218 protein-coding genes, 1 tRNA gene and 5 pseudogenes (1 of these 224 only partly in view) are annotated in these 230,686 nt (G+C 66.8%); 105 read left to right on the top strand and 119 right to left on the bottom strand.

Annotation, left to right across the window (positions count from 1 at the left end):
* Positions 1–74: 74 nt before the first annotated feature.
* The 4 genes from G6N53_RS19955 (at position 75) to G6N53_RS19970 (ending at position 1,622) form a co-directional block, all read left to right on the top strand.
* Positions 75–311: a YlcI/YnfO family protein gene (locus G6N53_RS19955; RefSeq protein WP_163891278.1), complete on the top strand. Its 237-nt coding sequence runs from the start codon at positions 75–77 to the stop codon at positions 309–311.
* Positions 308–607, top strand: coding sequence for a type II toxin-antitoxin system PemK/MazF family toxin (locus G6N53_RS19960; protein WP_163891280.1), 300 nt, complete (start codon positions 308–310; stop codon positions 605–607). Before G6N53_RS19955 ends, G6N53_RS19960 begins: the two co-directional genes overlap by 4 nt.
* 480 nt (positions 608–1,087) lie before the next feature.
* Positions 1,088–1,321 (top strand): hypothetical protein, encoded by a 234-nt coding sequence (locus tag G6N53_RS19965; protein WP_163891282.1) that lies wholly within the window; start codon positions 1,088–1,090, stop codon positions 1,319–1,321.
* A complete protein-coding gene (locus G6N53_RS19970; protein WP_163891284.1) occupies positions 1,311–1,622 on the top strand; it encodes a type II toxin-antitoxin system PemK/MazF family toxin in 312 nt (103 codons plus the stop codon). Before G6N53_RS19965 ends, G6N53_RS19970 begins: the two co-directional genes overlap by 11 nt.
* A gap of 825 nt (positions 1,623–2,447) precedes the next feature.
* Here the strand turns inward: G6N53_RS19970 and G6N53_RS19975 are convergent.
* Both G6N53_RS19975 and G6N53_RS19980 read right to left on the bottom strand, forming a co-directional pair.
* Positions 2,448–3,389, bottom strand: a complete 942-nt coding sequence (locus G6N53_RS19975; RefSeq protein WP_264064046.1) for a DMT family transporter — start codon at positions 3,387–3,389, stop codon at positions 2,448–2,450.
* 59 nt (positions 3,390–3,448) lie between these two features.
* Positions 3,449–4,063, bottom strand: a complete 615-nt coding sequence (locus tag G6N53_RS19980; RefSeq protein WP_163891288.1) for a TetR/AcrR family transcriptional regulator — start codon at positions 4,061–4,063, stop codon at positions 3,449–3,451.
* 79 nt (positions 4,064–4,142) lie between these two features.
* Between G6N53_RS19980 and G6N53_RS19985 the strand changes: the two genes are divergently transcribed.
* On the top strand, positions 4,143–6,164 hold the full coding sequence (locus G6N53_RS19985; protein ID WP_163891290.1) for an FAD-dependent monooxygenase: 2,022 nt from the start codon (positions 4,143–4,145) through the stop codon (positions 6,162–6,164).
* A 41-nt stretch (positions 6,165–6,205) separates the two neighbouring features.
* Here G6N53_RS19985 and G6N53_RS19990 read toward each other — a convergent pair whose 3' ends face one another.
* On the bottom strand, positions 6,206–7,249 hold the full coding sequence (locus tag G6N53_RS19990; RefSeq protein WP_163891292.1) for an aldo/keto reductase: 1,044 nt from the start codon (positions 7,247–7,249) through the stop codon (positions 6,206–6,208).
* Positions 7,250–7,399: 150 nt separating this feature from the next.
* On the opposite strand from G6N53_RS19990, the gene G6N53_RS19995 reads away from it, so the two are divergent.
* The 5 genes from G6N53_RS19995 (at position 7,400) to G6N53_RS20015 (ending at position 12,275) form a co-directional block, all read left to right on the top strand.
* Positions 7,400–8,347 (top strand): AraC family transcriptional regulator, encoded by a 948-nt coding sequence (locus G6N53_RS19995; protein ID WP_163896117.1) that lies wholly within the window; start codon positions 7,400–7,402, stop codon positions 8,345–8,347.
* Positions 8,348–8,619: 272 nt separating this feature from the next.
* Positions 8,620–8,919: a hypothetical protein gene (locus tag G6N53_RS20000; RefSeq protein WP_163891294.1), complete on the top strand. Its 300-nt coding sequence runs from the start codon at positions 8,620–8,622 to the stop codon at positions 8,917–8,919.
* 307 nt (positions 8,920–9,226) lie between these two features.
* Entirely contained in the window at positions 9,227–10,435 is a 1,209-nt protein-coding gene (locus G6N53_RS20005) for an amidohydrolase family protein (RefSeq protein ID WP_205390421.1), read from the top strand.
* 32 nt (positions 10,436–10,467) lie between these two features.
* A complete protein-coding gene (locus G6N53_RS20010) occupies positions 10,468–11,598 on the top strand; it encodes a sensor histidine kinase (RefSeq protein ID WP_163891296.1) in 1,131 nt (376 codons plus the stop codon).
* Positions 11,595–12,275 carry a response regulator transcription factor gene (locus G6N53_RS20015; RefSeq protein ID WP_163891298.1) on the top strand — a complete coding sequence of 227 codons (681 nt, stop codon included), beginning with the start codon at positions 11,595–11,597 and terminating at the stop codon, positions 12,273–12,275. The genes G6N53_RS20010 and G6N53_RS20015 overlap by 4 nt, the downstream gene beginning before the upstream one ends.
* A gap of 21 nt (positions 12,276–12,296) precedes the next feature.
* On the opposite strand, the gene G6N53_RS20020 is transcribed toward G6N53_RS20015, so the two are convergent.
* The gene (locus G6N53_RS20020; protein ID WP_163891300.1) at positions 12,297–13,217 is read right to left on the bottom strand and encodes an SDR family oxidoreductase; all 921 of its coding nucleotides are present in this window, start codon (positions 13,215–13,217) and stop codon (positions 12,297–12,299) included.
* Positions 13,218–13,300: 83 nt separating this feature from the next.
* Here G6N53_RS20020 and G6N53_RS20025 point away from each other — a divergent pair, with 83 nt between their 5' ends.
* On the top strand, positions 13,301–13,861 hold the full coding sequence (locus G6N53_RS20025; protein WP_163891302.1) for a TetR family transcriptional regulator: 561 nt from the start codon (positions 13,301–13,303) through the stop codon (positions 13,859–13,861).
* A gap of 81 nt (positions 13,862–13,942) precedes the next feature.
* Positions 13,943–14,095, top strand: coding sequence for a DoxX family protein (locus G6N53_RS20030; RefSeq protein WP_163891304.1), 153 nt, complete (start codon positions 13,943–13,945; stop codon positions 14,093–14,095).
* A gap of 12 nt (positions 14,096–14,107) precedes the next feature.
* Here G6N53_RS20030 and G6N53_RS20035 read toward each other — a convergent pair whose 3' ends face one another.
* Positions 14,108–14,572: an SRPBCC family protein gene (locus G6N53_RS20035; RefSeq protein WP_163891306.1), complete on the bottom strand. Its 465-nt coding sequence runs from the start codon at positions 14,570–14,572 to the stop codon at positions 14,108–14,110.
* Positions 14,573–14,644: 72 nt separating this feature from the next.
* Positions 14,645–15,244, bottom strand: coding sequence for a TetR-like C-terminal domain-containing protein (locus tag G6N53_RS20040; protein WP_163891309.1), 600 nt, complete (start codon positions 15,242–15,244; stop codon positions 14,645–14,647).
* Positions 15,245–15,295: 51 nt separating this feature from the next.
* Between G6N53_RS20040 and G6N53_RS20045 the strand changes: the two genes are divergently transcribed.
* Genes G6N53_RS20045 through G6N53_RS20055 form a run of 3 tightly spaced genes read left to right on the top strand, consistent with a single transcriptional unit; the run spans position 15,296 to position 19,790 of the window.
* On the top strand, positions 15,296–16,411 hold the full coding sequence (locus tag G6N53_RS20045) for an Rv3169 family protein (protein ID WP_163891311.1): 1,116 nt from the start codon (positions 15,296–15,298) through the stop codon (positions 16,409–16,411).
* Positions 16,412–16,420: 9 nt separating this feature from the next.
* Entirely contained in the window at positions 16,421–17,410 is a 990-nt protein-coding gene (locus tag G6N53_RS20050; protein WP_163891313.1) for a TIGR03617 family F420-dependent LLM class oxidoreductase, read from the top strand.
* 4 nt (positions 17,411–17,414) lie between these two features.
* Complete coding sequence (locus G6N53_RS20055) at positions 17,415–19,790, top strand: PEP/pyruvate-binding domain-containing protein (protein WP_163891315.1); 2,376 nt, start codon at positions 17,415–17,417, stop codon at positions 19,788–19,790.
* Positions 19,791–19,795: 5 nt separating this feature from the next.
* Here G6N53_RS20055 and G6N53_RS20060 read toward each other — a convergent pair whose 3' ends face one another.
* From G6N53_RS20060 to G6N53_RS20070, 3 genes are all read right to left on the bottom strand, one after another.
* Positions 19,796–21,184, bottom strand: a complete 1,389-nt coding sequence (locus G6N53_RS20060; RefSeq protein ID WP_163891317.1) for an FAD-binding oxidoreductase — start codon at positions 21,182–21,184, stop codon at positions 19,796–19,798.
* A gap of 79 nt (positions 21,185–21,263) precedes the next feature.
* Entirely contained in the window at positions 21,264–22,889 is a 1,626-nt protein-coding gene (locus tag G6N53_RS20065; RefSeq protein WP_163891319.1) for a helix-turn-helix transcriptional regulator, read from the bottom strand.
* Between the two features lie 93 nt (positions 22,890–22,982).
* Positions 22,983–24,611: a cation:proton antiporter domain-containing protein gene (locus G6N53_RS20070; RefSeq protein WP_163891321.1), complete on the bottom strand. Its 1,629-nt coding sequence runs from the start codon at positions 24,609–24,611 to the stop codon at positions 22,983–22,985.
* Between the two features lie 161 nt (positions 24,612–24,772).
* Between G6N53_RS20070 and mgtE the strand changes: the two genes are divergently transcribed.
* Positions 24,773–26,131 (top strand): magnesium transporter, encoded by a 1,359-nt coding sequence (gene mgtE, locus G6N53_RS20075; RefSeq protein ID WP_163891323.1) that lies wholly within the window; start codon positions 24,773–24,775, stop codon positions 26,129–26,131.
* Positions 26,132–26,202: 71 nt separating this feature from the next.
* The gene (locus tag G6N53_RS20080) at positions 26,203–26,622 is read left to right on the top strand and encodes a hypothetical protein (protein ID WP_163891325.1); all 420 of its coding nucleotides are present in this window, start codon (positions 26,203–26,205) and stop codon (positions 26,620–26,622) included.
* A gap of 14 nt (positions 26,623–26,636) precedes the next feature.
* On the opposite strand, the gene G6N53_RS20085 is transcribed toward G6N53_RS20080, so the two are convergent.
* The gene (locus G6N53_RS20085) at positions 26,637–28,037 is read right to left on the bottom strand and encodes a hypothetical protein (protein WP_163891327.1); all 1,401 of its coding nucleotides are present in this window, start codon (positions 28,035–28,037) and stop codon (positions 26,637–26,639) included.
* Positions 28,038–28,190: 153 nt separating this feature from the next.
* Positions 28,191–28,673 (bottom strand): DoxX family protein, encoded by a 483-nt coding sequence (locus G6N53_RS20090; RefSeq protein WP_163891329.1) that lies wholly within the window; start codon positions 28,671–28,673, stop codon positions 28,191–28,193.
* Between the two features lie 235 nt (positions 28,674–28,908).
* On the opposite strand from G6N53_RS20090, the gene G6N53_RS20095 reads away from it, so the two are divergent.
* Entirely contained in the window at positions 28,909–29,316 is a 408-nt protein-coding gene (locus tag G6N53_RS20095; protein WP_163896122.1) for a nuclear transport factor 2 family protein, read from the top strand.
* Between the two features lie 11 nt (positions 29,317–29,327).
* On the opposite strand, the gene G6N53_RS20100 is transcribed toward G6N53_RS20095, so the two are convergent.
* Both G6N53_RS20100 and G6N53_RS30295 read right to left on the bottom strand, forming a co-directional pair.
* Positions 29,328–30,152 carry an alpha/beta fold hydrolase gene (locus G6N53_RS20100; protein ID WP_163891331.1) on the bottom strand — a complete coding sequence of 275 codons (825 nt, stop codon included), beginning with the start codon at positions 30,150–30,152 and terminating at the stop codon, positions 29,328–29,330.
* A gap of 315 nt (positions 30,153–30,467) precedes the next feature.
* On the bottom strand, positions 30,468–30,623 hold the full coding sequence (locus G6N53_RS30295; protein ID WP_237166583.1) for a hypothetical protein: 156 nt from the start codon (positions 30,621–30,623) through the stop codon (positions 30,468–30,470).
* 290 nt (positions 30,624–30,913) lie between these two features.
* Between G6N53_RS30295 and G6N53_RS30300 the strand changes: the two genes are divergently transcribed.
* Genes G6N53_RS30300 through G6N53_RS20115 form a run of 3 tightly spaced genes read left to right on the top strand, consistent with a single transcriptional unit; the run spans position 30,914 to position 33,844 of the window.
* Entirely contained in the window at positions 30,914–31,657 is a 744-nt protein-coding gene (locus tag G6N53_RS30300) for a glycosyltransferase (RefSeq protein ID WP_237166584.1), read from the top strand.
* Positions 31,605–32,855, top strand: a complete 1,251-nt coding sequence (locus G6N53_RS20110; protein WP_272870975.1) for a glucosamine kinase — start codon at positions 31,605–31,607, stop codon at positions 32,853–32,855. The genes G6N53_RS30300 and G6N53_RS20110 overlap by 53 nt, the downstream gene beginning before the upstream one ends.
* A complete protein-coding gene (locus G6N53_RS20115; protein WP_163891336.1) occupies positions 32,852–33,844 on the top strand; it encodes an SIS domain-containing protein in 993 nt (330 codons plus the stop codon). The genes G6N53_RS20110 and G6N53_RS20115 overlap by 4 nt, the downstream gene beginning before the upstream one ends.
* Here the strand turns inward: G6N53_RS20115 and G6N53_RS20120 are convergent.
* A pseudogene (locus tag G6N53_RS20120) lies at positions 33,843–34,829 on the bottom strand (ankyrin repeat domain-containing protein); the annotation flags it as partial. The gene G6N53_RS20115 and the pseudogene G6N53_RS20120 sit on opposite strands and share 2 nt — an antisense overlap.
* A gap of 83 nt (positions 34,830–34,912) precedes the next feature.
* On the opposite strand from G6N53_RS20120, the gene G6N53_RS20125 reads away from it, so the two are divergent.
* Positions 34,913–35,227: a hypothetical protein gene (locus G6N53_RS20125; RefSeq protein ID WP_163891340.1), complete on the top strand. Its 315-nt coding sequence runs from the start codon at positions 34,913–34,915 to the stop codon at positions 35,225–35,227.
* Here the strand turns inward: G6N53_RS20125 and G6N53_RS20130 are convergent, their stop codons facing one another.
* The 4 genes from G6N53_RS20130 to G6N53_RS20145 form a co-directional block, all read right to left on the bottom strand.
* Positions 35,228–35,998, bottom strand: a complete 771-nt coding sequence (locus tag G6N53_RS20130) for an acyl-CoA thioesterase domain-containing protein (protein ID WP_163896124.1) — start codon at positions 35,996–35,998, stop codon at positions 35,228–35,230.
* Between the two features lie 45 nt (positions 35,999–36,043).
* Positions 36,044–36,748, bottom strand: a complete 705-nt coding sequence (locus tag G6N53_RS20135; protein ID WP_163891342.1) for an SDR family NAD(P)-dependent oxidoreductase — start codon at positions 36,746–36,748, stop codon at positions 36,044–36,046.
* 28 nt (positions 36,749–36,776) lie between these two features.
* Positions 36,777–37,364: a TetR/AcrR family transcriptional regulator gene (locus G6N53_RS20140; protein ID WP_163891344.1), complete on the bottom strand. Its 588-nt coding sequence runs from the start codon at positions 37,362–37,364 to the stop codon at positions 36,777–36,779.
* 99 nt (positions 37,365–37,463) lie between these two features.
* Positions 37,464–37,946 (bottom strand): TspO/MBR family protein, encoded by a 483-nt coding sequence (locus tag G6N53_RS20145; protein WP_163891346.1) that lies wholly within the window; start codon positions 37,944–37,946, stop codon positions 37,464–37,466.
* Between the two features lie 185 nt (positions 37,947–38,131).
* On the opposite strand from G6N53_RS20145, the gene G6N53_RS20150 reads away from it, so the two are divergent.
* Positions 38,132–39,607: an MFS transporter gene (locus tag G6N53_RS20150; RefSeq protein WP_163891348.1), complete on the top strand. Its 1,476-nt coding sequence runs from the start codon at positions 38,132–38,134 to the stop codon at positions 39,605–39,607.
* Positions 39,608–39,609: 2 nt separating this feature from the next.
* Here G6N53_RS20150 and G6N53_RS20155 read toward each other — a convergent pair whose 3' ends face one another.
* Positions 39,610–40,059 carry a type II toxin-antitoxin system Rv0910 family toxin gene (locus G6N53_RS20155; protein WP_163891350.1) on the bottom strand — a complete coding sequence of 150 codons (450 nt, stop codon included), beginning with the start codon at positions 40,057–40,059 and terminating at the stop codon, positions 39,610–39,612.
* 466 nt (positions 40,060–40,525) lie between these two features.
* On the opposite strand from G6N53_RS20155, the gene G6N53_RS20160 reads away from it, so the two are divergent.
* From G6N53_RS20160 to G6N53_RS20175, 4 genes are all read left to right on the top strand, one after another.
* Positions 40,526–41,554: an ABC transporter ATP-binding protein gene (locus tag G6N53_RS20160; protein ID WP_237166586.1), complete on the top strand. Its 1,029-nt coding sequence runs from the start codon at positions 40,526–40,528 to the stop codon at positions 41,552–41,554.
* A gap of 69 nt (positions 41,555–41,623) precedes the next feature.
* Positions 41,624–42,817 carry a polyamine ABC transporter substrate-binding protein gene (locus tag G6N53_RS20165; RefSeq protein WP_163891352.1) on the top strand — a complete coding sequence of 398 codons (1,194 nt, stop codon included), beginning with the start codon at positions 41,624–41,626 and terminating at the stop codon, positions 42,815–42,817.
* Between the two features lie 3 nt (positions 42,818–42,820).
* Positions 42,821–43,696: an ABC transporter permease gene (locus tag G6N53_RS20170; protein ID WP_163891355.1), complete on the top strand. Its 876-nt coding sequence runs from the start codon at positions 42,821–42,823 to the stop codon at positions 43,694–43,696.
* A complete protein-coding gene (locus tag G6N53_RS20175; RefSeq protein WP_163891358.1) occupies positions 43,693–44,550 on the top strand; it encodes an ABC transporter permease in 858 nt (285 codons plus the stop codon). The genes G6N53_RS20170 and G6N53_RS20175 overlap by 4 nt, the downstream gene beginning before the upstream one ends.
* 25 nt (positions 44,551–44,575) lie before the next feature.
* On the opposite strand, the gene G6N53_RS20180 is transcribed toward G6N53_RS20175, so the two are convergent.
* Positions 44,576–44,959 (bottom strand): hypothetical protein, encoded by a 384-nt coding sequence (locus G6N53_RS20180; RefSeq protein ID WP_163891360.1) that lies wholly within the window; start codon positions 44,957–44,959, stop codon positions 44,576–44,578.
* 270 nt (positions 44,960–45,229) lie between these two features.
* Between G6N53_RS20180 and G6N53_RS20185 the strand changes: the two genes are divergently transcribed.
* The 3 genes from G6N53_RS20185 to phoU all read left to right on the top strand — a co-directional run bounded on the left by G6N53_RS20185 (position 45,230) and on the right by phoU (position 48,103).
* The gene (locus G6N53_RS20185; protein ID WP_237166587.1) at positions 45,230–45,964 is read left to right on the top strand and encodes a ZIP family metal transporter; all 735 of its coding nucleotides are present in this window, start codon (positions 45,230–45,232) and stop codon (positions 45,962–45,964) included.
* A gap of 103 nt (positions 45,965–46,067) precedes the next feature.
* The gene (locus G6N53_RS20190; protein WP_163891362.1) at positions 46,068–47,396 is read left to right on the top strand and encodes a phosphoribosyltransferase; all 1,329 of its coding nucleotides are present in this window, start codon (positions 46,068–46,070) and stop codon (positions 47,394–47,396) included.
* A 41-nt stretch (positions 47,397–47,437) separates the two neighbouring features.
* Complete coding sequence (gene phoU, locus G6N53_RS20195; RefSeq protein ID WP_163891364.1) at positions 47,438–48,103, top strand: phosphate signaling complex protein PhoU; 666 nt, start codon at positions 47,438–47,440, stop codon at positions 48,101–48,103.
* Positions 48,104–48,110: 7 nt separating this feature from the next.
* On the opposite strand, the gene G6N53_RS20200 is transcribed toward phoU, so the two are convergent.
* The 3 genes from G6N53_RS20200 to G6N53_RS20210 form a co-directional block, all read right to left on the bottom strand.
* A complete protein-coding gene (locus G6N53_RS20200) occupies positions 48,111–48,974 on the bottom strand; it encodes an EamA family transporter (protein ID WP_163891366.1) in 864 nt (287 codons plus the stop codon).
* A gap of 75 nt (positions 48,975–49,049) precedes the next feature.
* On the bottom strand, positions 49,050–49,328 hold the full coding sequence (locus G6N53_RS20205; protein ID WP_163891368.1) for a GlsB/YeaQ/YmgE family stress response membrane protein: 279 nt from the start codon (positions 49,326–49,328) through the stop codon (positions 49,050–49,052).
* An 89-nt stretch (positions 49,329–49,417) separates the two neighbouring features.
* The gene (locus G6N53_RS20210; RefSeq protein WP_163891370.1) at positions 49,418–50,242 is read right to left on the bottom strand and encodes an enoyl-CoA hydratase/isomerase family protein; all 825 of its coding nucleotides are present in this window, start codon (positions 50,240–50,242) and stop codon (positions 49,418–49,420) included.
* A 99-nt stretch (positions 50,243–50,341) separates the two neighbouring features.
* Here G6N53_RS20210 and G6N53_RS20215 point away from each other — a divergent pair, with 99 nt between their 5' ends.
* The 3 genes from G6N53_RS20215 (at position 50,342) to G6N53_RS20225 (ending at position 52,641) form a co-directional block, all read left to right on the top strand.
* Positions 50,342–51,235, top strand: a complete 894-nt coding sequence (locus tag G6N53_RS20215) for a DoxX family protein (RefSeq protein ID WP_163891372.1) — start codon at positions 50,342–50,344, stop codon at positions 51,233–51,235.
* 96 nt (positions 51,236–51,331) lie between these two features.
* Positions 51,332–51,817, top strand: a complete 486-nt coding sequence (locus G6N53_RS20220; protein WP_163891374.1) for an RDD family protein — start codon at positions 51,332–51,334, stop codon at positions 51,815–51,817.
* Positions 51,818–51,909: 92 nt separating this feature from the next.
* Positions 51,910–52,641 (top strand): FadR/GntR family transcriptional regulator, encoded by a 732-nt coding sequence (locus tag G6N53_RS20225; RefSeq protein WP_163891376.1) that lies wholly within the window; start codon positions 51,910–51,912, stop codon positions 52,639–52,641.
* Here the strand turns inward: G6N53_RS20225 and G6N53_RS20230 are convergent.
* Entirely contained in the window at positions 52,623–53,357 is a 735-nt protein-coding gene (locus G6N53_RS20230; RefSeq protein ID WP_163891377.1) for a DUF4333 domain-containing protein, read from the bottom strand. The two genes, G6N53_RS20225 and G6N53_RS20230, sit on opposite strands and share 19 nt — an antisense overlap.
* A 76-nt stretch (positions 53,358–53,433) precedes the next feature.
* Between G6N53_RS20230 and G6N53_RS20235 the strand changes: the two genes are divergently transcribed.
* Positions 53,434–54,318 carry an SCO6745 family protein gene (locus tag G6N53_RS20235; RefSeq protein WP_163891380.1) on the top strand — a complete coding sequence of 295 codons (885 nt, stop codon included), beginning with the start codon at positions 53,434–53,436 and terminating at the stop codon, positions 54,316–54,318.
* 9 nt (positions 54,319–54,327) lie between these two features.
* On the opposite strand, the gene G6N53_RS20240 is transcribed toward G6N53_RS20235, so the two are convergent.
* Both G6N53_RS20240 and G6N53_RS20245 read right to left on the bottom strand, forming a co-directional pair.
* Positions 54,328–56,310: a primary-amine oxidase gene (locus tag G6N53_RS20240; RefSeq protein ID WP_205390422.1), complete on the bottom strand. Its 1,983-nt coding sequence runs from the start codon at positions 56,308–56,310 to the stop codon at positions 54,328–54,330.
* Positions 56,311–56,353: 43 nt separating this feature from the next.
* Positions 56,354–57,862, bottom strand: a complete 1,509-nt coding sequence (locus G6N53_RS20245) for a carboxylesterase/lipase family protein (RefSeq protein ID WP_205390423.1) — start codon at positions 57,860–57,862, stop codon at positions 56,354–56,356.
* Positions 57,863–57,935: 73 nt separating this feature from the next.
* Here G6N53_RS20245 and G6N53_RS20250 point away from each other — a divergent pair, with 73 nt between their 5' ends.
* Positions 57,936–58,652, top strand: a complete 717-nt coding sequence (locus tag G6N53_RS20250) for a hypothetical protein (RefSeq protein WP_163891384.1) — start codon at positions 57,936–57,938, stop codon at positions 58,650–58,652.
* 16 nt (positions 58,653–58,668) lie between these two features.
* Here G6N53_RS20250 and G6N53_RS20255 read toward each other — a convergent pair whose 3' ends face one another.
* The 4 genes from G6N53_RS20255 to G6N53_RS20270 form a co-directional block, all read right to left on the bottom strand.
* A complete protein-coding gene (locus G6N53_RS20255; RefSeq protein ID WP_163891386.1) occupies positions 58,669–59,247 on the bottom strand; it encodes a hypothetical protein in 579 nt (192 codons plus the stop codon).
* A gap of 165 nt (positions 59,248–59,412) precedes the next feature.
* Positions 59,413–60,120, bottom strand: a complete 708-nt coding sequence (locus G6N53_RS20260) for a hypothetical protein (RefSeq protein ID WP_163891388.1) — start codon at positions 60,118–60,120, stop codon at positions 59,413–59,415.
* Positions 60,121–60,200: 80 nt separating this feature from the next.
* Entirely contained in the window at positions 60,201–61,430 is a 1,230-nt protein-coding gene (locus tag G6N53_RS20265) for an alpha/beta hydrolase (protein WP_163891390.1), read from the bottom strand.
* Positions 61,431–61,498: 68 nt separating this feature from the next.
* Positions 61,499–61,849, bottom strand: a complete 351-nt coding sequence (locus G6N53_RS20270) for a hypothetical protein (protein WP_163896132.1) — start codon at positions 61,847–61,849, stop codon at positions 61,499–61,501.
* Positions 61,850–61,979: 130 nt separating this feature from the next.
* On the opposite strand from G6N53_RS20270, the gene rbpA reads away from it, so the two are divergent.
* Positions 61,980–62,315 (top strand): RNA polymerase-binding protein RbpA, encoded by a 336-nt coding sequence (rbpA, locus tag G6N53_RS20275; RefSeq protein ID WP_159234743.1) that lies wholly within the window; start codon positions 61,980–61,982, stop codon positions 62,313–62,315.
* 17 nt (positions 62,316–62,332) lie between these two features.
* On the opposite strand, the gene G6N53_RS20280 is transcribed toward rbpA, so the two are convergent.
* The 8 genes from G6N53_RS20280 to cobN form a co-directional block, all read right to left on the bottom strand.
* The gene (locus G6N53_RS20280) at positions 62,333–63,139 is read right to left on the bottom strand and encodes a polyprenol monophosphomannose synthase (protein ID WP_163891392.1); all 807 of its coding nucleotides are present in this window, start codon (positions 63,137–63,139) and stop codon (positions 62,333–62,335) included.
* Positions 63,136–64,827, bottom strand: a complete 1,692-nt coding sequence (gene lnt, locus G6N53_RS20285; protein WP_163891394.1) for an apolipoprotein N-acyltransferase — start codon at positions 64,825–64,827, stop codon at positions 63,136–63,138. Before lnt ends, G6N53_RS20280 begins: the two co-directional genes overlap by 4 nt.
* Positions 64,820–66,355 carry an amidohydrolase gene (locus tag G6N53_RS20290; protein ID WP_163896134.1) on the bottom strand — a complete coding sequence of 512 codons (1,536 nt, stop codon included), beginning with the start codon at positions 66,353–66,355 and terminating at the stop codon, positions 64,820–64,822. Before G6N53_RS20290 ends, lnt begins: the two co-directional genes overlap by 8 nt.
* 44 nt (positions 66,356–66,399) lie before the next feature.
* Positions 66,400–66,924 carry an FxsA family protein gene (locus tag G6N53_RS20295; RefSeq protein ID WP_163891396.1) on the bottom strand — a complete coding sequence of 175 codons (525 nt, stop codon included), beginning with the start codon at positions 66,922–66,924 and terminating at the stop codon, positions 66,400–66,402.
* 33 nt (positions 66,925–66,957) lie between these two features.
* Positions 66,958–67,368: a PPOX class F420-dependent oxidoreductase gene (locus tag G6N53_RS20300; RefSeq protein WP_163891398.1), complete on the bottom strand. Its 411-nt coding sequence runs from the start codon at positions 67,366–67,368 to the stop codon at positions 66,958–66,960.
* A gap of 4 nt (positions 67,369–67,372) precedes the next feature.
* Positions 67,373–67,756: a PPOX class F420-dependent oxidoreductase gene (locus tag G6N53_RS20305; RefSeq protein WP_163891400.1), complete on the bottom strand. Its 384-nt coding sequence runs from the start codon at positions 67,754–67,756 to the stop codon at positions 67,373–67,375.
* Between the two features lie 82 nt (positions 67,757–67,838).
* Entirely contained in the window at positions 67,839–69,122 is a 1,284-nt protein-coding gene (locus tag G6N53_RS20310; protein WP_163896137.1) for a 13E12 repeat family protein, read from the bottom strand.
* Between the two features lie 38 nt (positions 69,123–69,160).
* On the bottom strand, positions 69,161–72,784 hold the full coding sequence (cobN, locus tag G6N53_RS20315; RefSeq protein WP_163891402.1) for a cobaltochelatase subunit CobN: 3,624 nt from the start codon (positions 72,782–72,784) through the stop codon (positions 69,161–69,163).
* Between the two features lie 363 nt (positions 72,785–73,147).
* Between cobN and cobG the strand changes: the two genes are divergently transcribed.
* From cobG to G6N53_RS20340, 5 genes are all read left to right on the top strand, one after another.
* Entirely contained in the window at positions 73,148–74,275 is a 1,128-nt protein-coding gene (cobG, locus tag G6N53_RS20320; protein ID WP_163891404.1) for a precorrin-3B synthase, read from the top strand.
* A 9-nt stretch (positions 74,276–74,284) separates the two neighbouring features.
* Positions 74,285–74,911, top strand: a complete 627-nt coding sequence (locus G6N53_RS20325) for a precorrin-8X methylmutase (RefSeq protein ID WP_163891405.1) — start codon at positions 74,285–74,287, stop codon at positions 74,909–74,911.
* On the top strand, positions 74,908–76,401 hold the full coding sequence (locus G6N53_RS20330) for a precorrin-2 C(20)-methyltransferase (RefSeq protein WP_163891407.1): 1,494 nt from the start codon (positions 74,908–74,910) through the stop codon (positions 76,399–76,401). The genes G6N53_RS20325 and G6N53_RS20330 overlap by 4 nt, the downstream gene beginning before the upstream one ends.
* 69 nt (positions 76,402–76,470) lie before the next feature.
* Positions 76,471–77,130, top strand: a complete 660-nt coding sequence (locus G6N53_RS20335) for a TetR/AcrR family transcriptional regulator (protein WP_163891409.1) — start codon at positions 76,471–76,473, stop codon at positions 77,128–77,130.
* A complete protein-coding gene (locus G6N53_RS20340; RefSeq protein WP_163891411.1) occupies positions 77,127–78,200 on the top strand; it encodes a phosphotransferase family protein in 1,074 nt (357 codons plus the stop codon). The genes G6N53_RS20335 and G6N53_RS20340 overlap by 4 nt, the downstream gene beginning before the upstream one ends.
* Here the strand turns inward: G6N53_RS20340 and cbiE are convergent.
* The gene (gene cbiE, locus G6N53_RS20345; protein WP_163891413.1) at positions 78,178–79,368 is read right to left on the bottom strand and encodes a precorrin-6y C5,15-methyltransferase (decarboxylating) subunit CbiE; all 1,191 of its coding nucleotides are present in this window, start codon (positions 79,366–79,368) and stop codon (positions 78,178–78,180) included. The two genes, G6N53_RS20340 and cbiE, sit on opposite strands and share 23 nt — an antisense overlap.
* Positions 79,369–79,428: 60 nt before the next feature.
* Positions 79,429–80,178 carry a decaprenylphospho-beta-D-erythro-pentofuranosid-2-ulose 2-reductase gene (gene dprE2 / locus G6N53_RS20350; RefSeq protein ID WP_163891415.1) on the bottom strand — a complete coding sequence of 250 codons (750 nt, stop codon included), beginning with the start codon at positions 80,176–80,178 and terminating at the stop codon, positions 79,429–79,431.
* Positions 80,179–80,213: 35 nt separating this feature from the next.
* Between dprE2 and G6N53_RS20355 the strand changes: the two genes are divergently transcribed.
* A complete protein-coding gene (locus tag G6N53_RS20355; RefSeq protein WP_163891417.1) occupies positions 80,214–80,639 on the top strand; it encodes a F420-dependent biliverdin reductase in 426 nt (141 codons plus the stop codon).
* A gap of 5 nt (positions 80,640–80,644) precedes the next feature.
* On the opposite strand, the gene G6N53_RS20360 is transcribed toward G6N53_RS20355, so the two are convergent.
* Positions 80,645–81,772: a M24 family metallopeptidase gene (locus G6N53_RS20360; RefSeq protein WP_163891419.1), complete on the bottom strand. Its 1,128-nt coding sequence runs from the start codon at positions 81,770–81,772 to the stop codon at positions 80,645–80,647.
* A gap of 68 nt (positions 81,773–81,840) precedes the next feature.
* On the opposite strand from G6N53_RS20360, the gene G6N53_RS20365 reads away from it, so the two are divergent.
* Complete coding sequence (locus G6N53_RS20365; protein ID WP_163891421.1) at positions 81,841–82,800, top strand: 5'-3' exonuclease; 960 nt, start codon at positions 81,841–81,843, stop codon at positions 82,798–82,800.
* Positions 82,801–82,811: 11 nt separating this feature from the next.
* Here G6N53_RS20365 and G6N53_RS20370 read toward each other — a convergent pair whose 3' ends face one another.
* The 6 genes from G6N53_RS20370 to G6N53_RS20395 form a co-directional block, all read right to left on the bottom strand.
* Positions 82,812–83,603 carry a DUF4333 domain-containing protein gene (locus G6N53_RS20370; RefSeq protein WP_163891423.1) on the bottom strand — a complete coding sequence of 264 codons (792 nt, stop codon included), beginning with the start codon at positions 83,601–83,603 and terminating at the stop codon, positions 82,812–82,814.
* A gap of 56 nt (positions 83,604–83,659) precedes the next feature.
* Entirely contained in the window at positions 83,660–86,476 is a 2,817-nt protein-coding gene (locus G6N53_RS20375; RefSeq protein WP_163891426.1) for a DEAD/DEAH box helicase, read from the bottom strand.
* A complete protein-coding gene (tatC, locus tag G6N53_RS20380; protein ID WP_163891428.1) occupies positions 86,460–87,410 on the bottom strand; it encodes a twin-arginine translocase subunit TatC in 951 nt (316 codons plus the stop codon). The genes G6N53_RS20375 and tatC overlap by 17 nt, the downstream gene beginning before the upstream one ends.
* 74 nt (positions 87,411–87,484) lie before the next feature.
* Positions 87,485–87,751 carry a Sec-independent protein translocase subunit TatA gene (tatA, locus tag G6N53_RS20385; protein WP_163891430.1) on the bottom strand — a complete coding sequence of 89 codons (267 nt, stop codon included), beginning with the start codon at positions 87,749–87,751 and terminating at the stop codon, positions 87,485–87,487.
* A 30-nt stretch (positions 87,752–87,781) separates the two neighbouring features.
* The gene (locus tag G6N53_RS20390) at positions 87,782–88,768 is read right to left on the bottom strand and encodes a helix-turn-helix transcriptional regulator (protein WP_163891432.1); all 987 of its coding nucleotides are present in this window, start codon (positions 88,766–88,768) and stop codon (positions 87,782–87,784) included.
* Positions 88,765–89,766 carry a helix-turn-helix transcriptional regulator gene (locus G6N53_RS20395; RefSeq protein ID WP_163891434.1) on the bottom strand — a complete coding sequence of 334 codons (1,002 nt, stop codon included), beginning with the start codon at positions 89,764–89,766 and terminating at the stop codon, positions 88,765–88,767. The genes G6N53_RS20390 and G6N53_RS20395 overlap by 4 nt, the downstream gene beginning before the upstream one ends.
* A 173-nt stretch (positions 89,767–89,939) precedes the next feature.
* On the opposite strand from G6N53_RS20395, the gene G6N53_RS20400 reads away from it, so the two are divergent.
* Complete coding sequence (locus G6N53_RS20400; RefSeq protein ID WP_163891436.1) at positions 89,940–90,524, top strand: class I SAM-dependent DNA methyltransferase; 585 nt, start codon at positions 89,940–89,942, stop codon at positions 90,522–90,524.
* Positions 90,525–90,527: 3 nt separating this feature from the next.
* On the opposite strand, the gene pafA is transcribed toward G6N53_RS20400, so the two are convergent.
* Positions 90,528–91,886, bottom strand: coding sequence for a Pup--protein ligase (gene pafA / locus G6N53_RS20405; protein ID WP_205390424.1), 1,359 nt, complete (start codon positions 91,884–91,886; stop codon positions 90,528–90,530).
* Positions 91,887–91,988: 102 nt separating this feature from the next.
* On the opposite strand from pafA, the gene G6N53_RS20410 reads away from it, so the two are divergent.
* Entirely contained in the window at positions 91,989–92,267 is a 279-nt protein-coding gene (locus tag G6N53_RS20410) for a DUF7162 family protein (RefSeq protein ID WP_163891438.1), read from the top strand.
* Positions 92,264–93,877, top strand: a complete 1,614-nt coding sequence (locus tag G6N53_RS20415; RefSeq protein WP_163891440.1) for an alpha/beta hydrolase — start codon at positions 92,264–92,266, stop codon at positions 93,875–93,877. The genes G6N53_RS20410 and G6N53_RS20415 overlap by 4 nt, the downstream gene beginning before the upstream one ends.
* Before the next feature lie 18 nt (positions 93,878–93,895).
* Here G6N53_RS20415 and G6N53_RS20420 read toward each other — a convergent pair whose 3' ends face one another.
* The 5 genes from G6N53_RS20420 to G6N53_RS20440 are packed head-to-tail and all read right to left on the bottom strand — an operon-like array spanning position 93,896 to position 99,605.
* Entirely contained in the window at positions 93,896–94,675 is a 780-nt protein-coding gene (locus G6N53_RS20420; RefSeq protein ID WP_163891442.1) for an IclR family transcriptional regulator, read from the bottom strand.
* A gap of 12 nt (positions 94,676–94,687) precedes the next feature.
* Positions 94,688–94,870, bottom strand: coding sequence for a hypothetical protein (locus G6N53_RS20425; protein WP_163886478.1), 183 nt, complete (start codon positions 94,868–94,870; stop codon positions 94,688–94,690).
* A gap of 15 nt (positions 94,871–94,885) precedes the next feature.
* Positions 94,886–96,025, bottom strand: coding sequence for an aromatic ring-hydroxylating oxygenase subunit alpha (locus G6N53_RS20430; RefSeq protein WP_163891444.1), 1,140 nt, complete (start codon positions 96,023–96,025; stop codon positions 94,886–94,888).
* The gene (gene solA, locus G6N53_RS20435; protein ID WP_163891446.1) at positions 96,022–97,155 is read right to left on the bottom strand and encodes an N-methyl-L-tryptophan oxidase; all 1,134 of its coding nucleotides are present in this window, start codon (positions 97,153–97,155) and stop codon (positions 96,022–96,024) included. Before solA ends, G6N53_RS20430 begins: the two co-directional genes overlap by 4 nt.
* Before the next feature lie 5 nt (positions 97,156–97,160).
* Complete coding sequence (locus G6N53_RS20440; RefSeq protein ID WP_163891448.1) at positions 97,161–99,605, bottom strand: GcvT family protein; 2,445 nt, start codon at positions 99,603–99,605, stop codon at positions 97,161–97,163.
* A gap of 189 nt (positions 99,606–99,794) precedes the next feature.
* Between G6N53_RS20440 and G6N53_RS20445 the strand changes: the two genes are divergently transcribed.
* The gene (locus G6N53_RS20445) at positions 99,795–99,965 is read left to right on the top strand and encodes a hypothetical protein (protein WP_163891450.1); all 171 of its coding nucleotides are present in this window, start codon (positions 99,795–99,797) and stop codon (positions 99,963–99,965) included.
* 76 nt (positions 99,966–100,041) lie between these two features.
* On the opposite strand, the gene prcA is transcribed toward G6N53_RS20445, so the two are convergent.
* The 4 genes from prcA to dop form a co-directional block, all read right to left on the bottom strand.
* Entirely contained in the window at positions 100,042–100,794 is a 753-nt protein-coding gene (gene prcA / locus G6N53_RS20450; RefSeq protein WP_163891452.1) for a proteasome subunit alpha, read from the bottom strand.
* Positions 100,791–101,690, bottom strand: coding sequence for a proteasome subunit beta (prcB, locus tag G6N53_RS20455; protein ID WP_371870844.1), 900 nt, complete (start codon positions 101,688–101,690; stop codon positions 100,791–100,793). Before prcB ends, prcA begins: the two co-directional genes overlap by 4 nt.
* The gene (locus tag G6N53_RS20460; protein ID WP_159235247.1) at positions 101,687–101,881 is read right to left on the bottom strand and encodes a ubiquitin-like protein Pup; all 195 of its coding nucleotides are present in this window, start codon (positions 101,879–101,881) and stop codon (positions 101,687–101,689) included. The genes prcB and G6N53_RS20460 overlap by 4 nt, the downstream gene beginning before the upstream one ends.
* Positions 101,882–101,951: 70 nt before the next feature.
* Positions 101,952–103,451, bottom strand: a complete 1,500-nt coding sequence (gene dop / locus G6N53_RS20465) for a depupylase/deamidase Dop (protein WP_163891457.1) — start codon at positions 103,449–103,451, stop codon at positions 101,952–101,954.
* Between the two features lie 94 nt (positions 103,452–103,545).
* On the opposite strand from dop, the gene G6N53_RS20470 reads away from it, so the two are divergent.
* Complete coding sequence (locus G6N53_RS20470) at positions 103,546–104,691, top strand: hypothetical protein (protein WP_163891458.1); 1,146 nt, start codon at positions 103,546–103,548, stop codon at positions 104,689–104,691.
* Positions 104,688–105,848, top strand: coding sequence for a hypothetical protein (locus tag G6N53_RS20475; RefSeq protein WP_205390425.1), 1,161 nt, complete (start codon positions 104,688–104,690; stop codon positions 105,846–105,848). The genes G6N53_RS20470 and G6N53_RS20475 overlap by 4 nt, the downstream gene beginning before the upstream one ends.
* On the opposite strand, the gene G6N53_RS20480 is transcribed toward G6N53_RS20475, so the two are convergent.
* Both G6N53_RS20480 and G6N53_RS20485 read right to left on the bottom strand, forming a co-directional pair.
* Positions 105,824–108,520 (bottom strand): helix-turn-helix transcriptional regulator, encoded by a 2,697-nt coding sequence (locus G6N53_RS20480; protein ID WP_163891460.1) that lies wholly within the window; start codon positions 108,518–108,520, stop codon positions 105,824–105,826. The genes G6N53_RS20475 and G6N53_RS20480 overlap by 25 nt on opposite strands.
* A 42-nt stretch (positions 108,521–108,562) precedes the next feature.
* Positions 108,563–109,090, bottom strand: coding sequence for a DUF4333 domain-containing protein (locus G6N53_RS20485; protein ID WP_237166588.1), 528 nt, complete (start codon positions 109,088–109,090; stop codon positions 108,563–108,565).
* 106 nt (positions 109,091–109,196) lie between these two features.
* Here G6N53_RS20485 and G6N53_RS20490 point away from each other — a divergent pair, with 106 nt between their 5' ends.
* A complete protein-coding gene (locus G6N53_RS20490; RefSeq protein ID WP_163891462.1) occupies positions 109,197–109,820 on the top strand; it encodes a hypothetical protein in 624 nt (207 codons plus the stop codon).
* Here the strand turns inward: G6N53_RS20490 and arc are convergent.
* Positions 109,817–111,625 carry a proteasome ATPase gene (gene arc / locus G6N53_RS20495; protein WP_163891464.1) on the bottom strand — a complete coding sequence of 603 codons (1,809 nt, stop codon included), beginning with the start codon at positions 111,623–111,625 and terminating at the stop codon, positions 109,817–109,819. The genes G6N53_RS20490 and arc overlap by 4 nt on opposite strands.
* Before the next feature lie 148 nt (positions 111,626–111,773).
* Here arc and G6N53_RS20500 point away from each other — a divergent pair, with 148 nt between their 5' ends.
* The 3 genes from G6N53_RS20500 to G6N53_RS20510 are packed head-to-tail and all read left to right on the top strand — an operon-like array spanning position 111,774 to position 113,177.
* Positions 111,774–112,292 (top strand): MTB12 family secreted protein, encoded by a 519-nt coding sequence (locus G6N53_RS20500; RefSeq protein ID WP_163891466.1) that lies wholly within the window; start codon positions 111,774–111,776, stop codon positions 112,290–112,292.
* Positions 112,293–112,314: 22 nt separating this feature from the next.
* Entirely contained in the window at positions 112,315–112,872 is a 558-nt protein-coding gene (gene lppK, locus G6N53_RS20505) for a lipoprotein LppK (RefSeq protein WP_205390582.1), read from the top strand.
* A 5-nt stretch (positions 112,873–112,877) separates the two neighbouring features.
* Entirely contained in the window at positions 112,878–113,177 is a 300-nt protein-coding gene (locus G6N53_RS20510) for a DUF503 domain-containing protein (RefSeq protein ID WP_163891468.1), read from the top strand.
* Here the strand turns inward: G6N53_RS20510 and G6N53_RS20515 are convergent.
* Entirely contained in the window at positions 113,174–114,001 is an 828-nt protein-coding gene (locus G6N53_RS20515; protein ID WP_163891470.1) for a tRNA (adenine-N1)-methyltransferase, read from the bottom strand. The two genes, G6N53_RS20510 and G6N53_RS20515, sit on opposite strands and share 4 nt — an antisense overlap.
* A gap of 85 nt (positions 114,002–114,086) precedes the next feature.
* Here G6N53_RS20515 and G6N53_RS20520 point away from each other — a divergent pair.
* Positions 114,087–114,964: pseudogene (locus G6N53_RS20520) on the top strand (RecB family exonuclease).
* The gene (locus G6N53_RS20525; protein ID WP_163891472.1) at positions 114,961–115,758 is read left to right on the top strand and encodes a thioesterase family protein; all 798 of its coding nucleotides are present in this window, start codon (positions 114,961–114,963) and stop codon (positions 115,756–115,758) included. The pseudogene G6N53_RS20520 and the gene G6N53_RS20525 overlap by 4 nt, the downstream one beginning before the upstream one ends.
* A 41-nt stretch (positions 115,759–115,799) precedes the next feature.
* Here G6N53_RS20525 and G6N53_RS20530 read toward each other — a convergent pair whose 3' ends face one another.
* Both G6N53_RS20530 and tnpA read right to left on the bottom strand, forming a co-directional pair.
* The gene (locus tag G6N53_RS20530; protein WP_163891474.1) at positions 115,800–117,050 is read right to left on the bottom strand and encodes an RNA-guided endonuclease InsQ/TnpB family protein; all 1,251 of its coding nucleotides are present in this window, start codon (positions 117,048–117,050) and stop codon (positions 115,800–115,802) included.
* Between the two features lie 3 nt (positions 117,051–117,053).
* A pseudogene (gene tnpA, locus G6N53_RS20535) lies at positions 117,054–117,451 on the bottom strand (IS200/IS605 family transposase).
* Between the two features lie 137 nt (positions 117,452–117,588).
* Here tnpA and G6N53_RS20540 point away from each other — a divergent pair.
* The 4 genes from G6N53_RS20540 to G6N53_RS20555 are packed head-to-tail and all read left to right on the top strand — an operon-like array spanning position 117,589 to position 119,430.
* On the top strand, positions 117,589–117,981 hold the full coding sequence (locus tag G6N53_RS20540) for a DinB family protein (RefSeq protein ID WP_163891476.1): 393 nt from the start codon (positions 117,589–117,591) through the stop codon (positions 117,979–117,981).
* A 42-nt stretch (positions 117,982–118,023) separates the two neighbouring features.
* A complete protein-coding gene (locus G6N53_RS20545; protein WP_163891478.1) occupies positions 118,024–118,344 on the top strand; it encodes an ArsR/SmtB family transcription factor in 321 nt (106 codons plus the stop codon).
* Positions 118,337–118,843 (top strand): SRPBCC family protein, encoded by a 507-nt coding sequence (locus G6N53_RS20550; RefSeq protein WP_163891480.1) that lies wholly within the window; start codon positions 118,337–118,339, stop codon positions 118,841–118,843. The genes G6N53_RS20545 and G6N53_RS20550 overlap by 8 nt, the downstream gene beginning before the upstream one ends.
* Positions 118,840–119,430 (top strand): flavodoxin family protein, encoded by a 591-nt coding sequence (locus tag G6N53_RS20555; RefSeq protein ID WP_163891482.1) that lies wholly within the window; start codon positions 118,840–118,842, stop codon positions 119,428–119,430. Before G6N53_RS20550 ends, G6N53_RS20555 begins: the two co-directional genes overlap by 4 nt.
* Here the strand turns inward: G6N53_RS20555 and G6N53_RS20560 are convergent.
* From G6N53_RS20560 to G6N53_RS20585, 6 genes and pseudogenes are all read right to left on the bottom strand, one after another.
* Positions 119,414–120,793 (bottom strand): FAD-containing oxidoreductase, encoded by a 1,380-nt coding sequence (locus G6N53_RS20560; protein ID WP_163891484.1) that lies wholly within the window; start codon positions 120,791–120,793, stop codon positions 119,414–119,416. The genes G6N53_RS20555 and G6N53_RS20560 overlap by 17 nt on opposite strands.
* Before the next feature lie 8 nt (positions 120,794–120,801).
* The gene (locus G6N53_RS20565) at positions 120,802–121,284 is read right to left on the bottom strand and encodes a DUF4126 family protein (RefSeq protein WP_163891486.1); all 483 of its coding nucleotides are present in this window, start codon (positions 121,282–121,284) and stop codon (positions 120,802–120,804) included.
* A 65-nt stretch (positions 121,285–121,349) separates the two neighbouring features.
* Entirely contained in the window at positions 121,350–122,225 is an 876-nt protein-coding gene (gene hisG / locus G6N53_RS20570; protein ID WP_163891488.1) for an ATP phosphoribosyltransferase, read from the bottom strand.
* A 2-nt stretch (positions 122,226–122,227) separates the two neighbouring features.
* On the bottom strand, positions 122,228–122,509 hold the full coding sequence (locus G6N53_RS20575) for a phosphoribosyl-ATP diphosphatase (protein WP_163891490.1): 282 nt from the start codon (positions 122,507–122,509) through the stop codon (positions 122,228–122,230).
* A 40-nt stretch (positions 122,510–122,549) separates the two neighbouring features.
* Positions 122,550–124,088, bottom strand: a pseudogene (locus G6N53_RS20580) (MFS transporter); the annotation flags it as partial.
* Positions 124,089–124,252: 164 nt separating this feature from the next.
* Positions 124,253–124,936 (bottom strand): HAD family hydrolase, encoded by a 684-nt coding sequence (locus G6N53_RS20585; RefSeq protein WP_163891495.1) that lies wholly within the window; start codon positions 124,934–124,936, stop codon positions 124,253–124,255.
* A gap of 81 nt (positions 124,937–125,017) precedes the next feature.
* Between G6N53_RS20585 and G6N53_RS20590 the strand changes: the two genes are divergently transcribed.
* From G6N53_RS20590 to G6N53_RS20615, 6 genes are read left to right on the top strand one after another with little or no spacing between them, the layout of a single operon-like run.
* Positions 125,018–126,922, top strand: a complete 1,905-nt coding sequence (locus G6N53_RS20590) for a PbuX/PucJ/PucK family nucleobase permease (protein WP_163891497.1) — start codon at positions 125,018–125,020, stop codon at positions 126,920–126,922.
* Positions 126,923–127,441 (top strand): 2-oxo-4-hydroxy-4-carboxy-5-ureidoimidazoline decarboxylase, encoded by a 519-nt coding sequence (gene uraD / locus G6N53_RS20595; RefSeq protein ID WP_163891499.1) that lies wholly within the window; start codon positions 126,923–126,925, stop codon positions 127,439–127,441.
* Complete coding sequence (uraH, locus tag G6N53_RS20600) at positions 127,438–127,761, top strand: hydroxyisourate hydrolase (protein ID WP_163891501.1); 324 nt, start codon at positions 127,438–127,440, stop codon at positions 127,759–127,761. The genes uraD and uraH overlap by 4 nt, the downstream gene beginning before the upstream one ends.
* Before the next feature lie 15 nt (positions 127,762–127,776).
* Positions 127,777–128,943, top strand: a complete 1,167-nt coding sequence (gene hpxO, locus G6N53_RS20605) for an FAD-dependent urate hydroxylase HpxO (protein ID WP_163891503.1) — start codon at positions 127,777–127,779, stop codon at positions 128,941–128,943.
* Positions 128,944–128,948: 5 nt separating this feature from the next.
* Complete coding sequence (locus G6N53_RS20610) at positions 128,949–129,782, top strand: FAD binding domain-containing protein (protein WP_163891505.1); 834 nt, start codon at positions 128,949–128,951, stop codon at positions 129,780–129,782.
* Positions 129,779–132,499, top strand: a complete 2,721-nt coding sequence (locus G6N53_RS20615; RefSeq protein ID WP_163891507.1) for a molybdopterin-dependent oxidoreductase — start codon at positions 129,779–129,781, stop codon at positions 132,497–132,499. The genes G6N53_RS20610 and G6N53_RS20615 overlap by 4 nt, the downstream gene beginning before the upstream one ends.
* Here the strand turns inward: G6N53_RS20615 and G6N53_RS20620 are convergent.
* From G6N53_RS20620 to metH, 3 genes are all read right to left on the bottom strand, one after another.
* Positions 132,479–134,968: an ICP22 family protein gene (locus tag G6N53_RS20620; protein WP_163891509.1), complete on the bottom strand. Its 2,490-nt coding sequence runs from the start codon at positions 134,966–134,968 to the stop codon at positions 132,479–132,481. The two genes, G6N53_RS20615 and G6N53_RS20620, sit on opposite strands and share 21 nt — an antisense overlap.
* Positions 134,969–135,328: 360 nt before the next feature.
* Positions 135,329–136,570 (bottom strand): HNH endonuclease signature motif containing protein, encoded by a 1,242-nt coding sequence (locus G6N53_RS20625; protein WP_163891511.1) that lies wholly within the window; start codon positions 136,568–136,570, stop codon positions 135,329–135,331.
* A 51-nt stretch (positions 136,571–136,621) separates the two neighbouring features.
* Positions 136,622–140,392 carry a methionine synthase gene (gene metH, locus G6N53_RS20630; protein ID WP_163891513.1) on the bottom strand — a complete coding sequence of 1,257 codons (3,771 nt, stop codon included), beginning with the start codon at positions 140,390–140,392 and terminating at the stop codon, positions 136,622–136,624.
* 390 nt (positions 140,393–140,782) lie between these two features.
* Between metH and G6N53_RS20635 the strand changes: the two genes are divergently transcribed.
* The gene (locus tag G6N53_RS20635) at positions 140,783–141,661 is read left to right on the top strand and encodes a PAC2 family protein (protein WP_163891515.1); all 879 of its coding nucleotides are present in this window, start codon (positions 140,783–140,785) and stop codon (positions 141,659–141,661) included.
* A gap of 143 nt (positions 141,662–141,804) precedes the next feature.
* On the opposite strand, the gene G6N53_RS20640 is transcribed toward G6N53_RS20635, so the two are convergent.
* The 10 genes from G6N53_RS20640 to G6N53_RS20685 all read right to left on the bottom strand — a co-directional run bounded on the left by G6N53_RS20640 (position 141,805) and on the right by G6N53_RS20685 (position 150,674).
* Positions 141,805–142,803 (bottom strand): patatin-like phospholipase family protein, encoded by a 999-nt coding sequence (locus G6N53_RS20640; protein ID WP_163891517.1) that lies wholly within the window; start codon positions 142,801–142,803, stop codon positions 141,805–141,807.
* 6 nt (positions 142,804–142,809) lie between these two features.
* Positions 142,810–144,255, bottom strand: coding sequence for a DUF1254 domain-containing protein (locus G6N53_RS20645; protein ID WP_163891519.1), 1,446 nt, complete (start codon positions 144,253–144,255; stop codon positions 142,810–142,812).
* A complete protein-coding gene (locus G6N53_RS20650; RefSeq protein ID WP_163891521.1) occupies positions 144,252–145,139 on the bottom strand; it encodes an SDR family oxidoreductase in 888 nt (295 codons plus the stop codon). Before G6N53_RS20650 ends, G6N53_RS20645 begins: the two co-directional genes overlap by 4 nt.
* Before the next feature lie 28 nt (positions 145,140–145,167).
* Positions 145,168–146,406, bottom strand: coding sequence for a cysteine--1-D-myo-inosityl 2-amino-2-deoxy-alpha-D-glucopyranoside ligase (mshC, locus tag G6N53_RS20655; RefSeq protein ID WP_163891523.1), 1,239 nt, complete (start codon positions 146,404–146,406; stop codon positions 145,168–145,170).
* A gap of 80 nt (positions 146,407–146,486) precedes the next feature.
* On the bottom strand, positions 146,487–147,266 hold the full coding sequence (locus G6N53_RS20660; protein WP_163891525.1) for a 3'(2'),5'-bisphosphate nucleotidase CysQ: 780 nt from the start codon (positions 147,264–147,266) through the stop codon (positions 146,487–146,489).
* A gap of 17 nt (positions 147,267–147,283) precedes the next feature.
* The gene (locus G6N53_RS20665; RefSeq protein WP_163891528.1) at positions 147,284–148,102 is read right to left on the bottom strand and encodes an Rv2133c family protein; all 819 of its coding nucleotides are present in this window, start codon (positions 148,100–148,102) and stop codon (positions 147,284–147,286) included.
* 6 nt (positions 148,103–148,108) lie between these two features.
* Complete coding sequence (locus G6N53_RS20670; protein WP_163891530.1) at positions 148,109–148,696, bottom strand: Rv2134c family protein; 588 nt, start codon at positions 148,694–148,696, stop codon at positions 148,109–148,111.
* A 56-nt stretch (positions 148,697–148,752) separates the two neighbouring features.
* Positions 148,753–149,469, bottom strand: coding sequence for a histidine phosphatase family protein (locus G6N53_RS20675; protein ID WP_163891532.1), 717 nt, complete (start codon positions 149,467–149,469; stop codon positions 148,753–148,755).
* The gene (locus tag G6N53_RS20680; RefSeq protein ID WP_163896149.1) at positions 149,466–150,296 is read right to left on the bottom strand and encodes an undecaprenyl-diphosphate phosphatase; all 831 of its coding nucleotides are present in this window, start codon (positions 150,294–150,296) and stop codon (positions 149,466–149,468) included. The genes G6N53_RS20675 and G6N53_RS20680 overlap by 4 nt, the downstream gene beginning before the upstream one ends.
* Before the next feature lie 54 nt (positions 150,297–150,350).
* Positions 150,351–150,674: a hypothetical protein gene (locus G6N53_RS20685; RefSeq protein WP_205390426.1), complete on the bottom strand. Its 324-nt coding sequence runs from the start codon at positions 150,672–150,674 to the stop codon at positions 150,351–150,353.
* 181 nt (positions 150,675–150,855) lie between these two features.
* On the opposite strand from G6N53_RS20685, the gene G6N53_RS20690 reads away from it, so the two are divergent.
* From G6N53_RS20690 to G6N53_RS20700, 3 genes are read left to right on the top strand one after another with little or no spacing between them, the layout of a single operon-like run.
* A complete protein-coding gene (locus G6N53_RS20690) occupies positions 150,856–151,833 on the top strand; it encodes an SMP-30/gluconolactonase/LRE family protein (RefSeq protein WP_205390583.1) in 978 nt (325 codons plus the stop codon).
* Positions 151,830–152,096 carry a DUF5703 family protein gene (locus G6N53_RS20695; RefSeq protein ID WP_205390427.1) on the top strand — a complete coding sequence of 89 codons (267 nt, stop codon included), beginning with the start codon at positions 151,830–151,832 and terminating at the stop codon, positions 152,094–152,096. Before G6N53_RS20690 ends, G6N53_RS20695 begins: the two co-directional genes overlap by 4 nt.
* Positions 152,096–153,157, top strand: coding sequence for a quinone-dependent dihydroorotate dehydrogenase (locus G6N53_RS20700; RefSeq protein WP_163891536.1), 1,062 nt, complete (start codon positions 152,096–152,098; stop codon positions 153,155–153,157). Before G6N53_RS20695 ends, G6N53_RS20700 begins: the two co-directional genes overlap by 1 nt.
* A gap of 3 nt (positions 153,158–153,160) precedes the next feature.
* Here the strand turns inward: G6N53_RS20700 and G6N53_RS20705 are convergent, their stop codons facing one another.
* Entirely contained in the window at positions 153,161–153,697 is a 537-nt protein-coding gene (locus G6N53_RS20705) for a YbhB/YbcL family Raf kinase inhibitor-like protein (protein WP_163891538.1), read from the bottom strand.
* A gap of 34 nt (positions 153,698–153,731) precedes the next feature.
* Entirely contained in the window at positions 153,732–155,054 is a 1,323-nt protein-coding gene (locus tag G6N53_RS20710) for a M20/M25/M40 family metallo-hydrolase (RefSeq protein WP_163896155.1), read from the bottom strand.
* Between the two features lie 106 nt (positions 155,055–155,160).
* Between G6N53_RS20710 and G6N53_RS20715 the strand changes: the two genes are divergently transcribed.
* The 4 genes and pseudogenes from G6N53_RS20715 to G6N53_RS20730 all read left to right on the top strand — a co-directional run bounded on the left by G6N53_RS20715 (position 155,161) and on the right by G6N53_RS20730 (position 157,565).
* Positions 155,161–155,246 (top strand) — tRNA-Leu (locus G6N53_RS20715).
* Positions 155,247–155,414: 168 nt separating this feature from the next.
* Positions 155,415–155,726, top strand: a pseudogene (locus G6N53_RS20720) (type II toxin-antitoxin system Phd/YefM family antitoxin); the annotation flags it as partial.
* Positions 155,727–155,729: 3 nt separating this feature from the next.
* A complete protein-coding gene (locus tag G6N53_RS20725) occupies positions 155,730–156,164 on the top strand; it encodes a type II toxin-antitoxin system VapC family toxin (protein ID WP_163891543.1) in 435 nt (144 codons plus the stop codon).
* Between the two features lie 87 nt (positions 156,165–156,251).
* Complete coding sequence (locus G6N53_RS20730) at positions 156,252–157,565, top strand: acyltransferase family protein (RefSeq protein WP_371870846.1); 1,314 nt, start codon at positions 156,252–156,254, stop codon at positions 157,563–157,565.
* Here the strand turns inward: G6N53_RS20730 and G6N53_RS20735 are convergent.
* Together G6N53_RS20735 and G6N53_RS20740 are read right to left on the bottom strand one after the other, a co-directional pair.
* Positions 157,544–161,557, bottom strand: coding sequence for a bifunctional nitrate reductase/sulfite reductase flavoprotein subunit alpha (locus G6N53_RS20735; protein WP_163891547.1), 4,014 nt, complete (start codon positions 161,555–161,557; stop codon positions 157,544–157,546). The two genes, G6N53_RS20730 and G6N53_RS20735, sit on opposite strands and share 22 nt — an antisense overlap.
* 22 nt (positions 161,558–161,579) lie before the next feature.
* Positions 161,580–162,986 carry a NarK family nitrate/nitrite MFS transporter gene (locus G6N53_RS20740; RefSeq protein ID WP_163891550.1) on the bottom strand — a complete coding sequence of 469 codons (1,407 nt, stop codon included), beginning with the start codon at positions 162,984–162,986 and terminating at the stop codon, positions 161,580–161,582.
* 276 nt (positions 162,987–163,262) lie between these two features.
* Here G6N53_RS20740 and G6N53_RS20745 point away from each other — a divergent pair, with 276 nt between their 5' ends.
* From G6N53_RS20745 to G6N53_RS20760, 4 genes are all read left to right on the top strand, one after another.
* On the top strand, positions 163,263–163,616 hold the full coding sequence (locus G6N53_RS20745) for a molybdopterin oxidoreductase (RefSeq protein ID WP_163891552.1): 354 nt from the start codon (positions 163,263–163,265) through the stop codon (positions 163,614–163,616).
* Positions 163,616–166,102, top strand: coding sequence for a nitrite reductase large subunit NirB (gene nirB, locus G6N53_RS20750; RefSeq protein WP_163891554.1), 2,487 nt, complete (start codon positions 163,616–163,618; stop codon positions 166,100–166,102). The genes G6N53_RS20745 and nirB overlap by 1 nt, the downstream gene beginning before the upstream one ends.
* Positions 166,103–166,190: 88 nt before the next feature.
* Complete coding sequence (nirD, locus tag G6N53_RS20755; RefSeq protein WP_163891555.1) at positions 166,191–166,505, top strand: nitrite reductase small subunit NirD; 315 nt, start codon at positions 166,191–166,193, stop codon at positions 166,503–166,505.
* Positions 166,506–166,697: 192 nt separating this feature from the next.
* Entirely contained in the window at positions 166,698–167,885 is a 1,188-nt protein-coding gene (locus tag G6N53_RS20760; RefSeq protein ID WP_163891557.1) for an amidohydrolase family protein, read from the top strand.
* Between the two features lie 35 nt (positions 167,886–167,920).
* On the opposite strand, the gene G6N53_RS20765 is transcribed toward G6N53_RS20760, so the two are convergent.
* From G6N53_RS20765 to G6N53_RS20775, 3 genes are read right to left on the bottom strand one after another with little or no spacing between them, the layout of a single operon-like run.
* A complete protein-coding gene (locus G6N53_RS20765) occupies positions 167,921–168,529 on the bottom strand; it encodes a nitroreductase family protein (RefSeq protein WP_163896157.1) in 609 nt (202 codons plus the stop codon).
* 44 nt (positions 168,530–168,573) lie between these two features.
* Positions 168,574–169,659, bottom strand: a complete 1,086-nt coding sequence (locus G6N53_RS20770; RefSeq protein WP_163891559.1) for an NAD(P)H-dependent amine dehydrogenase family protein — start codon at positions 169,657–169,659, stop codon at positions 168,574–168,576.
* A gap of 13 nt (positions 169,660–169,672) precedes the next feature.
* Positions 169,673–170,866: an amidohydrolase family protein gene (locus G6N53_RS20775; RefSeq protein ID WP_163891560.1), complete on the bottom strand. Its 1,194-nt coding sequence runs from the start codon at positions 170,864–170,866 to the stop codon at positions 169,673–169,675.
* An 89-nt stretch (positions 170,867–170,955) separates the two neighbouring features.
* Here G6N53_RS20775 and G6N53_RS20780 point away from each other — a divergent pair, with 89 nt between their 5' ends.
* Positions 170,956–171,864, top strand: coding sequence for an enoyl-CoA hydratase (locus G6N53_RS20780; RefSeq protein WP_163891561.1), 909 nt, complete (start codon positions 170,956–170,958; stop codon positions 171,862–171,864).
* Between the two features lie 47 nt (positions 171,865–171,911).
* The gene (locus G6N53_RS20785) at positions 171,912–172,325 is read left to right on the top strand and encodes a PaaI family thioesterase (protein ID WP_163891562.1); all 414 of its coding nucleotides are present in this window, start codon (positions 171,912–171,914) and stop codon (positions 172,323–172,325) included.
* Here G6N53_RS20785 and G6N53_RS20790 read toward each other — a convergent pair.
* Positions 172,304–173,326 (bottom strand): acyl-CoA dehydrogenase family protein, encoded by a 1,023-nt coding sequence (locus tag G6N53_RS20790; RefSeq protein ID WP_163891563.1) that lies wholly within the window; start codon positions 173,324–173,326, stop codon positions 172,304–172,306. The genes G6N53_RS20785 and G6N53_RS20790 overlap by 22 nt on opposite strands.
* 111 nt (positions 173,327–173,437) lie before the next feature.
* Here G6N53_RS20790 and G6N53_RS20795 point away from each other — a divergent pair, with 111 nt between their 5' ends.
* Positions 173,438–174,598 (top strand): acyl-CoA dehydrogenase family protein, encoded by a 1,161-nt coding sequence (locus tag G6N53_RS20795; RefSeq protein ID WP_163891564.1) that lies wholly within the window; start codon positions 173,438–173,440, stop codon positions 174,596–174,598.
* Here G6N53_RS20795 and G6N53_RS20800 read toward each other — a convergent pair.
* From G6N53_RS20800 to G6N53_RS20820, 5 genes are all read right to left on the bottom strand, one after another.
* Positions 174,564–175,355 (bottom strand): TetR/AcrR family transcriptional regulator, encoded by a 792-nt coding sequence (locus G6N53_RS20800; protein ID WP_163891565.1) that lies wholly within the window; start codon positions 175,353–175,355, stop codon positions 174,564–174,566. The genes G6N53_RS20795 and G6N53_RS20800 overlap by 35 nt on opposite strands.
* Positions 175,356–175,463: 108 nt before the next feature.
* Entirely contained in the window at positions 175,464–176,285 is an 822-nt protein-coding gene (locus tag G6N53_RS20805) for an enoyl-CoA hydratase/isomerase family protein (protein WP_237166591.1), read from the bottom strand.
* A gap of 19 nt (positions 176,286–176,304) precedes the next feature.
* A complete protein-coding gene (locus tag G6N53_RS20810) occupies positions 176,305–177,399 on the bottom strand; it encodes a hydroxyacid dehydrogenase (RefSeq protein WP_163891566.1) in 1,095 nt (364 codons plus the stop codon).
* The gene (locus tag G6N53_RS20815; RefSeq protein ID WP_163891569.1) at positions 177,399–178,514 is read right to left on the bottom strand and encodes a TauD/TfdA family dioxygenase; all 1,116 of its coding nucleotides are present in this window, start codon (positions 178,512–178,514) and stop codon (positions 177,399–177,401) included. The genes G6N53_RS20810 and G6N53_RS20815 overlap by 1 nt, the downstream gene beginning before the upstream one ends.
* A gap of 34 nt (positions 178,515–178,548) precedes the next feature.
* On the bottom strand, positions 178,549–179,385 hold the full coding sequence (locus tag G6N53_RS20820) for an HpcH/HpaI aldolase family protein (RefSeq protein WP_371870896.1): 837 nt from the start codon (positions 179,383–179,385) through the stop codon (positions 178,549–178,551).
* A 40-nt stretch (positions 179,386–179,425) separates the two neighbouring features.
* On the opposite strand from G6N53_RS20820, the gene G6N53_RS20825 reads away from it, so the two are divergent.
* From G6N53_RS20825 to G6N53_RS20835, 3 genes are read left to right on the top strand one after another with little or no spacing between them, the layout of a single operon-like run.
* A complete protein-coding gene (locus G6N53_RS20825; protein WP_163891572.1) occupies positions 179,426–180,571 on the top strand; it encodes an acetyl-CoA acetyltransferase in 1,146 nt (381 codons plus the stop codon).
* Positions 180,571–180,999, top strand: a complete 429-nt coding sequence (locus G6N53_RS20830; RefSeq protein ID WP_163891574.1) for a Zn-ribbon domain-containing OB-fold protein — start codon at positions 180,571–180,573, stop codon at positions 180,997–180,999. The genes G6N53_RS20825 and G6N53_RS20830 overlap by 1 nt, the downstream gene beginning before the upstream one ends.
* A gap of 25 nt (positions 181,000–181,024) precedes the next feature.
* Positions 181,025–182,326 (top strand): amidohydrolase family protein, encoded by a 1,302-nt coding sequence (locus G6N53_RS20835; protein WP_163891575.1) that lies wholly within the window; start codon positions 181,025–181,027, stop codon positions 182,324–182,326.
* A 20-nt stretch (positions 182,327–182,346) separates the two neighbouring features.
* On the opposite strand, the gene G6N53_RS20840 is transcribed toward G6N53_RS20835, so the two are convergent.
* A complete protein-coding gene (locus G6N53_RS20840; protein ID WP_163891577.1) occupies positions 182,347–183,921 on the bottom strand; it encodes a class I adenylate-forming enzyme family protein in 1,575 nt (524 codons plus the stop codon).
* Positions 183,922–183,977: 56 nt separating this feature from the next.
* On the opposite strand from G6N53_RS20840, the gene G6N53_RS20845 reads away from it, so the two are divergent.
* Positions 183,978–184,871 (top strand): SDR family NAD(P)-dependent oxidoreductase, encoded by an 894-nt coding sequence (locus tag G6N53_RS20845; RefSeq protein WP_163891579.1) that lies wholly within the window; start codon positions 183,978–183,980, stop codon positions 184,869–184,871.
* Between the two features lie 2 nt (positions 184,872–184,873).
* Here G6N53_RS20845 and G6N53_RS20850 read toward each other — a convergent pair whose 3' ends face one another.
* Positions 184,874–185,692 (bottom strand): enoyl-CoA hydratase/isomerase family protein, encoded by an 819-nt coding sequence (locus G6N53_RS20850; RefSeq protein ID WP_163891581.1) that lies wholly within the window; start codon positions 185,690–185,692, stop codon positions 184,874–184,876.
* Between the two features lie 100 nt (positions 185,693–185,792).
* Between G6N53_RS20850 and G6N53_RS20855 the strand changes: the two genes are divergently transcribed.
* Genes G6N53_RS20855 through G6N53_RS20880 form a run of 6 tightly spaced genes read left to right on the top strand, consistent with a single transcriptional unit; the run spans position 185,793 to position 192,215 of the window.
* On the top strand, positions 185,793–187,070 hold the full coding sequence (locus G6N53_RS20855) for a hotdog family protein (RefSeq protein WP_163891583.1): 1,278 nt from the start codon (positions 185,793–185,795) through the stop codon (positions 187,068–187,070).
* Positions 187,071–187,075: 5 nt separating this feature from the next.
* Entirely contained in the window at positions 187,076–187,882 is an 807-nt protein-coding gene (locus G6N53_RS20860) for an enoyl-CoA hydratase/isomerase family protein (RefSeq protein ID WP_163891585.1), read from the top strand.
* 7 nt (positions 187,883–187,889) lie between these two features.
* The gene (locus G6N53_RS20865) at positions 187,890–189,137 is read left to right on the top strand and encodes an acyl-CoA dehydrogenase family protein (protein WP_163891586.1); all 1,248 of its coding nucleotides are present in this window, start codon (positions 187,890–187,892) and stop codon (positions 189,135–189,137) included.
* Positions 189,134–189,946: an enoyl-CoA hydratase/isomerase family protein gene (locus G6N53_RS20870; RefSeq protein WP_163891588.1), complete on the top strand. Its 813-nt coding sequence runs from the start codon at positions 189,134–189,136 to the stop codon at positions 189,944–189,946. The genes G6N53_RS20865 and G6N53_RS20870 overlap by 4 nt, the downstream gene beginning before the upstream one ends.
* Positions 189,943–190,761, top strand: coding sequence for an enoyl-CoA hydratase/isomerase family protein (locus tag G6N53_RS20875; RefSeq protein WP_163891591.1), 819 nt, complete (start codon positions 189,943–189,945; stop codon positions 190,759–190,761). Before G6N53_RS20870 ends, G6N53_RS20875 begins: the two co-directional genes overlap by 4 nt.
* Positions 190,758–192,215 (top strand): class I adenylate-forming enzyme family protein, encoded by a 1,458-nt coding sequence (locus G6N53_RS20880; RefSeq protein WP_163891593.1) that lies wholly within the window; start codon positions 190,758–190,760, stop codon positions 192,213–192,215. Before G6N53_RS20875 ends, G6N53_RS20880 begins: the two co-directional genes overlap by 4 nt.
* 24 nt (positions 192,216–192,239) lie before the next feature.
* Here G6N53_RS20880 and G6N53_RS20885 read toward each other — a convergent pair whose 3' ends face one another.
* The 10 genes from G6N53_RS20885 to G6N53_RS20930 form a co-directional block, all read right to left on the bottom strand.
* A complete protein-coding gene (locus tag G6N53_RS20885) occupies positions 192,240–193,139 on the bottom strand; it encodes a dihydrodipicolinate reductase (RefSeq protein ID WP_237166592.1) in 900 nt (299 codons plus the stop codon).
* A gap of 259 nt (positions 193,140–193,398) precedes the next feature.
* Positions 193,399–194,625, bottom strand: coding sequence for a cytochrome P450 (locus G6N53_RS20890; protein ID WP_163891595.1), 1,227 nt, complete (start codon positions 194,623–194,625; stop codon positions 193,399–193,401).
* The gene (locus G6N53_RS20895) at positions 194,625–194,891 is read right to left on the bottom strand and encodes a hypothetical protein (RefSeq protein ID WP_163891597.1); all 267 of its coding nucleotides are present in this window, start codon (positions 194,889–194,891) and stop codon (positions 194,625–194,627) included. The genes G6N53_RS20890 and G6N53_RS20895 overlap by 1 nt, the downstream gene beginning before the upstream one ends.
* Positions 194,892–194,908: 17 nt before the next feature.
* A complete protein-coding gene (locus tag G6N53_RS20900; protein WP_163891599.1) occupies positions 194,909–195,865 on the bottom strand; it encodes an LLM class flavin-dependent oxidoreductase in 957 nt (318 codons plus the stop codon).
* Positions 195,866–195,920: 55 nt separating this feature from the next.
* Positions 195,921–196,787: a hypothetical protein gene (locus G6N53_RS20905; RefSeq protein WP_163896162.1), complete on the bottom strand. Its 867-nt coding sequence runs from the start codon at positions 196,785–196,787 to the stop codon at positions 195,921–195,923.
* Positions 196,787–197,665, bottom strand: coding sequence for a mycofactocin-coupled SDR family oxidoreductase (locus G6N53_RS20910; protein WP_163891601.1), 879 nt, complete (start codon positions 197,663–197,665; stop codon positions 196,787–196,789). Before G6N53_RS20910 ends, G6N53_RS20905 begins: the two co-directional genes overlap by 1 nt.
* Positions 197,662–199,224, bottom strand: a complete 1,563-nt coding sequence (locus G6N53_RS20915; RefSeq protein WP_163891603.1) for a class I adenylate-forming enzyme family protein — start codon at positions 199,222–199,224, stop codon at positions 197,662–197,664. Before G6N53_RS20915 ends, G6N53_RS20910 begins: the two co-directional genes overlap by 4 nt.
* Positions 199,221–200,420 (bottom strand): acyl-CoA dehydrogenase family protein, encoded by a 1,200-nt coding sequence (locus G6N53_RS20920; RefSeq protein ID WP_163891605.1) that lies wholly within the window; start codon positions 200,418–200,420, stop codon positions 199,221–199,223. The genes G6N53_RS20915 and G6N53_RS20920 overlap by 4 nt, the downstream gene beginning before the upstream one ends.
* The gene (locus G6N53_RS20925; RefSeq protein WP_237166593.1) at positions 200,417–201,397 is read right to left on the bottom strand and encodes an acyl-CoA dehydrogenase family protein; all 981 of its coding nucleotides are present in this window, start codon (positions 201,395–201,397) and stop codon (positions 200,417–200,419) included. The genes G6N53_RS20920 and G6N53_RS20925 overlap by 4 nt, the downstream gene beginning before the upstream one ends.
* A 6-nt stretch (positions 201,398–201,403) precedes the next feature.
* Complete coding sequence (locus G6N53_RS20930) at positions 201,404–202,600, bottom strand: amidohydrolase family protein (RefSeq protein ID WP_163891607.1); 1,197 nt, start codon at positions 202,598–202,600, stop codon at positions 201,404–201,406.
* 194 nt (positions 202,601–202,794) lie between these two features.
* On the opposite strand from G6N53_RS20930, the gene G6N53_RS20935 reads away from it, so the two are divergent.
* A complete protein-coding gene (locus G6N53_RS20935) occupies positions 202,795–203,919 on the top strand; it encodes an acyl-CoA dehydrogenase family protein (RefSeq protein WP_163891609.1) in 1,125 nt (374 codons plus the stop codon).
* A complete protein-coding gene (locus G6N53_RS20940; protein WP_163891610.1) occupies positions 203,916–204,821 on the top strand; it encodes a TIGR03619 family F420-dependent LLM class oxidoreductase in 906 nt (301 codons plus the stop codon). The genes G6N53_RS20935 and G6N53_RS20940 overlap by 4 nt, the downstream gene beginning before the upstream one ends.
* A gap of 6 nt (positions 204,822–204,827) precedes the next feature.
* Here G6N53_RS20940 and G6N53_RS20945 read toward each other — a convergent pair whose 3' ends face one another.
* Positions 204,828–205,268 carry a nuclear transport factor 2 family protein gene (locus G6N53_RS20945; RefSeq protein ID WP_163891612.1) on the bottom strand — a complete coding sequence of 147 codons (441 nt, stop codon included), beginning with the start codon at positions 205,266–205,268 and terminating at the stop codon, positions 204,828–204,830.
* A gap of 49 nt (positions 205,269–205,317) precedes the next feature.
* Here G6N53_RS20945 and G6N53_RS20950 point away from each other — a divergent pair, with 49 nt between their 5' ends.
* The 4 genes from G6N53_RS20950 (at position 205,318) to G6N53_RS20965 (ending at position 208,227) form a co-directional block, all read left to right on the top strand.
* Positions 205,318–205,953, top strand: a complete 636-nt coding sequence (locus tag G6N53_RS20950) for a cysteine hydrolase family protein (protein WP_163891614.1) — start codon at positions 205,318–205,320, stop codon at positions 205,951–205,953.
* Positions 205,954–206,045: 92 nt separating this feature from the next.
* A complete protein-coding gene (locus tag G6N53_RS20955) occupies positions 206,046–207,236 on the top strand; it encodes an amidohydrolase family protein (protein WP_163891616.1) in 1,191 nt (396 codons plus the stop codon).
* Positions 207,233–207,709 carry a MaoC family dehydratase gene (locus G6N53_RS20960; RefSeq protein WP_163891618.1) on the top strand — a complete coding sequence of 159 codons (477 nt, stop codon included), beginning with the start codon at positions 207,233–207,235 and terminating at the stop codon, positions 207,707–207,709. Before G6N53_RS20955 ends, G6N53_RS20960 begins: the two co-directional genes overlap by 4 nt.
* Before the next feature lie 32 nt (positions 207,710–207,741).
* The gene (locus G6N53_RS20965) at positions 207,742–208,227 is read left to right on the top strand and encodes an Rv2253/PknI dimerization domain-containing protein (RefSeq protein ID WP_163891619.1); all 486 of its coding nucleotides are present in this window, start codon (positions 207,742–207,744) and stop codon (positions 208,225–208,227) included.
* A 17-nt stretch (positions 208,228–208,244) separates the two neighbouring features.
* Here G6N53_RS20965 and G6N53_RS20970 read toward each other — a convergent pair whose 3' ends face one another.
* From G6N53_RS20970 to G6N53_RS21005, 8 genes are all read right to left on the bottom strand, one after another.
* Positions 208,245–209,789: an MCE family protein gene (locus G6N53_RS20970; protein WP_163891621.1), complete on the bottom strand. Its 1,545-nt coding sequence runs from the start codon at positions 209,787–209,789 to the stop codon at positions 208,245–208,247.
* On the bottom strand, positions 209,789–211,084 hold the full coding sequence (locus tag G6N53_RS20975) for an MCE family protein (protein WP_163891623.1): 1,296 nt from the start codon (positions 211,082–211,084) through the stop codon (positions 209,789–209,791). The genes G6N53_RS20970 and G6N53_RS20975 overlap by 1 nt, the downstream gene beginning before the upstream one ends.
* Positions 211,081–212,487 (bottom strand): MCE family protein, encoded by a 1,407-nt coding sequence (locus G6N53_RS20980; RefSeq protein ID WP_163891625.1) that lies wholly within the window; start codon positions 212,485–212,487, stop codon positions 211,081–211,083. Before G6N53_RS20980 ends, G6N53_RS20975 begins: the two co-directional genes overlap by 4 nt.
* Complete coding sequence (locus G6N53_RS20985; RefSeq protein WP_163891627.1) at positions 212,484–213,566, bottom strand: MCE family protein; 1,083 nt, start codon at positions 213,564–213,566, stop codon at positions 212,484–212,486. The genes G6N53_RS20980 and G6N53_RS20985 overlap by 4 nt, the downstream gene beginning before the upstream one ends.
* Positions 213,566–214,585, bottom strand: coding sequence for an MCE family protein (locus G6N53_RS20990; protein WP_163891629.1), 1,020 nt, complete (start codon positions 214,583–214,585; stop codon positions 213,566–213,568). The genes G6N53_RS20985 and G6N53_RS20990 overlap by 1 nt, the downstream gene beginning before the upstream one ends.
* Positions 214,582–215,778, bottom strand: coding sequence for an MCE family protein (locus G6N53_RS20995; RefSeq protein WP_163891631.1), 1,197 nt, complete (start codon positions 215,776–215,778; stop codon positions 214,582–214,584). Before G6N53_RS20995 ends, G6N53_RS20990 begins: the two co-directional genes overlap by 4 nt.
* Positions 215,779–215,954: 176 nt before the next feature.
* On the bottom strand, positions 215,955–218,351 hold the full coding sequence (locus G6N53_RS21000; RefSeq protein WP_163896166.1) for a CaiB/BaiF CoA transferase family protein: 2,397 nt from the start codon (positions 218,349–218,351) through the stop codon (positions 215,955–215,957).
* A gap of 149 nt (positions 218,352–218,500) precedes the next feature.
* Positions 218,501–219,961 (bottom strand): aldehyde dehydrogenase family protein, encoded by a 1,461-nt coding sequence (locus G6N53_RS21005; RefSeq protein ID WP_163891633.1) that lies wholly within the window; start codon positions 219,959–219,961, stop codon positions 218,501–218,503.
* A 216-nt stretch (positions 219,962–220,177) separates the two neighbouring features.
* Here G6N53_RS21005 and G6N53_RS21010 point away from each other — a divergent pair, with 216 nt between their 5' ends.
* The 8 genes from G6N53_RS21010 to G6N53_RS21045 are packed head-to-tail and all read left to right on the top strand — an operon-like array spanning position 220,178 to position 226,923.
* Positions 220,178–221,392 carry a cytochrome P450 gene (locus G6N53_RS21010; protein WP_163891635.1) on the top strand — a complete coding sequence of 405 codons (1,215 nt, stop codon included), beginning with the start codon at positions 220,178–220,180 and terminating at the stop codon, positions 221,390–221,392.
* A complete protein-coding gene (locus G6N53_RS21015; RefSeq protein WP_163891637.1) occupies positions 221,392–222,573 on the top strand; it encodes an acyl-CoA dehydrogenase family protein in 1,182 nt (393 codons plus the stop codon). Before G6N53_RS21010 ends, G6N53_RS21015 begins: the two co-directional genes overlap by 1 nt.
* Positions 222,574–222,606: 33 nt before the next feature.
* Entirely contained in the window at positions 222,607–223,155 is a 549-nt protein-coding gene (locus tag G6N53_RS21020; RefSeq protein WP_163891639.1) for a MaoC family dehydratase, read from the top strand.
* Between the two features lies 1 nt (position 223,156).
* Positions 223,157–223,570 (top strand): Zn-ribbon domain-containing OB-fold protein, encoded by a 414-nt coding sequence (locus G6N53_RS21025; RefSeq protein ID WP_163891642.1) that lies wholly within the window; start codon positions 223,157–223,159, stop codon positions 223,568–223,570.
* A gap of 18 nt (positions 223,571–223,588) precedes the next feature.
* On the top strand, positions 223,589–224,695 hold the full coding sequence (locus G6N53_RS21030) for an acyl-CoA dehydrogenase family protein (RefSeq protein ID WP_163891644.1): 1,107 nt from the start codon (positions 223,589–223,591) through the stop codon (positions 224,693–224,695).
* A complete protein-coding gene (locus G6N53_RS21035; protein WP_163891646.1) occupies positions 224,692–225,144 on the top strand; it encodes a MaoC family dehydratase in 453 nt (150 codons plus the stop codon). The genes G6N53_RS21030 and G6N53_RS21035 overlap by 4 nt, the downstream gene beginning before the upstream one ends.
* Positions 225,141–226,310 carry a lipid-transfer protein gene (locus G6N53_RS21040; RefSeq protein ID WP_163891648.1) on the top strand — a complete coding sequence of 390 codons (1,170 nt, stop codon included), beginning with the start codon at positions 225,141–225,143 and terminating at the stop codon, positions 226,308–226,310. Before G6N53_RS21035 ends, G6N53_RS21040 begins: the two co-directional genes overlap by 4 nt.
* 10 nt (positions 226,311–226,320) lie before the next feature.
* Positions 226,321–226,923, top strand: a complete 603-nt coding sequence (locus G6N53_RS21045) for a TetR/AcrR family transcriptional regulator (protein WP_163891650.1) — start codon at positions 226,321–226,323, stop codon at positions 226,921–226,923.
* Here G6N53_RS21045 and G6N53_RS21050 read toward each other — a convergent pair.
* Complete coding sequence (locus G6N53_RS21050; RefSeq protein WP_163891652.1) at positions 226,920–227,219, bottom strand: hypothetical protein; 300 nt, start codon at positions 227,217–227,219, stop codon at positions 226,920–226,922. The genes G6N53_RS21045 and G6N53_RS21050 overlap by 4 nt on opposite strands.
* Positions 227,220–227,245: 26 nt before the next feature.
* Positions 227,246–228,748 carry a class I adenylate-forming enzyme family protein gene (locus tag G6N53_RS21055; RefSeq protein WP_163891654.1) on the bottom strand — a complete coding sequence of 501 codons (1,503 nt, stop codon included), beginning with the start codon at positions 228,746–228,748 and terminating at the stop codon, positions 227,246–227,248.
* A gap of 267 nt (positions 228,749–229,015) precedes the next feature.
* On the opposite strand from G6N53_RS21055, the gene G6N53_RS21060 reads away from it, so the two are divergent.
* Positions 229,016–229,498, top strand: a complete 483-nt coding sequence (locus G6N53_RS21060) for a hypothetical protein (RefSeq protein ID WP_163891656.1) — start codon at positions 229,016–229,018, stop codon at positions 229,496–229,498.
* Here the strand turns inward: G6N53_RS21060 and G6N53_RS21065 are convergent.
* Positions 229,495–230,686, bottom strand: partial view of a cytochrome P450 gene (locus G6N53_RS21065; RefSeq protein ID WP_163896169.1) — the 3' portion only. 17 nt of this gene lie beyond the right edge of the window; only the last 1,192 of its 1,209 coding nucleotides appear in the window; the start codon falls outside the window, past its right edge; the stop codon is at positions 229,495–229,497. The two genes, G6N53_RS21060 and G6N53_RS21065, sit on opposite strands and share 4 nt — an antisense overlap.

Raw genomic sequence — 230,686 nt, forward strand, 5'->3', positions numbered from 1 at the left:
TTGTTTGCTGGAAGCCATCCATGCATTCTGCAAGCCTGGTAGCGATTCGCATCCCATGTTGGTACCATTCCGCTATGAGCAAGCAGATCGCCGTTCGACTACCGGACGAAGTCGTCGATTTCATTGACAGGGAAGTGGACCAGCGGCACGTCGAGAGCCGCGCATCATTCGTACTCAAAGCGCTCGAACGCGAGCGTCGCCGGCTGATCGCTGCCCGCGATGCGGCGATTCTCGCCAAGCGGACCACCGCAAACGATGACTTCGATGCGCTGGCTGCTCATGCCTCCGCCTTCGAACTGGATATCGATTGAGACCAATTCACGTCGCCCAACTTGATAAGGCTCGGCCCGTTCTGATCCTGACCCGGGAGCTCGTACGCCCTCACCTGACCAGGGTCACCGTGGCACCGATCACCGGAACAGGTCGCGGCCTGTCGACCGAAGTTCCAGTAGGTGTGCGTAACGGGCTCGAGAAGGATTCCGTCGTCAGCGTCGACAACATTGTCACGATCCCGGTTGCGGCACTAAGGCGTCAGATCGGGTTTTTTCTTCCCGATCAAGAGGAATTGCTGACAACGGCGATCCGACACGCGTTCGACCTCGACTGACAAGCATGGGGCTGCCGTGCGGGGAGTCCAATATGGGCCTTCCAAAGAGAACGCGTCTGCGGCGGCGAAGCTCCACCGCTACGAAATCACTTGGGCGACTGTGGAACACGGCGACGTTTACTGGTAAAGCTGCACATTCGATTCCTGCATACCCGCAGCAGGTCGCGGACCAGGTCTGCGGTGAACTCGATTTCGGTGTCGGTCATCCGAAGTCACAGTAACGACGCGGCAGGCGGAGCGGCTCTCGCCTCGAGGCCGAGGCGCGTCGCTAGAGGCTTCGCTGGTCGCAAGTGCGGACGAGAATGGCGACGACCAGGACCTCGTTGAGGCAATCTCGACACGGTTGGATGAGGAGTGGCACCGAGGGGAGATCTGGACCGTGGCGGGAGAGTGGGCGATACCAGGGTCGCCGCTGCGTGCGAAACCTCGCTCAATGTGGATCGCCAGTGTTCGTCTTACAAAACGTCCTACACTGTTGCCATGGCTGACACCATCACCTTCCGGCCGGACGAAGACACTGTGAAGGCGCTCGAAATCTTGACCAAAGACGGCGCGGCTGTGTCAGCAGTCGTCCGATCTGCTCTTATCGATGCCGCGCGGCGGAAGGCCAGTGCTGCGATTCGCGCTGAGGCGGAAAGGCTTGCTGCCGACGAGTCGGACCGCGCTGAGGCCATGCAGGTCCTGCGCGATATGGAGACGCTGCGTGCGTGGTGAGGTCTTTCATTTGCACGCGCCGCGGGGAAGCCGCGGTCACGAGCAGTCCGGGTCCCGCTACGCCGTAGTCATCCAGTCAGATGAACTGCCTTTGTCGACCTGGCTGGTTGCGCCGACGTCGACGTCGATACGTGCCGCCAGCTTTCGTCCCGAGGTTGAAATCGGCGGCGTGAGCACCCGGGTGCTTGCTGAGCAGACCGCAGCGGTCGACCCGGGTCGGCTTGGCAAGAGCGTCGGGTTCCTGAGCTTCGATGAGATGCGCCGCGTTGATGCGGCACTGCGTGTCGTCCTAGATCTGTGAGCGCTGCGGCGCCATCATCACCACATGGGGACGAAAACAATTGGTAGGCAGCGCATTACGGCATACTTTACTTGACATAATGTGGCTTATCGGTACAACGTAAGCTGCAAGGACGACGGTGGCGGCCGATAACACCGCCTTTCCAGGTGCCCGATCCATGGCGCGCGATTTGCCGCGTGCTTATCCAACGCGGCCGGAATCCACCTGACAGCGCGCACCGCACGGGCCGTCCCCGGCCACTGCCTAGCGCCGGGCATCAGTGACGCTGCAGGACACCGCATTGGGCGCCGTTCACCGCGCGCTCCGATGGTGTGCCCCACTTGGACCTATTAACGTCACAGTGACGAAATGGTGGCGGCAGGCTGGTGGGACAAACCGCAGTCGATTGGGCGAATTTCTATTCCGCACAAGTCTTTCGACCGTGGGTCCATCGGCGGCGGCGAGACGGTCGGATCGCTACGAGATGAGCATCTACTGACCGTTGAAGTCGAACTCAACGACCGACCCACCTACTCGGGGCGGCACGCAGTTGAACTCGCTACCGCCGATCCGCGAGACGGCTCACCGTTACGGGATAGGTTTCCGCAGCGATCGAGGTGGTGCACTCGCAGCGTCGCCAGAAGGTGCCATCCCACGGATCGTCGTACCAGCGAATCATCATCGGGCACTGCGCTCCGTGGCTGCATTCGCCAGAGGTGCACTTGCGACATTCGCTCACTCGCCCGCTCCCCTCCGCTGCGGAGTTCACACCATTTGATTTGCCGATACGGACGTGCACCCGCCAAACCTGTGCCCAATGCAGGATAGGCGACGGGCGCGATTCTCTTACGCGGCCAGCTTGTGGCGGTGCCGCACCCGACTGGTCAGGTAGGCGCCGGCGAGCACCAGTACGGTACCGACCAGAGACTCCCGGTAAATCGGTTCGTCGCGGACAGCCCAGCCGAGGGCGATCGCAACCACCGGCAGCAGATAGACGGCGACCGAGGCGCGGGTGGCGCCCACTCGGCCGACAAGCGTGGCGAACCCTACGTAGGCAAGCGCCGTGCTTACCGCTCCCAACGCGATGGTCGCGAGCAAGCTCGACCACGCGAAGTTTGAAGATGGCAGCGAGAGGCCGCCGAGTGGAGCCAACACCACCAGCGACACGAGTTGAGCACGCCAGATCACCGGCAACGCACCGCCGCGCCGTTGCAGCGGGCCAGCCAGGTTGTAGGCACAGCCATAAAGAAGCGTCGCCAGGACCACCAGCACGATGCCCGCACCGGTCGTTTCGCCGCCTCTCGTCGTGAGCCCCGAAATCGTCACCACGCCGACGAATCCCACTATCAGACCGACGATTTGGTTCCGATCAGGTAGCCGACGCACTACGAGCCCAGCCACGACGGCGGTAAACAGGGGTGCAGCGGCATTGATCATTCCGGCCACCGAGGAATCAATCCACTGCAGCGCAAATGCGAACAGCACGAACGGTGCTGCCATCCACACCACACCCAACAACGCGATCAGCGGCCAGTCCGAACGTGCGACAGCTCGCCGCGCGCCTGGCATCGCGGCCAGAACTAGTGCCCCGAACAACACCCGCAGAAACGCCACCAGCCCGGGCCTGAAGTGCTCGACGGCAATGTCGATGAACAGAAACGACGAGCCCCACCCCACAGCGGCACCAGCCAACAGGCCCCAATCACCCAACCTGAAATTCGCGACTGATTCAGGTGCGAATCTCGTTGTCGCTGAGGGGTTGACCGCGTCCTCATTGCTGTGAGTCACTGCGAAACCGGCTTTCCCTAGACCTGCGACTGTCGAGGTTCTCGTGGACGGTCCATCCCTTAGCCGTCGTTGCGGGCCGCAGTACGTTGCGTAGCACCGAATAAGCCGTATTCAAGGAGATCGAACACGGCTTGCAAAGAAGTGCGGGGATCGGGGTCGTCGGCGACGAACTGTGGGATTTCTAGGACGTAGCGTGCGGCCGCGCGGGCAGTCGCCGCGCCCGGAGGCAGTCCGAGCTCGGTGCTGAGCAGCTCGGCCAGTGGGGCTTCGCACCGAATCCACAGTTTGCGCGAGTATTCGCGCAGTTCGGGCGTGGTCATGATGAGCGCGGTCAACCGTGCAAAGTCTGGCGTTGGGTCGGCGACGAACGGGCCTCTGCCCTCCATGAACTGGCGTAACGCGGTCATCACCGACACATCGGCGGGACGCTGTCGCACCGCGGCCAGAAGACCGCTGCGCCGCTCCACCCCGTCGTCAAACATCACCGCATCTTTGCCGTCAGGAACGTGCTTGAACAGGGTGGGCACGGACACGTCCGCAGCGTCGGCGATGTCCTTCACACTCACAGCTGCGAAACCCCGTTCCAAGAACAGATCTCGCGCGGCCTCGGCTAAGGCGCGACGGGTTGCCGCGTTCTTGCGCTGCCGCCGACCTGTCTCCGTACCTGACGTCACAAATAAGACACTACCTCAGACCAACCCCAAAACCTTAGTCACTAAGATACTATATTCGCTAAACCATTAAGGGGTGATCGTGATCAATTCTGGCGTCGAAGAGACAGACGTTCTGATCGTGGGGGGCAGCTTGGTGGGGTTGTCGGCGGCGGTGTTCCTCGCCTCCTCTGGGGTGCGAGCACTCCTGGTCGAACGCCACCTGGGCAGTTCGCAACATCCACGCGCGATCGGCTACACCACTCGCACGGTCGAGATGTTCCGCCAGGCCGGAATCGCGTTGCCGGCCAGCACCGCGCCGGGGCCGCCCGGACGGGCACGGGTGGAAAGCCTCACCGGTGCGTGGCACGAGACCAACGGGTGGGCGGCACCGACATGCCGGCCAGCCGAGCCCGGCCAGTACTCGCCGGTGGCGGGCTCAACGATCGCCCAAGACAGTCTCGAGCCGATCCTGCGAAGCCGCGCGACCGAACTGGGTGCCGATCTACGCCTCGGTGAGGAGCTAATCTCCTTCGCCCACAACGACGAAGCAGTCACCGCGACTGTGCGCCGACGAGCCGACGGGTCGGCCCACCAGATCAGGGCGGCGTACCTGGTCGCCGCTGACGGGGCCAATAGTCCCGTCCGGTCTCAACTGGGCATCACCCGCGGCGGCCGAGGCTTGTTGTCGGTGCAGCGTAGCGTTCTCTTCCGGGCGCCGTTGGAACGATACCTGCGAAACGGAATCGTGCAGTTCGAGATCAAGCAGCCCGGGCTCGACGCATTCTTGGCCAGCTACGGTGACGGACGTTGGGTGTTGATGGTCACCGGTGACATCGAACGCAGCGAGCAGCAACATATCTCTTTGATCCGCCGCGCTGCAGGCATCGCCGATCTACCCGTCGAGATCATCACAGACGGGCGGTGGGAGTTGGCCGCCTGGATCGCCGCCCACTTCGGCAGTGGGCGGATCTTTTTGACCGGTGACGCCGCCCATCAACTGCCACCAAACCGCGGTGGCTACGGTGCAAACACCGGCATCGCCGACGCCCACAACCTGAGCTGGAAACTGGCCTCCGTCCTTAACGGACAGAGTAGCCCCGCCTTGCTGGACACCTACGACGCCGAACGCCGACCCGTCGCGCTACTGCGCCACGACCAGATCTTCGCCCGCTCCGACTTCAAGGGCCACCTCGACACGGATACCGACGACGTCGAGGTCATCGACGACATCGCCATGGAACTAGGACAACTGTACCGATCGGCAGCACTTCCGACCGCAAGCGATGATCTGCCCCCCGTACGGCGCCCCGACCAATGGGCCGGACAACCCGGCACCCGAGCGCCCCACCTCTGGTTCGACGATGACAAGCGGCAATCGCTTCTCGACTTCTACGGCCAAGGCTGGGTGGTTGTCGCCGATGGTGGCGCCTGGACCAGCGCTGCCCGGCGGGTGAGCACCGACCTCGAAATCAGCCTCACCGCGGTCCCCGTACCTGCGGGCACCACAGCCCACCACAACTTCATGGCTCTCTACGGCCTGGGGCCCGGTGGCGCCTGCCTGATACGGCCAGACGGGCACATCGCTGCGCACTTCGAGACTGCCCCCGCGAGCCGTGTCACCGCACTAACCGAGGCGCTGACCGCCGCCGTGATGCTGCGTGAGCGCTTGGTCGTACAGCTGAGCCACCTCGGCGACCGCGACGCCCTGGTCGCGTTGACCATCCGCTACGCCGACGCCATCAATCGTGGCTACGACGGCAAAACTATCGAGCCCGAACTGTTTTCACAGATCTTTAGCCACGATGCGACCTACACGATGCCTGGCGAGGACCCCTACGTCGGATTGGAAGCCGTCGTCTCCGCGCTACCCGCCGCGACCGCGGCCGTCCCGTTCGCGATGCACGCCTTCGTCAACCCCATCCTTGACATCGGCAAGACAACCGCGACGGCACGTTGGCTGATGTGGCTGGTGGCCCGCCCCACCGATGCCGACCTACGAACTGGCTACGTACAGACCTCTTTCAGCTACACCCGCACCTCCGCGGGCTGGCGGATCCGATCAGTCGTCGTGCACCCCGGCGGCATCCAAATCCCGCAACCCGGAGCAGTCAGACATGAGTAAACATCCTTGTGAAGGGCCGTAGTGGACTGAGATTGATGGGTCTATGGGATGGCCACGGAAGGGGTGTCGAGTAGGTCCGCCTTCCCGCCCGTGACGGCGTGGACGGCGCCCGGATCTGTCTTCATGTCATGCGGGTAGCCCAGCTGCATGGCACTGGCAGTATCGAGCTGGTCGATCTGCCCTGGGCTGAGATGGAGTTGTGCCGCTGCAAGATTGGTCTCTAACTGCGCGGCCGTTCGAGGGCCGACGATGGGGATGACCCCCTTGGCCATTGACCAGCTGATCGCCACCGCGTCGGCCGTGACGTTCGCTTCCAAGGCGATCGCTTCGACGGTGTCGAGGATGGCGGCCTTGTTGCCGTCGACCTCTTGGTGGAGGAACTGGCTGATCGAACTCTGCGCACGACCTCTTTCTCCGCGGCGATACTTCCCGGTCAGCATCCCGCCGCCGAGCGGCGAATAGCCCAGCGCCCCTAGTCCGAAGGCTTCAGCCATCGGCAACAGATCACGTTCTGCAGCGCGTTCGACCAAGCTGTACTCCGTCTGGATGGCGACCAGAGGTGCCCAGCCGCGATCCGCGGCGATCGTCGCGCCTGTCGCTGCCCGCCAGGCGGGAAAGCTCGAAAGGCCAACATAGAGCACCTTGCCAGAACGGACAAGATCGTCGAATGCGCGCATGATCTCCTCGATAGGAGTCCCATTGTCGGGAGCGTGCGCCCACAGTAGATCCACTCGATCGGTATTCAACCGCCGCAGGCTCGCCTCCAGCGACTGGACCATCGACTTCCTGCCGTTACCGGTCATCTGGAGCCCGCTGTCCATGGTGGTGCCCGTTGAGTACTTGGTTGCCAACACCACCTCGTCGCGATCGGAGGCGATCATGTCGGCGAGACACACCTCCGCGTCACCGAACTGATAGTTGCTGGAGGTATCAATGAAATTTCCGCCGGCTGCCCGGTACTGGTCGTACATAGCTCGCGCCTCAGAGGGATTCGCGCCATGCCCCCAACTTGTTCCGAAGTTGCCGGTTCCCAGAGAAAGCGTCGAAACACGCAATCCCGATCGGCCGAGATATCGATAGCGCACGGTTTGCTCCTTCGCATCAGGGGGTCACACCCGGCAATGGCACCCATCACGACGTGCGACCAGGCACTGCACTGACTATGCAGCGCGCCCTTCGGTACGGTCCATAATGTGAAGTCTGAAAATATTTATCCATCGTCCACCGCGTCCGCGGTGATCGGTTCGCGTGATCCGATAGCCGACGTCATGGGACTGCTTCGTCCACGCACGGTTGTGCCTGCGCCGCTGCACGCCGCCAGTCCCTGGGCGGTGCGGTTTGATCCATTCCCACACGTCAGACTCGGCGTTGTCGTCGACGGCCAGTGCTGGCTGAGGCTCGACGGTCTCGAGCCGATGCAGTTGAACGAAGGGGACTTCTACCTGCTCGGCCACCCTCCGCCCTACACGCTGAGCAGCTCACTCGACAACATGCCAGCGCGGCAAGCCACCACGCTCGCGCGGAACACCATAGGCAGAGGATTTCGCATCGGAACTACGATGGACGAAGACTCATATACGTGCAGTGTCGACTTCACCTTCGACGCCAGCGACGCCAGCGTGCTGCTCAATGTGCTTCCGAGGGTAGTCCATGTCCGAGCCGGCGATCCGCGCGTACCGCAGTTCATGAACCTCGCCTCGCTACTGGTCTTCGAGATCGAATCGCCCAGTGTCGGAACGTCACTCGTGCTGGAGCACCTTGCACAGATCATTTTTGTCCACATGTTGCGGGCGCACGCCCACCAGACCGAACAACCCAGCGGCTGGCTCGCAGCGCTCGCCGATGACGGCGTCGGGGCGGCGCTGCGGGCGATGCACGCCGACGTAGGCCGCCGATGGACGCTCGCCGAACTAGCTGAGATCGGTCAGATGTCACGTTCAGCGTTCGCCGCTGCGTTCAAGGCCAAGGTGGGCACACCGCCGTTGACCTACCTGATCAACTGGAGAATGACACTGGCCCGCGACGCCCTGCGCAACGGCGGCTGGTCGAACGCCGAGCTAGCAGCCGCTACGGGCTATGAGTCGGAAAGCGCCTTCAGCACAGCGTTTCGGCGGGAAGTCGGGTCCTCACCCCGGCACTACCGCAACGCGGTGCAACAGATCGGTGAAGCGGCGGCCGAGTAACAAGCGCTTCCGCCGAACGATCCGAACCTTACCGGTGCAGCCTGCTGTACTCCCGTGCGAGTACATGTCACCTCCCGTGGGTGGATGCGGCCGCCAGCGGCCGCCGTCATCGTGGTGAATACCAACCACTCATCGGAGGTCTCGTGTCCAGACACCCAGATTCCACACTGATCGATCGGCAGTCCGGGAGCGCGCTGTCAGCCAATGCTGACGACGCTTCAGCGAGATTCGACCCACGGCGCCGAGTCAACACAAAGGGAAGAGCAGAGACCATGAAGAACCTCACCGCCGTCACCGCGATCACCGCCGGATTCGCCGGCGCCTTCATCGGGCTGGCTGGCCCCGCCACCGCGGCCCCTTCCGGATCGGCCGACGCCGCGGACACCATCGCCTCACTCGAAGCAGGCGGCAACCGCGTCATCGTCAACCGCCAGAGCAACACCACTCTCGACAACGCCGAGGTCGTCTCGGTCCGTCAGGGCCAACCCATCCGCGAATACGTCTGGGACGCCCAAGGCGACGACCGCATTCTCGAAACCACCGGCAACGTCGTCTTCGTCGACGTCAAGTAACCCGCCCCAAGACAACAGGGGCGCCTCTCCCCCCCGGGGCGCCCCTGTTGTCATTCGAGACACCGCCGTCAGCTATCCGCCAACTCCCCCATTGACTTGCAAGCGGCGGCCTGACCACCAAGGTCGGCCGCTCGGTTGCTGCTGTACTCCCGTGGGAGTACGCGTCACCTCCCGTGGGTGGATGCGGCCGCCAGCGCCCGCCGTCATCGTGGTGGATACCAATTACTCATCGGAGGTCTCGTGTCCCCACACCCAGATTCCACAGAGGTCGATCGGCAGTGCTCGGCACAGACTTTTGAGGATCCAATTGAAGGCTTTGCCAAGCGAAAGCTACGCCCAAACTGTACAACGCAACATCGGAGCAGAAACTGATATGACGATGAGAACAAAATCCCTAGAGAAACTTGTGACGGGACGCCGCAACTTTCTCGGCGGCGCGGCTGCCCTTGGTGTTGGCGCCGGATTGTCCGCGTGTGCCACTACATCCAATGACCCAGCCACAGAGATTTCGGAGATCACGTTGCGAGACCAAGACCTGCAATTTATCGCCACCGAAGAGACCTATACCACCGATGAGCTGATTGCGCTCAACGCAATCAACGATGATCACGTGGAGTACCTCAAGGAAACTGGTCTTACCGAACTCGGGCCCGACCGCATCGGCGCAATGGATGAGGCAGGTATCAATGTTCAAATTCTCTCCGCACATACGCCGGGCGTGCAGGATCTCGCCGGTCAGGAAGGCAACGATTTTGCGTATCGTCTCAACAAGATGATCGCCGATGGCCCGATGACCGCCTATCCGGGGCGGTACCAGGCGTATGCGACCCTGCCCCTGCAGGACCCCGAGGCCTCTGCGGACGAATTGGAACGCGCCGTCCGCGAAGACGGCTTCGTTGGCGCCATGACCAATGGGTTCATTGGCAGCAAGTTCCTCGACCACCAGGATTTCGAGCCCGTTCTGGCACGTGCCGAGGCACTTGATGTTCCGATATACCTGCATCCGGGTTACCCACCCAAAGAAGTCTTTGATATCTACTACAAAATCGGACGCCCAGGATTTGAGGCTGAGTACCAAGAGCATATTTTCAGTGGCTCAGGATATGGTTGGCACCAAGAGGTGCTTACTCAATCCCTTCGACTGATCATGACCGGGGTTTTCGACAGATTCCCAAGACTGCAGATCATTGTCGGCCACATGGGAGAAGGCCTTCCGTTCTATTACGAGCGCATCGTCGAAGATCTGGGAGAACCGACCGAAGGTTATCTGAACAAGCCTGTCGGGCAATACTTCAAGGACAACTTTTGGTACACAACCAGCGCATTCTTCCAGGATGAGCTGCTTCATCTGTTGCTGAAGTACATCAGTGTGGATCGCGTAATGTTTGCCACTGACTACCCGTTTGCGGACATGAAGGAAGGAACCGACTGGTTCCGGGCAGTGGATCTGCCACGCGAGACGAAGGAAAAAATCGCGTTCCGAAATGCAGAAAAACTATTCGGCATACAGGTCTGACGCATCCGACCGGTCGCGACGATGATGGACCCGTGACGCACACCGATCACCGCACCTCTCGCGCCGAGCTCGCTGCGATCGTCGCCGCGTTGGCGGTGTCGATCGGCACGTTGGTCATCGATCCGGACGTCGTGGCCGGACGGCAACTCCCAGGCATCGCGATCGCGGCCGTCGCCGCAGTGCTGCTCGTCGTCGCCGGTCGGTTCGGTCGGGCAACCGTCGTGGCGATCGGTGTGCTGGACGTCGCCACCCTCGCATGGACCTCCAGCCCGATCGCGCTGCGACCGCTGCTCATTGTGGCGCTGTTCTATCTCGTGCGCCGGAGCGACGGTCGCTCTGTGATCTGGTTCGGATCGCTCGCCGCGATCGTCGTCGCCGGCTTCGGTGCGCAGATCAGTAATGAGCCGTTCCTGTTCGAATGGGCCGCCGACGCAGCCGTTCTCCTGCTCCCGATCGCCGCCGCCGACGCCCGTCGCTCCAACCTGCAGCGTCGAGCCGACGCAGTGGAACGCCAAGTCGCCGAACGGCTCCAGGCGGAACGCCTTCGCATCGCGTACGACCTTCACGACATCGTCGCCCATTCGCTCTCGGCGATCACCGTGCAGTCCGGCATCGCCGCCCACGTGTTCGAGCGTGATCCGGGCGCCGCTCACTCTGCGCTCGTCGAAATCAACGGCACAGGCAGGCGATCGCTGGACGAGCTGAGATCCCTGCTCGGGCTCCTCCGGTCCGACCAGTCGGTCCCGCTTCGTCCGGTACCGACGGCCACCACGACCATCAGCGACGTCGTTGCTGCCGCCGGGCACTCGAATGGGGCCGAGGTGGTCGAGGACGGTCACTATCCTGCGAACGTGGCGGAGAGCACCGTGGTGACAGTGCACCGAATCGTGCACGAGTGCCTCGTCAACGTCGCCCGCCACGCCGGCGAGGTCCCCGCGATCGTGCGGCTCCGGCACGCGGAGGGCGGCGTGCACGTCACCGTGTCGAACGACGCCCCGGCCACCGCACGTGTTGCCGCGCCGGGCACCGGCATCGGTCTGGTCGCGATCCGCGAGCGAGCGGAACTCCTCGGGGGCACCGTCGACGCCGGCCCCACCGACGAGGGCGGGTTCACGGTGCGTGCGTTCGTGCCCTACCAACTTCCCGGCGGGCGGGGGGCATGACCGCGGCCAGGCGCGACATCCGCGTGCTGCTCGTGGACGACCAGGAGTTGGTGCGTCGCGGCTTCGCGATGCTGCTCACCAACGAACCCGGCATCGAGGTCGTCGGTGAGGCCGGCGACGGCGCGCAGGCGATCGCCGAGACCTGGCGGACACGCCCCGACGTCGTGCTGATGGACATCCGCATGCCTCGCATGGACGGGCTCGACGCAACCCGAGCGATCTGCGGCGACGAACGACTCAGCGCCACCAAGGTGCTTGTGCTCACCACCTTCGCGCTCGATGAGTACGTCTACGAGGCGCTCAGAGTCGGCGCCTCCGGTTTCCTGCTCAAGGACACCCCGCCGAGACTCCTGCTCGAGGCGATCGCCGCCGCCGCCGACGGTGACGTCCTCATCTCACCGGTGATGACCAAGCGGTTGGTCGCCGACCTCGTTCGCCGACCGGTCAGCCGTCCGGGAGAGCCGGGTCCCCTCGATGTCCTGAGCGCGCGAGAGCGGGAAGTACTCGCCGAGGTCGCACGTGGCAAGACCAACTCCGAGATCGGCGCGTCGCTCTTCATGTCGCCGCTCACCGCGAAGACGCACGTCAGTCGCATCCTCGGCAAGCTGAACGCGCGCGACCGCGCCCAACTCGTGATCATCGGATACGAGACCGGCCTCGTCAGCCCCGGTGAGTGAGCATGCGTCGCGGCGCGTCATCTACCGGGTCGGTTGCGCGCCCAATCCGGCGAAGTAATGCCCGGCGTTGAGGTCTTCGAGCAGGGTCGGATGTTGGGGTCTCCACCCCAGCAGCTGCTGAGTGATCCGGCTCGACGTCGGATTGTCCAGTGAGGCAACCCAACCGATGAATCCCAGCTGTTCCGAGGCTTCCTCCGGGGTGACGCTGACAGCCGGAACGCCGAGGTGCTCACCGATGACCCGGGCAATCTCCCGGAAGGCGATCCCCTCCTCGGCGGTTCCGTGCAGCCGTGTCCCGGCCGGGGCGTGCTCCAGCGCCAAACGGTACAGCCGCGCCGCATCCAGATTGTGCACCGCGGGCCAACGGTTGGCTCCGTCGCCGACATAGATGGCCTGCCCCGTCTTTCGCGCATTCTCGATGAGCGTCGGGATGAATCCGTGATGATCGGTGGGGCCGTGCACCGTGGGCGCCAACCGGAGGACCGACGCGCGGACTCCCTGTGCGGCCAGCGCGAGGGTGGCGTTCTCCGAAGGCGCACGTGCGCCCTGCGGGCTCGGTTCGGTCTCCTCGGTGCCCACGGCGCTCGACGCGCCGGTGGCCAGCATCGCGGTGCCGGACGTGTTGAGGAACGGCTTTCCGGAACCGACCAACGCCGCCCCCATCGCCTTCACCGCCTCCAGATCGGCCTCCGCGGCACCGGCGTAGTCACCGAAATCGTGCTTGAACGCAAGGTGAATCACGCCGTCGGCCACGCCGGCGGCACGGGCCAACACATCGACATCGTCCAGCGTGCCACGGACCACCTGTCCCCCGGCCGCCGTCACCGATTGCGCGGCTGCGTCGGAACGGGCCAGACCCGAAACCTCATGACCGTTGTCCAGCAACTCGCGAACGACCAGCGAACCGATGTGCCCAGAAGCACCCGTGACGAAAACACGCATCGCTATTCCTTTCATCAGGATGTCAGCAACTGACATCAGCCTACGTCTGATGTCAGCACCTGTCATCCCCGTACTATTCCCCCATGGGTCGATGGGAGCCGGATGCGCAGGGACGCCTCGAGCGTGCCGCGCTCGACCTCTACGCCGAGCGCGGGTTCGACCACACCACTGTCGCCGAGATCGCCCAGCGCGCAGGCGTCACCGAGCGCACGTTCTTCCGGCATTTCACCGACAAACGCGAAGTGCTGTTCCGCGGCGACGAACTCGCTCGCATCATCGTCGGCACCTTGACGGCCGCATCCGAGTCCTTGGCACCGCTGGACGCGGTCACCGCCGCTTTCGAATCAACTGCCGATTTCTTTGACGCCCGCCGGCCGTACTCCAAGAAGCGCCGGGCCGTCATCGACGCGAACCCGGCGCTACAAGAACGCGAATTGATCAAGCTCGCATCGATTTCCACGATGGTCGGCGAAGCGCTCCGCGGTCGCGGCGTCCCCGAACCCGCGGCCAGCCTGACCGCCGAAGCGGGCACTGCGGTGTTCAAGGTCGCCTTCGAGCGCTGGCTCGATGACCCCGCAGAACGCAGCATCGCCGTGCACATCCGCGAGACGGCGGCCCACCTGCGATCAGTGACACGCCGCTAGGCATTCCCCCGCCCAAGCTACTAGTGGCTGCTGCGCCGTGACCGGGTTCTCGTCGGCCAATTCCTGGCAGCGTTCTTCGTCTTGATCGTTCCCGGCACCCTGGCGCAGTACCTCAACCACGTCGACGCCTTCAACCTGAACAGCGATACCAGTCGCTTTGTGCTTCTGTTGTTTCAGCCGGTGCTGATCGCCTTCACCCTGTGGTCGACCGGTATCCCGAAGAACAAGCGCTGACGCCGCTGTCGATCAGGCTGAAGTAGCCGAGGCAAGTCGGCCGAGCGTATCGTCGAGCTGTTCCTTGGTTACCAGAGGGAACTTGACCTTCTCGAGCAGCTTTTTGTCGGTGACCTTCGACCAGTCATAGGTGTGGCGCACCAACGTCTCACCGGGTCCTTGAGCTTCCAACTCCCACAGCCACTCCCAGCCCGGAGGCTCAGTGCCCGCAGGCGCCGTCTTCCAGGCCAGTAGCTTGTCCTTCGCGTAGCCGGACACGTGGTTGTCGGTCTTGTACTCGCCGCCCATGTGGCTGCCCTGCATGTTCATCGTGAACACCTGGCCGACTTCTTGGATCCGATCGGCGTGGTCCACGCTGCGGATGAACCCGGATCCATCGAGTTCCGGGTGCCGTTGGGGGTTGGAGAGGATGTCGAAAACCGCGTCGACGGGCGCATCGATGGTCCGTTCGACGGTGACCTTAGTGTTGTCGCTCATCCCTCCACAGTGCCCCATAACCGCTCATTGCTAAACCAGGGGAAGTGCTGCACCGGGAAATGGGACGCCCCCCTATTCGACGGGCCACCGTTCGGTGATCATCTCGGTCATCGCGTCCACCCACGCGTCGTCGAGCGCCGCGTCATGGCGGATCAGGATGCGGAAGATTGCGCTGCCCGCCACAACTTCAGCGAGCATGGGCAGGTCGTCGTCGCCGCGACGGTGCTGCCCGAACCGGGTTTCGAAGTCCGCCAGATTGCCGGTGAGCCTCGCAATCATCATGTTGTGCACACTCGGGTCGGCGACGGTATCGGCGATCAGCCCCGGCAGCGCCACCCGCACTTCGGGCCGGTCGAACATCGCACGGGTGGTTTCGACCAGCGCCCGGATGTCCTGACGGATGTCGCCGGAGCCACTCGGGGCGGAGATGACCTCGTCGGACAGCACTGCTTCGTGAACGAGGTGGACCTTGCCTGACCAGCGCCGGTAGATCGCAGCGGTGGTCGTCCCGGCACGGGCGGCAATCGCGGACAGCGACAGCGCGGAGTAACCGGTCTCGAGGATCAATTCCCGGGTGGCCGCGACGATCGCGGCGTCGATCCTGCCGTCCCGGGGCCTCCCCGGCGCCGGCCGGGCGGGCGCCTTGCCATCGATGCGCTGATCTGCTGTCATGTTCCTAGCCTATTTTCAATACAGGATGCATCGTATCTTAACGGAGAGCATGTGAATCTCAGCCCGCTCGACGAGTACCCGATCCACCAGACGCCGTCGCCGATCGGTTTCCCGGCGACCTCGGATCGCAATTTCTACGATCGGTCCTACTTCAATGTGCTCGATCGTGACGGCCGATTCATGGCGCTCACCGGAATCGGCTACTACCCGCGGCTCGGCGTCAAAGACGCCTATTTCCTGGTCCGCCGCGGCGACACCCAGACGGCCGTGCACTTCAGCGATGCAATCGACGACGACCGCCTCCACCAACACGTCAACGGGTACCGCCTCGAGGTCGTCAAACCGCTGCAGGAGCTGCACCTCACTGTGGCCGAGACCGAGGGCATCTCCGCAGACCTGACTTGGCGTGGCTTGTTCCCCGCCGCCCTGGAGCGCCCCCACGAAATGCTCACCGAGCGGCGAGTCACGTTGCAGGCGTGCCGTTTTGCCCAAGTCGGGACGTGGCAGGGCTGGATCGACGTAGACGGGGACCGGTTGACGGTCGACCACGACACCAGCGTGGCCAGCCGCGACCGATCCTGGGGAATCCGACCGGTCGGTGAGCCAGAGCCGGCCGGTCGCCCCGACGCCGCGTTCCGCGGGATGTGGTGGCTCTACCTGCCGTTGGCCTTCGACGACTACCAACTGTTCCTGATCCTGCAGGAGGATCCCGACGGTCACCGCAGCCTCTACGACTGCACCCGGCGCTGGCGTGACGGCACCGTCGAACAGCTCGACGGTGTGCGTGCCACGATCCACTACCGGCCCGGAACGCGGATCCCACACGGCGCCCATGTGGAGTTCATGAACCGGGACGGGGACCGGATCCAACTCGACGTCGAGTCGAAGCTGTTCGCTCCCATCGCCTTCGGGTCGGGCTACGGCGGTGATTCGTCGTGGGGGCATGGCACCTGGAAGGACGGACCGTTTGCCGAACGGGTCAGCTTCGACCTGACGGACCCCGCGGTGATGGCCAGAGCACCCTTCAGCCTCATCGACCATGTCGGTAAGGCGGTGTGCACCGAAGCCGACGGACAGACCCGCGAGGGCGCAGGGTTGTTCGAGCACGGTGTCATCGGCCCGCACCACCCGTCGGGGTTCTCCGACTGGACCGACGTGGCGGATTAGGGGCGCGGCATGAAGGTCATGACAGCGTTGTTCGGACCCACCGACGCCATCGAACGGGCCGAACTCCTGCGGGAGGCCGGCGCGTCCGGCGTGTTCACCTTCGAGGGCCCGTTCGACGTGTTCACCCCCCTGGTTCTGGCGTCTACGGTCAAGGGTCTCGACGTGATGTCGAACGTCGCGATCGCGCTCCCCCGCAACCCGATCCAGCTCGCCCATCAAGCCAACGATCTGCAGCTGCTCACCGAGGGCCGGTTCACCCTGGGCCTGGGTACGCAGATCCGTGCCCAGATCGAGAAGCGCTACGGGGCCGAGTTCGACCGTCCGGTCGCGCGGATGAAGGAGATGGTGGGGGCGCTGCGCGCGATCTTCGCCACGTGGAACACCGGTGAGCGACTCGATTTCCGCGGCGAGTACTACCGCCACACCTTGATGACGCCGACGTTCGTCCCCGGGCCCAACCCGTTCGGGCCGCCGCCGATCTATCTCGGGGCGCTGGGACCGCGACTGACCCGGGCGACCGCGGAGGTGGCCGACGGTCTGCTGGTGATGCCGTTCGGGTCCAAGCGGTTCCTGCAGGAGACCACGCTGCCGGCCGTGCGCGAAGGGTTGACCGCGGCGGGGCGCAGCGAGGACGACTTCGCGGTGGTGCCCGAAATCATCGTCTCAGTCGGCTCCGAGAAAGACCCGGACCACACTTCGACGCGAATGTTGTTGGCGTTCTATGGTTCCACGCCCGCCTACCGCCCGGTGCTCGATGCCCACGGATGGGGCGACCTGCAGCCGGAACTCAACACGATGTCCAAACAGGGCCGCTGGCAGGAGATGGCCACCCTCATCGACGACGAGATCCTGCACACCATCGCCGCCTGCGGCACCTTGGCCGAGGTGGCCGCCCACATCCGCGACCGCGTCGAGGGGGTGTCGGACCGGATCTGCCTGTACCAGCCGGGCCCCATCGCGGTCGACGCCCTCGCCGAGATCGTGGATGCGCTGAGCTGACGACATGGCACCGACAACAATCGAATTCGACGACATCACCGACGCCCGGTTCGGCGGTAAAGCGGCCGGACTTGCCGAACTGCGGCGCCTCGGGCTCGCGGTACCCGTGGGCTTCGTCCTCGCCGATGCCTCCGCCCACGATGCCTGCGACGCAGCGACGGACAGGTTCTCGCAGATGGCAGCAGACGGCGCCACCCCGGTGGCCGTCCGGTCCTCGGCGGTCGGGGAAGACGGTGACGACCAGTCGTTCGCCGGCCAGTACGACACCGTGCTCAATGTCGACTCCGTCGACGGCTTCGCCGCCGCGGTGCGCAAGTGCGCTGCCTCCGTGGGTTCCCGGCGTGCCTCGTCCTACAGCGGCGACGCCACGGCCCCCATGAACGTCGTCGTCCAGCAGATGGTCGACGCCCGCGCTGCCGGCGTGGTGTTCACCGCGGACCCGGCGACGGGGCGACGCGACCTCATGGTGATCGACGCCATCGCCGGGCTCGGAGAAGCCCTCGTCGACGGCACGGCCTCCCCCGACCACATCGTGCTGGACGCCGACGGCTCGCCCGTCGTGCACGAGGTGGGCCGCGTTGCGGTCCTGTCCGCCGAAGAAGTCGCCGAGATCCGTTCCGGTGCAATTAGTGCTGCGCAACACTGGGGTAGGCCACTGGATCTCGAATGGGCCATCGACCGATCCGGGAAACTGTGGTGGCTGCAGGCGCGCCCGATCACCACCCTGCCCGGCGATCTCAACGAGATGGACTCGCCGGTGGCCGGCGCGACGCACGTCTACACCCGCTGCAACATCGGTGAGATGATGCCCGGCGCGTTCTGCCCCTTGACCGCAGCGGTTTCCGGATACGCCATCGACTTCGCGATGCAGACGACGCAGGTGGTGGCTCGAGCCCAGGAAAGCTACGAAAAGCCTTGGCTTCAGGTCGGCTACTTCTACGGACACATGTTCTTGAACATGACCGAGGGCACGGCGTTGAGCTCGGGCATCCTGGGCAACTCGCTCCAGCAGTTCTCCATGTCGATCTGCGGCCGGGTGATCGACGAGCTGGAACCCAAACCTCCGGAACCCTTCACCCGCAAGTTCGTCAACACGATCCGGCTCACCTCTCATGCCCTGTCCGCCGGGCCGGCCATCCGCAGACTCGGAAGCCAGATTGCCGGGTTCCGGATCCCCACCAGTGACGATCCCCGAGTTGTGCTGCAACAGTTGGAGTCCGGGGTCGAAACATACTGCGATGTCACGTTGACCCACGTGCGGTCGTCGTCCCGTGCCGCAGTGGCTGCCAACATCCTCGAGAGCTTCCTTGTCAAACAGGCGGTGAAAGACGGACACAGCGAGGAAGAAGGCCGAGCCGAGGCCATGCGGCTGATGGCGGGAGCCTCGGACGTCGAGAGCGCGATGATGCTCGACGAGCTCCAGGCCGTCGTCCGTGCCATCGCCGCCGACGCCCCTGCCGCCGAACGTTTCTCGTCGGCCGCACCGGACGATGCGGTCACCGCGCTGCGGGCCGCTGACAGCCCCAGCGGGATCGCGTTGCGGCAGTTCCTGCTGCGACACGGCCACCGCGGCTACCGCGAGCTGTGCATGCGCGACCCTTCCTGGGCCGACGACCCAGGCGGCCTGGGAGCGATGATGCAGGTGATGCTGGGAGCGGTTCGGGAACCGACCGCCCGCGGGCCGGCGCCCAGCGCGGCCGATGCACCGACGTCGCGGTCCGTCAGGGTTCTCGCCCGCCTGGCGCAGGGTGGCGCGCGTGGCCGTGAGGAGACGAAGTCCAAGATGGCGCTGATGGCGCACGCGCTCAAACGCGGCTACCGCCATCTGGGCGAGGTGCTGGCCAGATCAGGTCGGTTGCCCGACGCCGACCTGGTGTTCTTCTTCGACCGGGACGAGTTGGCTGATCTCGTCGGCGAGCCGGACACCACCGCACTCGCGCAACGCGCGCAGCGGCGCCGCGAGGCATTGGCGTTCCAGGACTCCCTCGAGTTCGACGACGTCTACGTGGGCCGGCCCACGCCGGTCGTGACGCCGCCGCCGAACGCGTGCGGCGACGACCGGATAGTCGGCCGACCCGCCAGCCGCGGCGTGGTGGAAGGTACCGTCCGCGTGGCGAAGTCGATCCAGGATGCCCGTGACGTGCAGCGTGGCGAGATCCTGGTCGCACCGGTGACCGACGTCGGGTGGACGCCGTACTTCACCGTGATCACCGCACTGGTCACCGATATCGGCAGCTCGGTGTCACACGGCGCCGTGGTAGCACGGGAGTATGGCCTGCCCTGCGTGGTCAACACCCTGGTGGCCACCCGGGTCCTCGCGACCGGCGACCGGGTGCGGGTCGACGGTGACCGCGGTCTCGTCACCCGGCTGCCGCGCTGAATCCATCACGCCGGCTCCACGCGAAACGCTTGGTGGGTGCGGAAAACACCGTGCGGGTCCCACTGCGCCCTCACAGCGTTGAGCCGCCCAGCGCTGGCGCCGAACGCTGCGGCCATCCGCGCGCTGCCCTCCGCGCCGAGGAAGTTCGGGTACGCCGCCCCCGTCGACCAGGGCACCATGTCCGTTCGGAACGCCTGCGCGACGCCGCGGCAGCGCGCGTCGTCGGCAGGGTCCTGCCACAGCAACAGGGGGTGCACGATGAACCGTGCCTGGCGCCCCGCGAGTGGCGAATGATCTGCGCCGAAACGGGTTACGGCGCCACCCCAGGGGACGATGAACAGCTGCGACGGGCCGGCCGGCAGTTCGGTCGCGCGTTCGGCGAGCACGTCGATCGCCTCGTCGGGCAGGTCGACGACATTCTCTGCGGTCCAGTAGTTCCGGTATCCCGGCGGGTCGTCGAGCGAGCACTGGAAGTCGGCGTAACCGGTCGGGCCGAAGAAGTCGGCGTCAGGGCCGAGCGCCCGAATCGGAGCCAGCGCCTGTTCACCATCTGCGAGGGCGCCCGCCCACATGCCCGCCACTGCGACCGCAGGACGACCGCGCAGGTGCTCCGGTACGTCGTCATCGTCATCCGGGGCGGTGATGCACGCGACGATCAGCGCGAGCTCCTCGGGCGCGTCGTTCATCACGTCGCGGAATGTTCGCATCACCTCGCGAGTGCGCTCGGCGCCGAGGAGCGCGAGCCCGCCCCACACCTGCGGCCCGACCGGGTGCAGCCCCAGCTCGAGTTGGGTGACGACGCCGAAGCTGCCCCCGCCGCCCCGTAACGCCCAAAGCAGCTCGGCGTTCTCGTCCTCCGACGCGCGGACGATCCGTCCGTCCCAGGTGACCAGCTCGGCGGCGAGGAGGTTGTCGCACGCCAGGCCGTGTTTGCGCTCGAGCCAGCCGGAACCGCCACCGAGGGTCAGTCCCGCCACCCCCGTCGTCGACACGCGCCCGCCCGTCGTGGCCAGCCCGTGCGCCTGGGTCGCCCGGTCGACGTCGGCCCAGATCGCCCCGCCCCCGATCCGCGCGATGCGACGGTCGACGTCGACGCCGATGTCGCTCATGCCTCGCACATCGAGGACCACACCGTCCTTACACAACGACAGGCCCGCGACCGAGTGCCCGCCGCCGCGGACCGCGATCGGCAGTGCGTGGTCCCGGGCGAACGCAAGCGCGGCAACAACGTCGTCGATGGCGACGCACTCGGCGACGAAGCGTGGCCGGGTGTCGATCATGGTGTTGAACAACGTGCAACTGTCCTGATAGAAGGCGTCACCCGGCTCGTGCAGGCCGCCTTGCAGGCGGAACCGCAGCTCGTCGACGCTGGAGGTGATCGTGGAATTCGGCATGGGGCAAGCCTGCCGCCGTCGGCACGTCGGCACATCGCCAGAACCGGCCATGTGGCGCAATGGCCGGAACCGGCCAGGGTCAGTCGAGCAGGCCGTGCCGGGTGGCATAGGACACCGCTGCCGCCCGCGACGGTGTGCGCAGCTTGGTCCGGATGTTCGCCACGTGTCGATGCACAGTGTGGGGGCTCAGGAAGAGCCGCTCGGCGATCTGGCCGTCACCGAGTCCCTGGGCCACCAGGCGCAGGATCTCCACCTCACGCGTGCTGAGCTCGTCAGCCGAGGACCCGGCCCCGTCCCGCGGCGATCGGAGAAGCGCCATCGCCTCGAGTGCGGCGCGGGACTCCCCGTCGGCGCGCGCGCCGTGGCCGAGCGCCTGCAGCGCCGCAGCCAGAACCATCCGCACGCACGCCTCGTCATAGGGTGCCGAACACGCCGTGAACAGATCGGCGGAATCCTCAGCGGCCTGGCGGGCACCGTCGTGATCACCCACCGCTGCAAGGACGTTGGCGCGCACGTGGAGGCTGCGCGCGCGCATGTACGGTGTCCCGAGCCGCACCGCCAGGCCTTCGATCTCCTCGACCACCGCGATCGCACCACCGGTGGCTCCTGCCGCGGCGTGAGCGCGCGCACGGAGCTCCAGTGCGGGGAAGCGCTCGAGAATGCTCGCATCGCCGAGGTTGCGCAGCACACGGTCGGCCGCGTCGGCTGCCGCGTCCGCGTCCCCGCCGGCAAGGTTCAGCTCGCCGAGGGCCAGAAGAGCCTGCGGCGCGGGCAGCGCGCTCTCGAAAAGCTTGCGCGCCTCGCCGAGGTCACCCTGCGACGCGCGCAACCGACCGAGACGCACCGCACTCGGTGCCGCGAGGGCAGGACGAGTGATGCGCAGGTCCTCGATGGCGCTGACGAGTTCCTGCTCGGCCGAGACCCAATCACCTCGGGTCGCAAGCACATCGCCGTAGGCGGTGCGGCACACGCCGAAGAAGTGCCGCGCCTGCCACACCTCCGACAACTTGTGCAACGCGCGGCACCACTGCGCCGCCCGCCCGAAGTCGCCCACGTTCGCGCACACCGACACGGTGTGGCAGAGTGCCCAGCCCGGCGCGGCGATCTCGGAGAAGTCCTCGGCGACAGCCAATGCCGCGCACTCGTCGAGGCGCTGTAGCCCCTCCTCCACCGCACCGAGTGCGACGAGTGCACTTCCCAGTATCGCCAAGCCGACGACCTCCACGCCGACGTCCGGGATTCGGCCCGCCAATTCGACCGCCTCACGCGCCTTTGTCATCGCGGTCGCCGGATCGGACTCGCAGAGCAACGCGATATCTGCCTCCAGCAGCAGGTTGTAGCCCTGCTCGGGGCACGGCGCGAGATCTCCGGTGAGCGACCGCGCCCGTCTCAGCCACGCGGTAGCCACCGCGTCATCGCCCAGGAAGTCCAGATGATCCGAGGCCAGCCACATCGCCATCCGCGCCGCACCGCACGCGTCTGCTCGTTGTTGATAGCAGCGATACGCCCGCTCGCGCGCGACGAACACCACGTCCTGATCGCCCTGCCACCATGCAGCGCGACTCAGACCCTCCCACGCCTCAGCCGCATCCCCGCTAGCCACAGCCTCTTCGAAACAGGCACGCGCCTGCGCCCAGTTCGCGCGCTCGAGCGCCGCGCGGCCCGCCGCGACAGGGTCGGACTCGGTGAACGGCGTCGCGTTCATGGGCCGACCATACCCGCCACCGATCGACTCCCCCGACATTCCAACCGGCCCAAGCAATCACCACGGCCAAGCATTCTCGCCCTGCGCTGAGCGTCAAGCCTTCTTGCCTGTTGCGGCGTCGTCGTCACCGTCGAGTTCGAGGTAGCCGGGGGCCGCACCGTCGGCGACCTGGTCGGCCAACTCCAGCCCGGCGCCCGCATACACGTTGAAGGCGATGCCGACACCGTGGTCCTTGGCCCACTGCACCTCGTCGTCGTACCGCGCGACCGCGGCGACCTTGCCGCTGAACCCCGACTCGCGCAGGCATTCCAGCGCGGTGACGTTGGCGCCGTGACGCGGCATCGCCAGCACGGCGATGCGCACCGATCCCGAACGCCGGAGCTGATTCCAGAAGTACAGGTCGGTGGCGTCACCTTCGATGACCCGCAGGCCCTCCGCTGCCAAACGATCGATCCGCGGGCCGTCGTAGTCGACGCCGACGACCCGCAGCCCGTAGTGATCGGTCAGCCGCTGGTACGCGGCGAACCCGACCCGTCCCATGCCGATCACCACCACCTCGGCGTCGCTGGCGTCGCCGGGGCGTTCCTCCGGATGCAGCTGGTGTTCGTCCTGCGCGGGAAGTCGGGCGGCGATCTTCTCCACCATCAGGTGCCCGCGGCCGTTGACCAGTGCCGACACCACGAAGCTCATGGCCACCGCGATCGACATCTCCACCAGCCAGGCTTCTGCGAGCATCCCGACCGAGACCCCGACCGACACCACGATCAACCCGAACTCGGAGTAGTTCATCAGGCTCAGCCCGGACAGCAGCGCGGTGCGGTACCGCAGCTTCAGGCGTGACAACAGCAGCACATACCAGGCCGCCTTGAACGGCAGCAGCAGCACCATCAGCGCCGCGACACCGATGGACGGCAGGTCCGGCAGCCCTGTCAACCCGATGGACACGAAGAACCCGACGAGAAGCAGTTCCTTGATGTGGAACAGCGACCGGGCGAGCTCGGAGGAAGCCGGGTGCGACGCCAGGAGCACCCCGATGATCAGCGCGCCGAGGTCGCCCTTCAAACCGAGCGCGGAGAACAACGCATACCCGGGCACCAGGGCCATCACGATGCCGAACAGCGACTGCATCTCACCGTGGCCCAGCCGGCTCCAGATCCTGCGCAGGACCCGGGTGAGCGGCCACAGGCCCACCAGTGCCAGCGCCCACGGGCTGGGCAGCTGACCGCTGGTTGCGGTCAGGAAGACCACGGCGATGATGTCCTGCATCACCAGGATGCCGATGGCGACGCGACCGTAGAGCGCGTGCGATTCGCCCCGCTCCTCGAGGACCTTGACCACGAAGACCGTGCTCGAGAACGACAGCGCGAAGGCCAGCAGGGCGATCGTCTGCATGCTCTGGCCCGCCAGCATCGCCACTCCGGCCACGGCGGCCAGCCACAGGGCGGCACCTCCGAGCACGATGCTGAGCGTCATGTGCACCGATGTGGTCAACCAGACCTCGCGGCGCAGCAGGATGCGCACATCCAGCTTCAGACCGATCGCGAACAACAACAGCGTCACACCCAGATCCGCCAACACGTCCAGTTGCGGCAGTTCTTCGACACCGACGGCGTTGATGACGAACCCCGCTGCCAGGAACCCGACCAGCGGTGGCAGACGTGCCACCAGGGCCAGACCGCCGAGACCGAACGTGATGACGAGATAGATGGCGACAGCTGTCATCCGCGATCTCCTTGCTCATTGGTTACCGCACTTGACGATTGGCCTCGAGGCCGGCTGGCCCAGCCGACGTCACGGTCCAAGCATCCAATCGTGTTCAATGATCTGCATGTCGAGTCGGCAGCCACGCTGGGCCCGCCCACCCCACGTCAGGACCGTACGCGGTGAATGAAGCCGACGCACAACTGCGCGAAGCGGTCAGCCGGGCAGTGGATCGCGCCATCGACGACGGTGAGGTGTCCGCATTGACCGAGCTGGTCAAGACGCTGTCATCAGCCGATGTGGTGAACCTGATCGAGCGATCCGACAGCGAACACCAGGCTGTGCTGTACCGGATGCTGCCCAAGGGCCAGGCCCTCGAGGTGTTCGAGAGGTTGGATGCGAGCCTGCAGCGTGATCTGGTCGGGGCTTTGCAGGACGACACCGTCGCAGCGCTGTTCGCCGATTTGGACCCCGACGACCGGGTGGAGCTGCTCGACGAGCTTCCGGCCACCGTCGCGCGCCGACTCCTCAAAGGACTGCCGCCGGAGGAACGCGAGAAGACGGCCGGCATCCTCGGTTACCCGCTGAGGTCGATCGGCCGCCGGATGAGCCCGGAGTTCGTGGCGCTTCGACCCGAACTGACCACAGCCGAGGCACTGGTGCGGGTGACACGCCACCTCGACGACGCCGAGACCGTCTACACGCTTCCGGTCGCCGACGAGCACCGAAAGCTCATCGGCACCGCCGGGCTGCGGGACCTGCTGAACGCGCCGCCCGGCACGACCGTCGCCGAGGTGATGCACCAGGCGCACTGGGTGCGTGCCTCCGACGATGCCGAAGCCGCCGCGCGCCACTGCGCCGACCTCAAGGTGTTGGCGCTGCCCGTGGTGGACAACGAGAACCGCCTCATCGGGATCCTGACCGTGGACGATGCGCTGCAGATCCTGGAGGACGCCGAGTCGGAGGATCAGGCCCGCATCAGCGGCGTGGAACCTCTGCGGCGGCCGTACCTCACCGCGCCGGTCGGCAGCCTGGTCCGGTCGCGGGTGGTGTGGCTGCTGGTTCTGGCCATCGGCGCCACGTTGACCGTCCAGGTCCTGGAGGTCTTCGAGCACACCCTGTCCCAGGTGGTGGCGCTGGCCCTGTTCGTCCCGCTGTTGATCGGCACCGGCGGCAACACGGGCAATCAGGCCGCCACCACGGTGACCCGCGGGCTGGCTCTCGGCGACGTCGAACCGTCAGATCTGTTCAAGGTGCTGTTTCGGGAGTTCCGGGTGGGTCTGTCGCTCGGATTGCTCCTCGGAGCGGTCGCGTTCGCCGCCACCAGCATGATCTACGACCGTCAGCTCGGCACCGTGATCGGTCTGACGCTGCTCAGTGTCTGCACGATGGCGGCCACGGTGGGCGGCGTGATGCCGCTGCTGGCGCGGACGATCCGCGCCGACCCCGCGGTGTTCTCCAATCCGTTCATCACGACGTTCGTCGACGCAACCGGCCTGCTGATCTACTTCCTCATCGCCAAGGCCGTGCTCGGCATCTGATATCCATCCACCACGGGAAAATTCGCGGCAACCGACCCACCGGACCCGCGGCGTGCGGCATGGTTGACGCCATGGCGAGCCAGAAGGTTCCGAGCCCACAGGACATCAAGGCCGCGGCACAGGCGGCCGCCGGGACCGCACAGGCGGTTGCCTCGGGGGCCATGCGGATCCCACCCGCGTCGATACAACTTGCTGCCGAGCTTCCCGACCTCATCGAGAATCTGGTCACCGCCACCGAGCGGCTCAACATCGCGATCGACCGGGCGGAGCGCTACCTCGCCCTCGCCGATCCGATGATCCGGACCATGGATGCTCTACTGCCTCAGCTGGAGGCCCTGGTCGCCACCGGAAACGACGTCTACACCGCCGTGTCGTCCGTTCCCGGAGTCTCCACGCTGGGACGGCTGGCTACCCGTGGTTCGGATGCGGCGCAGAAGAGTCGACCCGCCCGAGGTCGTTCCAGCCCGAAAAAGTCCCAGGGCATGTCCTAGGACATATCGTCGGCTCAGGCAGCCGAGCGGAGGGCGCGTTGGGTATCGGCCCTTCCTGCCCCTCTGTGCAGCGCGATGAGCGAGCCCGACCGGACCACACCCAGCGGCCCGGTACCCGCGAAGCGCGCGATGCCCGATACCCGCATCGCAAAGCCTGCCTTGGCGTTCCGGTATCCGACGCGGATGCCGGCGCCGAACATCACGACCAGACCGGCGAGCCCGGGAAGCGCACCGGTGGCCAGTGCCCACAGGGACAGTGGCACCAGCAGTGCGCCGAACGCGCGATCGATGAACGACTGGTGTTCACCCATCCGCGCGGCGAGAGGCGACGGCGCGGTCTCCGGTGAGGCCGCGAAAGCACTGAAGGCCGAAGACGTCAACGCTCCCGATCTCGACGGCTCGCTCAGGTCGCCGAACAGCAGCTCTGCGGTCATCGGCAGCGTCATCGGCGACGGCACCGTCGTGTCGGGGACCGGGGTGACGGCCTCGGGCAGGATCTCGAGGCGACTCTCGTGAGGCCCGCCGATCATCCCGGGATTGGTGCCGATGACCTCGACACCGAGCATCGCGGCGAGGTCGGCGGCGAGGTCAGAGGGCAACTGCCTGACGGCGGTCGCGGACTCCGACACAGAGGCCATGACGGTCTCCAGCAGCGCGATGACATCCGAGATCGGCGTCTCGGAGAAGGGCAGCGAGAAGACCACCGGGGGCACCGCGGCAGCAGCGCTGCCCAGAGACACCACGACTGTCGTCATCGTCGTGAACACGCGGATCAGCGGCCTGGGTTCGGCCGCCGCCGTCTCCTGCTCTTCGGCCGATCCGTACGGGGACGCCGAATCGGAACCGGTAGTTTCCGGTGAGCTGTCCTCCGTCGGCGCAGCAGATTGCGCGCCACCGGAGTCATCGGTCTCGGGTGCCGGCGACCCGGCCGCCACGTCCGCCGCATCGTCGGAAGCGGGCTCTGCCCGATCCGGGGTTGCCGCAGCGGTCTCGTCGGCCGGTTTCTCCTCGACAGGCTCGGCCTCGTCCGCGACCGCGACCTCGTCCGCGACCATGTCGTCGAGGACGTCCTCGACGACGGGCGCCGATTCCGCGCCCTCCTCGGTGGCCGTCGCGGCTTCGTCGTCGGCTTCTGTGTCTCGGGTCTTGACGCGATCGGCACCCCGGGCAGACCCGAAGACGCGATCGCGGTGGGACTCGACAGCGCTCGTGGCGCTGCGCACGACATCGCGCAAGGTGGTCCTGGCCGATTCACGACTGCCGGTGCCGGAGGATTCCGACGAGCTGGTTCGATCCTGTCCGGTACGGGTGGTGGTATCGCCGGTGTCCGCCGCAGCCACGGCACCGCCCGCGCCCCCCATGAGGAGCGCGGTCGAGAGCACAAGCGCGCCGGTCGCGCCGCGTAAGCGCCGCATCAGTGAAACCTTCCCTCACCCCGAACTGGATCCTGGTCGCCATCCTGGCTGCGTAGCAGAACCACAATTGTCGCATGCGCGACCCATCAGCAGGAACAATCCGGAAACCCACATGATTCTGGCGCGCACAGCAAAGGATTCGTCAACGCCTGGCTACGCCGGCGTGCTCGAGGTCCCGGCGTTCTCGAGGCCCCGTCCGGAGTCCTGGGGCTCGTCTGCGGAGGCGCTGCGCCGTCCGAGCAGATTGTCGAGTGCCCACGCTCCCCCGCCGGCAAGGGCCAGCAGCAGGAACGCGAAGCAGTACAGCACCGCCGACTCCCCACCGTTCTGGATGGGCAGCAGCCCGTCGGGTTGGTGCCGCCAGAAGTATGCCACCGCCATCGTGCCGGAAGCGATGAATGCTGCTGCACGAGTGAATAATCCGGACATCACCAACAATCCTGCGACCACCTCGATGAGTCCGGCCCACCACGAGGGCCACGCCCCGAACTGCGCCGTGCTGCCAACTCCCGGCGGCCAGCCGAAGAGCTTCACCGTTCCGTGCAGCGCGAACAGAAACCCTGCCACCACTCGGAACACGAACAATCCGACGGATGCATAGATGCCCGTTGTCGGGGCGCTCGGGATGCGTGCCATGCCGCTACGCTATGGCAATCGGTCGCCGGGCGGGGGGCTACGTCCGTGATGTCACGGCGGACCCGCAAACCCCTAACGCCCCACCTGGCAAGCATTCTGGGGGGGAGCCACCGCCGACCAGCACAGTCCTGGGGTGGATGAGCGTCGGGCGTTGGGCTCCGCGTCCGGACAAGAGCGATACCGTGTGACGACGTGCGGCGACCTCGGCCGCGCAGGACCAGACATGAGGTGTGTGATGCATCCGTTCCGCAAGGCCGTCGAAGCTCGCGACGAAGCCGCCATCGAAGCCTTGTTGGCCGATGATGTCGTGTTCACCAGTCCGGTTGCCTTCAAGCCCTACCCGGGAAAGCCCATGACCGCGGCGATCCTGCGCGCCGTGATGCGGGTGCTCGAGGACTTCCGCTATGTCCGCGAGATCACCGACAGCAATGGCCGCGACCACGCCCTGGTGTTCGAGGCGACGGTGGCCGGCAAGCATATCTCCGGGTGCGATTTCCTCCATGTCGACGACGCCGGACTGATCGACGACTTCATGGTGATGGTGCGCCCACTGTCAGGGGCGACGGTGCTGGCCGAGGCGATGGGCGCCCAGTTCGAACGAATTCAGCGCGAGGCCCTCGAAGCCGACCAGCGCGCGCGCTGACGCCGGCGGTCTCAGGACCTGATGAACTCCAGAATGTCGCGGTTGATCACATCGGCATGAGTGGTGGGCATTCCGTGCGGAAACCCGTTGTAGGTCTTCAGGGTTCCGTTGGGCAGCAACTGCGCGGACAGCGGCCCGGAATCGTCATACGGAACCACCTGGTCGTCGTCGCCGTGCATGACCAGCACCGGTAGCTGAATTCTCTTCAGATCCGCGGTGAAATCCGTCTGGGAGAACGCCACGACGCCGTCGTAGTGTGCCTTGGCGCCACCCATCATGCCCTGGCGCCACCAGTTGGCGATGAGCGCTTCGACGGGTTCGACGCCGTCCCGGTTGAAGCCGTAGAACGGGCCTTCGGGAACCGCGCGGTAGAACCCGGAGCGGTTGGTGGCCACCTGGGTCTGGAAGTCGTCGAACACCGCCTTGGGCAGCCCGCCCGGGTTGGCGTCGGTCTGCACCATCAGCGGGGGCACCGCGGCGATCAGCACGGCCTTGGCGGCGCGCCCCTCCCCGTGGCGGGCCAGGAATCGAACCACCTCTCCGCCCCCGGTGGAGTGTCCGACGTGCACCGCATCTCGCAACTCCAGATGCCTGACCACAGCGGCGAGATCATCGGCGTAGTGATCCATGTCGTGGCCGTCGGCGACCTGGGTGGAACGGCCGTGACCGCGCCGGTCGTGGGCCACCACCCGGTAGCCCTTGTCGAGGAAGAACATCAGCTGGGCGTCCCAGTCGTCAGATGACAGCGGCCACCCGTGGCTGAAGACGATCGGCTGACCCGAACCCCAATCCTTGTAGAAGATCTCCACACCATCGTCGGTGGTCACTGTGGGCATCGTGGCTCTTCTCGCTCCGGGGCAACCGCCGCTATCCGGGATCGCTTCTCGGGCTGGATGTTACCCGCTCTGCGCGTGCTCGCGCGCGCCGTACGCGATGGACGGCAGCGATTTCCGGACGTTGTTTTCGGTGGCACCATCACTGCTCACCTGTCGGCAACCCCGGCGTCCTTGTACGTTCGTGCTATGGCTTCGCGGGCACCGTTGACGATCATGTTCTGGCCGGAGTCGGCCTACGGACCGACCAACCAATGCATCGGCCTTGCCGCCGTTCTGCGCGAGCGCGGCCACACCATCGTCTTCGCCGCCGAGAGCTCATGGGCAGGAAAGATCGCGCCGCTCGGATTCGTCGAGGAACTCGTTGATCTGGCAGAACCGGTCGCCGGTGCCGAAGACGAAGATCCCGGCAAATTCTGGACCGACTTCATCGCCGAGACCGCGCCGGAGTTCCGCAAGCCGACGATCGAGCAATTGTCGACGTTCATCCAGCCGACATATCAGGCCCTCATCGATGGGGCGAAGTACTGCGAGCCACGGTTACGCGAGATCGTCACCAGGCACCGCCCCGATGTCATCGTCGAAGACAACGTCGTGCTCTTCCCGGCACTGGTGACCTCAGGAGCGCCGTTCGTTCGGATCGTCTCCTGCAGCCCACTGGAGATTCCCGGGCCGGATGTGCCCCGCCGTTCTCCGGGCTGCCCAGCTCCGACCGCAGCGGCTGGGACGCCTACCGCGCCGAGTTCGACCGCTCCAACCGGACCATGTGGGCCGACTTCGACGCATGGGTCCGAGCGCAGGGTGCCGACGCTCTGCCCGAACTCGAGTTCATGCCCCGTGCCAACGCCGCCAACCTCTACGTCTATCCCGCCGAAGCGGACTACCTCGACGCACGGCCGCTGGATGCCAGCTGGGTCCGGTTGGACTCCAGTGTGCGCGAGATCGACGAGCAGTACGTACTGCCCACCGAATTCGCGAATCGGCCACGCGACAGTGCGCTCGTCTACCTGTCCCTGGGCTCGCTCGGTGGCGCCGACGTCGATCTCATGCAGCGTCTGGTCGACGTGCTCGGCACCACCAGGCACCGCTTCATCGTGAGCAAGGGACCGCAGGCGGGTCGAATAACGTTGGCTGCCAACATGGTGGGCGCCCAGATGCTGCCTCAGACCAACGTCATCCCACAGGTGGATCTGGTGATCTCGCACGGCGGCAACAACACCGTCACCGAGAGCTTGCACTTCGGCAAGCCGCTGATCGTGCTCCCGCTGTTCTGGGATCAGTACGAGAACGCCCAGCGCATCCACGAACTCGGGTTCGGGGTGCGGCTGGACACCTATGCCTTCGCCGACGAGGAGTTGACGGCAGCCGTGGATCGCCTGCTCGCTGACGTCGCACTCCGGGAGCGGCTCACCGACCTCGGCGCGGTTATCCGCGCACGCGACGGGTTACGGGTCGGTGCCGACGTCATCGAGAAGGTCGGTCGCCAACACCGGGCGTCGATTGACTGAGATCCTGGACACGCTCGACCTCGGTCCCCACCACCGACTAGCGGTGGTGACCGAAAACAACACGCTGTCAGCGGTTCCGATGGCGCTCGATGGTGATGGGGTGCTGCAGCGCGCCCACCCCGGTGACGGTGCCGCCGAGGCGCTGCTCGACCTGATCGCCGAGGTGACGGTCTCCCGGCGGACAGGACGTTTCGCCGTGCGATCGTGGACCGACCTGACTGCCGTGGGCGAACAGGCCATCGGCGTCGACCAGACCAACGAGTCGGTGATCGTCGGCGCCACCGCCGTCGTCAAATGGGCGACCCACCTGCAGCAGGGGCCGCACCCCGCCATGGCGCGGATCAATGCGCTGCGCGATGCCGGTTTCACCGGGATGCCCGCTCCCTGGGGACTGGTGACCTGGCAGCCACCGGGCGCTGCCGAAACGCTCGTGGCCTACGCCGACGAATTCCTGCCCGGCGCAGTGGACGGCTGGACCTGGGCGGTCGACATCGTGACCGCTGCATCCGCTCACCGCGACAGCGAATACCTCGCGGCCGCCATTGCAGAAGTCGGTACGCTTGTTGCCGAACTGCACGCTGCATTGGCACCTACCGCGTCCCTGGCATCCGAGAGGGACACCACGCGCTGGCGTGACGATGCCCTGGAACTACTCGAGACTGCTTGTGAAATCGGAGATTCCGCGAGTTGTAGGCTGCTGAGATCCGCCCGCGCGCAAATCGTCACCGAACTCGAGACGCTCGGTACCCTCGCCGGCACTGCGGTGCTCGAAGGCCACGGGGACCTTCACGTCGGGCAGGTGCTGCACGGTGCAGGACGGTTCGTCGTGACCGACTTCGACGGCAACCCGGTGCTGCCCGCCTCACAGCGCGCCCTGCCGATCCCTGCGGTGCTCGACGTAGCCGGGATGATCCAGTCGCTGGCGCATGTCGCGATCGTCGCGTCCAAGTACACCTCCCTCGATCCCGGCGACCTGGGCAAGGTGGACCGGCACGCACGTGAGGTCTTCCTCGCCGCCTACCGACGACGCCTCGCCGAGCTGGGTCATGCCCGACTCTACGACCCCCGCCCTCTGCGGGCCTTCCGGATACAGCAGGTGATACGTGAGATGATTTATGCCGCAAACCATCTCGACCGGTGGATGTACGTGCCCGATGCGGCGCTGCCCGCCCTCCTCGATGAGCGGACCGAGCTGTGAGGCCCGACGGTTTCATCGCTGACCTGCGTCGCAAACCGGAAATGCTCCACCGGCTCGCCGCATCGTTGGCCGCGGGTAATCCCTGGTCCTCGGTGGTGCCCGACGACGTCGACCGAGTGGTGCTGCTGGGCATGGGGTCTTCGGCCTATGCCAGCGGTGTGGCTGCCGCCCGGATGCGTGCCGGCGGCATCGTCGCCGCGGCGGAGCTGGCCTCGTCGCGGTTGGTGCCCGCGTGGGGGCCGCGGACGCTGGTGGTGGCGATCTCGGCCAGCGGAGGCTCGGTCGAGACGCTCGACGCTCTCGGCCGACTGCCGGACTCGGTGCCTACCGTCGCGCTGACCAACACTGCCCGCTCCGACATCGCGGCGCGCTGCCACGCCGTGGTCACCATGGACGCGGATCCGGAGGTCGGCGGGGTCGCGTGCCGCAGTTACCAGCACACACTGGCATTGCTGATGGCGCTGCAATGCCACCTCACCGGGGCCGACACCGTCGCGCTGGCAGCCGCGGTGGATGCGGCGGCAACGGCCAGCACCCACCTCCTCGACACCGAAACCGACTGGTGCCCCGTAGTCACCGAACTGCTGCTCGGGCCGGCCGGCAGTCACCTCGCCGCGCCGGCCGAGCGACTGTGTTCGGCTCAGCAGGGCGCGTTGATGCTGCGGGAGGGCCCGCGACGCGCGGCAGTCGGCTGTGAGACCGGCGATTGGAGCCACGTCGACGTCTACTTGACCAAAACGACCGACTATCGGCTGCTGGTGTTCTCCGGCTCCCCGTGGGAGCAACAGCTGGCCGAATGGACCATCTCCCGCGGCAGCACGGTCGTCGGGGTGGGCGGCGAGGTGCCGGGCGCGCGGTACACCGTTCGTTATCCGGGTGACGACAACGACGACGTCGCACTTCTCGCTGAGACCCTGGTTCCTGAACTCATCGCGGCGAGGGCATGGCAGCACGGCGCAGACGTCAGGGCGGAGACGGGTGTGCAGTAGCGACGATTCCGTGGCGCGCCAGCAGAGCGAGTCGTCGGGAGTAGCCGTGCTCAGCCGCCCAGGTGATCTGGGTGTGCCACATCTGTTCCCGGGTCGGAATGGCCTCGCCGAGCCGGAGCTCCCACGGGCTGGGCCCGGCGTCTGCCAGTCCGTGGCCGAACAGCAACTTCAGGTGCGAGTCGTCGGGGCGGAACATCCGGTTGTAGAGCGCCTGTTGGTCGACCGGGTGGGCGCCCCACTCGAGCAGCAGCGTGGCCAGTTCCGGCGCGTAGGGGTGGCGCGGCTGGCGGCGGGGCCCCAGCTCGCCTTCCCCGAACGCTCCGGTGAGGGCGGTGAACGGCGTCGACATCCCACGCCACAGGTACCCGGCATTGGGATCGGCACCAGCCTGCAGCAACAGCGTTGCCGCAGCGAGGACTTGACTTCGGGTACGGCCGAGTTCGACACGGGAGTAGCACAGGTACATCAGCGGCACCCAGTCGTACGGCCCGCCCGTGATCGTCGCCAGGTCACGCCGGCCGGCCAGATGGGCGCTGAGCGCCAACGGATCCGCGGCTGCAGCGGCAGCCCACACGTGCTGTGCGACGAGGTCCGGGTCAGCGGCGGCCATCTCGGCTGCGGCAGCCCGCCGCGGCGGCGCGTCGGCGTCGGTGTAGCCCAGCACCGAAAGCGCACAGAACCGGTCCGGCGCGGCAAGGGCGTCCGTGTCTACTCGGCTCGGGTCGACGGCGAGGTCGGCGACGATCCCCAGATAGTGGACGACGGATGCCCAATCGGAGAAGCCGTAGCTCCGTGCGACCGTCAACTCTGCGTCATCCAATGTGAACGGGCCGGATCGCGCCGCCAGTGCGAGGTCCGGACCCGGATGGTGCCTGCGGACGAACCCTTTCCCGGCGACGTCTCCCTCGCTCACCTGCCGGTGCAGGGTGCGCACCTCGTCGCACAAGGGACCCAGCGAGGCATTGTCGGGCAGCGTGCTGGTCATGGCAGCCCCCTTCGTGACCGCAACGAGTGTACGTCTGCCGACATCCACCGGATCAACAGTGCTGGCGCGGTACGATCCGGGGCGTGTGGGTGATGCGCGTCGTCGGACCGGTCGGGCTCTGCCTGGTGACCATGGGCCTGTACGCGGTGCCGCAACCACCCGAGGCCTCGGCCGACGTGTGCGGCTCGGTCGGGGGTCGCCACGTCTCGGTGAACGCGTGCGGCAGCATTGCCGACGCCATCGCGCCGTGGGTCCCGCCACCTTCCGAGTACGTCCCACTGCCGCAGGACTACGACACCGCGGCGCCTCCCCCGCCACCGCCGCCGCCACCGCCGCCACCAGATGTCACCGTGTGCGCCGACTTCGGGCGGCGCATCAGCGTGAGCGGTTGCGTGTAGCTACTCGTAGTTGATTCCGGAGCGGAATTCCGTTGTCGAGAAGTCGATCTGAGCGTCCGGGTTCGCGATCGCGGTCGTCGTTCCCGCGCCGAACGCGCCCAGGCTGTCGAACAGCGTGGCAGTGCCGACAGCGATGCCTTCGGCGGCGTGGTGCGAGTCAGCCTGGATGCCGATCCAGTCGTCGACAGGAAGACGCGAGAGCGCCACGGTCAGGTCACCGTTGATGTATCCGACGCCGGCGCTTCCGAGGTTGGTCACCAGGCTGGTCGCCTCTGCGACCATCGCCGCCCGGACGAACGGTGAGTTGCTCTGCCCCGTGACAACACTGATGCCGTCGTTGTAGAAGCGCTTTCGTGAGTCGTTCTGATGCTCGCCCGGCGAGCGGGTCCATCCGGCATCGTCGCTACCCACGAACGGCAGAACGGTGCCGTCGGTCGGCGGTGGCTCCGGAAAGCTGGTCGCCGACTTCCACAGCTTTCCCGGCGGCGCGGTCGACGGCCGGTACTGCACCAACGTCGCCCTGGCCGTGACGCGCCCGTTCTGCACGACGTCACACTCCGCCGCCCGGACCCTACGGCCGTCGCGAACGATCGTGATGTCCAAGGTCGTGAGCACGTTCCGCGCCGCGCGGAACAGGTCCACCGTCAATCGAGCCGGTCGCAACTCCGTTGATCCGCAACTGATCTCGAGACCGCGGGCTACCAAACCGACGATCGCCGGACCGTTGAGGTGGTCGTCACCCCAGTGGCTCTGCGCGAATCGGGTGGGCATGAACCCGCCGTCGACCTGCATGAAATGTGCCGGCTCCGCCGCCACTCAGGTGTTCCTGCCGCCATTGACCCCGAGGATCTGGCCGGTGATGTAACCGGCCTCTTCCGAGATCAGAAATGCGCAGGCTGCTGCGATGTCCTCGGGGCGGCCCATCCGCCGCACCGGCGTGGCGTCGATGGTTGCCTGCACATCTCCAAGTAGACCGCGCGCCTGCGCACCGCGCAGCATCGGGGTGTCGATGAAGCCGGGCGGAACGGCGTTGACGGTGATGCCGGCCGGGCCGTACTCCAGCGCGAGAGACTTGGTCAGCCCGTTGACCGCGGACTTGGCGGCCACGTAATGCGTCATGTAGGGCGTCCCCGAGTGGGTGCTCGACGACGAGATGTTGACGATCCGGCCCCAGCCCGCGGAGATCATGTCCGGCAGTGCCGCCTGGATGCAGTGGAACACCCCGTTGAGGTTCACATCGACCACGCGCTGCCATTCGGCGAAGGTGATGTCGGTGAACTTCTTGAACCCGTCCAGGCCCGCGGCGTTCACCAGGATGGACACCGGGTCGCCCGATTGCGCACGGATCGCGCTCAACGCAGCATCCACCTGAGCGCGGTCGGTCACGTCAGCGACATGGGCGTATTCGTCGTCGGACGGGCTGAGGTCGATGGTCGCGACGTGGTGACCGTCGGCCCGCAGCCGCTGCACCACCGCCCGCCCGATGCCCGAGCCGCCCCCGGTGACCACTGCAGTCTTCATGCCGATTTCCTCTCTGGGTAACCACTTCTCATGCGTGGCGCGGCCGCCGGATGCGTAGACCCAGCGTTCGTCGCGCTGCGTCGACGAGGTAGGACTGCAGTTCGTCGTCGCTCAGCTCGGCCGACAGCGGACCCGCCGCGGCCGCCAGGCCCGCGAACACCATCGCCGCCTTGACCCTGCCTGCCGGCCCGGGATCGACATCGGAGAGAAGAGATAGCTGGCGTGTGATCAACTGCGTCCAGTCACGGTGCGCATCGAGTGCCTCCGCGACGCTGGGGTCGGCGGCGAGCACCCCCACCAGACCCCGGTTCCGCACCGCCAGCGCTGCGTATCCGGTCAGCATCCGATCCGCTCTGGCGGACACCGAACGTTTGGCCTCCGCAGCGTCGATCACTTCCGCCAGTTCCTCCATCACAGGCTCGAGTACCGCGAGCAACAGCTGCTCACGAGTCCGGAAGTGGTGGTAGATCGCTGCTTTGGTGAACCCGAGGTGGTCGGCGATCATCTGCAGGGAGGTGCCGGCGTAGCTGTGCCGGGTGAAAAGGCTGACGGCGACGTCGATCAGCCGGGCACGGGTGTCCGACGCCGGGTGCGCCTGCGCCGCGATGGTGTCCACGGCCCGCTCCCGTCGTCGATTTCCTTTACGAACGTAAAGTACCCGACTAGCCGATCGTAAAGCAACCGGGTCCGTCCGAGGGGGTCACCTCGCTGGTCCTCAGCGGTTCAGCTGCCATATCCGCGTCGACAGGACCGTCGCAAACGCGCACCACACGGGATACGCGGTCAGCGCCGCACCGGCAGGGGCGTTCACCGCGGCCGCCCGGCGCACCAGGTCCACACTGCTGGCGGTCAGCAGACCTGCACCCACCGCAGCCGCACCCAGCCGCTTGCGATTGAAGAAGATCCAGCTCCAGCCGGCGTTGAGCGCCAGATTGGCAGCCAACGCCCGGGTGTACGCCCGCGCCTGCTCGGTTTCCCCGCGGTCGTTCAACGTGTCGATCGTCGAGGCGGACACGACGGCGATGTCGCTGTAGAGAATGTTCCACGCGACGGGAAAGGCCAGTCGGGGCGGCTGGAAACCGGGCTTCTTCAGCCGGTCGTACCACGGCGACTGGACCGCAGGTGTGGTGGCCAGGGCTCCGAGGCCGGCTGCGGCGAATGCCGCCCCGGCGGTCTTTGCGAGGGTCAACGGGCGCATGGAGAGTCCTTCCTGCAGGCGGGACGCCACGGGCGGTGGCATGACGATCATTACCCGCGCCACGGCATCACGAACCCCGGGTGAACTGGTGACCCCGCGGCTACCCCTCGGCCGGTTGTCGGCACCTCTCGGTCAGCCGTGATAATCAACAGCGAAACCAAGATGAACTAACGATCGGAGCGGACGTGCACGAGACGGGCACCGGCACGTCCGGCCGCCCGGTCGACCCGCCGATCAAGGCGCCGCGGTTCCTGGTCGTCGGCCTGAGCGTGGTGGTGCTCACCGTGGCGGTGCTGCAGACCGCAGTGGTCCCGGTGCTCGGGGTGATCGCCGAGCAGCTGGGCGCGTCGACGGTGGCGGTCAGCTGGGTGGTGACGGCCAACCTGCTGGCGGCCGTCGCCGCGACCCCGCTGATCGGGCGCCTGGCCGACCTGCACCGCAAGAAGCGGGTGCTGCTCATCGTGCTGGCTGTCGTGCTGGCCGGTTCCCTGCTGGCCGCCACCACCACATCGCTTCCGCTGCTGATCCTGGCCCGGGTGCTGCAAGCGGCCTCGTTTGCGCTGTACCCGATCAGCATCGCGATCCTGCGCGAAGAGATCAGGCACGACAGGATGGGATCGGCGATGGCGGTGCTGTCCGGCACGCTGGGATTCGGCGGCGGCACCGGCCTGGTGGTGGTGGGCTTGCTGATGAGCGGTGACCCGGGGTACCACCGCGTCTTCTGGCTCACCACGGCGTTCACGGTGCTCGTCGTGGTGATCGTGGTGGCCGTAGTCCCGGACCGGCCGCGCAGCACCACCGGCACGATCGACTGGCTGGGTGCGCTGGGCCTGGCAGCGGGATTGTCGGCACTGCTGCTGGCGATCACCCAGGGAACCTCGTGGGGGTGGGCCTCGCCGCGCACGGTCCTCAGCGCGGTCGGTGGGGTCGTCGTACTCGTCGGGTGGTGGGTGTGGGAGAAACGCACCGCACGGCCACTGGTCTCGACCCGGATGCTGTCGCGGCGCACGATGCTGTTCACCAACCTCGCGACCATCTTCGTCGGCATGGGCCTGTATTTCGCATTCCTGGGCCTCACCCAGTTCGTGCAGATCCCGCGGGAGGTGGCGGGCTACGGATTCGGTGCCACGGTGCTCGAGGCGAGCGTGATCTATCTGCTTCCCGGTGCGGTCACCGGGTTCGTGGTCGCGTTGTTGAGCGGCCGCTTCATCGACCGGTTCGGCGCCCGACCGGTTCTGGTGGTCGCCGCGATGGCGGGGATCACCGGCTTTCTGTTCATCGCGTTCGCGCACACGTCACCGTGGCAGGTGATCATCGCGAACATCCTGGCCAACGCCTACATCAGCCTTGGCTACGGGGCACTGCCCGCACTGGTGGTCGGCGAGGTCGCAGCCGGCGAGACCGGGGTTGCCACCAGCATGAACGCAATCGCCCGCACAGTCGGCAGCTCCACCGCCGCCGCCCTTGTCGCGGTCCTGCTGAGCCGGACGACCCTGACGGGGACCCCGATGGAGAGCAGCTTCGTCGCCATCTTCGTCTGCGGAGCCATCACCGCCGCACTGGCGATGGTGCTGATCGCGTTGTCGCGACAGCGGTCACCCAGCGTCGAATCGCCGGAAGCCCGCTACGAATCGCGTGCGATGAACCACGAGTGGGGGTGACGTTAGCGCAGCTCGGCCAGGTTGCAGACCGACCGGCGCACGTCCCCCTTGATGACCCTGGCGACCACCCCGCCGACGGGCGTGTTCAGCAGTCCGCCGGACAGCTCGGCGATAACCCGGAACGTCGACCCGTCGACACCGCCCGGGTCGTCCCGGCCGCCCGGTTCGACCTGCATCGTCAGCGTGATGCGGACACCACCGCGGCCGTTGCCGAGCAGTTCGATCCCCTTGGGTTCGTCATACCTGGTGACGCGCCAGTGGATGACGTTGCGGAACCCCTTGACCTTGATCAGCGACGAGACCTGGGTGTCGACGTCGATGACTGCGGGAACCTCGCTCTTCCAACCGCCGAAAATGGTCAACCATTCGCCGAAGCGCCCGAGATCCGAGGCGAGCTCCCACGCGCGTTCGGGAGTGAGTTCGGAAGAAACCGCCACGTCGACTGAAGCCATGCACTATTCACTACCCCACACGATGACCCAGGTAAACGGCTAGCGGACCGGGCGCCGGATTCCGGCGCGTGGCGAGCCCGTCGGCTGCGACACTGAAGCGATCACGATCACTGTGCCGGCGGACCCCCGCTCCGGCGACAGCGCCGTGCGCGCATATCGCGGATTCTCGTGCGATCTGCCCGAAGCAGCGAGGGATTCCATTGTGTTTTTGTAAATTCGTTGCGGAATCGCTTGCGAAGGTCCGTCCGATCCGCGAAGGTTTATCGACAGCCCCTGCGGCTGCACCTGAGGAGGACCTGCGCTGACCGGCACACACACCACCGCTGTAGACCACACGGCGGGAACGGAGGCCACCCGCGCCAAGGGCGGTCCCGTCATCGAGATCGACCATGTCACCAAACGCTTCGACGACTACGTCGCGGTTGCCGACGCGGACTTCTCGATCGCGTCCGGGGAGTTCTTCTCCATGCTCGGACCCTCGGGATGCGGCAAGACCACGACGCTGCGGATGATCGCGGGCTTCGAGACGCCGACCGAGGGCGCCATCCGGCTCGAGGGCGCGGATGTCTCCCGAACCCCGCCGAACAAGCGCAACGTCAACACGGTGTTCCAGCACTACGCGCTCTTCCCGCACATGACCGTGTGGGACAACGTCGCCTATGGGCCGCGCAGTGCCAAAAAAGACAAGCAAGAGGTTCGCAAGCGCGTCGACGAACTCCTCGAGATCGTGCGCCTGAGCGATTTCGCGGAGCGCAAACCCGCCCAACTGTCCGGCGGCCAGCAGCAGCGAGTCGCCCTGGCTCGTGCTCTGGTCAACTACCCCAGCGCGCTGCTGCTCGACGAACCGCTCGGCGCGCTGGACCTCAAGTTGCGCCACGCCATGCAGTTCGAGCTCAAGCGCATCCAGCGCGAGGTCGGGATCACGTTCGTCTACGTGACGCACGACCAAGAGGAAGCGCTCACGATGAGCGACCGGATCGCGGTGATGAACGCCGGCAACGTCGACCAGATCGGCACCCCGACCGAGATCTACGACCGGCCCTCCACTGTGTTCGTCGCGAGCTTCATTGGCCAGGCCAACCTCTGGTCCGGGCGCCAGACAGGGCGCTCCAACCGCGAGTTCGTGGAGGTCGAGGTCCTCGGCTCAACGCTGAAGGCCCGTCCGGGTGACACCACCATCGAGCCCGGCGGCCACGCAGCGTTGATGGTCCGCCCGGAGCGGGTGCGGGTGTCGATCGACGCCCCGACCGGCGATGTGGCCGGTGTGCGGGCCACGGTGCGCGACCTGACCTTCCAGGGGCCGGTGGTGCGGCTGTTGCTGTCGGCACCGGACGACTCGGAGGTCATCGCCCACGTCGGGCCGGAACAGGATCTGCCGCTACTGCGTCCGGGCGACGAGGTCTATGTGTGCTGGGCTCCGGACGCCTCACTGGTGCTGCCCGGCGCCGACATCCCGACCACCGAGGATCTCGAGGAGATGCTCGACGACTCCTGATGCTTTCCCCCGCCGGCCCGTCCGGCGTGACCCGTCCCCCCATCGGAGCCGACGAAAGGCACAGCTGCCATGTCCCGTGATCTTCCCTTCCCTGCCGATCCTGCGCTGCTCGCCCGGCTGACCGCGAGCCGGACCTCTCGACGGCGTTTCATCGGCGGTGGGGCCGCGGCCGCGACCGCGCTGACCCTCGGCTCGTCTTTTCTGACTGCCTGCGGATCAGACAGCGGCACCTCCAGCGCCCCCACCGACGACGGCGGTCCCGCCAGCGGCACGCTGCGCATCTCGAACTGGCCGTTGTACATGGCCGACGGGTTCATCGCCGACTTCCAGACGGCGTCGGGGATCACCGTCGACTACAAGGAAGACTTCAACGACAACGAACAGTGGTTCGCCAAGAACCGGGAGCCGTTGTCGCGAAAGCAGGACATCGGCGCCGACCTGGCGATCCCGACCACGTTCCTGGCGGTGCGGCTGCACCAACTGGGCTGGCTCAACGACATCAGCGACGAGGGCGTGCCCAACAAGAAGAACATCCGCCCCGACCTGCTGGAGGCCAGCGTCGACCCGGGTCGTCAGTTCAGCGCGCCATACATGTCCGGGCTCGTCGGGCTCGCCTACAACCGCGCCGCCACCGGCCGCGACATCTCGACGATCGACGACCTGTGGGATCCCGCGTTCCGGGGCCGGGTCAGCCTGTTCTCCGACGCGCAGGACGGTCTCGGGATGATCATGCTCTCGCAGGGGAACACCCCGGAGAACCCGACCACCGAGAGCGTGCAGCAGGCCATCGACCTGGTTCGCGAACAGAACGACCAGGGCCAGATCCGCAGGTTCACCGGCAACGACTACGCCGACGATCTGGCGGCCGGCAACATCGCTGTCGCACAAGCGTATTCGGGCGATGTGGTACAGCTGCAGGCGGACAACCCCGATCTGCAGTTCATCGTCCCCGAAACGGGCGCGACCACGTTCGTCGACACGATGGTCATCCCCTACACCACACAGAACCAGAAGGCCGCCGAGGCGTGGATCAACTACGTCTACGACCGGGCCAACTACGCCAAATTGGTCTCCTACGTCCAATACGTGCCGGTGCTCTCGGGCATGACCGAGGAACTGGAGAAGATCGATCCGGAGTCCGCCCGCAACCCGCTGATCAACCCCCCCGAGGACGTGCTGGCGAAGTCGAAGGGCTGGGCGGCGTTGACCGACGAGCAGACGCAGGAGTACAACACCGCGTACGCCGCCGTCACCGGCGGCTGACACATGGCCGGTGTCGCCACCAGCAGTCGGCAGCGGAGCAAGATCGCCCCGTACCTGATGGTCCTGCCGGCGCTCGCGTACCTCGGCATTTTCTTCGTGGTGCCTTTCTTCTCGCTGGCGCGCACATCGTTGTCGGAGACCGGCGGATCGGTGTTCATGCCGACGCTGACGTTCGCCTGGGACATCGGCAACTTCGGCGACGCGTTCACCGAGTACCGCGAGCAGATCTTCCGGTCCTTCGGCTACGCGTTCGCGGCCACCCTGCTGTGCCTGGTGCTGGCGTTCCCGCTGGCATACGTCATCGCATTCAAGGCGGGTCGCTTCAAGAACCTGATCCTCGGCCTTGTCATCCTGCCGTTCTTCGTGACGTTCCTGATCCGCACGCTCGCCTGGAAGACGATCCTGGCCGATGACGGCTGGCTCGTCACCGCGCTGGGCACCATCGGCCTGCTTCCTGACGAAGGGCGCCTGCTGTCCACGAGCTGGGCGGTCATCGGTGGTCTGACCTACAACTGGATCATCTTCATGATCCTGCCGTTGTACGTCAGCCTCGAGAAGATCGATCCACGGCTGCTCGAGGCGTCCAAGGACCTCTACTCGTCGACGCCACGGAGTTTCCGCAAGGTGATCCTGCCGCTGTCGATGCCGGGGGTGCTCGCGGGCAGCATGCTGGTGTTCATCCCGTCGGTCGGCGATTTCATCAACGCCGACTATCTCGGGAGTACCCAGACGACGATGATCGGCAATGTCATCCAGAAACAGTTCCTCGTCGTCAAGGACTACCCTGCCGCTGCCGCGCTCAGCCTCGGGTTGATGGTCACGATCCTCGTCGGGGTGCTGCTCTACGCCAGGGCGCTCGGCACGGAGGACCTGGTATGACGACACAGGCAGGCGCCGCGGTCGCCACCGCCGCACAGCAGGACCCCCGCCCGAAAAAGCTGAAGTCACGACGCAATTGGGGTGACGTGCTGCTGCGCATCGTTGCCGGGTTGGTGCTGTTGTATCTGTTCCTGCCGATCTTCGTGATCATCTTGTTCTCGTTCAACAAGCCCGTCGGCAGATTCAACTACAGCTGGGAAGGCTTCACGCTGGACAACTGGGCGGACCCGTTCAAGTACCCGCCCCTGACCGACGCACTGAAACTGAGCCTCAACGTCGCCGCGGTGTCCACCGCGGTGGCCCTGGTGCTGGGGACGTTGGTGGCGGTGGCGCTGGTCCGCCAGCGCTGGCGCGGACAGCGAGCGGTCGACACCTTCCTGATCCTGCCGCTGACGGCCCCCGAGGTGGTGATGGGTGCGGCGCTGCTGACCCTGTTCCTCGATCTCAGCTGGCCGGCCGGCTACACCACGATCCTGATCGCGCACATCGCCTTCGAGGTCAGTTTCATCGCGATGACCGTGCGTGCCCGGGTCCGTGGCTTCGACTGGACCCTCGAGGACGCCTCGCTGGATCTGGGCGCCGGCCCGGCCCGGACGTTCTTCAAGGTGACGCTGCCGCTGATCGTGCCCGGTATCGTCGCGGCGGCGATGCTGTCGTTCGCGTTGTCGCTGGACGACTTCATCATCACCTATTTTGTCAGCGGCTCGACCGTGACCTACCCCCTCTACGTCAACGCGGCGGTCAAAGCGGCGGTGCCGCCGCAGATCAACGTGCTGGCCACCGCGATCCTGTTGGTCAGCCTGCTGCTATTGGCGGTGGGCACGTTGTACCGGCGCAAGAGGTTCGCCGGCTGACCGGTGCCGACCTGAACGACGGAGCTTACTTCAGCAGCATCGTGCGATGGTTGGCCGCGATCTCGTGTTGCATCTCGGCCCGGGACAGTTCATGCATGCCGCATTCGCAGGCAGCCGGTACCAGATCGTCAGCGTAGCGTCCCGCATCCAGGACGTCGACGTAGCGCGAGCCGTGTCTGCTCGCGTGGTGCGCAGCGTCGACGAAATCCCGGTCTCCGTGTGCGTGCGGGCCGACACGTGATTCGAACACCGCTCCGGCGGATGTACTGAAAACAGCTGCGACATGGTGGCTTCGGCCACAACGCACCCGCAACAGAGCGCGGTGGTCTCGTTCAGCGCCGAGCGCGTCCAGCGCCTCCAGGGCTGCAGCCCGGCGTTCAGTCGGTGTGGTGGCGTTCTGATGCCTCATGGCTTCCTCCGCATTCCGGGTCGAACCTCTCGAACGGTACTGACCAGACGGGCCCGCGTCAGGAGTCGAAGGTCACCTCTCGCCCGTCGACGGCGAGGTCGCGAAGGCGTCCTCGATCCACATCAGCAACTCGGCCAGTTCCAGGCTCCCGATGCCCAAGCAGACCTTGGTCCCCAGACAGTGGGCACAAGTGCCCTGTCGGCAGGCAGAATCCGACCCCGGCGACCACAATCCTCCGCCGGTCCGGAACGGTGCCGATAGGGTCGGACCGTGTCCACGTTGGGCTGGATCCTGTTGGCGGGCTTGGCCATGAGCACGCTGGCCCTCGTGGGCAGCACCGCCCTGCTCATACCGGACCGGTTGTTTTCGCGCATCGTGATGCCTTTGGTGGGTCTGGCGGCTGGTGCGCTGCTGGGCGGCGCGCTCTTTCACATGCTGCCCGAATCGATTTCGACCATCGGGAACCACCTGTCGGTCTTTGCGTGGGTCGCCGCCGGGTTGTTCTCATTTCATGTACTCGAACAGTTCTTGCACTGGCACCACTGCCATCGTCCGATCCGTGAGCACCGCCCCCTGGGCTACCTCATCCTCGCCGCCGACGGACTCCACAACCTGATCGGCGGCATGGCGGTCGGGAGCGCATTCGTCGTCGACTTTCGCCTCGGCATCGTCACATGGTTGGTGGCGGCGGCCCACGAGATTCCGCAGGAACTCGGTGACTTCGGAATCCTCGTGCACAGCGGCTGGAACACTCGGCAGGCGTTGCTCTACAACGTCCTGTCAGCACTGACATTTCCTGCGGGAGGGCTGCTCGCATACGGGTTTGCCGGCCATGTCGACGTCGCCGTTCTGGTGCCGTTCGCCGCCGGGAACTTCATCTACATCGCACTCACCGATCTACTGCCGGAGATCAGCACGTCGCCGATCGCCAAGCACAAGATCGTGCAGACACTCAGCTTCGCAATCGGACTCCTGGTGCTCTGGGTGATCGCTGTGCTGGCGTGAGAGGTGGATTCCCCGGGCGGGGACGCGGTTCGGGACTGTGGTCAATCGGCTCAAGGACTTAGTTCCATTCCGGTGCGTCGTTCCTTTGGGGAACACTCAATTGATGAGGCCATTTGACGATCGGATGGACGCTGGACGCCAACTGGCACAGCGTCTCGATCCCCTACGCGGCCAGGACATCGTGGTCCTCGGCCTGCCGCGGGGCGGCGTGCCGGTGGGCTTTCAGGTCGCCCAATCGCTGCACGCCCCACTCGACGTGCTCATGGTGCGCAAGCTCGGCGTCCCCTTCCAGCCCGAACTCGCCTTCGGCGCCATCGGTGAGGACGGGGTGCGGGTGCTCAACGACCGCGTGGTCCACGAGGCGCACCTCGACGGCGACGCGATGGATGCCGTCGAACGCAAGCAGCGGGCCGAACTACGGCGCCGTGTGGAACGCTTCCGCGCCGGGCGCAGCCGGATTCCGTTGACAGGGCGGATCGCCGTCATCGTCGACGACGGTATCGCCACCGGTGCGACCGCCAAAGCGGCATGCCAGGTCGCCCGCGCTCACGGCGCGAACAGGGTCGTGTTGGCGGTACCGATCGGACCTGACGATCTCGCCGAGCGGTTCGCCGGATACGCCGACGAGGTGATCTGCCTGCGAACGCCCACGTACTTCTCCGCCGTCGGGCAGGGATACCGCCACTTCACGCAGACCTCCGACGACGAGGTGGTCGCACTGCTCGACCGAGCGCGGAGTGGCATGCCGAAACCCGCGGGCACCGGGGCCGAGGACCCACCGATGTGGGACGAAGAAGTCGAGGTGGCTGCAGGGCCGGTGATGTTGGCAGGACATCTGACCGTCCCCGAGAATCCTTCGGGTGTCGTCGTCTTCGCACACGGCAGCGGGAGCAGCCGGCACAGCCCTCGAAATCGTTATGTCGCTGAGGTATTGAACGAGGCTGGGCTTGCCACTCTGTTGTTCGATCTGCTCACACCCGAGGAGGAACGTCACCGGGCCAACGTCTTCGACATCGAATTACTGGCCCGACGCCTGGTTGACGTCACATTCTGGCTGGCGGGCCGGCCGGCCACAGCGTCCCTCCCGGTCGGCTACTTCGGTGCGAGCACCGGGGCGGGGGCGGCGCTGGTCGCGGCTGCCGATCCCCGCACGAAGGTCGGCGCGGTCGTCTCCCGCGGTGGCAGGCCCGACCTCGCCGGTCGCTCGCTGATGAAGGTCTCGGTTCCCACCTTGCTGATCGTGGGCGGGCAGGACGATGTGGTCTTCGAACTGAACCGACAGGCGCAGGCGGCAATACCCGGCAAGTGCAAACTCAGCGTGGTTCCCCGCGCCACGCACCTGTTCGAAGAACCGGGCACGCTCGAACAGGTGGCGAAGCTGGCGTGTGAGTGGTTCGTCGACCACCTGAGCCGCGTCGTCGTGCGGCCGTAACGACGCCGTTCTGCCGCGAAACACTCGAAGAGGCAAGGCGAATGCGAACTGAATACCACCAAGAGCTGGCCGAACTGGGCACCTCACTGACGCAGTTGTGCGATTTGGCCGCGACCCTCATCGGTCACGCGACCCGGGCACTGCTCGACGCTGACCTCGAGCTGGCGGAGCAGGTCATCAGCGACTACGGCAGGGTCACGGCACTGAGCACCACCGCCGAGGAGCGGGCCATTTCGTTGCTGGCCCTCCAACAGCCGGTCGCAGGCGACCTTCGCAGCATCGTCAGCCACCTACAGTGCATCGGTGAGGTCGAGCGGATGGGCGCCCTGGCCGTGCACGTCGCCAAGATCGTCCGTCAGCGACATCCGCAGCACGTGTTGCCTGCGGACATCGCGGACCAGTGCGCCGAGATGGGCCGGATCGCCGTCGAATTGGCGAACGACGCGAGGACGGTGGTGGCCTCGGGCGACCCGGACAAGGCAGCCCGACTGCGCGAGCAGGACGACGCCATGGATGAGCTGCACGAGCACCTGCTCGCTGCGCTGTTGGATCCCGGATGGAGGCACGGCGCCGGTGCAGCAGTCGATCTCGCGTTGCTCGGGCGCTTCTACGAGCGCTTCGCCGACCATGCCGTGGAGATCGGCAGGCGGGTGGTCTTCGAGGCGACCGGCACGCTGCCGCCCGAGCAGGGAATCGGGACCTACTAGAAGCGTGTCAGGCCACCTCGAGTGGCACCGTGGCGCGGGCTCCGGTGCGTGCCGCTCCCGCGCCTGCTGTCACCACGAAGAGGATGCCGGCCACAGCCAGGGCGCTCGGAACCTGTTCGAGCACAAGCAGTCCGACCAGCATTGCCAGCGCCGGTTCCAAGCTCATCAGGGTGCCGAACGCCGCGGTGGTGAGCCGGCGAAGAGCCAGCATCTCCAATGTGAACGGCACCACCGGCAACAGTATGGCGAGCCCGACTCCGATCAGCAGGATCTGCGGCGTCATCCGGTCGAAGACCGCGGGACCAACGGCGAGGGTCGCCACCAATCCGGCGACGGGCATCGACACCGCCAGGCCGCTGATCCCGGCGACCTCGTCCCCGACCCGCTGGGTGAGCACGATATACCCGGCCCAGCAGGCGGCTGCGGCGAGCGCGTACCCGGCACCGACGGGGTCGACCGCCCCGCTCCACGGCTCAGTGAGCAGCACGACGCCCACCGCTGCCAGACCCGGCCACACCGTGCGGGCGCGACCGTGGCCACGTGCGATGGCCACGCCCAGCGGTCCCAGGAATTCCAGCGCGCTGGCGGTGCCGAGCGGGATGCGATCCAGGGCCGCCATGAACAGCAACGTGATCGCCGCCGTGACGACGCCGAGCAGGACACACGTCAGGAAGCTGTTGCGGGTGAAGGCCGACCGGCGCGGCCGGACGATGACCAGCAGCAGGATCCCCGCCCATGCGAGTCGCAGCCATGCCGCGCCTTCGACGCCGATGTCGTCGATCAGCGATACGGCCACCGCCAGCCCCATCTGCAGACAGACCATGGCGCCTACCGCCATGAACGCGCCGGTGCGGGCCTGCTCGGTGCTCACCCCTGCATTGAACGGGACGCCGACTGCTCAGGTCCACGCGTTTTCGCCGGAGGCACCCCGGAGGCGGCGGCCGTGCTAGCGAGCGGCGGTGCTCCGCCGTCCGGTGACACCGAGGTAGATCGCGATCAACACGATCGCGATGATGACGCCGACCAGGAACGGGATGATCTCGAAACCGCCGTTCTCGTTGGAGTACCCGAGTTGATAGGTCACCCACGAGCCCAGAAACGACCCGAGCGCGCCGAGGGCCACGGTCATGATGACCCCGATGTTCTGCTTTCCGGGCATGATCAGTCGGGCGAGACCTCCCACAATCAGCCCGACGACGATGGCTCCGAGGATCGTCCAAAGCATCTCGTACTCCTCACGGGTCGCGCCAGCGGAGTTCCCACTGCCTGAGTCCGCTCTACCCGTTATCGCCGGCCCCAATCTCCGGCGACCGCTCAGTCCTGGCGTGGGTCGGGCACCGACGGCCAGTCCCGCGACACCGACGACGTCCACCGGGGCTCACGCCGCTGCAGGAACGCAGCCACCCCTTCGCGCGCATCGGCGGTCCCCATCACCCGCCGGTGCATCTCGGTCTCCAGCGCCGCCACCTCGCGGGGGCCGTAGCCCTTGGTCATCGTGTCCCAGAGCAACCGCTTGGTCAGCGCCACCGACATCGGCGCGACGTTGACGGCGATGTCGCGGGCGATCGACATCGTGTGGTCGAGAACTTCGGCCGCGGGCAGCGTGCGGGTGGCGATGCCCATCGCCGCGGCTTCCGCTCCGTCGAACGTCCGCCCGGTCAGCAGCAGGTCGGCGGCGACCGCACCGCCGACCAGATGTGGCAGCGTCCAGTGCGCCATGCAGTCCGGCAATACACCGCGACGCACCTGCGCGACAGCATATTTGGCGTCGGTCGCCATGATCCGGAGGTCGGCCTGGAGCGAGATCGTCAACCCGATCCCGATGGCGTGGCCGTTGATGGCGGCAAGCACGGGTTTCCGCAGTTCGAACGCAGCGGGGTCGATGGGTGACGCCGTGAAACTGCCGACCGCGGATTCGGCGTCGAACGGGTTGGTCGCCGCAGCGAAGTCGGCGCCCGCGCAGAACGCATCCCCCGCGCCGGTCAGCACGATCGCGCGGACGTCGTCTGCAGCGTCGCACTCCCGGTAGGCACGGCTGAGCTGGGCGCCCATCGCCGTGGTGTAGGCGTTGCGCCGCTCCGGCCTGTTCAGGGTCAACAGCGCCACGCCACCGGCGACGGCGACGGTCAGGTCACTCATTCCGCGAACTTAGCGCCTCAACCGCGGGTGGAGGAGCAGGTCGAAGCCGGGCGGAAGGTGCCGGGTTTGCCGCGGCATGACCGCGGGAACACAGCCGTCATGTTGATCCGACGTGTTGCTCGCCCCATGCTCTCAGCAGTGTTCATCTCGCGTGGCGTCGAGGCCCTTCGAAGCCCCAAACCCGCAGCGGATGCGACCCGCCAGACTCTCGAGGAACTCAGTAAACTGCCGGATCCAGTCGGCACGAACGTGCCGTCGGATGCCGAGACGGTGGCCCGGGTCAGCGCGGCGGTGCAGATCGGTGGCGGGCTCCTCCTCGCGACGGGCAAACTGCCCCGGGTGGCATCGGCCGCCCTGGCGCTCAGCGTGGTCCCGGGTTCGCTTGGTGGACACGCGTTCTGGAACGAATCCGACCCCCAACGCAAAGCCGATGAGCGTCGCGCGTTCGTCACCGACGTCAGCCTGATCGGCGGACTCATCATCGCGGCCCTCGACACCGAGGGCAGGCCGTCGATCGGATGGCGCGGACGCCGCGCGGCGCGCAAGATGTCCGACGCCGTGTCATCAGCGCTTCCCGCCGGCCACGGATCGGGAAGCGCTCTGGCCGACAGCCAGCTCGCCGACAAGGTCGGCCACGGCCTGCACGTGGGAGCTGAGCGTGGGAGCAAACTGGCTCACGTGGCTCGCGAACGCGGCGGTGAGTTGGCCGACGTCGCCCGCGAGCGCGGCGGCGAGCTGGCCAGCGAATGGGCCGAGGTGGCCCGCGACCGCGGTGGTGAGCTGGCGGTGGCCGCGAAGACACGCGGTGGCGAGCTCGCAGAAGTGGCCCGCGCCCGCGCACCGGAGTTGGCCGAGGTGGCCCGCGGCCGCAGCGGCGAGTGGGCCGAACTGGCACGCCACCGCGCTGAGGTGGCCCGCGAACGCGCTGTCGAGCTCGCCGAAACCGCCGAGGCCGAGGCGAAGAAGGCGAACAAGAAGAGCCGGAAGCGCTGACCAGTCGTCTGACTTCGGCGCATATCCCCTCCCTGGGAGTGGGCTGCTCGATACGGTGAGGACGCATCCCTGCATCCACACAGAGAGCGGACTCCCATGACCAGCGACTACCCGCCCCAACCAGGACAATTTCCGGGTTCCTATCCACCTCCCGGCGGTGCACAGCAGCCCGGTGGACTCGGCCTGCGTTTCGCCGCTCGGGTGATCGACGGGGTGATCGTCGCGATCGTCGGCGGCATCGTCGTGTATGTGCTCGGGATGGCGTCCAACATCTGGGTCACCGGCCTGTTCACCGGGGCGTTGACGTTCGTCTATTACGTCGCGTTCGAGGTGACGCAGGGGTGGACGCCGGGCAAGAAACTGCTGGGGCTGCGAGTGCACGGACCAGCTGGGGCGACCAAGCCGACCGCCGCGCAGTCCGCGATCCGGAACTCGTGGACACTGCTGCCCATCGTGCCCTTCATCGGTGGCCTGCTGGGTGTCGTGGCCATCGTCGTCATCGCGATCACCATCAACGGCAGTCCCACCAAGCAGGGCAAGCACGACGAATTTGCGGGCGGCACCCAGGTCGTCAAAGGCTGAGGCGGCCGACCCGGTTAAGTCATACCATTGCATCTGCATTACAAAAACATCTGCCTTATCGCGCCCAGCAAACTGTATGACAAGATGTATGCGTGCAACCGGAACCTCATGGCGGGGCACTGCACAACAGCCTGCTGACCGCGCTGGGCACGGCCATCGTGTCCGGCGAGTACCCGGCGGGCCAGGTGATCACGCTCGACGGTGTCAGCGCTGAGCACGGCATGTCACGCAGCGTGGCCCGCGAGGCGATCCGCGTGCTGGAGTCGATGGGTATGGTCGAGTCCCGCCGTCGCGTGGGTATCACCATCCAACCCGCGCACCGATGGAACGTCTTCGACCCCAGGCTGATTCGTTGGCGACTGGAGTCCGGGGACCGCGCCGCTGTGCTGTTGTCGCTCTCCGAGCTTCGCAAGGGATTCGAGCCGGCCGCAGCAGTGCTTGCGGCTCGGCGGGCCGATCCGCACCAGTGCCGGATCATGGCAGCGGCGGTCTCGGACATGGTCGTCAACGGCCGCTCGGGGAACCTCGAGGCATATCTACTGGCCGACAAGATCTTTCACCGGACCCTGCTCGAAGCCAGTGGCAACGAGATGTTCAGGGCGCTCAACGGCGTGGTCGCCGAGTTGCTCAGCGGTCGCACCCATCACGGGATGATGCCCACCACGCCCAACCCGAAGGCGATCGATCTACACGACGAGGTCGCCCGCGCCATCAGGTTGGGGGACGAGGCGGCGGCCGAACAGGCGATGCGCGCGATCATCGAGGAGGCCGCCGACGCGGTCGCCAACGACGCCCCGGCGGTTCTTCAGCCCCGCTCCCAGTAGCTGTACTCGATCGTGCTCGCGGCCACGGCTGTGACGATCACCGTGAAGTCCGCGCGGACCGGACCTGCGACCACTGCACAGTCCACGCTGGTCCCGTGCCGGCCCTCGAGATCACCCGCGCACACCGCCGAATCGGGCCGCCTGGCGCTGTCAACGGCCAGTTCGTCCAACAACAGCCCCTCGACCTCAGCCCTGCTCAACACCGGGATCAAGTCAAAATCCATCCTCAGGCCCGCGACACGGTGCACCCGCGCGGTGCGCTGCACGGTGGCGCCGGCGGTGGTCACGTCACAGAGGGCAACGGCACCGATCTGGCCGACCAGGCCCGACGGGCACGACACCGATTCGCCGGGCGCCCCGGTGGCCGCAAGCATCCGCGACACCGCCCGCTCGAGTTGCGCTCCCGACAGCGTCGGCGACATCTCGTAATTGATCGTGGCCCCGTCGACGCCGGTCACGGTGACCAGCGGCGCGAAGCTGTTGGTCGGGCTGATCACGACGTCACACCGCGCGGTCTGGCCCACTTCCCCGATCAGGTCGTCCCGGCACGTGACCGACTGCAGCCGTTCCCCGGCGCTGGTCAAGCGAGCGGCGATGTCGGACTGCAAATCCGTGCCGGCCACCCGGGGAACGACCTCGGGGGCGGAGAACGCGCACGCGACGATGACACCACACGTTGCTGCCACCGTAGCCGTCGCGCCGATCACCTTCCTCATGTGCTGTCCTGTCACCACTGGGAAGTTTGCAGGGGACCCTAGCAGACCGCTTCGCACCCACATGGTTGACTGCGGTGTGGACAGAACACCTCTCCTCGCGCGCCGGCTGTTCGACCGCATCGAACCGGTGCACGCCGTGACCTACTTTGCTCCAGAAGCCAGATCGGCCCTCGACGGACTGGGCTACCGGGGTTTCTGGATGGGATACTTCGCAGCTCGCTCAGCCCCGTTCGGGCCGGTTCCCGCCACGGTCGTCACGGCCGCGTTCTACAACTTCACCCCGGAACGGGTCGCCAAGGCCCTACCGGATGCCTGGGACGTCGCGCCGCCCGCCGACGCGCTGCGCGCCCGCGAGCAGTCGGCCGTCGCGGCGCTGCGACGCTACGGCGTCACCGAAGAGGACGCCGCTCCGGCCGCCGAGCTCGCCGCGACTGCGGCACGCAGCGCCGACGTGGGCGGACGCCCGCTGTACGCCGCCAACCGGGCGCTGGATTGGCCGCAGCAGCCGCTTGCCCGGCTGTGGCATGCCGCCACCCTGCTGCGGGAACACCGCGGCGACGGCCATGTCGCAGTGCTGACCGCCGAAGGGGTGTCCGGGCGCGAGTGCAACGTGCTGCACGCCGCGGCCGGGCGGGTACCCGAGGCGATGATCAAGCGCAGCCGCGACTACGACGACGCCCAGTGGGCGCACCATCGGGACGCGCTGCAGCGGCGCGGGCTGCTCGACTCCGCCGGCGGCCTCACCGAGGCCGGCCGCCGGCTCAAGCAGCACATCGAGGATGCCACCGATGCGTTGGCCCTGCCGGTGCTCGAGGTGCTCGAGGACAGCGAAGTGGAGGCTCTGTTCCGGGCGCTGACGCCGATCACCAGGAAGGTGGTGGCCGGCGCCGATGTTCCGGCCGGCACGCCGATGGGGTTGAGCCGCGATGATCTCGACGACGACGGCGCCCACCTGAGCTGACGAGGGAAGTCAGTGGTGGGAGCCGGCCACATCGAGCGCGGGGTTGCGTTCGAAGAACCCAAAAGGCTTGAGCCAGAAGGACACCACGTCAACCGGCATCACCGGCCAGTCCTCGGGCCTGGTGATGTGATGGATGCCGAACACGTACCACAGCACGACGTCGGTGTTGTCGATGGAGCGGTCGGCTGCGGTCCACCTGGCCAGCCCGGTGTCTCGGGCAGACTGGTTGACGAACTCCCCTGCGGGCCAGCGCTCATCGGGCCGGTTCGGCGTGACCCACAGGGTGTGGCCGATGACGCCGGCACGCTCCAGCACCGGCGAGCCCGGCTCGAACATCGGCGGAATGGCTCCGCTCGGAACGAGTTTGTACGCCGGGTGCACGCCCAGTCCGGTGACGACGTTGGTGTTGACCACCTTCCAGGCGCGCTGGGTCGCGAAGTTCACGTCCTGCTTGGCCTCGCCCTCGCTGCGTAGCGCGGTGTTGCGCACCACCACCGAGAGGCCGTGCGGGTTGTCTGGACCAACCGGCTCGGCGTAGGACTCCGACATGAACACCGTGTTGTCACTGCCGTCGATGTCCATGTCCAGCCGGGCGATGAGGAAGTGTTGGTGGAACGGCGCATACGTGCGCTCGTCGACCAGTGTGCCGTTGGGGTTGGGCGCCCCGGGTGGCAGCGGGGTGGTCACCATGATTCCGGTGGCACGTACCTCACATTCGATGTTGCCGTCCTGGTAGAGCCGCCAGTAGACCAGGTACTCGTAGTTGGCGACAGTGACGTGGAACGACAGTGTGAGGCGGCGCATCCGCCGTACCTCGGCGCCGATGTCGTGGTCGACGTGCTTCCAGAGCACGGCGTTGTCTTCCTCGTGGATGCAGACGGCGTTACGGATCGTGTACGGCTCTCCCCTGCTGTTGTGCAGAACCGCGTCCAGATAACGGATCTCGCCAAGGCAGTCGCAGCCCAGGTCCAGCGAGGTCGTCATGAAACCCAGACCCCACTCACCGATGTCGAATGCGGTACGTCGGTAGTGGTCGGGAGACGGGTCTCGGTAGGGAACGACCATCTCCGCGAACGACATCCGGTGTGCGATCGAGCGGTCCTGGTCGCCGTCGCGGTAGCGCACGGTGTGCAGTGTCATGCCCTCCCGATGGTTGAACCCGACGCGCAACGACCAGTTCTGCCAACTCACCAGATTGCCTTCGAGGGTGAACGACGGCCCCCGCGGCTGGGTGATGTGCAGCGGCTCGAGCGGCTCCCGCCGGCTGGCCGCGCGGATTCGCTCCGGGATCTGGCTGGGCACATACTCCCCCATCACCTCCGGTGCCGTGGCTGCACCCGCGGCGAACGGGCCGTCGTCCTCGACCCGCAGCAACTGCATGCTGTTGACGTCGATGACACAGTGCAGTCCGCTCACCAGGCGGGCGTACGGGTTTGCGCCCGGCGCGGCCTTGACCCAGCTGTCCGACCACCCGATCCTGCGGTCCCGGAACTCCGGCGGTGCGACGGCGTCGCCGTAGGTCCAGGTGTCGAAGAACACCAGATCCATGTCGGTGATCCCGCGACTGGCCAACGCGGCGATCACCTCGGGATGAGAGCGCAGCAGCTGATCGCACTCGGCGAACTCGTCGACGGTGAAGTTCGCCTGCACACCGGGGATGTGCTCGAACGCCTCGACGCGGTCGTCGCTGAGCGACACCACGCTCTTGTAGGTGGCGTTGTCGTTCCGGTTGAAGCAGATGACCTCCGCGCGACGGGGTGGTCGCGGGCCACCGTCTGCGAACGCCGCCAACTCCGCCTTCGACGGTTCGACCAGTTCGATCGACGCGTACCGCCAACCGAGGTCGTGCCCGGAGCCGGGCGTGGCCCGTACGTCGTGCTCGCGTCGCAGGATCGACGCGACGGAACTGAACTCGTCAGGGCCGAGGGGGTCGAGCGGAAATCCGGCTGGGGGTGAGTCACTGGGCTGCGCCACGGACCAACGCAACCACATCCGGTGCAACCCGGCACGGCGATTCACCCAAGTCCGGCCGGTCTCACCTGGACGCCAGGGAGAACCCCTCCCACGCCAGTCGCCGCTGCGCGTGCGGATCGAACTCGACGCGCCGCCGCCGATCCAGCACCAGCACCGCACGCTCGTCGCTGGTGTATCGCGGCCAGTCCGCGCCCGGCACGCCGTGGTCGGCGAAGGCCAGCCAGCGCGACTGAACATCGTCGCTGACCTTGCGCCCGGCGCGCAGATCCACACCGGCACTGAGCAACATCCCGAAACGCGACCGGTACAGGTCGAAGACGGCGAACAGTTCGGTCGCGTGGGTGGCCCCCATCCCCGCCAACTGCAGCGCCCGGGTGGCGAAGTCGAAGCGGTATACGTACGTCGGCGCGTGCGCACTGTGCGCCTGGGCGATCTGCCAGACCGCCGAGCCGAAGATGAAATCCGCACCGAGGCGCACGCACGCCGCGGCATCAGGATAGCCAGGGTAGGCGGCGGTGATCCGGTCCCGGTCGACAGGATGGGCATGGGACAGCAACTGCTCGATCGCCGCGTGCGAGGTCGGAAGCAGCTTGAGGAATCGGGTGAACAGCCGGCCCTCGTCGGCGTTCGTACCGACGATCAGTGGCACCCGGTGCGCGGTGCCGGCGCGCATCGCGTCGACCGGGTCCCGGGGCAGATAGTCGGTTCCCCATGTGGGCCCGATGGCGAACGCGCCCATCATGTCCTTCTGCCCGTCGACGATGAGCTGTTCGAGAACTCTCACCAGGTCGGCGGGCCGGGCCGCGAGCAGTGCCTGCGCCGCGTCCTGTTCGCGGACCTGCAACTGCGCGGCGAATCGTGCAGCGTAGTCGGCGGCCATGTCTGCGCCGCGAACCATGCCGGTGGGCGGGCTCTCCGAAATAGCTTGAGCGAACAGGCCCTTCGCATCCGGGGTGGCCAGCAGCGTGGCGACCGCGTGGGCGCCGGCACTCTCACCGAATATCGTCACATTGTCCGGATCGCCGCCGAAGACCGCGACGTTCTCCTGGACCCAGCGCAGCGCCATCACCAGGTCACGCAGGAACAGATTGTCATCGATGGTGATGTCGGGGGTGGACAGCGATGACAGTTCCAGGCATCCCAGGGCGCCGAGTCGGTAGTTCACCGAGATGTACACGCACCCCTTGCGCGCCAGCGAAGCGCCGTCGTAGATCGGCGTTGCCGAGCTACCGAGCATGTACCCGCCGCCGTGGATGAACACCATGACGGGCAGCGGTTCCTCTGTGGCTTCGGCCGGGCTGACGACGTTGAGGGTCAGGCAGTCCTCGCTCATCGGCTGGTAGCGACCGGGCGCGAGCAGTGTGTACATCCGTTGTTGTGGTGCGCAATAACCGAACCCATGGCAGTAGCGGACCCCGGGCCAGGGCTGCACCGGTTGCGGAGCTCGGTAGCGCAGCCGGCCGACGGGCGGACTGGCGTAGGGAATGGAGCGCCAGCGATGGACCCTGTCACGGGTGAATCCCTCGACGATGCCCGACGCGATCTTCACCCGGACGGTGTGCTCGTGCATTCTGCTGACGGTAGCGAACTCCTGTCCGGCCTGCCTGGCCAGGTAACGCGTGTCGGGCCGTTAGCCTGACTGGATGCGGATTGCGGGCCTGATAGCGGCCACTGTGCTCGTGGCGGCCTGTTCACAGTCGGTGGGGGGCGAGGCCGAACCGTCGGCTTCCCTTTCCGCCGCACCGCCGAGCACCACACCCCCGAGCAGCACGTCGAGCACCCCCACGTCGGCCGTGCCCACGCCCGGCGCCACGGGCCGGGCACCGGGTCCGAGCGCGCCGATCGACGAAGTCATCGCCTGGATCGAGGCCGGCACGGCCACCGATCCGGGCGCCTTTCACGAGGCCTACCTGGACGGCACCATCACTTCTCTCGGCGACGACATCGCGTTCACCGCCTCGTCCGGCGCGCGCGAGGGGACAACACAGTGCATGACCGATGCGACGTACAACGAGGGGGCCCTGACGTGTCTGGTCGACCTGGCCTCCCCCGCCCCCCGTCCCACCGGCGCCGAGGGCATGTGGAAGCCGGGCTGGATCGACTATTCCGGGACGAACGTGCAGGTCGGCTCACTACGCGGCGACCCCGGCCCGTTCATCAAGGGGGTCGGCCCGCTGCTCGCCGACGGTCAGACACTGGCGTTCGCCGACAATCGCTGCCGCAGCGATGCCTCCGGCCTGTTCTGTGTGAACTACGCGCATCGGTCGGCGGTCCAGATCAGCACGGCCGGTGTGGTGCCGTTCGGCTGTCTGCAATCGGTGGCGCCACCGCCGCAGATTGGGGCGATGTTCAGCTGCTGAGTGCCCGGCGGCACACTCACGCGGTATCGGGGCGGGCCTTGTCCCGGGCCTGCCGCGGGTAGATCTGCGTCATTCCGACGGCCCCGACGATCACCACGACGGGGATCACGGCTTTGGTCCAGTGCACCGTCTCCGGCGAGGCGACGGCGACATAACCCAGCACCGCGATCAGCGCGAACACCAACGCCCACATCAGGGTCAGAACCTGGTTGGTGCGCCGGAAGGCCATCTCCTCCCATTCGTCGCGCGGCGCCGAGGGTGGCGCGTACTGCGCGGTGAACGGCTCGAAGGCCAGCGACCCCAGCGCCATCACCGCCAGCACCCCGCTGGACAGCGCGGTCGCGTGGCTGTCCATCCAGTCGCGATCCTGCGCGCCGACGACCACGGCCACGACCGTCACGCCGGTGAAGAACACGGCGGTGACGATGTCGAGCAACCGCAGTTCCCCGAACCCGGCCGACACCCCCATGATCAGCACCGCGAGCACCGCGCAGACTGCGCCGAACATCCAAGTGCTCGGCCCGTCCGCGACCACCCAGTAGATGATCCACGGAAGGAAACCGACAAACGGACTGCGCTCGAACCAAGCCTCCACTCCTGCGCTTCTACCTCATCGGGGCGCTCAGGGGACACATTTGGCACCGGTCCGCGTTGCGACAGCCGAGCGGCCAGGGCGACGGGACCGGTCACCGTTCAGTGACGTGATGTCCCGCCGGCCTGGCCGCGAAGGTTTGGATCAGGCGTGAGGCAACGCTCGGGGTCAGCCGAACCGTGTCGACCCGGTCATCAGCGACGGGGTCACCGGTGTGCCGTTGATGCTCGACTGCGGGCGGTTGTTCGGGAATTCGATCGGCCCCGCGGGCCCGAGGTTGCGTCGGGGGCGGACGTCGTTGCGGACGTCGAAGTCGCTGAACTCGTCCAGGTTGAACGGATCGAAGTTGCGGTCACCTTGCGAGAAGCCGCTGAACTGAACCCCGGTGGCGGAACCGTCCGGACGCACCACCCAGGAGGCGCGCACCCCGTCGGCCTCGGCGGTGTACATCCCGGCCAGGCCCGACACAGCGTTGGCGGTGAAGTCGTACTCGACGCCGTCCATCATCACCTCACCGGTGGCGACGTCGCCATTGATGTCGGCGATGAGGGTGTCGCGGAACTTCGACTTGATGTCGATCTCACCGGCTGTCTGGTTACCGAAGAACCATGCCTCGTCATCGGTTCCGTTGCACGCGTATGCGGCAACCTCGGAGCCGTCGACACTGATGCCGATCGTCATCGTCTCGCCGCCGGCGGCTGTCATGTCCGCCATGTAGCGCGCCGAGGCCGGAACCTCGGCGCCGGTAGAGGTTTCCGGTGGGGCCGCCGGCGATGACGTCGCCTCCGTCGTCGAGCCGCCCGAGCAGCCCGGCAGCAAGCCGAAGGCGAGGAGCGCGCCGATTCCCATGATCACGGGCCGAGTGTGTTTTTTCATGTGATCAGCATGGTCGCGCCGGCGACGCGGTGCATGAAGATTGTGTGGAGATTGTGTGGAGATCGCTCCGTGGGGTGCGTTCACACCGCGAGGAACGTCTCGACCTCCTCGCAGAACACCCGCCATGCCGGTTCGTCTGCGGTCAGCAGGTGGTTGTTGCTCGACAACGCCACCAGGTTCGAATCCGGGATCAACGCCGCCAGCTCCTCGCCGAAGCGCATCGGGACACGGTGATCGTCGCGGGAGTGCAGGATCAACGTGGGGCACCGGACCTGGCCGGCCTGGTCGCGAACGTCGATGCGGCCGAACTCTTCCAGGAATCGCACCGCGTTCTCCGACGACGTGGTGCGGCGCTGCAACTGGTCGAAAGCGGCCCAGTCTGCGCGGGTGCCGTCGGGAATGAACTGTGCCGCGAACACCTGCCGGAACGCCGGATCGTCACGACCCCAACCCACCCGCGCCAAGTCGAGATCCAGAGCGGCGGCCCGCTTTTCATCCTCGGTCAGGGCGCGTACGGCGCGACCACGCGCATAGGCGCCGGACAACACCAACCGGGTCACCCGCTCGGGGTGGCGTGCCGCGTAGGCCACCGCCACTGCACCGCCCTGCGACACACCAAGTAGCGGAAACCGTTCCAGACCGAGGGCCTCGACCACCGATTCCAGATCGGCCACCCAGTCCTCGAAGCCGAATTCCCCGGCCTCCCAGTCCGAAAGCCCGCAACCACGCTCGTCGTAGCGGACGAACTTGTGGCGCAACGACATTTCGCGGACCCAGTGCCGCCATACAGGGCTTTCGGTGTCGTAGCCGAGGTGCGTCATCCAGTTCGCCGCACGCACCAACGGAGGTCCTTCACCCGTGACGGCGTAGGCCAGCCGCACCCCATCGGAGGCACGGCAGAAGGCGATGTGCTGGCGCGGCAACTCGGGTTCGGGTTCCGGCGGCGGGGGCTGCTGTTCGGCCTCGGCACGCAGGGTGCCGACGAACTGATAGCCGCGGCCGCGCACGGTGCGGATGTAACGCTGCGACTCGCCGTCGTCACCGAGTGCGCGTCTGACCGCCTTGATCCGGCTGGTCAACGCCGCCTCCCCGACGAACCGGCCACCCCACACCGCGTCGAACAGCTCCTCCTTGCTGACAAACCGCTCGTGATTGCTCACCAGCTGGGTCAGGACGTCGAACACCTGGGGTTCCACCCGGATCACGGTGTCTCCGCAGCGCAGCTCGTAGCGGCCGGTGTCGAGGACGTAGTCGTCCCAGCGCCACGAACGCTGGGGCGCCACAGGAGAGGATGGCTCAGCGCTGGACACGGGTCACCTGAACCCTCGAGTGATGTAGGACGGCGGACAGATCGCGCTAAGCGTACCGCTGTGCGAGGTCACCGCCAGCCGTCAGCGGCCCTGGCCACCTGCATCAGCGCGTCACAGAGGGCGCGTAGCTCGGCACGGTCGGCGCCTTCGTCGATCGCGATCGCCATGTCCTCGGCCGCGCATCTGAGTTGATAGACCCGGTCGGAGAGTTCGGCGGCTTCCTCGGCGCTGAGCACCACCGAGTCGGGCGACACCGACGTGCCCTTGATCTGTGCACGTTGTTCGTAGGCCCGCTGCCTGCAGGATTGCCTGCAGTACTGCCGTCGCCTTCCGAGCCCGGCGTCGGCGACTTCGCGGCCGCACCACCGGCAACTCGCAGGACGCTTCCGGGTGGCGCTGGGGGGTGCCTGAGGCGTCACGGACGTCACGAGCCCGACTGTAAACCGCCGGCCGCACCTATCCCGGTATCATCGGAGGCCGCGTCGGGAACTCTACGAGAGACCTCTGCGTTGATACCCCGGACGAATTGTGTTTATTGAGGAGTTGACGATGGCTGATCGTGTCTTGAGAGGCAGCCGCCTCGGAGCCGTGAGCTACGAGACGGACCGCAACCACGACTTGGCGCCCCGTCAGGTCGCCCGCTACCGCACCGACAACGGCGAGGAATTCGACGTCCCGTTCGCCGACGACGCCGAGATCCCAGGCACCTGGCTGTGCCGCAACGGCATGGAAGGCACCCTGATCGAGGGTGACGTTCCCGAACCCAAGAAGGTCAAGCCGCCGCGCACCCACTGGGACATGTTGCTGGAGCGTCGCTCGGTCGAGGAACTCGACGAGTTGCTCAAGGAACGTCTCGACATCATCAAGACCCGCCGCCGGGGTTAGCCGCAACCGGCGAGGCGTCAGCGGGTGATTCCGCGGGCACGGTCGATGCGCGCCCGCACGCCCCACTGCGCCACCTTGACGATCGCCTCGCGGATCGTCGACCCGTCCATCTTGGAGACGCCGTGCTCACGCTCGGCGAACGTGATCGGCACTTCGACGACCGTGAACCCCGCGTTGATCGAGCGCCACGTCAGGTCGACCTGGAAGCCGTAGCCCTTCGAGTCGACGGCCGACAGATCGATCTTCTCCAGCACTTCGCGCCGGTAGGCGCGATAGCCCGCCGTGATGTCGTGGACATCGACACCGAGCAGGATGCGCGAATAACCGTTCGCGGTGCGCGATAGGACGAGCCGCCGGCGGGGCCAGTTGCGCACCTCGCCGCCGTCGACGTAACGCGAGCCGATCACCAGGTCGGCGCCCTGGTCGATCGCGTCCAGCAGGCGGTGCAGTTCCTCGGGGGCGTGGCTGCCGTCGGCGTCCATCTCCACCAGCACCGAGTACTGCCGGTTCAGGCCCCACGCGAAACCGGCGAGGTACGCCGCGCCGAGACCTTCCTTCGAGGTGCGGTGCATGACATGGACACGGTCGGGATCGGCCAGCGCCAACTCGTCGGCGAGCGCGCCGGTACCGTCCGGGCTGCCGTCGTCGACGATGAGCACGTGCACCTCAGGCGCGGAACTGTGCACCCGCGCGACGATCGACGGGAGGTTGTCTCGCTCGTTGTAGGTGGGGATGATGACCAGAGTCCGCCTGCTGGGATGCGGGGCCGAAACCTCCTGCGATCGCTGCGAAGGTCTTTCGGGGGTGCCACCGGGGACGCTCATGTGGCTCCTTTGCCGTCGTCGGCGGTCCGTCGCCGACCCCTCGATCTTGTGGGCACGAATGACCTATTGTGCAGCATCGCTCCGAGGAGCCCGGCGACACCGAAGCCGATGAGCAGCGCCTCGACCAGCGGGCCGAAGCGCGTTGCCGGCGTCAGCGTGGTCTTCAGCCGGATCTGCTTGTCGAGATACGCAGGTTCGAAGAACCCGGTGCGGGCCAGTTCCCGGCCGTCGGGCGCGATGATCGCGCTGATCCCGACGGTGCCGGCAGCGACGACGAAGCGATCGTGTTCGACCGCACGCAGCCGGCTGAACGCCAGGTGCTGCTCGCTCATCGCCTCGTCGAAAGTGGCGTTGTTGGTGGGCACCGCCAGCAACTGAGCGCCGTTGCGCACCGACTCCCGAGCCGCCCGGTCGAAGATGACCTCCCAGCAGGTGGTGACGCCGACCGGCACCCCGGCGGCAGTGACCACCCCGCTGCCCTGCCCGGGGATGAAGTATCCGGCTCGGTCGGCGTACGGCGACAGCCGGCTGAAGAAGCTGCGCCACGGCAGGTACTCCCCGAAGGGCTGGACGATCTGCTTGTCGTGGCGGTCGGCAGGGCCGGTGTCGGGGTTCCACACGATCACCGTGTTGTTCGACACCGGGTTCTCCCGTGAATAGCCCGGGGCAGCGACCACGCCGCCGACCAGGATGGGAGCGTCGATCGCGGCGGCGGCGGCGGAGATCTGCTGGGCAGCATCCGGGTTGGCCAGTGGATCGATGTCCGATGAGTTCTCCGGCCAGACGACCAGCATCGGCTGGGCCGCCCGGCCCGCCCTGACATCCTCGGCCAGCCGCAGCGTTTCCCGCACGTGGTTGTCGAGCACGGCGCGGCGCTGGGCGTTGAACTCCAGGCCGAGCCTGGGCACGTTGCCCTGCACCGCGGCCACCGTCACCGGCGGCGCATCACTGCCACCGGCACCGGACTTGCGGACCTGCGGCCACGCCAGCGCGGTGGCTACCAGCACCAGGCTGATGCACAGCCCCGGGAGCACCACCGAGGGCGGCGCTGCCGCGCGGGCAGCGGCGTCCCTGCGCCACCATCCGATGACCTCCAGTGTCATCGCCGCCACGCTGAACCCGAGAAGCGCCACCGCGAAGGAGACCAACGGGGCCCCGCCGAAATGAGCCAGTGGCAACAGCGGGCTCTGCGACTGCGAGAACCCGACGACGCCCCACGGAAAGCCACCGAACGGCACCGTCGACTTGAGCCACTCCTGGGCCGACCACAGCCCCGCGAACCACAGTGGCCAGCCCGGGACCCGACGAACCAGCACCGCCGCGCACCCGAACAGCGCGGGGAACAACGCCTCGGTCAGGCTGAGCAGCACCCACGGCAGGGCTCCGACCAGCCCGCTGATCCAGGGCAACAACGGCAGATAGAAGGCCAGCCCGAACAGCAGTCCGTAGCCTGCACCGCCCACGGCCGTGGTCGAGGCACGGGTCAGCACCCAGCCCAGCAGGGCGAACGCCAGGATCGCCGCGTACCACCACCCGAACGGCGGAAAGCTCACACACAACGCCAGACCTGCGGCGATGGTGACGCTGAGCGCCGGTAGCCGATCCAGCACGGACCGACCGAACCGGCTGATCCGCGAGGGCTGCTCGGCGTCCGGTTCGGTGGTGTCGAGTTGGCCGGCGTCAGCCATGAATGACCGAGCCTCGGTGCACGGTCTGCCGGCACCGCGGCAGATGGTCATCGAGGCGCGGTAACACCGGCACCCGGGAGCGCGGGTCGGTGGACCATCGCGCCACCGAGTCGGCGGGGGCGGTCACGTCGAACGCGTCGGCCTCCCAGATCGCGTACGAAGCCGGCGCGCCGGGCACCAGGGTGCCTGTCAGACCGTCCCGCACGCCGCCCGCCCGCCACCCGCCACGGGTCGCCGCCGCGAACGCGGCGCGGGCGGAGATGGCGCTGCCGGGGGTGTGGTGCATCGTCGCGGCACGCACGGTGGCCCACGGGTTCATGTCGGTCACCGGGGTATCGGAGCCGAAGGCGAGTGGCACGCCTTGGGATGCTAACAGCGCGAACGGGTTCAACCGACTGGCCCGATCCCGGCCGAGCCGTTGCGCGTACATCCCGGCGTCACCGCCCCACAGCGCATCGAAGTTGGGCTGCATGCTGGCGATCACCCCCCAGCTGCCGAGCTTGGCCGCCTGGGCGTCGGTGACCATCTCGAGGTGCTCGAGGCGGTGACCCGAGCGGGCCACCGCGACCTGGCCGAAGCGGTCGACGACGGCTTCCAGCGCCGCCACGACCGCCGACACCGCTGCGTCGCCGATGACGTGGAATCCCGCCGTCACGCCCGCTTCGGTGCAGGCCGAAAGATGCGCGGTGGCCGCTTCGACGTCGAGATAGCTGTTGCCGTTCGGTGCCGGGCAGCATTCCGGGGCGTCGGTGTAGGGCTCGTGCAGCCATGCGGTGCGCGAGCCCAGCGCGCCGTCGACGAAGAGGTCACCGGCGAGCCCGTGGGCCCCGGTCCTCGTGATCAGCTCCCGCGCCTGCCCGGCGTCGGTGACCTGTTCACCCCAGTAACCGACGACCTCGACGCCGTGCTCGAAAGTGCGCAGCGCATCCCAGTCGTCGCGGCCGCCGATGTCCGGACCTGCACATTCGTGGACTGCCACGATCCCCGACGCCGCCGCGGCGTCGAGCGCCGCCTGCCGGGCGTCTCTTCGCTGGTCGGCGCTGAGGCCGTCGCGGGCCGCCCGGCGCACCAGGTGGTGCGCGCCGGCGGTGAGTGGTTCGTGGTCGCCGACACCGGCGGCGCGCCGCAACACCGTCGACGCGGCCGCCGAGTGCACGTCGACGCGGGCCAGGTAGGCGGGCCGGTCACCGACGGCGGCGTCCACGTCGGCGGTGCTCGGCGCCGCGCCCTCCGGCCACCGCGATTCGTCCCAGCCGTGCGCCCAGATGACGCCGTCGGGCCGGGAGCGCGCATACCCACCGAGAAGTTCGAGGCAGTGCCGCAGTGACGTGGCCTGACGCAGATCGAGGCCGGTCAGCGCCAGTCCGGTCGCGGTGATGTGTACGTGGCTGTCCACGAACGCCGGGGCGACGAAGGCACCGTCGAGGTCGCTCACCGTGGCGTCGGGAAACTGCGCCCGCCCGACGTCGTCGCTGCCCAGCCAGGCGACGACGCCGTCGCGCACGGCCATCGCGGTCGCATCCGGCATGGAGGGGCTGTGCACCCGCCCGTTGAGCAGAAGGGCGGTGGTGGTCACTCCGGGAGGCGGGGTCGTTCGACGTGGGTCGCGTCGGTGGCATCGGTGACGTCGGTGACATCGGTGACGTCGAGGACCTCGCCGTCGATGTAGTCGCCCCGACCTTGCCGGGGCGACTGACCCCGTGCACCGGCCGCGGCGCTGCCCATGGTGCTGACCCCGACGATCAGCGGGGCCCGACGAGCGGCCATCGCGGTGACAAGCGGGCGTGCCACCTTTCGGGTGGGCGGGAGCAGCAGCAGCGCTCCGAGTGCGGAACTGGCCAGACCGGGAATCACGACGAGCACCGTACCCAGTGCGACCAGCACGCTGTCGGTGACCGCCCCCTGGGCGTTCGCCGCGGTCAGTCCGGATTGCAGCCGCCGGATGTGCCGGCGCACCTGGGAGCCTGCCAGCACGAGCCCGACCAGGAACACGCCGGCGACCAGCAGCACCGTCCAGCCGAAGCCGATCGTCGACGCCAACGCGACCAGCACGGCCAGTTCGACCACCGCATAGAGCAAGAACAGCCTCATCGCCATGTTCTGCCAACGGTCGGGCGGCGCTGAAGGTTCCTAAACCGACCCGCCGACCGGCGCCGCCTCGACCTCGATTGCGGCGTGCACCTTGTCGATGCCGCCGCGCAGAATCGCCTGCGGTATCCACCACCAGGCGTGCCACCAGTAGCGCCTGGTGACCATGTCGAACACCCGGCGGGTCTCGGATTTCGGCAGGTTCCGGGCGATCGCCTCGACGGGCTCACCCTTGGGCTTGCCCAGGACACCGCACTTCTGGATGGTCACCCGTGGGGTGTTGTTGATCCGCTTGGTCTTCCAGGATCCGTCGTCGGTGCTGATGACCAGCTTGTCTCCGTCGGGCACGCCCCAGACCGGGGTCGGCTTGGGGCGTCCGTCCTTGGTGAAGGTGGTAAGCAGCAGATACTTCTCGCCGTAGACGTCTTTGAACGTGGGAGCCGGCTTGTTCATGGGGTCAGTTCACCGGCTTCAGTTCGAGGGTGACGTTCTTCTCCATGCCGCCGCGCAATTTCGAGAAGAAGTTGAAGGTCTTGCCGAGCAGGCCGTACCGCCTGCCGAGGGCCTCATAGGTGGCACCGTTTGCCGACTTGTCCAGAATCGCCGCGGTGGCCTCGACCGCCTCACCTTTGGGCTTGCCGCTTCGATCGCACTCGGCGATGGTCACCCGCGGGGAGTTGCGGATTCGCTTTACCTTCCAGGACTTCTCCTGGGTGATGGCGATCAGGCGGTCACCGTCGACGACGGCCCAGATGGCTGTCGGCTTCGGCCTGCCGTCCTTCGTGAACGTGGTCAGCAGGATGTACTCGGAGCCGGCAACATCGGCGAAAGTGGTGGACATGTGCCCAATGTAGCGGCCGCCCGCCGAGCCACCGACGCACCCGACTGCGGCGTCAGGCGTGGTCAGGCGGCGTCAGGCGGCGTCAGGCGGCGTCGAAGGTGACGAGGTCGATGCTGAGGTGGCTCTCGGTGAGGCTGATTCGGCGTCGGATTGGTGGTCCGGGTAGTGGTGGGGCGGTGGAGTGGTAGACCGCCCCGGTGGGGGTGCGGTATTCGGCGCGGTGCTCCCCATCGGTGTCGGTGGTGGTTACTTGCCAGCCGGGGGCTTCTTTGGCGTAATTGCACGCCTCACAGTCACCGAGGCCGTTGAGGGCGCTGGTCGGGCCGTCGTCGCGGGCCGGGGTGGCATGGTCGCAGTGCCGGATCGGGGCATCGCAGTACGGGGTCCGGCATGTCTGGTCGCGTAGTTGCAGGAACCGGGCCAACGATTTGGGGAAGATCCGCGCCCGCGACTCCATCGCCACCAACTGCCCCGACTTCGGATGCCGGTAGAGCCGGCGCAGCGTGGCCTTCACCTCGGCGTCGGTGGCGGCGTCGCCGGTCAGCGCGCAGGCCAGCCCGGCCGGGATCGGACCGAACCCCGCCAGCCACGCCGGTTGTTCATCGTCGCCGGCGAGGGTGGTGTCGGCCATCACCATGTTCAACGCCACCGGCACCGGCCGGGTGGCAGACCTGCCGGTGATGCGTTGGTAGGCGGTGTCGGCCATCACCTGCCCCCGCGACCGCCCATCGAAGGTGGTGTCGGCTTCGCGCTTCAGGGTCGCGTACATCGCCACCCCTTGCTGTACGGGCAGCAGGAACGTCACATAGGTCATGGTGTCGGGCGCCGGGCGGATCCACACGCTGCGGTCGGCGGCGGCTTTGGCCGCCCGCGCCACCACCGCCGCGGCGTCCAGGCGCGCGGCGATCTTCTTGGCCTCCGCCTCGACCCGGCCAGTACCCCAACCCGCCAGTTTCGAGGCGTCGGCGCACAGTTCGGCGTCCAACGCGCGGCGATGCTCGAGCGACAGGCAGGCGGAGTGTTTGACGATCAGGGTGGCCCGCCATTCCGAGAGGATCCCGGTTTCCAGCGCCGCCAGGGTGTGGGGCATCTCGTGCACCAGCGCCTGGGCGAACCCGAGATGGCGGTTCCCGCATGTCGGGGACTCCCGACGCGCCAACGCCACCTCCGACGCCAGGCCTCTGCCACGTTTGCGTGCCGGCACCGCAGCGGCCTGCTCCGCGGCGCGGCGTTTGGCCGCCCACAACGCCGTCACCCGCGCCTGGGCCGCCGCGGCCACGCTCTTCAACGTCTCCAGCTGCTCGACCTGGGCGCGCAGCTCAGCCTCACCGGCCGCCGCATCCACACCGAACAAACTTTCGAACAACATGAACCCAGGCTAAACCCCACCCCCGACAAGTCCGGTCAGCCTTCGAGATCGCCTTCAGTCTCGAGCAACACCTGCCGCAGACCGTCGATGGTTGCCGCATCGGGCTCGGCCCACATCCCCCGGTTGGCGGCCTCGAGCAACCGTTCGGCCATGCCGTGCAGCGCCCAGGGGTTGGATTCGTCCATGAACTTGCGGTTCTCCGGGTCCAGCACGTACTCGCCGGCCAGCCGCTCGTACATCCAGTCAGCCATCACCCCGGCGGTGGCGTCGTAACCGAAGAGGTAGTCGACGGTGGCAGCCATCTCGAACGCGCCCTTGTATCCGTGCCGCCGCATCGCGTTCATCCAGCGCGGGTTCACCACCCGAGCACGGAAAACCCGTGTGGTCTCCTCCGACAGGGTGCGGGTGCGCACCGACTCCGGACGGGTGTTGTCCCCGATGTAGGCGGCCGGGTCCTTGCCCGTCAGCGCCCGCACCGTGGCGATCATGCCGCCGTGGTACTGGAAGTAGTCGTCGGAATCGGCGATGTCATGTTCTCGGGTATCGGTGTTCTTGGCGGCCACCGCGATCCGGCGGTATGCCCGGTTCATGTCATCGGTGGCGGGGGCGCCGTCGAGCCCGCGGCCATAGGCGAAACCACCCCACGCGGTGTACACCTGCGCGAGGTCGGCGTCGTCGCGCCAGTTGCGGCTGTCCATGAGCTGCAGCAGACCAGCCCCGTAGGTGCCGGGCTTGGAACCGAAAATCCTCGTCGTGGCCCGTCGCTGGTCGCCGTGCTCGGCGAGATCAACCTCGCTGTGCGCGCGGACGTAGTTCTGCTCGACAGGCTCGTCGAGGCCCGAAACCAGCGAGACGGCATCGTCGAGCATGGTGACCACGTGCGGGAAAGCGTCACGGAAGAACCCCGAGATACGGACCGTGACATCGATGCGCGGCCGACCGAGCTCGGCCAGCGAGATGGCCTCGAGATCCACGACACGACGCGAAGCTTCGTCCCACACCGGTCGAACACCCAGTAACGCAAGAACTTCGGCGATGTCATCACCCGAGGTGCGCATCGCCGACGTGCCCCACACCGAGAGCCCTACCGACTGCGGCCACTGCCCGTGGTCGGCGTGGTACCGCTCGAGAAGCGAGTCTGCCAGCGCCACACCGGTTTCCCACGCCAGCCGGGACGGGACCGCTTTGGGGTCGACGGAGTAGAAGTTGCGTCCGGTGGGAAGGACGTTGACCAGGCCGCGCAGCGGTGAACCCGACGGCCCGGCCTCGATGAAGCGCCCCTCGAGCGCCCGCAGGATCTGGGCGATCTCACCGTCGGTCTGACGCAGCCTGGGCACGACCTCCTCGGCCGCGAAACGCAGCACGGCGGCCACGTCGGGGTTGTCGGTGATCTGCCCGACGGTCGTGGAATCCCAACCCGTTTCCTGCAAGGCGGCCACCAGACCTCGCGCCTGCTCTTCGGCGAGGTCCACCGCGCCCCGGATGTCCGAGCCGTCCTCTGCGAGCCCCAGCGCCTGACGCAGGCCAGGCACTGACTGCTCACCGCCGAACAGCTGCCGAGCACGCAGGATCGCGAGCACCAGGTCGAGTTCGACGGAGCCCTCGGGCGCCTGCCCGAGAATGTGCAGGCCGTCGCGGATCTGGACGTCCTTGATCTCACACAGCCAGCCGTCGACGTGCAACAGCATGTCGTCGAACAGGTCCTCGTCGGGGCGATCCTCCAGTCCCAGGTCGTGATCCATCTTGGCGGCCCGCATCAGCGTCCAGATCTGCTGACGGATCGCGGGCAGCTTCGACGGGTCGAGCGTCGAGATGTTGGAGTGCTCGTCGAGCAACTGCTCGAGCCGGGCGATGTCGCCGTAACTCTCGGCGCGGGCCATCGGCGGTATCAGGTGGTCGACCAGAACTGCGTGCGCGCGGCGCTTGGCCTGCGTGCCCTCGCCGGGGTCGTTGACCAGGAACGGGTAGATCAGCGGCAGGTCGCCGAGGGCGGCATCGGATCCGCACGCCGCAGACATGCCCAGGGTCTTGCCGGGCAGCCACTCGAGGTTGCCGTGCTTGCCGAGGTGAACGACGGCGTCGGCGCCGAAACCCTTGTCCAGCCAGCGGTATGCCGCGAGGTAGTGGTGGCTGGGCGGCAGATCCGGGTCGTGGTAGATCGCAACGGGGTTCTCGCCGAAACCGCGCGGGGGTTGCACGAGAATGACGACGTTGCCCGACAGCATCGCCGCGATGACGATCTCACCGTCGGGGTCGCGGCTGCGGTCGACGAACAGCTCACCTGGGGGCGGACCCCAGTGCTCGACCATCGCCTCGGTCAGCTCGGCCGGCAGCGTGGCGAACCACTCCCGATATTCCTTGGCGGACAACCTGATCGGATTGCCGACCAGCTGACCCTCGGTCAGCCAGTTCTGATCCTGTCCACCGCGCTCGATCAACGCATGCACCAGCGCATCACCATCTTCGGCTTCGACGCCGGGCACCTCACCGATGTCGTAGCCGGCCTCCCGCATGGCACGCAGCAACGCGACCGCGCTTGCGGGCGTGTCCAATCCGACGGCGTTGCCGATGCGCGCATGCTTGGTCGGGTAGGCGGAGAAGACCATCGCCACCCGCTTGTCGGCGGGGGTGATGCGACGCAGCCGGGCATGCCGGACCGCGAGCCCCGCGACCCGGGCGCAGCGCTCCGGGTCGGGAACGTAGGAGATCAAGCCCTCGTCGTCGATCTCCTTGAACGAGAAAGGGACCGTGATGATGCGACCGTCGAACTCCGGTACGGCCACCTGGGTGGCAACGTCGAGAGGGCTCATCCCGTCGTCATTGGCATGCCAGTCTTTCCGCGACGACGTCAGGCACAGCCCCTGCAGGATGGGTACGTCGAGCGCCGCGAGGTGTGCGACGTTCCACTGGTCGTCGGTGCCCCCTGCACCGACCGTGGCGGGAGTCGCTCCCCCGGCCGCCAACACCGTGGTGATCAGCGCGTCGGCGGTGCCGAGAAGTTCGAGCAGTTCCGGTTCCGGGGTGCGCAGCGACGCGCAGTAGATCGCGAGCGGACGACCGCCGGCAGCATGGATCGCATGGCACAGCGAGCCGATGTACTCGGTGTTGCCGGCCAGGTACTGCGCCCGGTAGAAGAGCACCGCGACGGTCGGGCCGTCACCGCTGGCCGTGTGGCCGGCAGGGCATTCCAGCACGCCCCACGTCGGGGTGTGCACCGGAGGCTCGAACCCCACACCGGTCATCAACACGGTGTCGGACAGGAACGAATGCAGGTTCACCATGTTCTCGATGCCGCCCTGCGCGAAGTACACATGGGTCTCCAGCGCGACCCCGGCCGGCACCGTGGAATGGCTCATCAGGTCGGCGTCGGGCGCCTGCTCCCCGCTGATCACCACTGCGGGAATGCCTGCTGCAACGACCTGATCGATGCCGTCTTCCCAGGCGCGGTACCCGCCGAGGATCCGGACCACCACCGCCTGGGCTTCGGCGAGCAACTCCTCGAGCTCACCGTCGACGAGTCGCGACGGGTTGGCCCACCGGTAGGCCGCCCCGGAGGCTCGCGCGGCGATGAGGTCGGTGTCCGAGGTCGACAGCAACAGGATCGTATGGGGGGAACGGCCCTCCGGGGGCAAGTGAGCCACGCTCCATTCGTACCGCATGGCCCACAGGGCGAGACGGCCAACCTGACGGCGGTGACCATGACGGCGATCGCCGCTGGGCTGACCGCCCGCTACTCAGCGGTGCGGGTTCCAGCGGCCGTACCAGGTCTGCTTGTACGGCATGCCGATGGCCGCCACGAGCAGGAAGATGACCGCCGCAAAGAGGATCGTCGCAAGCATCGTCAGTCCTTTCACGAAGCCCGTTGTTTGACACGGGTTCAGTAAGCGAACGGTACCGCCGGTAACAGCGAGAATGGTCCACGTGTGCGGCACGGAACCACCGCGTCCGAAATGTGACCGCCATCACATTCGGCCGGTATGAACGTCGTTATCCGTGGCCAGGCGGCTGGGTACCGTGGACGGATGGACAGGGCCCGCGACGTCGACGCCTGCCCTGGCGCACTGCAGACCCACAGTGCGGCCGATGGGGAACTGGCGCGGATCCGGTTGCCGGGCGGGATGATCGCCGCCTCCCAGATGGAGGCGGTGGCGCAGGCCGCAATCGACTTCGGCTCCTCGACCGTGGAACTCACTTCACGGGGCAATCTGCAGATCCGGGGGGTTCGCGATGTCGGCGCCGTCGCCGGACTGTTCGCCGATGCGGGCCTGCTGCCCTCGCCGACCCATGAGCGGGTCCGCAACATCGTCGCCTCGCCACTGTCGGGTCGCCGCGGAGGCATCTGTGACGTCCGTGGACTCGTCGTCGCACTGGATACAGCGGTGCAGCAGGATCCGGTGCTGAGCGACCTGCCGGGACGATTCCTGTTCGGGATCGACGACGGCCGGGGCGATGTCTCCGGCCTCGGAGCCGATGCGGGCATCCACGTCCTCGACGACACCACCGGGGCGCTGCTGCTCGCCGGAAGCGACACCGGGGTGCGACTCGCCCTCGCCGACGCCGTCCGCGGGCTGATCGCCGCCGCCCGCGTGTTCACCGAGATCCGCGAAAAGTGCTGGCGAGTAGCCGAACTTGACGACCCTATGGCGGTACTGACGGACTTGACGCCGACAGCACCACCCGGAACGACATGGCCGGCCACCACCCGGCCGCCCGTCGGCTGGATCGAGCAGGACGACGGACGGGTCACGTTGGGGGCCGCGGCACCACTCGGAGTGCTCGACGCCGACGTGGTGCGTTACCTCGCAGCGGTCGACGCGCCGATGGCGATCACTCCGTGGCGTTCGGTGCTGCTGTTCGACCTCGACGCGGGCGTCGCCGACGTCGCGCTTCGGGTGCTCGCTCCCAAAGGGCTGGTGTTCGACGAGAAGTCGCCGTGGCTGTCGCTGTCGGCGTGCACGGGCAGCCCCGGTTGCGAGCGCTCCGTGGCCGACGTCCGTGCCGACGCCACGGCGGCCGCACTCGACCAGGTGGCAGCCGCCGGGGTGCACCGCCACTTCGTCGGCTGTGAACGCGCGTGCGGCAACCCGGGCCACGGTGAGGTCCTGATCGCGACCGGAGACGGCTACCGGCCGCGCAGCGCCCACCCGTAGGGTGAGCGGGTGCTCGACTACATCCGCGACGCCGGTGAGATCTATCGACAGTCGTTCGCGATGATCCGCGACGAGGCGGACCTGACCCGGTTCCCGGGCGACGTCGCGCGGGCGGTCGTCCGGTTGATCCACACCTGTGGCCAGGTCGACGTGGCCGAGCATGTTGCGTTCACCCCCGATGTCGTCACCCGGGCACACAGCGCGCTGGCAGACGGCGCCCCGATCCTGTGTGACTCCTCGATGGTCGCGGCCGGGATCACCCGGTCGCGGCTCCCGGCGGACAACGAGGTGGTGTCGCTGGTCGCCGACCCCAGGGCGCCGCAGCTGGCCGCCCGACTCGGCACCACCCGCTCGGCAGCCGGGGTCGACCTGTGGGCCGACCGCCTCGACAACGCCGTGCTCGCGATCGGGAACGCGCCCACTGCACTGTTCCGGCTCCTCGAGCTCCTCGACGACGGCGCCCCCGTCCCGGCGGCGGTGCTCGGCGGCCCGGTCGGCTTCGTCGGCTCGGCGCAGTCGAAGCAGGAGCTGATCGACGGGCCGCGAGGCATGTCCTATCTGGTGGTCACGGGCCGCCGCGGTGGCAGCGCGATGGCCGCCGCCGCCGTCAATGCGATTGCGGCCGAGGCCGAATGAGCAGCCGCAGCGCATCCCAGGGGACCCTGTGGGGTGTCGGTCTCGGACCGGGCGATCCGGAACTGGTGACCGTCAAGGCAGCCAGGGTCATCGGGTCCGCTGACGTCGTCGCCTACCACAGTGCGCGGCACGGGCGCAGCATCGCCCGGTCCATCGCCGAGCCCTACCTCCGTGCCGGCCAGATCGAGGAACACCTCGTCTACCCGGTGACCACCGAGACGTCGGACCATCCCGGCGGTTACGCGGGCGCGATGGAGGACTTCTACCGCGAAGCCGCCGAGCGCATCGCCGCGCACCTGACGGCGGGCCGCGACGTCGCCCTGCTGGCAGAGGGCGACCCGTTGTTCTACAGCTCCTACATGCACATGCACACCCGCCTCACCGAGCGGTTCGACGCGGTGATCGTGCCCGGCGTGACGTCGGTCAGCGCGGCATCGGCCGCAATTGCCACTCCCCTGGTCCAGGGTGACCAGGTGCTGACCATCCTGCCCGGGACGCTGCCCGCCGACGAACTCCAACGTCGGCTCAGCGACACCGACGCTGCCGTCATCCTCAAGCTCGGACGCTCGTATCCAGCTGTGCGCAAAGCACTTTCAGCTGCCGGGCGGCTGGACGAAGCCCACTACGTCGAGCGTGCCAGCACCGAGCGGCAACGCGTGCTGCCGGCCGACGAGGTCGACGACGCTTCGGTCCCGTACTTCGCGCTCGCGATGCTCGCCGGCCGCCAGAACGCCACCGAGGCCACCGGGAGCGTCGCGGTGGTCGGGCTGGGGCCCGGCGACGTCGAGTGGACGACGCCGCAGAGCCGCCACGAGCTGGCCACCGCCACGGACCTGATCGGCTACGGCCCCTACCTGGACCGCATCGGGGTCCGCGAGGGCCAGCGCAGGCATCCCAGTGACAACACCGACGAACCCGCGCGCGCTCGCCTGGCGTGCGAGTTGGCCGAGCGGGGCCGTGCGGTCGCCGTCGTGTCTTCCGGGGATCCCGGGGTCTTCGCGATGGCCACCGCGGTGCTCGAGGAAGCCAAGCAGTGGCCTGACGTCACGGTGCGGGTGATCCCCGCGATGACGGCTGCCCAGGCCGTGGCCAGCCGGGTCGGCGCACCACTGGGCCATGACTACGCGGTCATCTCGCTGTCCGACCGACTCAAGCCGTGGGATGTCATCGCGGCACGTCTGACCGCGGCCGCCACTGCTGACATGGTGCTGGCCATCTACAACCCGGCGTCCAAGACGCGTGACTGGCAGGTCGCCGCGATGCGGGACCTGCTGCTCGAGCACCGCGATCCCGGAACACCGGTGGTCATCGGCCGAGACGTCGCAGGACCGGACGAAACAGTCAAGGTGGTGCGGCTGGCCGACCTCGATCAGGCCGACATCGACATGAGGTGTCTGCTCATCATCGGTTCCTCACAGACGCAGTGGTACTCCGCGGGCGAAGGTGGCATCGACCGAGTGTTCACGCCGCGCTATTACCCCCATATTTGACGCCCGTCGCACATCGTTGACAGTCGTCAGAACTGCGGGTTAATGTCGCGCGTGCAGCGAGGACTACCGGTGCGGTCGCCGACCGACCGGCGCCAGCCACAGAAGAGCGATCTGCGCCGCAGCGCGATCCTCGAGTCTTTGGACCATCACCTCCGCGAGTTCGGCTTCGACGGCGTCAACATCGCCGACGTCACCAAGCGCGCCGGGGTCACCCGCTCGGCGTTCTACTTCTATTTCGAGAACAAGGCCGCTGCCGTCGCCGCGCTGCTGGAACCGATGTACGACGACGGCTTCGTCGCCAGCGACATCCTGACCGGCACCTCAGAGCCACCCCGATGGCGTATCCGCGCCATGGTGGAGGCGCTGCTCGACACCGTCGAGCACCATCGCTACCTGCTGCAGGCGATGCTGGAAGCCAGGACCACCAACCCGGCCATCCGCCAGGTGTGGGACGACGCCCGCGAATCCTTTGTGCCCGCAGTCGCAGCGATGATCACCTCCGAACGCGACGGTGGACTCGCACCCGACGGTCCGCCGGCAGAGGTCCTCGCCGCCATGCTGCTGGAGTTCAACGACCGACTGCTCGAGCGCTACACGATCGGCGGCACGCTCAGCCGTCAACAGCTCAGCGAGGGCGCCGAGGCCATCTGGTTGCGCACGATCTACGGCCACGTCGACGTGACGGGGCAGGCGCGGACTTCCGCAGAACAGAAGAGAGCCACATCGTGACCATCCCCCGCAATCCCGAAGACATCACCGCCGGCTGGCTCGGATCGGTGCTGGGCGCCGACGTCAGCGGCGTCGAGGTGGCGGCCATCGGTACCGGACAGACCGGCGCCACCTACCGGGTGAGCGCCACCTATGCCGAGGGAGCCGGTGCTGCGGGCCCGCCCGGCACCTTCGCGGTCAAGCTCCCCGCCCAGGATGACGCCGTGCGCGAACGGGTGGCGCTCGGATACCTCTCCGAGGTGGAGTTCTACTCGGCGATCACCACGAATGTGGCGATCCCGGTACCCGGTTGCTTCCACAGCGAAATATCCTCCGACGGAACGGATTTTGTGCTGCTGCTCGCCGATATGGCCCCCGCTGTCCAAGGCGACCAGATCGCCGGCTGCAGCCACGCCGAGGCGACGCTGGCCGTCGAGGCACTCGCCGGATTGCACGGGCCCAGCTGGGGCGACCGGCGCTGGTTCGACCTGCCGTCGATCGTCATGCCCAAGCCGGGTGACGCGGAGGCCGCCAAGGGAATGGGCGACGTCGCGGTCATGGCCGCCGACATCACCCTGGACAAACTCGGTGGCTCGGTCAGCGACGAGGACCGCGCCACGCTGACCACCGCGATGCGCCTGGTGACCCCGTGGCTGCTCGCGGAGCCGGACCGCTTCTCGCTGATGCACGGCGACTACCGGCTCGACAACCTGCTGTTCGATCCGGACCGAACCCGCGTCACCGTCGTCGACTGGCAGACCGTCGGACTCGGCCTGCCGGCCCGTGACCTGGCCTACTTCACCGCGACGAGCCTGCTGCCCGAGGTTCGGCCGACCGTCGAACGCGACCTGGTCGAGCGGTACCACACAGCGCTGCTCGGCTACGGTGTCACCGACTACGACGGCGAAACCTGCTGGAACGACTACCGTCTCGGGGTGCTGCAGGCGCCGCTGCTCACCGCTTTGGGGTACGCGTTCTCCGCCTCCACCGAGCGCGGTGACGAGATGATCCTGACGATGCTGCATCGTGGATGTCGCGCCATCCGAGAGCTCGACACGATCGAGCTGATCAGGTCGTATCAGCCGGCTTGATCACCGACCACTGGGTCACCGGCATCGCCGGCCGCCAGCCGGTGAACGAGCCCACCGATTCGCCGCGGTAGTGCTGGAACCGTCGCAGCTCGCCGCCGGCACGGGAAAACCACTGCGCCAGAACCGCTTCGGACTCCACAGTCACCGCGTTGGCGACCAGGCGGCCACCGGCCGGGAGCTGCGCCCAGCACGCGTCCATGAGTCCGGGCTGACTGACGCCGCCACCGACGAAGATCGCCGCGGGCAGCTCAGCGGAGCCGAACGACTCCGGCGCACCGGCCGACGTGTCGACGGGCACCCCGAAAGCGCCGGCGTTGACGGTGATACGCGAACGGCGCACCCCGTCGCGTTCGAAGGCGATGGCACGACAACCCGGCCCGCTGCGGCACCATTCGATTGCGATGCTGCCCGAACCGGCCCCGACGTCCCATAGCAACTCCCCCGGACGTGGCGCCAACATCGCCAGGGTGACCGCGCGCATGGCCTGCTTGGTCAGCTGCCCGTCGTGGGCGAACACATCGTCGGGCAGCGTTGCGCACCGGCGATCGTCGGGCAGGTACTTCACCGCCATCACGTTGAGGTCGTCCACGTCGCCCGGCGGCCGGCTCGCCCACTCCCGCGCGGTCGACGAACGTCGCAGTTCCCTCGGACCGCCGAGCTGCTCGAGCACGGTGAGTTCCGAGTCACCGCGCCCGGAGTCGGTCAACAGCGCCGCCAGCGCCACGGGGCTCGACCGGTCGCGGGAGAGCACGACGGCCTGCCCGCCGCGCCGCACCGCCTGCGACGGTTCTGCGGTCACCAGGCTGATCACCTCGGTGTCCTGCACCGACCATCCGACGCGGGAGCACGCCAGCGTCACCGACGACACATGCGGGAGGACCGCGACCCGGTCGGCGCCGTACTCCCGGATCAACGTGCTGCCGACCCCGTGCAGCAGCGGATCACCGCTGGCCACCACATGGACGTCACCGTCGGCGTCATCGAGCAGCGTGCGCAGCGCGGGCAGCATCGGCGACGGCCATGGCCGCCGGATCGCCGACACGGTGCCGTCGAGCAGGTCGAGTTGACGCGGCGAACCGTGGACCACCGTCGCCCTGGAAAGTTCGGCGCGCGACCCGGGAGCCAGCCCCGACATACCGTCGGCGCCGATGCCGACCACGACGATCACCGCTGCCTTCTGCTCTTCGCGCGAGCGCTCATCGCCGCCCTCTGCTCTTCGCGCGAGCGCTCATCGCCGCAACCTGCGCCACATCCACTGTGGCAGCATCCTCATCCCGGTGAACACCGGCTTGAGTATCCACGGCACCCACACCGTGCGCCGGCCCCTGCCGAGAGCACGCACCGTCGCCTCCGCCACCTGCTCGGGCGTGCTGGAGAACGGCGCGGGCTCCATACCCTGCGTCATCCGCCCGACGACGAAGCCGGGCCGCACCAGCAGCAACTGCACACCGGAGCCGTGCAGCGCGTCGGACAGACCGCTGCAGAACCCGTCCAGACCGGCCTTGGCCGACCCGTACACGTAGTTCGCCCGGCGCACCCGGACCCCGGCGACCGAGGAGAACACGACTATTGTTCCGCGGCCCGCCGACCGCATCGTGTCCGCCAGCACCGTCAACAGGCTGACCTGTGCCACGTAGTCGGTGTGCGCGATGGCCGCCGCGTGCCCGGCGTCCTTCTCGGCGCGGGCTTGATCACCGAGGATGCCGAACGCCAGCACCGCGGTGCCGATCGGGCCGTGCTCGGCGACGATCCCGTCGACCACGCCGCGGTGCGAGTCCAGGTCGTCGGCGTCGAACCCCACGGTGTGCACGGCGGCGGCGCCGGCCTCGCGCAGCAGCGCGGTCTGCGCGTCGAGGTCGTCGGGGCGCCGTGCGGCGAGCACCACGGTGGCGCCCGGAGCCAGCCGGCGTGCCAGCTCGACGCCGATCTCGCTGCGACCACCGAAGATCACGAGCAACCGCCCGGACGTGTCTGTCACGTAGGTGATTATGTCCTGCGCTAGCGTGGTGACCGATGGCTACCTCAGGCCGCAAGGCAACCACTCGGCTGACCAACGATGCGCTGGCGTTTCTGACCGAACGTCACCTGGCCATGCTGACGACGTTGCGGTCGGACCAGTCCCCGCACGTGGTTGCGGTCGGGTTCACGTTCGATCCCAAGACCCACATCGCGCGTGTCATCACCTCCGGCGGCTCCCAGAAAGCGGTCAACGCCGAGCAGCGCGGCGTGGCCGTGCTCAGCCAGGTCGACGGTGCCCGCTGGCTGTCACTGGAGGGCAAGGCCACGGTGCACACCGAGATCGACGCCGTCCGCGACGCCGAACTGCGCTACGCACAGCGCTACCGCACGCCCCGTCCGAACCCGAAGCGTGTGGTGATCGAAGTGCGGGTGGAACGGGTGCTGGGATCGTCGACCCTGCTGGACCGCGGCGAACACTGAACCGATCAGGACACCGGCACCACGACCAGCTCGTGCGGGCGGTTGTTCACCGACGACGCCCCGTCGGCCGTGACGATCACGATGTCCTCGATGCGCGCCCCCCACTGTCCCGGGAAGTAGACGCCCGGCTCGACCGAGAACGCCATCCCCTCCTGTAGCGGCAGCGAATTGCCCGCCACGATGTAGGGCTCCTCGTGCACCGACAAGCCGATGCCGTGCCCGGTGCGGTGCACAAACGCCTCTGCCAGCCCCTCCGCGGCCAGCACGTCGCGGGCGGCGGCGTCGATCTGCTCCGCGGTGACGCCGGGCCGGACGGCGGCCACGGCGGCGCGCTGCGCCTGCTGCAGCACCGCGTACCGGCGGGCGACCTCTGGGTCGGGTTCGCCGAGGCTGTAGGTGCGGGTGGAATCGGAGTTGTAGCCGGGCTCGTAGGGACCCCCGATGTCGACGACGACGATGTCGCCGGCCCGCAGTTCACGATCAGAACACTCGTGGTGCGGGTCCGCACCGTGCGGACCCGATCCGACGATGATGAACGCGACTTCCGAATGCCCTTCGGCAACAATGGCTTCGGCGATATCGGCGGCAACATCCGCCTCGGTGCGCCCGGGAACCAGGAACTCCGGCACCCGCGCGTGCACCCGGTCGATCGCGGCGCCGGCCTTGCGCAGCGCGTCGACCTCCGCGGGATCCTTGACCATCCGCATCGTGCGCAGCACCTCGGTGGCCAGCACCGGGACGACCCCGAGCACGTCGGCCAGCGGGAGCAGGTGCAGCGCGGGCATCGCGTCGGTGACCGCGACGGTGACGGAGCCACCGCCCAGAGCCTGCGCCACCAACGTATAGGGATCCTCCCCGTCCACCCAGTCACGCACCGTGACACCGAGTTCGGGCACCGCGGACTCCTTGAGCGAGGCTAGTTCCAGGCGCGGCACGACGATCGTCGGGTCCCCGCTCGCCGGAATCACCAGTGCGGTGAGCCGCTCGAAGGTCTGGGCCCGCGACCCGACGAGGTACCGCAGGTCGTAGCCTGGCGTGATCACCAGACCGGCCAAGCCGGCGGCACCGGCCGCGCGGGCGGCCTCGGCCATGCGCCGGGCGTAAACGTCTGAGCTGAAACGGCCTTGCGTCATGCCGTCCAGGCTAATCCCGGCCGGCTGCAGCGGCTCGCGCGGGAAAGCCGCCTGGCAGGATGACGCGCATGAGTGATGCTCCCCTGCTGCTGCTCGACGGCGCCAGCATGTGGTTCCGGTCGTATTTCGGGGTCCCGTCGTCGATCACCGCGCCGGACGGACGACCGGTCAACGCCCTGCGGGGGTTCCTCGACGCCGTCGCGACGCTGATCACCAGGGAACGTCCCCAGCGGCTGGTGGTGTGCCGGGACGACGACTGGCGTCCGCAATGGCGGGTGGACCTGGTCCCGTCCTACAAGGCACACCGGGTGGCTGAGGAGAACCCTGCCGACGAGCCCGATGTCGAGGAGGTGCCCGACGAACTGACCCCGCAGGTCGACATGATCATGGAGATGCTCGACGCGTTCGGGATCGCGACGGCGGGGGCGCCCCAGGCCGAGGCCGACGACGTGTTGGGCACCCTCGCCGAGCGGGAGCGGCGCCACCCGGTAGTCGTGGTCAGCGGAGACCGCGACCTGCTGCAACTCGTGCGCGACGACCCGGTCCCGGTCCGCGTGCTGTACCTCGGTCGCGGGCTGGCCAAGGCGGTCTCCTACGGACCCGACGAGGTCGCGCAGACCTATGGGGTGCCCGTCGAGCGGGCAGGCCCGGCGTATGCCGAGTTGGCGCTGTTGCGCGGCGACCCCTCCGACGGGCTTCCCGGGGTGGCCGGCATCGGCGAGAAGACCGCGGCGACGCTTCTGGCACAGCACGGATCCCTGGAACGGATCCTGGCCGCCGCCGAAGACCCCGCCTCGAAGCTGGCCAAGGCGCACCGCACCAAACTGCGATCCGCCACCGACTACATCGCCAGAGCCGAACCCGTGGTGCGGGTCGCGACGGATGCCGAGGTCACGATGTCGACAGAAACCGATGCGCTACCGCTGGTGGCCGCGGATCCGCGCAAGGTGGCCGAACTCGCCCAGCGCTACGGCGTGTCGTCGTCGATCGGCCGGCTGCAGAAGGCCCTCGACGGTCTCCCGGACTGACCGGGTCCCGGCTATCGCGGGCGGCCGACCTCGTAGGTTCCGTTGTCGTCCTGGAACGTCACCGTCACCTGACGCTTGGTGCCGTCGATGCTGACCTCGCAGTTGAAGGTGTCGCCCCTCTTCACCGTCGGGCTCACCCCGTCATTGCACCGGACGTCGTTGACGTTGGTGGCGCCGTAACCGTTGGTCTCGTCGGTGAGGATCTGCTGGACGCCGTTCTGGGCTGCGTCGATGTCCAGCGTCGTCGTCACGAAGAAGCCGGGCTTCCAGAAGCCGAGCACCAACACGACCGCGACCACGACCACCGCGAGCAGGCCGACGACACTGCCGATGACGGCCATCGAGCGCTTCGAGCCCTCCTCGCCGCCGGGTCCGGGGTAGCCCCCGGGCGGGTACTGCCCGTACTGGCCGGGCTGCTGGCCGTATTGACCGGGCTGCTGGCCGTAGCCCGGCGGCTGACCGTACTGGCCGTACTGGCCCGGCTGACCGTACTGCCCGGGCGGGGGGTAACCGCCGGGGCCGTACTCGGGAGGCTGCTGACCGTACTGCTCGCCCTGCGGGTACTGCGGCGGGTACGCCGGCGGCGGCTGGGTGGGCTGCTGGTACTGCGGATATTGCTGCGGCGTGTACGCCGGTGGTTGCCAGGACGGCGGCTGATCGCCACCCGGGGCTTGTGGCTGCTCCGCGCCCGAGGGCGGCTGCCATCCCTGATTGCCGGCCGACTCGGCCGACGATTCCTCGCCCGGCCCAGGCTGCTGACCCGGCCACGGCTGCGTCGGGTCAGATCCCTGCGGTCCGCTCATTTCTCTCCTTGCTCGTCCGCGACTGATATGCCGGTTTCTGGCCTGCTGGGCACACCCTACCCCGCATCAACAGCTACGACGCCGCGCCGAACGTCGTTGATCGCGCGTTTCGCGGTCGCGCGTAGCGCCGCTGACGGAGCCGCGTTGCGGACCTGATCAGCCAAGTCCAGCACCTGGCGGCACCACCTGACGAAGTCACCGGCCGACATCGATGAGCCGGTGCCGGAACTGCCGGCTGCATCCAATGCGGAGGCGAGGTCGCCGGCGCTCGCCCAGCGGTGGATCGCGGCGACAAAACCGTCGTCGGGTTCGCGGCTCTGGGTGATCCGGTGCCGCTGCTCGTCGGTGCGCAGCTCGGTCCACAGCCTGCGGGTCTGGTTCAGCGCGCGGCGCAGCCGACCGGTCGGCACGTCGTGGCCGTCCGCGGTGCCGTACCCGTCGCGCCGGGATTCGTAGAGTACCGACGACAGCGCCGCGGCGAGTTCGGCGGCGTCCAACCCCTCCCAGACCCCGGCGCGCAGGCACTCGGCCACCAGCAGATCGCTTTCGCTGTAGATCCTGGCGAGCAGCCTGCCGTCGTCGGTCACCACGGGGTCGGCCGGTGCCGCCTCGCCCTCCGGCGTGTCGTCGACGGCGGTGGTCTGGTCGACTCCGTCGACGGCGATGAACCCGCGCTCGGTGAGCAGCACGACGATCCGGTCGAAGGTCTGCGCCAGAGAGTTGGTGGCTGCCGCGATCTTCTTGCGCAGCTGCTCGTTGTCGCGCTCGATCTTGAGGTAGCGCTCGGCGATGCGGGCCTGCTCCTCCCGGTCGGGCAGCCGGTGAGCCCGATGTGCCCGCACCCGCTCGCGCAGTGCTGCCAGCTCGGGGTCGATGTCGCGCTCCGCAGGTGCACCGCTGCGGCGGCCGCGCCCCGACGGGACGTCCCTGCCCGCGGCCGCCGACCGCAGTGCCGACGCGAGGTCCCGACGCGCCCGCGGGTTTCGGTGCTCGACCCGCTTGGGCAACGACATCGAACCCATCGGGGCTGACGCCCCGGAGTAGTCCGCCGATGAGATCCGGCCGGCCCAGCGGTGTTCGGAGAGCACCAACGGCCGCGGATCCTCGTCATCGCGTGCGGGCTCGAGCACCACGGCCAGGCCGCTGTGCCGTCCGTGGGTGATGGTGATGATGTCGCCGCGGCGCAGCGCGGTCAGCGCGTCGTTGGCGGCCTGGCGCCGCTGCAGCCGCGACGCCCTCGACTGTGCGCGCTCCCGCTCGGAGATCTGGGCCCGCAGCCGCACGTAGTCGAGGATCGCCGCGTTGCGTCCCCCGAGCTGGGCGGCCAGCTCGGTGAGGAGCCGCTCGCCGCGTTCGACGCCACGGACCAGACCCACCACCGATCGGTCGGTCTGATATTGGGCGAAGGACCGCTCCAGCAGCCGGTGCGCCTGTTCCGGTCCCAGCTGGCGCACCAGGTTGATGGTCATGTTGTAGGTCGGCGCGAACGAACTGCGCAACGGGAACGTTCGGGTCGACGCCAGGCCCGCGACCTCGGCCGGGTCGACATCCGGGTTCCACAACACCACCGCGTGGCCCTCGACGTCGATGCCGCGACGCCCTGCGCGACCGGTGAGTTGGGTGTACTCGCCGGGGGTCAACGGCATGTGCTGCTCGCCGTTGAACTTCACCAGACGCTCCAGCACCACTGTGCGGGCCGGCATGTTGATCCCCAGCGCCAATGTCTCCGTCGCGAACACCGCCTTGACCAGGCCCGCGGTGAACAGCTCCTCCACCGTGTGCCGGAACGTCGGCAACATGCCGGCATGGTGGGCGGCCAGGCCGCGGAGCAGCGCCTCGCGCCATTCGTGGAAGTCGAGCACGACCAGATCGGAGTCGTTGAGATCGGCCGTTCGACGGTCCACGATCTCGGCGATCCGGCTCCTCTCCTCCTCGGTGGTCAACCGCAGCGACGAACGCAGACACTGCTTGACCGCGGCATCACAGCCCGCCCGGGAGAAGATGAACGTGATGGCCGGCAGCAGGCCGTTGTTGGCGAGGACGCCGATCACCTCGGGCCGCCCGGGGGTGCGGTACAGGCTGGGGCGACCGGTCCGCCCACGGCCCCGCGGCTGCCAGTCGGCCAGCCGGTCGGCCTCACGCCGATGCGAGATGTGGCGCAACAGTTCCGGATCGACCAACAGGTCCCGGCCGGCCTTCGCCGGGCCGGAGGACCGATAGTCGAACAGGTCCAGTAGCCGCTTGCCGACCATGACGTGCTGCCACAGCGGCACCGGACGGTGTTCGTCGACGACGACGGTGGTGTCGCCCCGGACGGTCTGGATCCAGCCGCCGAACTCCTCGGCGTTGCTCACCGTCGCCGACAGGCTCACCAGCCGTACGTCGTCGGACAGGTGCAGGATCACCTCCTCCCAGACCGCGCCACGCATCCGGTCGGCCAGGAAGTGCACCTCGTCCATGACGACGAATGAAAGCCCTTGCAGCGTAGGAGAGTTCGCGTACAACATGTTGCGAAGCACTTCGGTGGTCATCACCACCACGTCGGCGTCGCCGTTGATCGCCTGGTCGCCGGTGAGCAGACCGATGCGCTGCGGGCCGTAGCGGCGCACCAAATCGCTGTGCTTCTGGTTGCTCAGCGCCTTGATCGGGGTGGTGTAGAAGCACTTGCGCCCGGCCGCCAGCGCGAGATGGACGGCGAACTCACCGACGACCGTCTTGCCCGCTCCGGTCGGCGCGCAGACCAGCACCCCGTGGCCCTGCGCGAGCGCCTCACAGGCGCGGCGCTGGAAACCGTCCAGCTCGAACGGCAGGTGCGAGACGAATTCGGCGACTTCCGGCAGATCCCCCACCGCCGGCTCAGGTCGCGTCGTCATCGACCACGAGGCCTGACGGGGTGGGCACGGCCGATGGCGCTTCGATGGTCTCGGCGGGGCCGATCGGCGCCGCCTCGTCGTCGGCCACCTCCTGCAGGCGGGCGCGCCGCGCCTTGCGCCGGTCGTTGAGCCGGGCCACCTGGATGGCCAGTTCCAGCAGCAGGGTCAGCGCCAGCGCCAGCGCCAGCATCGAGAACGGATCCGAGCCGGGGGTGAAGAACGCGGCGAAGATGAACAGGCCCATGATCAGTCCCCGGCGCCACGCCTTGAGCCGCTCATAGGTGAGCACCCCGACGAGATTCAGCATGATGATCAGCAGGGGGAACTCGAAGCTGATACCGAACACCAGCAGCAAGTTGATCAGGAAGCCGAAGTACTGGTCACCCGACAGCGCGGTCACCTGAACGTCACTGCCGACCGTCAACAGGAAATCCAACGCCGTCGACAACACCACATAGGCCAACACCGCGCCCGCGACAAACAGCAGTGCGCCGATCGTCACGAAGATCGCGCCGAAGCGGCGCTCGTTGCGGTAGAGCCCGGGGGTGATGAACGCCCACAGGTGGTAGAGCCACACCGGACAGGCCAGCACCAGGCCCGCCGTCAGCGCCACCTTCAGCCTCAACATGAACTGGTCGAAAGGGCCCGTGGCCAGCAGTCGGCACTCGCCGTCGGGCGTGATGTTCGCGCGTGCGGACTCCGGGAGCGCACAGTAGGGTCCGCGCAGCCAATCACCGAGGCTGGGCATCCCGAAGATGCCGTGGGTGTACCAGAGGAACCCGAGGATCGTCGTCACCACAACGGCCAACGCGGCCATCACCAGCCTGCCGCGCAGTTCGGTGAGGTGCTCGACCAGCGACATGGTGCCGTCGGGATTGGCCCGGGAACGCCGCTGACGCGGGTCGAGCTTCTTGAGGAGTCCGGGAATTTGCACGGAGGTGGCCTAGGTGCTGCTCACAGGCGCGCAGTCACGTCGCGGACCGAGGAGCCCGCGACCGGTATGACTGGTCAGGCTGTGCGCTTGTCCGACGACGGGTCAGGTGCGGGCTGGGTGGCGGCGCCACCCGGACGGTCCGCCGGGTCCGCGACCCGTTCCGAGGAGATCTGCGTCGGTGCATCCGGCTTGGAATCCGCTTGCATCTCCTTGATCTCGGACTTGAAGATGCGCATCGACTTGCCCAGGGAGCGTGCCGCGTCCGGGAGCTTTTTGGCACCGAACAGCAGCACGAACACGGCGATGACGATGACCCAGTGCCAGGGTTGTAGACCACCCAATTTGGTTACCTCCAGACGTCTGGGCCGAGTCTACTCGTTCGGGGCCTCAGTGCCGACTCGATACGCATCCAGTGCGGCCGCGGCGGACTGCCGGACCAGCTCGGCCAACTGCTGGGGCCCGCGCACCCGTACCGCCGACCCGAACCCCAGCACGAAGCGCGCCATCCACTGGTCGGACGCGTAGGTCATCGCCGCCTCGCAGGACCCGTCGGGGAACTCGCGCAACACCCGCAACGGGTAGTAGTCGAACATCCACGACGCCGACCGGTCGACCAGCAACGTCGCCGTGGGCAGGGACGGGTCGGCGGTGTCGGGATCGAACAACGAGGTGTCCGGACCTGCCTGCACCGCCGGCGGCGGCGGCACCGACGGCTCGTCGAGGACCCTCGCGTCGACGATCCGGTCCAGGCGGAACAGCCGGACACCCTCGGCCGACCGGCACCACGCCTCCAGGTAGCTGTGGTCGGCGACGAGGACGATGCGAATCGGGTCGACGACGCGGCTCGACAGCGCGTCATGGGACGCCGAGTAGTACTCGATCGCCAGCGCCCGGTCGGTCCGCACCGCGGTTCGCACCGCCGCAGCCGCCTCGCTCTCGATCGGCGCCCGCTCGTCGACGGCGGCGCCCTCGTCTCCGTGACCGGCCTTGCCGGTCGCGGACTCGATCTTGGCGATCGCGCTGCGCGCGGCCTCCGGATCCACCATTCCCGGCACGTCGAGCAGCGCGCGCAGCGCCACCAGCACGCCCGTGGCCTCCGGCGAGGTCAGTCGCAACGGATGGTCGATTCCGGCGGTGAAGGTGACCTCGATGGTGTCGCCGGAGAACTCGAAGTCGATCAGATCACCCGGTCCGTATCCGGGCAGGCCGCACATCCACAGCTGGTTGAGGTCGTCGCGCAACTGTTTGACGCTCACCCCGAGGTCTGCCGCCGCCTCCGCGTAGGTGATCTTCGGGTTGGCCTGGAAGTAGGGCACCATGTTCAGCAGCCGGACCAGCCGCGTGCTGACGGCAGTCATGCGCGATCCGCCTTCGCCCCGGCCTGGGCTTCCAACCGCGACATCACGTCGTCACGAAGAGACGCCGGCTCCAGCGCCACCGCGTCGGCTCCGTAGCTGGCAATCTCCCGCGCCACCCGGTCGAACATGTCGATGTCCAAGTCGATCTCCTCCCCCGCACGCCCGGCCAGGGTTCTCGGACCCACAACAATGGCCCGCCGCCGCAGCGCCGTCGCCCGGCCGTCGGCGACCCAGACCCTGGCCTGTCCGGCCGCCGGCCAGTCACCGACCACTCTGTCGACGATCTCCCGCAGATTCAGACCGGCGGGTCTGCGGACCGTGCCGGGTTCCCCGATGGGGGTCACCTGCGGACCGATCCGCGAGAGCCGGAAGGTGCGCACGGCGTCGCGGTCCCGATCGTGGCCGACCAGGTACCAGCGCCCCCTGTCGGTGACCACCCCCCACGGCTCGACGGTGCGGGTGACGTAGGGTTCGGTGCGCGACGGCCGGTGCTCGAACTGCACGGCGTGACCGGAATCGATGGCGGACAGCAGGATTCCGAGGATCTCCTCGGAACCCCGCAGACCGGGCATGGCCGCGGTCGAGGTGATCGTGACGTCGTCGTGTGCTGCGTCGATGTCCACGCCCGCCGCGCGCAGCTTCAGTAGCGCACCTTGGGTGGCGGTGATCAGTTCGGGCGACTCCCACAGCTGTGTCGCCACCGCGACCGCCGCGGCTTCGTCGGCGGTCAGTTCTACCGCGGGCAGGGCGTAATCCTCTCGGCTGATCCGGTAGCCCTCGGTCGGGTCCGTCTGGGACACCCGCCCGGTCTCCAGCGGGATGCCCAGATCACGCAGTTCGTTCTTGTCGCGTTCGAACATCCGCGAGAACGCCTCGTCGCTGGCCTCCTCTGAGTACCCGAGGACCGTCTCGCGGATCCGATCGGCGGTGATGAAGGTCCTGGTGGACAACAGCGCGATGACGAGGTTCATCAACCGTTCGACTTTGGAGATACCCACGGCTAGAGCTTAAGGGGCGTCGGGGATGCCGTAGGACGGCCGATGCGGCGGGTCTGCCGCCACGCCGAGATCCGACTTTTGCAGCAGAAGTGCGAGTAGTGATGTGCAGAACTCGGATCTGGACAGGCCCAGTACCTCCGGGGGCACTGCCACGCGTCTGACAGGATCGCCCAGTGGGTTCCCGATGGCAGCATTCCGACGTGCCCCGCGGGCAGGACTACGACGCCCGCTGGCAGCGCCTGGCCCGCTCCGGTGCGGGTGTGCACGGCGAAGCCGATCTCCTCGAGACGCTGCTGCGCGAGCGCGGCGGGACCGACGTGCTCGATGCCGGTTGCGGGACAGGCAGGGTCGCCATCGAACTGGCCGCCCGCGGTTTCTCGGTGGTCGGGCTCGATCTGGATCCCGAGATGCTGGGCACAGCACGCGCCAAGGCGCCGGACCTGACGTGGATCGAGGCCGACCTGGTCGACGCCGGCTCGCAACTGGACAAGACGTTCGACGTGGTGGCCTTGGCGGGCAACGTGATGATCTTCGTCGGCAAGGGGGCCGAGGGTCGTGTCGTCAACGAGCTGGCCGCACTCCTGAATCCCGGTGGGCTGTTGGTGGCCGGCTTTGCGCTGCGTGAGGACCGGCTGACGCTGGGTCGTTATGACGGGCTGGCTGCCGCCGCGGGCCTGGAGCTGCTGGACCGCTGGGCGACCTGGGACAGGCAGCCGTTCACCGGCGGCGACTACGCGGTGACCATTCACCGCGCGTGAGCGTCACATGCTCGCGATCAGCCGCTTCACCCGCTCGTCGACCGATCGGAACGGGTCTTTGCACAGCACTGTCCGCTGCGCCTGATCGTTGAGCTTGAGGTGCACCCAGTCCACGGTGAAGTCACGACCGGCTTCCTGCGCGGCGCTGATGAACTCGCCGCGCAGCTTGGCCCGGGTGGTCTGTGGCGGGGTGTCGACCGCGGCCTCGATCTCCTCGTCGGTGGTGATGCGCGCTGCCAGACCCTTGCGTTGCAGCAGGTCGAACACGCCGCGGCCACGTTTGATGTCGTGGTAGGCCAGATCGAGCTGACTGATCTTCGCGTCGGAGAGCTCCATGTTGTAGCGGTCCTGATACCGCTGGAACAGTTTGCGCTTGATCACCCAGTCGATCTCGGTGTCGACCTTGGCGAAGTCCTGGCTCTCCACAGCGTCGAGCTGTCGGCCCCACAGATCCACCACCTGCGAGATCTGCGGGTTGGCCTCACGGGTCTGCAGATACTCCACCGCACGCGAGTAGTACTCGCGCTGGATGTCGAGCGCGCTGGCCTGCCTGCCACCGGCCAGCCGCACCGGACGTCGGCCGGTCAGGTCGTGGCTGACCTCGCGGATCGCCCGGATCGGGTTGTCCAGCGAGAAGTCGCGGAACGCCACACCGGCCTCGATCATCTCCAAGACCAGGGAGGCCGAGCCGACCTTGAGCATCGTGGTGGACTCACACATGTTCGAGTCGCCGACGATGACGTGCAGCCGCCGGTACTTCTCGGCGTCGGCGTGCGGCTCGTCGCGGGTGTTGATGATGGGACGCGAACGGGTGGTCGCGCTGGAGACCCCCTCCCAGATGTGCTCGGCCCGCTGGGACAGGCAGAAGGTCGCGGCCTTGGGGGTTTGAAGCACCTTGCCTGCGCCGCAGATGAGCTGACGGGTGACCAGGAACGGCAGCAGCACATCGGAGATGCGCGAGAACTCGCCGGCACGCACGATCAGGTAGTTCTCGTGGCAGCCGTACGAATTGCCCGCTGAATCGGTGTTGTTCTTGAACAGGTAGATGTCACCGCCGATGCCCTCGTCGGCGAGGCGCTGCTCGGCATCGATCAGCAGGTCTTCGAGCACCCGCTCGCCGGCGCGGTCGTGGGTGACCAACTGGGTGAGGCTGTCACATTCTGCGGTGGCGTACTCGGGATGGCTGCCCACATCGAGGTACAGACGCGCGCCGTTGCGGAGGAAGACGTTGCTGCTGCGGCCCCACGACACCACCCGCCGGAAGAGGTACCGGGCGACCTCGTCGGGACTGAGCCGGCGATGGCCGTGGAACGTGCAGGTGACACCGAATTCGGTCTCGATGCCCATGATTCGTCGCTGCACCTCATCGAGACTACTTGCTGCCCGCGAGGACGGTGGCCGCACCACGCCAGACGCCTGTGGATAACCGGGGCGAGCGGGTCGCGAAATCTGCCAGCATGAGCCATGGGGGAAATCGCGTCGGTGGATGTGGACCGGCTGCGACGGCTCGCCGACGCCGTCTCCGCCGCTGCTGTGGAGATTGCCGACGCGCCGTGGCCGGAGCTGGAACCCGGCGGGCTGCGCGGCTCGGCGGTGAGCGAGCGGGTGCGGCCCGGGCCGGTCGGAGAACAGGTTCGTGAGGTCGTCGAAAAGCTGCGGGAATGGGCGTCGGCAGCGCGCACGTCGGCGGCGATGTTCGAGCGCGCCGACGCCGTCAACGGTGATCGGTTCGCTTCCGGATGACCCGCCCGACCGTGTCGCAGGCGCAGGCATGGCAGCCGGCGGCGCTGCACCGCCTCGCCGACGACTGGGACGCCGCGGCCCGGCGGTTCAGCGAACAGGTCGAGGCGGCCGTGGCTGCCGCGTACAGCAGCGGTGACCACTGGACCGGTGCGGCAGCCGACTCCGCGCGCCGGCAGGCCCGGCTCATCGCCGACGGCGCCGAGTCGGTGGTCCGCAGCTTGGTGACGGCCTCGGTGGCCGCCCACGACGGCGCCGACCAGCTGGCGGCGGCCCGCTCCGAGGTCCTCGGCTGGGTGGACAAGGCCCGGGGTGAGGGCTTCGCGGTCGCCGACGACGGCGCGGTGTCGGTCGACGCCGCCCCGGTGCCGCTGCTGATCCAGCTCGCCGGCGGTGACGACGCGGTGGCCGCCGGTTTGTTGGAAAGCCGGGCCGTCGAGCTTGGTGAGCGGATCACCGACGGACTCGGGCGTCTCGGCGCCGCCGACGCCGACGCCGCCGGTGACATCGCCGACGCATTGGGACTGGGCCGCACCGGGCCGCCGGTGGCGGCGACCGTCCCTGCAGGCGCTTGGCCGGTGCAGGCGGCCGACGTCGTGGACGCCTGGCCGGCGATGAGTCAGAACAGGATCTCCGCACAGATCGCCGCCATGACCACCGCACAGCGGGACCGCCTGGTCGCCGAGTTCCCCCGGGAGGTGGGCAACACCGACGGGGTTCCCTGGCCGATGAGGATCGCCGCGAACCGGCTCAACATCGCCGACGCGATCGCCGCCGAAGACGGTCGCGACGCCGGATCCCGGCGACGGATCGCCGTGTACCGCGGCCTGCTCGCCGAGATCGACGACCCGGTCGGTACCGGCGGTCGCATCCAGCGTCAGATCCTGGCGTTCGATCCGGCCCGCGCTGCGCTGGTCGAGCTCAACGGGCAGCTCTCGACCGCCCGTGGGGTCGCGGTGCTGGTCCCCGGGGTGAACACTACGATCGACGATTCGGCGGCCAACACCGCCACCGCCCGCCGGTTCGTCTCCGCCGGTCGCGGCGACGTGGCCGTGATCACCTACCTCGGCGGGCCGTTCCCGCAGGTCCGGGATCCCGCGGCGGCGTTTCTCCAGGCCGCCGACCCGGGGTTCGCGCTGGACATGGCGCCGGGGCTGGTGGCGTTCACCGAGGACGTCGATCGGGCGGTGGGTGACGGCGTCGCTGTGACGGTGATCGGCCACTCCTACGGCGGGTCCATCGTTGGGACGGCCGAGGCGCTGGGGATGACGTCGGACCGCACCCTTTTCCTGGCCGCGGCCGGAGCCGGGGTGGGCGTCGACGATCCCGGGGACTGGCACAATCGCAACCCGGACGTACTGCGGTTCTCGATGACCGCGCCCGGCGACTTCATCGAGGCCGTTCAGGGCATCCCCGGCGGTCCGCACGGGGCCGACCCCGACGAGATGACGGGCGTGATCCCGTTGCGCACAGGTAGTTACGACGACGGTCGACCGGTGTGGGGGTGGCCGGCCCATTCCGGGATGCTCAACCGCCCGTCGGATGCGTGGCGGGCGATCCTCGCGGTGATCGTCGGCGATTCGCAGACCCTGGAGCAGGCGACCGCGAGATAGCCGAGGCGAGCGCGGAACTCAGTCGCGGGCGATCCAGCCCAGTCGCCGGCTGATGGCGTCGGCCGCGGCGATGGTCAGCTTCGCGACCTCTTCGAACCGCTCCACCCCGAGACGGTACGAGGGACCCGAAACACTCAGCGCCGCAACCACTTGCGAGTTGGCGTCGTAGACCGGCGCAGCGACGGCGTTGAGCCCGACCTCGAGCTCCTCGGACACGCTGGCCCAGCCGCGTTCACGCGTCTGCGACAGTTGCTCCTGCAGCTCGGTGGTGCTGGGCACGGTGGTGTCGGTGAAGGCGCCCAGTACGTCGCCGAGCCGGGACCGGACGTCGGCGGGATCCAGCCCGGACAGCAGCACCTTCCCGCTGGAGGTCGCGTGCGCCGGGCAGCTCTGTCCGACCCAGGTCCGCAGCGTGATCTCGGCGGGGCCGATGGCCTCGACGATGTTGACGATGCGGTCCCCGTCGAGCACCGCGAGGTTGGCGGTTTCGGCCACCTCGATGCTGAGCGCCTCGCAGATGCCCTGACTGAGCTTGGCCATGTCCAGTGCGGCGCTGGTAGCGCGGGCGAGCCGGGCCACCGCGAAACCCAGCCGGTACTTGCCGCGCTCGGCGATCTGCTCGACGAATCCGCGGGCCTCCAACACCGCGATCAGCCGCGAGACCGTCGATTTGTGCACACCGAGTTCGTCGGCGATCTCGGTGACCCCCGCCTGGCCCAGCTCGGCCAGGATCTCCAGCACCAGCAGCGCGCGGTCGACGGACTGTACGGCGGCGGGCGAACTGTCACGCTTGACCATTGCTGCTAGACCTTACTTCAGCAGGTCGGCGCACCGGCATCGCCGACGCCCCGCGGTCCCGAACCCGAAGTAGAACAGCTGGAAAGTGCCCGTGAGGATGGAGATGTAGCTGACCCCGGCGGCGAAGCTGGCGAACTTGCCGATACTGCGGTCCAGAGACTGCCGGTAACCGAAGTGCTCCATGCCGCTGTCCACCGGTTACCCCTCACGTCAGCAGAGGCTGGACACTACCCACTCATGGAACTGCGCGATGTGGTGTTCGGCGGGAACGAGCACTCCCCCGTGCCGGTAGGCCCGTGAGGACATGGCGGGCTGGGTGCGCTCACAGGCCGCAAAATCCTGCTCGTTGACCCGGTGGAACAGCTCCGCCGAGCGTGCGATGTCCTGTCCGCTTCCGAGGACGTCACCGGTGTAGAGCCAGTCGCATTCCACGACGGTGCGGTCCGCCGACATCGGGTACATCCGGTGGAAGATGACATGGTCGGGCACCAGGTTGATGAACACCGTCGGTTTGACGGTGATGGCGAAGTAGCGTCGGTCCTGCTCGTCGGTGATGCCCGGCAGCCGGTCGAACCCGGCCGCTCCGCCCACTGTGAATCCGGCTACCTGCGCGCCGAATTCGCTACCGATGCCGATGTTCGCCTGGGCCGCCACCCCGCGTGCGAACTCGGGCACGACGTCGACGAGCTCGGGGTGGATGGAGCTGCAGTGGTAGCACTCCATGAAGTTCTCCACGATCAGCTTCCAGTTCGCGGCCACGTCGTAGACGACCCGGTGGCCCACGTCCAGACCGCCGATACCGTAGCGGTTGATGGCGTCGGCGTCGTCGAGCGTCCTGGTGGCCTCGGCCACCACCTCCTCGAACGCAGGCGGGGTGTCGGACAGACACACCCAGGCGTAGCCGAGCCATTCGGTCAGTGCCACCGGCACCAGGCCGTACTCGTAGCGGTCGATCGGTGCGCCGGCACCGTCGGTCAACAGACCGATGTTGGGCGCGGCGGTCAGCCTGCCGTCCAGCGCATAGGTCCAGGAGTGATACGGGCAGCGCAGGTTGCGCTTGACTTCGCCTTCGGGCTCGGTGCACAACTGCGCCCCGCGGTGCCTGCAGATGTTCAGAAAGGCCCGCAGCAGGCCGTCGCGTCCCCGCACCAGCAGCACGCTCTCCCGGCCGACCTGCACCTTGCGGAATTTGCCCGGCAGCGCAAGATCCGCCGACCTGGCGGCGCAGAACCACATGTCCTCGAAGATGTGTTCCTGCTCTGCGGCGAAGACGTCGGCGCTGGCGTAGTAGTGGCCGCCGAGTGTGGTGCGCAGCGCCGGCGCGGCCAGGGGCGAACGATCTCCGGTCATGTGGTCACCAGCCGCTTCGGGTCGAACAACGAGATCGGATGCCCGGTGCCGCCGTCGATGGCGAGGTCGGCGAGGATCTCGCCGACCACCGGGACGAACTTGAACCCGTGGCCCGAGAATCCGCACGCGACGGTCACCGACGCGCACTCGGGGTGCCGGGCGATCACAAAATGCTGATCGGGGGTGTTGGAGTACATACAGGTCGCCGACTGCAGACACCGACCGTCCAGCGCAGGCAGCAGTTCGGCTGCGCGTGCCCGCATCTCGCGGATCTCGTGGTCGTATACGGTTCGGTCGATGGTGTCCGGGGTGCACACCACGCCCTTGCGGAAGAACGCGACCTTGACCCCGCCCCGCGGGCCGTCGATGGCGGGGAAGCCGTAGATCTGCATCCCGTCGACGCCCTCGTGGATGAAGATCGGGTGCTCGGTGAACGGCGCGGTGCCCCCGACCGGGTCGAGCCAGTAGAGCACCTGCCGCTCGATCGTGATCGGGATGCCGAACTCGGTGAGCAACTGCGGCGCCCAGGCACCGGGGCAGATGACCAGCTGCCCCGCCGTGTACGTCCCTCGTTCGGTACGCACCGTCACCCCGGAGGACGTCTCGGCCCATTCGAGGACTTCTTCGCCGAACTGCAGCGTTGCGCCGACCTGTTCGGCGAGACCGAGATGGGCCGCGACTGTCAGTTCCGGCCGGGCGAACCCCGCCATCTGCTCGTACAGCGCGATGTCGTCGGCGCCGGGGGTGAATTGCGGGTGGCGGGATCGGATCTCACCGGCATCGAGCACCTCGTGCCGAAGCCCCCAGCGACGGCTTGCGGTGAGGCTGCCGGCGACGGTCAGGCAGTCCGGCGGGCCGATGAACAGCCCACCGGTGACGCGGTACACCTCGGTGCGTGAGGCGGCGGCCAGCCCGGCCCACAGCTCGTAGGCGCGCAGCAGAAGCGGCACATACGCGGGATCTTCGAAGTAGGACTGCCGGATGATCCGTGAGCCACCGTGGCTGGAGCCCTTGTCGTGGGCGGGGGTGAACTTCTCCAGCCCGAGGACGCGCTGTCCGCGCGCAGCGAGGTGGTATGCGGCAGCGCTTCCCATGCCGCCGAGCCCGATGACGATGACGTCGTATCCCATCTCCGCTACCTCCTGATCCGAGCCATCTCGGGGTCGACCACAGGTTCGGCGTGTACGACGGCGGTGTGAGTGACACCGCGGTAGGCCACAGTGACCGTGGCGCCGATGTCGACGGCCGCCGGCAGGTACGCGTAGGCGATGGTGCGTCCGACCGTCGCGGAGTGCCCGGCGCTGGTCACGTAGCCGACACAGCGACCGTCGACGAAGACCGCCTCCTTGCCGAGCACGGCAGCGTTCGGGTCGTCGAACACGATGCTGCGCAGCACCGACTGCGGAGCCGCCGACTGTTGCAGCGCGGCCCTGCCGACGAAATCGGCGGCTTTGTCCATCCGCACCGCGAAGTCCAGCCCGGCGGCCGCGGGCCGGTGTTCGGCTGTCATATCGGCTCCCCAGCTGCGGTAACCCTTTTCGATGCGCAGGCTGTTGAAGGCGATCCGGCCGGCGGGGATGATTCCGTGCTCGTGGCCAGCCTGCGTCAACAGATCCCACAGCGCCGTGCCGTATTCGGCGCTGGTGTAGATCTCCCAGCCGAGTTCGCCGACATAGGACACCCGCATCATGGTCACCGGGATGGTGTCGAGGAAGGTGCGCAGCGCCCGGAAGTACCGGAAGCCGTTGTGGGACAGGTCGTCGGGGCACAGTGGGGAGACCACTTCACGGGCGCGAGGGCCCCACAGCCCGATGCAGCAGGTTGCACCGGTCACGTCGCGCAGCGTGACGTCCCGCGGCAGGTGGCGACTGAGCCAGTCGAAGTCCATCGGCGAGTTCGCGCCGACCTGGAAGATCTCCGGCGCCAGCCGTGCGACCGTGAGATCGCTTCGGATGCCGCCATTTTTGTCGAGGAGCAGCGTGTAGGTGACGGACCCGACACTCTTGTCGACGTTGTTGGAGGTCATCTGCTGCAGGAACGCAGCTGCGCCGGGACCGCTGACCTCGTAGCGGGTCAGTGACGTCATGTCGTACATGGCGACTGCCTCTCGCGTCCAGCTCGCTTCGGCGACAGAGATCGGCGACCAGAACCTCGAGGCCCATTCGTCGCGTTCGGGAATGACGAGACCGTCGGCCCGAAGTCGTTGCGTCAGTTCATCGTTGGCCTGGTACCAGGCCGGGCGTTCCCAGCCGCCACCTTCGTAGAAGAACGCTCCCGCCTCGATCTGGCGCGCGTGGAAGGGACTGGTACGAAGTCCGCGCAGCTGGGTCCGGTACTGGTGCGGATGGATGACGTCGTAGACCTCGACAAACGCCTGGGAGCTGGTCGCCATGATGTACGACGGACTGCGCGCCGCCTCCTCGAAACGGTACAGGTCGCATTCGTGGGTGTCGATCGACGGCGTGCCATCGATGATCCACTCCGCCGTGGCCCGCGCGACACCTGCCGAGTGGGTGACCCAGACCGCTTCGGCGACCCAGAACCCGGGCAGCTCGCGGTGCTCGCCGATGATCGAGAAGCCGTCCGGGGTGAACGAGAAGATTCCGTTGAACGCCTCGTCGAGCTTCGAATCCTCAAGGGCGGGAATCAATTCGGTGGCAGCCGCCCAGGCAGGGGCGAAGTCCTCCTCGGTGAACGGCAGCATCGACGGCATCGGTTCTGCCGCGGTCTCGGCCGATAAGGTGGACATGTCGACGGGCATCGGGCGGTGACTGTAGGACCCGATGCCGAGGCGGTCGACGTGCTCGCGGAAGTAGAGATCCCGGTCCTGGTGGCGCAGGATCGGCAGGCCGGCTTCGGTGAGCTCGGTGTTGCGCCCCACCAACGCCTCGATCTGCCCGGTTCTGCCGTACTGGTGCGCCATCGGCACCAGCGGAAGCACCAGGCCGACCTGACGGGCGAGCTGCGCACCCCAGAACCCCGCCGCGCAGACGACGATGTCGGCGTCGAGGACACCGTCGTCGGTGCGCACCCCGGTGACGCGCGAGCCGTTGTCGACGATGCCGAGCACCTCGGTGTGCGGCCGGAACGTCGCTCCCCTGGCCTGGGCCCGGTGCGCCTGGGCCTCTGCAGCACGCAGCGCCTTGGCCAGTCCGTCGGCCGGGGTGTGGAAGCCGCCGAGGATTCGGCCGCTGTCGATGAGCGGGTGTAGCGCAACACATTCGGCCGGCGTGACCAGCCTTCCGTCGATCCCCCACGCCTGCGCCATCCCCGCCTTGCGGTGCAGGTCAGCCCACCGCTCGGGGGTGGTGGCGACCTCCAAGCCGCCGACCGGGTTGAAGGCCCACCCATCCGGGTGCTGCAGTGAGCCGAACTTCTCGACCGTGTACTTCGCGAACGCGGTCATGGTCTTCGACGGGTTGGTCTGGAACACCAACCCGGGGGCGTGGGAGGTGGAACCGCCGGTGGCGAACAGCGGTCCACGGTCCACGACGGTCACGTCGGTCCAGCCGCGCTCGGTCAGCTCGTCGGCCAGAGAGGTACCGACGATGCCGGCACCGATCACCACGATTTTGGGCATAGGCCGACCGCTCCATTTCGGCAAAGAGATTCTCGACGGCGACGTTGACGATCTTATGTTGCGTATTACGCAACGCATTGCGTCATACGCAACAGATCATCCATCTTCGGAGCCTCGGACGCAAGACGGACACGCGATGGAATTGTCGGAGCGGCGGGACCGGCTGGCGTGACGAGAGGAGGTCATCGAATGAACTCACCCGACCAGGCCGACCCCCAACCGTCGGAGTCGTCAACAAATGATGACGACTCCGCTGCCGACGGTGCCGCGACCAAGCGCACGAAGCCGTGGTGGCAAGACCACCCCGAGTTGGACGCGATCAGAGCCCGTGTCGAGGCGGAAATCTACGGGCTGGCCTGACCTGGGCACAGATCGGCTGTGTCCTAGGTGTCAGCCGGCAACAGTTGCACCGGCGGTTCCGTGACCCCGCGAAATCCTAGGATTCCGCTTTCGACGCATCCGCGGTGTCGGCTGGGCCGCTCGAATCACCTTGTGGCAGCAACGCTTCCAGTGCCGACCCGGTGATCCGGCGGAACGCCCGCCTCGGTCGGTTGGCCTCCAGGACGGCCACCTCCAGCGTCGCCGGCCCCAGGGCACGAGGCTCGCCGCCGTCGCCGCTGGCACTGAGCGCCGCCACGGCGATCGCGACCGCATCGGACAGGCTCGCGTTCTCGGTGTAGGACTCGTTGAGCGCGGTGGCGATCGGTTCGGTGACCCCACCCATCACGACGAAGTGAGGCTCGTCGGCGATCGAGCCGTCGTAGGTGATGCGGTACAGCTCAGGGGCTTTGGTCTCGCCGTAGTGGGCGACCTCGGCCACGCACAGTTCCACTTCGTACGGCTTGGCCTGCTCGGTGAAGATCGTTCCCAACGTCTGGGCGTAGACGTTGGCCAGTTGACGACCGGTCACGTCACGGCGTGAGTACGCATAACCCTGGGTGTCGGCGAACCGGATGCCGCCGCTGCGCAGGTTGTTGAACTCGTTGAAGCGGCCGACGGCGGCGAAACCGACGCGGTCGTAGAGTTCGCTGACCTTCTGCAGAGACCGCGACGGGTTCTCGGCGACGAACAGCACACCGTCTGCGTAGGCCAGCACGACGACGCTGCGCCCCCGGGCGATGCCCTTGCGCGCCAGCTCCGAGCGCTCCCGCATCGCCTGCTCAGGCGAGATGAAATAGGGAAAGCTCACGAATCCTCACCTCGAGGCTCGGCGTCGGGACCGAAGGTGTCTGCCCGCGAACGACTCTCGATGATCTGCCGGCACACCGCGGCGATCTGCTGCTCGGGCACATCGGCGGCGCCGTCGGCATCGATGGCCACCGCGGTCGGATAGATCCCCCGCACCAGGTCGGGCCCGCCGGTCGCGGAGTCGTCGTCGGCGGCGTCGTAGAGCGCCTCGATCGCCACCCGCAGCGCGGAGTCCGCGTCGGTGACCTGCGAGTAGAGCTTCTTCATCGAGGACTTGGCGAAGATCGAGCCGGAACCGACCGACTGGTAGCCCTCCTCCTCGAAGTTCCACCCGCCGGCGGCGTCGAACGACACGATCCGGCCCGCGCCCTCGGGGTTCTTGTCGTCGAGGTCGTATCCGGCCAACAAGGGCAGCGCCACGAAACCCTGCAGCGCCGCACCCAGGTTGCCGCGCACCATGGTGGCCAACCGGTTCACCTTGCCGGGGAACGTCAGCGCCACCCCTTCGATCTTCTCGTAGTGCTCGAGTTCCACCGCGTACAACCGGGCGAACTCCACCGCGATCGCGGCCGTCCCGGCGATGCCGGTCACGGTGTATTCGTCGGTGATGTACACCTTCTGGACGTCGCGGCTGGCGATCATGTGGCCCTGGGTCGCCCGCCGATCACCGGCCATCACCACGCCGCCGGGATACTTCAGCGCGACGATGGTGGTTCCGTGGGGCACCGCGTCCGTCGGTGTCGAACCAGAACCGGAACCTGAACCGGGCAGCAGATGTGGCGCCTGGTGGCGCAGGAAGTCGGAGAACGAGGACAGGTTCACACCACCATGGGACATAACGTGCGGCAAGGCGTCAAAAGCTCCGGGCAATGATTGTTCGCGGTGCGGCCAGGTCACTGGCCGCCCTTCTGGACATAGGCGCGGACGAAGTCCTCGGCGTTCTCCTCGAGAACGTCGTCGATCTCGTCGAGCAGGTCATCGGTCTCCTCGGCGAGCTTCTCGCGGCGCTCCTGGCCGGCGCCCGTGCTGCCGGCGGGGTCGTCGTCATCACCGCCGCCGCCACCCCGCTTGGTCTGCTCCTGGGCCATCGCTGCCTCCTGCGTATGTCTGAATCCACCACACTACCGGTCGGCAGCGAGATTGCTGGGGATAGTCCGATCAGCTGGTCGTCAGCTGCTCCACGAGTTCGACGGCGCTGTTGACCGAGTCGAGCAGAGCCCCGACATGGGCCTTGCTGCCCCGCAGGGGCTCCAGCGTCGGAATCCGCACCAGCGAATCCCCGCCGAGGTCGAAGATCACCGAGTCCCAGCTGGCGGCGGCGATGTCGGCCCCGAACCGGCGCAGACACTCCCCCCGGAAGTAGGCCCGGGTGTCGGTCGGCGGGTTGTCGACCGCGTCGAGCACCTGCTGCTCGGTGACCAACCGCTGCATCGAGCCCCGGGCCACGAGACGGTTGTACAACCCCTTGTCCAGGCGCACATCGGAGTACTGCAGATCCACCAGGTGCAGCCGGGGGGCCGACCAACCGAGGTTCTCCCGTTGGCGGAAACCTTCGAGCAGCCGCAGCTTGGCCGGCCAGTCCAGCAGGTCGGCACACTCCATCGGATCACGCTCGAGCAGATCGAGCACCTTGGCCCAGGTTTCGACGACATGGGAGGCCCGCGGATCCGGGTCGCGGCTGTCGACCAGTTTGGCGACCCGGTCCAGATAGATCCGCTGCAACGCCAACGCGGTGAGTTCGCGACCGTCGGCCAGGGCCACAGTGGCCCGCAATGACGGGTCTCGGCTGATGACGTGGACGGCGTGCACCGGGCGGGCCAGCACCAGATCGGTGAGGTCGAACCCCTCCTCGATCAGGTCGAGCACCAGAGCGGTCGCGCCGACCTTCAGATAGGTGGACGTCTCGGCCAGATTCGCGTCTCCGATGATGACGTGCAGCCGCCGGTACTTGTCGGCGTCGGCATGGGGCTCGTCGCGGGTGTTGATGATGCCGCGCTTGAGCGTGGTCTCGAGGCCGACCTCGACCTCGATGTAGTCGGAGCGCTGGGAGAGCTGGAAGCCGGGCTCGTCACCCGAGGGTCCGATCCCGACCCTGCCCGACCCGGTGACCACCTGGCGGGACACCAGAAACGGCGTCAGGCCGGCGATGATCGCCGAGAACGGTGTCTGGCGTGACATCAGATAGTTCTCGTGCGAACCGTAGGACGCGCCCTTGTTGTCGATGTTGTTCTTGTAGAGCTGCAGCCGGGCCGCGCCGGGGACGCTGGCGACGTGGCGTGCGGCGGCCTCCATCACGCGTTCCCCGGCTTTGTCCCAGATCACCGCATCCATCGGGTCGGTGCACTCGGGCGCGGAGTACTCGGGGTGGGCGTGGTCGACGTAGAGCCGCGCGCCGTTGGTCAGGATCATGTTGGCGGCGCCGACCTCGTCGGCGTCCACGACAGGCGGCGGGCCCGACGCCCGGCTGAGGTCGAAACCGCGTGCGTCACGCAGCGGGGATTCCACCTCGTAGTCCCACCGGGTGCGCTTGGCGCGCTGGATGCCCGCAGCGGCCGCATACGCCAGCACCGCCTGGGTGGAAGTCAGGATCGGATTCGCGGTCGGGTCGGACGGCGAAGAGATGCCGTACTCGACCTCCGTTCCGATGATCCGTTGCATACCGCCCAGCGTAGAGGTCGAGGTTGCGGGCAAGGTCACGAGGCTGCGTGGAACGCAGGCGGGCGACGGGGCGCCGTGATGAGATTGGCCGACAATGAGTCCGACCTCCGAACAACGCCTGGCCGCCGAACGCTGGTTCCTGCAGCACGGTCTGCCCGCCGTGCTGCGCCCCGGCACCTTGGTGCGTCGGACCTGGACGCGGTCGGCACCGGCGTTCGCGGCTTTCGCGGTGATGCTCGGGTTCTCGATCCTGGTCGTCGCCGTCACCGGGCGGCACACGATCGACATCGACGGTTCACCGACGCGCACCGAGTGGTTTCTGCTCGGGGTGGTGGTGCTGGTGCTTCCGGCAGCGGCGCTGGCGGGCTGGCTGGTGTCGCGGGTCGAGGAGCTGCGGGTGCGCGGCGCCGTTTCGACCGCGACGATGGTGGTGGCCGCGCTGGCCGTCGTGTTCGGCGGTCCGAGCTCCTACGTCATCGTCAACGTGACCGTCGAGCTGGTGGTCATCGCGCTGATATTGGTGTGCACCGCAACGGGAATCGGTTCGATTCTCGGCTGGGCGGCGCGGGTGACGGGGGCCAACCTCGCGTCTGTTGGCAGCATGCTGCTGCGCGCGCTGCCGGTGATGCTGCTGACCGTGTTGGTGTTCTTCAACGGCCCCGTCTGGACGATGGCCTCGACCGTCAGCCGTGCCCGGTTGTGGTTGGCACTGCTGTTCCTGTTCGCCATCGCGGCGGCGTTCCTGGTGTCCGGCACGCTGAGCCGGGTCCGCCCGATCCTGCAACCGGATGCCAAGCAACCCGAGGACGCCGCGAAACTGACCGGAACGCCGTTCGAGACACTGCCCGACCGGCCCCGCCGGGTCGCGTTGTCCAAGCCGGAACGGATCAACGTGGTGTTCGTGCTTGCGCTGTCCCAGATCGTCCAGGTACTCACCGTCGCGGTGGTGACCGGGCTGCTGTTCCTTGCGCTCGGGCTGCTCCTGGTGAGTCCGGAGATGTTGGCGGCCTTGACCCAGGGCGGATCTACCGACGGCCATTTCCTGGGGATGACGCTGCCGATACCCGACGCGCTGATCCAGGTCACGATGTTCCTGACCGCGTTGACGTTCATGTACCTGGCCGCGCGGGCCGTGAGCGACAAGGAGTACCGGCAGCAGTACCTCGACCCGCTGATCGACGACCTGCGGCTCACCCTGGTGGCCCGGGACCGCTACCGCGCCGCGACGGCGGCACGGTGAGCGCACCCGATGTGGCGCTGCGGCAGATCCACGACTGGTTCCTGCACCGCGGACTGCCGTTGGTGCTCACCCGGCGGGTGCGCTCACGTGCGCTCATCGCCCGTTCGGCGCCGGTGGTGGCGGGGGTGGGCGCGTTGACCGCCGTGACGATGCTGCTCGCCGACTGGACGGGTGACGATCCCGACTACGGCTACATCGTTCGACTGGGGGTCATCGCCGCCGTGCTCGCCGGCGCCCCGTTTGCGCTGCACGTGCTGCACGAGCGCGGCACGACGGCGTCGGAGGCCGGTAGGCGCACCGCTGCCCTGGCGGTGATGGCGGTATTCGTGCTGCTGATGCCGGTGATCGCCTCGGGATGGTCGGCGGCGGCGCTGGCGGAGGTACCCGCGTTCCTGGTGGTGTCGTTGCTGGCAATCTGGTTCACCTACCTGGGTTTCGGTTCGATCCTGTTGTGGGCGTTCCGGTTCGCGTGGATCCAGCTGGGCGCCCTGGGAACGCTGATGAGCCGCGCGCTGCCGCTGCTGATGTTGACCGTGGTCGTGTACTTCACCGGCGAGCTCTGGCAACTGGCCGCCCGACTGACACGGGAAAGGCTTTGGCAGACAGTCGGTTTCCTTGCCGTGGTGGCGCTGGCGTTCATGGTCGCCACCATCCGCGACGAGGTCAACGCGCTACGTGAGGACCGGTCCGGGCCGTCTGATCCCACGGCGCTGCTCGCGGCAACTCCGTTGGCCGACCACGCCGGCACTCCCGCCGCCAAGACCCCACTGTCGTTGGCGGAGCAGGTGAACGTGGTGGCCGTCATGGTCGTCTCCCAGGCCATCCAGGTGGTGTTGTTCACCGCGGGCCTGTTCGTGTTCTTCCTGACCCTGGGGGTGATCGCCATCCCCGACGAGGTCACGGTGCTGTGGTCCGGCGAGCAGACCTGTGCGGTCGGCGTACCTCCCTGTGCGGGAACGTGGTTCGGCGTCCACGTTCCGATGCCCCAGACCGTCGTGCACACCTCGCTGTTCGTCGCGGTGCTGTCCGGCCTGTACTTCACCGTGAGCACCAGCGTCGACCCGCTGTACCGGCAACGGTTCTTCGAACCGCTGATCGCCGACGTCGCGGTGAGCCTCGCCGGCCGCGACGCCTACCTGGAGCTCGAACGTCCCTGATCCCAACGTCCTTGATCCGAGCGCCCTTCGGACAGCAGCATGTGGCGGGTCGCCTCGGTGCGTGAGGACACGCCGAGCTTGCGGTAGGCGCGATACAGATGGTTGGCGACCGTCTTGGCACTCAGATGCAGCCTCTTGGCGATCTGCTGGTTCGTCAACCCGCGCGCGACCTCCTCGAGAATCCGGCGCTCGGAGTCGGTCAGTCTGCCCATCTCCTCGGAATGGGTCGCCGGTTGCAGGCGCGCAGCCCATGACGAGGCGCCGATGCGGCGAAATCCGTAGAGAGCCTCGGTCCGGGCCCGATCCCGCTCGGCCCTGTCGGTGGACACCGCCGCCCTGTCCATCAGGGCGCGGGCGCGGTCGAACGCGTCAGCCTCGGGATCGAAGAGAGCGACGGCCTCGTCGAGCAGGTGCAGCGCCTGCTGCGGGTCAGCCTGCGCGCACACCAACGCCCTCGCCCGGCGAGCGGTCGCCCCAGTCCATCGGCTGGACCCGGGAGTGGCGGCCACGGCGGCCAGGTGAGCCACGATCGGCTCCGCGTCACCTGGACGTCCCAACGCGACATAGGCCTCGACCAGGTCGACGTGCCACCGCGCCAGTTGCGGCGCCAGCAGGCCTGCCACCTGCTCGAACGCCCAGCATTCGCCCAGGTGGCCGACGACGTCGTGGTACCTGCACTCGCTGAGCGCGGCCAACCCCGCGTTGGCCAGCAGGAAGTAGCGCGCCCCGAACGTCGACTGTTCGTCGGAGATCGCGAAACCCAGTTCCAGGTCGGCGGCAGCCGCCTCGTCGTCACCTCTGATCGCGGCCACGCGGGCCCGCAGGGACAGCCAGAACGGCGCGAACGCCCGTTGCCCGGTGGCCAGGCAGAGCGCCACGGCCTCGTCAAGGCACACCACAGCGTCGTCGAATCGTGAAGCTCGGACGTGAGTTTCGCCGAGGGCGCCGTATGCCATCGCCAGGGAAGCCCGCGCGCCGTCGAGCCGCAGCGCACCGATCAAGCCGGTCAACCGGGACACGCCGGCGTCGTATCGCTCCGCGATGGACATCGCTCTGCCGACGTGCAACCCGACCAGAGGGTCATGGCGGATGGCAGCCATCAGGTCGAGGGTGTCCAGCGTACCGGCGAGCTCGTCGGCACGACCTTCGTCCCACGCGCTGGTGGCATGGGCGAGCACAACGGTCGCCACGTCGGATTCCACCGACCCCGGGTCGGTCTGTTTGACTGCGGCCTGGGCGGTCTCAACGATCTGCGCGACCAGACCGAGCATCCCCAGCGGGATGGCCATCCGGGCGAGCACGGCACCGGCCTGCTCCGGTGTGGCGAGCGCAAGACATTCCGTGAGCCGCTGCTGGGCCATGGCGGGGGCGCCGTCCAGCGCTTCGAGGGTCGCCAGTGTCAGCGCCGCCGCCACGTACAGCTCGCTGGAGGCCGGGTCGGCAAGGAGCGTCTCGAGCCGGTGTCGGGCAGCCTCGGCCTCCCCTGCCGCCCCGAGCAGTTCGGCGGCTTCCAGACGCAGCCGGCCCCGGCGGGAATCACTGCCCGTCATGCCGACGGCGAGGTCGAGCATCCTGGCGGCAGGCTCGATCCCGCGGCCGGCCCGCATGCCCTCGGCGGCGGCGACGAGGGCGTCGGTGAGCGTCTCGTCCGGTCCGATGGTGCCCTGCGCTCGGTGAGCCAGCCGGACTTCGTCTGACACCGCCGGGTTCATCGCGAACTCGGCGTTGAGCGTTCGGCGCCGAAGCTCCGACATCCCGCCGAGAACCGCGCTGCGCAACAACGGATGGCACAGACTCAGTCGCCCGTGGGACAGCCGGACCAGCCCGAGGTTCTCCAGCTCGCCGAGAGCCGCTTGCGCACTCGGGGATTCGGACTCGGCGAGGGCCGCCCAGGAACCGTCCGAGGACAGCGCGACTCGATCGAGCAGTTCACGGGCCGGGCTGCCTGGTGGTGGAAGCTGCCGGGTGAAGACGGCGGCCAGGTTTCCGGCGAGTGGAATCTCTTGCGGCAGCGGCAGTACGCCGCTCAGCTGGTCCCGCGACAGCGCCTGGGGCAGTTCCCCGAGGGCCAGCGGATTGCCCGACGCCACGTCGATCAGCTGCCGGGCGACCGACGGATGGATCGGGGCGTCGGTGGCCGAACCGAGCACGTCCATCGCGTCCTCGGGCGCCAACCCGTGGAGTTCGTGGGTACAGAAACCCTCGGCGAACGCAGATGTCGCCCGGACGCGGCGGCCGGTGACGACCACCAATGCCCCGCTGAGCACTGCGCGGCGCAATGCCAGGTTCAGTGCGGTGCGGCTGGACGGGTCTGCGTCGTGTATGTCGTCGACGAGCAGTGCGACGTCGGTGGAACTCTCCAACGCGGAGCAGAGCACGTCGGCGGCCCGCATCGGGTCGGGGTCCGCCGAGCACCAATCGGTGGCGGCCGGGACCGGCAACAGGGTCGCGATCTCCACCGCGGTGGCCATCGGGGTCCCCAGCTCACCACCGCGGCAGGTGAGCATCCGCGCCGGGGGTCCGATCTCGTCGGCAAGCCAGGACAGCGCGCTGGACTTGCCCATCCCGGCGTCTCCGAGCAGGACATGCACCTCGCCACCGCCGGAGCGGGCCTGGGCCCACGCGCGCGTCAACCGGCTGCCGAGCTCTGTGCGCCACGCCAAGCCTGCCATTGGCAGGCAGGTTATCCCAGATCAGGCGGCGAGGCCGCCGGCTCAGCTGCCGCCGACCACTTCCCAGGTGTCCTGACCGTCCGGACCGCCGGCGGTCACCCTGACCGGCCGGGTGTCTCCTCGCGGATCGGCTGCCTCGCATTCGAACGACTCCCCGACAGCCACCACCTTGAGCCCGTCACCGCATTGCACCGTGACGGCGAAGCCGTAGTCCTGCGAGACGTCCTCGGTCAGACCCTTGCTCGTCTCGGCGAGGTCGTAGACCACATCGAGGGTGGCGAAGTCGACGTTGTAATCGTCGTCGGTGAAGTTCACCTCCACCCGAACATCGTTGCCCTCGAGGTCGGCGATGCAGTTGAAGCTGGATCCCGCCTTCGGCGACTCCGAGGGTCGGGGGCACTCGACGGTGTCGACCTGCCGGGAGATGGCGGCGTACTGGGTGTTGAGCTCGTCGGCGATCGCGGTCTCGAGCTTCTCGTAATCCGGGCCGCCGGCGGAGAACGAGAACTGGCATCCAGCGACCACCGGGGCCACCATGAGTAGGGCCAGTAGCGGTCGTGGTGATGTCACTGCCCGAGCGTACTGCTCGACAGGGCCCGCGGTGATGGGAAAAATTGCTCAATCTCGCCGTGTGAAGCCCGCTGGATCGGCCGCCATACGCATTAGATTCACTCGAATGAATGGGCTGCGGGGCAAGCGTTACGGCGAGGTCTTACTCGTGGACGTCGGCGCGAAGGCCGGAGACGGGCCGCAGGCAGTCGTGTACAACACATTCGGTCTCAACGACTGCCCGCCCGATCTGTGGTCGCAACTCGACGCCGGTGCCCTGGCCGCGGAGCACGGCGTGACAGCGGCGCTGCTCAACGGTCCCCGGTACTGGCTGATGGACGGCATCGTCAAGGACACAGGCGGACCGCAGGAGACGGCGACCTTCGGCGGGATCGACATGATCCGACAGGCCACCGTGGCGTTGACGTCGATGAATCCCGCGCCCTATCTGGCCAACACCGTCACCCGCAACGCCGTGTTCGTCTTCGACGCCGGTCGGCCCGTGTTCGAACTCGTCGACCCGCAGGGCCGGACCTGGGTGATGCAGACCTGGAGCCAGGTCGTGGACCCCACGCTGTCCTACGAAGACCTTGCCGGGCTGGGCGCCCGGCTCCGACTGCCCGAGGGCTGGGCGTACCGATCCCGGGTCCTCGACGAAGAGCTACGGATCGACACCAGCAGTCAGGCCGCCCAGGTGCTCCAGGACGACCTGACCAACAGCTACTCGCTGGCGGCTGCCGAGATGCTCTAGAGGTACTGGCCGAGGTTCGACTCGGTGTCAATAGCCCGGCTGGCACTCGACGACTTGCCGGTGACGAGCGTGCGGATGTAGACGATCCGCTCGCCCTTCTTGCCCGAGATCCGGGCCCAGTCGTCCGGGTTGGTGGTGTTGGGCAGGTCCTCGTTCTCGGCGAACTCGTCGACGATCGAATCGAGGAGGTGTTGGATGCGCAGCCCGCGCTGACCGGTCTCGAGTACCGACTTGATCGCGTTCTTCTTCGCCCGGTCGACGACGTTCTGGATCATCGCCCCGGAGTTGAAGTCCTTGAAGTACATGACTTCCTTGTCGCCGTTGGCGTAGGTGACCTCCAGGAACCGGTTGTCGTCGATCTCGGCGTACATCCGGTCGACGACCTTCTCGATCATCGCCTTGATCGTCAGGCTGCGATCGCCGCTGAACTCGGCCAGATCGTCGTCGTTGATCGGCAGTTCCTCGGTGAGGTACTTGCTGAAGATGTCCTGCGCCGACTCGGCGTCGGGCCGCTCGATCTTGATCTTGACGTCCAGGCGGCCGGGCCGCAGGATCGCCGGGTCGATCATGTCCTCGCGGTTCGACGCGCCGATCACGATGACGTTCTCCAGCCCCTCCACGCCGTCGATCTCGCTGAGCAGCTGCGGGACGACGGTGGTTTCGACGTCGGAGCTCACGCCGGTGCCGCGGGTGCGGAAAATGGAGTCCATCTCGTCGAAGAACACGATGACCGGAGTGCCCTCGGAGGCCTTCTCGCGTGCCCGCTGGAAGATCAGCCTGATGTGACGCTCGGTCTCGCCGACGAACTTGTTCAGCAGTTCCGGACCCTTGATGTTGAGGAAGTACGACTTCGCCTCCCGGGCGTCGTCGCCGCGCACCTCGGCCATCTTCTTGGCCAGCGAGTTGGCGACGGCCTTGGCGATCAGGGTCTTACCGCATCCGGGCGGGCCGTAGAGCAGCACGCCCTTGGGCGGGCGCAGTGAGTACTCCCGGTAGAGCTCCTTGTGCAGGAACGGCAGCTCCACGGCGTCGCGGATCTGCTCGATCTGGCGCCCCAGACCGCCGATGTCGTTGTAGCTGACATCGGGCACCTCTTCGAGCACCAGATCCTCGACCTCGGCCTTCGGGATGCGCTCGAATGCGTACCCGGCCTTGGTGTCGACCAGAAGCGAGTCCCCGGGGCGCAGCTTGCGCGGCCGATCGTCGCCGAGCACGTCGTCGTCGTACCCGTCGGGCAGGTGCTCGGCCGCGACCAGGGGCTCGGCGAGCCAGACGATCCGCTCCTCGTCGGCGTGGCCGACCACCAGGGCCCGGTAGCCGTCGGAGAGGATCTCGCGCAGGGTGCTGATCTCCCCGACGGACTCGAAGTGACCTGCTTCCACCACGGTCAGCGCCTCGTTGAGACGAACCGTCTGGCCCTGCTTGAGTTCCTTGGTGTCGATGTTCGGCGAGCACGTCAGGCGCATCTTGCGGCCCGAGGTGAACACGTCGACCGTGTCGTCCTCCTGCACGGCCAGCAGCACGCCGTAGCCGCTGGGTGGCTGGCCGAGCCGGTCGACCTCCTCGCGCAGCGCCAGCAACTGCTGACGGGCCTCCTTCAGGGTGTCCATCAGCTTGGCGTTCCGGGCGGCCAGCGAATCGATGCGTGCCTCGAGCTGGTGCACATCGCGCGCACTGCGCAGTCCGCTCTGTGGGCCTACGGCGTTCTCCAACTGCTCGCGGAGCAGCGCAGCCTCGCGGCGAAGGTTCTCAAGTTCTGCTGCATCCTCTGGGGACAAACCCTCAGAACGCTCGGACTCATTCATGCTTGAGCTCCTTTCCCACACCGGATGTTGGCGCGGTAACAACTTCAACGCTACCGGCGATTCAGTCTTTGTGTGTGCTCTAGGAATTCGACACACCAGCAACACTGTTAGCCTTTGATGATCAGTTCGGCCGAACGGAAGGACAGCCGTGACCCTGAAAACCCTCGTTACCAGCTTGACAGCTGGGGCAGCAGCAGCCGTCGTAGTGGGTGCTGCGGCGGCGGGTGTGACCCTTGTTGCAGGCGGCACCGGGACTCCCGGCGCCCCCGCACAGCCCGCGGTGCAGCCGGTCGTCTTCGACGTGCCGCTGCCAGCCGCGCCGGCGCCCGATCTGCAGGCACCGCTGCTGTCCACGCTGACCGCGCTGTCCGGACCAGGCTCTTTCTCCGGATCCAAGGCCAGCTACATCCAGGGTGGGATCGGCCGGATCGAGGGCATCACCGCTGACCGCGCCTACAACAACGCCGCGGCCAAGGGGTACTTCCCGCTCAGCTTCTCGATCGACGGGATCGACCAGAACGGTCCCGTGGCGACGGCGAACGTCACCGCGACGGCCGCCTCCGGTGTGGTCGCAACCCAGCCGTTGACGTTCGTGGCGGGCCCGAGCCCGACCGGCTGGCAGATCTCGAAGCAGTCGGCTCTTGCCCTGGTCACGTCGGTAGGCTGATCCTTACCGATTCGTGACACAGGTGCGCCGCACCGTTGCAGTCTGTAGCGCCGCCACGATCGTGGCGGCGCTCGGACTGAGCGGGTGCAGCCCGTCGGCCCCGCCCGCGGCGTCCCCGACGGTGGAAACCTCACCTGCACCGTCGGTCGGGATGCCGCCTCCGGCCGCCCCGGCGCCGGGCGGACCGCCGCTGCCCCCGGCGTCGGCGTTGATCGACGTGATGGCCAGGCTGTCCGACCCGACGCTTCCCGGCGACCAGAAGGTCGCTCTCATCGAGGACGGCTCGGCCGACGAGGCTGCCGCCCTCGACCGCTTCGGCACCGCCCTGCGGGACAACGGCGCCTTGCCGCTGGCGTTCGAGACCCGCGACCTCGGGTGGTCACAATCCGACCCCGGCAACGTCGTCGCGACCGTGGTGGTGCGCACGGCGGGTCCGCAGGGCGGCGAGTTCACCTATCCGATGGAGTTCGCCCGGTCCGACGGATCCTGGCAGCTGACCCGTCAGACCGCCGAGCAGCTGCTGGCGTTGGACGGCCCGGAGAGCGCGCCTGCCCCAGCACCACCGACGCCCAAGCGCTGACCGGGATGTGGATCGGCTGGCTGGAGTTCGACATCCTGCTCGGCGACGTGCGATCGCTCAAGCAGAAGCGGTCGGTCATCCGCCCGGTGATCGCCGAGTTGGCCCGCAGGTTCTCGGTGTCGGCCGCGGAGACGGGATCGCAGGACCTGCATCGGCGGGCCGGGGTCGGAATCGCCCTGGTGGCCGCCGATCGCGCCCATGTGGTGGATGTTCTCGACGCAGCCGAACGACTGGTGGCCGCGCGCCCCGAGATCGAGCTCCTGTCGGCCCGGCGGGGGCTGCGGCGAAGCACCGACGACGACTAGGTGAGGCGTTTCTTCCGCACCGGCACCGGGGCGACCGTGCCCGGCGCCAGCTTTCGGGCGCTGATCAGAAAGGCGGTGTGGCCCCGCATGGTGTGCTCCGGGCGGACCGCCAGACCGACCACGTGCCAGCCGCGCTGCATGCTCTCCCAAGAACGTGGTTCGGTCCAACACTGTTGTTCGCGCAACGCCTCCACGGTCTTGGACAGCTGTGTCACCGTGGCCACGTAAATGACCAGCACCCCTCCGGCGACCAACGCGTTGGCGACCGCGTCGAGCACGTCCCACGGCGCGAGCATGTCCAGGACCACCCGGTCCACCTCGGGTCCGGTGTAGGCGCCGACGTCGGCGATCACCAGGTCCCAGTTCGGCGGTTGCTCACCGAAGAACGTCGTGACGTTGCGCACGGCGTGCTCGGCGTGGTCCTCCCGCAACTCGTAGGAGGTCACCTGACCCTGCGGGCCGACGGCTCGCAGCAGCGAGCACGTCAACGCTCCTGAGCCCGCACCGGCTTCGAGCACCCTCGCCCCGGGGAAGATGTCGCCTTCGTGGACGATCTGGGCCGCATCCTTCGGGTAGACGACCTGCGCGCCCCGCGGCATCGACATCACGTAGTCGACCAGCAACGGCCGCAACACCAGGAACTGGTCGCCGTTGGTCGATCGCACGACGCTGCCTTCCGGCAGCCCCACCACCGCTCCGAGGTCGATGATCCCGCGATGGGTGTGGAACTCGCCGTCGGCCTTGAGCACCATCGTGTAGCGCCTGCCTTTCGCGTCGGTGAGCTGTACGCGATCACCGACGGCGAATGGACCCGTTCTTGGCACAGCTGATCAGCCTGCCAGTAGACGCGCCGGCGGAGGCGGCCGGGGTTGCCCGGATTTGTCGTGGCCCGGTCATAGGCTGGGGTTCATGAGCGAGCAGACGGAACGGCCGGTACGGCGGCCGGCGCTGTCTCCGTCGCGGGCGAGCGACTTCAAACAGTGTCCGCTGCTGTACCGCTTCCGTGCCATCGACCGGCTACCGGAGCCGTCGTCCACCGCACAGGTGCGCGGGTCGGTGGTGCACGCCGCGCTCGAGCAGCTGTACGCCCTGCCGGCCGCAGACCGGGTGCCCGAGACGGCGGCGGCGCTGGTGCTGCCGGCGTGGGAACGGGTGGTCGCCGAACGGCCCTCGGTGGCCACCGAGATCGATCCGGCATTGCAGGCCGAGCTGCTCGAACAGGCGCGAAAGTTGCTGTCGGGGTACTACCGGCTCGAGGATCCCACCCGCTTCGACCCGCAGTGCTGTGAGCAGCGCGTGGAGGTCGAGCTCGAAGACGGCACCCTGCTGCGCGGCTTCGTCGACCGAATCGACGTCGCCCCCACCGGTGAGCTGCGGGTGGTGGATTACAAGACCGGCAAGGCGCCGCCCGAGGCACGGGCGCTGGCCGAGTTCAAGGCCATGTTCCAGATGAAGTTCTACGCGGTCGCGCTGCTGCGGTCGCGCGGTGTGCTGCCGACCCGGCTGCGGCTGCTCTACCTCGCCGACAGCCAAGTGCTGGACTACTCGCCCGACCTCGACGAGCTGCTGCGTTTCGAGAAGACGTTGATGGCGATCTGGCGGGCCATCCAGGCGGCAGGTGTGACAGGCGACTTCCGGCCGCAACCGTCGCGGTTGTGCGACTGGTGCGCCCACCACGCCCACTGCCCGGTCTTCGGCGGCACTCCCCGCCGTATCCGGGTTGGCCCGAGGTGTTCGACGAGGGCGACCCGGACACCGTGCTGCAGGCCACGGAGCCGGCTGCGTGATCGACTGCATGTTCCGTCGGCAAGGCGCTGACGGGGAGGACGAGCTCTTCGTCTCGACCGACGGGACCCGAAGCAACTGGGATCCCGAGATCCAGCACGGCTCCCCGCCTCTGGCGTTGCTGACCAGGGCCGTCGAAAACCTCGCGGCGGGGACGGGGCTGCGTATCGGCCGGCTCACGCTGGACATCCTCGGACCCATCCCGGTCGCCACCGTCCGGGTCCGCGCGCGGGTGGACCGGCCGGGCAGCCGGATCTCGATGATGACCGCCGAGATGCTCACCGATCGCCCGGACGGCAGCCGCCGGCCGGTCGCCCGCGTCACCGCCTGGCTGCTCGCTCCCACGGACACCTCAGACGCCGCCACCGACCGATACCCGCCGCTGGTGGAGGGCGATCCGGAGCCCGTCGCCCACGCGTGGGAGGGGGCGCCGGGGTATCTGCAGGCGGTCAGCTGGCGCAGGCAGGCCACCGAGGAGGGCGCGCCTGGTTTGGTCTGGCTGAGTCCTCTAGTACCGCTGGTGGATTCAGAGCCGACGACGGCGCTGCAGCGCCTGGCGATGGTGGTCGATTCGGCGAACGGGATAGGCGCCGCGCTGGACCCGCAACAGTTCGTCTTCATGAACACCGACACCGTCGTGCATCTGCACCGCCTGCCCTCCGGGCAGGACTTCGGGCTGCGGGCGCGTGGGTCGATCGGCCCGGACGGCATCGGGGTGACCACCGCGGAGATCTTCGACCGGCAAGGATTCATCGGCACCAGTGCACAGACGCTGCTCGTGCAGCGCCGATGTTGACGTCCTCCCCACGGCTGAAGCCGGGGGGGATTCCAACCGGTTCATGCCGCGGGTGCAGCAGTGGTGGGTTGGAGCAGTAATTCCTCGCGGTTTCCTGCTGGTTCCTGCTTCGGTGACCGCGCTCGGCCCGAGGGCCTCGGTTGGTCTTCACAGGCGGTGACCGCAAGCCCTGCGGCCAGAATGTTCTTCGCGGCGTTCACATCCGCGTGCTCATGATGCGTGCAGTAGGTGCACCGGAATACCGCTTGGCTCTCGCGGGATTTCGGGTCCGCCTGCCCACACGCTGAGCAGCGTTGCGATGTGTAGGCCGCCGGCACCTTCACGACGGTGGTCCCGGTGTATCGGGCCGCCGAGGCTAGTGCCAACGCGAACTGATGCCAGCCTTTGACGAGGATGGCACGGTTGAGCCCGGACTTCGCTCTGACATTGCGCCCGGGCTGTTCGAGAGTTCCTTTCGCCGATTTCGTCATCTGCTTGGTCCTGAGATCTTCGATCACCACCACGGAGTTGGTAGCAGCGAGCTGGTGGGCAATCTGGGCACAGAAATCCAGGCGGCGACGGCGCTCGCGGGCCCGCACCGCCGCCAATGCCGCCCGAGCCTTGTCCCGGCTAGCCGACCTCTTGGATGCACGGGACAACTTGCGTTGCAGCGCCACCACACGACGACGCTCCCCGGCGGTCGTGAACGCCTGGTCGATCAGGGCGCCATCGCTGGTCGCGATCGCTGCCACCACACCACGGTCGACCCCGACCGCCGCACCTGGCACTGGGTGGGCCTCGGGAGTCTGCCGGGCGTCGTCGACCAAAACCGAGATGAACCAATGCCGACCCTCTCTGCGGAGGGTGGCCGAACGGATGGTCTCACCGGCCAGCGGTCGGCTCATCCGCAGTTTCACCCACCCGAGTTTGGGCAATTTGATCCGGCCGTGGCGGCGGTTGAGCTTCTCTACGGCCATCTTGTTGCCCTCGGGAAACCGGAACGACGGCGACCACCGCCGACCCGAACGCCACCGCACCTTCCACGTGCCATGCTCATGACACGCCCGATCCAGGTCCATCAACGTCTGCTGCAGGCAATGCCCCGGAACATCTTTCAACCAGGGATGCTCGGACTTGGCTTCAGCCAGCTCCTTGGCCTGGGGCTGGTAATTCATCCACGCCCCACGGCGACGGTACTCGCGGCGCTGCTCTAGACCGGTGTTCCACACCACCCGACATACCGCTCCGATCCGCTCGGCGAACTCGGACTGCTCACCGGTGAACTCGACCCGGAACCGCCGCCCCGTCAACATAACTCAGCGGTCCTTCTGCGACTCGACATAGCGTTTGATCACCGACAACGGTGCCCCGCCGACGGCGGCCACGAAGTACGAGTTCGTCCACAGCGACGGCAACCGCGACCGCAACCACGGAAACTCCTCGCGCAACTCACGCGAGGACCGGCCCTTGATGGCCTTCACCAGTTTGTGCACCCCGAACTGCGGGTCCACTTCCACCAAGAGGTGCACGTGATCAGGCATGGTCTGCATCTCGATCAACCACGCCCCTTCTCGGTAATCACCTCGGTGATGATCTCCTTGAGTCGCTCCTCCATACGGCCGCCGATCACTCGGCGCCGGTACTTCGGGCACCACACGATGTGATACGCGCACTGGAACGCGATATTCGCGTTCGTGCGCAACGTAACACCCATACCCGACAACGTTAGACAGACTGCCTCTATCTAACGCGATGACACGCCAGAACACAGGTGCCAGTGGCCACTCAAAGCGCACACTTGACGCGCTCACCCCAGAGCTGGAGCCCGGGGTCCGCCGCGCTACGTTTCCCATGATCGATGAGGCCCGCCGGCAGTTCGAGCTGGCCTGGTCGCTGGCCGAACTTCACCTCGCGGCCCTCGCCGAGGAGGATTTCCTCTGGGAACCGGCGAACATGTGCTGGACGGTCCACCGGGACGACGCCAGCGTGTGGCGTTCGGACTGGGCCGAGACCGAACCAGATCCCGTGCCGGTTCCGACGATCGCCTGGCTCACCTGGCACATCGACTATTGGTGGACGGCTGCCATCGACGCGCTGACCGCTCCCACGACTTTTCCGTGGGATGCCGGTTCCGGCCGCACCGTCGCCGACACCGTGCTGTGGGTCGCGGTTGAGCTAACCAAGAACGTCTCCGAACTCGGACAACTCCGGCTGCTGCGAGCGGTCACCGGTACCACCCCTTAAATACGCTTGCATCTATATAGATGGTCAGCGATACTCAGGGGCATGGATGTGTTCGAAGCGGTCGCCGAGCCCAACCGGCGAGCCTTGTTGGATGCCTTGGCAGACGGCGAGCGCAGTGCCGGTGACCTGGTGGCCACGCTGCCCGAGCTGACCCAGCCGACGGTGTCCCGACATCTGCGGATACTGCGCGAAGTTGGCCTGGTCGAGGTTCGGCCACAGGCGCAACGCCGCATCTACGCGCTGCGGGCCGACGGTCTGGTGGCCATCGACGACTGGATCGAACGTTACCGGCGCTACTGGGCCGGTCATCTCGACTCCCTGGAACGCCACCTGGAGCGCAGGCACGGTGAACCGAATGGGTGAGCGCGACGGGCGGGTGACGATCGACGGCGATCGCGCGGTGCTGAACTTCGAACGCCGTCTGCCGTTTCCCATCGATGCGGTCTGGGCCGCCATCACCGATCCGGCCGAACGCCGGCAGTGGTTCGGAGAGACCACCGTCGACGCCCGCGAGGGCGGACTCATCGACATGGTCGCCGACGGGCCACCCCTTCCGCCGGAACGCAAACGGATGACGGGCCGCATCCTGGTGTGGGATCCCCCGCATGTCTTCGAGCACGAGTGGAAGCAGCCGATCGTCGAGGACGGTGTGGTGCGTTACGAACTGCAACCCGACGGTCCCGACGGTTCGGCCACGCTGCTGCGCTTCAGCCACCGTGGACTCGGGGTTCGCAGCGCCGGCGGCTTCCTCGGCGGCACCCATGCCTTCCTCGACCGTCTCGAATCCCATCTCGCCGCAGAACCGTTGCCGGACTGGCTCACCCGTCGCCTCGAAATCATCACCGAAGGAGAAACACCATGACCCCTGCCATCGCAGTCGCCTACCACTCAGGGTTCGGGCACACCGCGGTCCTCGCCGGTGCTGTCGCGGCGGGCGCCCGCGACGGCGGAGCGTCGGTCGACTCGATCGCCGTCGACCAGATCACGGACAGGGACTGGCAGGTTCTCGACGCCGCCGACGCCATCGTGTTCGGCAGCGCGACCTACATGGGCAACGTGTCGGCGCGATTCCAGGCGTTCACCGAGCAGACCGGCCGCCGCTGCATGGACGGCACGTGGCGCGACAAGGTCGCCGCCGGTTTCACCAACTCGGGCGGCAAGAGCGGCGACAAACTGCAGACGCTGATGTCACTCGCGGTGTTCGCCGCCCAGCATCACATGCACTGGATCAACCTGGGTTTGATCGCCGGGTGGAACAGCTCCTTCAGCAGCGAGCATGACCTCAACCGTCTCGGCTTCTTCCTCGGCGCAGGCGCGGCGACCGATGTCGACGCCAACCCCGAGCAGGTCCATTCCGCCGATGTGGCAACCTGCCGGCACCTCGGGCAGCGCGTCGCCGAGGTCACCGGGCAGCTGCTCGCGGGACGCGCGGCTACTGCAGCGGCTTGAGGTCCTGCAGCATCGTTGGTACCAACTCGCTGACGGTCGGGTGGATGTGCATGGTGCGCGAGATCGCGGTGTAGGGCAGTTCGGCGGTCATCACATCCAGGATGTCCTGCACCACCTCGTCCCCGCCCACCCCGAGGATCGCGGCCCCGAGGATCTGCTCGGTCTCGGCGTCGACGACCACCTTCATGAAGCCCTGCGTCTCCCCCTTCTCGACCGCCCGGCCGACGCGGGTCATCGGGCGCTTGCCCACCAATGCTTTGCGGCCTGACCGGCGGACCTCGTCGACGGTCATCCCCACCCGGCCCAGCGGTGGGTCGATGTAGAGCGCATAGGTGGTGACGCGGTCGCTCACCTTGCGAGGGTCATCGTCGAGCAGGTTCGCCGCGACGATCTCGAAGTCGTTGTAGGACGTGTGGGTGAAGGCACCCCGTCCGTTGCAGTCCCCCATCGCCCAGATGTGGTCGACGTTGGTCCTCAGTTGGTCGTCGACGACGATGTGGCCGCGGCGGTCGGTCGTGACCCCGGCCGCGTCCAACCCGAGATCGTCGGTGTTGGGTTGGCGACCCACCGCAACGAGCACGTGGCTGCCGGCGATCGGCTCCGCACCATCCTTGGGGGTGACGGTGAAGCCGCCGGAATCACCGCCGCCCTTGGCGAAGCGGATCCCGTCGGCGCCGAGCACCACGTTGATGCCTTCGTTCTCCAGGATGTCCTTGATGGCGGCGGAGACGTCCTCGTCCTCACGCGCGGTCAGCCGGGGGCCCCGCTCGATGACGGTCACCCGGGCTCCGAACCGCCGGTACATCTGGGCGAACTCCAGCGCGATGTAACTGCCGCCGATGACCACCAGATGCTCAGGCACCGTGTCGATTTCGAGGATCCCGACGTTGGTGAGGTAATCGATGTCAGCCAGCCCGGGCATGTCCGGTGCCACGGCGCGGCCACCGACGTTGAGGAAGATCCGGTCGGCCTCGAGGAGCCGGTCGTCGACCCGGATGGTGTGCGGGCCCTCGAAGCGCGCGTGGCCGCGGATCAGCGTGGCGCCCTTCATCCCCTCCAGCCAGGACTCGACACCCTCCCGGTCGCCGGTGCTGATGCGATCCTTGCGTGCCTTGACCTTGGCCATGTCGACGGTGACGGGGCCGGTGTTCACGCCGAACTCGCCGCCACGCCGGGCCAGGTGCGCCGCGTGCGCGCTGGCCACCAGAGTCTTGGTGGGGATGCAGCCGGAGTTCACGCACGTCCCGCCGACGAGCTTGCGTTCGATCACCGCCACGGTCTGACCTGCGGCGGTGAGCCGGCCTGCCAGCGGCGGACCCGCCTGGCCGGCGCCGACGATGATCGCGTCGAATTTCTCTGTCATCTCACGTCCTAGACAAGGCTGACGAGGAACGCGACCAGGAAACCCCCACCGACGGCGAGGGCGTCCTCACCGAACGCGCCGGGGCGGTCGTTTCCGTTGTTGACGCAGGCCAACCGGCCGCGCAGCGCGGCACCGCCGAGAGTGCCGAACACGGCGCCGATGACACCCGCGCCGGTCGCGCTGAAGGTGTGGAAGAAGGCGCTGCCGATCACCGCGCCGGCGAACGCCCCGGTGATCAGCCGGCTGACGAACTGCACCGGAACCCTGCGGCTCGGTGTGTTCGGCAGCTGATCGGTGACCAGCTCAGCTGCCAGGAAGATTGTCAGCACCGTGACAGTGATCGGATGTGCCATCCACTCCGACCACTTGTCGGCGACGTCGATCCAGCCGAGCATCGCGCCCCAGGCGACCACGGCCGGAGCCGTCATGGCCCGTAACCCGGCGATCACACCGATCAGCAGCGCCAGCAGTATGACGAGGGCGTGTGTCATCGGACCTCCGGGCGGTGGACGGACCTCCGGACGCTAACACGGGCGACCGCGCCACACGTCAAGATCTACAGGCGGCAGAACCTGATGTCGGAGGCCAGAATCGCCTTGGCGCCGATCGCGGCGATCTGGTCCATGATCGCGTTGACATCTCGGCGGGGAACCAAAGCGCGCACCGCGACCCAGGCGGGGTCGGCCAATGGGGCGATCGTCGGGGACTCCAGCCCGGGCGTGACAGCGGTGGCCTTCTCCAGCACCGCGCGGGGGCAATCGTAGTCCAGCATCAGATACTGCTGGCCGAACACCACACCCTGTACCCGTTTTGCCAATTGATCGCGGGCGGCGGTCTTTTCGACGTCACCGTTCGAGCCGCCCTGCCCATCCGAGTCGTCTCGCTCGATCAGCACCGCCTCGGAATCGCACAGCGACTCGCCGAATGCCGCCAGGTCGTGCAGCCCCAGGGTGCGACCGGAACCGACCACGTCGGCGATCGCATCGGCGACACCGAGCTGCACCGAGATCTCCACGGCGCCGTCGAGGCGGATCACCGTCGCCTCGATCCCCCGGGCGGCCAGGTCTTTTCGTACCAGGTTGGGGAACGCGGTAGCAATCCGCTTGCCCTCGAGATCCTCCACCCGCCAGGAACGCCCTCTGGGCGCCGCGTACCGGAACGTCGACGAACCGAAGCCGAGCGCCAGCCGCTCGCGCACCGGCGCCACGGATTCCTGGGCGAGATCGCGGCCGGTGATGCCGAGGTCCAGCTGACCGGAACCGACGTAGATCGCAATGTCCTTGGGCCGCAGGAAGAAGAACTCGACCTGGTTCGCCGGGTCGACGACGGTCAGGTCCTTGGTGTCGGTGCGACGCCGGTACCCTGCCTCGGACAGGATCTCGGCGGCCGGCTCGCTGAGCGTGCCCTTGTTGGGTACCGCCACTCTGAGCATGCTCACAACTTCCGGTAGACGTCGTCGAGCGACAGGCCCCGCGACACCATCAACACCTGTGTCCAGTACAGCAGCTGGCTGATCTCCTCGGCGAGCGCCTCATCGCCCTCGTGCTCGGCTGCCAGCCACACCTCACCGGCCTCTTCGAGGATCTTCTTGCCGATGCCGTGTACACCCTTGTCGAGCGCTGCGACGGTGCCGCTGCCGGCGGGGCGGGTGCGCGCCCGGTCGGTCAGTTCGGCGAACAGCGCATCGAAGGTCTTCACGGGCAGCGATTCTTTCATGCCGCTCGCCCACTCCGCGAACAGCCGGGGCAGGGTTCGCTCAGGTCTGGGTGGGCTCGTGGTGGCGGGCGTCGCTGTGCATGTCCTCGAGAGCTTTGCCCTTCGTCTCCTCCACGAACTGCCAGACGAAAACCAGCGACAACACCGCACACAGGGCGTAGAACCCGTACGCCAGTCCGAGGAAGTCCCGCAGGCCCGGGAAGGTGACGGTGATCAGCCAGTTCGCCGTCCACTGGCCGGCCGCGGCCAGCCCCAGTGCCGCGGCGCGGATCCGGTTGGGGAACATCTCACCGAGCAGCACCCAGACCACCGGTCCCCACGACATCCCGAACGCGACGACGAACAGGTTCGCGGCCACCAGCGCGACCGGACCGGCGACGTCGCCGAGCTGTGGTTGGCCGTCGACCTGTGGTGCGGTGCCGAAGATCACCGCCATGGTCCCCAACGTGACCGCCATGCCGGTCGAGCCGACCAGCAACAGTGGCTTGCGACCGACCTTGTCGATCAACGCGATCGCGACCAGGGTGGTGGCGATGTTGGTCATCGAGGTGATGACGGTGATGGTGAAGGACGAGCTCTCGTCGAACCCGACCGCCTGCCACAGCACATTCGAGTAGTAGAAGATCACGTTGATACCGACGAACTGCTGGAAGATCGACAAGCCCAGGCCGACCCAGACGATGCCCCAGAGGCCGCCGATCATTGCCACCCCGATGACCAGCGCGAGGAACATCGCTGCGAGAGGCCACGCGCCGACGCCGAACGCCGCCACGGCGAGCACCACCAACAGGGACAACAGCCACCACAGGTACCGCCGGATGAAGACGACCGGGGCAGATGACGTCGCACCCTGGCGCAGCGGCCGCGACAGATCCCGCCACGACGGCGGATCCTCCGACCGCAGTGAGTCCTGGATGCGGCTGATGGTGATCTCGAGGTTCTTCTCACCCAGCAACCTGGTCAGAACCCGGCGGGCCTCCGGGATCCGGTGCGTAGCAACGAGATAGCGTGGTGACTCGGGAATCGTGAAGGCCAGCAGTCCGTAGGCCAGCGCCGGGATGATCTCGGCCAGGAACATCCAGCGCCACGCCTGCATACCGAGCCAAAGCTCCTGGTTGGAGCCACCGGCTATTTCGGCAAGCGCCCAGGCGACGGCCAGCGCCACGAAGATGCCGGACACGATGGCCAGCTGCTGCAACGAGCCGAGCCGGCCGCGGATTCTCTCGGGAGACGTCTCGGCAATGTAGGCGGGGGCGATCACCGAGGCGATGCCGACCGCGACTCCGCCGACGATGCGGAACACCACGATCACCCAGATATTCGTTCCGATGCCGGTCACGATCGCGCTGATCAGGAACAGCGCGGCGGCGATCTTCATCACCCACAACCGGCCCATCGCGTCGGCGAGCCGACCCGCGGTCAACGCTCCGACAGCGGCACCGAGCAGCGCCGAGGCCACCGCGAACCCCAGCGTCGCGTCATCGATCCCGAACTCCTCCTGCAGCGCACCGACCGCGCCGTTGATCACGGCGCTGTCGAAGCCGAACAGCAGCCCGCCGAGCGCGGCCACCGATGCCACCCGGGCGGCGCTGCGTCCGGAACTGAATTCGTTGTCGACGGGAAGCCCGCCCCCCACTCCGCCACCCATGACACGTCCCTTCCACACCGAGGTATGAGAGATAGATCACAGATACGATCGCACACAACCCAGCCCCGTAGGGGCGGACTTCGCGATCGCCGTAGTCAGGCGGTGCGCCCCGGCCACTGCCGGTCGATCTCGGCGTGGATCCTGCGGAGATCGGCGGTGGCGAGCTCGGCCAGCGAGCCGACCTGTCTGCGCCGCCGCCCGCCAGGCACCGGGACGTCGTTGGGCACCACCAGCACCGCGCATCCGGCCTTTTCCGCGGCCGCAGTGCCGGTCACCGAGTCCTCCACCGCCAGGCAGTCCGACGGCTCTACACCGAGGAGTTCGGCGGCACGCAGATAGGGGTCCGGTGCGGGTTTTCCGTTCGGAACCTCGTCACCGCACACCGATACCGAGAAGTAATGACGACCAATGCTGTTGAGCGCCCGCTCGGCAAGCTCCCGCTGGGTGTTCGTCACCAGAGCCATCGGAGTGCGTTCGGCCGCAAGCGCTTCCAGCATCTCGCGAGCTCCGTCACACCATGGCAACCCGGTGTCGAACAGTCCTGCGGTGTGGTCGTGCAGCCAGCGGATGGATTCGGCCATCGCGTCGGGATCCGGCTCCAGGTCCAGTTCCGCGTAGACGGTCACCATCGTCTCTTCGGCAGAGGCCCCGACCAGCGCTGTCCTTGTCTCGCGGCTCATCGCGCCGCCGAAGGACGCGTAGAGCGTGGAAAGTGACACGTCCCACAACTTCTCGGAGTCGACGAGCGTGCCGTCCATGTCCCAGAGCACCGCGCGCACCCGGCCATTGTGGCACGCAGAAGCGACGGTGTGCGAACCGCTCGACATGCGAAGAGCCGCCAACTGCCGGATCCTTGGTCGATGGCGGCTCCCATCAACACCAGGCAGGCCAGGCGTGTGCACCCGGTCGACGAGGTGCTGCCCATCCCGCAGCTCGCGACATACGGTTTCCAGCACGTCGTGGCCTTCTACGCCGGCGCGGTGCTGGTGCCGATCATCATCGCCGGCGCTGTCGGGCTGACCGACGAAGAACTCGTCATGCTCATCACCGCCGACCTGTTCACCTGCGGGATCGCCTCGATCATCCAGGCCGTGGGGTTCTGGAAGATCGGCGTGCGGCTCCCGCTTCTGCAGGGCGTGACCTTCGCCGGGGTGGCGCCGATCATCGCCATCGGCCTGGCCAACGGTGGCGGCTCGGCGAGCATGCTCTACGTCTACGGCGCGGTGATCGTGGCCGGCATCTTCACATTCGCGATCGCGCCGATCTTCATCAAGCTGCTGCGCTTCTTCCCGCCGGTGGTCACCGGCACGCTGATCACTGTCATCGGTCTGGCTCTGGTGCCGGTGGGCGCCATGGACGCCGTCACCAACCCGGCGACCCACGAACCGGATCCGACCAACATCCGGTGGTTCCTGTACGCCCTGGGCACCATCGCGATCATCGTCGCGATCCAGCGACTGTTCCGCGGCTTCCTGGCCACCATCGCCGTGTTGCTCGGACTGGTCATCGGCTGTGCGGTGGCCTATGCGCTCGGCGACATGAACTTCGACCGGGTCGGCGAGGCCTCCGCGGTGGGCTTCACCCCCCCGTTCCTGTTCGGCATGCCCAAGTTCGACTTCGTGGCGTGCCTGACCATGGTCATCGTGATGCTGATCATCGCCGTGGAATCGACCGGGTCGACGATCGCCACCGGCGAGATCGTCGGCAAGCGCATCAAGGCCGAGAACATCGGCAACATGCTGCGCGCCGACGGGGTCGCCACCACCATCGGCGGCATCTTCAACTCGTTCCCCTACACCGCGTTCTCCGAAAATGTCGGGCTGGTGCGGCTGACCGGGATCAAGAGCCGCTGGGTGGTGGCCGCGGCGGGCGTGTTCATGATCCTGCTCGGCTTCCTGCCCAAGGTGGCCGCCGTCGTCGCCTCCATCCCCAACCCGGTGCTCGGCGGCGCGGCCCTGACTCTGTTCGCCACCGTCGCCGCGGTCGGGATCCAGACACTGGGCAAGGTCGACTTCACCGACCACCGCAACCTGATCATCGTCACCACCAGCCTGGCGCTGGCTCTGTGGGTCACCGCCTATCCCGACATCGCCCAGGGCATGCCGGCCGGACTCAACCTGATCTTCGGCAGCGGCATCAGTATCGGCGCGGTCAGCGCGATCCTGCTCAACATCGTGTTCTTCCACACCGGCTCGCGCGGGCCCCGGGTGGCCGGCGGCGGGTCGATCACCCTCAACGAGGTCAACTCGATGTCCCGGGAGCGCTTCAACGAGGTCTTCGGCCATGTTGTGCAAGACGTGCCGTGGGCTGTCGAACGGGCTTACGAACAACGGCCGTTCGCCACCACCAAACACTTGCGGGAGGCGTTCCAAGAAGCGGTGCTGACCGGCACCTCGGAACAGCAATTGGAACTGCTCAACGCCTTCCACGATCTCGGCGCCGAGGACGAGACCGGCCATGCGCTGGCCGTCGACCACACCGCACTGTCCAATCTCGACGAGGACGATCACAATGACGTGGTGAAGTTGGCCAATGACTACCATGAACACTTCGGCTTCCCGTTGGTGATCTGTGCCCGCGAGACCGAGCACTTCGACCGGGTGCTCAAGAACGGATGGTCGCGGATGGACAATTCACCCGCTGCGGAGAGGGCCTTCGCGCTGATCGAAGTCGCCAAGATCGCCAACTACCGGTTCAGCGACCTGGTCGCCGATGCGAATCCGATTGCCGCAGCGCGGTTCAGCCGACTCGACGAACTCCTGTAGATGGCGACAACCGGACCGCTCGGCATCGAAGGTTTCAACAGCCTGTCCGAACGTCAACGGATGCACCTGCTGTTCGACGTGTGCTCGTCGCCCATCTGGGCGCGCCGAGTGCTGGCGGGGGGACCGTTCCGCGATGCGGACGCGCTGCTCGACCGCGCCGACCGGGTGCTGGCGGAGTTGCCCGACGCGGAAGTCGACGCCGCACTCGACGGCCACCCGCGCATCGGAGCTTCGGTATCGTCGGCCCACAGCCCTTCCTCGGCGCTCGAGCAGGCACGGGTGTCCGATGCCGACTCCGAGGTCAAAGCCGAGCTTGCCGAGAAAAATCATTGCTACGAGGAGAAGTTCGGTTACGTCTACCTGGTGTGTGCCAGCGGCCGCACAGCCGAAGAACTGCTGGCAATCCTCACCGAGCGCATCGACAACGACCCCGAGACCGAGCGCCGAGTGATGCGATCGGAGTTGGCCAAGATCAACCGGCTGAGGCTGTCGCGGCTGCTGTCGAAGGAGACACCGTGAACACGCTGAGCACCCATGTTCTCGACGCCGTGACCGGCACGCCGGCCGTCGGGGTCGCGGTGACGCTGACAGACGCCTCCGGCGCGGACCTGGCAGCCGCGCAGACCGACGACGACGGCCGGGTCAAGACACTTGCCGACGCACTCGCCCCTGGTCGGTACCGGCTGCATTTCGACACCGGAAGTTACTTCGCCGCAAACGATGTCACCGCGTTCTACCCGGAGGTCGTGATCGCCTTCGAGATCACCGACACCGCGGAGCACCACCACGTCCCGCTGTTGTTGTCGCCGTTCGCATACTCCACCTACCGGGGAAGCTGAGAGGGCGGTCCAGTCGTGAAAGCAGTCATCATCGGGGCCGGAATGGGCGGCATGAGTGCGGCACTCGCCCTGCGGCAGATCGGAATCGACACCCGGGTCTACGAGCGGGTGACCGAGAACAAGCCCGTCGGTGCCGCGATCTCGGTGTGGTCCAACGGTGTCAAATGCCTGAACTACCTCGGCCTGGAGAGCCAGACCGCCGAACTCGGCGGAATCGTCGAGACGATGAGCTACCTCGAAGGCCACACCGGCCAGACCATGTGCCGGTTCTCGATGCAACCCCTGATCGACGAGGTCGGCCAGCGCCCCTACCCCATCGCCCGCGCCGAGTTGCAGTCGATGCTGATGCAGGCCTACGGGCTCGACGAGATCAACTTCGGCCACCGGATGGTCAGCGTGCACGACGGTCCGGATGCCGCGACGGCGACCTTCGCCGACGGCAGCACGGTGTCGGCGGACTTCGTCATCGGCGCCGACGGCGCCAGTTCGATCACCCGCGAATACGTGCTCGGCGGCCCCGTGACCCGGCGCTACGCCGGGTATGTGAACTTCAACGGCTTGGTCGACGCCGATGAATCGATCGGTCCCGCCACGGAGTGGACCACCTACGTGGGCGACGGCAAGCGGGTCTCGGTGATGCCCGTCGCCGGCGGACGGTTCTACTTCTTCTTCGACGTGGTCGAACCCCAAGGGTCGCCCTACGAGAAGGGCAGCGCGCGTGAGGTTCTGCGTGCACACTTCGCGGACTGGGCACCGGGGGTACGCACGCTGATCGACAAGCTGGACCCGGCCACCACCAACCGGGTCGAGATCCTCGACCTGGATCCGTTCTACACCTGGGTCAGGGGTCGTGTCGCAGTGCTCGGCGATGCCGCCCACAACACCACCCCCGACATCGGGCAGGGAGGCTGCTCGGCGATGGAGGACGCGGTGGCACTGCAGTGGGCGTTTCGGGATCATCCCGACGATGTGTCTGCGGCTCTGGCCGCCTACCAGCAGTCGCGGGCCGAACGGGCCGGCGATCTGGTGCTTCGGGCGCGTAAGCGATGTGACGTCACCCACGCCAAAGATCCGGAGAAGACCGCCGAATGGTACGCCGAGTTGCGAGAGGAGGACGGCACCAACATCATTCGCGGTATCGTCGGCAACATCGTGGGCGGGCCGTTGACCCCGGTCAGCTGACGTCCATGGACCTCAACACCGTGGAGACGATGACCGTCCCCGCCTGCCGCGGCGACCTGAGCCCGATCGGCCCCGAGGACGCGATCCTCGCCGGGGGTACCTGGTTGTTCTCCGAACCCCAGCCACACATCCGCCGGCTGGTCGACATCACCCGGCTCGGCTGGCGGCCGATCACCCTCGCCGACAACGGAATCGAACTCGCGGCAACATGCACGCTGAAAGAGGTGTCGCAGCTGACATCCCAGCTCGCCGCAGCGCGGCCCGAGTGGACGGCGGCGCCGTTGCTACATCAGTGCTGCACCGCCCTGCTCGCCTCGTTCAAGATCTGGGCGACGGCGACCATCGGCGGCAACATCTGCCTGTCGCTCCCGGCCGGTGCGATGATCTCGCTCACGTCGGCTCTCGACGCCGAGCTGACGATCTGGCGCGCTGACGGCACCGACCGCCGGCTACCGGTGACAGAGTTCGTCACCGGGGTGGCCACCAATGCCCTGGGCCCAGGGGACGTCCTGCGTTCGGTGTGGCTGCCCGCCGCCGCGCTGCGTGCGGCCACGGCCTACCGCCAGCTCGCGCCGTCCCCGCTGGGCCGCTCGGGAATCGTCGTCATCGGCAGGCGCGACACCGCCGCCGACGGTGGCAGGTTCGTGTTGTCGGTGACCGCAGCCACCGTGCGCCCCTACGTGTTCACCTTTCCCGCCATTCCCAGCGCCGCCGAGCTGACCACCGCACACCAGAGCATCGGCGAGGACGCCTGGACCCGGGACGCTCACGGCGACCCGGACTGGCGGCGCGCCGTGACCCTGGTGCTGGCCGAGCAGATCCGCCGGGAACTGGCATGAGCATCCGGGTGAACGGAGCTGAGGCGCAAGGTATTCCGGCAGCAGGTCAGTGTCTTCGCAGCTATCTGCGCGAGCACGGCCACTTCGAGGTGAAGAAGGGCTGCGACGCAGGTGACTGCGGCGCATGCTCGGTGCTGGTCGACGGCGAGGCGGTGCACTCGTGTGTGTTTCCCGCCTTGCGCGCCGACGGTCACGACGTCACCACCGTGGCGGGGCTGGGGACACCGACAGACCTGCATCCGCTGCAGCGCCGCTTCATCGAGGCCGGCGGCTTTCAGTGCGGGTTCTGCACGGCCGGCATGATCACCACTGCGGCAACGCTGTCCGAACAGCAGCTCACTGACCTGGAGCAGTCGCTGAAGGGCAACCTGTGCCGCTGCACCGGCTATCGTGCGATCACCGACGCGATCGACGGCAAGGCCAACATCGAGAAGTCCGGCGGAGTGGGCCGCTCCATCGGTGCGCCGGCCGCCATGCGCGTGGTGACGGGCACCGAGCAGTACACGATGGACTTCACCCCGCCCGGCTTGCTGCATCTGGCGGTGCTGACCAGCCCGGTGGCACACGCCCGGATCGTGGCGATAGACGTCGCCGCCGCCGAGGCGATCGGCGGGGTGCACCTCGTGCTGACACATCGCGACAGCCCCGACGTCGCGTTCTCCACCGCCCGCCACGAGAACCGTCTCGACGACCCCGACGACACCGTGGTGCTCGACGACACGGTGCGCTTCGTCGGACAACGGGTGGCCGCGGTGGTCGCCGACACTGCGGCTATCGCCGAAAAGGCCTGCCGGGCAATCGCGGTGGAGTACGAAGAGCTGCCGTCGGTGTTTGATCCGGACATCGCCCGTCGCCCTGGGGCGCCGCTGCTGCACGGCGAGAAGGGCCAGGACGCGCGGATCGCCGATGCGTCGCGCAACCTGGTCGCCGAGGTGCACGGCGGTGTCGGCGACATCGACGGAGGCGTCGCCATGGCCGTGGCCGGCGGTGGCACAGTGGTGCGGGAACGGTACACGACCCAACGCGTCCAGCACGTCCACCTGGAGACGCACGGCTGCACCGGATGGCGGGACGAGGACGGCCGGCTGGTGCTGTGCACCAGTTCGCAGGTGCCGTTTTTGGTCCGCGACGAACTGTGTCACGTGTTCGGTCTCGAGCGTGATCGTGTGCGGGTGTTCACCCGCCGGCTCGGCGGCGGCTTCGGCGGCAAACAGGAGATGCTGACCGAGGATCTCGTGACTTTGGCCGTGCTGCGGCTCGGCCGGCCGGTGCGTTATGAGTTCAGCCGCTCGGACCAGTTCACGATGGCGCCGTGCCGTCACCCCTACCGGATCGATGTCACCGCCGCGGCCGGCGCCGACGGGGTGCTGACCGCACTGGGCGTCGACGTGCTGATGGACGCGGGCGGATACGGAAACCACAGCGTCGGCGTGATGTTCCACGGGTGTGGTGAGACGTTGTCGGTGTACCGGTGTGCGAACAAGCGTGTCGACGCCGAGGCGGTCTACACCAACAACCTGCCCTCCGGCGCGTTCCGCGGTTACGGTCTGAGCCAGATGATCTTCGCGGTCGAGTCGGCGCTCGACGAGCTCGCCCACCGACTGGGCATCGATCCGTTCGAACTGAGACGACACAATGTGGTGGTGCCCGGAGACGAGTTCGTCGACTACCGGGTCGGTCACGACGATCTCGCCTTCGGCAGCTACGGTCTCGACCAGTGCCTCGACCTGGCGCAGCGGGCACTCGCCGACGGTGACGGCGTGACCGGACCGCCCGGATGGCCTGTGGGCGAAGGCGTGGCGGTCGCGATGATCGCCACGATCCCGCCGCACGGCCACTTCGCCGAAGCCTCGGTCGCCGTCACCCCGGACGGCGAGTTCCGGCTGTCGGTCGGCACCGCCGAGTTCGGCAACGGCACCACCACCGTGCACACACAGCTGGTGGCCACCGAGTTGAACACCACCCCCGACCGCGTCCGTATCCATCAGTCCGACACCGCGGCAACGGGTTACGACACCGGGGCGTTCGGTTCTGCGGGCACCGTGGTGGCCGGCCAGGCGGTGATGACCGCCTGCCGGAACCTGCGGGTCGCGATGGTCAAGGCTGCGGCTGAACTCACCGGCGCCGGCATGCACACCTGTAGCCTGACACCTCACGGTGTGCAGTGCGGAACCCGGCTGGTCGAGTTCGCCGAGCTGCCCGCGCTGGTGGGACACGGCCGCCACGACGGGACGCCGCGTTCGGTTGCGTTCAACGTGCAGGGATTCCGGGTCGCGGTCAACTCCGAGACCGGCGAGGTGCGCATTCTGCGATCGGTGCAGGCGGTCGACGCCGGCGCGGTGATCAACCCCGAGCAGTGCCGGGGGCAGGTCGAAGGCGGTGTGGCCCAGGCGATCGGCGCGGCGCTCTACGAACAGGTCCTGACCGGGCCCGACGGAACCGTGCTGACCCAGGCGCTGCGGGACTACCACATCCCGCAACTGGCCGACGTGCCCGTCACCGAGGTGTTGTTCGCCGACACCTACGACCAGATCGGGCCGCTGGGCGCGAAGTCGATGAGCGAATCGCCCTACAATCCCGTCGCCCCGGCACTGGCCAACGCGATCGCGCGGGCCTGCGGCGCCCGGCTGCGGGACCTGCCGATGACCCCCGCACGGGTGTGGCGAGCGCTGAGCGCCGTTCCGGCGCAGAGCTACTCAGAGATTCGTGGGCGGTGAGAAGCTCGTGACTATGGTGGCGAAACCGCCGCCTTCGAGCGCGACGGTGTTGGCCACATATCCGGTCCCGTCGGTGCTGAAGGTCGGTAGGTTGTAGGTTCCCAACTGCGAATATTCGAGATCGGCGACCTTTTGCGCGCCGGTTGCCGTCAGCGCATATACACCGGATCCGGCCGGGCTCCGGTCGGTGAGGTAAGCAGTGCCGTCAGGGCCGAAAGCCAGTACCTCGATGTCGCGGAGGGTGACGTGGCGGAGGGCGGGGTTGGTCACACCGCTCGGCGGGATGACGGTGTCACCGGCTGCATCGAATCCCAGGACGTCGATGTCGTAGGCGGCGGGCGTGCCCACAAGTAGGTAGCCGATCCCGTCCGGGCCGAACACGACATCGGCGGCCTGGAGGAACGCTACGCCGGGCACTATCGACGTGTAGGTGTCGGTGGACAGCGCGAGTATCTGCCGTGAGACATAGTTCCCGCTCGGTTCCCGGTACTCCACCAGCTCGTAGGCCGCACCGTCGGGCCCGAAGAACACCGTGCCTCCGGTCGCGCCTTCGGGGAGTTCGATCGTCCGGACGACGGTCGCATCCGGGCCCAGCACTGCCACGTATTCGGTGCCGTTCACGGTGTAGTTGACGTAGCCGAGATTCTCAGCAGATTGCGACCTGCCACCGCGGACGTTTCTGTCGCGCACCACGAGCGTGCCGGGCAAGAGGACGGTGTTGACGTTGCCGTCAGTGTCGACGACAGCGACGGGCGTGTTGTCCAAGGTGGGATCGGCGATCGGCGCGTAGGCGGTGCCGTCCGGGCCCAGCTGGAAACCTGCGATGCGACCGTCGATCACATCCGAGGTGGCGATGGAGTTCGCGGTGATTCTGGAGATGTAGGTCCGCGTGCCGTCGTCGCTGTCACCGTCGAAGGTGAACGTCTCCAGACCGAAACCGTCGGCTGTCATCACGGTGTCTCCGGGCAGTCCGACGATCGAGCGCACCGTGCGCGAGGCACCGTCGACGGTGTACACGCGAGTTGATTGGGTGCCGAAGAGACCGGTCACACCGGCTGTCACATAGGCGGTTCCATCCTCGTCCACGAGCGGGTCGCTCGGATCGGAGCCGAAGGGCAGGAAAGTCGCTCTCGTCCAGCCGTTGGAGTCGATCGTGCGAAACGTGGAGAAACCGAACCCAGAGGACACCAGGTGCGCAGTTCCGTCCGGTGCCACTTCGAAGTCGGTGTCATACGAATACGACCGGACGAAGTTGTTCGCCGAGATTCGAACGAATCGGTATTCGATCGGATCTGCCAGGGGCGAGAAGGGGACGATCTCGGTTCTGAAGTACAGCGCGCCGTCCGAGCCGACCGTCAGGGGTGTGTCCGTCACGCCGATGAGGGTGGCAACCCTGCTGACTTTGCCTTCGCTGTCGACCGCCGAGATGATCGTGTTCGTGCGGCGATTGGTGGTGGTCACCACGATCAGCGTGCCGTCAGGTCGCATTGCGGCCCGCCCGTACGGGGCGCTGACTCCCCGGATTTCGTCGCTGGTGGCGATGACCTGTCCGTCGCTATCGAGAATGCTGACCTGAGTGGTCGACCCGCCGGAAGTGACTTGATAAAGCGTGCCGTCGGGCCCGATGACCGGAGACTGGTAGGCGGTTCCCGGGATCGGCGACGATGTCGCGCCGGCCTGCACCTCGCCGGTCGCTTGCACAGCGCTCGCGGTGGTGGCAGTGGTATTCGCCTCGGCGATGCGCTCAGCGAGGGGACGCCAAACCGATGCCAACAGTGTCAGCAGCAGCGGAGACGCGTCGGGAGCTGCTGGCTCGTCACTGGTCGATGAGAGGTTGCCCGGCGCGGACAGCGACTTCAGTGCCGTCGCCGGCGCAGGGGTCTGCTCCGCGGGCTCTGCCGTGGCGAGGTCGTCGGCATCGGCGGTCGGCGACTCGGCCGCTGGGGGCGAGGCAGGTGTTGCTGTGTCACCGGTGTTGGTGGCGTCCGGCGGAGAACCATCCTCTTCAGGGACTACGTTTTCGGCTTCAGGTTCGTCCTTCGCGGCTCGCTTTTCAATTCCGGACCGCCGCCGATCAGTCGGCTCCACAGGATCAGAAGCCGACGTTTCGGCCTCCGCCTCGGTGGCTTCGTCGTCCGGTTGCGTGTCGTCCGTTTCTGCGTCGTCTGATTCGGCCTCATCCGATTCGGCGTCGTCCGTTTCTGATTCGGCGTCGTCCGTTTCGGCGTCGGAGTCAGCGGCCGTCGACGTGCCTGCTCCCGCAGCGTCGCGCGATTTTGTCGGACGCGACGGCTTGTCTCCGGCCTTCGCCTCCCCGCGCGAACTACCGGCATCACTGTCCGACGCACTGGCCGAACTCGAGCCCTCGGGTTGCGCCCACGCCACCCCCGGCATCGCCACTACCGCGGAACCGATACCCAGCGCGACAGCCAACGCGCCTACCCGGCCGACATGCTTCTCCCACACCATCACAGACCTCCACGTTGAGTTGCACAGCAACCGTATGCCGCACACCCTGCCGAGGGAATCGGGGATATCCCTTACCTTTGGCCCGGTCGGTGCGGCGGCCTGCGGGCTGTCCTCTCAGGAAAGATAGCTCGTGCCCCACGGTTGCGGCGGAACTTGGCTCGAATGCCTTGAGATCAGCCATTTTTGACGCTGGCGTCGAAAATCTTGCCTCCGCTACCCGTGCACATGGCAACTCGTCGCGCCACGAAGCCACAGCGGGATAGAGGTGCCGCGGTTAGCTTGGCCAGATCCCATCAGCCCGCGGTCCAGCGAACAAAACTGATGGGCGGACGACTGAGCCGAGGACGTCGATGTGCCCGACTAGTTGGTGGTTGGTGGTGGTGGTTGGTAGGGGGTGTACCACTTCCATTGGGCGCGTTCGCCGGTCGGTCCGCGGTAGGGGGCGACGGCCGGTGGTGGTGTGGTGGGTGGTCGGGCCAAGGATCCCGAACTGAGTTCCTGGCCTTCGTTGTCGGTGACCCTGAGGCGGTGCGCAGGCCCGGTGAGGGTGATCCCACCCAGATGATGCAGCCGATGGTGGTACGGGCAAAGCAAAACCAGATTGTCCAGTTCGGTGGGGCCGCCGTCTTCCCAGTGCCGCAGATGATGGGCGTGCAATCCTCGGGTGGCGCCGCAGCCGGGAACCACGCAGCAGCGGTCCCGATGCTCCAACGCCCGCCGCAGCCGCCGGTTGACCGTCCGGGTCGCCCGCCCGGCGCCGATCACCCGGCCGTGGCGTTCGAACCACACCTCACACGTCGCATCACACAACATCGAGCGACGCTCACTGTCGGACAACAGCGGCCCCAGGTGCAGTGACGCCACCTGCTGGTCGACGTCGAGGTGGGCGATCACAGTGGTGCGTTGCCCGTGCGGGCGGCGCGCCACCTCGCTGTCCCAGCCGGCTTCGACGACACTCATGAACGCATCCACGGTGCTCGGCAACGGCGGCGCCTGATCCGACACCCGCTCGCCGGTGTCGTGGTCGTGTCGCCACGCGGTGACCAGCGCCTCGAGATGGGAGGCCAGCGCGGCGTCGACGACCGCCGCCTCAGCATGCGGCAGCCGGATCCGGTAGGTGGCGTGGGTGTCGTCACCGGTCTTGATGACCGACCGCTCCGGCTCGGGTTGGGGTTCGGGTTCGGGTTCGGGGCGGGGTGCTGCTTTGAGGGCGGTGTGCAGTTGGGTGACCGTCGCCGACTCGGCCAGCTGCGCGTAATGGGCGTCGGAACCCGCGGCGGCGCGCCCGGCGATCACCCCGACCTGATCCAGCGACAACCGCCCCTCGCGCAACCCCTGGGTGCAGCGCGGAAACTCCTCAAGCCGCCCGGCGACGGTGGTGATGGTGTGCGCGTTGGTCGGTGAGGTGCCCAGTTTCCAGGCCACCAACCCGGCCACCGAACGGGCCCCGGTCATACCGCAGAGTTCGTCGCGGTCGATCTCGGCGACGATCTCCACGATCCGCCCATCGATCGCGTTACGCTGCCCCGCCAACTCCGCCAACTCGGCGAACAACACCTCAAGACGCTCCTTGGGAGCCAAAGAAGTTGCCGCCGAAGACATGCCACCATCATCACAGAGGGGTACGACAGATCTCGGAACTGCGGAGCGGGCTCAGTCCTCCGGGTTGTAGCCGAGGTTGGGGGCCAGCCAGCGCTCGGCCTCCTTCAGCGTCCAACCTTTGCGCTTGGCGTAGTCGGCGACCTGGTCCTGACTGATCCGGCCGACCACGAAGTACTGGGACTGCGGGTGTGAGAAGTACCAGCCGCTGACTGCGGCGCCGGGCCACATCGCCATCGACTCGGTCAGCTCGATGCCGGCCCGATCCTTGACGTCCATCAACTCCCAGAGCGTGGCCTTCTCGGTGTGTTCCGGGCAGGCCGGATACCCAGGGGCAGGTCGGATTCCGCGGTACTTCTCACCGATGAGCGCCTCATTGTCCAGCTGCTCGTCCGGCTGATATCCCCAGAACTCCTTGCGGACCCGCTGGTGCATCCGTTCGGCGAACGCTTCTGCCAGCCGGTCGGCGAGCGATTCCAGCAGGATCGCGTTGTAGTCGTCGTTGGCCGCTTTGAACTCCGCGATCCTGTCTCCGATGCCGAGCCCGGTGGTGACCGCGAACGCGCCGACGTAGTCGGCCAGACCGGTGTCTTTGGGCGCGATGTAGTCACCGAGGCTCCGGTTCGGGATGCCGTCCCGGTGCTGGCCCTGCTGGCGCAGATTGTGCAACGTGGTCAGAACCTCGGTACGGGTCTCGTCGGTGTAGACCTCGACGTCATCGCCGACGGCGTTGGCGGGGAAGAACCCGATCACCCCGTTGGCGGTGAGCCACTTCTCCTTGATCAGGGTGTCGAGCATCGCCTGGGCGTCGTCGTACAGCTTGCGGGCGGTCTCCCCCGAGACCGGGTTGTTGAGGATGTCGGGGAAGCGCCCCTTCATCTCCCAGGCGTTGAAAAACGGCTGCCAGTCGATGTATTCGCGAAGCTCGGCGAAGTCGTAGTCCTGGAACTCACGCACGCCGAGGCCCTGCGCGGGCACCGGCGGGGTGTAGCCGTCCCACTCGACCGGCGTCCGGTTTGCCCGGGCCTTCTCCAACGTCAGCATGGGGCGCTCGTTCTTCTGAGCATGCCGTTCACGCAGCGATGCGTAATCCTTCTCGGTCGCCTCCAGCAGGGAACCCCGCTGCTTCTCGTCGAGCAGTGCCGCAGCGACCGGTACCGAACGGGACGCATCCTTGACCCAGACCACCGGACCGCTGCGACGCGGCGACACCTTCACGGCGGTGTGCGCCCGCGAGGTGGTGGCGCCACCGATCAGCAGCGGGATCTCCAAACCCTGACGTTCCATCTCGACTGCGAAGTTGACCATCTCGTCCAGCGACGGGGTGATCAGGCCGGAAAGCCCGATGATGTCGGCGTTGTGTTCTTTCGCCGCGTCCAGGATCTTCTGGGCGGGAACCATCACACCCAGGTCGATCACCTCGAAGTTGTTGCACTGCAAGACGACCCCGACGATGTTCTTGCCGATGTCGTGGACGTCGCCCTTGACCGTCGCCATGATGATGGTGCCGTTGGTGTCCTTGGACCCGGTCGTACCCGCCTGCGCCTTCTCCGCCTCGATGTACGGCAGCAGGTACGCGACGGCCTTCTTCATCACCCGGGCCGACTTCACAACCTGGGGCAGGAACATCTTGCCCGCGCCGAAGAGATCGCCGACGACGTTCATGCCGTCCATCAGCGGACCCTCGATCACCTCGATCGGACGTCCACCGGCGGCGGCGATCTCGGCCCGCAGCTCCTCGGTGTCGTCGTCGACGTTGGCGTCGATTCCCTTGACCAGGGCGTGGGTGATCCGCTCACGAATCGGGAGGCTGCGCCACTCCGCGGCGGCTTTTTCGTCGCCTTCACCCGAGTTCTTCGTGTTGTACCGTTCCGCGATCTCCAGCAGCCGTTCGGCCGCGTCCTCGCGACGGTTGAGCACGACGTCCTCGATCCGGTCCCGCAGTTCGGGTTCGATCGAGTCGTAGGGCACCAGAGCACCCGCGTTGACGATTCCCATGTCCAGGCCGGCTTTGATGGCGTGGTACAGGAACACCGCGTGGATCGCCTCACGGACGGGGTTGTTGCCCCGGAACGAGAACGACACGTTCGAGATGCCGCCGGAGATGTGCACCCCGGGCAGGTTCTCCTTGATCCAGGCGCAGGCCTCGATGAAGTCGATCCCGTACGTCGCGTGCTCCTCGATACCGGTGGCCAGCGCGAAGCAGTTGGGGTCGAAGATGATGTCCTCGGCAGGGAAGCCGACCTCTTCGGTCAGGATCCGGTAGGCACGCCCGCAGATCTCCTTGCGGCGTTCCAGGTTGTCGGCCTGTCCCTGCTCGTCGAAGGCCATCACGACGACGGCGGCGCCGTACTTGCGGCACAGCCGGGCTTCCCGGATGAACTTCTCCTCGCCCTCCTTCATGGAGATCGAGTTGACGATCGGCTTGCCCTGCACGTTCTTCAGGCCCGCCTCGATGACCTCCCACTTGGAGGAGTCGATCATCACCGGGACGCGGCTGATGTCCGGCTCGGCGGCGATCAGCTTGGTGAATCGGTCCATCGCGGCGACGCCGTCGATCATGCCCTCGTCCATGTTGACGTCGATGACCTGCGCACCGACCTCGACCTGCTGCAGCGCGACCGACAGGGCGGTGTCGTAGTCCTCGGCCTTGATCAGGTTGCGGAACCGGGCGGAGCCGGTGATGTTGGTGCGTTCACCGATGTTGACGAACAGCGAGTCGCCGGTGATGTTGAGCGGCTCCAGACCGGACAGCCGGGTGGCCACCGGGATCTCCGGTAGCTCGCGCGGCGGTTTGCCCTCGACGACCTTGGCGATCTCGGCGATGTGCGGCGGGGCAGTGCCGCAGCACCCACCGACGAGGTTCACCAGGCCGGCCTCGGCGAACTCGGCGATGTAGGAGGCCTGGGCCTCCGGGGACTCGTCGTACTCGCCGAAGGCATTGGGCAGGCCCGCGTTCGGATAGCAGGAGACGAAGGTGTCGGCGATCCGCGCCATCTCGGCGATGTAGGGCCTCATCTCCGGCGCGCCGAGTGCGCAGTTGAGGCCGACCGCGATCGGCTTCACGTGCCTGATCGCGTTCCAGAATGCTTCGGTGACCTGGCCGGACAACGTCCGCCCGGACGCGTCGGTGATGGTGCCCGAGATTATCACCGGCCAGCGGCGTCCCCGCTCCTCGAACAGCGTCTCGATGGCGAACACCGCCGCCTTGGCGTTCAGCGAGTCGAAGATCGTCTCGACGAGGATGATGTCGGAACCACCGTCGACCAGGCCGTTGGCAGCTTCGAGGTAGGCGGCGACCAGCTGGTCGTAAGAGACGTTGCGGGCTCCGGGGTCGTTGACGTCCGGCGAGATCGACGCAGTGCGCGTCGTCGGCCCGAGGGTGCCCGCGACGTAGCGCGGCTTTTCCGGGGTGCTGAACTCGTCGCAGGCCGCGCGCGCCAGGGCAGCACCGGCATAGTTCAGCTCATAGCTGAGCTCCGCCATGTCGTAGTCGGAGAGCGAGATGGCGTTCGCGTTGAAGGTGTTGGTCTCCAGGATGTCGGCGCCCGCCTCGAGGTACTCGCGGTGGATACCTTCGATGATCTGCGGTTGAGTCAGGTTGAGCAGGTCGTTGTTGCCCTGCAGATCGCTCGGCCAGTCCTTGAACCGCTCGCCCCGGTAGCCGGCCTCGTCGGGGCGGTCCCTCTGGATCGCCGTGCCCATCGCGCCGTCGATCACGACGATCCGCTGGCGCAGCGCCGCCGACAGTTCGTCGGTGCAGTCGGGCCGGACATTCCCAACCAAGGTGGCCGACTCGGCAATGTTCTGCTCTGCGGCGTTCACAGTGCACTCCTTCCATGACGGAAGGCGTCCTTGACTCTGCCGAGCGTGGCGGATGCGGGCTCAGTGCCCGGACCCGTTGCAACGCCTCTCGACCTCAGGAAGTCTACTTCGTCAGTCGATCGACTTCTGGACGCCCAATTCGTCCCTGTCGCCAATGTCATCGGCAAATGTCGTCGTCCCTCGGTTAACCAGAGTGCAGCCGAACGTATTTCATCTCGTCCGCGGCGGTGCCTGCAGCAGGGTTCCCGTGGCGCGATCGTTTGCGACGGTCACACAGCCAGGGTAGTGGTGCACCCGGCCCGGCGTTCGCCCGAGTGGCGCCTCCACCCCCCGCACCCGGGCGCGGGTCGATGCGCGTCATCCTGCCCATTCAGGGCTTACGCTGGGCTGGTGACCCCCTCGGATTTCAGCGGTCCGAAGCGATCCGACCTGCCCGATCTGCGCGACACGATCATCGTCGCGGCTTTCGAGGGTTGGAATGACGCCGGTGACGCGGCCAGCGATGCGCTGCAGCACCTGGATGCCATCTGGGAGGCCGACACCCTCGTGGAGATCGATGACGAGGCCTACTACGACTACCAGGTCAACAGGCCCGTGATCCGCCAGCTGGACGGCGTGACCAGGGAACTGGTCTGGCCGTCGATGCGGATCTCGCACTGCCGGCCGCCGGGCAGCGACCGCGACATCGTGCTGATGCACGGCGTGGAACCCAACATGCGGTGGCGCACGTTCTGTGCGGAGTTGTTGGCCATCGCCGACAAGCTCAACGTGCAGACGGTGGTGATCCTGGGCGCACTGCTGGCAGACACGCCCCACACCAGGCCGGTACCGGTGTCCGGCGCGGCCTACTCGGCGGATTCCGCCAAGACGTTCGGGCTGGAAGAGACCCGCTACGAGGGGCCGACCGGGATCGCCGGCGTGTTCCAGGACGCCTGCGTGCAGGCGGGGATCCCGGCAGTGACGTTCTGGGCCGCGGTCCCGCATTACGTATCCCAGCCGCCGAACCCGAAGGCGACGGTGGCGCTGCTGCGCCGCGTCGAGGACGTCCTAGATGTCGAGGTACCGCTGGCAGATCTGCCCGCCCAGGCCGAGGAGTGGGAGCAGGCGGTCACCGAGATGACCTCCGAGGACGACGAGATCGCGGAGTACGTCCAGTCGCTGGAAGAACGAGGCGACGCCGAGGTGGACATGAACGAGGCTCTGGGCAAGATCGACGGGGATGCGCTGGCGGCGGAGTTCGAGCGCTACCTGCGCCGCCGCGGGCGGTAGCCCGCAATCCGGCACCAGCGGGCGGTAGCCCGCAATCCGGCACCAGCGGGCGGTAGCCCGCAATCCGGCACCAGCGGGCGGTAGCCCGCAATCCGGCACCAGCGGGCGGTAGCCCGCAATCCGGCACCAGCGGGCGGTAGGGGTCAGCGGAACCGGGCGAGGTACTCCGGCCAGTTCCACGTCGCCAGGAAGTCCTCCCCCGCACGCCGTCCTTCCTGGTAGAGCGCCCGCTTGTCCGGGTCGGACAGGTCGAAGTCGAGAACTCCGACCTCGCTGGTGTCGATCCGGATGGTGCGGGCGCTGACCCGGGGCTGGTTCAGATAAGCCTGGTCACGGCCCACGAGCACGGTCGTCACCACCTGTTCGAGCAGCGTCGGCGAGCCGAGGAAGTGCAGCGGCCGCAGCGCCGGGATCACCTCGGCGTTCGCGGCGGGCAGGTTGGGTAGCAGCGTCACCCCGAGGGTCGGCCAGCGCGGCGGCCCGCCGTCGGTTCGGTCGAGGGAATCGATCGGGAAGTTCGACAGCAGCCCGCCGTCGACGAGCGTCGATGTCCTGTCTCCGCTGCTGGTCAGCGTTGCGGGCCGGTAGAAGAACGGGATGGCCGTCGACGCGCGGACGGCGTCTGCGACCGATTGCCGGTCCGGGTCCAGGCCGTAGATCCGCTGGTAGTCCCACGGCAGCCGGATCAGCTGCCCCAGGGTGACGTCGGCCACCGTGACGACGAGGCGGTACCGCTGCTCCGGCGGCAGGCTGTCATCGTCGATCGCCAGATCGGCGAAGGTCGTCACCCCGAACTCGGCCAGCCGCGCCGCGACCCACTCGCGCAGCGCGTCGCCCCGGTAGATGCCGCCGCCGGTGAGCACACCCCAGGCCGGGCCCACCACGGGGACACGTTCGACCGGTCCGGGATCGAGGAACCTCCGGTAGTCGATGTCCAGCGCCAGCGCTTCGAGCCGCTCGGCGGACAGGTCGCCGCTCTGCGTGGCCGCGGCCAGAACGGCGCCCACCAGCGCTCCCGCGGAGGTGCCGGAGACGCGTTGCGGCACATATCCCGCGCGGACCAGCGCCGCGACAGCCCCGACGAGGGCGACCCCTTTGACGCCACCGCCCGAGAGCACCAGGTCGGCTCGCTTGCCGGCCATCTGCGGTCAGACCTTCTCGGGCGGTTGCGACTTCCAGGTGCCGTTGAGCGCGTCGGGCTTGGGCCAATACAACCGCAGAACCAACTGGAACGGCCCCTCCGGTGCGGGCAGCCAGTTGGACTCCCTGTCGATGCCTGGCGAGCTGTTCTGCACGTAGAACGTGTACCCGCCATCCGGGTCGGGCACCAGGCTCGGCAGCATCTCCGAGTTGATCAGATAGCGCTTCATCGGGTTGGCGACGAGCCGGCTGGCGGGCATCTCGTACATGGTCAGCGACCAGAATGCGTTGACCGGCGGCAACTCGCCGGATGGGAAGCGGAACACGTAGTTGTTCGCGCCGGTCAGCGGCTCACCCTGGGCGTCCTGGGTGAAGGCCGGGTAGACGGCCTCGGCCGCGGTGTTCCCGTAGATCCCCAGAGCCGCGCCGGCCATCCGGGACAGGTAGTTGCTGTTGAGGTCTTCTCTGGTGCCGAAGAGCTGCGCCGAGGTCACCTTGCCGGTCTCCAGGTCATTCTTGCGGAACGCGTCGAACTCCGCCCAGGCGTCGGCCATGCCACCTTCGACGGCGGCGCGGATCTCCGGGCTGAGGGTGTCCGCGTCGAATCCGTCCTCGGATCCGATGCCGATCGTCGCGAAGCGCTCCCGCAGCGCCCGCTCCTGCGGCAGCGTCGGGGCGTAGCGCAGCGCGAAGTCGAGGATCTCGAAGAACTGCGGCGAGGTCCGCTGCTGCTCGGCGGTCAGCGGAGGCACGAAGTCGATGGCCGGCACGGGTTGCGGCGGTGGCTGGTTGAGGAACACCGACAGCGGCGCGACCTGATAGCCCGCCTGGATCTTCTTCACCTCCTCGATGTCGGAGGGGCCGAACAGCTGGGTTCGGAACAGCAGAAACGCCAATTCGGTGTCCGACCGGATCACCTCATCGACCCCTTCGGGCTTCTCGCCCTCCCAGTTCGGGCCGGCGAGGAGGTAGGTGCCGCCGCCGTTGCCGGTGGTGCGGCTGCCGACGTAGGCGAAGTTGTAGGTGTAGGCGTCGACGAACTGCACTGAGAAGTACCGATCCTGCTGGATCGGCGGCACTGTCAGCACCAGCGGCTCCGCCCGTAGATCGGCGCCAACGGTGGAGTAAGGCGTGTCCGAGTTGGGTGTCTGGATGGCGGTGTCCTCGGGGGTGAACACCCGGGCGGCGCTGTGTACCTGGTTCCAGACGCCCTTGTACTGCGGATCCTGCTTGTCGACGAAATAGGTGTACTGCACCCGGTAGTTGTCCACCACCGGGAACCCGTAGACGTAGGCCTCCTTGGCGATGGCCCGAACCTCGTCCGGGGTGACGGCAGCGGCCGACTCGGTCGGGGGCGGTGCTGAGGTGTCGGTGGCCTCGGCGTCCCTGGTGTCGGTGCTGCATCCGACGAGCAGGGTCAGTGCGGCCAGTCCGGCGGCCAGCCGGCGGATCACTGCTCTTCCAGCTCTTTGGTGCGGGCGCCCATCGATCGGCCGAGCGCGGCGACCTGGGCGTCCATCCTGGGGAGCAGGTCGGGCACGAACCCGGCCACCGGCCGTTCCCCGAGGGGGGTGGACAGCACCGGTTTGAGCCATCGCAGGACACCGACCCAGCCGGGACAGTTCACCTGTCGTCTGCGGCGCTCGATGCCGGTGACGAATGCCTGCCCGCAGTCTTCGACGGAGGTCGTCCGGTTCAGCGGGAACGGCAGCCTGCTCAGCATCTCCGTGAAGGTCGGCAGATCGGCCTTGGTGTCGCGCACCAGCGGTGTGTCGATCCAGGACATGTGCGCTGAGCCGACGTCGACGCCGCGGTGGGCGACTTCGAGGCGGAGTGCGTTGGCGAAATGTTCGACGGCGGCCTTGGCGGCGTTGTAAGGGGCCAGGCCCGGTGCCGCGGCGTAGGCGGCCAGCGACGACACGATCAGCACGTAGCCACTCCGGTCGAGCACCGAGGGCAGGGTCGCCCGCACGGTGTGGAACACGCCCATGACGTTGACGTCCATCAGAGTTCGGACTGCCTGCGGATCGACCTGGAGCACCGAACCGTAGGTCGCGATGCCGGCGTTGGCCATCACGACATCGATGCCACCGAACCGCTCGACCGCACTGGCCGCGGCGGCCTCCATGGCGCTCAGGTCACGCACGTCGGCCACGATGGTGTGCACTCGGTCACCGCCCAGCGTGTCGCGCAACTCCGCGAGCGGCGCCTCGTCGAGATCGGTCAGGACGAGTCGGGCTCCCCTGCGGTGCAGCCGCCGGGCCACCTCGGCCCCGACGCCGCGCGCACCACCGGTGATGAAGACAGTTTTACCGGCCACCGATCCCGCTGAAGTCACAGCGGAAACCTACTCCACCGCAGGTGGTTTACAGCTCAACGCCGAGCAGCGCGTCGACCGCCGCTGCGACCGTGGACCCGGCCGAGGTGTCGTGTCCTCCGTAGGTGAGCGCGTCGGTCGCCCAGCCATCAAGGGCGGCAATCGCTTTCGGGGTGTCCAGATCGTCGGCCAGGTAGCGGCGCACTCGGGCGACGACGTCTGCGGCGTCGGGCGCAGCCGCCAGCTGGGTCGCGCTGCGCCACCGGTGCAGCCGGTGCACCGCCTCGTCGAGCACTGCCTGACTCCAGAACCGGTCGTCGCGGTAGTGCCCGGCGAACAGCCCGAGCCGGATGACGCCGGGGTCGACGCCGTCGCGTCGCAGTCCCGACACCAGAACCAGGTTGCCGCGGCTCTTCGACATCTTGTGCCCGTCCCAGCCGATCATGCCGGCGTGCACATAGTGCCGCGCGAAACGTCGCTCCCCGGTGACGGATTCGGCGTGTGCGGCGGAGAACTCGTGGTGCGGGAAGATCAGGTCGCTGCCGCCGCCCTGGATGTCGAGGTCGGTGCCGATGCGGCTGAGCGCGATCGCGGCGCACTCGACGTGCCAGCCCGGCCTGCCCGGCCCGAACGGTGACGCCCAGCTGGGTTCGCCAGGGCGTTCGGCCTGCCACAGCAGCGCGTCGAGCGGGTCGCTCTTGCCGGACCGCTCGGGGTCTCCCCCGCGTTCGGCGAACAGCGCCAGCATGGTCTCACGGTCGTAGCCCGACTCGTAGCCGAACTGCGCGGTCGCCCCGGCGTGGAAGTACACGTCGGGATACTGCGGATCGTCGATGACGTAGGCAGCACCGGAGGCCAGCAACTTCTCGACTACCTCGATGACCTCGGCGACGGCTTCGGTGGCGGCGATGTAGTCGTGCGGCGGCAGCACCCTCATCGCCGCCATGTCCTCACGGAACAGGTCGGTCTCCCGGTCGGCGAGCTCGCGCCAACCGATGCCGTCACGCTGGGCACGCTCGAAGAGCGGGTCGTCGACGTCGGTGATGTTCTGCACGTAGTGCACCTCGTGACCGGCGTCGCGCCACACGCGGTGCACCAGATCGAAGGTCAGATACGTGGCGGCGTGTCCCAGGTGGGTGGCGTCGTAAGGGGTGATCCCGCACACGTACATGGTGGCGGTGGCTCCGGGGGCGACCGGGCGCACCTGCCGGTCTGCGCTGTCGTAGAGCCGCAGCTGCGGCCCGCGTCCGGGCAGCACCGGCACGCTCGGCGCCGACCACGATTTCATGACCCCGACTCTAGACATCGTCGTGTCCGACAACGCCGAGGGCTGTTTCATTCCCTATTCATTCCCGGGTCCGGTCCCGGTCAGTGCCGGTAGGCGGCCAGGATCTCGGTGAGCAGGACCTCCGCGAGCTCCGGGCGGCACATCAGCAGATCCGGCAGATAGGGGTCGCGGCGGTTGTAGATCAGCGGCGACCCGTCGATCCGCGACGCGTGCATGCCCGCGGCCCACAGCACGCCTGCGGGCGCTGCCGAATCCCACTCCCACTGACCGCCCGCATGGAGGTAGGCGTCGACGTCACCGCGGACGACCGCCATCGCCTTGGCCCCGGCCGAACCGATCCGGACCAGCTGGATGTCGAGTTGCTCACGCAGCCGCCACAACACCGGCGGCGGCCGGTTGGAACTGGCGGTGATGCGGATCGGCCCGGCGGTGCGCGGCGGCGGGGCGGTGACGGTGTCGGTGCGATACACCTCGCCGCGCGCGGGTAGCGCCACCGCGGCGTCGGTGATGGACCCGCCGTGCGGCCCGGAAGACCGCTGCCAGAGCGCGATGTGCACCGCCCAGTCGGCGCGGCCGGGCAGCGAGTACTCATGGGTGCCGTCGACCGGATCGACGATCCACACCCGGTCGGCGTGCACACGCGACACGTCGTCGACGGCCTCCTCGGAGAGCACCGAGTCGTTCGGGCGCTCCCGGTGCAGCCGGTCCAGGATCAGTGTGTTGGCCTGTTTGTCACCGGCGTCGCCGAGATCGTACGGGTCATAGAAGTCTCCGTACCCGATCTGTTCGCGCATCGCCAGCAGCAGCTCACCGGCTTCGGCGGCCACTTCGGCAGCCAGCGCTGCGTCGGTGAGGGTCACCGGGCAAGTACACCACGTCAGAACGCCGGCCACGGTATCGGCCGTCGCCGATCGGGCGTCGGCATCACCGGGTTGGCCAGCAGGGCAACGATTCTGGCTCGCAGGGCCGCCACTTCCCGGGCCGTGATATGGCCACCCAGTTGCGCGCCGAGGTCACCGTCGAGCGCGTCGCCGAGTCCGGTGACGGCGTCGAGGGTGTCGTCGTCGACCGGTTTTCCGGCCCACCCCCACAGGACGGTGCGCAGCTTGTCCTCGACGTGCAGGCTGACCCCGTGGTCGACGCCGTAGATCTGTCCGTCCACACCGGTCAGGACGTGGCCTCCCTTGCGGTCGGCGTTGTTGATCAGCACGTCGAACACCGCCACCCGGCGCAGCCGGTCGTCGTCGGCGTGCACCAGCGTCACCTCGTCGCCGGCGTAGTCGTAGGCCTGCAGGATCGGCAGGAAACCGGCCGGGATGCTGCCCGAAGGCAGCAGGTCGATCAGATCGGGCCCCGCGTCGGTTGCGTCGGCCGCGTCGGGGTCGTCGTCGCCGGGCTGGTCGACCCAGCGCTGCACCATGCCCGGGCCGGCGGGTCCGTCACGAATGATGGTGTAGGGCACGATGTTCCACCCCAGTGCCGCCGAGACCAGGTACGACGCGAGTTCGCGTCCGGCCAGCGTGCCGTCCGGGAAGTCCCACAGTGGCGCCTCGCCGCGGATCGGCTTGTAGACGCAGTGTTGGGTGCTCTCGCCGAGGACCGCCTCGCACAGGAAGGTCGCGTTGCTCGCCGAGCGGATCCGTCCGAGGACGGTCAGCCCACCGCTCAACAGCACCTCATCGGGCCGAGGTGTCATCGGGCGCTACGAGTCGAGGTCATCGTCGGATCCGCCGAGCGCACCGCGCCGGTAGCCGTTGGTGCGGACGCAGATGTGACCCTCGGGATCGAGGGGCTCGTCACACAGCGGGCAGGGCGGACGCCCGGCCGAGATGACGCGGTTGGACCGCGTCGCGAACTCGCGGGCCGATTCCGGGGTCAGGAACACCCGCACCGCGTCGGGACCCTCCTCCGCGTCGTCGAGGACCACCGACGCGTCGAACTCGACATCCGAGACCGCCAGCAGCTCGACGACGACCGTCTGCGCCTCGGAGTCCCAGCCCAGGCCCATGGTGCCGACCCGGAACTCGGCGTCCACCGGGGTGATGAGCGGGCTGAGATCCTCGACCTCGCCGTCTTCTGGCGGGATCGGCGTGCCGAAACGGCGGTTGATCTCCAGCAGCAGTGCCGCGATCCGCTCGGCGAGTACCGCGACCTGCTGCTTCTCCAGGATCACCGAGATCACCCGCTTGTCGTGGACAGCCTGCAGATAGAACGTGCGATTTCCCGGTTGGCCGACGGTCCCGGCCACGAAGCGGTCGGGTGTGCGGAAGACGTGGATTTCGCGGGCCATGGCAGATTCCAAAATACCGGCTGTGACACGTCAGCCGTAATTGCGCCGCGTCGCGCTCATTCGGTGGACCCGCCCACCACGGCTTCGCCGGTGGGCACCGGGCCGTCCTGATCGCCCTCCTGCGCCTTGGTGTCGGCAGGTGGGGCGGACAACGCGGCGTTCAGTGCGGAGCCGGTGTGGTTGACGTGGATCACGAAGGGCCGCAACGTGGTGTACCGGATGACGCTGACCGACGCCGGGTCGGCGTTGATGCGCTGGAAGCTGTCCAGGTGGGTGCCGAGCGCGTCGGCCAGCACCGACTTGATCACGTCGCCGTGGCTGCAGGCGACCCACAGCACGTCCCCACCGTGCTCGTCGGCGAGCCGGCGGTCGTGCTCGCGCACCGCGGCCACCGCGCGGGCCTGCACCCCGGCCAGTCCCTCCCCGTCGGGGAACACCGCCGCGCTGGGTTGCTGCTGCACCACCGCCCACAGCGGTTCCTTGACCAGCTCGCCGATCTTGCGCCCGGTCCAGGAGCCGTAGTCGACCTCCACGATCCGGTCCTCGGTCACCGGCTCCAGACCCAGCGCTGCCGCGAGCGGTTCGACGGTCCTCGCGCAGCGCAGCAGCGGCGAGCGGACGATCGCCCGGATGGGCAGCGCCCCGAGCCGCTCGACGAGGGCCCCGGCCTGTTCCCGGCCCCGGTCATCGAGGTCGACCCCGGCGGACCGGCCCGCGAGGGTGTGCGCGGTGTTCGATGTCGAACGGCCGTGGCGCAACAACAGAACGGTCATATGGCGGCCACCACCCCTGTCCCGAGAAGAATCAATACGACGACGCCCAGCACGATCCGGTAGCCGACGAACCAGTACATGCTGTGCCGGACCAGGAAGCGCAGGAACCAGGACACCGCGGCGAATCCGACGACAAACGCGATCACCGTGGCGACCAGCAGTTGGGCGCCGCTGGCGCTCATGCCCTCCCCGACCGGGTTGAAGGCATCGGGCAGCGAGAACAGCCCCGAGGCGAACACCGCCGGGATCGCCAGCAGGAAGCCGAACCGCGCGGCGAGCTCACGTTCGAGGCCGAGGAACAGCCCCGCGCTGATCGTCGCCCCGGACCGCGACACCCCCGGCACCAGTGCCAGGCACTGGGCGAATCCGACGATGACGGCGTCGCGCCAGGTGAGCTGCTCCACTCGGCGGGTCTGCCTGCCGTAGTACTCGGCAGCTGCGATGACCAGGGAGAACACGATCAACGCGGTCGCCACCAGCCACAGATTGCGGGCACCGGTGCGGATCTCGTCCTTGAAGAGCAGCCCGACCACTGCGATCGGGATCGAGCCGATGATCACCCACCAACCCAGCCAGTAGTCGGCGTCACGGCGGCCGCCCTTGAACAGCCCGCGGAACCACGCCTTGACGATCCGCGCGATGTCGCGCGCGAAATACACCAGCACCGCCGCCTCGGTGCCCAGCTGGCTGACGGCGGTGAACGAGGCCCCGGCGTCCTCGTCGAAGAACACCCGGGACGCGATGGCCAGGTGTCCCGACGACGACACCGGCAGAAACTCGGTGAGCCCCTGCAGCACCGACAGGACCACGACCTGCAGCCACGACATCGCAGGCACGTCAGTCACGACGACGACCGTACCGTGGGCTGGGGTCAGCGGCGGTCAGCGGTTGTGGCGCGGCACCGGCTGCGCCTCGGCGACTTCATCGCGCACCGCGGCCGCCAGACTGCGCTCGTCGGACAGGTCGATATCGGTGAGCTTGCGGGTGGCCACCGCGACGACGTCCTCCGACTGCGGGACCGGGCCGCGCAGCCTGGGCCGGTAGATCTCGACGACCAACGCCTGACGTTCGATGTGGAACGAGAACGAGCGCCCGTCGCCGACCTGGCCGAATCCGCTGGCATGCACACCGGTGGTGATGTCCTCCAGAGCGAAGTCCTGGCGGGTGTTCTGATGGGTTACGTCCCCGTCGGCGGCAAGGGTCATGGTCCGTACCATACCGCCGTGGCCGCCGTCCGGGGCAACAGATGGGGGCGTTATCGGGTCACGACGTTGCATACACTGGCCTTTTCGATCAGGATCCACCGAAGTGAGCGAGAGCTACCCGTTGCCGAGCCGAATAAACACACCAGTTCAGCGGGTTCGCCTCGGCGCGGCAGTGCTGGCAATGGCGCTTGTTGCCGGTTGTTCCTCGAACCCCGTGGATTCACCCCCACCGACGATCGACCCCGGGCGCGCCGCCGTCTCCCCCGCGGTGACCGTCACCCCGCCCGGGGTCGTGCTTCCGCTGGCCGGGCCGGCAACGGCGGCGGCGTTCGACGAGTCGACGGGTGCGCTGCTGGTTCTCGGTGCCGGTGAACGGCCGGTCGTCACGGTCTTCGCCGCATCGGGTGCCGCCACCCCGGTGGAGCTGGATGACGCCGCGACGGCGATGGCGGCCGAGGGCGACGGGCAGGTGGTGCTGTCGACCAAAGGGGGCTACTTCCGGCTCGATGTCGCCTCCGGAGACCTCACCAGGGTCGCGGTGGAGGGCCATGAAGGGGTCGACTTCACCGCGATCGCGCGGCGCGCCGACGGCCTGCTCGTGCTGGGCAGTGCCGACGGTACGGTGTTCACGCTGGCCTCGGACACCGAGGTCGGCGCGCAGCTGAAGATGTTCGCCCGCGTGGACAGCATCGTCACCCAAGGCAATACCGCGATCGTGCTGGACCGGGCGCAAACCTCGGTCACCAGCCTCAACATCGACGGCACGACGTCAGCACAGGCCCTACGGGCGGGCCGTGGCGCCACCACGATGGTGGCCGACGGGGCTGGCAGGGTCCTGGTCGCCGACACTCGCGGTGGCGAATTGCTGGTGTACGGCGCCGACCCGTTGATCCTGCGACAGCGCTACCCGGTGCCGGATTCGCCATACGGACTGGCGTCCTCTGATGATCCGGCCGGGCTGGTGTGGGTCGCCCAGACGGCGACCAACACCGTCGTTGGCTACGATCTTGCGACCGGCATCCCCGTCGAGAAAGTGCGTCATCGAACCGTGCAGCAACCCAACTCGCTGGCTTTCGACGCGTCGTCGGACACCCTGTACGTGGTGTCGGCCACCGGAGCCGGCGTCCAGGTCATCAACTCCGCCGGGGTGGCGACGTGAGCTCCGGCTCACGGGGCCGGATGCCGGCGGCGTGGAGCAAAGCAGTTTCCGAGGACCACTCCGGTGAGTACGAGTGGATTCCGCTGCGGCTGCCCCCCGACGTGACGCGCGTGAGTGCATCCATCCGGTTGTCGATCGAGGCCGAGTACCGCGGGTGGGAACTGACCAGGGTTCGGCTGTACACCGACGGCAGCAGACGGGTGCTGCTACGCCGCAAGAGGCGTGCCGACCGGTCACACGACCCGGACCAGCCGGCCCTGTGATGTACCGGGCGCTGCGCCGGGCGCTGTTCCTGGTGCCGCCGGAGCGAATCCACACCTGGGTGTTCGCCGGCCTGCGCACCGCAACCACCCCGGCACCGCTGCGCCGGCGTCTTTCCCGCCGACTGATGCCCAGCGACCCGGTGCTGGCCAGCACCGTGTTCGGAGTACGGTTCCCCGGCCCGATGGGGCTGGCCGCCGGCTTCGACAAGGACGGGCTCGGAGTGCATGCCTGGGGTGCGCTGGGGTTCGGGTTCGCCGAGGTGGGCACCGTCACCGCGCAGGCCCAACCCGGCAATCCGCCGCCGCGGATGTTCCGGCTGCCCGCCGACCGCGCGCTGCTCAACCGGCTCGGATTCAACAACCGCGGCGCCGGCGCGCTGGCCGCGCAGCTGACGCGAAGCACCCCCGATGTGCCGATCGGGGTCAACATTGGCAAGAACAAGGTGACACCGCCGGAAAAGGCCGCCGACGACTACGCCGAATGCGCCAGGCTGCTCGGGCCTGTGGCGGACTACCTCGTGGTCAACGTCAGCTCGCCCAACACCCCGGGCCTGCGTGACCTGCAGTCGGTCGAGTCGCTGCGCCCCATCCTGACCGCCGTCCTGGCGGAGACGTCGACCCCGGTGCTGATCAAGATCGCACCAGACCTCGCCGACAGCGACATCGACGACATCGCCGACCTCGCAGTCGAACTCGGCCTGGCCGGGATCGTGGCCACCAACACGACCGTCTCCCGCGCCGGGCTGGCGACATCGGGGGTCGAGGAACTCGGGCCCGGCGGCATCTCCGGCGCCCCGGTCGCGCAGCGCTCCGCGGAGGTGCTGCGGAGGCTGTACCCGCGCATCGGCGACCGGCTGGTGCTGATCAGCGTCGGCGGTATCGAGACCGCCGACGACGCCTGGGAGCGCATCGTGTCAGGGGCCTCGCTGCTTCAGGGGTACACCGGTTTCGTCTACGGCGGGGGGCTGTGGGCCAAGACCATCCACGACGGGATCGCCCGCCGGCTGCACGAGCACGGGTTCGCCCACCTCGCCGAGGCCGTGGGTTCGGCGGCGCGCTAGCTGCTACTTCTGCTCGTAGGTGCCGGTGATGAGCGCGCGCGCGATGGCGTGGCTGAACAGGTTGAAGCCCAGGTACGCGGGCGTCCCCTCGGCCGGCACGTCGAGCTTCTCGACGTCGACCGCATGCACGGCGACGATGTAGCGGTGCGGACCGTGCCCCGCCGGCGGGGCAGCGCCGATGAAGCGCTTCAGGCCGGCGTCGTTGGCCAGAGTGACCGCGTCACCGGGGAAGCCCTGGTTGCTGCCGTCACCGACACCGGCGGGCAGGTCGGTGACCGTGGCGGGCAGGTTGAACACCGCCCAGTGCCAGAAACCCGAGGCCGTCGGCGCATCAGGGTCATAGACGGTGACGGCGAAGCTGCGGGTCTGTTCAGGGAAACCCGACCAGCTCAACTGCGGCGAGACGTCCGACCCGCCAGCTCCCATGATGCCGCTGACCTGGTCTTGGGCCCACGGCTGGCCGTCGGTGAACGACTCCGAGGTCACCGTGAACGTGGGCAAGTCGGGCAGGAAGTCGTAGGGGTTGTAGTCAAAGGCCATTGAAGCCGATCCTCTCTGTCGTCAGTCGGTTGGTTCAGCAGTGCAACAGGAAATGCTCGAGGACCTCGGCACCGAAGGTCAACGCGTCGACGGGTACCCGCTCGTCGACGCCGTGGAACAACGCCGCGAAATCCAGGTCCGGCGGCAACCTCAACGGAGCGAACCCGAAGCACCGGATTCCCAAGCGGGCGAAGTGTTTTGCATCGGTACCCCCGGAGAGCATGTAGGGCACGGTGCGCGCTTCGGGATCGGTGGACAGGATCGCGGCGTTCATCGCCTCGAGCAACTCGCCGTCGAACGGGGTCTCATACGAGGGAAGCGCGGTGATCCACTCCCGGCTGACGTCGGGGCCGATCACCTCGTCGACCTCCCGCTCGAATTCGGCGAGACGGCCCGGCAGCACCCGGCAGTCCACGACGGCCTCGGCGGTAGCGGGGATGACGTTGGCCTTGTAGCCGGCGTTGAGCATCGTCGGGTTCGCGGTGTCGCGCAGCGTGGCGCCCACGATCTTGGCGATCGACCCGAGTTTGGCCACCGCCCCGTCGATGTCGGGCGATTCGGGGTCGAAGGTGTACCCGGTCTCCTCGCTCACCGCGGCCAGGAACTGCTCCACCGATTCGGTCAGCACGATCGGGAACCGGTGCTTCCCCAACCGGGCGACCGCGGCGGCCACGGCGGTGACGGCGTTGTCGTCGTGCACCATCGACCCGTGCCCGGCGCGGCCGCGCGCGGTCAGCCGCATCCACATCATTGCCTTCTCGGCGGTCTCGATGAGGTACAGCCGACGCTCGCCGCCGTCGCGGCGCGGCACCGTCAGCGAGAATCCGCCGACCTCACCGACCGCCTCGGTGACGCCCTCGAACAGGTCGGGCCGGTTCTCCACAAGCCATTTGCAGCCGTAGTTGCCCCCGGCTTCTTCGTCGGAGACGAACGCGAAGACCAGGTCGCGCGGCGGCACGATGCCGGAGCGCTTGAAATGCCGGGCGACCGCGATGATCATCCCGACCATGTCCTTCATGTCGACCGCGCCGCGGCCCCACACGTAGCCGTTCTCGACGGCCCCCGAGAACGGGTGGACACTCCAATCGGAGGCCTCGGCGGGAACCACGTCGAGATGGCCGTGCAACATCAGCGCGCCGCGCGACGGGTCGGCACCGGCGAGTCGGGCGAACACATTTCCGCGGCCGGGGGCGCCGGCCTCGATGTACTCGGTTTCCAGGCCGACCTCCTCGAGCCGGTCGGCGACCCAGCGCGCGCATTCGGCCTCGCCCTTCGTGGTGGCCAGATCGCCGGTGTTGGAGGTGTCGAACCGGATGAGCGCACTCACCAGGTCGACGACCTCGTCGCTGGGTGTCATGGGAGTACTCACAGTCCCTTTCCTACCACTGTCTGCCCGATGCACCCCGCTCCCCGGGTTTTGGCCCGGGGCGGCTGATCCGATAACCTAAGCTGCCTTCGAACTGGTCCGAGTGGCGGAATGGCAGACGCGCTAGCTTGAGGTGCTAGTGCCCTATTAACGGGCGTGGGGGTTCAAGTCCCCCCTCGGACACTCTTGGATTTCGTCGCCCCGGCAGATGCCGGGGCCGTCGCCATGCAGATGACCACTAGCGCCGGCTGCGCCGAAGTTCCACCGGCGACGGCAAACACTCTCCGCTGCAACACTTTTTCGGGTGCCGCTTGCGTGTAAACAGCCTGCCCCGTCATGCGGGTGCCGCACTCAAGTAGTGACATGTACATATCAAGGCTGAGTGAGTGTACAGTTCACGGTGTGGAGGTATCCGTGACCGAGCTGCGCGCGCACCTCAGCGATTGGCTCGATCGAGCACGGGCCGGCGGTGAGGTCGTCATCACCGACCGCGGGACTCCGATCGCACGACTCGCTGCGCTGGACAGCGCAGGCACCTTGGAGCGCCTCACGGCCGAAGGCGTGATCGGCAGGGCCACCGCGCCGCGGCCCGTCGCCACGGGTCGGTCCGGACCTCGACCCCGGCGGCCGGTGTCTGACCGGGTCAGCGACCAGCGGCGCTGACCGGTGTCGCTCGTCTACTTCGACGCCAGCGCCTTCGTCAAACTGCTCACCACCGAGCCAGGGAGCTCCCTGGCGTCTGCGTTATGGGACGGCTGCGACGCCGCATTGTCCAGCCGCCTGGCCTACCCCGAAGTCCGCGCCGCACTCGCTGCAGCAGCCCGCAATCGCGACCTGACCGAATCCGAGCTCGCCGGCGCCGAGCGTGACTGGGCGGAATTCTGGGCGGCGACCCGTCCAGTCGAACTCACCGTGGAGGTTGAACAGCAGGCCGGCCACCTCGCCCGAGTTCATGCCTTACGCGGGGTCGACGCTGTCCATCTGGCCAGCGCTTCGGCTGTCGGCGACCCCGGCCTGATCGTCGCCGTCTGGGACCGACGCCTGCATACCGGAGCCCAGGCCGCCGGGTTCCGAGTCGCCCCTGCCCAACTCGATCACTAGTCACCGCGAACATTCCCCGGGAGCCGGGTGCGCAACACGAGCGCCTGCTGCGGCGCGAACGTCCCGTCGCCATCCACAATGACAGCGATGGACGATCCGAGAGCTTCGTCACCCCCGCGCGAGATCGCGCTCGACCTGTACCGGTCGGCGGCAGTGGTCCTCGTGGTCGTCGGCCACTGGCTGCTGTCGGTGATGACCTACCGCGACGGCGAGTTCGGCCGGGACAACCCCCTGGTGCTGATGCCGTGGACCCAGTGGATCACCTGGTTCTTCCAGGTCGTCCCGGTGTTCTTCGCGGTGGCCGGATACGCCAGCGCGGTGTCGTGGTCGCGGCTGGGCGCCGACGCCGCTACGTCGCGACAGCAGTGGATCCGCCACCGGGTGGCCCGCACCCTCGGACCGACCGCGGTCTACGCGGTGTTCGTGCTCGCCGTGATCGTCGCGTTGATGCTGGCGGGCATCGACGGCTCGGTCCTGGAGTTGGGCGGCTGGGCGGTGGCCATGCATCTGTGGTTCCTGGCCGTCTATCTGATGGTGGTGGCGTTGACCCCGCTCGCCCTGGCCGCTCACCGGCGGTGGGGCCTCGCGGTGCCTGCGGTACTGGCGTCCTGCGTGGTCCTGGTCGACGCGGTGGGGATCAGCACCGGGTACACCGAGATCCGGATGGCCAACTACTTCTTCTGCTGGGCGGCGATCTACCAACTCGGAATCGCCTGGCACGGCGGACTTCTGCGCACCCGGCTGCTGGTGTCGATGGCCGTGGCGGCGGCGGTGGCACTGCCGTTTCTGGTGACCTGGGGGCCCTACCCGATCGCGATGATCGGCGTTCCCGGTGACCGGGTGGAGAACAGCGCTCCACCGTCGGTGGCACTGCTGGCGCTGGCGATCGTTCAGATAGGCATCCTGTTCGCGCTGATACCGGTGCTGAACCGGGTGCTGGCGCGCGGCAGATGGCCACGGATGATCTCGACAGCCAACAACAACGTGTTGGCGCTGTATCTGTGGCACATGATGCCCGTCATCGTCGTGACGCTCGTCGGCTACCCGACCGGCCTTCTCCCGCAACCGCCACTGGGTTCCGGCGCGTGGTGGCTGGCCCGCCTGGAGTGGGAGTTGGTGCTGGCGGTGGTCACCGTGGCGCTGCTGAGCCTGCTGTTCTGGCAGCGCCGCCTGTTCGCGGCGCCGCTGCCGACCTTCGCGCTGCCGGTGCCCGGTGGCATCACCGCGCCGCTGCTCTACCTCGGAACGGCCGGGTGCGCGCTGTCGCTGGCACTGATCTCCGCCGGCGGTTTTGCGCCCGGGGGTAGGACCCCGCTCGCGGCGGTGCTGTTGTTCGCCGCGGGAGCACTGTTCGTCGCCGTCCGCCCCCGCGACACCGCTCAGTACACGTCGCGCACGTAGCGCTTCTCGGCGACCAGTTCCCGCTTGTAGTCGCGTGCCGCTTCTGCGCTCATGCCGCCGTGGGTCTTGACGATGTCGGTCAGTGCGTCGTCGACGTCACGGGCCATCCGTCCGGCGTCCCCGCAGACGTAGAAGTGTGCTCCCTCGTCGAGCCAGCGCCACACGTCGGCGCCGTAGTCGAGCATCTTGTGCTGCACGTAGATCCGCTGTGCCTGGTCGCGGGAGAACGCCAGATCCAAGCGGTTGAGGAAGCCGTCGTCGACCATGTCGGTCAGGTCGTCGCGATAGTAGAAGTTCTGGTCGCGATGCTGGTCGCCGAAGAACAACCAGTTGCGACCGGTGTGCCCGAGGGCGCGACGCTCCTGGAGGAAACCCCGGAACGGCGCGATGCCGGTACCGGGCCCGACCATGATCATCGGGGTCTGCGCATCCCGCGGTGGCCGGAAGTGCGGCGAACGCTGCAGGAACACCGGCACCGGTGCGTTGTCTGGCAACTCGGCCAGATAGGTGGAGGCGACGCCGCCGCGCGGACCACCGTCGCCGCCGCGGTAGCGGAGCACCGACACCGTCAGCTGTGCCTCGTGCGGGCTGACAAGGGGGCTCGAGGAGATCGAGTACTGCCGCGGTGTCAGCCGCACCAGCACCTCATGCCACAGTTCGGGTGCGGCGCGGACAGTGAACTCGCGGACGAGGTCCAGGCCGTTGCGGTTCACCAGCCATCGGTCGAGCGCGCCGCGGTCCTTGCGCAGTCGCTTGGCCACCGCGGGTTCCGCACAGTGTTCGGCGACGAATCCGACCAGGTTGGCCGTCACCTTGCACACGTCGTAGTGCGACGTCAGGGCGTGACGCAACGGCACGGCGGCACCGTCGAGGATGACCGACTCGTTTCCGCTGAATCCGGTGGCCGCCAACCAGTTCTCGACCACCTGCTCGGAGTTGCGCACGTAGACGCCGAGCGAGTCACCGGCGGCGTAGGTGACGTCGTGGTTGCTGATGTCGAAACCGAACTGACGAACGTCTTTGGCCGCCGTGGCCGGGGTCAGCCGGGTGTTCCGGGACAGCGGCGCGGTGATCGGGTGCGCGCGGGTGAACCACACCGGCCCGGACGCAGGCGCGGATTCGGGCTCCCGGACCTGCGGCGCCACCTCCGCAGGCGCGGCCGGAGCGGCCAGCACGTCGACGACGGCGTCGGCCCACCGGGCGAGCGGTTGGTCGTCGTAGGCTTCACATTCCGCGCGGTCGAGCACCCTGGTGGCACCCAACTCCGAGAGCCTTGTGTCCAACGATTTCGCATGACCGCAGAAGTTGTCGTAGGACCGGTCGCCGATGCCCAGCACCGAGTAGCGCACCCCCGTCAGCGACGGCGCCTGCGGGGATTGCAGCCGCTGCCAGAAGTCGGCACCGTTGTCCGGCGGTCCACCGTCGCCGAACGTGCTGGTCACGACCACGACCTCGCCCGCTCCGCTGAGATCCGACAGCGCCACGTCGTCCATCGCCCGAAGTCGGCCGCCCGGCAGGCGGCCGCCCAGTTTTGCGGCGAACTCCTCGGCGTTTCCGGTCTGGGAGGCCCACAGCACCAGCGGTCCCGTCTCCACCGCGGCATCGACGCCAGGGCCGGCGTCGCCGGACCGCGAATATCGGCCTGCCAGCAATCCGTCGACCCACAGCCGCGCGGACCTGCCGAGCGGCGCGGCGGCCGGCAACACCGGCACACCAGGTGCCCCTTGCTCGACGCCGGCGAAAAAGCCGGCCAGATAGCACTTTTCGTCGTCGGTGAGGGTGGGCGCCTCCGCCGGGATGGGCAACCCCGCCTCGGCCGGTACCGGAGTGAGGCGCACCGCGCACACTTTGAACTCCGGCTGCAACGAATCCGGGTCGACGGCGTCGTTGGTGACGGCGTTGATGGTCAGATGCTCACCGTGCTCGTCGTTCCAGTGGAACGGCACCCAGGTGTTGCCCGGCCGTACCCGGTCGGTGACGACGGCGGGAAGCACGGCGCGGCCCCGCCGGGACGTCAGCTCCACCTCACGGCCGTCGGCGATTCCCAGCGCGGCCGCGTCATCGGGATGGATCTCGACGAACGGGGCAGCGTTGAGCTTGTTGAGCTTGGCGACCTTGCCCGTCTTGGTCATGGTGTGCCACTGGTGCTGGAGCCGGCCTGTGTTCAGGATCATCGGGTAGTCGTCGTCGGGCAGTTCGGCGGCGTCCAGGTGCGGGCGTGGGTGGAACACCGCACGGCGGGACGCGGTGGCGAACGCGAGCCGCGGACGGTGCCCGTCGGTACTGGTGTACAGGTCCTGGGAGACCCCGTCGTTGAGGTAGCGGATCGGGTTCCGGTCGTCGGAGCCGGCCGGGCTGTCCTCCGGCGGGCAGGGCCACTGCACCGGGGTCTCGCGGAGCCGCTCGTAGCTGGCCCCGCGCAGGTCGTATCCGGTGCGCGGATTGTGGAACCGGCGGATCTCGTTGAAGATCTGTTCGCTGGACTTGTAGTCGAACGCGCTGCCGAACCCGAGATGTCGGGCGACACCGCAGATCAGTTCCCAGTCCGGCCGGGCGTCACCGGCGGGAGGGATGGACTGTTGCAGCAGGGTGAGGTTGCGATCCGAGTTGACCATCACGGCGTCGGCCTCGGCCCACAGGGTGGCCGGCAACATGATGTCGGCGTAGTGATTGGTCGCCGTGTCTGCGTACGCGTCCTGGGTGATCACCAACTCAGCGGCCTCGAGGCCGGTGATCACCGTCTCCCGGTTGGCCACGGTGGCAACGGGATTGGTGCAGATGATCCACACCGCCTTGATCTGGTCGCTGCCGAGCTGCCCGAACATGTCGATGGTCCCCGGTCCGACCTCGGTCCTGATGGTGCCCGGTTCCAGGTCCCATTGCTGCTCCACGAAGGCCCTGTCGGCTGCCGACAGCACCGCCCGCTGACCCGGCAGACCCGGCCCCATGTAACCCATTTCGCGTCCACCCATGGCGTTGGGCTGGCCCGTCAACGACATGGGTCCGCTCCCCGGACGGCAGATGGCTCCGGTGGCCAGGTGCAGATTGCAGATCGCATTGGTGTTCCAGGTGCCGTGGGTGCTCTGGTTCAGCCCCATCGTCCAGCAGGTCATCCAATCCCCCGCCGCGGCGATCATCGCAGCGGCGACGCGGATGTCGGCCTCGGACAGGCCGGTGATCGCGGCGACCCGGTCCGGCGGATAGTCGGCCAGGAACTGCGGCATCGCCTCCCAGCCTTCGGTGTGCTCGGCGATGAAGTCCTCGTCGATGGCCCCGTCCGCGACCAGCAGGTGCAGGATCCCGTTGAGCAACGCCAGATCGGTACCGGGGCGGATCTGAAGGTACAGGTCGGCCTTCTCGGCGGTCGTGGTCCGGCGCGGGTCGACGACGATCAGCTTGGCGCCGGCCTTGAGCCGGTCGGCCATTCGCAGGAACAGGATCGGATGGCAGTCGGCCATGTTGGAGCCGATCACGAAAAACAGATTCGTGCAGTCGAAGTCGGTGTAGGAACCCGGCGGCCCGTCAGAGCCCAGCGATTGCTTGAACCCGGTCCCGGCACTGGCCATGCACAGCCGGGAATTGGATTCGATGTGCACGGTGCGCAGGAATCCCTTGGCCAGCTTGGTGGCAAGATATTGCGACTCGATCGACATCTGACCCGAGACGTAGAGCGCCACCGCATCTGGACCGTGCTCGTCGACGATCGCCCGCAACCGTCTGCCGGCTTCGGCGAGTGCGTCGTCGACATCGGCGGCCACCGGGTCCGCGTCGCGCGACGGTCGCAACAGGGCGGTGGTGAGCCGGCCGTCGGTCGCGGCCATCATCTCTGCGTGCGTGGCGCCCTTGGTGCACAGCCGCCCGAAGTTGGTCGGGTGGAGTTTGTCCCCGGACACCTTGGCGATCACCGGTGCGCCCGTAGCGGGGTCGGTGCGGGTCTCAACCGAGATCCCGCAGCCGACCCCGCAGTAGGAGCAGGCGGTGCGCGTGGTCATCGCGATGTCGTCATCCTTCGTGTCAGACGCCCGCCTGCGCCATCCGGCTGCCCTTGCGCAGGTAGAAGTACCATGTCACGACCAGCAGGACGAGGAAGAAGCCGACGTAGAACTGCAGCGCCGGCTGGATGTTGCCGAACTCGGACTTGGCCCACGCGTAGGCGAGGGGCACGATGAACCCGCCGAACGCACCGACCGACGAGATGACTCCGAGCGCACCCGCAGCCTGACGACGCATATGCAGCATGGTCAACGGGTCGCCGCCGGCGTCTTCACCCTTCACCCGGAAGATCTTCGAGATCATCCGGTAGGTGGAACCGTTGCCGATGCCAGTGGCGACGAACAGGAACATGAAGGCGATGAAGAACACCGGCATGTTCGTGGCCTGCACCGACCAGAGCGCGCCCGCGGCGCCGACCGCCAGCATGACGAAGCTCAGCGCGGTGATCCGCGCTCCCCCGTATACGTCCGACAGCTTGCCGCCGAGCGGACGGGCTACCGACCCGATGAATGCACCGAGAAATGCCCAGGTCAACGCAATGTCACCACGGTCGAACACGGCCTTGAGCAGCGTCGGGAACGCCGCCGAATAACCGATGAACGAGCCGAACGTCCCGATGTAGAGCAACGACATCACCCACGTGTCCGTGTGGCGCAGCGAATGCCAAACCGGCTTCACATCGGCTTTGGCCTCGGTCAGGTTGTTCATGAACAGGAACGCACATATCGCCGCGGCGACCGCGAACGGCACGTAGAACAGCCCCGCCAGCGACAGCGTCACCCCAGCGCCGATGGTGACCACAATCGGAATCACCTTCTGCGCGACGGCAACTCCGATGTTTCCACCCGCAGCGTTGAGGCCGAGCGCCCAGCCCTTCTCCTTCTCCGGGTAGAAGAACGAGATGTTGGCCATCGACGAAGCGAAGTTGCCCCCACCGAAACCGGCGGTGCCGGCAACCAACAGCAGCACCCAGAACGGGATGCTCGGGTCACTCACCACCCAGGCCAATCCGAGACACGGGATCAGCAGCAGAAGCGCCGAGATCACCGTCCAATTGCGGCCCCCGAAGACCGGGACAGCGAACGTGTACGGGAGTCGGAGGAAGGCCCCGACGCCGCTGGGCACCGCAACCAGCCACAGAGCCTGCGAGGTGGTCAGCGCCCAACCGGACGCCGTGGCGGTGCCGTCGGCCGCCGCCGTCATCTGGACGACGACGATGCTCCACAGCAGCCACACCGAGAAGCCGATGTGCTCGGCGAAGATCGAGTAGATCAGGTTTTTCCGCGCGACGGGTCGCCCGACCGAGTCCCAGAATTCGGGGTCCTCGGGGCGCCAGTCGTCGATCCAGTGCTTGCCCCGATGGCGACCCGGCGCACCGGGTGGCGCCGTCGTGACTGCCCCCGTCGATTCGCTGTCCGTAACGGTCATGATGTCTCCTGTGGTGGATGGATCCGATGCGGTCAACTGCCGCCGCCGGCGGCTGTGCCAGACACTCCCCGCCCGTAACCGCAACGCTGCGTTCGGGCTTGTCCCAGGTTTACTGCCTGGGCATTCCGCATCCGTTGCACGTTGGTGACCGCGATGAAAACACGGCCTCACACCGCAGGTCAGCTCACCGTGAGGTGGTCGCTGAGTGATCAGGGGGATGCACGGGTGACTTGCGGGTGAAACGAATCGGAAACAACCGGCTTCTAGCTTCGAGCCATGTCCGACGGAAGTAGTCCTCGATTCCTGCAAGGTGTGTTCGGGTTCGACGGCGGCGGATACGAAAAGCCGCTGCTGATCGACGAATCGCTGCGCTATGTGGTCCCTGCAGGCGCCACGTCCCAGCCGGTCTATTTTCGTGGCGGCAACTCGGCCGACCAGATGGTCACCGTAATCCTGTTCCGCGACGGTAAACCGATGCGCTACTTCCCGATCGCCGCCGCAGGCGCCACCCACGTGGCGTTGCGAGTGGTGGAGGATCTGCTCGCCGATACGGTGCTCGAGCTCTATGTCGCTGCGCCCGAAGGCGCCAAGGGCACCGTGATCGTTGATGTCGGTCTCGTGGAGGTGTGATGTCGGAGAAAGCCCGCCTCGTGGTGGTCGGCAACGGGATGGCCGGGATCCGCGCGATCGAGGAGGTCCTCGCCAGGCAAAAAGGCGGAACCAATGCCGAGGATTTCCAGATCACCGTTTTCGGCGACGAGCCCTACGGCAACTACAACCGCATCCTGCTGTCGAACGTGCTTGCCGGCCTTGATGATCCGGCCGAGATCTATCTCAACTCCCTGGACTGGTACCTCGACAACGGTATCGACCTGCGCAGTGGGGTCCGTGTCGTCCGACTCGATACCTTCGCCCACCTGGTGCATGCCGATGACGGCACCGCGCTGCGTTACGACAAACTGATCCTGGCCACCGGCAGCCGCTCGTTCTTCCCGCCGATGACCGGGCTGTGGGCCGACAACAAGACCCTGGCCGACGGCGTGTTCGGTTTCCGGACGCTCGACGACACCGCCACGATGATCTCCGAAGCCGCCAACCGCACCAAAGCCGTCGTCATCGGCGGCGGCCTACTGGGACTGGAAGCCGCTCGGGGACTGCAGACTCGCGGGTTGACCGTCGACGTCGTCCACGCGGGCCCGACGTTGATGAACGCCCAGCTGGACGATCCGGCCGGCTCCATCCTGCGCAAATCGGTCGAATCGCTGGGGATCACTGTCCATACCGAGAAGCGCACCACCGAAGTCGTCGTCAACGACGGGCGGCTCCGGGCGATCACGTTCTCCGACGGCAGGCAGTTGGATTGCGACATGCTGGTGATCGCGACGGGAATCCGGCCCAACGTGGGGCTGGCACAGCGAGCCGGCCTGACGGTGGAACGCGCCATCGTCACCGACGACCACATGCGATCGGTTGATGACGACGACGTCTACGTCGTCGGTGAGTGTGCACAGCACCGCGGCCAGGTCTACGGACTGGTGGCACCGCTGTGGGAACAGGCCAAGGTACTGGCCGACCACCTGACCGGTGCCGATACCAGTGCGGCCTATCACGGCTCCCGGGTCGCCACGAAGCTCAAGGTCGCCGGTGTCGACGTCGCCTCGATGGGCGTCAAGGGCCCCGAACATCCCGACGACGAGTTCGTGCAGTACTCCGAACCCAAACACGGCGTGTACAAGACGGTGGTGATCCGCGACGGGAAACTGGTCGGCGCCACCCTGGTCGGCGACGTGTCGAAGGTGTCGTTCCTGACCCAGGCCTTCGACAGTGGGATGCCGTTGCCCGACGAGCGGGTGGAGCTGATGTTCGACATCGGCACGCCGGATGTCGGTGTCGGGGTCGCCGAGCTATCCGACGACGCCCAGGTGTGCAACTGCAACGGTGTCTCCAAAGGCGCACTGGTGGACTGCGTGCACGGCGGCGAGTCCTCGGTGGCCGGTGTCATGGCGAAGACGAAGGCGGGCAAGGGTTGCGGCTCGTGCAAGGAGCTGGTCTGCCAGGTGGTCGAGTGGGCCGCCGGAGGTGCGGTCACCGAGGATCCGTCGGCGTCGTGGTACGTGCCCGGGATCCCGTACGACAAGCCGACGCTGATGCGTCACATCCGGGAGCTCGAACTGCATTCGGTGTCCTCGGTGTTCGCCGCGCTGGCTCCGGACGGCCGGGAGGACGCGGGCTCGAAGATGGCGCTGGCGTCCCTGCTCGACATGATGTGGGCCGACGAGTACGTCGACGAGCGCGACGCGCGGTTCATCAACGACCGGGTGCACGCCAACATCCAGCGCGACGGCACTTTCTCGGTGGTGCCGCAGATGAAGGGCGGGGTCACCGACGTCGCTCAACTGCGCAAGATCGCCGACGTCGCGGAACGCTACGAGATCCCGATGATCAAGCTGACCGGCGGCCAGCGTATCGACCTGCTCGGAGTGCGCAAGGAGGACCTTCCCTCGGTGTGGGAAGACCTCGACATGCCGTCGGGATACGCGTACGGCAAGAGTTTCCGGACCGTGAAAACCTGTGTCGGCAGCGACTTCTGCCGCTACGGGCTCGGCGATTCCACCGCGCTGGGGATCGCGATCGAGGAGCGGTATCAGGGGCTGGCCAGTCCCGCAAAGTTGAAGCTGGCTGTCACCGGCTGTCCACGCAACTGTGCGGAGGCGTTGTGCAAGGACCTCGGTGTGGTCGCGGTCGAGGGAGGTCGCTGGGAGGTCTATGTCGGCGGAGCGGCCGGCGCGCACATCCGCAAGGGCGATCTGCTGGCCACCGTCGACGACCCGCAGACGGTGATCACCCTGACCGGCCGGTTCATCCAGTACTACCGCGAGAATGCGAACTGGCTGGAGCGCACCTACAAGTGGGTGCCCCGGCTCGGCATCGAGCACCTACGCGCCGTGTTGGTCGATGAGCCCGACGACGGCTTCATCGCCGGGTTGGACGAGCGGATGCAGAAGTCGGTGGACGCCTACCGCGATCCGTGGCAGGACGGGCGGGAACCGGCGTCCGAAGGTCAGTTCCGGTCGTCGCTGCCGCTGTTGCCACTCCCCCGGGTTCCCGTACGATGAGCGCTACTCTCGTTGAGACTGCGCTCAAGGTGCTGTTTCCGCCAAGAACACCACCCTGGGCGCAGTCTCAACGGATGCGACCGGCGCGATGAGCGGTGGCGTCAGCATCGACATCGGTCGGGTCGACGAGATCCCGGTCGGCGAGGGCCGCACGTTTGCCATCGACGGCACCCAGATCGCGGTCTTCCGGCTGCGCGACGATTCGCTGCGGGCAGTCGACGCGGTGTGCCCACACAAGGGCGGGCCGTTGGCCGACGGTCTGGCCGACGCCCGCGTCATCGTCTGCCCGTTGCACAACCACACTTTTGACCTCTGCACGGGCACAGAGGTTTCCGGAGCCCAGATGTCGGTACGCAGCTATCCGGTCGAGGCCGTGGACGGGACCATCCGGGTCACGCTCTGAGGTCGGTCGACCGTGTGCTGGTGAGCGCGCTCATGGCACTCGCGTGGACGGATTCAGCAATCTTCGGCCAATTTGAGCCAGAGCCTTGGACGACCTACCGTATGCGGTACGCTGAAAACATTCGTTCTCGATTGCGGAAACGCTTGATACCGGATCGCGACGCCGCGAAGCCGTCCTCGAAGGAGTGCAGCATTGAGCACCGACATTTTGATCGTCTCGCCCGACGACCACCTGGTTGAACCTGCCGATCTGTGGACCAGCCGGCTGCCCGAGCGATACCGAGACGTCGGGCCACGGATCGTCCGGCATCGCGGTCGTATGGATCCGACGGTCACGTCCGATGTCGCATTCGTCGACGACGAGAACGGTCGGGACGCCGACATCTGGCACTACGAGGATTCGATCATCCCGATCCCGCTGATCAGCGCCGCGGCCGGCTATGAAATCGACGAGCTCACCACCGACCCGATCACGTATGAAGAAATGCGGCCCGGGTGTTTCCGCCCGAAGGACCGGCTCGCTGACATGGACATCGGCGGGATCGAGGCGTCGGCCTGTTTCCCCAACACTCTGGTGCGCTTCTGTGGTCAGCGCTTCCTGCACGCCAAGGACAAAGACCTCGCCCTGCTGTGCGTTCAGGCCTACAACGACTTCCAGATCGACGAGTGGGGCGGCGACTCGAACGGTCGGTTGATTCCGCTCGGCATCATCCCGTTGTGGGACGTGGAACTCGCCGCCAAAGAGGTCGACCGCGTCGCCGCCAAGGGAATGCCAGCCGTGTGCTTCTCGGAACTGCCGGCCCGTCTTGACCTGCCCTCCATCCACAGCGGCTATTGGGACCCGTTCTTCGCCGCCTGCGAGCGCAACAACGTGGGTGTCATGCTGCACATCGGCTCGAGTTCCTCACTGACCAGGTCCTCCCCTGACTCTCCGCACGTCGTCACCAGTGCGCTGATGGCGGTGAACTGCACCATCGCGTTGGTGGACTGGCTGTTCTCTGCCAAACTCAAGCAGTTCCCCAAGCTCAAACTCGCGTTCGCCGAGGCGCAAGCGGGCTGGATCCCTTACTACCTGCAGCGAGTCGACGAGGTGTGGGAAGACCGTCGGGCATGGGGCGGCATCCACCCGTTGCTGACGGAGCCGCCGAGCACTCAGGTGCCCGGACGGGTCTGGTTCTCCACCTTCGGCGATCCGGTCGCATTCCGCATCCTTGACCTGGTGGGCCCGGATCAGCTCATGTTCGAGACCGATTATCCGCACAACGACACCAATTGGCCGCACAGCACTGAGGTCGCGAACAAGGCCACCGAGGGCCTTGACGAGGAGACCAAGCGGAAGGTGCTGTCCACCAACGCGAAGACGTTCTTCGGTATGGTCTGACGTTCAAGCGGTGAAGCCCGCGTGCGCGGAGCGCATCAGCTGCCGCTTCCCCACTGCCGGTCCCACCTGTCGATCACGGCGGCCTCGGCCAACGGTCTGCGCCGAACTTCACGATGCTGGCCCTTCGGCCAGCCCACGGTCAACAACGTCGCGAGTTTCCAGTCGTCAGGGATGCCGACAAGCTCACGCAGTTCGGCGGCGCAGGAATCCTGCCACAGCGTGATAGCAGCTCCGAGGCCTTGAGCCCGTGCGGCGAGCAGGAAGTTCTGCACGGCGGGGAAAATCGAGCCACCCTGCTGGAGTTCGGTCGTGCCGCGTTGCGGTTGAACGCAGAACAAGATCAGCTTCGGCGCATCACCACCGACCTGCATGTGCTCGGCCATCGTTCTCAGGGTCCGTGACTTGGGATCGCAGGCACCGTCGGCGACTTCAGGAAGCTTGTAGAAGTCCTTCATCACCTGCCACGTTCGGTGCGAGGCCGACGTGATCAACGATCGCAGTTCCGCCGATTCGAGCACGACGAAACGCCACGGTTGCCCGTTTGCACCGGACGGCGCCCACGATGCTGCGAGCAGACAGCGTTCCAGCACCTGGTCTGAGACGGGGTCGCTGCGATACCGGCGTACGGCCGTGGCGGTGCTCATGACGATCCAGAGGTCATCCGAGACCCGGGGCACCGGGTCGTGAGTCACGTCCCGGCCCTTTCCGGCAACACGCCCTGCCAGCGCCCACCCCGCATGGGTCCGGTGATGATCGGCAGGTCCAGGGTCGACAGCAAACCGGGTTCAGCGGCGATGACTGCGGGGATTGCGTTGAGCTCACGCATCACGGTCGCATAGGTGAGACCCCGCATGTTGTTGCCACGGCCGTGCATCTCGATATCCACGGTGTAGGTGGGCATTCCATCGACGATCACCCGGTATCCCCCATGCGGAGACGGATGCCGCGGCCAATCCGGCGCAGACTGCTCGCCCATCCGGGTGATGTGTTCCAGTACCACCCGTTCCTCGCCACCGACCCTGCCCGAGAGCTTGAAACGCATCCCCCCCACAGTTCCGACCTCCACCCAGCCCGAGGCCACCTCGTAGCGTTTCGCAGCGATCCACTTGTCGATCGTCGTCACCACCTCATCGAGCGGCAGTCCGACACCGTCGGCGACCAAGTGCACGATCGGCGCCCACAGTCCAGCCAACCGCGTCGGATCGAACAGCGGCGCCGGATAATCCGGCGGGTGGCCAAAACCCATGAAGTCGAACATGATCTCCGGCTGGGCGATCGGACCGTAGTCGAGGATCTCCAGCATCGTGATGCCGTCGACCCGGCTGCTGAATCCCGTCATCGTCAGAGCGATCACGTCGTTGGCCCACCCTGGGTCCACCCCGCTGTTGAACATGCTCACAGCGCCCTCACGACAGGCTTGCTCGAGCAATTGCACCGTTTCCCGGTCCGCCGCGGGCGGATAGCACATCGGCACCAGAGACGTACACACCACGTTCTTCCCTGCCCGCAGGCAGCGCGCGACATCCTCCGCCGCTTCTCGGTACCGGTAGTCACCCGAGGCGAAGAACGCCACCACATCTGCATCGATGGCAAGTGCCGCATCGACGTCACGGGTGGCGATCACACCGGTTTCCGGCATGCCGCAGAGATCACCGGCATCTCGGCCGTCTTTGGACTCGGAGTGCACGATCACGCCGACGAGATCGAGTCCCGGATGGGCGATCAGCGCCCGAAGTGCGCCTACTCCTACCTGCCCTGGTCCCCACAGGATCACCCGTGGTCTGCCTTCAGCGGCCATGGGGCGCCGTCGTCAGGAGCTCGCGCAGATTCAGGCCCATGATCCGGTCGATCACCGGTTCACCAAGCGCAGCGATCTCCGGCGTCAGGTCGGCCGGATTCGCCAGCCCCTCGGGATGCGGGTAGTCGGAACCGAACAGAACCCGGTCGGCTCCGATGAGGTCGATCAGGCCGGTCATGTCCTCCTCGTGGAACGGGTTCACCCACACGTGCCGCTTGAACTGCTCCACCGGGTGTTCGGCGAACTCGGTCGGCATCTTCTTGTAGACCCGATCGAACAACTCGAGCAGTCGTGGCACCCAGTTGCCGCCGTTCTCCACAACGCCGACGCGGACGCCCGGATGCCGGGTGAAGACACCGTGCGCCACCAGCGCCGCACACGTGTCGAGGATTGACCGGGCGTCCTCGTACACGATGGTCTTGAAGGCATCCGGCTTGAAAGGCAGGTACTCCGCGCCGGCACCTTCCCAATCCCTGCTGTACCGGTCGTAGCCGGAGTCACAGGCGTGCATGAGCACGGGAATACCGTGGTGCTCCAGCCGCGACCAGAAGGGGTCGAAGTACGGCTGGCCCATCGAGGTGGTGTGCCCAGACACGGTGGCCACCGGCCGCGGGTTGACCAGCACTGCCCGGGCGCCGCGCTCGATACACCAGTCGAGTTCGGCCACAGCTTTTTCCACGTCGGGCAAGGTGATCACCGGCGTCGCAAAAATCCGTCCGTGGTAGTCGAATGTCCATTCCTCGTGCAGCCACTGGTTGTAGGCATGCACCGCCGCATGGGTCAGTTCGATGTCATCTGTCATGCGTTCCTCGAGCATCCCGCCCGTTGTGGGAAACATGACACAGGCGTGGATTCGTTGGTGGTCGAGTAGCTCCAGTCGCTCCTGCGCGCGCCGGAAGGAGTCCGGGCATGCGATCGGGTTGGCCAGTTCGCGCAGCGTCTTACCTTCTGGGTTCACACCGCGGAAGTAGTCGGCCCACGCACCCGGCGATGCGACGACCTCATAGGTCGGGTTGGGGATCGTATCGGTCAAGCGGCCCTTGATCATCAGCTTGGTCTGCCCGTTGACCTCGATCCACTGGATCGCGCTTCGATACCGCTTGGGAAGATGTCTGGTGTAGGCATCGGCCGGTTCGTACAGATGGTTGTCGGCATCCCAGATCTCGCGGGCTGAGGGGTCCATGGTTGGGTGTCCTTCACTGAGCGCAATGAGAATATGTATTCTCTCTAGACGAGAACATTATTTGTCAAATTCGTCAAGGGAGCGGCACCGTGAGCGATTACAGATTTCTGAAGTGGCAGACGTACGACGACGGACGAATCGTGCGGATCTCGCTCAACCGCCCGGACCAGCGCAACGCACAGAACCGCGGAATGCTCGTCGAACTCGACGAGGCGTTCGGCGCCGCCGAAGCCGACGACAATGTCCGTGTGGTGATCCTCGCCGGCGAAGGCAAGATGTTCTCCTCTGGTCACGACATCGGTTCCAAACAGGCGATCAGCGAGTACCGGCCGGGGCCGGACCAGCACCCGACGGCGTCGATCAACGGCGGAAGCCGAGACGGTGCCGAGAAGTGCATGCTGCAGGAGTGGCACTATTTCTTTCAGAACACGCTGCGGTGGCGCAATTTGCGAAAAATCACGATTGCTCAGGTGCACGGCGACGTGTTCTCGGCCGGCCTGATGCTGATGTGGGCATGTGATCTCATCGTCGGCAGTGACGACGTCCGCTTCGCGGATGTCGTCGGGACACGGTTGGGTATGTGCGGCATGGAGTATTTCGGCCATCCCTGGGAGTTCGGGCCGCGAAAGGCGAAGGAACTCATGCTCACCGGCGACGCGATCGACATCCACGAGGCACACCGACTCGGCATGGTGAGCAAAATCTTCAGCCGCGACGAACTCGCCGACCGGACGCTCGACATGGCACGGCGCATTGCCGAGGTCCCCACAATGGCTGCGCTGCTCATCAAGGAGTCCGTCAACCAGACCCAGGACAACATGGGTTTCTACAACTCCCTGCAATCCTGCTTCACGTTGCATCAGCTCAACCACTCGCACTGGTCTCAGGTCCGGGACGACAAGCGGGCCACCGCGGGACCGGAGAACGGGGTACCGGACTGGCGTGACGCCCCGCCCGTCGTGCTGGCGGCCAAGGATCAGGTGCGGGCGCAAGCGTGACGGATACGACGAGTGGCGCGACTACGCAACTGCCGCAGCCGCGACCCATGCCGGTCACGATCCCCGGACACCTGTTCGGGGAATTACCGTTCTACGACGTTCTAGAAACCGAAGACACCGTCATCGTCGACCTGCACAACCGGCCGAAGATCATGAACGAGCGCGGCGCGTTGCAGGGCGGTCTCGTGGCCACGCTGATCGACGTAGCGGCGGGCAGGCTCGCCGTTGCGGTCGCAGATTTGGGCAGCGGCGTCAGCACAGCGGACATGACGATCCACTACCTGGCGCCGGTGATGACCGGTCCGGCGCGCGCTGTGGCCAAGCTCGTCCGGCGGGGCGGGCGAAGCGTGGTGGTCGGCGTCAACGTCTTCGATGTCGGCGGGAACCGGATCGCCGCGCGCGCAACGCTGAGCTTCGCAGTGCTGTTTCCTCGCACCGATCAGCCGGCGACGACTCCGTAACGCGCATCGGCCACCCGGTCCAGCGCGGTATTCGACTCGCCGTACACCAGCGCCCAGGCCCGGACACGGCGGTAGTAGAGCTGGATGTCGCCCTCCATGCCGAAGCCATAGCCGCCGTGGATGTGCAGACTGCGCCGGGTGGCGTCGCGCGCTGACTCATAGGCGAATGCGAAGGCCATCGCAGCGAGTTCGGTGACGCGATCCGGTTCATCGTCGAACGCGCACGCCGCCTCGAGCGCCAGCAGACGAGCCCCGTCCACTGCGGTCGCGCTGTCTGCGAGCGGATGTGAAACCCCCTGGAATGCTCCGATCGGGCTCCCGAATGCGTGTCGTTCCTTGGCGTACTGCACCCCGATGTGGACGGCTTTGGCCGCCGCCCCGGCCAGCGCCGCCGCAGTCAGCGTCAACCACACGTCGACGGCATCGGAGTGCAATTGCGCAGCCTGCGTTCCGTCCGCCAACACCGTGGCGTCCTCGCCGGCACGGATGTCTGCCAGCGGGAGCGACCCGAGATTTTCCACTTGCCGCGCGCCACCGGCGGAGACCGGCACCGCGAGCAATTCTCCACCCACCTCCGCGACCACGATGTCGGCCACAGCACCAGCCGGAACCAACTCCAGCGCCTCGTCGGCGTAGGACCGCGGCGCGAAGACGACAACCAACTCCCCCGCAAGCGCCGAGGCCAGCAGGTCAGCGGCCGGGGCACCGACCGCTGCGAGCAGCCGCACCGCAACCTGAGCTTCGATGACCGGCGCCGACGCAACGGCGCGGCCGAACTGCTCGGCGGTGAGCGCGAGTTCGGCAACGGACGACGCCCATCCCCCAGCCTCCTCGGAGACTGCCATCTCGAGCACGCCGGTATCGCGAAGCGCCCTCCAGAGTTTGGGATCGAATCCCAACGGCTCGGCAGCGCGCACCCGCTCCGGTGACGACTCGCGGGCGTACAGCGCGGCGAAAGAGTCGACGAGCTGCTTCTGCTCGTCGGAAAGGGTCAGGTCCACGACATCGGTCCCGTCACGTGCGGATATGATAATTCTCGTTAGTGAGATTAGCACTATTCAAGTCACCCTGAGCGCAGCGGTGCGCTTGCCGGACAAAGATTGGTTGATCGCATGCACTTTCAGCTCGATCCGACAACAGAGGCCTATCGCGACGAGGTGCACGCGCATCTCGAGCAGGTGCTGACCCCGAAGGTCGAGGAGCGGATCTACCGCAGCGGAGTCGCCCACGATCACGACTTCGCACTCGGGCTGGTCGACAAGGGTTACTTCGCGCCGAGCTGGCCGGAAGAATTCGGCGGTCAGAACCGAAACGCCTGGGATGACCAAGTACTCAAAGAGCAGATGATGCTCTTCGACGCACCCGTGTACCTCTCGGAGACGACGCGGATGGTCGCGTCCATCATCCGCCAGATCGGCACCCCCGAGTTGAAGGATCGAATTCTCGCGGGGGCGTTGAAGGGCGACATCACGATCGCACTCGGCTTCACCGAACCCGAGTGCGGATCCGACGTCGCCGCCGCGGCGACCAAGGCGGTTCGCGAGGGTGACACCTGGGTGATCAACGGTTCCAAGATGTTCACGACGAACGGCCACATCGCCGACTACATCTTCTTGCTCGCCCGCACCGATCCCGACAAGCCGAAACACAAGGGCCTCACGATGTTCCTGGTGCCGTGTGCTACCGAGGGGTTCGAGGCGCAGGCAGTGTGGACGCTGTCCGGTGAACGCACCAACATCACGTTTTTCAGCGACGTCCGGATCGGCGACGAGTGGCGCATCGGTGAGGTGAACGGAGGCTGGCAGGTAATCGGCCTGTCACTGCAGGATGAGCACGCGTCAGGATGGGGCCCGCATCTGGCCCGCCTTCTGCAGCACGCCGAAAGCTGGGCGACGACCGCCACGTTGCCCAATGGCAGCAAGCCCATCCGCAACCCCGACGTGCGAAGGCGGATAGCCCGTGCCGCGGTGGAGACCGAAGTGTCCAAGTTGCTCCAGCGACGCTGCGTGTGGATGGTCGAACAGGGTCGGGTACCGGTCGCCGAGGGGCCGATGTCCAAGGTCTTCAGTACCGAGGCACTCGAACGTGCCAGCCAGGACATCGTGGAGATGGTGGGTCCGGACGGTCTCCGGAGTTACCTGGAGCCGACAGCGCCCGAACACGGCAGGTTCGACCACACCCTGCGGTTCTCTCTGGGGACCACGATTTACGCCGGCACCAGCGAGGTGCAGCGCACCATCATCGCGCAGCGCGGCCTCGGCCTACCCCGTTAGTGGTCTTGGTACGCCCGGCGGTGGTACGGCGCGGCGTCGCCTTGACGGCCCCGGTGGCCGGATTCGGCGGACTCACGGCTTGCTTGCACCACGCCCACAACTGGTCCTCGGTGAGTTTTGTGCTCTTACCACCGAGGTGGAACACGCCGATCTGGGCCAACGCCGTCAACGTGGTGTTGAGCAGGGTGGTCAGCTGGGCCGGACTGAGATCGTCGCGCACCAACCCGGCTCGGGCGCAGGAGGTGAGGATCTTCGTGAGAAGCCGAAGATGCGGTTCCCAAACTTTGGCGAAATCGTCGGGCCGCTCGATCTCCAGGCTCAGGTTGTAGATCGTCATCACTCGACCACCCACCGCCTCAGAGGATTCGGCCCGCGACAGCACGCCGCGGCAGAACGCCTCCAGCTGTTCCATCGGCCCCTCCGCCGCCGACACCTCTTGGCGGATGTTCTCGGTGAACTGGCTCGTGACGTTCTCGTAGAGGGCCAACAGCAGTTCGTCTTTGCCGGCGAAATGCTGGTAGAACGCGCGCAGGCTGAGGTTCGATCTGTCGATGAGCGTCTGGATGGTGAAATCGGCACGTCCCGATTCCTCGACGAGTTCGAGAGCAGTGGCCAGGAATCGCGAGCTGCGCGCCAGCGCGCGCGCTCTGGCCGAACTCAATCGGCGCTCGATCGACCGTTCCTGCCAGGACGTTGGCATCTCCAATTCGGCGTCGACGATCTCGAGGTCGTCGGTCGGCTTCTTCTTCGCAGTCATAGTGCGGATAAGGATACTCTCCGCCGGAGAGAATGGGTGATCTACCTACACGTGCATGTTGATTGTCGTTTCGGCGATTACCGCTTCCCGCGCTCCACGGCGTCGGTGCTACAGCGCCCGCCAGTCCGGCGTGCGCTTCTCCAGAAATGCTCGCGGCCCCTCAACGGCATCCTTGGTCAGGGCAACCTTCATCCGGTAGTTCTCTGCCAGTAGTTCGGCTTCGTAAATGGGCAGGGTCAAACCCTTACGCACCGCCATCCGCGAACCCCGCACTGCCAGCGGTGCATTCGAATTGACCACTTCGGCGATCTCCCAAGCGCGCGCCATGAGCGATTCGTGAGGCACAACTTCCGTGAAGACACCGAGGTCGTACGCCCGCTGCGCATCGAGCCGCTCGTGCTTGCCCATGAGTACCAGACGCATGGCCACCGGGAGCGGCAAGATCCTTGCCAGCCGAACCGCCTCACGGCCCGAGGTGACTCCGATGCTGACGTGCGGGTCCATCAGCGATGCCCGATCCGAGGCGACGGTGATGTCAGCGGTGGTGACGAGATCCATTCCGGCGCCGCAGGCGATTCCGTTGACCGCGCAGATGATCGGCTTGGTCATCTGCAGCCAAGGGGGCGTGGCCTCCTGCGGTGCATCCCACTGCCGCATCGAGCTCAGGATGGGCTCACCCTGGTTGTCGATGCCTGCCGCGTTCTGCATGTCGTGGTCGGCAGCCTTGTTGACGTCCGCACCCACACACAGTGCCCGGCCGGCTCCGGTGATGATCACCGTCCAGATGTCCGGCGAGCGCTCGATCTCGGCATAGGCTTCGGCGAGCTCGGCGATCATCTCGTCGTTGATCGCGTTGAGCACTTCGGGCCGATTGAGAGTCAAGCACGCGGTGTGCCCGCGCACCTCGAGCTCGATGGTGTCGTATCCCACTACCGGCCGTCCTTCTCGGTCATGTATGGACCTCTTTCAACCCCTCTGCAGCGAGGGACGTCGTCGGGCGAAAGCCCAAGATCTCCTGGAACCTCTCGCAGTAACGCGGCCACACGTCCGGGTTCAGCAGCCGTGGCGGCACCTGCCCGGCGAAGATGGTCTGCCACTGGGTCGCCGTCGCCACGGCGATGTCCCGGGCCGCCTCAACGGTGATGCCCGCGGTGTGCGGGGTCGCGACGACATTCTCCAGTCGGAGCAGTGGGTTGTCCTGGCGGGGCGGCTCCTCGTGGAAGACGTCCAGGCCGGCGCCCGCGATTTCGCCACGGACGAGCGCCTCCAACAGCGCGGCCTCGTCATGGACCGGTCCGCGAGCAGTGGTGATGAAGAATGCCGTCCGCTTCATCGCGGCGAACTGATCCGCACCGATGAGACCCTCCGTCTCGGCCGTCAGCGGACAGGTCACCTGGACGAAATCGGCATGCTCGACCAGCTCGGCCAGCGACACCCGTTGCACCCCGCGGGCCTCGGCGGATACGTCGTCGAGGTACGGGTCGAACACCAGGACCTCCATGCCGAACGGAGCGCACAGCTCGACCAGACGGCCACCGATCGCACCGAGTCCGACGACACCGAGGGTCTTGCCGAGGAGCTGACTCCCCCGCAGTCGCAGCCGATCCCCGAGAGGACCATTGCGCAGCGCCCGGTCTGCCACGGTGATCTTCTTCGCCAGATCGAGCATGAAACCGAGTGCGTGCTCGGCGACGGCTTCGGCGCCCGGGCCGGAGTTGTTGCACACTGCTATGCCGGCGCGGGTGCACGCCTCGACGTCGATGACGTCGTAGCCCGCCCCCGCCGAGCACACCGCCAGTAGCTTCTCGCACCGTTCGAGTAACGCCGGCCCTGCCAACCACTGTGTACCACCTGTGACAGCCGCAACGTCGGTGCGAGTAGCCACCTGGTATCCGTGCGCGGATTCGAGTGCGGACCAGACCTGTTCATCGGGACGATTCAGCTCGAGCTTCACCACATCGACCTCGGAGAGCTCGAGGATGTCTCCCGCGACGGGATCGGTCCAGCGTTCGTAAACCAACCGCGGACGGGGCGGCGGACTCATCACTTGTTCAGCTTGGGCTTCGCCTGGGCAGCTTTGAACATGTCGGCGAGTGCCGGGTCGACGTTCTTGTAATCGTTGCGGGCGATCGCGCCGTCGCGGCCGTCGACGGGGTCATAACCCAACCGCAGATCCTTGTTCTCCATGTGGAAGTACTCCCTGCCGAGGGGCAGCCGGCGGTCCTTGCGGGGAACCTCCATCCAGGCCCGCAGGAAGCAGCGCGCTCGCTTCGGGTCGTTGCTGCTGACGAAGTCCGACCGCGAATGGCACATCGCGAAGTTGTTCGCCACGGCTGCCTCACCGGATTCCAGCCGAAACTCGACCTGCTGCTCGACCAGGACGTTGCGAAGCAGTTCGATGGCCTCTTCCTGGATCGGTGTGAATTCACGCCCGAGCGTCTTCATGGCGGGCAGGATGCTGCTGTAGGTGAAGTTGATGCAGATTCGGCCGTCGATCTGCGAGAACACCGGCACGTCATACGGTGTCACGTCGGGCTGGTCGTCGGGTTGTTCGCTCCGGCGGTGGTGCGGGAAACCCTGGTAGAGCACTTCGAGCAGGTCCGGTCGCTCGGCCAGGATCCGGTTGTGGGCAGCGGGTCCGCTGGCGAACTGGCTCTCGCCGCCCTCGAACGCCGGGTAGACACACAGCAGCGACAGGATGTCGGCGGCGTCGTTGTGCATCGCGAGTTCGGCGCGGGATTTGGTGCCGCGGGCCGGTTGCACGCCGTTCGGCAAAATCTCCTCCTGCACACGCACCAGGCGGTGGCCGAACGAGTTGTTCGACACCGGGTAGCCGAGGTGCCAGCAGAATGCCCAATAGATGCGCTCGAGATCCTCGATCGAGTGCTGCTCGACGGGGAAGCCGCGCACGCACGCCAGCCCCTTGCCGAACATCAGGTCCTGATAGAGCCGGGCCAGATCGTCATCAAGATCGGGATGGTGCACGTCGTCGAGCGTGATGTCGTCGCGATCCTTGTTGGCCGTCTTGGCCAGGATCGACTCCAACGCAGCGACGTTGCGCGGCGAGAGATCGAAGGTGAAATCCTCCTTGCTCGTGAAATCGGCACCTGTCCACGACATCGGATCGGTCACTTTTTCGGTGTAGATCGCGGTGGGCATCCGTCCTCCTGGGGTCGCGGGGTTTTCGGTCCGGTCAGAGATCTGGTGACGTCGTCGCGGGTCCGTCGAGCCCTCGGAGTGCTTGCGCCCTGGCGGTGGCGGCCTCTGTCATCATGCCTACGTCAGTCCCTGCCGAGATGAATCGCAGGCCTAGACCGACGAACCTTTTCAGCAGGTCAAGGGACTTGATCCCGGCCACTCCGAGCGCTACGCCGTGGGTACGACATGCCGCTGCGACGGAGTCTACCGCATTGCGGAAACGTTCATTCTCATAGAGGCCGTGGATGCCCATCTCGGCGGTCAGATCGCTGGGGCCGATGAGCACCATGTCCACGCCCTCCACGGAGGCGATGGCGTCGGCATTTCCCACCGCTTCGGTAGTTTCGACCATCACGGCCACCACGGTTCGCGCTTCCAGGACTTCGGTCAACTCGGTGGCCGAACGGGCGGCGAATCCGCTCAACGCGTTGGGGCCGGAGATCGAGCGGTGTCCAGCGGGCGGGAAGCGTGCGGCATTCACCACATCCCGTGCCTCTGGCGCTGTATTCACGTGGGGCACAATAATTCCCGCAGCGCCGCTGTCCAGCACCCGCGCGATCAGACTCGGTTCCTGCGACGGCACGCGCACCAGCGCCGAGATACCCGCGCCGATCGCGCTCGCGCACAGCATCGCCGCGGTCTCCAGGGAGGTGGAAGTGTGCTCGAGATCGACGTAAACAGCGTCGTACCCTGCTGCGGCCGCAATAGCGGGCACATCGGGCGTGCGGGAGTGCATCAACGCCAGGCACAACACCAGACTGTCGCCGCGCAGTGCGTCCCGCAACGAACCAGGCACCCGCTTACGGTAGCGGAACGAGAACGCATATTCCACTGATTCGTAAACGGCGTTATCGATGTGATTAACATGGGGTATGCCATCGAACCGCGTCGCCATCGTGGGAGCGGGCCTGTCGGAGTGCGGCAGAGTGCCCGACAAGACCGCGATGGGCTTGATGGCCCAGGCCGCCCAACGAGCGGTGACCGATGCCGGCCTCACCAAGAACGACATCGACGGCTTCGGCGGGCACGGCACACTCCTGCCACCGATCGAGGTCAGCGAATACCTGGGACTGAGACCCACCTGGGTCGACGCCACCAATGTCGGCGGATCGTCATGGGAGGTGATGGCGCGCCACGCGGCCGACGCGATCGCCGCCGGTCAAGCCGACGTGGTCCTGTTGACCTACGGTTCCACAGCGCGTTCTGATGTCAAACGTCGAACCCGGGGGTCGGCCGCGGCGATGAGCACCGGTGGCGCCCTGCAGTTCGAGGCGCCTTACGGCGCGACGCTGATCGCCAAGTACGCGATGGCCGCCAGGCGGCACATGATCGAGTACGGCACCACCGTCGAGCAGCTCGCCGAAGTCGCGGTCGCCGCTCACGAGTGGGCTGCCATGAACGAGCACGCGTTCGAGCGTGACCGGATCACCGTGGCCGACGTCGCAGCCGCACCGCTGCTCGCCGATCCGTTCACCACCAAGCATGTCTGCCTGCGGACCGACGGGGGCGGCGCCGTCGTGCTCGCCGGCGAAAACATCGCACGGGACTGCGCCAAGGACCCGGTCTGGATCCTCGGAGCCGCGGACGCCACCTCGCACGTCAGCATGAGCGAGTGGGGCGATTTCACCACTTCCGCCGCCTCCCTCTCAGGGCCTCGCGCGTTCGCGCAGGCCGGCGTCGGGCCCGCTGACATCGACGTCTGCCAGCTCTATGACTCGTTCACCGCCACCGTGCTTCTGACGGTCGAGGACCTGGGTTTCTGCGCCAAGGGTGAAGGCGGCAAGTTCATCGAATCCGGGGCACTGCGCCCTGGTGGGGCGTTGCCCACCAACACCGACGGCGGCGGGCTCGCCTCGTGCCACCCAGGGATGCGTGGGATGTTCCTCATGGTCGAGGCGGTGCGGCAACTGCGGGGCGAATGCGGACCCAGGCAGGTCGATGCCGCCGAACTGGCGTGCGTGCATGCGATGGGCGGCTTCTTCAGTCACAGCGCCACGATGATCCTGGGGAGGCAGTGATGGCCACCAGCGCACCGACGGGGCCGCACCGGCCGACCACGGATTCCGACACCGAGCGGTGGTGGGCCGCCGTCCAGAACCGCAAGCTGATGGTCAATGCCTGCGGTTCGTGCGGACGCGCGTCCTTGTACATCCGACCCTTCTGCCCGCACTGCTGGAGCGAGGACATCGCCCTGCGGCCGGCCAGTGGGCGTGCGCGGCTTTACACCTGGAGTGTCGTACACCAGAACGGCGCGCCATTCGACGCCCGGGTTCCCTACATCCTGGCGATGGTGGACCTCGAAGAAGGTCCGCGACTGATGACGGTGATCGAGCAGTGCTCGGTCGAACAGCTACGAGCCGGCCTGCCGCTCGTCGTCGACTTCCGCACCGACGACGACGGCTTCATCGTTCCCGTATTCCAGCCCATTCAACCCGAGATTCGGTAATACCCAAGAGCGAAAGGAACTCCCGATGAACAAGGACGACATGATCCTGGTCAGCGTTGATGACCATATCGTCGAGCCGCCGGACATGTTCAGGAACCATCTGCCGAAAAAGTACCTGGATGAGGCGCCACGGTTGGTCCACAACTCCGACGGCAGTGACACCTGGCAGTTCCGTGATGTGGTGATCCCGAATGTGGCCTTGAATGCGGTGGCGGGACGGCCGAAAGAGGAGTACGGACTCGAACCCCAGGGCTTGGACGAGATCCGGCCCGGCTGTTACAAGGTCGACGAACGTGTGATGGACATGAACGCCGGTGGCATTCTCGGGTCGATGTGCTTCCCTTCTTTCCCGGGTTTCGCCGGGCGATTGTTCGCCACCGAAGACCGCGACTTCTCCCTCGCGCTCGTTCAGGCATACAACGACTGGCACGTCGAGGAGTGGTGCGGGGCGTACCCCGCACGGTTCATCCCGATGACGCTGCCGGTGATCTGGGACGCCGAAGAATGCGCCAAAGAGATCCGCCGCAACGCCAAGCGCGGCGTACACAGCTTGACGTTCACCGAGAACCCCTCGGCGATGGGCTATCCCAGCTTCCACGATCTGGAGTATTGGAAGCCCATGTGGGACGCGCTCGTCGACACCGACACCGTGCTCAATGTGCACATCGGCTCGTCCGGCCGCCTGGCCATCACGGCCCCCGACGCACCGATGGACGTGATGATCACGCTGCAGCCGATGAACATCGTGCAGGCGGCCGCCGACCTGCTGTGGTCGAATCCGGTCAAGGCCTACCCCGATCTGAAGATCGCCCTGTCCGAGGGCGGCACGGGCTGGATTCCTTACTTCCTCGACCGCGTCGATCGCACCTACGAGATGCACTCGACCTGGACCGGCCAGGACTTCGGCGCCAAGTTGCCCTCCGAGGTCTTCCGCGACCACTTCCTGACCTGCTTCATCTCCGACCCGGTCGGGATACAGCTGCGCAACCAGATCGGCATCGACAACATCTGTTGGGAGGCTGATTACCCGCACAGCGACTCGATGTGGCCGGGTGCGCCCGAGCAGCTCGACGAGGTTCTCGAGGCCAACAATGTGCCCGACGACGAGATCAACAAGATGACCTTCGAGAACGCGATGCGCTGGTACCACTGGGATCCGTTCACCCACATCACGCGGGAGCAGGCCACCGTCGGCGCGTTGCGCAAAGCGGCCGAGGGGCACGACGTCACGATTCAGGCGCTGTCCAAGCGCGAGCACAGCGCCGGTTCGTCGGACTGGCAGTCCCAGATGAGCAAGGCCACCGTCAACGTCAGCGGCAAGGAGTAGCGACGGGTTCGCCGCAGCGTTCAGGTAGCGGCAACCAACCGAGGCGCCAACACCCTGCGCCGTCCGTGCGAGCGGCGGTCCAGGGTGTTGCGCTCCACCTTTCCGTTCGCGTTCAGCGGCAATGGCTCATCCCAGAACACCAGCTCTTCCGGGAGCTTGTACTTGGGCAGTCCGGCTGAGACCAGGGCGTCCGCGACGTCGGTCAGGGACAGCGCGGCATCGGTGTTCAGCCGCACCGCCACAGCCACCCGCTCGCCGGTGACGGCGTCTGAGACGGAGTAGGCCGCACACTCTTTCACGCCCGGGATCTGGGCGACAGCCTCTTCGACCTCGGCGGCGGGAATCTTCAGGCCGTTGCGAATGACGATGTCCTTGATCCGGCCGACGATTCGTACGCGACCGTCGACGACTTCGGCGACATCTCCGGTGCGGAACCAGTCCCCGTCGAACGCGCTGGCGTCGTCCTCGCCTCCGGTGTAGCCGAGAAACGTGTGCGGGCCGCGTAGGCAGCACTCGGTCGGCTCTCCGGCCGAACCGACCTTCACCTCGACGTCGTTGAGCGCGACGCCGTCGTCGGCATGCCGGACCTCGCGCGATTCGCTTCGCAGGCCCGACGTGCTGACCGGCACCTCCGACGAGCCGTATGCCCGCATCACGATGATGCCGAAATCGTCCTCGATCCGTTCGACGATGCGCCGGTCCAGCATCGTGCCGCCGAGGTAGACCGCGCGCAGCGGCACCCTCGCGTTGCGGGCGACGGCCTCGTCGAGAAGCCTGTCCAGCAACCGATCCGGCCCCCCGTACCATGTCGCACCCGACTCCAGGAGCAGCTCGCACGTCGCAGCCGGGTCCCAACGATCCTCTAGCGCGACGGGGATCGCGAGCATGGGGCCGATGAAAACCGCCTGGAGCACACCGGTGACCGAGGCCAGCGGACTGATGAGGAAAATCCGGTCCTCACCGGTCAGTCCGGCCGCGGCGACATAGTTCGACGACGCCTTCGACAAGGTGCTCAGCGAATGGGCGACGCCCTTGGGAGCCGATGTCGTCCCGGAGGTGAACAGTACGAAAGACGGCTCGTCCGCGGCCCGGGACGGCCGCAACAGGCCTCCCCCGGACGAGTCGGTGACCTTGGTGACGTCGACCCAGCGCAGCTGCTCGGACAGCTCGCCGACGCCGGCCGGCGCCCAGTTCGGCGCGGCCCCGAACGGCGCCTGCGTGCGGTGGACGATGTCGGCGACCTGGGCGTCCCCGGCGCTGCGCGGTACCAGCAGTACGACAGCGTCGATCCGCAGTGCAGCATGGATCGCGACCAGCGAGTCGACATCGTTGCCGACCACGAGCAGGACCGGAACCGATGTCGTCAGTCCCGCGTCGATCATCGCCCGCGCTGCCGCATCGACCCGGTCGTCCAATTCGGCGAACGTCAGCTCGCCCTGTCGGTCCTTCAGGGCCAGGCGGTCGGGATGGCCGGCCGCGGCGGCCCGGACCATGTCGAGTGGCTGCGGCGACCAGAATCCGGCAGCCCGGTAGCGATCCCGCAGCGATGCGGCTCGTTGGTGTGCGGGCGCCAGCAGCTCCGTAGAGCGGGTCATGGTCATCCTCCGATGCAAATCAGTATTCTCGACAAAGTAAATGTAACCTCTCACGCATGACTTCACTGCAACGCCCATCCTCGGAACCATTGCTGACCTTCGACAACCAGGTCGCCATCGTGACCGGCGCCGGAGGGGGACTCGGTCGCTGTCACGCACTCGAACTCGCCCGACGTGGAGCGCGAGTGGTGGTCAACGACCTCGGCAGCGCCGTCGACGGCAGCGGAGCCTCGACGTCGGCGGCACAGGCCGTGGTTGACGAGATCACTGCCGCAGGCGGGACTGCGATAGCCAACGGCGACTCGGTGGCCACCGAGTCCGGTGGCGCCGCAATCGTCGCTGCGGCAAAAGACGCGTTCGGCCAGGTCGACATCCTGGTGAACAACGCCGGAATCCTGCGCGACGCCGCATTCAAGAACATGACGGCCGACCAGGTCGACGCCGTGATCGCCGTCCACTTGACCGGCGCGTTCAACGTGACCAGGGCCGTATGGCCGGTCATGCGTGAGCAGAATTACGGGCGTATCGTCCAGACAACCTCTGGCACCGGACTATTCGGCAACTTCGGGCAAGCCAATTACGGTGCGGCGAAGATGGGCCTGGTCGGCATGATGCACGTGCTCGCCATCGAGGGCGCCCGCAACGGCATCACGATCAATGCGATCGCACCCATAGCCCGAACGCGAATGACCGAAGACATCATGGGCGAGGCCGGCAAGGCGATGGATCCCGAGCTCGTCACCCCGGTGGTGGTGTATCTGTCTCACCCTGATTGCGACCGCACCGCACACATCTACTCGGTCGGTGCGGGCAAGGTCTCCCGGGTGTTCATCGGCGTCACCAAGGGGGTGGAGAACACCGAGCTCACGGCGGAGTCTGTCGCCGCGGCGATCGACGAGATCGACGACCCGGTCACCTTCACCATCCGCGGCGGACCCACCGCGGGATGAGCTCAGCGTCCCTGGAAATCCGGGGTACGCCGTTCGGTGAAGGCACGCAGCCCCTCACGCAGGTCGGAGGTGTGCGAAATCAGTTCGGCGGCCCAGGCTTCCTGTTCGAAGGCCCGGTCCCGGCTGGATTCCGAGGACACCGCCAGCAGACGTTTGGTCAGCGAGAGCATCACTGTCGGACCCGCCGCAAGGCGACCGACGAGTTCCTCCGCGGTGCTGGTCACCGACTCGGGTGCGGCCACCGTGTTGACCAGTCCGAGGCGCTCGCAGGTCGGTGCATCGACTGGCTCGCCGAGCATCAGCAGCTCGGTGGCCTTGCGTAACCCGACGATCCGGGTGAGCAGATGGATGGCACCGGAGTCGGGCAGGATTCCGCGGTGAACGAATGCCTCGATCAATGTGGCCTCCGACGACATCACCACCAGATCGCATGCCAGCACCAGGCTGGCACCCGCACCGACCGCGACGCCGTTGACCGCTGCGACCACCGGCTTGTCGCAGTCCAGCACCGACGCCACCAGACGTTGCCAACCCTGGGCGAGCATCCGCGCGATGTCACCCGGACGCTTCTCGGCAAGCGCCTGCGGCACCGGATTGTCGCCTTTGGACGGTAGCCCGGCCCCGGCGCAGAAGTGCCGCGATCCCGCCGCACCGAGGAGCACCGCCCGCACTTGCGGGTTCGAGTGAGCCTCGATGAATGCTTCTGCCAGAGCATCACGAGCGTTGGGCGACAGGGAGTTACCAACTTCAGCTCTGTTGATGACGACGCGTAGAACTCCGTCTTCACCGTGCTCGACATCGATGCCGGTCGGTACTGTCATGCTGTTCTCCACCCTGCGTTAACGTCGTTTCCGGTTTTCGGGTATCTTAATTTCCGCAACCATGCCGACGATATCGCGGGCCCCGACGAGGAGGCGCTGAATGACTCAACCCTCTTCCTCTGCCACGTCTTCTGTGAGCGGCCAGATCACCGACGAAGGACTGGCCCGGTTGCGCGCCACCATAGGCATCGCGGTGCCACACACGCAGCCACCGCATTACGTCCGACCCAATGAGGACAGCTTCCGGCACGTCGCCGAGAGCTACGGCGACGCCAACCCGCTGTGGTGCGACCCCGAGTACGCGGCCAAGTCCGTCTGGGGCCAGCCGGTGGCCCCACCCTCACTCGTCGGCGGTGACACCCTCATCGGCGAGGACGAGGTTTCCACGCTCTCCGACGAGGACCGCGCCCTGACCAAGGGGGATCCCCTCCGCGGGGTGCACGCCTTCTACGCATCGTCGTCGCGTGAGTGGTGGGCGCCGTTGCGTGCCGATCATCGGGTATTCCGCCGCAACGCCCTGGTCGCGGCCCTCGACAAGAGCAGCGAGTTCGCCGGCCGGGCCATCCACGAGTGGTCGGCGCAGGTGTTCCGTGACGACGAGGGCGTCATCCTCGGCGGCCAGTACCGAAACATGATCCGCACCGAGCGCAGTAAGGCCCGCGGCCAGAAGAAGTACAAGGACGTCGAGCTGAAAACCTGGACCGAAGACGAGATCGCGGAGATCGACGCGCGGTATGCGCGCGAGACTCCCCGTGGCTCGGAACCGCGGTGGTGGGAGGACGTTTCCGAAGGCGACCCGGTGGGCCCGCTCACCAAGGGACCGCTGACGGTCACCGACATGGTCTGCTGGCATGTCGGGATGGGCACCGGAATGTACGGGGTGCGCCCGCTGGGGCTGGCATGGCGTAACCGTCAGCGGATTCCGCGTTTCTACACCCCCAACGAGCACGGTGTCCCCGACGTGCAGCAGCGGGTGCACTGGGAGCCCGACGCCGCACGTAACGCCGGAAATCCCACCACATTCGACTACGGCCGGATGCGTGAGACGTGGCTGATCCACCTGTGCACGGACTGGATGGGCGACGACGCGTGGTTGTGGAAGCTCGACTGCGAGTTCCGGCTCTTCAACTACGTCGGAGATCTGCATACCATCACCGGAACGGTGACGAGAAAATACCTGGCCGAGGGTGACCGCCCGGCGGTCGACATCGAGCTCGCCGCGACCAGCCAGCGCGGCGAGGTGACCGCGCCCGGGCGCGCCACGATCCTGCTGCCCAGCCGAGAGCGGGGTCCGGTCCGGCTGCCTGATCCGCCCGGCGGGGCCACCGACCTTTCGGAGCTGCTGACCGCGGTGTCGGCGCAGTTCGCGGAACGCTGACGGCAATGGAGTATCCGAGCGTGTCCGGCCTGTCTGCCGAACAGGACGGCCCCGTACTCACGCTGACCCTGGACCGGGCCGATCGCCGCAATGCTGTCAACGACGAGATGCTCGATGCGATGATCGGTCATTTCGCCGCGGCCGGCATCGACGAGGCAGTCCGTGTCATTCGCATCGACGCCGCCGGCCCGGATTTCTGCGCGGGATCCGACCTGGTCGCCAACAACACCCGCTCGGAGCGCAAGCCAAGGGTGGGCAGCACGCAGCGCCGGCTGCCCAACAAGGCGAACAGGCTGATCCCGCTGATGCTCGAGACCCAGGTTCCAGTCGTCGCAGTGGTCCGTGGCTGGGCCGCAGGTCTGGGGTTCCACCTGGCGATGGCTTCCGACTTCTGCGTCGCGGCGGAGGATGCCCGGTTCTGGGAGCCGTTCATGGCGCGCGGCTTCACTCCCGACAGTGGTGCCGCCTGGCTGCTGCCCCGGCTGATCGGGATGGTGCGCACCCGGCAGCTGCTGATGCTGGGCGAGGAACTCTCAGGGGCCAACGCCGCCGAATGGGGCGTCATCCACGGCTCTCACCCCGACGGCGACCTCGACGCCGCGGCCGCCGAACTCGTCGGCCGGCTGGCGTCCTCCCCCACCGTCGCGCTGGGCCTGACCAAATGGCTTCTGCAGTCCGGAAACGGTCTCGATCTCGACAGGCATCTGCAGAACGAGGCCATGGCACTCGAATTATCTAGTCGCAGTGAGGACTTCAAAGAGGGACTGCGTGCCTTCCGCGAAAAGCGCGACGCCGAATTCACGGGCCGGTAGTGGAGCCATGACACGACTACCGATCACCGACACCACCAGTGCCGCCGACGCCGTCACTGTGACTGAGCAATGGGTCGCCGCCGAGGTGCCGGAACACTGGCGCGAAGCCGCGGCCGCGGGACCCAAGGCCCTTCGCGCCGCACGCAGCCAGGAGGAGTACCGGCGGTGGTACCCGGTGTTCGCCGACTCCGGGCTGGTGGTACCCACCTGGCGTCCCGAGCATGGTGGCCTGGGTGTCGGCAACGAGGTCGCCCGCGCGATCGAGGCCGTACTGGGTCCCCTGCGACTGACCAGGCTGAATCCCCTCGGACTCAACAATGCGGCGGCCGCGCTGTTCACTCACGGCACCGAGGAGCAGCGGCTGAGATTCCTGCCACCGATCGTGCGCAACGAAGAGAAGTGGTGCCAGCTGTTCAGCGAGCCTGGCGCGGGGTCCGACCTCGCCTCGCTGGCCACCAAGGCGGTGCGGGACGGCGACCGGTGGGTGGTGACCGGCCAGAAGGTCTGGACCACCTGGGCAGATGAGGCGGACTACGGAATCCTGCTGGCGCGAACCGATCCCGATCAGCCGAAGCACAAAGGCATCACTTACTTCCTGTTGGACATGCATCAGCCCGGGGTCGAGGTGCGCCCGCTTCGTCAGATCACCGGCGAGAGCGAATTCAACGAGGTGTTCATCGATGGCGCCACGGTGCCCGACGCCCATCGTGTCGGCGGGCTCAACGACGGATGGCGCGTCAGCGCATCGACGTTGTCCAGCGAGCGACAGATGGTCTCGGGATCGGGCTCCGGCGGTATGGGACGGCTCGGCGGCTCCAGCGCCGAGCGTCTGATCACGTTGGCACAGGAGACCGGCCGGTGGTCCGATCCGGTGGTCCGGGGAAAGGTCATGCGGCTGTGGGCACAGGAGCAGATCCGCGGGTGGACGAACACGCGCGTACGCGCCGCGCTGTCGGCCGGCCAGTCACCGGGTGCGGCGTCCTCGATCGGCAAAGTGCACCAGGCCACCCTCAACCAGCAGATCCAGGATCTGATGGTCGATCTGCTGGGCACGGACGCACTCGCCTGGCCGGCCGGCGACGACCGCGATGCATTGCCGCGGGAAGTCCAGGGATGGATGCGCAGCCTCGCGAACAGCACCGAGGGCGGGACCACCGACATCAACAAGAACATCCTGGGCGAACGGGTGCTCGGCCTCCCGAGGGAGCCCGACCTGTGGAAGGGCAAGCCCTGGAAGGATATTCCGCGTTCGTGAGTGCCTATGAGCGACTCATCGTCGAGAAATCCGACGGCGTGGGCTGGCTGATCCTGAACCGCCCGGACGCCGGGAACGCGTTCGATGCCAGGATGCTCGACGAACTCGAGCGGGCCTGGGCCGAGCTGGATGCCGACCCACAGGTCCGTGTCATCGTCAACACTGCGAACGGCAAGTCGTTCTGCACAGGCATGGACGTCGTCCAGGTGGCCCGGGACAAGAACGCCATGCGCAAGCACTCTCGCCGGACCCGTGACGCTGAGCTGAAGATCTCGTCCTGGCACTGCGATGTGTGGAAGCCGGTCATCGCGGCCGTCAACGGGGTGTGTGCCGGCGGTGGACTACATCTGGTCGCCGATGCGGACATCGTCATCGCCGCCGAGGGCGCGTCGTTCGTGGACCCGCACGTCTCGGTGGGTCAGGCTGTCGCCTACGAAGCCATCACGCTGCTTCGCAAGTCACCGATGGAGGCGATCCTCCGGATGGCATTGACGGGCAGGAACGAACGGATATCCGCACAACGGGCCTACGAGCTGGGCATCATCTCCGAAGTGGTGGCCGGTGACGCCCTGCGGGCAGCGGCCACCGCAGTGGCGACCGCCGTCGCTGCCAACTCCCCTATGGCGATGCGCGCCACCAAGAAGGCACTCTGGCGTTCTTTGGAGGTGGGTCTGAGCACCGCCCGTGAGGAGGCTGCGGCGGAGATCGACCGGCTCGCCGGCCACCCCGATCAGGACGAGGGTGTCCGGGCCTGGCTGGAGAAGCGGCAACCGAATTGGCAGCCGACAGCGACGGCGGAGGCACCGTGACAACCGAGGGAACACCCCCTTACCAGCGGCTCATCGTCGAGCGGCATGGCCCGGTGGGCTGGATCATCAACAACCGCCCTGAGCGGCTCAACGCCTACGACATCGTGATGCGCGAGGAGTTTCCCAGAGCGTGGGCCGAACTCGACGCCGACCCCGACGTGCGCGTCATCGTGCACACCGGCAACGGGCGGGCATTTCAGGTCGGCGCCGATGTCGAAGAACTCGACGGCGATGCGGTGCAACAGTTCCAGGAGACGATGCGCACCCTCGATCTCAAGCTGACCGCGTGGCACTGCAATGTCGGCAAACCGGTCATCACTGCTGTCAACGGTGTCTGTGCGGGCGGCGGCCTGCACTGGGTGGCCGACGCAGACATCGTGATCGCCGCCGCCGATGCGACCTTCGTCGACCCGCACGTCTCCATCGGTCAGGTGAGCGCGCTGGAGACCATCGCGCTGATGCGCAAGATGCCCGCCGAGGCGGTGCTGCGGATGGCGCTGGTCGGCAGCCACGAGAGGTTGACCGCCCGGCGCGCCTACGAGCTGGGGATGATCAGTCAGATCGTCGATCCGCCCGAACAGTTGCGAGACGTCGCCCAGGAACTGGGTGAGAAGATCTCCAGGAATTCTCCGGTGGCGATGCGCGCGACCAAGCGCGCGCTGTGGGGAGCCTTGGAGCACGGGCTGACCGACGCCTGCCGGGAGGGCGCCACACACCTGACATCGGTGTGGGGACACCCGGACCAGGATGAAGGCCCGCGGGCGTTCGCCGACAAGAGGTCCCCGAACTGGCTTTCACTGGAGGTCGACACGTGAGCTTGGCTCAGCTCCTCGACGGCCTGCCTCCGGTCGCGGTGCACACCGTGAACACAGAAGTCTCCGCCGCAGACCTCACCGCCGACGCCGCACGGGTTGGCGAATTACTCACCGGGGCCGGCGTGCAAAGCGGGCGGGTGGTCGCAGCGATGCTACCGAACGACGCAGTGACGATCGCCGCGCTGTTCGGCACCTGGCATGCCGGCGGCGTTTACACGCCGCTGAACCCGCGCGCCGCCGATACGGAGGTCGCCACTCAGCTCGCCACCCTACGTCCCGTCGCTGTGATCACCACTCCCGAGCTTGCGCAGCGGTTCTCGAAGTTCCCCTTGCCGGTGGTCACTGGCGAAGGCCGACATTGGGAGCTCGCGGCGACGGGCTACCCGCCCGACGATCCCCGCCAGTACGACGAGGATGTCGCATTGTTGCAATTCACCTCGGGTACCACCGGCGCCCCCAAACCCGTTCCGTTGCGCCACGCGACGGTGCTCGATCTGATCGATCGCCTGCTCACGAAGTTGCGCGGCACCAAGCCCGATACCGGCAAGCCCAAGCGTGCGCCGATGCCGAACCTGGTGCCACTGTCGCTGTCTCTGTGGGCGGGCATCTACCAGGTGCTGTTCGCCTTCCGCGCCGGGTCCGGCGTCGTACTCATGGACCGGTTCTCCCCCACCGACTTCGCCGTCCTGGTCAGACGGCACCAGTTGCGCTCCACGGTGCTCCCCCCGGCAGCCCTGACGATGGTGCTGCACGACGAGGCCGTCACCGACCTGTCGCCGCTGAAGATCGTTCGCTCCATCACCGCACCGTTGTCGCCGGTTCAGGCAGCCAGGTTTCGCGACAAGTTCGGTGTGCTGGTGCTCAACTCGTACGGCCAGACCGAACTCGGCGGCGAAGTCGTCGGCTGGTCTGCCGCCGACGCCAGGGAATGGGGCGAGACGAAGCTGGGGTCGGTGGGACGGCCGCTGCCCGGCATCGACGTCAGCATCGCCGACGACGAGGTGATGGTACGGACGCCGACCACCGCGTCCCGCAGGATCGATCCGGCTTTCCTGGACCGGCTGACCGACGACGGCTGGTTCCGCACCGGCGACCTCGGCTGGTTCGACGACGACGGCTTCCTCTGGCTGGACGGTCGGGTGTCCGACATGATCAACCGTGGCGGACTGAAGGTGTTCCCGGGAACAGTGGAGGACGTCCTGCTGTCCGCAGACGGCGTGCGAGAGGCCGCGGTGGTGGGCATTCCCGACGAGCGCGTGGGAGAAGTGCCATGGGCGTTCGTGTCTCGACGTGATGATGCGGTGACAGAGGAACTGCTCACGGCGTGGTGCCGGGAACGATTGACGCCGTATCGAATACCCGCCCGGATCGTCTTCGTCGATCAGTTACCCCGCAACGATGTCGGTAAGGTCGTCAAGCGCGAACTGGCCGCTCTGGCCGGCACCGGCGAGTGACTGTGGAGCGACTGAGGGCCTCGATCACCAATCCGTGATCGTTCGTGACTGTCTGGTCACGATCGAGGGGCCCGCCAAGGGATTGGCGAGCACACCGGTTGGCGCCTCGACGACCGCAGGTATCGCATTGACCGCGGCCATCGCGGTCGCCGTGACGCCGGGGTTGACCCGATCAGCGGGCGACTGTTCGAAGTACAGCTCCGCGCACATGCTGGGCCGGCCCTCGATCCGGATGACCATCCCGCCTTGGTCGGGCCGCGACGGTCGAGGCCAGCGAGCCGGCCACGGTGTGGAACTGACCGTCGCGAAGTACTGCACCGCAACAGTCGGACGACCATCGACCATGCCGGCGAGCTGCCACCGGTGCCCGCAGATCGTCCCTTGCGGGATCACCCCGATCGCAGTCGTCAGGTCCTCCGGAGCGAGCAGCGTTTCCCAGTCCAGTTCGACGCTGTCGAGCACCATTCCGAGGATGTCGGCGATGTAGCGAACGACTGTCTCCCAGTCGTGGTTCACCTTCCCCGCAGCGATCCGGGCGGGCACGTGCCCATCCGTTTTACCGAACCCCATGGATTCGTGCAGAACATCCCAGATCGGGTAAGACTTGTCCAAATCGATGGCGTACTCGTCCATACGGTACGAATCGACAGCGCCCGCACCGGTCAGCAGTGCCGTCGGGATGTTGAGACTGATGAATCCCGGCTCGGCACCGGTGGCATAGAACGTGGATTTGCCTTTCTGGGCCGCAGTTTCAACGGCTTCCTGCCATTCGCGTGGTGCGGCCGCCGGATACACCATCGGGATCGTCGAAATCGTGACGACGTTGATGCCCGCCTCCAGATACCCGACGATATCGGCAATGGCCTCTGCCTCGCGCCGAATGGCAGTGGCGCAGTAGAGAACGCAGTCCGGCTCGAGCGCCATGATCGCGTCTGTATCATCGGTTGCCGGTATTCCGACGTCGGCACCGCCGGAAAGTCGGCCTGCATCCAAGCCTGCCTTGTCCGCCGTCGATACTTTCAGCCCCACGAGTTCGAGGGCAGGGTCGTCGATAACAGCTCGGAGAGCCTGCGTACCGGTCAAGCCGGTGCCGACATGTGCCACGCGATGAACCCGGCGAGTTGATTCGTTCACCATCATTCCTTTGCCTCCGGCTTACATCTGCATCGACGATGAAGTGCGCTCACTGCGGCGCGGCACGGGTGGGCACGCTGGCCCACCCGAAGACGTTGGGCATCTTGACCCTGCGCAAGCCGGCATCGTCGACGTCGAACTCGGGAATCAGATCGAGAAGGACATCGAGGGCAACCCGACCCTCCATACGCGCCAGTGCCGCTCCCAGGCAGCTGTGTATCCCGTACCCGAATCCGAGATTGTGCCCGGAATGCGCGCGGGTGATGTCGAAACGGTCCGGATCGGCGAAGACTCGCTCATCCCTGGTCGCCGACCCGTTGATGAGCATGACCGGCTTGTGTCGGGGAATGACCTTGCCATGGAGCTCGACCTCGACATTGCTCCACCGGATGTCGTATTGGGACGGCCCTTCGTAGCGCAGAAGCTCTTCGAATGCGGCCGGGATGCGGCTCCTGTCCTCTCGGAGCATCCGCCACTGGTCCTGGTGACGCGCGAACAAGACTCCCGCACTGGCAATCAGCTTGGTCACCGTCTCCGCTCCGGCCCCGCCGAGCAGCGAGGCGAAGGCGGCTATCTCGATGTCATCGAGGCGAGTACGGGTGCCGTCCTCTCGGTCCACTTCCACTTCGGTCAACCGCGTGATCATGTCGTCCGCAGGGTTGGCCCGCTTGTCGACGACGAGGCCGTAGTAATACCTCCACATGTTCACGGCCGCTTCCCGGCCGGCCGCCGTGACGCTCACGTTTCCAGGTTCGCGTTCCAACAGCGCGTCGAGCCAATGACGGATCTGCTGGCGTCCGTCCGGAGGAACACCCAGCATCGTGGTGATGATCTCGACCGGAAACACCGCGGAGAAGTCTTCGACCAAGTCGAACGACCTGGCGTCGACGTGCCGTGCCGTCACCTCGACCACGTTCCGAATCATGGGTTCGAGTTTCGCGATGGCACGTGGCGTGAAGACTTTGTTCACCAATGCCCGCATGCGGGTGTGCTGAGGCGGATCCATCATGATGATCACCCCTTCGGGGATCATCGCATCCGAGTCGATGAAATGATCGAGCGTGACGCCCTTTGCCGATGAATACGTCTCGTGGTCGCGCATTGCGGGAGCAACGTCTTCATACCGGGAAAGCGCCCAGAAATCGTACTGCGCGCTGTGGTAGACCGGTGCATGATCACGGAGCCGCCGATACGTCTCGAACGGGTCGTTGAAGAACTCGTCCGAAAACGGGTCGAAATGAACGACGTTTTCTGAAGCCGCGGATTGATCGGACATCAGCCTTCCGCTCCGCCATCACGCAGGAAGTGGACGGTGTAGTCCTGGCCCCGCAATCCGCGCGGGTCGAGCCCGATGACCGCCATCAGACGCGCCCAATCGGCGGAGCCGACGAACCGGTCCCACCAAGCGATCTGCCCGTCCTCGTTGGTCCAGAGGAAATCTCTCATTCCCGCAGTTCGGTGATCGCGCTCGATGGCCTTGGCGTATCCCTCCCATTTGTCGAAGGCGATCTTCTCGTGTAAAGCGACCCGGTCGATGGGCATGTTGGTTCACCTTTCCGCTAGGTCAGTTCGACGAATCTCTCGAGGTAGGGCCACGCGATCTCCGGAGGAATGCCTCCGCACAGCGGCGAGAGATTGAACATCTCGCCGCCGGCAATGCGCAGCCTCGCTTCGTCGACCGACAGGATCACGTGCGACGGTGACGTACGCCGGACTTCCTCGACGGTCGTGGCGGTGCTCAGATTGGCCGAAACCTCGTTGCCCGGATTCCATGCCGAATACGCCATTGCGTCGTGAAGCAGATAGTCGCCGATCTCGTCCCACGCCGCGTCGACATCCTCGGCGACGAAAAGGTTCGTCACGGCGTCACGTTCTGGAATGAGAACGAAGCCGGGCTCGAACCCGTTCTCGCGACATGCCTCTTCGTAGGCCGCCTGCATCCCGGGAACCCCACCGTTGGCCAGCAAGCCCAGGCCGTTGCGTCCGGCACGCCGCGCCGCCGCAAGGCTGGATCCGCCCCAGTTCAGCATCGGCCCGTTCGGGTCTCGCGGTCTCGGAGTCACCTTCATCCGCCTGCCACGGTGCTCGACTACTTCTCCGGCCAACAGGCGACGCAGCAGCGGAAGGTTCTCGTCGGCAAGGCGACCGCGATCGCGCAGAGCCACCCCGAAATGGTCGAATTCTTCGACACGGTAGCCGATCCCGAAGACGTAGCTGGCCCGGCCCCCGCTGATGTGGTCGAGAACGCAGATGTCCTCTGCCAGTCGAGCCACATCGTAGAAGGGCAGCAGAATAGTCAGATTCAGCATCAACTGCTCGGTGCGGGCAGCAATCGCCGCCCCGAGTAGCAACGGCGACGGCAGATAGCCGTCGTCCGCGCAATGGTGTTCACACAGGACCACGGCGAGGCATCCACAGGTCTCAGCCCACGCGGACATCTCAGTCGCCGCGGAGTACAGCTCCGTCGCCGGCGCACCCATCGAAGGGGCCCGCATGTCGAATCGAAGAGTGAACATGGCGGCGCCTAATCGCCCTGCCGTGCATCGGTGCCCATGAGCTCACTACTTGCCTTCATGATGCGCGGCCCTGCTCTGCGTGTCGAAACAGGTGTGTGGCAACGGTGACCAGTTTCCGGTCCGCACCCTCGTCGTAGACTTGCGTCCGCGCCCCGAAAACGGCATCGCCTCCCGCAATGGGTTCTGCCACAAATGTGAACGGACCCGATTTCGCCCTGGCGACGAACATGGTGTGCGACGAGACGCCGACGAGCGCACCCGTTCCGGCGAGTTCTGTGATGCTGCTGCGCGCCGCCGTCTCGGTCATCACGAACTGTGGCCCCACGTGCAGAGCGGCGTCCGGAGAAGCAACCTCTGCCGACAGCTCGGGCAGGGTCCACGTCGTGGCGTCCACCTGACGCCCGGCGAACACCTGCCACAGCGGCGGCAGATCAGGAGAATCGATGACTTCCAACGGTTCGACGGTCATCTTCGGCAGACCCTCCGGGGGTACGCCGATCGTCACGCCCTGACCCTCGGTGATCGCCAGCACGCGGCCGGGATGGTCGGCGTCGACGATCAGCGACCTGCTGTAGGCCATCCGTTGTCCGCGTTTGACATCCTCGGTGCGCACCTCGAACCGTCTCACATCCACGCCCGCATCCAGGACCTGGCAGGAGTGCACCACAGGGTTCGGAACGGCCTCGAGATCCGACACCAGACCGCCCTCTGGAGCCGCGATGCCAAAGACGCTCAGCAAGATTCCGCCGGTGACATCGCGCATGTCGTGGCGGACGATCACGGTGTCATCGACGGGCCCGACATTCATCGAGGCGTGATGGCGCCCGATGTAGCGGTAGCTCAACAACCCGCCCCACCGGCGCTGCAACTCGGCGGCATACGCACCAGGATCTGAGGTCAGATCTCTGATGTCGCGTACCATCACTGTCCCGGTCCGTTCGGGAACTTGAGGTAGGAGCCCGCATCGACCCGGATCTGCTGGCCGGTGATGTACCGGCTCTCGTCACTGGCCAGGAAGACGGCGAGGTTCGCGATGTCCTCCGGCTCGACGTAGGGAATCGGCATGGCTTGGAAGTAGGTGAACGCGAGATCGGCGTCCTCGCGGGTGGGCTTCTTGCCCTCTGCCACCAGGTCCGGCCGGAACACCCCGTAGATCCCGTCGTTGTGCAGCAAATGGGTGTTGACGTTGGTCGGATGCATGACGTTGACGCGAATGAATCTGGGCGCCAGATGAATCGCCATCTGCTCGGCGTACTCCATCAGGGTTTTCTTACTCCACGCGTAGCCGGCGCCACCGGGGCCCATCTCCGGGCTGTCGGCATTTCCGGGCATCATTCCCGCGGTCGAACCCGTGATGATGATCGACGAACCGTCCGAGAGGTGCGTCAAAGACACCGCCACGGTGTTGAGCACGCCGACCAGGTCCACGTCTGTGGCGTCGACGAAATGTTGCGGGTCGGGCGAGCCCATGGCCATCGGCAGGATGCCGGCGTTGGCGACGACGATGTCGAGGCGCCCGAAATCCGCCAGTGCCGAGTCGAGCGCATCCCGGAGGGCGGGACGCTCACGAACGTCGGCGACCCTGGCGTAGACACGGCGACCGAGTTCCTTGACCGCCCGCTCGGTCTCACCGAGATCGTCCGGTGTGGCAAGAGGATATGGGTTCGATGCCATGTCGGCGCAGATGTCCACGGCGACGATGTCGGCACCCTCACGCGCCATCGCGAGCGCGTGCGCGCGTCCCTGGCCGCGAGCAGCTCCGGTGATGAACGCGACCTTGCCGTCGAGTCTTCCTGTCATGGTTTCTCCTCTGTCTGACGCCGGCAGAACCGTGCTCGCAGTTCGGTCTTGAGTACCTTGCCGGTGCTGTTCCGCGGTAACTCATCGACGAACTCGATGCACTCGGGCGACTTGTGCTTGCTGAGTCCGCTGTCCTGGCAGTGCTCGAACAGCGACTGGAGCGTCACTGTCTCATCGCGACGGGCGACGATCACCGCACACACGCGTTCACCGGTGCGTTCGTCGGGCACCCCGATCACTGCCACATCCGCAACGGCAGGATGGGTGGCGAGCACTTCTTCGACCTCGAGGGCAGAGATGTTCTCGGCGTTACGGATGATGGCATCCTTGAGCCGCCCCGTGAGAATGACGTTGCCCGCGCCGTCCAGCCGGCCCTGATCCCCGCTGCGGAACCACCCTTCGGCGTCGAAAGCCTGCGCGTCCAGCGAGGCGTCGACGTAGCCGAGGAAACACTGAGGGCCCTTGAGCCGCAGCTCGCCGACCTCACCGACGGCGACTTCTCGCTCCGAGTCGTCGACAACCCGCACGCGCACTCCCGGGACGGGGCACCCGACGGTGTGGTCCAGGGTGTCAGCGTCGCCATCAGGTGGTGGAGATGTCGCCACCGGAAACTCGGTGAGTCCCCACGCGTTCGCGATTCCCGGCACCGACAACTTCTCGCGCACCTGTCGACCCAGTTCGGCAGTGATCGGCGCTCCGCCACCGACGCAGCCACGAAGGTCGCGGAACAGCGGATCGGCCCCGTGCTCACGCTGTGCAGCGAGGTAGGCCACGAAGAACGGGGTGGCCGATCCCAGGAGGGTGGCGCCGTGATCGGCGATCGCTCTCGGAGTCCGCGTCACGTCGAAAGTATCGAAGAGCACCAACCGCATGCCGGTCAACAGGCTTGCGGCCAGCATCGCCGCGCCGCCGATGTGCGTCACCGGGAACGCGATCGGATTCACGTCGGTGCTCGACGCTCCCACCATCCCCACGACGCCGGCTGATCCGGCGATGACCGAGCGATCACAGTGGCGAACCCCCTTCGGCGCGGAAGTCGTGCCTGATGAGTAGTACACCCAGCGCGACTCCTCCCCCGAGGCAGGTGGCGGAAGCAGCCTCGCGGGATCGCCGACGGGCAGCCGCAAACCGTCGGTGGTCGGTGCGGCGTGGTCGACCAACACGATCGACATGTCACGTTCGCGAGCCAGATCATCGGCTAGTGCGAGATGGTCGAATCCGCGCCACATCCCCGGAACGATGAGCATCTCGGTATCCAGTTGGCCTGTGACGAAGCGGACCTCGCTCTCCCGCCAGATCGGGAGGATGGGATTCTGTACCGCCCCGAGCCGCGCCAGCGCCGCCATGATGACCATCGTCTCCAGCGTGGTGGGCAGTTGCCAGGACACAACAGTGCCGGCGCTGACCCCGCGTTCCGCAAGAGCTGCGGCAGTGTTCAGCGCAGCGTCGTGAAGCTGCACGTTGGTCAGGCTCCGGCCGAAGTCGTCGGTGAGGATCACCCGACCGGGGTGTTGTCGGGCTGCGGTATCAACCAGGCCCCAGAAGGTTTCGGCTGTCACCGGCTCGGCAGGGCGAGCCGACGCTTCGCCAGGATATTGCGCATCATCTCCGAGCTCCCACCCGAGACGGTGTAAGCCCGCGACCACAACCAACTTTCGCGGAGGCGCTGCTTGGCCTGCTCGACACGTGCATCGGCGGCAACGGTACACACCGTCGCACCGAGTTCGGTGCCGTACGCCGAAACCCGATGGTAAGTCTCGGCGAAACTCAGTTTGGCGATCGACCCGTCGCCCACCTCGTCGGCGCCGACAGTCATCCGCTCGACATGGTCGTCGATGAAGGCCTTGGCCACCTCGACCTCGACCGCCAGTTCCGCCACCGTCTGCCGGATGTCGTCGTGGTCGAACGCAGGTTTGCCCTCCAGCGTCGCGTTGCGCGCGACCGTGACGAGGTCGTCGATCAACAATTCCAGCAGGATCACGTTGCCGCCGATGCCGAACCGCTCGAAGTCCAAGCCTGCCATGATGATCGACCAACCCTGACCGACTTCTCCGATCAGGCCGTCCGCGGGAATCGGCACGCTGTCGAGGAATACCTCGTTGACTTCGATAGCTTCGTTGATCGTCCTGATGGGGCGCACTTCGACACCGGGAGCCGACAACGGCACGATGAACGCCGAGAGGCCGTGGTGGCGAGTCGATGCGGGGTCGGTCCTGATCAGGGCGAGTCCCATATCGGCCCAGTGGCCGTCGGTGATCCACGTCTTCTGCCCGTCGAGAACCCAGCTGCCGTCATCCTTGCCAACGCCTCGGCACCGTACCCCGGCGATGTCGCTGCCGGCGTCGGGCTCACTGAGCAACTGGCACCACACGTGCTCGCTGCTCCTGATCGGCGGAAGCAACGCGGACTTCTGTTCCTCGGAACCGAAATGCAGGAGCACGTGGGCCGCCAGGTTGACCTGATCGACCGGACGGGGGGCACGGGCACGCAGGAGTTCCTCGCTGACGATGCGATCGTGCAGCGGATGGTGGTCGGCCCTGCCGCCGTACTCGACAGGCCAGTCCGCGCCGACGAAGCCGGCGTCGAACAGTCCGGCGAACCAGCTGCGCAGTGCGGTCTCCTGCTCGGCGTTCTCCGGAGCGCGGCGACCTTCGCGTGCGATGAACGGTGGGGCGTGGTCGGCGATGTGTGCGCGGACACGCTCCCTGAACTCGGCCAGCTGCGCTTCGCTGGGCCGCGGGCCGGTGGCGCTCACCACCGGGCCATCTCCGCGTAGGCGGCACGGCTCGAGCGGGCCGTGCCGAGCAGCTGACCGTTGGTGAACGCACGACGCAACGCATGGTGCAAGGGGTACTCCCAGGTGAATCCGATGCCGCCGGACAACTGCATGCACTCGTCGACGGCAGCTGCTGCCTTCGCCGTCACGAACGCGTGTGCCGCGGCCGAAAGTTCGATGGCCTCGCCGGTGACCTCCGCAGGCATCAGCGAACGGGCCGCTTTCATGATCACCGCTCGGGCTTTCGTCTCGAAGACCAGCAGGTCGACGAGTCGGTGTTGCACCGCCTGAAAACTGGCGATGGGCGCCCCGAAGGCGATCCGTTCCTTGAGGTAGGCGACCAGCCGCTCGAAGGTCGCCGAGAAGGCACCCAGTGAGTCGGCGCTGAGCAGGACCCTTGCCACCGCGTGCAACTGGTCCGCCCGCTCGCTCCCGCCGACGAGCATGCCCTCGGTTCCAGACAGTTCTACCCGCCACGCCGGGCGACTGATGTCCAACAACTCGTCATCGCGGCTTCTGGGCGTCGTGTCTGACAGCTCGAACAAGTGGATTCCGTCGCCCCCCAATGTGATCAGTAAGCGCAACGCTCCGGCGTTGGTCACCCGGACAGTGCCCCCGGCCAACGCCAGGCCTGCCGGGACCGTTCCGTCGAGCACCGAGGGCAACCAGCGATCGCGGATACCGTTGGGGGCGAACGCCAACGCCGCGGCCGCCATCGTCGTACCGAACCACGCCGACCGGTCGCCGGCTCGGCCGATCTCCTCGGCGACCACCACGGTTTCGACGGGCAGCCAGCCCGCCCCGCCGAGCGTCTCATCGACCAGCAGACCGGTCCAATCCATCCGGGCCAGATCCTCGACCGAATCCTTCTCGCCTCGTTCGGCCAGGAATTCCCGTGCCGAGGACCGCAACAGATCCAGGTCGACGTCGGAATCGGCCACGTTGTTCGGTGCCACCGAGCACTAGCCTCTGCGCAGCAACTGGTCGGCGTTGTCGACCATGATGCGCTTCTTGGCCGCGTCGTCGAGCGGGTCGAGCAGCTTGACGAAGTCCGCCGGCTCGGCCAGTCCCTCGGCGTGCGGGTAGTCGGAGCCCATCAGAAGGCATTCGTCGTAGCCGAGTCGGCTGACGATCCCGGGGACGTCGTCTTCCGGATAGGGGACGACGCCGACGTGTCTGCGGAAGATTTCCGACGGCTTCTCGGTCAGCTTCCCGCCGATCCACGGCCCGTTGCGCCCCATGCCGCGACTCTTGTCCATGTGGATGACGAATTGCGGCACCCACTCCGCGCCGTGCTCGGCGACCAGCACATTCAAATCCGGGAACCGGCCGAAGAGGTTGTCGAAGATCAGCGCAGACAGGGTGTCCTCGATGGGGCGCTGCCCGTAGATGTTCATCCACTGCCAGGCCGACATGTGCCAGGCTGCCGGATCGGGGTTGTGGCCCCACGCCGGGGATATGGCGTCGAAGTACCAGAACGGTTGGATGTGGAAAACCAACGTGCAGCCGGCTTCCTGCAACCGTGCGTAGATCGGATCGAAGTAGGGGTCACCGGGCGAGCGGCCGTGGGCGGGACCGGTCGGCAGAAGCACCATCTTTGCTCCCTGCTCGATGATGGCCTCGGTCTCGGCGATCGACGATTCCAGGTCCCGCAGCGACAGCAGCGCCGTGGCATACAACTTGTCCTGGTAGTTGAAACCCCACGTTTCGTCGAACCATCGATTGAACGAGCGCAGGTTGGCATAGAGCGCGGCGGTGTCGTCAACGTAGTGTTCTGCGGCGAGCGCCATGCCCGCCGGGAAGATGACCGCGCGCTCGACGTTCTGCTCGGCCATCACCTTCAGCCGGGGCTTACGTTCCAGCCACTCCGGCTGCATGGGTTGCGGCTCATAGGTCTCGTCCGGATTGCCCGAACCCATCTGTTTGAGCATCTCCTTGAGCGAACCGGGCCGGTAGGCCAGGTCGAAGCCAAGGCCTGCTTCACTGTTGAAGGTGGCCACCCGGTGCCCGGCCAGGATGACTTCCTTGCCGTCGGCCGCGCGCACCGGCGCAATCGCTCTGTCGTGAAACTCGCTGGGCAGATATCGGGTGAACGCGTCCCGCGTCTCGTAGCAGTGGGTGTCGCAGTCAAAGATCCCGTAGTCGAGTTTTGTCGTCACCGAGTTTCCCCTTCCGGTGAGAATCATTATTCTCTGTTTCCAGAAAACATACTATCCTTGTTCGCAAATGCCCATCCCGGGGCGCGTCAGGCTTTCATCACCGGCGGCGCTGAGATGCGCCGACGCTTCTGTGGACTCGAAGGAGACATGACACCACCAACGCCTCAACCCGGACCGGCGGACAGGTCACATCCATGAGTGAATTGGATTCGTTCCGAACAGCGGTTCGCGACTTTCTGAACCAGACCTCGTCCAGTTCGGCCGTCCGGGCCCTGATGGACACCGACCGAGGCTACGACGATGCGGTATGGCGCCAGATGGCCAATGAGCTCGGGCTGCACGGCATCGCCGTGCCGGAGCAATGGGGCGGTGCCGGGGCGGGCATGCCGGAACTGACCGTCGTCTTCGAGGAGATGGGCGCGGCTCTGTTGTGCTCGCCGTTCTTCGCAACCGTCGCGCTGGCATTGCCGGCGCTGCTGAACAGCGGCGACGAGTCCGCCATCGAGGAGTTCGCGCCAGACCTGCTCGACGGCAGCAGGGTGGCAACTCTGGTGCTCAACGGCACCCTCGATGCGTGGGACCCCTGCGCCGTGACGATCACCGCACACCGCGACGGCGAGGCGAGCTACCGGCTCTCGGGTGAGGCCGCGCGGGTACTCGACGGCCACACCGCGGACATCATCCTGGTTGCCGCAAACACCGCAGACGGCGTGTCGTTGTTTGCCGTCGACGCGACCGCGGGCGGGCTCGTTCGCGAGCCATTGAGCACGCTCGACCGCACGCGGAAAGTCGCCGGATTGCGCTTCGAGAGTGTCATCGCCCGGTTGATCGGCACCGACGGGCAGGCCGCTGCTGGGCTCGCCCGCACCTCGGATCTCGCGTTGGTGGCACTGGCCTCCGAACAGCTGGGCGCAGCGCAACGGTGCCTGGACAACGCGGTGGCCTACGCCAAGGAGCGCATCCAGTTCGGTCGCGCCATCGGCAGCTTCCAAGCCATCAAGCACCGCTGCGCCGACATGCTGGTGCTCGTCGAGGGTGCGAGATCAGCGGTGTTCCATGCATCGGAAACCACCGACGACAGCGAACGTGCGGTGGCCGCCTCGGTGGCGAAGACAGCGTGCTCGGAAGCGCTGTTGCAGATCTCACTCGACAGTATGCGTATCCACGGCGGCATCGGCTTCACCTGGGAACACGATGCACACCTGTACGTGCGGCGCGCCAAAGCCACCGAGCTGATGTTCGGTGGTCCTGACCATCATCTCGCACGCCTGGCAGAACTCATCCCGACATCACGTCAACAGCCGGAAGGATCACTGTGACCCTGTCGTATTCTCTCGAACTCCCCACCCAGCGTGTGGAGGAACCGGCGGAGTTCGTCTCCGCGACGGCGATCGCCGAGGTCGCACAAGCTGCCGAGGCCGCCGGGTACGCCTCGGTGCACGTCACCGACCACCCCGCACCGGACACCAAGTGGCTCGACCACGGCGGACATCACGCACTGGACCCGTTCGTCGCGTTGTCGTTCGCGGCCGCAGCCACCTCGGCGGTCAAGCTGCTCACCAATGTGTACATCGCGGCGTACCGCAATCCGCTGCTGGGCGCGAAATCGATCCAGAGTCTGCAGGTCCTCTCTGGCGACCGGCTGATCATCGGCACTGCCGCCGGCTATCTCAAGCCCGAATTCCGCTCTTTGGGAGTCGACTTCGACAATCGGGGCGCATTACTGGACGAAGCGCTCGATGTCCTCGGCAAGGTGCTGTCCGGCGAGGACGTCGCCTACGAGGGTTCGACCTTCCAGACCCGCGGTGTGCGTCTGCGCCCGGTGCCCTCGTCGCCACCGCCGATCTGGATCGGTGGCAACAGCAAGCCCGCAGTCCGGCGCGCGGTGTCGCGCGGCCAGGGATGGGCCCCGTTCAACACCTTCGGCTATGCAACAGCGTCGCGCACCGCCGAGATCTCTACGATCGAGGAACTGGAGTCGGCGATCAAGTGGGCCAAGTCCTACGCCACCGAGATCGGACGCACCGAGCCGCTGGACATCTGTTTCTCTGCCGGGAACCTGTTGGACGACAGCAAGTCCGCTGACGAGCGCCATGCCGTCATCGACCGCCTGGCCTCAGCAGGCGTGACGTGGTTGCCGGTCTCACATGCCGGGCGTGATCGCGCCGAAGTCATCGAACGCGCACAGGTGTTCGCCAAGGAATTCATCCTCGGCGGCTGACCTCGCTCACTGCACCATCAAGCTGTCCTTCGAGAATCCGTCTACGCTGATCCTGCGCGACGCGAACAGCCATCGCCGGCCCACCGGCACCAGCTCATCGCGGTAGCGGCCCCAGTGGTCCAGCCCCACATCGGTGTGCACCGCGAAGTAGCTGCTGGCGTGGACCAGGTCGGCGGCGACCGACACGAACCGCAGGCTCGCGACGTGGTGGCGAACAAGAGTGGGCAGAGGTCGACCGGTGTCCCGCGGTCTGCCCATCGCCGCGCCGAGTCCGGCCTCGATCGCCTCGGGGCCGATGAGCGGTTCGGGCCCACCGGTGAACTCGAGAACGCCTTCGGCGCCGAAGCACGCTGCCAGCGCACCGAGGTCGAACCGGTCGGTGGCCACGGTGTAGTCGGCCAGCGTCTGGCGCACCGACTCTCGGGCCTCGAGCTCCCACATCTGCATTGCCGCTCCTCTGGAACTTCCTACCCAGCACACGATAACGTGTGTTCTCATGCCCGCACCCGTACTCGCCGAACTCCTGGAGCCTGCCACTACAGCGCTGGTGACCCAAGAGTGTCAGGGTGGTGTCATCGGCCCTCAGGCGGGCCTGCCACTGCTTGCCGAGGAAGCCCGCCGTGAAGCGGTTCCCAACATCGCCGCGCTGCTGGCGGCGGCCAGGACGGCCGGCGTGACCGTGGTGCACTGCCTGATACAGCGGCGGCCCGACGGACGCGGGTCCAATACCAACGCCCGACTGTTCGCCGCGGGAAAATCGTTCACTGCTGACCTCACGCCAGGTGGCCCGGGAGCTTCGGTGCTACCCGAACTCGGGCAGCAGGAAGGCGATCTGGTCCTGACGCGCACCCACGGCATCGGACCGATGACCGGGACCGATCTTGATGCGGTGCTGCGCAACCTGAACATCAGGACGATTGTCGGTGTCGGTGTCTCGGTCAATGTCGCCATCACGAACTTTGTGATGGATGCGGTCAACCGCGGATATCAGTTCGTCCTGCCCCGTGACGCGGTCGCGGGAGTTCCACGGGAGTACGCGGACGCGATCATCGACAACACCCTGTCGCTGCTGGCCACCGTGACCACCACGAGCGATGTCACAGCGACCTGGCGCGGATTGGCGGCATCTTGACCCCTGATATGGAGGTTGCCGCAGCCAAGTGATAACGTCGTTTTCATAAAGCGTAAATGCTGATATTCGCTGCTCCGAGGAGGAATCAGCCCATGACCCGCAAGCTCCCGTACCCAGTGTTCGACATCGACAATCACATGTACGAGACCACCGACGCGCTACTGAAGTACCTGCCGAAGCAGCACAAGGGCAAGGTGGGCTACGTCGAGATCAACGGCCGCCCCAAGCTGGTCGTCAAAGACCACATCAGCCATATGATCCCGAACCCCACGTTCGAGCGGGTCGCCAGGCCGGGAAGCGCCGAGGATTACTTTCTCGGCAACAATCCGGAAGGCCTCAACTTTCGCGAATTCATCGGCGAGGCAATGGATGTCATCCCGGCCTACCAGTCGCCGGGCCCCAGGCTGGAGTTGATGGACGAGCTCGGTATCGATCAGTGCGTGATGTATCCGACGCTAGCCAGCCTCATCGAGGAGCGGACCACCGATGATGTCGTGCTCACCCACGCGATCATCCACGCCCTCAACGAATGGATGCACGAGCACTGGACCTTCAATTACGAGGACAGGATCTTCGCCACTCCCGTCATCTGTCTGCCCCTGGTGGACGAAGCAATCAAAGAGTTTCACTGGGCCCTCGAGCGCGGCATGAAGACCTTCCTCGTCCGGCCCGCGCCGGTGCCGAGCCGGTTCGGCGGGTCACGGTCCATGGGACTGCCGGAGTTCGACCCGTTCTGGGCCGAAGTCGTCAAGGCCGACATCCCGGTCACCTTCCACGCCTCCGACAGCGGGTATCAGAAACACCTCATGGAGTGGGAGGGCGGCGATGAGTACCTGTCCTTCAAGCCGAGCGCGCTGCGTGAAGTCGTCATGGGCTTCCGGGCCATGGAAGACACGCTGGCGGCGCTGATCTGCCACGGTGTGCTCTCCCGATTCCCCGATCTGCGGGTACTCGTCGTCGAGAACGGCAGTGGCTGGGTGAAGAACCTGCTCCGCCAGCTGGAGAAGGCCTACCGGGTCATGCCCAAGGAATTCGACGAGCATCCTGTCGAGGTGTTCAAACGCAATGTCTACATTCATCCGTTCCTGGAAGACGACGTAGCGTCGATCGTCGAGATCATGGGTGAGGACCACGTCATGTTCGGCTCGGACTTCCCACACCCGGAGGGTATCGGCGATCCACTCAGCTTTGTCGACCGTCTGGACGGCATCTCCGAGGAGGCCAAGGCGAAGATCATGGGCGGCAACGCCATCGAACAGTTGAGGCTGAAGGTCAAGGTATGACGCAGGCCCCGCCGACGCCGACGACGTACGAGGGGATCGCCGGCTTCGAGGCCCACGTCGGCGAGCATCTCGGGTACAGCGGTTGGCGGCAGGTCACCCAGCAGGAGATCGATCTCTTCGCCCAGGCCACCGGCGACCATCAGTGGATCCATGTCGACCCGGACAAGGCCGCTCGCGGACCCTATGGCAAGACGATCGCACACGGATATCTGACGTTGTCGCTGGTGCCGATTCTGGTACAGCAGATCTACAAGGTGACTGGTCTGTCGATGCAGGTGAACTACGGCGTGGACAAGCTTCGATTTCCGTCGCCGGTGCCCGTCGACTCCCGGATCCGAGCGGGTGCCGAACTCATCAAAGTGGATCGCAACGACAAAGGCGGTCGCGCGACGGTACGGGTCACCGTCGAGGTCGAGGGGTCCGATCGGCCGGCGTGCGTGGTCGACACCATCGCCGCGATGGTGGACGCCTGACGTAAGGGGACACGATGGGTGCACGGTCGCTGATGACGCTGGGCGGGTGCCTGACGATCGCGCTCGGTTTGGTTGCGGCGCCGGCGTGGGCGATGCCGGACGGACCGGCGCTCAACGGCACCTATCAGGCCGTGACAATCGGCGACTGGGCCAAGACCGACGGCGTCTATCGTGACCAACTGAACGTGATCTCGACGTGGTCCATCGAATCCGTCTGCACGAATTATCAGTCATGCACCGGTCGAGTCATCAGCGACCAGGGCTGGACTGCCGACATGTACTTTCAGACGCAATCATGGCGAGTGCGCCGGACGATTCCTGATTGGCAGCGGTGCCCGGACGGCACCGTCAGTTCAGGCCACCAGCTCTTCATCTTCTATCCCTACGCGGGGAACGAATTCGACATCGCCTCAACGATTCTGGCCGGCGAGGACATCACCACCGGTGTGCCAGGTGCATGCGGGCGTGGTTATCCGGTAGAGATTCGGATCCCGTTCCGGCTGACCAAACTCTCCTGACTTGCCGCCACGGTGGATTACCGGGGCATGAGTTCCTGCCAGGTGTCCGCTGGGCCGACCAGATCGGTTTGCGACCCGATCGTGCCGTCGGGAGAGGTGTACTGGCCGGTGACGACATTGTATGGGGCGACCGCAACAGAGGGTCCCGGCGTCGCGCCCGGGGGTTGGAACGCCGCCGGTGCTGCGGGCGGCACTCCCGCATCCTGCGGGAGTGCCGTTTCGGGCTCCGGTGGTGGCGGCACCGCGTTGTTCGGCGGCGGCGTGCCCTCGATCGGCGCGTAAAGCCGTTCCCCCTCATCGACCCTGTTGTCCAATGGAATACCTTGCGCGATCAGATTGGGGTCGAACGGGTACGGCCCGGTGGCGTGCTGTCGCATTGCCAACGGCTGGTATTCCTCGTCGCTGTTGCAGATCTCGACAGTCGGCGCCCGCTTACCCGGATGTTCCATGCACGGCGAGTTCCGGGCGCCTCGAACGCTGATGGGCGAATCCTGAGGTAGCTTGCAGTACAACCCGTCCGGGGTGTCGATCACGGATTCGTCCACCGGTGAGCGCCATTGAGAGGGTGGCAGGAACCCCACGGTGCAGACCGGCGGATCAGCGATGCTGATCCCGAAATCCGACAACGCGATGCCGGTCGGATTGTTGGTCGGCATCGCGTAGGACTGGATTCCGGACGCCGTCAGCGGAAGCATCAGGAGGAGCTGCTCTATTCCGGGCCGGTACGTGACGGCCACCTGGCCGACCGAGGTCAAATTGGCCAGAAACACCGGCAGAGTCGGCTTGACCTGGTCGAGAAGTCCCGCGACTTCCTGCGCAAAACCAGGTCCACGGTCGAGCAGAGTCCGGATATCCGGGTCATTGCGCTGTAGCTGGTCGGTGACACCGGCCAGGTTGCGTGCCCATGAGCGAATGGCGTCGGCACTCTGGTACTGACCGTCCAGCAGCGGGACCGCATTCGCGGTCAATTGCTGTGCGCTGTCGGCGACGCTGTTGACGTCGCCGCTGATCTGGGCACCCGAGTCGACCAGCGAGCCGAGGTCGTACCCCGCGCCAGCCAGCCCACGGTACGTTTCGTCGACAAGATCACCCAGCCGGTCCTTTGGGATGGTCGCCAGCAAGGCGCTGGCCTGGTCGAGCACCGGACCGATCTGCTCGGGCACGGACACCCTGCTCACCGGGATCACCGAGCCGTCCGCCAGATAGGGACCGTCGGCACTGTGTGGCACGAGGTCGATGTACTGCTCCCCCACCGCCGACATGCTGCGCACATTCGCCTGACTGTCCACCGGGATCCGGGCGTCGGCGCTCAGCGAGATCGTCGCCACCACCTTCGTCGGCTCGAGATCGACAGCCGTGACTTTGCCGACCTGCACGCCACGCAGCGTCACGTTGCTGAAACGGTACAGGCCACCACTGACCGGTAGCTCCATGGTGACGGTCGTGCGGCCGATTCCGAGCAACGTGGGCACCTGGAGGTAGAAGAGGCCCATCGCTATGACACCGACGACGGATGCGATCGAAAAAAGCACGAGTTGCGTGCGGACGAAACGGGTCAGCATCAGCTTTCCCCCTCGGCTGACGCCGCCGGGACACCGTACGGGCCCGCGAATACGGGGGCTTGCGGGCCGCCGAGCTGGGTCGGTGAGAGCAGCGGCGGCGGATTGACCGCCATCGACGGTGCAGTCTCGGCGAACAGCTCCGGAGGTGGTACCGCAGCCGAGCCGTCGCCGGAGTGGGGCGTCGTTGGCGCGACGGGTACAGCCAGCGGATCATATGTGTAGTTTCGGTACCACGGATCGCCGGGAGCCGGCACGAGGGGGTTCTGCGGAACACCGAACCTCGTGCCCAGCAGCATCGTTCGACGCAGCCGCGGCACCGTCAGATCGATCACCGCGAAGAGATTCATGTAGTCGCCGCGCACACCCCGATCGATGATGTCCTGGCTGAGCGGGTAGATCGTCATGTAAGCGAGCACAGCGTCGAGGTCCGGACCCACGTCGGCGAGCACGCGCAGCACAGGCTCCAGGTTCTCGAGGTTGGTGACCAGATCGTCGTGGACATCGGTGACGACATCGGTAAGCACTTCGCTGAATGTCCCGAGAGTTCGCAACGCCTCGGTGATGTTCGAGCGCTGGCGGACCAATACATCGAGGGCCGGCGGAATCTCCTTCAGTGCACGGTCGAGGACATCGCGCTGCTCTGCGAATGTGCCTGCCAACCGATCGAGATTCCGGATGGACTCGACGATGTGTGTCCGGTTCGTGGCGAGTACACCGGCGACATCGTTGAGCCGCACCAACAGCTCGCGCGTTTCATCGGTACGTCCGGACAGCGCAACACCGGTGTTGCGGATGACATCACCGATCTGCCCCAAGCCACCACCGTTGACCAAGGCCGACAACGTCGACAGGGTCTCTTCGGTCGAAGGATAGGTCGATGAGGTGTTCAGGTCGATCGTCGCGCCGGCGGGCAGCCGACCTTGCGGGGCTTGACCGGGGGGCGGGTCCAGTGCCAGGTGCATCGAGCCGAGCAAGCTGGTCTGTCCCACGGTGGCGACAGCATTCGCGGGTACCACGACATCTTCCCGCACCGAGACCTCGACGTCGGCGTGCCAGTCGTTCACGCTCATCATGCCGACGCTCCCGACCACGACGTCATCGATCATCACCGGTGAGTTCGGTTCGAGGGTGCCGACATTGGCCAGTTGCACCTGGAAGGTCTGGGCATCAGGACCACGCCCGACAACACCGGGCAGGGGGATCGAGTTCAATCCGCTGAATGAACATCCCGTTGCGGCAACGGCGATCCCCAGCGCGATGCAGGAGACGGAGGTGCCGATCCGGTGTCGCGTCATGGAAGAGGGGCTCCCGGTGCCGGGGCCTCCGCGGACAGCGGCGGCAGCGTTCCCTGGTCCGGCGGCGGTGCTGCCGGACCTGTCGGCGGGCCGGTCACGGGCAGAAGCAGATCCCCGACTCCCGGAGTCGCCGCGCCTCCGGGTGACGGGACGTAACCCGGGGGCGGGGGCACGTCACCGGAACCGGTATAGGCCGACACGGCCGGAGGGGGTTCGGGAGCACGTGGCGGCACCCCGGTCGCGGGGTCCAACTGCGGCGGCGAGTACACGATGTGTTCCGGTGACGCGGACGGTCCGAGGAACGGATTGACGGCAAATGGCAGATAGTTGAAGTCGATCGCGTTGAGCATGGGTCCCAGATACTGGGCACACAGTTTGGCGGTTTCCGGTGCCGTGGCATTCTCGACGGAACCGATCGCCGAACAAATGAACTGCAGTGGATTGGCGAAGTTCTGCAACGCAAAGGCGCCCGCCACCGCGCCCGCGTCCGGGTTGTACATGTTGTAGAAGTTGGCGAACGCCGTCGGCGCGCCGTGCAACAGATTTTCGAGATCCGTCCGGTGGTCGACGAGTGTCTGGGTCACGTTCGCGAGGCGGTGGATCTGCTCGGATGCCTGGTTGCGGCTCCCCTCGACGAACCGCTGCACCTCTCCCACGGCGACGGCGATGTCGCGAAGCGCGGCATCGAGATCGGACCTGCCGCCGTTGACCACCTCGGTGAGAGTGGCGAGGCGGTTCTGGAACTGCACGATCTGGGTGTTTGAATCACGAAGAGCAGCAACGACCATGTCCAGGTTGCTGATGACGTCGGCGATGTTGCCGCTACCTTCGGCGAAGATTCGTGCTGCACGGGAGAGTTCGGCCAGCGTGTCGCGCAACTTGTCGCCGTTGCCGCCCATGGCGTTGGCCGCGCTGTCGATCAGTCTGCCGATGGCGCTTCCGGAGAGGTTGTCCTCGGGCCCCAGATCGGTCACCAACCGCATGAGCTGCTCTTTGACATCGTCCCATTCCACTGGGACGGCGGTTCGTTCGACGGGGATCACAGCGCCGTCTCTCAAGACGGGACCGCTGTCGATATAGGCCGGGGTGAGTTGAACATACCGAGCGGAAATCAGGTTCTGGGGCACGATCACCGCATGCGCCTGCGCGGGAATCGACACGCCGCGGTCAATCGACAACGTCATTGACACCTGCTCGGCCTCGCCTCGAATCTGTTCTATGGTACCGACTTTGACGCCTGCTACTCGCACCTCGTCACCGGGATAGATGCCGGTCGCGCTGGAGAAGTTCGCGGTGATCGTGGTGGGACCGAAGAAGGTGCTGAACAGCAGGAAAAGCCCTGCGCCGATGGCCGACGCCACCAAAACCACTGCCGTGATCGAAGTCAGTAGTCGACGCGTCACCGGGAGCCTCCGGGGATGCCGTTCACCGGGAACGGAAGTTCCGCTCGCGGGCCGGCGTCGTCCGGCGGTTGGCCTGCGTCGACGCCTCGCCGGAAGCCGAAGGCGTAATCCAGGAAGGGCTGCAGAAGCTGCCCCGGTAGCAGGTTGGGAATGTTCGCCGTGTAGTAGAACCCGTTCGACACCGTCTCGCCCTGAGTCAGCTGGAATTTTGCCAGGCCAGGAATCGCCTTGGCGATGTTGTCGCGGTTTTTCTCGAGCATGGCGGCCACCGCGTTGAGCCGTTCCAACGCGGGCGCAAGCTCCTTCTCATTGTCGGCGACCAGCCCGCTGAGCTGCTGCGACACCGCCGATGTACTGGCCAGCAAGGTGACGATCTGCGCCCGACGCTCGGTCAGCACCGCGAGCAGGTCATTGGCATTGAGGATGAGCTGGTTCACCTGCTGGCTCCGTTCGGCCAGTATGCCGGTGACCTCGCTCGCCGTCCCGAGCAACTGACGTAGGTCCTCGTCCTGCTGGTTCAACGAGCGCGACAGGCGAGTGAGTCCGTCCATCGTCGGACCGAACTGCGGCGCGATGTCGTCGAGGGTGGCTGCGAGCGTGTCCAGCGCCTGGTTCACCTGTTCGGTGTTCGTTGCTGAGGTGTTCGTGGTGAATTCATCGACCGCAGCCGTCAGCGAGTACGGCGAGGACGTCCGAGATGCCGGGATCACCGAGTTCGGCTGCAATGCCGGTGCGCCCTGCGACTCCAGGGTGACTACGCGTTCACCCAGCAGTGTTCCGGTGCGGATGTGAGCGGTGGTCTGGCCACCCAACTGCACGGTCGCGTCGACATTCATGGTGACCTCGGCCGCTCCTCGGGACAACTCCACCCGACTGACCTTGCCGACGGTTGTTCCCGAGAGCGTGACGTCCGCACCTTCGGTCAGACCGCCCGCCTCGACGAACATCGCTTGGTAGCGAACCGAAGTCGCCCATGTCTCGAGACGTTCCGGGTTGAGGCCGACGGTGATGATCAACACGATGACCACCACGCCGATCAGGCCGGGGCGTATCAGGTGGGACCCGCGATACTTGAGCATCAGGGTTCACCACATCTTCCGCCGGGGTTCCGAATCCACGGCGCTACCACGGTGCGGCCCTGAAGATCACTGAGTCGGATGGTCGCAGCGCAGAAGTAGTAGTTGATGAAGCTGCCGTACGAGCCGATCCGCACCAGCTTTCGGTAGTTTTCGGGAGCCTTCTGCAACGCGACGTCGATACGTTCCTTGTCCTGGTCGAGCAGCGGCGCCAGGCGCGACAGCTGATCGACGGTTCCGGCCAGCGGCGCCCGGCTGTCAGCGAGTAGGTCGGCGACGGATGCGGTTCCCGCGCTGAGTTGCCCGATGGCGGTGCCGATCGGATCGCGCTCAGCCGCCAGCCCGGTGACCAGGCGTTGCAATCGATCGACCGAGTCGGAGAACTGTTGCCCATTGTCGGCGAGTGTGTTCGTCACGATGTTGAGCTTCTCGATGGCCTGCGCCACTACAGCACTGTTGTCGGCGATCGCCGCCGAGAACGACGAGGTTCGCGAGAACAGCGATGCGAGTGTGCCGCCCTGTCCCTGCAGGATCTGCACCAGGGCGAAGCTGAATGCGTCTACGTCGGTGGCGTTCAGGCTGCGGAGCACCGGCTTGAGCCCCCCCAGAAGGAGATCGAGATCCAGCGCCGGCTCAGTTCGTTCAACTGGGATCTGGGCGCCGGCGGCCAGCAAGCGCGCAGACCCGGGTGCGTCGCGCAGTTCGAGGTATCGGTCGCCGACCAGGTTGAGGTAGCGCACCGCCGCTTGAGTTCCCTCGGTGAGCACGACATTGCGATCGACCACGAAGCTGACCGCGACTTTGTGGTCCTGGCGCAATGCAACATCGTCGACTGTGCCGACCACGACACCCGCGACCCGGACACTGTCCCCCGCCTTCAACCGCGAAGTGTCAGTGAAGACTGCGGAGTACTCGCCAGCAGGCCCGCCACGGAAATTGCCGAAGACCATGATCAGGAATCCGGTGAGCACGGTCATGATCACGGCGAACACCATGAACTTGAGCGGAGCTCCGAGCCTCATCCGGGCATTCCGATCTGCGCACTGTTTCGCGGTGGGCCGTCGATGTCACCGAACAGCCACCTCTTTATCCCGTCGGAGTTCAGAATGATGCCTTCGTTGCCGTACTCCCAGGGATTGGCGCCGATGTCGGTGACCACGAAAGGCGGCACTTCGCCCGCTTCGAGTTCGGGCAGACCGAGCATCTGACACAACTGCGGGCTGCCGGTGGCGTTGACCTTCGGTAAGTGTGAGGGGTAGCGGTAACGCTCGATCCCCGGCCTGATACCCGCGAGCGTTAAGACGCCCGGTTCGGGCAGCGGTGGGTTCTTGGTCAGCGGCACCAGCCCGTTCGCTGCACACGACAGCAGTTCATGATTGCGGTTGAGCATGTCGGTGGTCGGGACGAGCAGGTGGACAAGTTCTTTCAGCGGCTCACTGTTAGCGCCGATGACGTCGGTTCCGGTATCGGCCAAACCGATTGCGGCAACCAAAAATGCATCGAGTTCGGCTTGCCGGTCAACCAGGGTCCGACTGGTGACGGTGACGTTGTGGGCAGTCGCCACCAGATCGGGTGCTGCGTCGGCGTAGGCGGCCAGCACCGGCGGAAGTAGTTCGAGATCTCGACTCAGATCAGGAAGATTCGGCTCGAGCTCGGCCAGGAACGCGTTCAGGTCGCTCACCGCCTGACCCAGCTTCTCGCCGCGCCCACTGAAGGCTCGCGACAGCGTCTCCAGGATCGCATTCACCTTCGTGGGCTCGAGTTCAGCCAAGAGTCGGGTGAGCTGTTGGAAGATCGTGTTGGTTTCGACGGTGACGCGTTGTCCGACCAATTCCTGCCCGGGGCGCAGTGACCTGGCAGACGGATCGCGGGGTGGCTTGAACTGCACCGATTTCGCGCCGAACACGGTGGTCGAAGCGATGTCCACCAGTACGTTCTCGGGAACGTTGCGCATCTCGTCGCGGTAGATCGCCAAGTTCAGCGCCGCGGTGCCGTCCGGCCGGTATCCGATCGACGTGACAGAGCCGATCTGGACCCCGCGCATCTTGACCTTGGCGTCGGGGTTCATCACCAACCCGGCCCGGTCGGAGATCACCGTCACCGATGCCGTCCGGGTGAAGTCACCCCGGAACATGGCGATCGTCAGAGCGACGATCGATCCGATGACGACTACTGTGGTCAGACCTGCCAGCGGACGAGCGTACCCATCGTTCATCTCGCCTCCCCTGCCGTCGTCATCCGGATACCGAAGGCCATCAAGCGCGCGTCCTGCCTTAAGCAAAGGCCCTCTCTCGAATGCGAGAGCATCTATTTTACCTTAGCGAAAATGGTCATTTGCATATGGCTAAGCAGATCGTATAACACTTGCCGCGTGACGAAAAGCAAACGGCGTCAGGAGTTCAACAAGCGTTCCCCGATGATCTGACGGTCTCTCAGTGACGCGATGTCCTGGACCGACAGGCCGACCTCGACCAGCACCTCGTCGTTGTGCTGACCGAGTGTCGGTGCCACTGTGCGGTGGTGCCGGTTCGGACCCGGAGTGATGTGAAAGGGCCAGCCCGGGAAGCGGTGCGGGCCGGTGATCGGGTGCTCGAGCGCCTGGTAAAAGCTGCGAGCGTCGAGTTGCTCGACGTCGTACATACGATCGGCCCGGAGAATCGGCTCGGCGGGTACGCCCCGCATGCTGAGTTCTTCGGCGGCTTCCTCGGCAGTGCGTCCGCCGGTCCAGGCGGCGAGCACATCGTCGAACGCCTCGTGGTTGTCGAGACGAGCCTGCGCAGTGGCGAATCGGAAGTCCGAGCCGAGCTCTGGCTGACCCACCGCTTCGGCGACTGCCACCCAGTCGGCATCGTTGCGCACCGATATCGCGACCCACTCATCTTCGGTGGCTGTGGGGTAGACACCTTGCGCGTACGTGCGGTGGCGATTGCCTTCCCTGGCTTGCACCTGACCGGTCAGCGAGTATTCGATGACGGGTTCGGCAGTCACCGCGGCACCCGCTTCGATCTGGGCCACTTCGATCAGCTGACCTTCGCCCGTTCGGGCGCGATGTTCGAGGGCGGCGAGCAGAGCAACCGCCGCATGCACACCCGCGATCGGATCTGCTGGCCCCTGCAGGTTGCACGGCGGTCCGTCGGCATAGCCCGTCGTCGACGACATACCGGACAGCTGCTCGATGTTCAACGCCCAGCCCACATAGTCACGCCATGGACCCGCGAGGCCGAAGCCGGGCATCCGCACCATGATCACGTCGGGGTTGATCTCGACCAACGAGTCGTAGTCGAGCCCGAAGTGTTCGACGACGCGCGGCGAGAAGTTCTCCACCACCACGTCAGCTTCGGCCGCCATCCGCCGCGCGAGCTCGCGACCGGTCTCCGAAGAGAGGTCCAGGGTGATGTCGCGCTTGTTGAGATTCGTCCCCTGCCACAGTGGTCCGCGCTCGTACCAGTCGTCACCGTCGCGCAACAGCGAACCCGAGTACCGGTGCCCGTCAGGACGCTGGATCGACTCCACTTTGACGACATCTGCCCCGAACGCGCCCAGGTAGCAGGTGAGGTAGGCGCCAGCCCAGAAAGTGCTGAGGTCGAAGACCTTCAACCCGGCGAAAGGTTGCGTCACGTCTGCGGGTGGCAACGCCGAGAAGTCGCCGTCCCCACGGCGCGAATCCGCTGCCGTCTCCCCGCCCCAACCCGCCACAGACTCGCCGAGCGCCGGCGCGGGCCGCGGCGGTGCGGCCGGCGTCTTCGACAACCTGAAGGGTGCACCCGGCCTGACAAAACCCTGCGCGGCAGGATCGGTGCGAGTGTCGATGAAGAAGCCACGCTCAGCGTATTGCGGGCAACTGAGGATGGATTGGCCGTCTGTCACCGGTGCCGCTGGTATCCGTAACGCCTGACTCAACTCAACGAGGTCGGCAACGGTCATCGACTCAAGCCAGGGGTTCGCCTTCTCGAAGAACTCCTCGCGCTCCGGACCTCCGATCATGATTGCGATCTGATGTTCACCGAATTCCGGCAGCCCCACCATCGCGCACACATCCAGCCAATGCTGGCCGGTCAGGCAGTTGATCCCCACCCACCCGTCGGCTGCCCGCACGATGCCCAGCATGGGCGCTCCCTTGGCATTACCGGGCAGCCCCATTTTGATGAGGCGCTCGGCCAACAACATCGGGTACGGCAGCGTCGACAGCAGCGCCTCGAACGCCGAGACGTCCACCTCCACCGGTCGGCCCGCCCCGCCGGCGGCGATCCGCAACGCGGTCAGCGCGCCCATGGCCGCATAGGAGCCGGCGATGTATTCGGGAATGCGGGCACCCGCCTGCACCGGTGGCCTGCCCGGTTCACGCTCGTTGACCCAACCCGAAGCGGCTTGCAATGTCAGCGGCGTGGTCTCGCGGTCCCGGGACGGACCGTGCTGACCGAAGTCCGAGATGCGCACCACCACCAGCCGGGGATTCAGCCTCGCCAGACTGTCCGGGTCGAGTCCCCAGTCCCACCGCTGCTGCGAACCCGGCGCGAGGTTCTCGACCAGGAGGTCTGCCCCCGCCACCAGATCGTGCAGTGCTGCGAGGTCACCCTCTGACGTGAGACCGACAGTGGCACCACGCTTCCCGGCATTGAGGTACTCGAAGAGTCCACTATGGTCAATACCACCGGGCATCATCGCACCCCAGCGGCGAATGGGGTCGCCTGAGATCGACTCGACCTTGTAGACATCGGCGCCGAGATCCACCAGGAGCTTCGTGCAATAGGGGCCGGTGATCTCGTTGCAGACTTCGACCACCCTCAGGCCGGCCAGAGGTCCACTCGGTGCCTGATGGTTCGCTCCGCAAGCTTCGCTCTGCACCTGATGGTTCGCTCCGCAAGCTTCGCTCTGAGCCTGATGGTTCGCTCCGCAAGCTTCGCTCTGAGCCTGATGGTTCGCTCCGCAAGCTTCGCTCACGCGGGCACCCCGATCGCCTTGGGCTCCATGTACGACCGCAATCCCAACACCCCACCTTCGCGGCCGATACCGCTCTGTTTGAAGCCGCCGAACGGCGCGTCACCCGGAATGGTTCCGTTGATGGAAACCTGCCCGGCCCGGATCCGCCGGGCGACGGCCAGCGCACGGTCGATGTCCCCGCCCCAGACCGCGCCGCCGAGCCCGTACTGGGAGTTGTTGGCGATCGATACGGCATCATCGACGTCGCTGTAGCGGAGCACCGTCAGCACCGGCCCGAACACCTCTTCCTGGGCAATGTTCGAATCTGCGGTGGCGCCAGCGAGAATCGTCGGCTCGAAATAGAAGCCCTCCTTCAGATGCTTCGGCCGACTTCCACCCGTCACCACGGTGGCGCCGTCTCGTTCGGCACGTGTGACCAACCCCTCGACCCGTTCCAGGTGTTCACGACTGATGAGCGGGCCCATCGTCACCTCAGGGTCCGCGGGATCGCCGATCACGACACCGTTCGCGAGTTCGACCAATCCACCCACGATGTCGTCGTGCAAGGCGTCCGGAACGAGCAGCCGGCTGTTGAGTATGCACGCTTGTCCGGCGTGCAGCGTGCAACCTTCGAACAGCAGCCGCTGCAGCAGTTCCTCGTCGACCTTGACATCGTCGAGCAGCACCGACGCTGACTTCCCACCGCATTCCAGCAGGATGCGCTTCATGGTCTCGGCAGCGCCCGCCATCACATTTCGCCCCACTGCAGAGCTTCCCGTGAAGCTGACGATGTCCACCCGTGGGTCCACAGTCAGTGTCCGACTGGCCTCCACGCCGGCGGGGGTGACCACGTTGACCACGCCGGGAGGAATGTCGGTGTCCTCGTCGATGATCCGGGCCAGCGCCAGAGCGGCCAGCGGCGTGAGCGGCGAGGGCTTGAGCACCACGGTGTTCCCCGCTGCCAGTGCCACCCCGACCTTCATGGCGTTGAGCGTGTGCGGGAAGTTCCACGGAGTCAGAATGCTCACCACGCCGAGCGGCTCGTAACGAAGCAGTGTCCTGCCCGCCGCACCCCAGGCATCCAACGGCGCCTCGGCCGGCTCCAAGGCGAGCTCCGCGGCATGACCGACCATGAAGGCCGGGCCCTCCACATGGATGATGCGCTCGTTTGCCGAGCAGCCCCATTCGGCTTGGGCCAACGCGTTGATCTCGTCGGCACGCGCAAGCATTGCATCGCTGAGTTGCTGGATGCATCGCGCGCGTTCCGCAGGCTCGAGACCGCTCCAACGGCCGGAGTCGAACGCCGACCTCGCCGCGGCGATCGCGTCTTGCACCTGACCGACGCCGGCACCCGGTGCGGAGGCAATCGACCTCTCCGTGGCGGGATTGATCACGTCGTAGCGGCCTGAGTCGGGCTCGGCCCAGCGGCCGTCGATGAAGAGTCCGTAGGTGTCCACCAGAGGATGTGTTTCGGCCATCGAGTCGTCGCGCCTTCCCGGTCTGCATGGGCGGTCGAGCGCGTGCGCCGCCAGTTTCAAACAAACCTACATTCAGGGACTGTGTGTACACCCATCGGCAGCCGGGAGTCAACGCAATGGAGGTTAACCTGCACCAACACGATTGACACTTCGATACGGCGTGCGGTAGACACAGATCTTGCCGGACATATTGGTTTGATATGTCCGGTCTGCCTCATGACAAGCGGAAGGCCCGAGGTGCCGACAACAACAGTCCCCCTCCACTCACCGGATTTCTACGCCGGCGACCCCTACCCGGCATACGCAGAGCTTCGCAACTCGACTCCTGTGGTATGGAACGAAACCACCGAGTTCTGGGCTCTGCTCAAGTACGAGGACGTCCGCTACGTGTCCGGGCATCCGTTGCTGTTCTCGTCGACAAAGGGGATCACCATTCCCGACCCCTCCCAGCCTGAGCCTGTCCAGGAAGGGAACCTGATCTTCACCGACCCGCCCCGGCACCGCCAGCTACGCAAGCTGATCAACGCCGGATTCACCCGGCGCCAGGTGACGTTGCTGGAACCCAAGGTGCGAGAGATCGTCAAGGGCATCGTCGACGGTGTGGACCCGTCAAGGCATTATGAGTTCGCCGACGAAATCGCCGCCCCCCTGCCCACTCGGATGATCGCCGAAATGCTCGGCGCACCACCCGAAGATTGGGAGCAATTCCGGACGTGGTCGGACGCCGCGGTCGGCGGTGCCGATCCCGATATCGAGTTGGATCCTCTCGTCGCGATGGGCGAGTTGTACGAGTACTTCATGAAGCTGATCGCTGTTCGTCGCTCCGGAGCGGTCAGCGATCAGGACGACCTGCTGACGATCCTGGCTGCCGCAGAAGTCGACGGCCAGCGCCTCTCCGACGAAGACCTGCTCAACTTCTCCTTCCTGCTGCTCGTCGCAGGAAACGAGACCACCCGCAATCTCATCGCCCTCGGTACTCTCGCGCTGATCGAGAACCCCGACCAGTTCGCGCTCTTACGCTCCAACCCCGAGCTGATGCCGAGCGCGGTCGAGGAGATGTTGCGTTTCACCAGCCCGGTCACCCACATGGCTCGGCAGGCCACCCAAGATGTCGAGATCCGCGGCCATCAGATCAGGGCGGGTGACACGGTCGTGATGCTGTACGGCTCCGCCAATCGCGACGAGGAAATCTTCGGGCCGACCAGTGAAGCATTCGACATCACCCGCAATCCCAACCCGCACATCGCCTTCGGCGCCGGTGAACACGCCTGCCTCGGGGCCCAGCTGGCACGCCTGGAAGCCAGGATCATGTTCGAGGTGCTGCTGGGCACCTATCCGACCATCGAACTGACCGGGGACGTCACCCGCTTGCGCGCCACCATGGTGCCTGGTGTCAAACGTATGCCGGTACGACTTGGAGCGAGACTCTGATGGACTTCGACTACACGCCAGAACAGATCCAGCTTCGCAAGGACTACCGCGAGCGCCTCGAGGCGGTGATGACCCCCGAGCGGCGCGCTGCGGTGGCCGGACTCATGGAAGGCGGCGCCGCCGTCACCGAGGTGCGTCGCGCGCTGGGCGCAGCCGGCCTGCTCGGGGTCGCGTGGCCGACCGAATACGGCGGTCACGGGCTGGGTGCGATGGAGCAGTACATCTTCGGCGAGGAAGCTCGACGGGTGAATGCGCCGCTGCCGATGATCACGCTGAACACCGTGGGCCCCACGCTGATCCAGTTCGGCACTGACGAGCAGAAGGACACCTTCCTGCCCGCCATCCTGAGAGGCGAGATCGACTTCGCCATCGGATACTCCGAGCCTGGGGCCGGCAGTGATCTGGCATCGTTGCGGACCACGGCGGCTCGGGACGGCGACGACTACGTCATCAACGGTGCCAAGATGTTCACCAGCGGCGCGGAGTTCGCCGACTACATCTGGCTGGCTGCCCGCACCGACCCGGACGCCAAGAAGCACAAGGGCATCACGCTGTTCATCGTTCCGACCAGTGATCCGGGCTTCTCGTGGAAGCCGCTGCACACCATGCCGGGGGTGTCGACGTATTACACGTTCTATGACGATGTCCGGGTTCCCGCCAGCGCGATCGTGTTGGGCGAGAACGAAGGCTGGAAACTGGTGACCAATCAGCTCAATCTCGAGCGCGCAGCACTGGGCAACCTGGGGGCGCTGGAACCGCTGTTCGAGAAGACGTTGAAGTGGGCAAGTGAAACCCCGTTGGACGACGGGGTGGTGATCGACGAGCCCTGGGTGCAGCAGGCGCTGGCTCGAGTCGAGGCGCAAGTCTCCGCCTACCGGCTGCTCAACCTACGCGTGAACGCCAACATGGGGTCGAGTGTGCTCGGTATGGCCGAGGCTTCCGCCGCAAAGGTTTTCGGTACCGAACTGACCCAGCAGGTGGCTCGCGAACTGCTCGACGTCGTCGGCCACGCTGCGGTACGCAAAGACGATGCCGCGCCATTGAAAGGTGAGCTCGAGAGCGCCTACCGCCTGGCGGTCATCAACACTTTCGGCGGCGGAGCAAACGAGCTCCAACGCGACATCATCGCGATGGCCGGTCTCGGGATGCCACGGGCACCTCGGGACATGCGGGCGTCCTGAATTGAAACCTCCACCTAGGAAAAGGACGGACAAGTGACTGAGGTCGACAAGGACGAACTCCGCCGGCGACTCGACGCGCTCATCGGCCAGCCGATCAGCTCGGGGCAACCGGTGACGTCGCCGGATCCGGTGAACGCGCCGATGATCCGGCACTGGGCGTACGCCCTCAGTGACTTCAACCCCGCGTATCTCGACGAGGATTTCGCCAAGAACTCACGTTACGGCGGCATCGTGTCGCCACCGGTCATGCTGCAGTCGTGGACGATGGCGCCGCCCAAGCTCGAGGGCATCCACGAACGCGGCGGTGTTCCCGTGGAACTGGGCGAGAATCCGCTGCAGTTCCTCGCAGACGCCGGCTACACGGGCATCGTCGCCACCAACTCCGAGTTCGAGATCGAGCGCTACCCGCGAGTGGGTGACGACCTCACGGCAGAAACGGTTTTCGAGACCATCTCCGACGAGAAGAAGACCGCCATGGGTACCGGCTTTTTCGTCACCTGGATGACGACATACCGCAACCAGGACGGCGAAGTCATCGGCCGGCAGCGGTTCCGCACGCTGCGATTCAAGACGGGGGGCTGACATGGCACAGCGACTCGCTCCGTCGATCAGCCCGGACACGGAGTTCTTCTGGTCGGGACTCAAAGAGGGCGAATTGCGCATCCAGCGATGCACGAACTGCCAGGCACTGCGCGTCCCGCCCCGGCCCATGTGCGGCAATTGCCAGTCACTCCACTGGGATCACGTCGTGTCGGCCGGACACGGCACGGTGTACAGCTTCGTCATGCCGCAGTACCCGCCGCTGCCGTTCCTGCAGTATCCGTACGTCGTCGCCCTGATCGACCTCGACGAAGGTGTGCGCATCGTCTCCAACCTGTGCGACGTCGAACCCGGCGACATCGAAACCGGCATGGCCGTCGAGGTCTTCTACGAGACCTTCGAAGCACTTCCCAGCGGCGACGAACTGGTTCTGCACCAGTTCCGGCCGGCGAGCTGAAGCGAGGCGGAACACGATATGGACTTCTCCTTCAACGAAGAGCAAGAAACCGTCGGAAAGGTGGCCCGGCAACTCTTCGAGGCCCGCGCCACCCCCGAGCACCTCACCGAGCTCGAGTCCGGCGGCCTGCGTCACGACCCGGCATTGTGGAGCGAACTCGCATCATCGGACCTGCTCGGGATTGCGCTACCCGAAGCCGTCGGCGGCAGCGGTGGCGGATTCCTCGAACTGGGCGTGCTGCTGTCCGAGGTGGGGTGGAGCGTCGCCCCGGTGCCGGTGTACGCGACGCTGATTCTCGGCGCTGACACGATAGCGCGACACGGCGATTCGGACATCCAGCAGCAATATCTGCCGGGGGTCATCGATGGCAGCGTCATCCTGACGGCTGCGCTCGCCGAGCCGGGCAATTCCAACCCGGCCGCACCTCGAAGCACGACTGCGCGCCAGAAGGACGACACGTGGCTTGTCGAGGGCGTCAAGGACATGGTTCCTGCCGCACAACTGGCCAACGCGATCGTCGTCTCCGCTGTCGCCGACGACGGACCGGGCCTGTTCGTCGTCGACGCCGCCGCAGCCGAGGTCGTTGTCACGCCGGTGCCGACCACCGACGGCGAGCCCTACGCGCAGGTGAGCTTGACAGGTGCACCCGCTCGGCGGCTCAACGGAGACGGCGACATCGTCGGGTCCCTGTACACCCGCGCGCTCGTGGGACTGTGCGCCATTCAGGTCGGCGTCACCGAGCGGGCGCTCCGCATCGCCGCGTCCTATACGGCCGAACGCGAACAGTTCGGCCGACCGATCGGATCCTTCCAGGCCGTCCAGCAACGTATGGCGGATGCCTTCATCGACACGGAGGCGATCCGGTGGACGACCTGGCACGCAGCATGGCTGATCGCCGAGGGCAGGCCCGCAGCGCGGGAGGCCACAATCGCCAAGTTCTGGGCCGCCGAAGCCGGCGCGCGTGTCGTCGCCACCGCGCAGCAGGTACACGGCGGGATGGGTATCGACATCACCTATCCCGTGTCCCGGTACTACCTATGGGCCAAGGACATCGAACTCGCACTCGGATCCGCCTCCCAGCAACTCGCCCGGCTCGGCACCGCATATCCGGAAGGACGCAAATGACCTCCACCACAACGCGAACGACAACACTGGCCTACAACGACATCAACGTCGGTGACGAGATAACGCCGATGGACGTCCCCGTCACCGCCACACTGATCGTCGCAGGGGCCATCGCATCGAGGGACTACATGCCCGTGCACCACGATCGCGACTTCGCGACCGGACAGGGTTCACCGGACATCTTTCTCAACATCCTCACCACGAACGGGCTGTGCGTGAAGTTCCTGCACGACTGGGCCGGTCCCGAGGCGATGGTGAAGAAGCTGTCGATTCGCCTCGGCGTACCCGCCTTCCCCAACGACCCGCTGCATTTCACCGGCAGCGTGAGCGAAAAGTCGGTGTCGGGCAACGAAGGCCTCGTCGAGGTGACCCTGAAGGGAAGCAACAGACTCGGGGACCACGTCACCGGAACTGCGATCCTCAGCTTGCTGAACGGGGTCGAAGCGTGAACGACGGCATCGGCGGGCGGGCCGCGCTGGTCGGCATCGGCCAGACCGAGTTCTCGAAAGAATCGGGCCGCACCGAGATGCAGCTGGCCTGTGAAGCAGTGAAGGCCGCCATCGACGACGCGGGCCTGCGTCCCGGCGACATCGACGGCATGGTGACCTTTTCGGTCGATGAGAACGAAGAGATCGAGGTCGCCCGTAACGTCGGTATCGGCAACCTGTCGTTCTTCACCCGGGTGCCGCACGGCGGTGGCGCCGCCGCGGGAACTGTCATGCAGGCGGCCATGGCTGTCGCCACCGGGGCCGCCGAAGCCGTTGTCTGTTACCGGGCCTTCAACGAGCGGTCCGGGTTCCGGTTCGGCGGCGCCGGGCGACAGCCTGGCGTCACGCCGCTGTGGATGGCGCCCTACGCCCCGTTCGGCTTCATGACTCCAGCGGCGTGGGTCTCCCTGCACGCCCAGCGATACATGTCCACCTACGGCGTCACCAACGCCGACTTCGGCAAGATCTCGGTGATCGACCGCAAGCACGCCGCGAAGAATCCCGACGCCTGGTTCTACGGCAAGCCGATCACGATCGACGACCATCAGCAGTCACGCTGGATCGTCGAGCCGGTGGTCCGCCTGCTGGACTGCTGCCAGGAGAGCGACGGCGGCGTCGCGATGGTGGTCACGAGTGTCGAACGAGCACGCGACCTGCCCAACCCGCCTGCGGTGATCACCGCAGCGGCGCAGGGCGCCGCCTTCGACGGAGAGGTGATGACGAGCTACTACCGCGAGGACATCACGGGATTGCCGGAAATGGGTGTGGTCGGCAGCAAGCTCTGGCGCGACTCGGGTCTGAAACCCGACGACATCTCCACGGCGTTTCTCTACGACCACTTCACCCCCTTCGTGTTCACCCAGCTCGAGGAGCTCGGCTTCTGCGGACGCGGTGAGGCCAAAGATTTCGTCGACGTCGACGAGTTGTCCATCGGCGGACGGATGCCGATCAACACGAACGGCGGACTGCTCGGCGAGGCATACATCCACGGCATGAACGGCATCACCGAGGGCGTCCGGCAGGTCCGCGGCACGTCCTACAACCAGGTGGACAACGTCGAGCACGTGTTGGTCACGTCGGGAACCGGCGTGCCCACCAGCGGGCTCATCCTGGCACCCGTCCGCTAGCCTCTCCCGCATGACGCAAGCCACCGCCGCCGACACCCGGGAGATGATCATCTCGGCGGCGTTCGCCTGCTTTCGCACGCGCGGCCTGGCCAAGACCACCATCGTCGACATCGCCCGGACAGCTGACGTCTCCCGGAGCACGTTCTACGAGTACTTCCGGGACAAGGAAACGATCGTCGAGGCCTGCGCCGAGGCCGCCTCCCAGCGCTTCTACCGCAAGATGGCCACTGCCATAGACCGGCACGGCGGTAGCACGCTCGAAGACCGACTGGTGCAAGCCGCGGTGTTCGTCGCGCAAGCCCGTCGGGTCGTCGAACCAGAGGTGTACTTCGATCCAGAAGAAGTGAACCTCATGCTCACCAAGAATGCGGCCGCGCTGCTGCGAGACTGCGCCGAATTCCTGGCGCCCTATGTTGCCGCTGCGCGCGTCACGGGTGAGGTGCGCAGCAACTTGGACGTGCCCACCGCGACGGAGTGGTTCTCCCGGATGTTGTTCTCACTGTTCACCACGCCGTCGCCCTACTTCGACGCGCAGGACGATGACGCTGTCGCCGAGTTCGTACGTCAATACGTCATCGCAGGCTTCGGCGACCGCCGTCCTGGGCGCCGTTAGTCGCTCGCGGGCAACGGCTTGGCCTCTTTGAGGGTCAATGGCGAGGCGCCGACGGTCAGCGTGCCCGCCCCGGCCTTGGTGACCAGGACTTCAGAGCCGGCATCGTCGATGTACCTCTTGCCCATCACTGCCCCGCCGCTCAACGCCGGATCCAGCACCAGCGCGGGGTCTGTGTCTGCGTCCAGCGCCACCATGGCGGCACCACCGCATCGCAGGTCCGCGAGGCTGTCAGCGGCCTTGACGACGATCACCTGGGTGTCGCACACCTGACTCTTGAGCCGTGAACCCGATTTCATTGCCGTACGCCCTTTCTCGCTTGTGACTACTCGGCCGGTGTGAGCTGGAGCTGTTCGACGATCCCCCGACGCAGTATCTTTCCGGTAGCCGTGGCAGGTAGGCCGCCGACGAACACCACCCGGTCGGGGGTACGCGAACCACGCAGTCGTGCTCGGACGTACTGTCGCAGTTCCTCGCCGTCGGGCGGGGCTCCTTCGGGTTCCTCGGGAACCACCACAGCGACGATGAGCTGCCCCCATTCGGCATCCTCGAGGCCGACTACCGCCACTTCGCGCACGGCCCCGTGTTCGACGAGCACATCCTCGATTTCGGCGGGAGCGATGTTCTCGCCTCCGCGGATGATGGTGTCGTCACTACGGCCGCCGATGTAGAGGTAGCCGTGCGCGTCGACGCTGGCGGTATCGCGGGTGGCGAACCACCCGTCGGCGTCGAGAACTGAACCGATGCCGGTGTAGCGTCCTGAAACCTGTTCTCCCCGAACGAAGAGCTCGCCAACCTCATCGGGTCCGAGAACCTCGCCGTCAGCGCCTCGGATCTCGATCTCGACACCGGGCACCGCTCGGCCGACGGAGCCCAGCCGTCGGGCGATGTCCGGGTCCGAAGCGTCGAACGCCGTCACGTGGTCCTGCGGTGTCAGCACCGAGATCGTCGAGCTCGTCTCTGTCAGCCCGTAGGCGTTGACGAGTCCGACGCCCGGCAACATGTCCATGGTCTTGCGAACAAGGGGCAAGGGAACTTTGGATCCGCCGTATGCGAGGTTCTTCAGCGTGGGCAGTGCCATCGGTTCGCGTTCGAGCGCGGAGATGATGCGGTCGAGCATCGTCGGAACCACGGTGGCGGTGGTGATGGCCTCCTCGGCCAACAATCTGATCCATTCGCGTGGGTCGAAGTGCCGCAGATACACCGTCTTACGCCCGGCGTAGAGGTTCGACAGTGCCGCTCCCACACCGGCGATGTGATAGGGCGGCACGCATACCAGCGCAGCATCGTCCGGTTCGGCTGCTCCGAAATCCACGGTGCCCATGACATAGCTGGTCAGGTTGTTGTGCGTCAGTTCCACGGCTTTCGGCTGCGCACTGGTCCCCGAGGTGAAGAGCACGACCCCGACTCCGTCGGGGTCGGCAAACTCGTTGACCGCAGCCGTACTGCCCGCAGCAGCCAGGAACTCGGTGGATTCGATGATCAGTCGACCGGCCCCGGCAAGAACGTCGACGTATTCACGGTCGGCGACGATGACCGGCTCCGGTAGCCGGCCGATCAACTCGTGCAGACCGCTGCTGCTCAGGCGGTAGTTCAACGGACAGAACGGTAACGCCGCGCGAGCGGCGCTGAACATCAGCAACGGCAGCATCGCGCCACCCGTGCCCACGTAGACGACGGTCTGCGCGCCCGTGGCCGACACCACGCCCGCCCCGCCGTCGGCCAGCGCGCTCAACTCCCCCGCAGTGAGCCGCACGCCGTCGGACACCACGGCCGTCCGATTCGGCTCAGCCGAGGCAGCCATCTCCAGCAGTAGCGAAAGGCTCATCGCGAACCCACCTCCGGCGGCGTTGCGACTTGCCACAGCCAGCGGTTATGGACATTCTCAGAAATGGAAGCGATCATTGACACCATGTTCTCATATCGCACGTGCCAATCGAACCCCGAACACCGAAATGGAGCGCGCCGTGCATGCTGAGGTCGATCCTGCACACGGCGAACGCCCTACGCCGTGAGTTCGCCGACCAAACCCGTAAGCGGGTTCCAGACGTTCCCGGAGAGCGCCGCGACCCGAGCTCGCGGGTGTCGTTACAGGATGCTGGTGCTCGCCAACGACAGCGCTGATGCCATCGCGGCGGCGGGCGGGCTGTTGTTCGACCGGGCGAGCGCAGGGTGGATCGTCGATGTTCGGACGGCGCTGCCGGCGGATGAGACTGCTTTCCGGATACTCGGCGTGCCCGTGGGCGCGCTCCCAGACGCAGTCGACGCGACGGAAGAGTGGCCGGATGCCCTCGTAGTATCCGGCAAGCTGCACGGCCAGGATGCTGCGGTCCGCGAGCTGTTCCTCGAAGCCGCGAACCACACCGGCACGGAGGTGGCCATGTGGGGCGGGCAGTGGCCGCGTGACCTCGAGCCAGGCGTGGGGCGGGTGGAGCACCGTCTCAGTCATGCGGCAGTGGCGTTCAAGCCTCATGCGATGGCGGCAGCAGGCTTGCCCCCCGACGCCGAAGCCGCTGAGGAGTTCCACAGCGGCCGGAGCGGATTCGCCCTCGCGGGGCCGAGAAGCGCGTCGCCCTAGCTCACCCGACGAACCGGGACGTTGGAATATCCGGCCACGTTCGACATCGCCACCCGTTTCAGGCCGGTGCGGTCCACCTGGTACTCGGGCAGGAGGTCCAACAGCGCATTCAAGGCGATGCGGCTCTCCATCCGTGCCAGCGCGGCGCCGAGGCAGCTGTGCACGCCGTACCCGAAGGCCAGATTGAAACCCATCTTGCGTTCGCGGTCGATGTCGAGCCGATCCGGGTCCGGGAACATCCGCTCATCTCGTGTCGCGGACGCTGTCAGCAGCAGTACAACGCTTCCTGCGGGGATCGTTGTGCCGTGCAGCGTCACATCGCGTGTTGTGGTCCGGACCTGGTACTGAGAGGGCGCCTCGTAGCGCAGCAGTTCCTCGATGGCCGCCGGGATCTTGCTGCGATCTCGCTGCAAGCTCTGCCACTGTTCCGGAAAGCCGGCAAATGCCACGATCGCATTGCCGATCAGTTTTGTCACCGTTTCCGCACCTGCTCCACCGAGAAGCGTGGCAAAGCCGGCGATGTCAACGTCGGTCAGCTTCTCGACGTGACCGTCGCGTTCGATCTCCGTCTCTATCAGCCGGCTGATCATGTCGTCCTCAGGCTTGTCCCGACGTTTCTGGATGAGCTTGTAGTAATAGACGCCGGTGTTCATCGACGCTTCGAAACCTTCACGTGGAACGGCGATTTCACCAGGACGGCGCTCCAGCAACAGATCGAGCCAGAGCCGGATCTGATGACGGTGTTCCTTCGGCACGCCCAGCATCGTGGTGATCACCTCGTTCGGAAAGAGCGCCGAGAAATCGGCGACCACGTCGAACGCCGTTGGGTCGATCGCATCGATTCGCTCGTAGATCTTCTCGCGCACCATGTCCTCGAGGGACGCGATCGCGCGTGGGGTGAACACGCTGCTCACCAACTTCCGCATCTTCTGATGCTCGGGCGGGTCCATCGAGATGATCACCTTCGGCGGCGGGATGGCGTCGTCGTGGGCCTTCACCATATCGAGGGTGGCACCTTTGGCAGACGAGTACGTCTCGTGATCCTTCGTGGCCGGAGCGACGTCCTCGTAGCGCGACAGTGCCCAGAAGTCCCACTTCGCGTTGTAGTAGACCGGTTGCTGGTCGCGCAGCCGTCGAAAAGTTGCGTAGGCTCCGCCGAAGAACTCCTCCGAGAATGGGTCGAACTCG

This window comes from Mycolicibacterium hippocampi (assembly GCF_010723735.1).
GTDB lineage: Bacteria > Actinomycetota > Actinomycetes > Mycobacteriales > Mycobacteriaceae > Mycobacterium > Mycobacterium hippocampi.

Bases quoted from the DNA above. Each gene is read 5' to 3' on its own strand.
- G6N53_RS19955 (WP_163891278.1), top strand. From the start codon at position 75: ATGAGCAAGCAGATCGCCGTTCGACTACCGGACGAAGTCGTCGATTTC.
- G6N53_RS19965 (WP_163891282.1), top strand. From the start codon at position 1,088: ATGGCTGACACCATCACCTTCCGGCCGGACGAAGACACTGTGAAGGCG.
- G6N53_RS20000 (WP_163891294.1), top strand. From the start codon at position 8,620: ATGAAGAACCTCACCGCCGTCACCGCGATCACCGCCGGATTCGCCGGC.
- G6N53_RS20015 (WP_163891298.1), top strand. From the start codon at position 11,595: ATGACCGCGGCCAGGCGCGACATCCGCGTGCTGCTCGTGGACGACCAG.
- G6N53_RS20020 (WP_163891300.1), bottom strand. From the start codon at position 13,217: ATGCGTGTTTTCGTCACGGGTGCTTCTGGGCACATCGGTTCGCTGGTC.
- G6N53_RS20025 (WP_163891302.1), top strand. From the start codon at position 13,301: ATGGGTCGATGGGAGCCGGATGCGCAGGGACGCCTCGAGCGTGCCGCG.
- G6N53_RS20035 (WP_163891306.1), bottom strand. From the start codon at position 14,572: ATGAGCGACAACACTAAGGTCACCGTCGAACGGACCATCGATGCGCCC.
- G6N53_RS20040 (WP_163891309.1), bottom strand. From the start codon at position 15,244: ATGACAGCAGATCAGCGCATCGATGGCAAGGCGCCCGCCCGGCCGGCG.
- G6N53_RS20050 (WP_163891313.1), top strand. From the start codon at position 16,421: ATGAAGGTCATGACAGCGTTGTTCGGACCCACCGACGCCATCGAACGG.
- G6N53_RS20055 (WP_163891315.1), top strand. From the start codon at position 17,415: ATGGCACCGACAACAATCGAATTCGACGACATCACCGACGCCCGGTTC.
- G6N53_RS20060 (WP_163891317.1), bottom strand. From the start codon at position 21,184: ATGCCGAATTCCACGATCACCTCCAGCGTCGACGAGCTGCGGTTCCGC.
- G6N53_RS20065 (WP_163891319.1), bottom strand. From the start codon at position 22,889: ATGAACGCGACGCCGTTCACCGAGTCCGACCCTGTCGCGGCGGGCCGC.
- G6N53_RS20070 (WP_163891321.1), bottom strand. From the start codon at position 24,611: ATGACAGCTGTCGCCATCTATCTCGTCATCACGTTCGGTCTCGGCGGT.
- G6N53_RS20080 (WP_163891325.1), top strand. From the start codon at position 26,203: ATGGCGAGCCAGAAGGTTCCGAGCCCACAGGACATCAAGGCCGCGGCA.
- G6N53_RS20085 (WP_163891327.1), bottom strand. From the start codon at position 28,037: ATGCGGCGCTTACGCGGCGCGACCGGCGCGCTTGTGCTCTCGACCGCG.
- G6N53_RS20090 (WP_163891329.1), bottom strand. From the start codon at position 28,673: ATGGCACGCATCCCGAGCGCCCCGACAACGGGCATCTATGCATCCGTC.
- G6N53_RS20095 (WP_163896122.1), top strand. From the start codon at position 28,909: ATGCATCCGTTCCGCAAGGCCGTCGAAGCTCGCGACGAAGCCGCCATC.
- G6N53_RS20100 (WP_163891331.1), bottom strand. From the start codon at position 30,152: ATGCCCACAGTGACCACCGACGATGGTGTGGAGATCTTCTACAAGGAT.
- G6N53_RS30300 (WP_237166584.1), top strand. From the start codon at position 30,914: ATGTGGGCCGACTTCGACGCATGGGTCCGAGCGCAGGGTGCCGACGCT.
- G6N53_RS20130 (WP_163896124.1), bottom strand. From the start codon at position 35,998: ATGCCCACCCGATTCGCGCAGAGCCACTGGGGTGACGACCACCTCAAC.
- G6N53_RS20135 (WP_163891342.1), bottom strand. From the start codon at position 36,748: ATGAAGACTGCAGTGGTCACCGGGGGCGGCTCGGGCATCGGGCGGGCG.
- G6N53_RS20145 (WP_163891346.1), bottom strand. From the start codon at position 37,946: ATGCGCCCGTTGACCCTCGCAAAGACCGCCGGGGCGGCATTCGCCGCA.
- G6N53_RS20155 (WP_163891350.1), bottom strand. From the start codon at position 40,059: ATGGCTTCAGTCGACGTGGCGGTTTCTTCCGAACTCACTCCCGAACGC.
- G6N53_RS20160 (WP_237166586.1), top strand. From the start codon at position 40,526: ATGCTCGGACCCTCGGGATGCGGCAAGACCACGACGCTGCGGATGATC.
- G6N53_RS20165 (WP_163891352.1), top strand. From the start codon at position 41,624: ATGTCCCGTGATCTTCCCTTCCCTGCCGATCCTGCGCTGCTCGCCCGG.
- G6N53_RS20170 (WP_163891355.1), top strand. From the start codon at position 42,821: ATGGCCGGTGTCGCCACCAGCAGTCGGCAGCGGAGCAAGATCGCCCCG.
- G6N53_RS20175 (WP_163891358.1), top strand. From the start codon at position 43,693: ATGACGACACAGGCAGGCGCCGCGGTCGCCACCGCCGCACAGCAGGAC.
- G6N53_RS20180 (WP_163891360.1), bottom strand. From the start codon at position 44,959: ATGAGGCATCAGAACGCCACCACACCGACTGAACGCCGGGCTGCAGCC.
- G6N53_RS20190 (WP_163891362.1), top strand. From the start codon at position 46,068: ATGAGGCCATTTGACGATCGGATGGACGCTGGACGCCAACTGGCACAG.
- phoU (WP_163891364.1), top strand. From the start codon at position 47,438: ATGCGAACTGAATACCACCAAGAGCTGGCCGAACTGGGCACCTCACTG.
- G6N53_RS20205 (WP_163891368.1), bottom strand. From the start codon at position 49,328: ATGCTTTGGACGATCCTCGGAGCCATCGTCGTCGGGCTGATTGTGGGA.
- G6N53_RS20210 (WP_163891370.1), bottom strand. From the start codon at position 50,242: ATGAGTGACCTGACCGTCGCCGTCGCCGGTGGCGTGGCGCTGTTGACC.
- G6N53_RS20215 (WP_163891372.1), top strand. From the start codon at position 50,342: ATGTTGATCCGACGTGTTGCTCGCCCCATGCTCTCAGCAGTGTTCATC.
- G6N53_RS20220 (WP_163891374.1), top strand. From the start codon at position 51,332: ATGACCAGCGACTACCCGCCCCAACCAGGACAATTTCCGGGTTCCTAT.
- G6N53_RS20230 (WP_163891377.1), bottom strand. From the start codon at position 53,357: ATGAGGAAGGTGATCGGCGCGACGGCTACGGTGGCAGCAACGTGTGGT.
- G6N53_RS20240 (WP_205390422.1), bottom strand. From the start codon at position 56,310: ATGTGGTTGCGTTGGTCCGTGGCGCAGCCCAGTGACTCACCCCCAGCC.
- G6N53_RS20245 (WP_205390423.1), bottom strand. From the start codon at position 57,862: ATGCACGAGCACACCGTCCGGGTGAAGATCGCGTCGGGCATCGTCGAG.
- G6N53_RS20250 (WP_163891384.1), top strand. From the start codon at position 57,936: ATGCGGATTGCGGGCCTGATAGCGGCCACTGTGCTCGTGGCGGCCTGT.
- G6N53_RS20260 (WP_163891388.1), bottom strand. From the start codon at position 60,120: ATGAAAAAACACACTCGGCCCGTGATCATGGGAATCGGCGCGCTCCTC.
- rbpA (WP_159234743.1), top strand. From the start codon at position 61,980: ATGGCTGATCGTGTCTTGAGAGGCAGCCGCCTCGGAGCCGTGAGCTAC.
- G6N53_RS20280 (WP_163891392.1), bottom strand. From the start codon at position 63,139: ATGAGCGTCCCCGGTGGCACCCCCGAAAGACCTTCGCAGCGATCGCAG.
- lnt (WP_163891394.1), bottom strand. From the start codon at position 64,827: ATGGCTGACGCCGGCCAACTCGACACCACCGAACCGGACGCCGAGCAG.
- G6N53_RS20290 (WP_163896134.1), bottom strand. From the start codon at position 66,355: ATGCCGGATGCGACCGCGATGGCCGTGCGCGACGGCGTCGTCGCCTGG.
- G6N53_RS20295 (WP_163891396.1), bottom strand. From the start codon at position 66,924: ATGGCGATGAGGCTGTTCTTGCTCTATGCGGTGGTCGAACTGGCCGTG.
- G6N53_RS20300 (WP_163891398.1), bottom strand. From the start codon at position 67,368: ATGAACAAGCCGGCTCCCACGTTCAAAGACGTCTACGGCGAGAAGTAT.
- G6N53_RS20305 (WP_163891400.1), bottom strand. From the start codon at position 67,756: ATGTCCACCACTTTCGCCGATGTTGCCGGCTCCGAGTACATCCTGCTG.
- cobN (WP_163891402.1), bottom strand. From the start codon at position 72,784: ATGCGGTACGAATGGAGCGTGGCTCACTTGCCCCCGGAGGGCCGTTCC.
- cobG (WP_163891404.1), top strand. From the start codon at position 73,148: ATGGACAGGGCCCGCGACGTCGACGCCTGCCCTGGCGCACTGCAGACC.
- G6N53_RS20330 (WP_163891407.1), top strand. From the start codon at position 74,908: ATGAGCAGCCGCAGCGCATCCCAGGGGACCCTGTGGGGTGTCGGTCTC.
- G6N53_RS20355 (WP_163891417.1), top strand. From the start codon at position 80,214: ATGGCTACCTCAGGCCGCAAGGCAACCACTCGGCTGACCAACGATGCG.
- G6N53_RS20360 (WP_163891419.1), bottom strand. From the start codon at position 81,772: ATGACGCAAGGCCGTTTCAGCTCAGACGTTTACGCCCGGCGCATGGCC.
- G6N53_RS20365 (WP_163891421.1), top strand. From the start codon at position 81,841: ATGAGTGATGCTCCCCTGCTGCTGCTCGACGGCGCCAGCATGTGGTTC.
- G6N53_RS20370 (WP_163891423.1), bottom strand. From the start codon at position 83,603: ATGAGCGGACCGCAGGGATCTGACCCGACGCAGCCGTGGCCGGGTCAG.
- G6N53_RS20375 (WP_163891426.1), bottom strand. From the start codon at position 86,476: ATGACGACGCGACCTGAGCCGGCGGTGGGGGATCTGCCGGAAGTCGCC.
- G6N53_RS20390 (WP_163891432.1), bottom strand. From the start codon at position 88,768: ATGACTGCCGTCAGCACGCGGCTGGTCCGGCTGCTGAACATGGTGCCC.
- G6N53_RS20410 (WP_163891438.1), top strand. From the start codon at position 91,989: ATGGGGGAAATCGCGTCGGTGGATGTGGACCGGCTGCGACGGCTCGCC.
- G6N53_RS20415 (WP_163891440.1), top strand. From the start codon at position 92,264: ATGACCCGCCCGACCGTGTCGCAGGCGCAGGCATGGCAGCCGGCGGCG.
- G6N53_RS20420 (WP_163891442.1), bottom strand. From the start codon at position 94,675: ATGGTCAAGCGTGACAGTTCGCCCGCCGCCGTACAGTCCGTCGACCGC.
- G6N53_RS20430 (WP_163891444.1), bottom strand. From the start codon at position 96,025: ATGACCGGAGATCGTTCGCCCCTGGCCGCGCCGGCGCTGCGCACCACA.
- solA (WP_163891446.1), bottom strand. From the start codon at position 97,155: ATGGGATACGACGTCATCGTCATCGGGCTCGGCGGCATGGGAAGCGCT.
- G6N53_RS20440 (WP_163891448.1), bottom strand. From the start codon at position 99,605: ATGCCCAAAATCGTGGTGATCGGTGCCGGCATCGTCGGTACCTCTCTG.
- G6N53_RS20445 (WP_163891450.1), top strand. From the start codon at position 99,795: ATGAACTCACCCGACCAGGCCGACCCCCAACCGTCGGAGTCGTCAACA.
- G6N53_RS20460 (WP_159235247.1), bottom strand. From the start codon at position 101,881: ATGGCCCAGGAGCAGACCAAGCGGGGTGGCGGCGGCGGTGATGACGAC.
- dop (WP_163891457.1), bottom strand. From the start codon at position 103,451: ATGCAACGGATCATCGGAACGGAGGTCGAGTACGGCATCTCTTCGCCG.
- G6N53_RS20470 (WP_163891458.1), top strand. From the start codon at position 103,546: ATGAGTCCGACCTCCGAACAACGCCTGGCCGCCGAACGCTGGTTCCTG.
- G6N53_RS20480 (WP_163891460.1), bottom strand. From the start codon at position 108,520: ATGGCAGGCTTGGCGTGGCGCACAGAGCTCGGCAGCCGGTTGACGCGC.
- G6N53_RS20490 (WP_163891462.1), top strand. From the start codon at position 109,197: ATGAATGGGCTGCGGGGCAAGCGTTACGGCGAGGTCTTACTCGTGGAC.
- arc (WP_163891464.1), bottom strand. From the start codon at position 111,625: ATGAATGAGTCCGAGCGTTCTGAGGGTTTGTCCCCAGAGGATGCAGCA.
- G6N53_RS20510 (WP_163891468.1), top strand. From the start codon at position 112,878: ATGTGGATCGGCTGGCTGGAGTTCGACATCCTGCTCGGCGACGTGCGA.
- G6N53_RS20530 (WP_163891474.1), bottom strand. From the start codon at position 117,050: ATGTTGACGGGGCGGCGGTTCCGGGTCGAGTTCACCGGTGAGCAGTCC.
- G6N53_RS20540 (WP_163891476.1), top strand. From the start codon at position 117,589: ATGATCGATGAGGCCCGCCGGCAGTTCGAGCTGGCCTGGTCGCTGGCC.
- G6N53_RS20545 (WP_163891478.1), top strand. From the start codon at position 118,024: ATGGATGTGTTCGAAGCGGTCGCCGAGCCCAACCGGCGAGCCTTGTTG.
- G6N53_RS20550 (WP_163891480.1), top strand. From the start codon at position 118,337: ATGGGTGAGCGCGACGGGCGGGTGACGATCGACGGCGATCGCGCGGTG.
- G6N53_RS20555 (WP_163891482.1), top strand. From the start codon at position 118,840: ATGACCCCTGCCATCGCAGTCGCCTACCACTCAGGGTTCGGGCACACC.
- G6N53_RS20560 (WP_163891484.1), bottom strand. From the start codon at position 120,793: ATGACAGAGAAATTCGACGCGATCATCGTCGGCGCCGGCCAGGCGGGT.
- G6N53_RS20565 (WP_163891486.1), bottom strand. From the start codon at position 121,284: ATGACACACGCCCTCGTCATACTGCTGGCGCTGCTGATCGGTGTGATC.
- hisG (WP_163891488.1), bottom strand. From the start codon at position 122,225: ATGCTCAGAGTGGCGGTACCCAACAAGGGCACGCTCAGCGAGCCGGCC.
- G6N53_RS20575 (WP_163891490.1), bottom strand. From the start codon at position 122,509: ATGAAAGAATCGCTGCCCGTGAAGACCTTCGATGCGCTGTTCGCCGAA.
- G6N53_RS20590 (WP_163891497.1), top strand. From the start codon at position 125,018: ATGGCGGCTCCCATCAACACCAGGCAGGCCAGGCGTGTGCACCCGGTC.
- uraD (WP_163891499.1), top strand. From the start codon at position 126,923: ATGGCGACAACCGGACCGCTCGGCATCGAAGGTTTCAACAGCCTGTCC.
- G6N53_RS20610 (WP_163891505.1), top strand. From the start codon at position 128,949: ATGGACCTCAACACCGTGGAGACGATGACCGTCCCCGCCTGCCGCGGC.
- G6N53_RS20615 (WP_163891507.1), top strand. From the start codon at position 129,779: ATGAGCATCCGGGTGAACGGAGCTGAGGCGCAAGGTATTCCGGCAGCA.
- G6N53_RS20620 (WP_163891509.1), bottom strand. From the start codon at position 134,968: ATGGTGTGGGAGAAGCATGTCGGCCGGGTAGGCGCGTTGGCTGTCGCG.
- G6N53_RS20625 (WP_163891511.1), bottom strand. From the start codon at position 136,570: ATGTCTTCGGCGGCAACTTCTTTGGCTCCCAAGGAGCGTCTTGAGGTG.
- G6N53_RS20640 (WP_163891517.1), bottom strand. From the start codon at position 142,803: ATGGCCGGCAAGCGAGCCGACCTGGTGCTCTCGGGCGGTGGCGTCAAA.
- mshC (WP_163891523.1), bottom strand. From the start codon at position 146,406: ATGAAATCGTGGTCGGCGCCGAGCGTGCCGGTGCTGCCCGGACGCGGG.
- G6N53_RS20665 (WP_163891528.1), bottom strand. From the start codon at position 148,102: ATGACACCTCGGCCCGATGAGGTGCTGTTGAGCGGTGGGCTGACCGTC.
- G6N53_RS20670 (WP_163891530.1), bottom strand. From the start codon at position 148,696: ATGGCCCGCGAAATCCACGTCTTCCGCACACCCGACCGCTTCGTGGCC.
- G6N53_RS20675 (WP_163891532.1), bottom strand. From the start codon at position 149,469: ATGACCGTTCTGTTGTTGCGCCACGGCCGTTCGACATCGAACACCGCG.
- G6N53_RS20680 (WP_163896149.1), bottom strand. From the start codon at position 150,296: ATGTCGTGGCTGCAGGTCGTGGTCCTGTCGGTGCTGCAGGGGCTCACC.
- G6N53_RS20685 (WP_205390426.1), bottom strand. From the start codon at position 150,674: ATGACCCTTGCCGCCGACGGGGACGTAACCCATCAGAACACCCGCCAG.
- G6N53_RS20690 (WP_205390583.1), top strand. From the start codon at position 150,856: ATGGCGCTTGTTGCCGGTTGTTCCTCGAACCCCGTGGATTCACCCCCA.
- G6N53_RS20700 (WP_163891536.1), top strand. From the start codon at position 152,096: ATGTACCGGGCGCTGCGCCGGGCGCTGTTCCTGGTGCCGCCGGAGCGA.
- G6N53_RS20705 (WP_163891538.1), bottom strand. From the start codon at position 153,697: ATGGCCTTTGACTACAACCCCTACGACTTCCTGCCCGACTTGCCCACG.
- G6N53_RS20710 (WP_163896155.1), bottom strand. From the start codon at position 155,054: ATGACACCCAGCGACGAGGTCGTCGACCTGGTGAGTGCGCTCATCCGG.
- G6N53_RS20730 (WP_371870846.1), top strand. From the start codon at position 156,252: ATGGACGATCCGAGAGCTTCGTCACCCCCGCGCGAGATCGCGCTCGAC.
- G6N53_RS20735 (WP_163891547.1), bottom strand. From the start codon at position 161,557: ATGACCACGCGCACCGCCTGCTCCTACTGCGGGGTCGGCTGCGGGATC.
- G6N53_RS20740 (WP_163891550.1), bottom strand. From the start codon at position 162,986: ATGACCGTTACGGACAGCGAATCGACGGGGGCAGTCACGACGGCGCCA.
- G6N53_RS20745 (WP_163891552.1), top strand. From the start codon at position 163,263: ATGTCCGACGGAAGTAGTCCTCGATTCCTGCAAGGTGTGTTCGGGTTC.
- nirB (WP_163891554.1), top strand. From the start codon at position 163,616: ATGTCGGAGAAAGCCCGCCTCGTGGTGGTCGGCAACGGGATGGCCGGG.
- nirD (WP_163891555.1), top strand. From the start codon at position 166,191: ATGAGCGGTGGCGTCAGCATCGACATCGGTCGGGTCGACGAGATCCCG.
- G6N53_RS20765 (WP_163896157.1), bottom strand. From the start codon at position 168,529: ATGAGCACCGCCACGGCCGTACGCCGGTATCGCAGCGACCCCGTCTCA.
- G6N53_RS20775 (WP_163891560.1), bottom strand. From the start codon at position 170,866: ATGGACCCCTCAGCCCGCGAGATCTGGGATGCCGACAACCATCTGTAC.
- G6N53_RS20785 (WP_163891562.1), top strand. From the start codon at position 171,912: ATGCCGGTCACGATCCCCGGACACCTGTTCGGGGAATTACCGTTCTAC.
- G6N53_RS20795 (WP_163891564.1), top strand. From the start codon at position 173,438: ATGCACTTTCAGCTCGATCCGACAACAGAGGCCTATCGCGACGAGGTG.
- G6N53_RS20800 (WP_163891565.1), bottom strand. From the start codon at position 175,355: ATGACTGCGAAGAAGAAGCCGACCGACGACCTCGAGATCGTCGACGCC.
- G6N53_RS20810 (WP_163891566.1), bottom strand. From the start codon at position 177,399: ATGAGTCCGCCGCCCCGTCCGCGGTTGGTTTACGAACGCTGGACCGAT.
- G6N53_RS20815 (WP_163891569.1), bottom strand. From the start codon at position 178,514: ATGCCCACCGCGATCTACACCGAAAAAGTGACCGATCCGATGTCGTGG.
- G6N53_RS20825 (WP_163891572.1), top strand. From the start codon at position 179,426: ATGCCATCGAACCGCGTCGCCATCGTGGGAGCGGGCCTGTCGGAGTGC.
- G6N53_RS20830 (WP_163891574.1), top strand. From the start codon at position 180,571: ATGGCCACCAGCGCACCGACGGGGCCGCACCGGCCGACCACGGATTCC.
- G6N53_RS20835 (WP_163891575.1), top strand. From the start codon at position 181,025: ATGAACAAGGACGACATGATCCTGGTCAGCGTTGATGACCATATCGTC.
- G6N53_RS20840 (WP_163891577.1), bottom strand. From the start codon at position 183,921: ATGACCCGCTCTACGGAGCTGCTGGCGCCCGCACACCAACGAGCCGCA.
- G6N53_RS20845 (WP_163891579.1), top strand. From the start codon at position 183,978: ATGACTTCACTGCAACGCCCATCCTCGGAACCATTGCTGACCTTCGAC.
- G6N53_RS20850 (WP_163891581.1), bottom strand. From the start codon at position 185,692: ATGACAGTACCGACCGGCATCGATGTCGAGCACGGTGAAGACGGAGTT.
- G6N53_RS20855 (WP_163891583.1), top strand. From the start codon at position 185,793: ATGACTCAACCCTCTTCCTCTGCCACGTCTTCTGTGAGCGGCCAGATC.
- G6N53_RS20860 (WP_163891585.1), top strand. From the start codon at position 187,076: ATGGAGTATCCGAGCGTGTCCGGCCTGTCTGCCGAACAGGACGGCCCC.
- G6N53_RS20865 (WP_163891586.1), top strand. From the start codon at position 187,890: ATGACACGACTACCGATCACCGACACCACCAGTGCCGCCGACGCCGTC.
- G6N53_RS20885 (WP_237166592.1), bottom strand. From the start codon at position 193,139: ATGGCGCTCGAGCCGGACTGCGTTCTCTACTGCGCCACTGCCATTCGG.
- G6N53_RS20890 (WP_163891595.1), bottom strand. From the start codon at position 194,625: ATGTCCGATCAATCCGCGGCTTCAGAAAACGTCGTTCATTTCGACCCG.
- G6N53_RS20895 (WP_163891597.1), bottom strand. From the start codon at position 194,891: ATGCCCATCGACCGGGTCGCTTTACACGAGAAGATCGCCTTCGACAAA.
- G6N53_RS20900 (WP_163891599.1), bottom strand. From the start codon at position 195,865: ATGTTCACTCTTCGATTCGACATGCGGGCCCCTTCGATGGGTGCGCCG.
- G6N53_RS20905 (WP_163896162.1), bottom strand. From the start codon at position 196,787: ATGGTACGCGACATCAGAGATCTGACCTCAGATCCTGGTGCGTATGCC.
- G6N53_RS20910 (WP_163891601.1), bottom strand. From the start codon at position 197,665: ATGACAGGAAGACTCGACGGCAAGGTCGCGTTCATCACCGGAGCTGCT.
- G6N53_RS20935 (WP_163891609.1), top strand. From the start codon at position 202,795: ATGAGTGAATTGGATTCGTTCCGAACAGCGGTTCGCGACTTTCTGAAC.
- G6N53_RS20945 (WP_163891612.1), bottom strand. From the start codon at position 205,268: ATGCAGATGTGGGAGCTCGAGGCCCGAGAGTCGGTGCGCCAGACGCTG.
- G6N53_RS20950 (WP_163891614.1), top strand. From the start codon at position 205,318: ATGCCCGCACCCGTACTCGCCGAACTCCTGGAGCCTGCCACTACAGCG.
- G6N53_RS20955 (WP_163891616.1), top strand. From the start codon at position 206,046: ATGACCCGCAAGCTCCCGTACCCAGTGTTCGACATCGACAATCACATG.
- G6N53_RS20960 (WP_163891618.1), top strand. From the start codon at position 207,233: ATGACGCAGGCCCCGCCGACGCCGACGACGTACGAGGGGATCGCCGGC.
- G6N53_RS20965 (WP_163891619.1), top strand. From the start codon at position 207,742: ATGACGCTGGGCGGGTGCCTGACGATCGCGCTCGGTTTGGTTGCGGCG.
- G6N53_RS20970 (WP_163891621.1), bottom strand. From the start codon at position 209,789: ATGCTGACCCGTTTCGTCCGCACGCAACTCGTGCTTTTTTCGATCGCA.
- G6N53_RS20975 (WP_163891623.1), bottom strand. From the start codon at position 211,084: ATGACGCGACACCGGATCGGCACCTCCGTCTCCTGCATCGCGCTGGGG.
- G6N53_RS20985 (WP_163891627.1), bottom strand. From the start codon at position 213,566: ATGCTCAAGTATCGCGGGTCCCACCTGATACGCCCCGGCCTGATCGGC.
- G6N53_RS20990 (WP_163891629.1), bottom strand. From the start codon at position 214,585: ATGAGGCTCGGAGCTCCGCTCAAGTTCATGGTGTTCGCCGTGATCATG.
- G6N53_RS20995 (WP_163891631.1), bottom strand. From the start codon at position 215,778: ATGAACGATGGGTACGCTCGTCCGCTGGCAGGTCTGACCACAGTAGTC.
- G6N53_RS21005 (WP_163891633.1), bottom strand. From the start codon at position 219,961: ATGGCCGAAACACATCCTCTGGTGGACACCTACGGACTCTTCATCGAC.
- G6N53_RS21010 (WP_163891635.1), top strand. From the start codon at position 220,178: ATGACAAGCGGAAGGCCCGAGGTGCCGACAACAACAGTCCCCCTCCAC.
- G6N53_RS21015 (WP_163891637.1), top strand. From the start codon at position 221,392: ATGGACTTCGACTACACGCCAGAACAGATCCAGCTTCGCAAGGACTAC.
- G6N53_RS21025 (WP_163891642.1), top strand. From the start codon at position 223,157: ATGGCACAGCGACTCGCTCCGTCGATCAGCCCGGACACGGAGTTCTTC.
- G6N53_RS21030 (WP_163891644.1), top strand. From the start codon at position 223,589: ATGGACTTCTCCTTCAACGAAGAGCAAGAAACCGTCGGAAAGGTGGCC.
- G6N53_RS21035 (WP_163891646.1), top strand. From the start codon at position 224,692: ATGACCTCCACCACAACGCGAACGACAACACTGGCCTACAACGACATC.
- G6N53_RS21045 (WP_163891650.1), top strand. From the start codon at position 226,321: ATGACGCAAGCCACCGCCGCCGACACCCGGGAGATGATCATCTCGGCG.
- G6N53_RS21050 (WP_163891652.1), bottom strand. From the start codon at position 227,219: ATGAAATCGGGTTCACGGCTCAAGAGTCAGGTGTGCGACACCCAGGTG.
- G6N53_RS21055 (WP_163891654.1), bottom strand. From the start codon at position 228,748: ATGAGCCTTTCGCTACTGCTGGAGATGGCTGCCTCGGCTGAGCCGAAT.
- G6N53_RS21060 (WP_163891656.1), top strand. From the start codon at position 229,016: ATGCTGGTGCTCGCCAACGACAGCGCTGATGCCATCGCGGCGGCGGGC.